Source organism: Roseovarius sp. CAU 1744, assembly GCF_039839345.1.
Taxonomy (GTDB): Bacteria; Pseudomonadota; Alphaproteobacteria; order Rhodobacterales; family Rhodobacteraceae; genus Roseovarius.
Genome location: NZ_JBDOQV010000001.1, coordinates 54998 through 280051, shown reverse-complemented (window position 1 = coordinate 280051; position 225054 = coordinate 54998). Strand labels below are relative to the sequence as shown.

The 225054-nt window shown below is 62.0% G+C and carries 221 protein-coding genes (1 of these 221 running past the window's edge); 110 read left to right on the top strand and 111 right to left on the bottom strand.

All coding sequences use genetic code 11. The features are described 5' to 3' along the window. Positions 1-809 carry the 3' portion of a DUF3419 family protein gene (locus AAFO92_RS01410; RefSeq protein WP_347532702.1) on the top strand. It extends 409 nt beyond the left edge of the window, so 809 of the gene's 1218 nt are visible here — the last part of the coding sequence; its start codon lies beyond the left edge, outside the window; the stop codon is at positions 807-809. A 5-nt stretch (positions 810-814) separates the two neighbouring features. After that, positions 815-1462 (top strand): methyltransferase domain-containing protein, encoded by a 648-nt coding sequence (locus AAFO92_RS01405; RefSeq protein WP_347532701.1) that lies wholly within the window; start codon positions 815-817, stop codon positions 1460-1462. A 48-nt stretch (positions 1463-1510) separates the two neighbouring features. Here the strand turns inward: AAFO92_RS01405 and AAFO92_RS01400 are convergent, their stop codons facing one another. The 5 genes from AAFO92_RS01400 to AAFO92_RS01380 form a co-directional block, all read right to left on the bottom strand. Then, entirely contained in the window at positions 1511-2371 is an 861-nt protein-coding gene (locus AAFO92_RS01400) for a D-amino-acid transaminase (RefSeq protein WP_347532699.1), read from the bottom strand. A 45-nt stretch (positions 2372-2416) separates the two neighbouring features. Then, positions 2417-3139 (bottom strand): hypothetical protein, encoded by a 723-nt coding sequence (locus tag AAFO92_RS01395; RefSeq protein WP_347532697.1) that lies wholly within the window; start codon positions 3137-3139, stop codon positions 2417-2419. 45 nt (positions 3140-3184) lie between these two features. Further along, positions 3185-4150 carry an N-acetyl-D-Glu racemase DgcA gene (dgcA, locus tag AAFO92_RS01390; RefSeq protein WP_347532695.1) on the bottom strand — a complete coding sequence of 322 codons (966 nt, stop codon included), beginning with the start codon at positions 4148-4150 and terminating at the stop codon, positions 3185-3187. A gap of 77 nt (positions 4151-4227) precedes the next feature. Next, positions 4228-5229 (bottom strand): N-acetyltransferase DgcN, encoded by a 1002-nt coding sequence (gene dgcN / locus AAFO92_RS01385; RefSeq protein WP_347532694.1) that lies wholly within the window; start codon positions 5227-5229, stop codon positions 4228-4230. Between the two features lie 130 nt (positions 5230-5359). Further along, positions 5360-6601: an MFS transporter gene (locus AAFO92_RS01380; RefSeq protein WP_347532692.1), complete on the bottom strand. Its 1242-nt coding sequence runs from the start codon at positions 6599-6601 to the stop codon at positions 5360-5362. A 181-nt stretch (positions 6602-6782) separates the two neighbouring features. Between AAFO92_RS01380 and AAFO92_RS01375 the strand changes: the two genes are divergently transcribed. Further along, a complete protein-coding gene (locus AAFO92_RS01375) occupies positions 6783-7739 on the top strand; it encodes an L-malyl-CoA/beta-methylmalyl-CoA lyase (protein ID WP_347532690.1) in 957 nt (318 codons plus the stop codon). 12 nt (positions 7740-7751) lie between these two features. On the opposite strand, the gene AAFO92_RS01370 is transcribed toward AAFO92_RS01375, so the two are convergent. From AAFO92_RS01370 to AAFO92_RS01355, 4 genes are read right to left on the bottom strand one after another with little or no spacing between them, the layout of a single operon-like run. Continuing rightward, positions 7752-8372, bottom strand: a complete 621-nt coding sequence (locus tag AAFO92_RS01370; protein ID WP_347532688.1) for a CDP-alcohol phosphatidyltransferase family protein — start codon at positions 8370-8372, stop codon at positions 7752-7754. Continuing rightward, entirely contained in the window at positions 8369-8758 is a 390-nt protein-coding gene (locus AAFO92_RS01365) for a hypothetical protein (protein WP_347532687.1), read from the bottom strand. Before AAFO92_RS01365 ends, AAFO92_RS01370 begins: the two co-directional genes overlap by 4 nt. Beyond that, complete coding sequence (locus AAFO92_RS01360; protein ID WP_347532685.1) at positions 8746-9687, bottom strand: phosphatidate cytidylyltransferase; 942 nt, start codon at positions 9685-9687, stop codon at positions 8746-8748. Before AAFO92_RS01360 ends, AAFO92_RS01365 begins: the two co-directional genes overlap by 13 nt. Continuing rightward, positions 9677-10327: a lysophospholipid acyltransferase family protein gene (locus tag AAFO92_RS01355; protein ID WP_347532684.1), complete on the bottom strand. Its 651-nt coding sequence runs from the start codon at positions 10325-10327 to the stop codon at positions 9677-9679. The genes AAFO92_RS01360 and AAFO92_RS01355 overlap by 11 nt, the downstream gene beginning before the upstream one ends. A gap of 149 nt (positions 10328-10476) precedes the next feature. Between AAFO92_RS01355 and AAFO92_RS01350 the strand changes: the two genes are divergently transcribed. Next, positions 10477-10773: an antibiotic biosynthesis monooxygenase gene (locus AAFO92_RS01350; RefSeq protein ID WP_347532683.1), complete on the top strand. Its 297-nt coding sequence runs from the start codon at positions 10477-10479 to the stop codon at positions 10771-10773. A 9-nt stretch (positions 10774-10782) separates the two neighbouring features. On the opposite strand, the gene AAFO92_RS01345 is transcribed toward AAFO92_RS01350, so the two are convergent. The 4 genes from AAFO92_RS01345 to AAFO92_RS01330 all read right to left on the bottom strand — a co-directional run bounded on the left by AAFO92_RS01345 (position 10783) and on the right by AAFO92_RS01330 (position 14023). Continuing rightward, the gene (locus AAFO92_RS01345; RefSeq protein WP_347533346.1) at positions 10783-11580 is read right to left on the bottom strand and encodes a phytanoyl-CoA dioxygenase family protein; all 798 of its coding nucleotides are present in this window, start codon (positions 11578-11580) and stop codon (positions 10783-10785) included. Between the two features lie 220 nt (positions 11581-11800). Then, the gene (locus AAFO92_RS01340) at positions 11801-12469 is read right to left on the bottom strand and encodes an OmpA family protein (protein ID WP_347532682.1); all 669 of its coding nucleotides are present in this window, start codon (positions 12467-12469) and stop codon (positions 11801-11803) included. Between the two features lie 210 nt (positions 12470-12679). Next, positions 12680-13009 (bottom strand): hypothetical protein, encoded by a 330-nt coding sequence (locus tag AAFO92_RS01335; RefSeq protein ID WP_347532681.1) that lies wholly within the window; start codon positions 13007-13009, stop codon positions 12680-12682. Between the two features lie 165 nt (positions 13010-13174). Then, positions 13175-14023, bottom strand: a complete 849-nt coding sequence (locus AAFO92_RS01330) for a bifunctional helix-turn-helix domain-containing protein/methylated-DNA--[protein]-cysteine S-methyltransferase (protein ID WP_347532680.1) — start codon at positions 14021-14023, stop codon at positions 13175-13177. Positions 14024-14123: 100 nt separating this feature from the next. Here AAFO92_RS01330 and nth point away from each other — a divergent pair, with 100 nt between their 5' ends. Together nth and AAFO92_RS01320 are read left to right on the top strand one after the other, a co-directional pair. Further along, positions 14124-14768, top strand: a complete 645-nt coding sequence (gene nth / locus AAFO92_RS01325; protein WP_347532679.1) for an endonuclease III — start codon at positions 14124-14126, stop codon at positions 14766-14768. After that, positions 14765-15751, top strand: coding sequence for an adenosine kinase (locus AAFO92_RS01320; RefSeq protein ID WP_347532677.1), 987 nt, complete (start codon positions 14765-14767; stop codon positions 15749-15751). Before nth ends, AAFO92_RS01320 begins: the two co-directional genes overlap by 4 nt. A gap of 49 nt (positions 15752-15800) precedes the next feature. Here AAFO92_RS01320 and AAFO92_RS01315 read toward each other — a convergent pair whose 3' ends face one another. Continuing rightward, a complete protein-coding gene (locus tag AAFO92_RS01315) occupies positions 15801-16676 on the bottom strand; it encodes a LysR family transcriptional regulator (protein ID WP_347532675.1) in 876 nt (291 codons plus the stop codon). A gap of 94 nt (positions 16677-16770) precedes the next feature. Between AAFO92_RS01315 and AAFO92_RS01310 the strand changes: the two genes are divergently transcribed. Continuing rightward, complete coding sequence (locus AAFO92_RS01310; protein ID WP_347532673.1) at positions 16771-17619, top strand: alpha/beta hydrolase; 849 nt, start codon at positions 16771-16773, stop codon at positions 17617-17619. Positions 17620-17693: 74 nt separating this feature from the next. Here AAFO92_RS01310 and AAFO92_RS01305 read toward each other — a convergent pair whose 3' ends face one another. Together AAFO92_RS01305 and AAFO92_RS01300 are read right to left on the bottom strand one after the other, a co-directional pair. Next, positions 17694-18191 carry a L,D-transpeptidase family protein gene (locus AAFO92_RS01305; protein WP_347532672.1) on the bottom strand — a complete coding sequence of 166 codons (498 nt, stop codon included), beginning with the start codon at positions 18189-18191 and terminating at the stop codon, positions 17694-17696. Between the two features lie 181 nt (positions 18192-18372). After that, positions 18373-18933 carry a cysteine dioxygenase family protein gene (locus AAFO92_RS01300; RefSeq protein WP_347532670.1) on the bottom strand — a complete coding sequence of 187 codons (561 nt, stop codon included), beginning with the start codon at positions 18931-18933 and terminating at the stop codon, positions 18373-18375. A 362-nt stretch (positions 18934-19295) separates the two neighbouring features. Between AAFO92_RS01300 and rpsT the strand changes: the two genes are divergently transcribed. The 3 genes from rpsT to dnaN all read left to right on the top strand — a co-directional run bounded on the left by rpsT (position 19296) and on the right by dnaN (position 22690). After that, positions 19296-19559, top strand: a complete 264-nt coding sequence (gene rpsT / locus AAFO92_RS01295) for a 30S ribosomal protein S20 (protein WP_347532668.1) — start codon at positions 19296-19298, stop codon at positions 19557-19559. Between the two features lie 492 nt (positions 19560-20051). Then, the gene (dnaA, locus tag AAFO92_RS01290; RefSeq protein ID WP_347532667.1) at positions 20052-21407 is read left to right on the top strand and encodes a chromosomal replication initiator protein DnaA; all 1356 of its coding nucleotides are present in this window, start codon (positions 20052-20054) and stop codon (positions 21405-21407) included. Between the two features lie 164 nt (positions 21408-21571). Next, positions 21572-22690: a DNA polymerase III subunit beta gene (dnaN, locus tag AAFO92_RS01285; protein ID WP_347532665.1), complete on the top strand. Its 1119-nt coding sequence runs from the start codon at positions 21572-21574 to the stop codon at positions 22688-22690. A 142-nt stretch (positions 22691-22832) separates the two neighbouring features. On the opposite strand, the gene mltG is transcribed toward dnaN, so the two are convergent. The 7 genes from mltG to fabD all read right to left on the bottom strand — a co-directional run bounded on the left by mltG (position 22833) and on the right by fabD (position 29562). Next, positions 22833-23999 (bottom strand): endolytic transglycosylase MltG, encoded by a 1167-nt coding sequence (mltG, locus tag AAFO92_RS01280; RefSeq protein WP_347532663.1) that lies wholly within the window; start codon positions 23997-23999, stop codon positions 22833-22835. Then, a complete protein-coding gene (fabF, locus tag AAFO92_RS01275) occupies positions 23999-25258 on the bottom strand; it encodes a beta-ketoacyl-ACP synthase II (protein WP_347532662.1) in 1260 nt (419 codons plus the stop codon). The genes mltG and fabF overlap by 1 nt, the downstream gene beginning before the upstream one ends. A gap of 124 nt (positions 25259-25382) precedes the next feature. Continuing rightward, entirely contained in the window at positions 25383-26126 is a 744-nt protein-coding gene (locus AAFO92_RS01270) for a 1-(5-phosphoribosyl)-5-[(5-phosphoribosylamino)methylideneamino] imidazole-4-carboxamide isomerase (RefSeq protein WP_347532660.1), read from the bottom strand. Positions 26127-26545: 419 nt separating this feature from the next. Then, positions 26546-26950 carry a hypothetical protein gene (locus tag AAFO92_RS01265; RefSeq protein WP_347532658.1) on the bottom strand — a complete coding sequence of 135 codons (405 nt, stop codon included), beginning with the start codon at positions 26948-26950 and terminating at the stop codon, positions 26546-26548. 227 nt (positions 26951-27177) lie between these two features. Then, the gene (locus AAFO92_RS01260; RefSeq protein ID WP_347532656.1) at positions 27178-27411 is read right to left on the bottom strand and encodes an acyl carrier protein; all 234 of its coding nucleotides are present in this window, start codon (positions 27409-27411) and stop codon (positions 27178-27180) included. A 409-nt stretch (positions 27412-27820) separates the two neighbouring features. Continuing rightward, positions 27821-28558 carry a 3-oxoacyl-[acyl-carrier-protein] reductase gene (gene fabG / locus AAFO92_RS01255; RefSeq protein ID WP_347532655.1) on the bottom strand — a complete coding sequence of 246 codons (738 nt, stop codon included), beginning with the start codon at positions 28556-28558 and terminating at the stop codon, positions 27821-27823. Between the two features lie 59 nt (positions 28559-28617). Next, positions 28618-29562 (bottom strand): ACP S-malonyltransferase, encoded by a 945-nt coding sequence (gene fabD / locus AAFO92_RS01250; protein ID WP_347532654.1) that lies wholly within the window; start codon positions 29560-29562, stop codon positions 28618-28620. A 165-nt stretch (positions 29563-29727) separates the two neighbouring features. Between fabD and AAFO92_RS01245 the strand changes: the two genes are divergently transcribed. Continuing rightward, a complete protein-coding gene (locus AAFO92_RS01245) occupies positions 29728-30954 on the top strand; it encodes a cytochrome b/b6 domain-containing protein (RefSeq protein WP_347532653.1) in 1227 nt (408 codons plus the stop codon). 163 nt (positions 30955-31117) lie between these two features. Here the strand turns inward: AAFO92_RS01245 and AAFO92_RS01240 are convergent, their stop codons facing one another. Beyond that, complete coding sequence (locus AAFO92_RS01240) at positions 31118-32311, bottom strand: class I SAM-dependent methyltransferase (RefSeq protein ID WP_347532652.1); 1194 nt, start codon at positions 32309-32311, stop codon at positions 31118-31120. Positions 32312-32420: 109 nt separating this feature from the next. Between AAFO92_RS01240 and AAFO92_RS01235 the strand changes: the two genes are divergently transcribed. After that, positions 32421-32975 (top strand): flavodoxin family protein, encoded by a 555-nt coding sequence (locus tag AAFO92_RS01235; RefSeq protein WP_347532651.1) that lies wholly within the window; start codon positions 32421-32423, stop codon positions 32973-32975. A gap of 96 nt (positions 32976-33071) precedes the next feature. On the opposite strand, the gene AAFO92_RS01230 is transcribed toward AAFO92_RS01235, so the two are convergent. The 3 genes from AAFO92_RS01230 to AAFO92_RS01220 are packed head-to-tail and all read right to left on the bottom strand — an operon-like array spanning position 33072 to position 35315. Next, entirely contained in the window at positions 33072-34391 is a 1320-nt protein-coding gene (locus AAFO92_RS01230; protein WP_347532649.1) for an MATE family efflux transporter, read from the bottom strand. Beyond that, a complete protein-coding gene (locus AAFO92_RS01225; RefSeq protein ID WP_347532648.1) occupies positions 34384-34893 on the bottom strand; it encodes a PaaI family thioesterase in 510 nt (169 codons plus the stop codon). Before AAFO92_RS01225 ends, AAFO92_RS01230 begins: the two co-directional genes overlap by 8 nt. Next, positions 34893-35315 (bottom strand): PaaI family thioesterase, encoded by a 423-nt coding sequence (locus AAFO92_RS01220; protein WP_347532647.1) that lies wholly within the window; start codon positions 35313-35315, stop codon positions 34893-34895. Before AAFO92_RS01220 ends, AAFO92_RS01225 begins: the two co-directional genes overlap by 1 nt. A 117-nt stretch (positions 35316-35432) precedes the next feature. Between AAFO92_RS01220 and AAFO92_RS01215 the strand changes: the two genes are divergently transcribed. The 7 genes from AAFO92_RS01215 to gyrB all read left to right on the top strand — a co-directional run bounded on the left by AAFO92_RS01215 (position 35433) and on the right by gyrB (position 43485). After that, the gene (locus AAFO92_RS01215) at positions 35433-35807 is read left to right on the top strand and encodes a MerR family DNA-binding transcriptional regulator (RefSeq protein WP_347532645.1); all 375 of its coding nucleotides are present in this window, start codon (positions 35433-35435) and stop codon (positions 35805-35807) included. Positions 35808-36166: 359 nt separating this feature from the next. Further along, entirely contained in the window at positions 36167-36550 is a 384-nt protein-coding gene (sdhC, locus tag AAFO92_RS01210) for a succinate dehydrogenase, cytochrome b556 subunit (RefSeq protein WP_347532643.1), read from the top strand. A gap of 12 nt (positions 36551-36562) precedes the next feature. Further along, positions 36563-36934 carry a succinate dehydrogenase, hydrophobic membrane anchor protein gene (gene sdhD, locus AAFO92_RS01205; RefSeq protein WP_347532641.1) on the top strand — a complete coding sequence of 124 codons (372 nt, stop codon included), beginning with the start codon at positions 36563-36565 and terminating at the stop codon, positions 36932-36934. Between the two features lie 15 nt (positions 36935-36949). Beyond that, positions 36950-38752: a succinate dehydrogenase flavoprotein subunit gene (gene sdhA / locus AAFO92_RS01200; RefSeq protein ID WP_347532640.1), complete on the top strand. Its 1803-nt coding sequence runs from the start codon at positions 36950-36952 to the stop codon at positions 38750-38752. Between the two features lie 53 nt (positions 38753-38805). Then, entirely contained in the window at positions 38806-39585 is a 780-nt protein-coding gene (locus AAFO92_RS01195) for a succinate dehydrogenase iron-sulfur subunit (RefSeq protein ID WP_347532637.1), read from the top strand. A gap of 193 nt (positions 39586-39778) precedes the next feature. Then, the gene (recF, locus tag AAFO92_RS01190; protein WP_347533345.1) at positions 39779-40882 is read left to right on the top strand and encodes a DNA replication/repair protein RecF; all 1104 of its coding nucleotides are present in this window, start codon (positions 39779-39781) and stop codon (positions 40880-40882) included. Positions 40883-41067: 185 nt separating this feature from the next. After that, positions 41068-43485, top strand: a complete 2418-nt coding sequence (gyrB, locus tag AAFO92_RS01185) for a DNA topoisomerase (ATP-hydrolyzing) subunit B (protein WP_347532636.1) — start codon at positions 41068-41070, stop codon at positions 43483-43485. Positions 43486-43500: 15 nt separating this feature from the next. Here the strand turns inward: gyrB and AAFO92_RS01180 are convergent, their stop codons facing one another. Then, on the bottom strand, positions 43501-45273 hold the full coding sequence (locus tag AAFO92_RS01180) for an SLC13 family permease (protein ID WP_347532634.1): 1773 nt from the start codon (positions 45271-45273) through the stop codon (positions 43501-43503). A gap of 121 nt (positions 45274-45394) precedes the next feature. Between AAFO92_RS01180 and AAFO92_RS01175 the strand changes: the two genes are divergently transcribed. Next, positions 45395-46135, top strand: coding sequence for a YebC/PmpR family DNA-binding transcriptional regulator (locus AAFO92_RS01175; protein ID WP_347532633.1), 741 nt, complete (start codon positions 45395-45397; stop codon positions 46133-46135). 49 nt (positions 46136-46184) lie between these two features. Here the strand turns inward: AAFO92_RS01175 and AAFO92_RS01170 are convergent, their stop codons facing one another. Together AAFO92_RS01170 and mutM are read right to left on the bottom strand one after the other, a co-directional pair. Then, entirely contained in the window at positions 46185-46961 is a 777-nt protein-coding gene (locus AAFO92_RS01170; protein WP_347532631.1) for an enoyl-CoA hydratase, read from the bottom strand. A 64-nt stretch (positions 46962-47025) separates the two neighbouring features. Beyond that, the gene (gene mutM, locus AAFO92_RS01165; RefSeq protein ID WP_347532630.1) at positions 47026-47877 is read right to left on the bottom strand and encodes a bifunctional DNA-formamidopyrimidine glycosylase/DNA-(apurinic or apyrimidinic site) lyase; all 852 of its coding nucleotides are present in this window, start codon (positions 47875-47877) and stop codon (positions 47026-47028) included. Between the two features lie 87 nt (positions 47878-47964). On the opposite strand from mutM, the gene ubiE reads away from it, so the two are divergent. After that, positions 47965-48708 carry a bifunctional demethylmenaquinone methyltransferase/2-methoxy-6-polyprenyl-1,4-benzoquinol methylase UbiE gene (gene ubiE / locus AAFO92_RS01160; protein ID WP_347532629.1) on the top strand — a complete coding sequence of 248 codons (744 nt, stop codon included), beginning with the start codon at positions 47965-47967 and terminating at the stop codon, positions 48706-48708. Further along, entirely contained in the window at positions 48709-50238 is a 1530-nt protein-coding gene (gene ubiB / locus AAFO92_RS01155) for a 2-polyprenylphenol 6-hydroxylase (RefSeq protein ID WP_347532627.1), read from the top strand. Here the strand turns inward: ubiB and AAFO92_RS01150 are convergent. The 3 genes from AAFO92_RS01150 to AAFO92_RS01140 all read right to left on the bottom strand — a co-directional run bounded on the left by AAFO92_RS01150 (position 50224) and on the right by AAFO92_RS01140 (position 53378). Next, the gene (locus AAFO92_RS01150) at positions 50224-51090 is read right to left on the bottom strand and encodes a phosphotransferase (protein WP_347532626.1); all 867 of its coding nucleotides are present in this window, start codon (positions 51088-51090) and stop codon (positions 50224-50226) included. The two genes, ubiB and AAFO92_RS01150, sit on opposite strands and share 15 nt — an antisense overlap. Before the next feature lie 104 nt (positions 51091-51194). After that, a complete protein-coding gene (locus tag AAFO92_RS01145) occupies positions 51195-51866 on the bottom strand; it encodes a flagellar hook capping FlgD N-terminal domain-containing protein (protein ID WP_347532625.1) in 672 nt (223 codons plus the stop codon). A 15-nt stretch (positions 51867-51881) separates the two neighbouring features. Next, positions 51882-53378 (bottom strand): flagellar hook-length control protein FliK, encoded by a 1497-nt coding sequence (locus AAFO92_RS01140; protein ID WP_347532624.1) that lies wholly within the window; start codon positions 53376-53378, stop codon positions 51882-51884. A 116-nt stretch (positions 53379-53494) separates the two neighbouring features. Here AAFO92_RS01140 and AAFO92_RS01135 point away from each other — a divergent pair, with 116 nt between their 5' ends. The 6 genes from AAFO92_RS01135 (at position 53495) to AAFO92_RS01110 (ending at position 56850) form a co-directional block, all read left to right on the top strand. Beyond that, positions 53495-53782, top strand: coding sequence for a rod-binding protein (locus AAFO92_RS01135; protein WP_347532622.1), 288 nt, complete (start codon positions 53495-53497; stop codon positions 53780-53782). Then, on the top strand, positions 53772-54131 hold the full coding sequence (locus AAFO92_RS01130; RefSeq protein ID WP_347532620.1) for a flagellar protein FlgN: 360 nt from the start codon (positions 53772-53774) through the stop codon (positions 54129-54131). The genes AAFO92_RS01135 and AAFO92_RS01130 overlap by 11 nt, the downstream gene beginning before the upstream one ends. A gap of 208 nt (positions 54132-54339) precedes the next feature. Beyond that, positions 54340-55188, top strand: coding sequence for a flagellin (locus tag AAFO92_RS01125; RefSeq protein ID WP_347532619.1), 849 nt, complete (start codon positions 54340-54342; stop codon positions 55186-55188). Between the two features lie 74 nt (positions 55189-55262). Next, positions 55263-55637, top strand: coding sequence for a flagellar biosynthesis regulator FlaF (flaF, locus tag AAFO92_RS01120; protein WP_347532617.1), 375 nt, complete (start codon positions 55263-55265; stop codon positions 55635-55637). Continuing rightward, entirely contained in the window at positions 55637-56041 is a 405-nt protein-coding gene (flbT, locus tag AAFO92_RS01115; protein ID WP_347532615.1) for a flagellar biosynthesis repressor FlbT, read from the top strand. Before flaF ends, flbT begins: the two co-directional genes overlap by 1 nt. Then, a complete protein-coding gene (locus AAFO92_RS01110) occupies positions 56038-56850 on the top strand; it encodes a DUF1217 domain-containing protein (RefSeq protein WP_347532613.1) in 813 nt (270 codons plus the stop codon). The genes flbT and AAFO92_RS01110 overlap by 4 nt, the downstream gene beginning before the upstream one ends. A gap of 205 nt (positions 56851-57055) precedes the next feature. On the opposite strand, the gene AAFO92_RS01105 is transcribed toward AAFO92_RS01110, so the two are convergent. Continuing rightward, positions 57056-58489, bottom strand: coding sequence for a FliI/YscN family ATPase (locus AAFO92_RS01105; protein ID WP_347532611.1), 1434 nt, complete (start codon positions 58487-58489; stop codon positions 57056-57058). Between the two features lie 85 nt (positions 58490-58574). On the opposite strand from AAFO92_RS01105, the gene AAFO92_RS01100 reads away from it, so the two are divergent. Genes AAFO92_RS01100 through AAFO92_RS01060 form a run of 9 tightly spaced genes read left to right on the top strand, consistent with a single transcriptional unit; the run spans position 58575 to position 63147 of the window. After that, positions 58575-58964: a FlgB family protein gene (locus AAFO92_RS01100; RefSeq protein WP_347532610.1), complete on the top strand. Its 390-nt coding sequence runs from the start codon at positions 58575-58577 to the stop codon at positions 58962-58964. A gap of 12 nt (positions 58965-58976) precedes the next feature. Further along, positions 58977-59369 carry a flagellar basal body rod protein FlgC gene (flgC, locus tag AAFO92_RS01095; protein ID WP_347532609.1) on the top strand — a complete coding sequence of 131 codons (393 nt, stop codon included), beginning with the start codon at positions 58977-58979 and terminating at the stop codon, positions 59367-59369. Positions 59370-59381: 12 nt separating this feature from the next. Further along, on the top strand, positions 59382-59672 hold the full coding sequence (gene fliE, locus AAFO92_RS01090; RefSeq protein ID WP_347532608.1) for a flagellar hook-basal body complex protein FliE: 291 nt from the start codon (positions 59382-59384) through the stop codon (positions 59670-59672). Between the two features lie 4 nt (positions 59673-59676). After that, complete coding sequence (locus AAFO92_RS01085) at positions 59677-59946, top strand: flagellar biosynthetic protein FliQ (protein ID WP_347532606.1); 270 nt, start codon at positions 59677-59679, stop codon at positions 59944-59946. Positions 59947-59951: 5 nt separating this feature from the next. After that, complete coding sequence (locus AAFO92_RS01080) at positions 59952-60665, top strand: flagellar hook-basal body complex protein (RefSeq protein WP_347532605.1); 714 nt, start codon at positions 59952-59954, stop codon at positions 60663-60665. Between the two features lie 15 nt (positions 60666-60680). Beyond that, the gene (flgG, locus tag AAFO92_RS01075; RefSeq protein ID WP_347532603.1) at positions 60681-61466 is read left to right on the top strand and encodes a flagellar basal-body rod protein FlgG; all 786 of its coding nucleotides are present in this window, start codon (positions 60681-60683) and stop codon (positions 61464-61466) included. After that, the gene (gene flgA, locus AAFO92_RS01070) at positions 61466-61885 is read left to right on the top strand and encodes a flagellar basal body P-ring formation chaperone FlgA (protein WP_347532601.1); all 420 of its coding nucleotides are present in this window, start codon (positions 61466-61468) and stop codon (positions 61883-61885) included. Before flgG ends, flgA begins: the two co-directional genes overlap by 1 nt. 8 nt (positions 61886-61893) lie before the next feature. Beyond that, positions 61894-62628 carry a flagellar basal body L-ring protein FlgH gene (gene flgH / locus AAFO92_RS01065; RefSeq protein WP_347532600.1) on the top strand — a complete coding sequence of 245 codons (735 nt, stop codon included), beginning with the start codon at positions 61894-61896 and terminating at the stop codon, positions 62626-62628. A 9-nt stretch (positions 62629-62637) separates the two neighbouring features. Beyond that, entirely contained in the window at positions 62638-63147 is a 510-nt protein-coding gene (locus AAFO92_RS01060; RefSeq protein WP_347532599.1) for a flagellar basal body-associated FliL family protein, read from the top strand. 21 nt (positions 63148-63168) lie between these two features. Here AAFO92_RS01060 and AAFO92_RS01055 read toward each other — a convergent pair whose 3' ends face one another. The 10 genes from AAFO92_RS01055 to AAFO92_RS01010 all read right to left on the bottom strand — a co-directional run bounded on the left by AAFO92_RS01055 (position 63169) and on the right by AAFO92_RS01010 (position 73247). Further along, positions 63169-63561 (bottom strand): hypothetical protein, encoded by a 393-nt coding sequence (locus AAFO92_RS01055; protein WP_347532598.1) that lies wholly within the window; start codon positions 63559-63561, stop codon positions 63169-63171. Positions 63562-63590: 29 nt separating this feature from the next. Next, on the bottom strand, positions 63591-64676 hold the full coding sequence (locus tag AAFO92_RS01050; RefSeq protein ID WP_347532597.1) for a flagellar type III secretion system protein FlhB: 1086 nt from the start codon (positions 64674-64676) through the stop codon (positions 63591-63593). Next, positions 64676-65449, bottom strand: a complete 774-nt coding sequence (locus tag AAFO92_RS01045) for a flagellar biosynthetic protein FliR (RefSeq protein ID WP_347532595.1) — start codon at positions 65447-65449, stop codon at positions 64676-64678. The genes AAFO92_RS01050 and AAFO92_RS01045 overlap by 1 nt, the downstream gene beginning before the upstream one ends. After that, positions 65446-67533, bottom strand: a complete 2088-nt coding sequence (gene flhA / locus AAFO92_RS01040; RefSeq protein ID WP_347532594.1) for a flagellar biosynthesis protein FlhA — start codon at positions 67531-67533, stop codon at positions 65446-65448. Before flhA ends, AAFO92_RS01045 begins: the two co-directional genes overlap by 4 nt. 3 nt (positions 67534-67536) lie before the next feature. Further along, positions 67537-68352 carry a transglycosylase SLT domain-containing protein gene (locus AAFO92_RS01035; protein WP_347532593.1) on the bottom strand — a complete coding sequence of 272 codons (816 nt, stop codon included), beginning with the start codon at positions 68350-68352 and terminating at the stop codon, positions 67537-67539. A 105-nt stretch (positions 68353-68457) separates the two neighbouring features. Next, entirely contained in the window at positions 68458-70788 is a 2331-nt protein-coding gene (locus tag AAFO92_RS01030; RefSeq protein ID WP_347532591.1) for a hypothetical protein, read from the bottom strand. Continuing rightward, the gene (motA, locus tag AAFO92_RS01025; protein ID WP_347532589.1) at positions 70788-71657 is read right to left on the bottom strand and encodes a flagellar motor stator protein MotA; all 870 of its coding nucleotides are present in this window, start codon (positions 71655-71657) and stop codon (positions 70788-70790) included. Before motA ends, AAFO92_RS01030 begins: the two co-directional genes overlap by 1 nt. A 70-nt stretch (positions 71658-71727) precedes the next feature. Beyond that, on the bottom strand, positions 71728-72243 hold the full coding sequence (locus tag AAFO92_RS01020) for a hypothetical protein (RefSeq protein ID WP_347532587.1): 516 nt from the start codon (positions 72241-72243) through the stop codon (positions 71728-71730). Positions 72244-72347: 104 nt separating this feature from the next. Continuing rightward, positions 72348-72743, bottom strand: a complete 396-nt coding sequence (locus AAFO92_RS01015; RefSeq protein ID WP_347532586.1) for a hypothetical protein — start codon at positions 72741-72743, stop codon at positions 72348-72350. Positions 72744-72752: 9 nt separating this feature from the next. Continuing rightward, positions 72753-73247, bottom strand: a complete 495-nt coding sequence (locus AAFO92_RS01010; RefSeq protein ID WP_347532584.1) for a flagellar basal body-associated FliL family protein — start codon at positions 73245-73247, stop codon at positions 72753-72755. 125 nt (positions 73248-73372) lie between these two features. Here AAFO92_RS01010 and fliF point away from each other — a divergent pair, with 125 nt between their 5' ends. The 4 genes from fliF to fliP are packed head-to-tail and all read left to right on the top strand — an operon-like array spanning position 73373 to position 76633. Beyond that, entirely contained in the window at positions 73373-75013 is a 1641-nt protein-coding gene (gene fliF / locus AAFO92_RS01005; protein WP_347532583.1) for a flagellar basal-body MS-ring/collar protein FliF, read from the top strand. Further along, positions 75013-75600, top strand: a complete 588-nt coding sequence (locus AAFO92_RS01000; protein WP_347532582.1) for a flagellar biosynthesis protein — start codon at positions 75013-75015, stop codon at positions 75598-75600. Before fliF ends, AAFO92_RS01000 begins: the two co-directional genes overlap by 1 nt. Continuing rightward, entirely contained in the window at positions 75600-75896 is a 297-nt protein-coding gene (locus tag AAFO92_RS00995; protein WP_347532581.1) for a FliM/FliN family flagellar motor C-terminal domain-containing protein, read from the top strand. The genes AAFO92_RS01000 and AAFO92_RS00995 overlap by 1 nt, the downstream gene beginning before the upstream one ends. Beyond that, positions 75893-76633, top strand: a complete 741-nt coding sequence (gene fliP, locus AAFO92_RS00990; protein WP_347532580.1) for a flagellar type III secretion system pore protein FliP — start codon at positions 75893-75895, stop codon at positions 76631-76633. The genes AAFO92_RS00995 and fliP overlap by 4 nt, the downstream gene beginning before the upstream one ends. 446 nt (positions 76634-77079) lie before the next feature. Here fliP and AAFO92_RS00985 read toward each other — a convergent pair whose 3' ends face one another. From AAFO92_RS00985 to AAFO92_RS00945, 9 genes are all read right to left on the bottom strand, one after another. Continuing rightward, the gene (locus tag AAFO92_RS00985; protein ID WP_347532578.1) at positions 77080-78192 is read right to left on the bottom strand and encodes a flagellar basal body P-ring protein FlgI; all 1113 of its coding nucleotides are present in this window, start codon (positions 78190-78192) and stop codon (positions 77080-77082) included. After that, the gene (locus AAFO92_RS00980; protein ID WP_347532576.1) at positions 78189-79199 is read right to left on the bottom strand and encodes a flagellin; all 1011 of its coding nucleotides are present in this window, start codon (positions 79197-79199) and stop codon (positions 78189-78191) included. Before AAFO92_RS00980 ends, AAFO92_RS00985 begins: the two co-directional genes overlap by 4 nt. A gap of 3 nt (positions 79200-79202) precedes the next feature. Beyond that, complete coding sequence (gene flgK / locus AAFO92_RS00975; RefSeq protein ID WP_347532575.1) at positions 79203-80657, bottom strand: flagellar hook-associated protein FlgK; 1455 nt, start codon at positions 80655-80657, stop codon at positions 79203-79205. Positions 80658-80708: 51 nt separating this feature from the next. Then, positions 80709-82004, bottom strand: coding sequence for a flagellar hook-basal body complex protein (locus tag AAFO92_RS00970; protein ID WP_347532573.1), 1296 nt, complete (start codon positions 82002-82004; stop codon positions 80709-80711). Positions 82005-82101: 97 nt separating this feature from the next. Further along, on the bottom strand, positions 82102-82950 hold the full coding sequence (locus AAFO92_RS00965; RefSeq protein WP_347532572.1) for a flagellar motor protein MotB: 849 nt from the start codon (positions 82948-82950) through the stop codon (positions 82102-82104). Between the two features lie 83 nt (positions 82951-83033). Beyond that, positions 83034-84356, bottom strand: a complete 1323-nt coding sequence (locus tag AAFO92_RS00960; RefSeq protein WP_347532570.1) for an aspartate aminotransferase family protein — start codon at positions 84354-84356, stop codon at positions 83034-83036. Positions 84357-84376: 20 nt separating this feature from the next. Continuing rightward, on the bottom strand, positions 84377-86779 hold the full coding sequence (locus AAFO92_RS00955) for an FAD-dependent oxidoreductase (protein WP_347532569.1): 2403 nt from the start codon (positions 86777-86779) through the stop codon (positions 84377-84379). After that, positions 86776-89166, bottom strand: coding sequence for an FAD-dependent oxidoreductase (locus tag AAFO92_RS00950; protein WP_347532568.1), 2391 nt, complete (start codon positions 89164-89166; stop codon positions 86776-86778). The genes AAFO92_RS00955 and AAFO92_RS00950 overlap by 4 nt, the downstream gene beginning before the upstream one ends. Next, a complete protein-coding gene (locus AAFO92_RS00945) occupies positions 89166-90686 on the bottom strand; it encodes a trimethylamine methyltransferase family protein (protein ID WP_347532566.1) in 1521 nt (506 codons plus the stop codon). The genes AAFO92_RS00950 and AAFO92_RS00945 overlap by 1 nt, the downstream gene beginning before the upstream one ends. Before the next feature lie 106 nt (positions 90687-90792). On the opposite strand from AAFO92_RS00945, the gene AAFO92_RS00940 reads away from it, so the two are divergent. Beyond that, a complete protein-coding gene (locus AAFO92_RS00940) occupies positions 90793-91758 on the top strand; it encodes a LysR family transcriptional regulator (RefSeq protein WP_347532565.1) in 966 nt (321 codons plus the stop codon). A 10-nt stretch (positions 91759-91768) separates the two neighbouring features. Here the strand turns inward: AAFO92_RS00940 and AAFO92_RS00935 are convergent, their stop codons facing one another. After that, a complete protein-coding gene (locus AAFO92_RS00935; protein WP_347532564.1) occupies positions 91769-91951 on the bottom strand; it encodes a hypothetical protein in 183 nt (60 codons plus the stop codon). A gap of 33 nt (positions 91952-91984) precedes the next feature. Here AAFO92_RS00935 and AAFO92_RS00930 point away from each other — a divergent pair, with 33 nt between their 5' ends. The 8 genes from AAFO92_RS00930 (at position 91985) to AAFO92_RS00895 (ending at position 101687) form a co-directional block, all read left to right on the top strand. Continuing rightward, the gene (locus tag AAFO92_RS00930) at positions 91985-94081 is read left to right on the top strand and encodes a hydantoinase/oxoprolinase family protein (RefSeq protein WP_347532562.1); all 2097 of its coding nucleotides are present in this window, start codon (positions 91985-91987) and stop codon (positions 94079-94081) included. Further along, a complete protein-coding gene (locus AAFO92_RS00925; RefSeq protein ID WP_347532561.1) occupies positions 94078-95727 on the top strand; it encodes a hydantoinase B/oxoprolinase family protein in 1650 nt (549 codons plus the stop codon). Before AAFO92_RS00930 ends, AAFO92_RS00925 begins: the two co-directional genes overlap by 4 nt. After that, entirely contained in the window at positions 95724-96809 is a 1086-nt protein-coding gene (locus AAFO92_RS00920) for a histidinol-phosphate transaminase (protein ID WP_347532560.1), read from the top strand. The genes AAFO92_RS00925 and AAFO92_RS00920 overlap by 4 nt, the downstream gene beginning before the upstream one ends. Next, entirely contained in the window at positions 96806-97546 is a 741-nt protein-coding gene (locus AAFO92_RS00915; protein WP_347532559.1) for an Asp/Glu racemase, read from the top strand. The genes AAFO92_RS00920 and AAFO92_RS00915 overlap by 4 nt, the downstream gene beginning before the upstream one ends. Then, positions 97543-98898, top strand: coding sequence for an MmgE/PrpD family protein (locus AAFO92_RS00910; protein WP_347532558.1), 1356 nt, complete (start codon positions 97543-97545; stop codon positions 98896-98898). The genes AAFO92_RS00915 and AAFO92_RS00910 overlap by 4 nt, the downstream gene beginning before the upstream one ends. A 6-nt stretch (positions 98899-98904) precedes the next feature. Continuing rightward, positions 98905-99867: a D-2-hydroxyacid dehydrogenase gene (locus AAFO92_RS00905; protein WP_347532557.1), complete on the top strand. Its 963-nt coding sequence runs from the start codon at positions 98905-98907 to the stop codon at positions 99865-99867. 17 nt (positions 99868-99884) lie between these two features. Further along, positions 99885-100778 (top strand): dihydrodipicolinate synthase family protein, encoded by an 894-nt coding sequence (locus AAFO92_RS00900; protein ID WP_347532556.1) that lies wholly within the window; start codon positions 99885-99887, stop codon positions 100776-100778. Positions 100779-101129: 351 nt separating this feature from the next. Next, positions 101130-101687 (top strand): hypothetical protein, encoded by a 558-nt coding sequence (locus AAFO92_RS00895; RefSeq protein ID WP_347532555.1) that lies wholly within the window; start codon positions 101130-101132, stop codon positions 101685-101687. Between the two features lie 123 nt (positions 101688-101810). On the opposite strand, the gene zapE is transcribed toward AAFO92_RS00895, so the two are convergent. Next, positions 101811-102869, bottom strand: coding sequence for a cell division protein ZapE (zapE, locus tag AAFO92_RS00890; RefSeq protein WP_347532554.1), 1059 nt, complete (start codon positions 102867-102869; stop codon positions 101811-101813). 129 nt (positions 102870-102998) lie between these two features. On the opposite strand from zapE, the gene AAFO92_RS00885 reads away from it, so the two are divergent. Continuing rightward, positions 102999-104231, top strand: a complete 1233-nt coding sequence (locus AAFO92_RS00885; protein ID WP_347532553.1) for an MFS transporter — start codon at positions 102999-103001, stop codon at positions 104229-104231. 23 nt (positions 104232-104254) lie between these two features. On the opposite strand, the gene AAFO92_RS00880 is transcribed toward AAFO92_RS00885, so the two are convergent. The 8 genes from AAFO92_RS00880 to fghA form a co-directional block, all read right to left on the bottom strand. Continuing rightward, entirely contained in the window at positions 104255-104884 is a 630-nt protein-coding gene (locus AAFO92_RS00880; RefSeq protein ID WP_347532552.1) for a LysE family translocator, read from the bottom strand. A gap of 24 nt (positions 104885-104908) precedes the next feature. Next, positions 104909-105841, bottom strand: coding sequence for an alpha/beta hydrolase (locus AAFO92_RS00875; RefSeq protein ID WP_347532551.1), 933 nt, complete (start codon positions 105839-105841; stop codon positions 104909-104911). After that, positions 105838-106755, bottom strand: coding sequence for an ornithine cyclodeaminase (locus AAFO92_RS00870; RefSeq protein ID WP_347532550.1), 918 nt, complete (start codon positions 106753-106755; stop codon positions 105838-105840). The genes AAFO92_RS00875 and AAFO92_RS00870 overlap by 4 nt, the downstream gene beginning before the upstream one ends. Then, on the bottom strand, positions 106752-107375 hold the full coding sequence (locus AAFO92_RS00865; RefSeq protein ID WP_347532549.1) for an HAD family phosphatase: 624 nt from the start codon (positions 107373-107375) through the stop codon (positions 106752-106754). The genes AAFO92_RS00870 and AAFO92_RS00865 overlap by 4 nt, the downstream gene beginning before the upstream one ends. Further along, entirely contained in the window at positions 107372-108331 is a 960-nt protein-coding gene (locus AAFO92_RS00860; protein WP_347532548.1) for a DMT family transporter, read from the bottom strand. The genes AAFO92_RS00865 and AAFO92_RS00860 overlap by 4 nt, the downstream gene beginning before the upstream one ends. A gap of 120 nt (positions 108332-108451) precedes the next feature. Then, a complete protein-coding gene (locus AAFO92_RS00855) occupies positions 108452-108907 on the bottom strand; it encodes a YaiI/YqxD family protein (RefSeq protein ID WP_347532546.1) in 456 nt (151 codons plus the stop codon). Then, positions 108904-110340 carry a Si-specific NAD(P)(+) transhydrogenase gene (gene sthA / locus AAFO92_RS00850; protein WP_347532545.1) on the bottom strand — a complete coding sequence of 479 codons (1437 nt, stop codon included), beginning with the start codon at positions 110338-110340 and terminating at the stop codon, positions 108904-108906. The genes AAFO92_RS00855 and sthA overlap by 4 nt, the downstream gene beginning before the upstream one ends. 3 nt (positions 110341-110343) lie before the next feature. After that, positions 110344-111177 (bottom strand): S-formylglutathione hydrolase, encoded by an 834-nt coding sequence (gene fghA / locus AAFO92_RS00845; protein WP_347532543.1) that lies wholly within the window; start codon positions 111175-111177, stop codon positions 110344-110346. A gap of 138 nt (positions 111178-111315) precedes the next feature. On the opposite strand from fghA, the gene AAFO92_RS00840 reads away from it, so the two are divergent. Next, a complete protein-coding gene (locus tag AAFO92_RS00840; RefSeq protein WP_347532541.1) occupies positions 111316-113016 on the top strand; it encodes a hypothetical protein in 1701 nt (566 codons plus the stop codon). Here the strand turns inward: AAFO92_RS00840 and AAFO92_RS00835 are convergent, their stop codons facing one another. After that, positions 113017-113949 carry an AEC family transporter gene (locus AAFO92_RS00835; protein WP_347532539.1) on the bottom strand — a complete coding sequence of 311 codons (933 nt, stop codon included), beginning with the start codon at positions 113947-113949 and terminating at the stop codon, positions 113017-113019. Positions 113950-114234: 285 nt separating this feature from the next. Beyond that, complete coding sequence (gene mbfA / locus AAFO92_RS00830; RefSeq protein WP_347532537.1) at positions 114235-115212, bottom strand: iron exporter MbfA; 978 nt, start codon at positions 115210-115212, stop codon at positions 114235-114237. A gap of 140 nt (positions 115213-115352) precedes the next feature. Here mbfA and AAFO92_RS00825 point away from each other — a divergent pair, with 140 nt between their 5' ends. From AAFO92_RS00825 to AAFO92_RS00805, 5 genes are all read left to right on the top strand, one after another. Next, complete coding sequence (locus tag AAFO92_RS00825; protein WP_347532536.1) at positions 115353-116369, top strand: C4-dicarboxylate TRAP transporter substrate-binding protein; 1017 nt, start codon at positions 115353-115355, stop codon at positions 116367-116369. Positions 116370-116424: 55 nt separating this feature from the next. Continuing rightward, the gene (locus AAFO92_RS00820; RefSeq protein ID WP_347532535.1) at positions 116425-117054 is read left to right on the top strand and encodes a TRAP transporter small permease; all 630 of its coding nucleotides are present in this window, start codon (positions 116425-116427) and stop codon (positions 117052-117054) included. After that, positions 117054-118454, top strand: coding sequence for a TRAP transporter large permease (locus AAFO92_RS00815; protein WP_347532534.1), 1401 nt, complete (start codon positions 117054-117056; stop codon positions 118452-118454). Before AAFO92_RS00820 ends, AAFO92_RS00815 begins: the two co-directional genes overlap by 1 nt. A gap of 288 nt (positions 118455-118742) precedes the next feature. After that, positions 118743-118901 carry a hypothetical protein gene (locus AAFO92_RS00810; protein WP_347532532.1) on the top strand — a complete coding sequence of 53 codons (159 nt, stop codon included), beginning with the start codon at positions 118743-118745 and terminating at the stop codon, positions 118899-118901. Between the two features lie 114 nt (positions 118902-119015). Then, positions 119016-119633: a TetR/AcrR family transcriptional regulator gene (locus AAFO92_RS00805; RefSeq protein WP_347532530.1), complete on the top strand. Its 618-nt coding sequence runs from the start codon at positions 119016-119018 to the stop codon at positions 119631-119633. A 130-nt stretch (positions 119634-119763) separates the two neighbouring features. Here AAFO92_RS00805 and rplT read toward each other — a convergent pair whose 3' ends face one another. From rplT to pyk, 4 genes are all read right to left on the bottom strand, one after another. Continuing rightward, positions 119764-120129: a 50S ribosomal protein L20 gene (gene rplT / locus AAFO92_RS00800; protein ID WP_347532529.1), complete on the bottom strand. Its 366-nt coding sequence runs from the start codon at positions 120127-120129 to the stop codon at positions 119764-119766. A gap of 14 nt (positions 120130-120143) precedes the next feature. Then, complete coding sequence (rpmI, locus tag AAFO92_RS00795) at positions 120144-120344, bottom strand: 50S ribosomal protein L35 (RefSeq protein WP_085799545.1); 201 nt, start codon at positions 120342-120344, stop codon at positions 120144-120146. A gap of 133 nt (positions 120345-120477) precedes the next feature. Beyond that, complete coding sequence (locus AAFO92_RS00790) at positions 120478-120702, bottom strand: hypothetical protein (RefSeq protein WP_347532528.1); 225 nt, start codon at positions 120700-120702, stop codon at positions 120478-120480. Positions 120703-120738: 36 nt separating this feature from the next. Next, positions 120739-122190, bottom strand: a complete 1452-nt coding sequence (pyk, locus tag AAFO92_RS00785) for a pyruvate kinase (protein WP_347532527.1) — start codon at positions 122188-122190, stop codon at positions 120739-120741. A 192-nt stretch (positions 122191-122382) separates the two neighbouring features. Between pyk and AAFO92_RS00780 the strand changes: the two genes are divergently transcribed. Next, on the top strand, positions 122383-123123 hold the full coding sequence (locus AAFO92_RS00780; protein WP_347532526.1) for an N-formylglutamate amidohydrolase: 741 nt from the start codon (positions 122383-122385) through the stop codon (positions 123121-123123). 139 nt (positions 123124-123262) lie between these two features. Here AAFO92_RS00780 and AAFO92_RS00775 read toward each other — a convergent pair whose 3' ends face one another. Then, positions 123263-124564, bottom strand: coding sequence for an ABC transporter substrate-binding protein (locus AAFO92_RS00775; protein ID WP_347532525.1), 1302 nt, complete (start codon positions 124562-124564; stop codon positions 123263-123265). Positions 124565-124730: 166 nt separating this feature from the next. On the opposite strand from AAFO92_RS00775, the gene AAFO92_RS00770 reads away from it, so the two are divergent. After that, positions 124731-126095: an NAD(P)/FAD-dependent oxidoreductase gene (locus tag AAFO92_RS00770; RefSeq protein ID WP_347532524.1), complete on the top strand. Its 1365-nt coding sequence runs from the start codon at positions 124731-124733 to the stop codon at positions 126093-126095. A 399-nt stretch (positions 126096-126494) separates the two neighbouring features. On the opposite strand, the gene AAFO92_RS00765 is transcribed toward AAFO92_RS00770, so the two are convergent. The 8 genes from AAFO92_RS00765 to AAFO92_RS00730 form a co-directional block, all read right to left on the bottom strand. After that, positions 126495-128480 carry a TRAP transporter fused permease subunit gene (locus tag AAFO92_RS00765; protein ID WP_347532523.1) on the bottom strand — a complete coding sequence of 662 codons (1986 nt, stop codon included), beginning with the start codon at positions 128478-128480 and terminating at the stop codon, positions 126495-126497. After that, the gene (locus AAFO92_RS00760) at positions 128477-129592 is read right to left on the bottom strand and encodes a TAXI family TRAP transporter solute-binding subunit (RefSeq protein ID WP_347532522.1); all 1116 of its coding nucleotides are present in this window, start codon (positions 129590-129592) and stop codon (positions 128477-128479) included. The genes AAFO92_RS00765 and AAFO92_RS00760 overlap by 4 nt, the downstream gene beginning before the upstream one ends. Positions 129593-129656: 64 nt before the next feature. Beyond that, positions 129657-130847, bottom strand: coding sequence for a CoA transferase (locus AAFO92_RS00755; RefSeq protein ID WP_347532521.1), 1191 nt, complete (start codon positions 130845-130847; stop codon positions 129657-129659). Next, a complete protein-coding gene (locus AAFO92_RS00750) occupies positions 130844-131485 on the bottom strand; it encodes a glutathione S-transferase family protein (protein ID WP_347532520.1) in 642 nt (213 codons plus the stop codon). The genes AAFO92_RS00755 and AAFO92_RS00750 overlap by 4 nt, the downstream gene beginning before the upstream one ends. A gap of 8 nt (positions 131486-131493) precedes the next feature. Further along, positions 131494-132243: an SDR family NAD(P)-dependent oxidoreductase gene (locus AAFO92_RS00745; protein WP_347532519.1), complete on the bottom strand. Its 750-nt coding sequence runs from the start codon at positions 132241-132243 to the stop codon at positions 131494-131496. A gap of 118 nt (positions 132244-132361) precedes the next feature. Continuing rightward, the gene (locus AAFO92_RS00740) at positions 132362-133366 is read right to left on the bottom strand and encodes a nitronate monooxygenase (protein ID WP_347532518.1); all 1005 of its coding nucleotides are present in this window, start codon (positions 133364-133366) and stop codon (positions 132362-132364) included. 215 nt (positions 133367-133581) lie between these two features. After that, positions 133582-134760, bottom strand: a complete 1179-nt coding sequence (locus AAFO92_RS00735) for an acetyl-CoA C-acyltransferase (RefSeq protein WP_347532517.1) — start codon at positions 134758-134760, stop codon at positions 133582-133584. Positions 134761-134772: 12 nt separating this feature from the next. Continuing rightward, the gene (locus AAFO92_RS00730; protein ID WP_347532516.1) at positions 134773-134955 is read right to left on the bottom strand and encodes a hypothetical protein; all 183 of its coding nucleotides are present in this window, start codon (positions 134953-134955) and stop codon (positions 134773-134775) included. Between the two features lie 283 nt (positions 134956-135238). On the opposite strand from AAFO92_RS00730, the gene AAFO92_RS00725 reads away from it, so the two are divergent. Continuing rightward, the gene (locus tag AAFO92_RS00725) at positions 135239-136126 is read left to right on the top strand and encodes a LysR family transcriptional regulator (RefSeq protein WP_347532515.1); all 888 of its coding nucleotides are present in this window, start codon (positions 135239-135241) and stop codon (positions 136124-136126) included. A gap of 180 nt (positions 136127-136306) precedes the next feature. On the opposite strand, the gene AAFO92_RS00720 is transcribed toward AAFO92_RS00725, so the two are convergent. The 13 genes from AAFO92_RS00720 to dctP all read right to left on the bottom strand — a co-directional run bounded on the left by AAFO92_RS00720 (position 136307) and on the right by dctP (position 149549). Then, entirely contained in the window at positions 136307-137110 is an 804-nt protein-coding gene (locus AAFO92_RS00720; protein ID WP_347532514.1) for a hypothetical protein, read from the bottom strand. A 212-nt stretch (positions 137111-137322) separates the two neighbouring features. Beyond that, positions 137323-137712, bottom strand: coding sequence for a VOC family protein (locus AAFO92_RS00715; RefSeq protein WP_347532513.1), 390 nt, complete (start codon positions 137710-137712; stop codon positions 137323-137325). Positions 137713-137727: 15 nt separating this feature from the next. Beyond that, positions 137728-138630: a LysR family transcriptional regulator gene (locus AAFO92_RS00710; protein ID WP_347532512.1), complete on the bottom strand. Its 903-nt coding sequence runs from the start codon at positions 138628-138630 to the stop codon at positions 137728-137730. A 19-nt stretch (positions 138631-138649) separates the two neighbouring features. Continuing rightward, on the bottom strand, positions 138650-139648 hold the full coding sequence (locus tag AAFO92_RS00705; RefSeq protein ID WP_347532511.1) for an SMP-30/gluconolactonase/LRE family protein: 999 nt from the start codon (positions 139646-139648) through the stop codon (positions 138650-138652). 1 nt (position 139649) lies between these two features. Continuing rightward, complete coding sequence (locus AAFO92_RS00700) at positions 139650-140996, bottom strand: Gfo/Idh/MocA family oxidoreductase (protein ID WP_347532510.1); 1347 nt, start codon at positions 140994-140996, stop codon at positions 139650-139652. Between the two features lie 18 nt (positions 140997-141014). After that, positions 141015-142727: a dihydroxy-acid dehydratase gene (locus tag AAFO92_RS00695; protein ID WP_347532509.1), complete on the bottom strand. Its 1713-nt coding sequence runs from the start codon at positions 142725-142727 to the stop codon at positions 141015-141017. Then, positions 142724-143620 (bottom strand): NAD(P)-dependent oxidoreductase, encoded by an 897-nt coding sequence (locus tag AAFO92_RS00690; protein ID WP_347532508.1) that lies wholly within the window; start codon positions 143618-143620, stop codon positions 142724-142726. The genes AAFO92_RS00695 and AAFO92_RS00690 overlap by 4 nt, the downstream gene beginning before the upstream one ends. After that, positions 143617-145137 (bottom strand): tripartite tricarboxylate transporter permease, encoded by a 1521-nt coding sequence (locus tag AAFO92_RS00685; protein ID WP_347532507.1) that lies wholly within the window; start codon positions 145135-145137, stop codon positions 143617-143619. Before AAFO92_RS00685 ends, AAFO92_RS00690 begins: the two co-directional genes overlap by 4 nt. Before the next feature lie 4 nt (positions 145138-145141). Then, the gene (locus AAFO92_RS00680; RefSeq protein ID WP_347532506.1) at positions 145142-145573 is read right to left on the bottom strand and encodes a tripartite tricarboxylate transporter TctB family protein; all 432 of its coding nucleotides are present in this window, start codon (positions 145571-145573) and stop codon (positions 145142-145144) included. Beyond that, positions 145570-146532 (bottom strand): tripartite tricarboxylate transporter substrate-binding protein, encoded by a 963-nt coding sequence (locus tag AAFO92_RS00675; protein WP_347532505.1) that lies wholly within the window; start codon positions 146530-146532, stop codon positions 145570-145572. The genes AAFO92_RS00680 and AAFO92_RS00675 overlap by 4 nt, the downstream gene beginning before the upstream one ends. Positions 146533-146702: 170 nt before the next feature. Then, positions 146703-147977, bottom strand: coding sequence for a TRAP transporter large permease (locus tag AAFO92_RS00670; protein WP_347532504.1), 1275 nt, complete (start codon positions 147975-147977; stop codon positions 146703-146705). 1 nt (position 147978) lies between these two features. After that, positions 147979-148476, bottom strand: a complete 498-nt coding sequence (locus tag AAFO92_RS00665; RefSeq protein ID WP_347532503.1) for a TRAP transporter small permease — start codon at positions 148474-148476, stop codon at positions 147979-147981. Positions 148477-148538: 62 nt separating this feature from the next. Continuing rightward, entirely contained in the window at positions 148539-149549 is a 1011-nt protein-coding gene (gene dctP / locus AAFO92_RS00660; protein WP_347532502.1) for a TRAP transporter substrate-binding protein DctP, read from the bottom strand. Between the two features lie 148 nt (positions 149550-149697). On the opposite strand from dctP, the gene AAFO92_RS00655 reads away from it, so the two are divergent. From AAFO92_RS00655 to AAFO92_RS00630, 6 genes are all read left to right on the top strand, one after another. Then, a complete protein-coding gene (locus tag AAFO92_RS00655) occupies positions 149698-150573 on the top strand; it encodes a hypothetical protein (RefSeq protein WP_347532501.1) in 876 nt (291 codons plus the stop codon). A 199-nt stretch (positions 150574-150772) separates the two neighbouring features. Continuing rightward, the gene (locus AAFO92_RS00650; RefSeq protein WP_347532500.1) at positions 150773-151555 is read left to right on the top strand and encodes an ABC transporter ATP-binding protein; all 783 of its coding nucleotides are present in this window, start codon (positions 150773-150775) and stop codon (positions 151553-151555) included. Beyond that, complete coding sequence (locus AAFO92_RS00645) at positions 151552-152289, top strand: ABC transporter ATP-binding protein (protein ID WP_347532499.1); 738 nt, start codon at positions 151552-151554, stop codon at positions 152287-152289. Before AAFO92_RS00650 ends, AAFO92_RS00645 begins: the two co-directional genes overlap by 4 nt. Then, positions 152286-153167 carry a branched-chain amino acid ABC transporter permease gene (locus AAFO92_RS00640; RefSeq protein ID WP_347532498.1) on the top strand — a complete coding sequence of 294 codons (882 nt, stop codon included), beginning with the start codon at positions 152286-152288 and terminating at the stop codon, positions 153165-153167. Before AAFO92_RS00645 ends, AAFO92_RS00640 begins: the two co-directional genes overlap by 4 nt. A 1-nt stretch (position 153168) precedes the next feature. After that, complete coding sequence (locus AAFO92_RS00635; protein WP_347532497.1) at positions 153169-154188, top strand: branched-chain amino acid ABC transporter permease; 1020 nt, start codon at positions 153169-153171, stop codon at positions 154186-154188. Between the two features lie 23 nt (positions 154189-154211). Continuing rightward, complete coding sequence (locus tag AAFO92_RS00630) at positions 154212-155405, top strand: ABC transporter substrate-binding protein (protein WP_347532496.1); 1194 nt, start codon at positions 154212-154214, stop codon at positions 155403-155405. Positions 155406-155657: 252 nt separating this feature from the next. Here the strand turns inward: AAFO92_RS00630 and AAFO92_RS00625 are convergent, their stop codons facing one another. Further along, the gene (locus AAFO92_RS00625; RefSeq protein ID WP_347532495.1) at positions 155658-156404 is read right to left on the bottom strand and encodes an FCD domain-containing protein; all 747 of its coding nucleotides are present in this window, start codon (positions 156402-156404) and stop codon (positions 155658-155660) included. Between the two features lie 102 nt (positions 156405-156506). After that, entirely contained in the window at positions 156507-157490 is a 984-nt protein-coding gene (locus tag AAFO92_RS00620) for an AraC family transcriptional regulator (RefSeq protein WP_347532494.1), read from the bottom strand. 102 nt (positions 157491-157592) lie between these two features. Here AAFO92_RS00620 and AAFO92_RS00615 point away from each other — a divergent pair, with 102 nt between their 5' ends. From AAFO92_RS00615 to AAFO92_RS00605, 3 genes are all read left to right on the top strand, one after another. After that, positions 157593-158360 (top strand): SDR family NAD(P)-dependent oxidoreductase, encoded by a 768-nt coding sequence (locus AAFO92_RS00615; protein WP_347532493.1) that lies wholly within the window; start codon positions 157593-157595, stop codon positions 158358-158360. 177 nt (positions 158361-158537) lie between these two features. Next, the gene (locus tag AAFO92_RS00610; RefSeq protein WP_347532492.1) at positions 158538-159287 is read left to right on the top strand and encodes an SDR family oxidoreductase; all 750 of its coding nucleotides are present in this window, start codon (positions 158538-158540) and stop codon (positions 159285-159287) included. Next, positions 159287-160381 carry a CaiB/BaiF CoA-transferase family protein gene (locus tag AAFO92_RS00605; RefSeq protein WP_347532491.1) on the top strand — a complete coding sequence of 365 codons (1095 nt, stop codon included), beginning with the start codon at positions 159287-159289 and terminating at the stop codon, positions 160379-160381. The genes AAFO92_RS00610 and AAFO92_RS00605 overlap by 1 nt, the downstream gene beginning before the upstream one ends. Positions 160382-160402: 21 nt before the next feature. On the opposite strand, the gene AAFO92_RS00600 is transcribed toward AAFO92_RS00605, so the two are convergent. The 4 genes from AAFO92_RS00600 to AAFO92_RS00585 are packed head-to-tail and all read right to left on the bottom strand — an operon-like array spanning position 160403 to position 164999. Continuing rightward, positions 160403-161101 (bottom strand): nitroreductase, encoded by a 699-nt coding sequence (locus AAFO92_RS00600; RefSeq protein ID WP_347532490.1) that lies wholly within the window; start codon positions 161099-161101, stop codon positions 160403-160405. Next, positions 161098-162708: an AMP-binding protein gene (locus tag AAFO92_RS00595; protein WP_347532489.1), complete on the bottom strand. Its 1611-nt coding sequence runs from the start codon at positions 162706-162708 to the stop codon at positions 161098-161100. The genes AAFO92_RS00600 and AAFO92_RS00595 overlap by 4 nt, the downstream gene beginning before the upstream one ends. 23 nt (positions 162709-162731) lie before the next feature. Further along, positions 162732-163904 (bottom strand): acyl-CoA dehydrogenase family protein, encoded by a 1173-nt coding sequence (locus AAFO92_RS00590; RefSeq protein WP_347532488.1) that lies wholly within the window; start codon positions 163902-163904, stop codon positions 162732-162734. Positions 163905-163916: 12 nt separating this feature from the next. Further along, entirely contained in the window at positions 163917-164999 is a 1083-nt protein-coding gene (locus AAFO92_RS00585) for a phosphotransferase family protein (protein ID WP_347532487.1), read from the bottom strand. Between the two features lie 332 nt (positions 165000-165331). Here AAFO92_RS00585 and AAFO92_RS00580 point away from each other — a divergent pair, with 332 nt between their 5' ends. The 11 genes from AAFO92_RS00580 (at position 165332) to AAFO92_RS00530 (ending at position 177769) form a co-directional block, all read left to right on the top strand. After that, positions 165332-165808: a helix-turn-helix domain-containing protein gene (locus AAFO92_RS00580; RefSeq protein WP_347532486.1), complete on the top strand. Its 477-nt coding sequence runs from the start codon at positions 165332-165334 to the stop codon at positions 165806-165808. A gap of 82 nt (positions 165809-165890) precedes the next feature. Then, complete coding sequence (locus tag AAFO92_RS00575; protein WP_347532485.1) at positions 165891-168050, top strand: molybdopterin-dependent oxidoreductase; 2160 nt, start codon at positions 165891-165893, stop codon at positions 168048-168050. A 19-nt stretch (positions 168051-168069) separates the two neighbouring features. Further along, positions 168070-168807 carry an SDR family oxidoreductase gene (locus tag AAFO92_RS00570; RefSeq protein WP_347532484.1) on the top strand — a complete coding sequence of 246 codons (738 nt, stop codon included), beginning with the start codon at positions 168070-168072 and terminating at the stop codon, positions 168805-168807. Positions 168808-168818: 11 nt separating this feature from the next. Further along, positions 168819-169436, top strand: a complete 618-nt coding sequence (locus AAFO92_RS00565; RefSeq protein ID WP_347532483.1) for a 2-hydroxychromene-2-carboxylate isomerase — start codon at positions 168819-168821, stop codon at positions 169434-169436. A 34-nt stretch (positions 169437-169470) separates the two neighbouring features. After that, positions 169471-170448 carry a nitronate monooxygenase family protein gene (locus tag AAFO92_RS00560; RefSeq protein ID WP_347532482.1) on the top strand — a complete coding sequence of 326 codons (978 nt, stop codon included), beginning with the start codon at positions 169471-169473 and terminating at the stop codon, positions 170446-170448. A gap of 272 nt (positions 170449-170720) precedes the next feature. Then, a complete protein-coding gene (locus AAFO92_RS00555) occupies positions 170721-171911 on the top strand; it encodes an acetyl-CoA C-acyltransferase (RefSeq protein WP_347532481.1) in 1191 nt (396 codons plus the stop codon). Positions 171912-171931: 20 nt separating this feature from the next. Beyond that, positions 171932-172654 (top strand): helix-turn-helix domain-containing protein, encoded by a 723-nt coding sequence (locus AAFO92_RS00550; RefSeq protein WP_347532480.1) that lies wholly within the window; start codon positions 171932-171934, stop codon positions 172652-172654. Positions 172655-172673: 19 nt separating this feature from the next. Beyond that, positions 172674-174734, top strand: a complete 2061-nt coding sequence (locus tag AAFO92_RS00545; RefSeq protein ID WP_347532479.1) for a 3-hydroxyacyl-CoA dehydrogenase NAD-binding domain-containing protein — start codon at positions 172674-172676, stop codon at positions 174732-174734. Positions 174735-174736: 2 nt separating this feature from the next. Continuing rightward, on the top strand, positions 174737-175924 hold the full coding sequence (locus AAFO92_RS00540) for an acyl-CoA dehydrogenase family protein (RefSeq protein ID WP_347532478.1): 1188 nt from the start codon (positions 174737-174739) through the stop codon (positions 175922-175924). Positions 175925-175927: 3 nt separating this feature from the next. After that, positions 175928-176986, top strand: a complete 1059-nt coding sequence (locus AAFO92_RS00535; RefSeq protein ID WP_347532477.1) for an acyl-CoA dehydrogenase — start codon at positions 175928-175930, stop codon at positions 176984-176986. Between the two features lie 3 nt (positions 176987-176989). Next, positions 176990-177769 (top strand): enoyl-CoA hydratase family protein, encoded by a 780-nt coding sequence (locus AAFO92_RS00530; RefSeq protein ID WP_347532476.1) that lies wholly within the window; start codon positions 176990-176992, stop codon positions 177767-177769. A 42-nt stretch (positions 177770-177811) separates the two neighbouring features. On the opposite strand, the gene AAFO92_RS00525 is transcribed toward AAFO92_RS00530, so the two are convergent. Then, positions 177812-178831, bottom strand: a complete 1020-nt coding sequence (locus AAFO92_RS00525) for an AraC family transcriptional regulator (protein ID WP_347532475.1) — start codon at positions 178829-178831, stop codon at positions 177812-177814. 102 nt (positions 178832-178933) lie between these two features. Here AAFO92_RS00525 and AAFO92_RS00520 point away from each other — a divergent pair, with 102 nt between their 5' ends. The 8 genes from AAFO92_RS00520 to AAFO92_RS00485 all read left to right on the top strand — a co-directional run bounded on the left by AAFO92_RS00520 (position 178934) and on the right by AAFO92_RS00485 (position 187863). Beyond that, complete coding sequence (locus AAFO92_RS00520) at positions 178934-179383, top strand: hypothetical protein (RefSeq protein WP_347532474.1); 450 nt, start codon at positions 178934-178936, stop codon at positions 179381-179383. Positions 179384-179399: 16 nt separating this feature from the next. Continuing rightward, positions 179400-179819, top strand: coding sequence for a hypothetical protein (locus AAFO92_RS00515; RefSeq protein WP_347532473.1), 420 nt, complete (start codon positions 179400-179402; stop codon positions 179817-179819). Positions 179820-179847: 28 nt separating this feature from the next. Continuing rightward, positions 179848-181308 carry a coniferyl aldehyde dehydrogenase gene (locus AAFO92_RS00510; protein WP_347532472.1) on the top strand — a complete coding sequence of 487 codons (1461 nt, stop codon included), beginning with the start codon at positions 179848-179850 and terminating at the stop codon, positions 181306-181308. Between the two features lie 102 nt (positions 181309-181410). Next, positions 181411-183024 carry a GMC family oxidoreductase N-terminal domain-containing protein gene (locus AAFO92_RS00505; protein WP_347532471.1) on the top strand — a complete coding sequence of 538 codons (1614 nt, stop codon included), beginning with the start codon at positions 181411-181413 and terminating at the stop codon, positions 183022-183024. Between the two features lie 27 nt (positions 183025-183051). After that, on the top strand, positions 183052-185004 hold the full coding sequence (locus tag AAFO92_RS00500) for an acyl-CoA synthetase (protein WP_347532470.1): 1953 nt from the start codon (positions 183052-183054) through the stop codon (positions 185002-185004). A gap of 58 nt (positions 185005-185062) precedes the next feature. Then, on the top strand, positions 185063-185965 hold the full coding sequence (locus tag AAFO92_RS00495; protein ID WP_347532469.1) for a bile acid:sodium symporter family protein: 903 nt from the start codon (positions 185063-185065) through the stop codon (positions 185963-185965). A gap of 81 nt (positions 185966-186046) precedes the next feature. Beyond that, complete coding sequence (locus AAFO92_RS00490; protein ID WP_347532468.1) at positions 186047-187276, top strand: NADH:flavin oxidoreductase/NADH oxidase family protein; 1230 nt, start codon at positions 186047-186049, stop codon at positions 187274-187276. 125 nt (positions 187277-187401) lie between these two features. Further along, positions 187402-187863: a thioesterase family protein gene (locus AAFO92_RS00485; RefSeq protein WP_347532467.1), complete on the top strand. Its 462-nt coding sequence runs from the start codon at positions 187402-187404 to the stop codon at positions 187861-187863. Between the two features lie 20 nt (positions 187864-187883). Here the strand turns inward: AAFO92_RS00485 and AAFO92_RS00480 are convergent, their stop codons facing one another. Continuing rightward, the gene (locus AAFO92_RS00480; RefSeq protein WP_347532466.1) at positions 187884-188807 is read right to left on the bottom strand and encodes a LysR family transcriptional regulator; all 924 of its coding nucleotides are present in this window, start codon (positions 188805-188807) and stop codon (positions 187884-187886) included. A gap of 110 nt (positions 188808-188917) precedes the next feature. On the opposite strand from AAFO92_RS00480, the gene AAFO92_RS00475 reads away from it, so the two are divergent. Together AAFO92_RS00475 and AAFO92_RS00470 are read left to right on the top strand one after the other, a co-directional pair. Next, positions 188918-189640, top strand: coding sequence for a sterol desaturase family protein (locus AAFO92_RS00475; RefSeq protein WP_347532465.1), 723 nt, complete (start codon positions 188918-188920; stop codon positions 189638-189640). Positions 189641-189738: 98 nt separating this feature from the next. Beyond that, a complete protein-coding gene (locus tag AAFO92_RS00470) occupies positions 189739-190755 on the top strand; it encodes an alpha/beta hydrolase (RefSeq protein WP_347532464.1) in 1017 nt (338 codons plus the stop codon). Positions 190756-190988: 233 nt separating this feature from the next. Here AAFO92_RS00470 and AAFO92_RS00465 read toward each other — a convergent pair whose 3' ends face one another. The 5 genes from AAFO92_RS00465 to araD form a co-directional block, all read right to left on the bottom strand. Beyond that, on the bottom strand, positions 190989-192392 hold the full coding sequence (locus tag AAFO92_RS00465) for a hypothetical protein (protein ID WP_347532463.1): 1404 nt from the start codon (positions 192390-192392) through the stop codon (positions 190989-190991). 185 nt (positions 192393-192577) lie between these two features. After that, complete coding sequence (locus AAFO92_RS00460) at positions 192578-193288, bottom strand: ribonuclease activity regulator RraA (RefSeq protein ID WP_347532462.1); 711 nt, start codon at positions 193286-193288, stop codon at positions 192578-192580. 15 nt (positions 193289-193303) lie between these two features. Next, complete coding sequence (locus AAFO92_RS00455) at positions 193304-194827, bottom strand: aldehyde dehydrogenase (NADP(+)) (protein ID WP_347532461.1); 1524 nt, start codon at positions 194825-194827, stop codon at positions 193304-193306. Between the two features lie 19 nt (positions 194828-194846). After that, the gene (locus tag AAFO92_RS00450) at positions 194847-195746 is read right to left on the bottom strand and encodes a dihydrodipicolinate synthase family protein (protein WP_347532460.1); all 900 of its coding nucleotides are present in this window, start codon (positions 195744-195746) and stop codon (positions 194847-194849) included. Further along, complete coding sequence (gene araD, locus AAFO92_RS00445) at positions 195746-197488, bottom strand: L-arabinonate dehydratase (RefSeq protein ID WP_347532459.1); 1743 nt, start codon at positions 197486-197488, stop codon at positions 195746-195748. The genes AAFO92_RS00450 and araD overlap by 1 nt, the downstream gene beginning before the upstream one ends. Positions 197489-197726: 238 nt before the next feature. On the opposite strand from araD, the gene AAFO92_RS00440 reads away from it, so the two are divergent. The 4 genes from AAFO92_RS00440 (at position 197727) to AAFO92_RS00425 (ending at position 201919) form a co-directional block, all read left to right on the top strand. After that, positions 197727-198776, top strand: a complete 1050-nt coding sequence (locus tag AAFO92_RS00440; protein WP_347532458.1) for a hypothetical protein — start codon at positions 197727-197729, stop codon at positions 198774-198776. Between the two features lie 136 nt (positions 198777-198912). Beyond that, a complete protein-coding gene (locus AAFO92_RS00435) occupies positions 198913-199332 on the top strand; it encodes a tripartite tricarboxylate transporter TctB family protein (RefSeq protein ID WP_347532457.1) in 420 nt (139 codons plus the stop codon). A 12-nt stretch (positions 199333-199344) separates the two neighbouring features. Next, positions 199345-200844, top strand: a complete 1500-nt coding sequence (locus AAFO92_RS00430) for a tripartite tricarboxylate transporter permease (protein ID WP_347532456.1) — start codon at positions 199345-199347, stop codon at positions 200842-200844. Between the two features lie 67 nt (positions 200845-200911). Then, positions 200912-201919 (top strand): LacI family DNA-binding transcriptional regulator, encoded by a 1008-nt coding sequence (locus tag AAFO92_RS00425; RefSeq protein WP_347532455.1) that lies wholly within the window; start codon positions 200912-200914, stop codon positions 201917-201919. A gap of 17 nt (positions 201920-201936) precedes the next feature. Here AAFO92_RS00425 and AAFO92_RS00420 read toward each other — a convergent pair whose 3' ends face one another. Next, positions 201937-203277 (bottom strand): Gfo/Idh/MocA family oxidoreductase, encoded by a 1341-nt coding sequence (locus AAFO92_RS00420; RefSeq protein WP_347532454.1) that lies wholly within the window; start codon positions 203275-203277, stop codon positions 201937-201939. A 266-nt stretch (positions 203278-203543) separates the two neighbouring features. On the opposite strand from AAFO92_RS00420, the gene AAFO92_RS00415 reads away from it, so the two are divergent. Genes AAFO92_RS00415 through AAFO92_RS00395 form a run of 5 tightly spaced genes read left to right on the top strand, consistent with a single transcriptional unit; the run spans position 203544 to position 208172 of the window. After that, complete coding sequence (locus AAFO92_RS00415; RefSeq protein WP_347533344.1) at positions 203544-204314, top strand: transketolase; 771 nt, start codon at positions 203544-203546, stop codon at positions 204312-204314. Beyond that, positions 204311-205363, top strand: coding sequence for a transketolase family protein (locus AAFO92_RS00410; RefSeq protein WP_347532453.1), 1053 nt, complete (start codon positions 204311-204313; stop codon positions 205361-205363). Before AAFO92_RS00415 ends, AAFO92_RS00410 begins: the two co-directional genes overlap by 4 nt. A 2-nt stretch (positions 205364-205365) precedes the next feature. Then, complete coding sequence (gene ltnD / locus AAFO92_RS00405; RefSeq protein WP_347532452.1) at positions 205366-206259, top strand: L-threonate dehydrogenase; 894 nt, start codon at positions 205366-205368, stop codon at positions 206257-206259. Between the two features lie 33 nt (positions 206260-206292). Next, positions 206293-207045 carry a glucose 1-dehydrogenase gene (locus tag AAFO92_RS00400; protein ID WP_347532451.1) on the top strand — a complete coding sequence of 251 codons (753 nt, stop codon included), beginning with the start codon at positions 206293-206295 and terminating at the stop codon, positions 207043-207045. 26 nt (positions 207046-207071) lie between these two features. After that, positions 207072-208172 (top strand): mandelate racemase/muconate lactonizing enzyme family protein, encoded by a 1101-nt coding sequence (locus AAFO92_RS00395; RefSeq protein WP_347532450.1) that lies wholly within the window; start codon positions 207072-207074, stop codon positions 208170-208172. Positions 208173-208184: 12 nt separating this feature from the next. Here AAFO92_RS00395 and AAFO92_RS00390 read toward each other — a convergent pair whose 3' ends face one another. Genes AAFO92_RS00390 through AAFO92_RS00380 form a run of 3 tightly spaced genes read right to left on the bottom strand, consistent with a single transcriptional unit; the run spans position 208185 to position 210748 of the window. Further along, positions 208185-209168 (bottom strand): LysR substrate-binding domain-containing protein, encoded by a 984-nt coding sequence (locus AAFO92_RS00390; protein ID WP_347532449.1) that lies wholly within the window; start codon positions 209166-209168, stop codon positions 208185-208187. A gap of 14 nt (positions 209169-209182) precedes the next feature. Next, the gene (locus AAFO92_RS00385; RefSeq protein ID WP_347532448.1) at positions 209183-210028 is read right to left on the bottom strand and encodes a fumarylacetoacetate hydrolase family protein; all 846 of its coding nucleotides are present in this window, start codon (positions 210026-210028) and stop codon (positions 209183-209185) included. A gap of 33 nt (positions 210029-210061) precedes the next feature. Further along, a complete protein-coding gene (locus tag AAFO92_RS00380; protein ID WP_347532447.1) occupies positions 210062-210748 on the bottom strand; it encodes a GntR family transcriptional regulator in 687 nt (228 codons plus the stop codon). 224 nt (positions 210749-210972) lie between these two features. Between AAFO92_RS00380 and AAFO92_RS00375 the strand changes: the two genes are divergently transcribed. From AAFO92_RS00375 to AAFO92_RS00330, 10 genes are all read left to right on the top strand, one after another. Then, positions 210973-211986, top strand: coding sequence for a TRAP transporter substrate-binding protein (locus AAFO92_RS00375; protein ID WP_347532446.1), 1014 nt, complete (start codon positions 210973-210975; stop codon positions 211984-211986). 106 nt (positions 211987-212092) lie between these two features. Next, on the top strand, positions 212093-212902 hold the full coding sequence (locus AAFO92_RS00370; protein ID WP_347532445.1) for a TRAP transporter small permease: 810 nt from the start codon (positions 212093-212095) through the stop codon (positions 212900-212902). After that, positions 212903-214531 carry a TRAP transporter large permease subunit gene (locus tag AAFO92_RS00365; protein WP_347532444.1) on the top strand — a complete coding sequence of 543 codons (1629 nt, stop codon included), beginning with the start codon at positions 212903-212905 and terminating at the stop codon, positions 214529-214531. Positions 214532-214608: 77 nt separating this feature from the next. Then, a complete protein-coding gene (locus tag AAFO92_RS00360) occupies positions 214609-215550 on the top strand; it encodes a phytanoyl-CoA dioxygenase family protein (RefSeq protein ID WP_347532443.1) in 942 nt (313 codons plus the stop codon). A gap of 8 nt (positions 215551-215558) precedes the next feature. Next, complete coding sequence (locus AAFO92_RS00355) at positions 215559-217049, top strand: altronate dehydratase family protein (RefSeq protein WP_347532442.1); 1491 nt, start codon at positions 215559-215561, stop codon at positions 217047-217049. Continuing rightward, entirely contained in the window at positions 217049-217348 is a 300-nt protein-coding gene (locus AAFO92_RS00350) for a hypothetical protein (RefSeq protein ID WP_347532441.1), read from the top strand. The genes AAFO92_RS00355 and AAFO92_RS00350 overlap by 1 nt, the downstream gene beginning before the upstream one ends. Beyond that, the gene (locus AAFO92_RS00345) at positions 217245-218111 is read left to right on the top strand and encodes a Gfo/Idh/MocA family oxidoreductase (protein ID WP_347532440.1); all 867 of its coding nucleotides are present in this window, start codon (positions 217245-217247) and stop codon (positions 218109-218111) included. Before AAFO92_RS00350 ends, AAFO92_RS00345 begins: the two co-directional genes overlap by 104 nt. Before the next feature lie 10 nt (positions 218112-218121). Next, positions 218122-219015: an NAD(P)-dependent oxidoreductase gene (locus AAFO92_RS00340; protein WP_347532439.1), complete on the top strand. Its 894-nt coding sequence runs from the start codon at positions 218122-218124 to the stop codon at positions 219013-219015. Beyond that, positions 219012-219734, top strand: coding sequence for an SDR family oxidoreductase (locus AAFO92_RS00335; RefSeq protein ID WP_347532438.1), 723 nt, complete (start codon positions 219012-219014; stop codon positions 219732-219734). The genes AAFO92_RS00340 and AAFO92_RS00335 overlap by 4 nt, the downstream gene beginning before the upstream one ends. A gap of 27 nt (positions 219735-219761) precedes the next feature. Beyond that, positions 219762-220673 (top strand): DMT family transporter, encoded by a 912-nt coding sequence (locus AAFO92_RS00330; RefSeq protein WP_347532437.1) that lies wholly within the window; start codon positions 219762-219764, stop codon positions 220671-220673. On the opposite strand, the gene AAFO92_RS00325 is transcribed toward AAFO92_RS00330, so the two are convergent. Genes AAFO92_RS00325 through AAFO92_RS00315 form a run of 3 tightly spaced genes read right to left on the bottom strand, consistent with a single transcriptional unit; the run spans position 220661 to position 223992 of the window. Continuing rightward, positions 220661-221461, bottom strand: a complete 801-nt coding sequence (locus tag AAFO92_RS00325; RefSeq protein ID WP_347532436.1) for an NAD(P)-dependent oxidoreductase — start codon at positions 221459-221461, stop codon at positions 220661-220663. The two genes, AAFO92_RS00330 and AAFO92_RS00325, sit on opposite strands and share 13 nt — an antisense overlap. Positions 221462-221464: 3 nt before the next feature. Continuing rightward, positions 221465-222199 (bottom strand): SDR family oxidoreductase, encoded by a 735-nt coding sequence (locus AAFO92_RS00320; RefSeq protein WP_347532435.1) that lies wholly within the window; start codon positions 222197-222199, stop codon positions 221465-221467. An 11-nt stretch (positions 222200-222210) separates the two neighbouring features. After that, positions 222211-223992 (bottom strand): IlvD/Edd family dehydratase, encoded by a 1782-nt coding sequence (locus AAFO92_RS00315; protein ID WP_347532434.1) that lies wholly within the window; start codon positions 223990-223992, stop codon positions 222211-222213. 215 nt (positions 223993-224207) lie between these two features. Between AAFO92_RS00315 and AAFO92_RS00310 the strand changes: the two genes are divergently transcribed. After that, the gene (locus AAFO92_RS00310) at positions 224208-224909 is read left to right on the top strand and encodes an RraA family protein (RefSeq protein WP_347532433.1); all 702 of its coding nucleotides are present in this window, start codon (positions 224208-224210) and stop codon (positions 224907-224909) included. The last annotated feature ends 145 nt before the right edge of the window (positions 224910-225054 follow it).

The following is a 225054-nucleotide window of genomic DNA, read 5'->3' as shown; positions in this document are numbered from 1 at the left end:
CCCGCACCTACTGGGACGCTCGGGCGCCTTTCCGGCGCAGGATCTCTGTGTTCCAGAACGGTCTCTACCGTCACGGCCTGCTGGGCCGCTTCCTGGGGGCGGTGCATCTGGTCGGCCGGCTGGGACGTGTGGATTTCACACCGCTGCTGACGGCACGCAGTCTGGAGGAACAGCAGGCCTTCTTCGACACGCAGATTGCGCCGCTGTTCGATATGTGGCTGGTGAAGAAACTGGCTGGTTTTCGGGCCGCCTTGTTCGGCCTGGGCATTCCTCCGGCACAATATGACAAACTTGCTGCCGATGGGGATGGCAGCGTGCTGCCCGTTCTGCGCGAGCGGGTGCGCAAGCTGGCCTGCGATTTTCCAGTTCGCGAAAACTACTTTGCATGGCAAGCCTTTGCGCGGTGCTATGATCCAAGCCCCGACGCGTCGCTGCCGCCCTATCTCAGGGCAGGGAACTTCGCGGCCCTGCAAGACTATGCCTGCCGCGGTCGGATCGTAAACCAGTCGCTGACCGATCTACTGGCAGCCTCGCCAAGCGGATCGAAGCAGTGCTACGCGTTGCTTGACGCCCAGGACTGGATGAACGACGGGCAACTGAATGCGCTCTGGCGCGAAATCACCCGGACGGCCAGCCCGGGCGCGCGCGTCATCTTCCGTACCGGCGGTACCGAAGATATACTGCCGGGTCGGGTCGACGCATCGCTTCTCAATCGCTGGTCATATGATCCTGACGCATCGGCTCTGGGCAGCGCGCAGGACCGGTCGGCGATTTACGGCGCTTTCCACCTCTATCGTTTCACAGGCTGACCCCGATGCTCGATACGGCTTCTGAAAACCATGCTGATCTGATGGACAAGACCTATCGGAACCAGCGACAGATTTACGATCTGACCAGAAAATACTTCCTGTTGGGACGCGATCACCTGATCACCGAACTCCATCCGGCGCCAGGGTCGCATGTGTTGGAAATAGCCTGCGGCACGGGCCGAAACCTGCAGGTCGCGCAGCGCAGGTATCCTCATTGCGCGTTTTACGGTCTCGATATCTCTTCCGAGATGCTTCGCTCCGCGCGCCGCAAACTGGCCGATCATATTCAACTGGCCGAAGCCGATGCGTGCGGTTTCGACGGACACCAGCTGTTCCGCCGCCGCAGCTTTGACCGGATCTTCGTATCCTACGGGATATCGATGATCCCGGATTGGGAGGCGGCGCTGCGAATGGCCTGCGCGCATCTCGGGCCGGGCGGAGAACTGCATGTTGTCGATTTCTCAGATCAGCAGGGCCTGCCGGACTGGTTCGGAACTGCGCTGAACGAATGGTTGCGCAGGTTCCACGTAAGCCCACGCCTGGCGTTGGAGCGTGTACTTGCTCAGATCGCACGAGACCTTGGCGCGAATGTCCGGTTCAGCCACCTGTATCGCGGCTATGCGCAATACGGCGTCGTAGTGAAACGACGCTGATCCAGTTGCCGAAGGTATCCGCCGAAAATAGGCCCGGCGCCAACACGATCAGATCGCAGTTTTCAGACTTTCCTCCAGGTAAATCTCGCGCAGCCGTTTCGATACCGGTCCGGGGGTGCCGTCACCCATCTGAACGCCGTCGATTTCCACCACCGGCATGATGAAGGCGCTGGCCGAAGTGGTGAAGGCCTCGTCCGCCTCTTTCGCCTCGTCAATGGTAAAACTGCGCTCTTCCACCACCATCTGCGCCTCGCGGGCAAAGCGCAATACGGCGGCGCGGGTGATGCCGTGCAGAATATCATTGGACAGTTCGCGGGTGATGATCTTGCCGCTCTTGACGATATAGGCGTTGTTGCTGGTGCCCTCGGTCACCTTGCCATCCTCGACCATCCAGGCGTCGTCACACCCGGCCGCCTTGGCCATCATCTTGCCCATCGACGGGTAAAGCAGCTGCACGGTCTTGATGTCACGGCGGCCCCAGCGGATATCTTCGATCGAGATGACCCGGTTGCCTTTCTTGGAGGCCTCGGAATTCGCCAGGCCGGGCTTGTTCTGCGTGAACATCACGACGGTGGGCTTCGTGTCGGCCGCGGGAAAGACAAAATCACGGTCGCCATCGCTGCCACGGGTGACCTGCAGGTAGATCAGCCCCTCGTCGATCTCGTTCACGCGAACCAGCTCGCGATGAATGTCCAGCAGATCGCCGAATTCGCCGGGTTTCTGCATGTCGAGCTCGTTCAGAGAGCGTTCCAGCCGTTTCAGGTGGCTATCGAAATCGATCAGCTTGCCGCCCAGAACGCTTGTCACCTCATAGACGCCATCCGCCATCAGGAAACCCCGGTCAAAGATTGAAACGGTGGCCTCGGTCTCGGGTAGGTATTGTCCGTTTACGTAAACTGTGCGGGTCATGTCGTTCTCCTGATTGCATCGTCTCGATGCGCGTTATTGTTCCGTTTATCCAAAGTGGATCGCGGCACCCGTAGCGAAAGAACGGGTGCAGGCTTCCCTCAGTATCAAAAGCGAATGCGACGCGATGAGTTGTCGCTGCCACGGCGCTTCCGCGTCCGGTTTACCCCCGTCTTCCAAAAGCGTTTCGACAAGTGGGTCATCGCTTTGCAGGTCATGAGGTATTTCCAGGACCTCGGCCAGGCACCGAAGTTCTTCATGCAGTCCCTGAACCGACCCCAAGGGCCAGATGGATGCGGTCTCATCCGCGATCGTTTCGGGTGAAACGGGTATCGGAAACTCTATCGGAATATAGAAACCTTCCGCATCAGAATGGGCAACCAGATGGATGAATGGCGGTGGCGCCGTTTCCGATGTTACGCCAAAAAGCCGCTTCCACAGGGATGGTTTCGTTTCGCCAAGCAGGTAGGGCAGGCTCTCCTCGAATAACTCTTCTTCCGCGCTGCCGGTCTTTCCGTCCGACCGCGGGTTTCCCGACGGTCGATCTTCCTTCCAGGTCAACCCGGCCACTTCGCGCAAGGCATGCAGACCGGAATAGCCATAGCCCTCCGCAGACCAGATCGGGCAATCCTCTGGTTCCTGGTGTTGCGGAAGCCCTGCTTCGGCAAGCGCCGCGTTTACCGCGCTGAATTGATCTCGGATCCAGCCGGCACCCTCGGGATCCCGAGCGGATAGATCGGCCAGTACGCCAACCGTGATTGCTAGTCCCATATCTCGTTTCGCGGTCCCAAGTGTGTTTCGGCCAAACCCTGCGCGTCATCCCCAAAGCGCGGCATCGGGCGGGTGCACGCCGGCTTCGTCGAACCTAAGGGGTGTCTGACGGTCTTCGGCCAGAAGAAGCGGCCCGTCAAGGTCTGTTACCATCGCACCCTGCGCCAGCAGCGTGGCAGGGGCCATGGCAAGCGATGAGCCCACCATGCAGCCCACCATCACCTTATAGCCCTCTTCCAGCGCGGCGCGGCGCAATTCCAGGGCCTCGGTCAGCCCGCCGGTCTTGTCGAGCTTGATGTTGACCACGTCATATTTTCCCCAGAGTCCGGGCAGGCTGGTACGGTCATGGCAGCTCTCGTCGGCGCAAACGGGCACCGGGCGCTCCATGCCGGTCAGCGCCTCATCTGCCCCCGCGGGCAGCGGCTGCTCGACCAGGGCGACACCCAGCCGAACCAGATGCGGCGCGAGCTCGGCATAGACCTCGGCACTCCAGCCCTCGTTGGCGTCGACGATTATGGTCGATCCGGGCGCCCCGGCCCGGACCGCTTCCAGCCGGGGCATGTCATCCGGCGTGCCAAGCTTGATCTTCAGCAACGGGCGAAAAGCGTTCTGCGCCGCCTGCTGCCGCATTTTCTCCGGCTCATCCAGCGACAAGGTATAGGCGGTGATCTCAGGCTTCGGGGCGGGCAGGCCAGCCAGCTCCCAGACCCGCTTCCCGGCGCGTTTGGCCTCAAAATCCCACAGCGCGCAATCCACGGCATTGCGGGCCGCGCCCGCGGGCAGCAAATCACGAAGCGCGGCGCGCGAGACTTCTGCGGGCAGCCCCTCGATCTGTGCAGTCACGCTTTCCAGGGTCTCGTCATATCGCGCGTAGGGCACGCATTCGCCCCGGCCCTCATGCCCGCCATCGCTGATCCGCACTGTCAGCACCTTCGCCTCGGTTCGCGACCCGCGCGAGATGGTAAAGACCTGCGCCAGCCTGAACACGTCGCGGGTTACGGAAATCTGCACGGTGTCCGCTCCTTCATCTTGCCGGAAATACTCCCGCCGGAGGCATCCGACAGATGCCACAGGCGCTGTCTTTCAGATCACAAAGCCGCCAGCGCGTCCACCAGCTTGTCCGAGCCGAAACGATAGGGGTCGGTCGCGGGCAGGCCCATCCGGTCTTCGACCTCCGCCAGATAGGCGCGGGCGTCCGCCTCCTCCAGGTGCTGGGTGTTGACCGAGATGCCGACCACCTGACAATCGGGATTGGCGACCCGAGCGATCGGCAGCGCGGTGTCGCGCAGCCGTTCCAGGCTGGGCAGCTTGTAACCCGGCAGGCCGCGCATGTGCTCACGCGTGGGTTCGTGGCAAAGGATCAGCGCATCGGGCTGACCGCCATGGATAAGCGCCATGGTCACGCCCGAATAGGAAACGTGGAACAGGCTGCCCTGCCCTTCGATCATGTCCCAGTGATCGGCTTCATTGTCAGGTGTCAGATATTCGACCGACCCGGCCATGAAATCGGCAACCACCGCATCCAGCGGGACGCCGTGACCGGTGATCAGGATCCCCGTCTGGCCGGTGGCGCGAAAGGTGGCTTTCATCCCGCGCGCGTGCATGTCCCGCTCCATCGCCATCGCCGTGTACATCTTGCCGACGGAACAGTCGGTGCCCACGGCCAGGCAACGCTTGCCGGTTCGCTTGACGCCATTGGCAATCGGATAACCCACGGTGGGCACGCGCACATCATGCAGCGTGCCGCCATAGGTCTGCGCGGCGGCGACCAGATCGCCCTCGTCGCGCAGAAGGTTGTGCAGGCCCGAGGCCAAGTCATAGCCCATTTCCAGGGCCTGAATCAGCACCTCTTTCCACGCGGCCGAGATCACCCCGCCCCGGTTCGCGACACCGATCACCAGGGTGCGCGCGCCCGCCTCCTTGGCCTCGGCCAGCGTCATCTCGGTCAGGCCCAGATCGGCGCCGCAGCCCGGCAAGCGGATCTGACCCACCGCATTTTCCGGGCGCCAGTCGCGGATGCCGATGGCCACCTTGGCGGCCAGCATATCGGGCGCGTCGCCCAGAAACAGAAGATACGGTGTCTCGATCATGGCATTATCCCCCAGCCGGAATCAGTGTCGCGGTAGTTTCCGATAAACCCAAAGCGAATTCATGTCGAAATCGCCTCGGAATTCAGAAATGGCAGGAGTTTGTTCGAAGAATCTAGTAAATCATGCACAATTATTCTTTCATATCCATCTCGGACGCCGCCATCACCTCGGCCTGCAGGCGGCCGGGCTGCGCCATCCCCAGCACGCCGGTTGCCAGCACTTCGCCGGTTTCCTCGGGTGCTTCGCGGCTGACCCGGCGGGCAATGGCGATGAGCGCAACAAGGATGCCAAGCACCGCAACCAGCAATTGCAGGCCGCGTCCATCGGCCAGGCCGATCACATTCGGCCCCAGCAACATACCGAAGACCTGTCCGAACTGCATCAGGAACGCCATTGCCCCGCTGGCCGCCACCACCTGCCCGGGGCTGAGCTGGTCATTGGCATGGGCGGCAAGGATCGAATAAACCGGCAGCGTCATCGCCGCGATTACCGCAAACCCGATGACGATCCGCGATGGCGAGGTATCCAGCGCCATCCACAGCGCGGCTATCGCGGAAATCACGCTCAGCCCGATCACGACATAGCGCCGGTCGGTATTGTCCGAAATCCAGCCCACGGGATATTGCACGATACCGGCAGCAATCATCGCCACCACCAGCGCCCCCGAGGCCTGCGCCTCGGTGAAGCCCTGCTGCAACGCATAGAGCGGCAGCGCAATGAACCAGGCCGATACGCCGATGCTCATGCAGGTGATGCCCAGGACGGCCATTGGCGACACCCGGTAGAGGCGTGCCACCGTCATCCTGTCGGGTGCGGAATATTCCGGCGCACGGTTGCCCGAGAGCAGCAGCGGCACGATCGACAGCGACATCAGGATCGAAACGATGCCGAACATCAGGTTGCCGGTCGGGTCGGGGAAACCCACAAGGGCTGTTCCCAGTGCCGGGCCAAGTGTCTGGATGATGAAATAGACCGACAGGACCTGTGCCCGAATCCGGTTTTCGGATTTCGCATTCAGCCAGCTTTCGGTGACCACGTAGAGCGCCGGGAAACAGACCCCGGCCAGAAAACGCATGGCGCTCCAGCTGACGGGATCGCTGGTCAGCAGGTGGATGATTGCCGCCACCGACACGATCGACGCCAGCGCCGAGAAGACGCGGATGTGGCCGACCTTCTCGATCAGGCGCGGTACCGTGATCGTCCCGATGAGCGCGCCCAGCGGATAACAGGCCTGCATCAGCGAGATCGTCATCGGCGTAAACCCCAGCCCCGCGCCGCGGATCGACAACAGCGTGACCAGCAGACCGTTGGCGACCATCAGCATCAGCATACCCAGGAAAAGGGCCCAGTTTTCGAATAGTGCGCGCTGCATGTTGCCTCCTGCCTTTTCCGTCAGCGTTGCAGGGGCGGTCTGCCACGTCAGTCTTGTTTGCGACGAATGGCGTCGCGCCCGGCCGATGCTGCGCGTGCAAAATGACCTTGCGGCTTGCCGCGCAATTTAATACCGATTGCGCAACATCAAGCGCAATTTCGTTACCGAGAGGATTCCCATCATGAGCTTCCGCCTGCAACCGCCCGCCCCGGCCCGCCCGAACCGTTGCCAGCTGTTCGGACCCGGCTCGAACGCCAAGCTATTCGAGAAGATGGCGGCCAGCGCGGCGGATGTGATCAATATCGACCTCGAGGATTCGGTGGCGCCGACGGACAAGGATCTGGCGCGCAGCCAGACGATCGAGGCGATCAACACGGTCGATTGGGGCAACAAGTATCTGAGCGTGCGGATCAACGGGCTTGATACCGGCTGGTGGTATCGCGACGTGGTCGACCTGCTGGAACAGGCGGGGGACCGGCTGGATCAGATCATGATTCCAAAGGTGGGCTGCGCCGGTGACATCTATGCGGTTGACGCGCTTGTCACCTCGATCGAACGGGCCAAGGGCCGCGAGAAACCGATCAGTTTCGAGGTCATCATCGAAAGCGCCGCCGGCATCGCCCATGTCGAGGAGATCGCCGCCGCCTCACCCCGGCTGCAGGCGATGAGCCTGGGCGCGGCCGATTTCGCGGCGTCGATGGGCATGGCGACCACGGGTATCGGTGGAACGCAGGAGAACTATTACATGCTGCGGGAGGGTCAGAAATACTGGTCGGACCCGTGGCATTGGGCCACCACCGCCATCGTCGCCGCCTGTCGCACCCACGGGTTGCTGCCGGTCGACGGCCCGTTCGGTGATTTCAGTGACGATGACGGTTTCCGTGCGCAGGCGCGCCGGGCGGCAACCTCGGGCATGGTCGGCAAATGGGCGATCCATCCGAAGCAGATCGCCCTCGCGAACGAGGTCTTCACACCCTCGGACGCGGCGGTGCAGGAAGCGCGCGAAATCCTGGCGGCAATGGAAGCGGCCAAGGCCAAGGGCGAGGGTGCCACTGTCTACAAGGGCCGGTTGGTGGACATCGCGTCGATCAAGCAGGCCGAGGTGATCGTGAAACAGGCCGAGATGATTGCCGGCTGATCCGGCTGGGCTTCAGCCCTGCTCTAGCCGTGAGATGATCCGGTGACTGCGCCGTATCACCGTCACGGCCCCGCCGATGGCGATGATCCAGAGAGCGGCTTGCAGGATCGGTGCCGCACTCCAGAACGCCGCAATCACGGCGGCGAGCGTGACCGCGGCCATGCGGTGCGGTTTCGCCATCGGACCGCAGAAATCGTTCTCCCCGCTCGTGGCGCGGCCAAGTTCGCGGATATAGGCGGTCAAGATCGCAATCGCGGCGGCTGCCCAACCGAGCGAAGGCATCCCGGTGCCATAGCCCAGGCCGGCCAGGATCACCATGTCCGAAACCCTGTCCGGCGCCTCGTTCCAGAAGGCGCCGTCGGGCGTGCCCTTGCCGGCCTCGACGGCGACCAGCCCGTCCATCAGGTTGCAAATCAGCCGAAGCTGACAGCAAAGCGCGGCACCAAGCAGCAACAGGATCCGCAGCCAGCCCTCGGCCCCGGCCCCAAGCCAGAGGCACAGACCCGCCGCCGTGGCGAACCCCATGCTGGCGATGGAAATCTGGTTAGGTGTCACGGAACGCCGCGCCAGTGCCCTCGTTAGCCAGCGCGCCCAGCCGGTGTCGCGGCTGGCGATGGGACGTCGGTCTGTCATCGGGCTTCGCTCCTCCACATCAGGAAATTGTAGATGATCGCGTAGAGGCTGGCGACCGAGAAGGGAACGCTGATCGTGCGCAGGATTTCGGGTGTGCGGGCAAGCCAATGCGCGCCCAGCAGGAGGCTGATCGAGCAAGCCAGCGCGATCACCGGCGGAAACCACCATCCCCGCCCGCGCGCCATCCTTGCCCGCAATCGGTCAAGGCTACGTTTCAGCACATAGGTGATTGCCCCGGACAGCGCCCCCTGGATCAGGCCCGCCAGGACGGGTTTTGGCATTGGGTGAGCGGCGTTGGCATAAAACGCCCAACCGCCCATCGCCAGAAAACCCACCGCAACATGCACGGCCGGGCTCTGCGCCAGGCGAGAGATCACACGTGCCACCAGAAGCGCGTCAGGTGGAAGAAGATCGGCGCCGCGAAGATGACCGAATCCAGCCGGTCGATGAACCCGCCATGGCCGGTGATGACATCGCCCCAGTCCTTGACGCCCCTGTCGCGCTTGATCGCCGACATGACCAGCCCGCCGAAGAACCCCATCAGCGCGATGATCAGCGCCATGATCCCCGCCTGCCAGAACGCAAAGGGCGTGATCCACCACAGGCAGGCCCCCAGCAGGGTGGCGCTGGCAACCCCTCCGACAAAACCCTCGACCGTTTTCGACGGCGACAGGGACGGCGCGATCCGGGTCTTGCCGATCAGCTTGCCCCAGACATATTGCAGCACGTCGCTGGCCTGCACGACGATGATGAGGAAGGCCACCAACTGGATGTTCTGCCCCTCGAAACCGGGGATATTGAGGCTCAGCAGCGCGGGAACGTGGCTGACGAAGTAGATCGTGACCATGGCCGCCCACTGCACTTCGGCCACGCGGATCAGGAAATCTTCGACCTCGCCCCTGAGCGCGGAAATCACCGGTTTCAGCAGGAAGACATAGACCGGGATCAGCACGGTATAGAAGCCGTACCAGTCGGTATAGACCAGCACGTATTGCAGCGGCAGCACAACGAAGAACACCGCCGCCAGCATCCAGTGGTCGGCACGCCGGGCATTGGTCAGGGTGATGAACTCGCGCAGGGCGTTGAACGAGCAGATGGCAAAGAGGATCGTCACCCCGGGGCGCCCCCACAGGAACGCCAGGCCCAGCAGGGCCACCATCACCCACCAGGCCCAGATCCGCGCATTCAGGTTCTCGACCACCGATCGGTTCGGCCCGTCGCCCACGCGCATCGCCAGAACCCCGCCGATCAGCGAGGCCACTGCCAGCACGATCAGCACGCCGATCATCAGGATCATCAGGGTCTCATGATCCATGCGCCATCTCCGGGGTTGCATCCGGCGAGAGCGCCAATACGGCCTCACGGGCGCGCGTCAGGAAGGCCTCTTTGTTCTCGCCGTCCTGCAGATGGATCGCCGCGCCGAAAGTACAGGTGCATATATAGGGGATGGGAATGACCTCGCCGCGCGGCAGGGCACGGTTGAGATTCTCGATCCAGACCGGGACAAACCGGATGTCCGGCCGTTTGCGGGCGACGTGATAGATACCGGTCTTGAACGGCAGCAGTGCCTCTTGGGTGTCGTTGCGCCGGCCCTCGGGAAAGATGATCAGGCTGGCGCCGCCATCCAGCGCCTCGACCATCTGGTCGACCGGGTCACGATCCCGCGCCTCGGGGCGGCGGTCGATCAGCACGGCGTTGATCACCTGACGCCCGATGTAACTGCGGATGGGCGAGGTCAGCCAGTAATCGGCGGCGGCCACGGGCCGGGTTTTCCATCGCAGGCGCGGCGGCAGCACCGCCCAGACCAGGATGAAATCGCCATTGCTGGTATGGTTGGCGAAATAGATGGTCTGCACGTCGCGCGGGGCCTCGTCCCGCCAGTTGCCGCGCACCGCCGTGATGAACCGCGCAAAGCCGATGATCAGATAGGCAACCATATACCCCAAGAGGCGCATGCACTTTCCCCCGTTCGGCCCTTCGGGGCCTGTTTTCCTCCAGTCTGGCCCGTTGGGCAGGGTGAGATCAAGTCAGGTAATCGCTACCTTGGCAAATCGGCCCCGCGGCGTGATGTGCTATACTCGCGGTCACAGAAGAGGGGGACGCCATGATCATTCGCGTATTCCAGGTGACGACCCATCCGGGCAAGGAAGAGGAATTCAGCCGGTTTTTCCACGATACCGCCATCCCGCTGATGCAGCGCACCGAGGGGCTGCACAGCGTGACGTTCGGTGCGGCGCGATCCGAAAGCCCGACCGAGTTCTGCATGGTGATGGTCTGGGAAAGCCTCGAGGCGCTTGTCGCCTTTGTGGGCGAGGATTACGCCAATCCGCATATCCTGCCGGAAGAGGCGGTGATGGTGCAGGCGCGCAGTATCAAGCACTACGATCTGGTAGAGGTCTGACCGGCACGATCAGCCGCACGGCCACACCCGGGGAAACCAGTCCTGGCGCAGGTGTTGGCCCTGGGTCATGCCATGTCCGGGAAAGGGGGGTGAGGTCGGACCCGGACGCTCGGTATAGCGGGCGTCGTCCCCCACCAGCCGCAAAGAAAACGCCCGGCGGCGCTGTGATGTTTCATTCCCGCGGGCGCCGTGCAGAATACCGAAATTGAACGCCACCGCATCGCCGGGCGCCATCTCCCATTCGGTCACGCGCATGCCCTCGGCATCCGGGTCCGGCACGGGCATGTAGTCATCGGCTCCGGCATAGAAATCCTCCTGGCTCAGCCACCGGGTCGGCAGCACCGGCTTTTCCCACAGATGCGAACCCGCCACGCATCTGAGCGAGGCCTCGCGTACCGGGTCCAGCGGGCACCACAGGCTGATCGTCTGCCGCCCCTCGACAAAGTAATAAGGGCCGTCCTGATGCCAGGGCGTCGGTTTCGAGGTGCCGGGCTCCTTGACCAGAACATGATCGTGAAACATCTGCGCGGTTTCCGATTGCATCAGTTCGGCCGAGACCTGGGCCGCGGCGGAGGTCTCGATCACCTCGCGGAATTCGGGAATGCGTTGCCAGTTGCAGTAATCGTCAAAGAACCGCCCGGCTTCGTGGCGATGCAGGTTCTCCGCCGCGTAGGGGCCGGGCGCGGCCATGTTGCGCTCGACGCCTGCGCGCAAGGTCTCGACGTGATCGGCAAACAGCCCGCGTATCAGCACGACCCCGTCACGCTGATAGATGTCGATCTGGTCCTGGCTGAGTAACGGGTGCATGTGGGGCAGGTTATCAGGGTGCCCTGGATCATCCAACTCCTGCCGCCAGCCCGCCCGGTGGTTTCTTGCGTCGCCTCCGCCCCTGTCCCCGAGGCGGAGGCCGGAGGCCGACAACGAGAGATCGAGCGTGCGCATCTGCGCACTCGATAAATCAACGGTGGGCAAAAGCATCCCCGGCCGGGCCTCGCCCGCCGGGGGTGCGAATAGGTCCGGTGCCGGATCAGGCGGTCGGCAGGATCACGATCTCGACCCGGCGGTTCTGGGCCTTGCCCGCTTCGGTCAGGTTCGACGCGATCGGTTGATCCTCGCCGCGGCCGAAGGCGTTGATGCGGTTGAACGCCACGCCGCCATCCATCAGCACATCGGCCACCGCGTTGGCGCGGCGCACGGACAGATCCTGGTTATAGGCCGCCGAGCCGGTATTGTCGGTATGGCCCACGACCTGAACGGTCGATTGCGGATACTGGTTCAGGCTTGCCGCCACCTTCAGCAGGTCGCTGCGCAGCCCGCCGCTGACGCGGAAGCTGTCGGTCGCGAACAGGATGTCCTGCGGCATGCTCAGGATCAGCCGATCACCGGTATTGGTGATGGTGATACCGTCATTATCCAGTTGCTGGCGCAGTTCGGCCTCCTGCCGGTCCAGCGAATAGCCGATCCCGGCGCCGACGGTTGCCCCGGCCACGCCGCCGATCAGCGCGCCCTTGCCCTTGTCGTCGCTGACGATTGCCCCAAGCCCTGCGCCGACCAGGCCGCCGATCAACGCGCCTTGCCCGGTTTTCTGGTTGGGGTTCTGCTGTCCGCCGCCGACATAGCCGGGATCGGTACAGGCGGTCGCCATCAGCAGGGATGCGCCCGCAAACAGCAGGATGGGTTTCTTGGTATTTTTCATGGTCTTTGCCTCGTAATTCACGCCCGTTACCTCGGGCTTGCCGCGATGTTATTCAATAACATGCCGTCTCCCAAGGAAATAAACAGGGGAATTCGGCACCATTTCGCGCATAACGGACGCGGGGTGCCAAGCCGGCGGCGGCCTGCTGATCTCCGGAACCACGTTCGCCACGCAGCTTCAGGTGTTGCGTACCGGTTGCCAGCACGCGCTCTATGACGGGCGCAGGGGGCTGGACTGATCGCCCCGGGCGGTCCTGTCGTAATCGGCTGAGAATGACTGCACGCAGTCCATCAACGCATGGGTCAGATCGGGCACATAAGCCTCGTTGAGCGGGCGGGTGGTCGATATTCTGGTCAGTTGCCGGCCCTGGCTCTTGAGGAACGCGGCCGTCAGCCGCCCGTATTCATAGGCCAGCGCCTTGTTGCGGTGCCCGGCGAAATGCAGCGGCGCGCCAAGACGGAAATCCTCGTAGCCATAGCGCCAGGCGCGTGACCGCACCATGTCCTGCGCCGTGATCCAGTTGCTGCGATGTTGTGGCATGGCCTTCCCCGGTTGCCCGGAAAATACCACGCCCTGCGGATTGCGCCAAGATGCGCGCGCCCTGCTGAAGCGGATCAGGCGCCGATGGCGACAATACCGGGCTCAATCGGTTTCGCCGGTGTCCACCCGTCTATGGCGGCGCTTTCGCGCCGGCACCAAAGGGCACTATGCCTCGGCGCGGGCGCTTTCCCAGGCCAGGATTGCGCGTTTGACGGGCAGGCCCCAGTGATAGCCGCCCAGCCCGCCGGATTTGCGCAGTGCACGGTGACAGGGGATCAGGAAGCTCACGGGGTTGCGCCCCACGGCGGTGCCCACGGCGCGCACCGCGCGGGGGCGGCCTATGGCCTGGGCGATCTCGGAATAGGTGGTGACGTGACCGGAGGGGATCGCCAGCAGCGCCTCCCACACCTTGATCTGGAACGGCGCACCAATCATGTAGAGCGGCAGTTTTTCGGTTGCCTGGCCACCCGCGCCAAATGCCGCCAGCACCCAGGGCCGCAGCATCATCGGATCCTCGACATAGTCGGCATCCGGCCAGCGGCTGACCAGATCCTCCATCGTGGCATCTTCGCCGGCCTCGCTGGCGAACCCGATACCGCAGATGCCTTTCTCGGTTCCCATCACCAGGCTCAACCCGAACGGGCTGTCGAACCAGCCCCAGTATATTTTCAGCCCCTCGCCCTTGCGGGCAAACTCGCCGGGGCTCATCGCCTCCCACCGCAGAAAGAGGTCGTGCAGGCGCCCCGAGCCCGACAGGCCCAGCTCATGCGATGTTTCCAGCATGGTGAACCGCTGCGCCAGCAGCGATTTCGCGTGCCCCAGTGCCAGGTATTGCTGGTAACGCTTGGGCGACACACCCACCCACGAGGTGAAGACCCGCTGAAAATGCGCCGGGCTCATATCCATCTCGGCCGCCAGCGCGTTCAGCGACAACGCCTCGTCCGACTGGTCGATCAGGTCGATCGCCCGGCGCATCACGTGATAGTGGTAGCTTTGCTGTGGTTCGGCATTCATCGCGGTCATCCCCGGTAATCTGAATCTGAATTTAACGCTCTGTCACCTGCCCCGCGACCCGAATATTGCGCATTGCCGGGAATCCCTGCATAGGAAGCGGATGGCCAAGCAGCTCGATTATCATACGATCCGCGAGATTTTCACCCGGTTCCACGCGGCCGACCCCGAACCCAAGGGCGAGTTGGAGCATGTGAACGCCTATACGCTGGTCGTCGCCGTGGCGCTGAGCGCGCAGGCAACCGATGCAGGTGTGAACAAGGCCACGCGCGCGCTGTTCAGGATCGCGGATACGCCGGAAAAGATGCTGGAACTTGGCGAAGAAGGGTTGACAGAGCATATCAAGACCATCGGGCTTTTCCGGCAGAAGGCAAAGAATGTCATCAGGCTGAGCCGCATCCTGGTCGAGGAATACGGCGGCGAAGTGCCCAATTCCCGCGCCGCGCTGCAATCACTGCCCGGGGTCGGGCGCAAGACCGCCAACGTGGTGCTGAACATGTGGTGGGGGATGCCGACCCAGGCGGTCGATACGCATATCTTCCGCGTCGGCAATCGCACCGGTATCTGCCCAGGGAAAGATGTGGTCGCCGTCGAACGCGCCATCGAAGACCAGATCCCCGCCGATTTCCAGCATCATGCCCATCACTGGCTGATCCTGCATGGCCGCTACCACTGCAAGGCCCGCAAGCCGATGTGCGGTACCTGTATCATCCGCGATCTCTGTGAATACGAGGACAAGAACCTATGAAAAAATACCAGGCTGTCGGCATCGGCAATGCCGTTGTCGACGTAATCAGCACCTGCGACGACGGCTTCCTGTCGACCCATGGTATCGAAAAGGGCATCATGCAGCTGATCGAGACGGATCGCGCTGAATATCTCTATGGCAGGATGGAAAACCGCCGGCAGCAGCCCGGCGGCGCCGTCGCCAACACCATTGCCGGTCTGGGCGCGATGGGGCTGAGCACCGCCTTCATCGGCCGGGTCAGCGACGATGAGCTGGGCCGCTACTACGCGACCAGCATGACCGGCGCGGGTACGGATTTTGTCAACGCGCCGGTGGCGGGCGGCGAGCTGCCCACCTCACGCTCGATGATCTTCGTGTCACCCGATGGCGAGCGGTCGATGAACACCTATCTGGGCATCTCGACCGAGCTGGATGCCGATGACGTGGATGACGAGGTGGCCGGCGGAGCGGCGCTGCTGTTCCTCGAGGGCTACCTGTACGACAAGCCCAAGGGCAAGGCGGCCTTCACCGAGGCCGCGCGGGCCTGCCGGGCGACAAGGGGGATGGCCGGCATATCCCTGAGCGATCCGTTCTGCGTTGACCGGCACCGGCAGGACTTCCGGACCCTGGTGCAAGAGCTGGATTACGTGCTGGGCAACGAGCATGAATGGAAATCGCTTTATCAGACTGACGATCTGGGCGCCGCGCTGGAGCAGGCGGCACAGGACAGCGGGCTGGTCGTTTGTACCCGGTCCGGTCAGGATGTGGTGCTGGTGCGCGGCGAGGAAACCGTGACCGCGCCGGTGCAGGAGGTCGTGCCCGTGGATGCGACCGGCGCGGGCGACCAGTTTGCCGCCGGTTTCCTGTACGGTGTGGCTACCGACCAGCCGTTGGCGGTGGCGGGCCGCATGGGGTGCATCGCCGCGGCAGAAGTCATCAGCCACTACGGTGCCCGGCCGGAACGCGACGTGAAGGAAATGTTCCGCGCCGAAGGTCTGATCTGAGGTCGAAACCGGCGGATTCCGCGAATGGCACGAATGCCATCATTCCCGATCAGGCAACACGCAGGGGAATTGCACTTCTGACCTCGGAAGCGATCTCGTGAAGAAGGGCTCGTACGGCATCATTACGGCTCTTGGGACGAGAGCGGGCAACATATGCGATAGACGGAGGTTCCGGGAACACACCTTCGACAAGCTCCAGGTCCGAGGACAAGTGCAAACCGTTCATCAGCGCAACGCCCAGACCCGAGCGCACAGCGGCCAGAATGCCGGATGCGCTTGGACATTCGAGAACCGTTTCAAACCGATGGCCGGTACGCACACCCTCGCTTTGCGCCCAGTGTTTGTAGAAACAGTTGTCGTCGAACGCGAGGAATGGCACAGATGCGTTCGGTTTCAGCGGAAGCTCGTGAGACTTGATCCAGTGCAGGCGATCCTCAAAGAGTACCAGGTCGTCGCGCCGAACATCGTGGCAAAAGAGCTGCATGACCGCGATGTCAATCTCACCTGCCTCAAGCTTGTCCGAGAGGGTCAGGCTTTGGCTGATCCGTGTGCGCACTTGAATTTCAGGATGTAGTCGCGTGAAGCGGCCAAGTATACGAGCGACATCTCCGCCCGTCGTATCCTCCGTCATCCCCAATTGAATGGTACCCGCCAGGGGCTTCTTTCCGAGGGCGGCCAACGCTTCGTCATGCAAGTCCATAATGCGCCGCGCATACTCCAGCAATCGTTCTCCGGCTTCGGTGAACAATGAACCACCGGCACGACGCGCCAGCAGATCACAGTCCAGAATGTTCTCCAGCCGCCTGATTTTGTGACTCACGGCCGGTTGCGACAGCGTCAAGTGCTCGGCAGCGCGTGTGACACCGCCATGCGAAGAGATGGCAACCAGGGCTCGCAGCCCTTCGATATCCAATCTTTCGGCCATTCTGTTTCCTTATCACCTTATGACAATCATTCATTTGCGTCATATACTATACGGGAAGTACGGTCCGGAAAAGTCAGTATTTGGAGTTTTCCGCATGGCCCATATCGTCGAACAACATGTCCTCATCAACGACACACGCATTGCCCACGGCATTCACGGAGACGGCGAACCGGTGGTGCTGATCCACGGCACGCCGTCCTCATCCTACATCTGGCGCAACATCCTGCCGCCGTTAGTTGAGGCCGGGTACAAGGTTCATGTCTATGATCTGCTGGGCTATGGTCTTTCCGAGCGCCCGCATGACCCTGCGATTGATACGTCGGTGACGAGTCAGGTGCCGATTTTTGAAGGTCTGCTGGATGTCTGGGGTCTGGAGGATGTGCACGTCATCTCTCATGACATCGGTGGCGGCGTGGCGCAGCGATTTGGCATCCAGTCACCGGAACGGATGCGCAGCCTGACCATGATCGACGTGGTGAGCTTCGACAGCTGGCCCTCAAGGCGCACCCACGAACAGATGCAGGCCGGGCTGGAGGTGTTGATCAAGGCACCGGACGTGGAACACCGCGAACACTTCCGGCAATGGCTTTTCTCGACGGTGCAGAACAAGGACCGATTGGCTGAAACATCAATGGAAACTTTCCTTGATTTCATCTGTGGCCCGGTCGGCCAGGGCAGCTTGTTCCAGCATCAGGTGAAGCATTACAACCCCAAACACACCAGTGAGGTAGCCCCGCGCTATCCCGAGCTTGGCCAGAAGCCTGTTCAATTGATTTGGGGGGCGGATGATGCCTGGCAAGTGGTCGACTGGGCGCACAGGCTGCATGACGCCATACCGGGTTCGGAGCTTCACGTGCTGGAGGATTGCGGCCACTTTTCGATGGAGGATCAGCCCGAGAAGATCTCGGCCTTGTTGGTCGATTTTCTGAAGAGGCACGCGTAACACTGCAAGGCAAAGCCGCCGTCCAGTTTACTGTCCTGGACGGCGGTGTGATCCCGCGAAACCGCCCGCACCCCTTACGCGCAGACGATCAGCCTGCAACCGGGGCTGATAGCCTGTGCGATCCGGCGCAGATGGTCGCGGCGCAGGGCCACGCAGCCCTCGGTCGGGAAACCCGGGCGGCGCCATTGGTGGATGAAGATGCACGATCCAGCGCCTTTGCTGGGGGCGGGCCAGTTCCAATCCGTGACCAGGAATAGGTCATAAAGCGGGTCGGACCGGCGCAAGGTTTCGTGGCTGTGCGGATAAGGTGCCCGCACCATCAGGTTATAGGCATCATCGGTGACATCATCCGACCACAGATCACCGGGCCGGATCGGCCTCGCCCAGGGGTTGGGCTGCGTCATCCGGTCGGGACGGTAGAACATGCCGACGATCCGGTGCGTGCCCGCCGGGGTGGCGCCATCGCCCTCGCGCTTGTCCGCGCGTATGCCGCCCCGCCCGATTGTGCAGGGAAACCGCTGACCGCGAAACCGCAAACCGGTCGGCGTAAGCAAGAGGTCGTGTGGCGTCATCCGCGCAGCTTGCCCCGGATTTCGACCCATTGAAAGTGCTTTAGCCCCTTACTGATTTCGCTTATCGCACCGAAAGCGCGACGGTATGCGGCACCCCGCCCGCGGATGTGCGCTCTGCGGGACGTTGCGGACTTGGCCCGCCGCTGTACCATCGGGCACCAGGTACAGGGTTCGTAAAGGGCTACTCCTCGATCTTCAGGATCAGGGGGGTCTCGGTCTTTGCCTCCACGTTGAATGTCGACCGTCCCGTATAATTCAGATGGCGCCCGTAGGTGTGGAGCGAAACAGCCACTTGGTCGCCGTTATTGACGACACTGTGTATGTCTTCAGGCAGGCAGCAGACGGCGGACCCGGGATAGAGCGTTTCTTGTTTTGTCGCCACAAGATCGGCGAAGCCCGGTCTGGAACCGTCATCGAGGCGCTTGTAATTCGTTTCGTGTTCCTGCCCTTCGATCCCGGATACCACTGCCCAGGTCTTGTGATTATGCGCATCGACCCCTCTTCCGGGTGCCCAGGCGATCGCGAAGACCGCGAGATCGTGGTTCTCTTCCTCGTGCAGAAGATGCAGGCCAACACCCTGTTCCGGATCGGTATGGCGGAACTTGTTCTCGAACCAGCTCGGGTCGGAGGCGAGCCTGAGAGCAAGCGGCTTGATCCGATCGGTAATAGCCGTGATGTCAGTTTCTTCCGCAACAACTGCACGAATATCCCTTACATATTCTTCAACTGAATAAGCGTTCATTTTGAAATACCCCCTCGTAACGCATAGGCAGAAGCTAACAGGTACAAGCGGAATACGCTACTTGGCCGAAGGCGGCCGGCAGTTTCGACCAGTGCCAGAACTGAAACTCCTGTGTCATCCGTCGGTCGGTGATCGTGGCCGGAGAAGGCGGCGCAAGCAAGCCCTATCGGGGCATGTGAAGGGCCGCCGGCAGCCACCGCACCTTTTGGGTTGGCAAGGCAGTCAAACTTCCCTATAGAGCGCCGTCATACATGCGCGTGATGCCCGCTCAGGCAAGAATCAATCCCGAGAGATCGGGGCCCGGTTCGGGACATGCACGTGCAACGCAACAGTCACTGAACCAGATCAAGGGTTAGATTCACATGGCCAATACGCCCCAGTCCAAGAAACGCGCACGTCAGAACGAAAAGCGTTTCGCCGTCAACAAAGCGCGCCGTTCGCGCATCCGCACCTACCTGCGCAAAGTCGAAGAGGCGATCGCCTCTGGTGACAAAGATGCCGCAGTTGCCGCCCTTCGTGCCGCCCAACCCGAGCTGATGCGCGGCGTGACCAAGGGCGTCTTTCACAAGAACACCGCGTCACGCAAAATTTCGCGCCTGTCGGCCCGCGTGAAGGCCATCGGCTGAGGATATCCAGCTAACGTATTGATCCAAAAAGGCGCCGGTTTGATCGGCGCCTTATTTTGTCTGGGCTGCCGATTGGAACCCGACAGATTCTTTTTGCGCAAAGCGCTTGTCAAGATCGAAGAGTAGTTGCCCGAACGCCTTGGAGCTTGCTAGTTTCGACAGGCGATTCACGCTTGGGGGGACAGGCTGCCAGCGAATCCAAACCGGCTTATGGGGATAGGTTTGGCGGGTTCGAACGGGGGAAACCCCGGCCATGTCTTACAGGTTTGTACCGCGCCACATGATAAGTTGGCAACCAAGCACCCCGCCCGGTGCAGGTGTCTGCTATTCATGAATGCGCGGTGCGTCTTGGCCGATTTACGGGCTCATCGCCGGTTGCCACGTGCAATCGGGTGGGTTCTTGCGGCCAGTCCCGGCGTGAGTGGCTGAGCAGCGGAGGTCGGGGAGTACCTGCGCAAAACGGATCGGTGCAAGCGTTTGAGACGGGGAAATATGACACAGGAACAATGGGGCGAACTCAAGAAGGAACTTCTGAAATCGGTGGGCTCAAGCAGCTACAAGAACTGGATAGAGCCGCTGGAACTGAACGGGGTCGCGGATGGCGTCGCGGTTTTCAATGTGCCGACCAGCTTTCTGGGCAATTACGTGCTGCGGAATTTCGGTGACCTGATCCTGTATCAGATGACCGCGCGTGCACCCGAGGTCAAACGCCTCCAGTTCGAAGTTGCCGCCAACAAAGATACCAAACCCGCCGCAGCCGCCTCGCATTCCGTTACCAAGCCCGCCCCCTCTGCAGCCGATGGTCTGTTGCCCGCCGCCCCGCTGGATGATCGATTTACCTTCGATACATTCGTTGTCGGCAAACCCAACGAACTGGCTCATGCCGCCGCCAAGCGCGTGGCCGAAGGTGGCCCCGTCACCTTCAATCCGCTCTTTCTCTACGGCGGCGTCGGCCTCGGCAAGACCCACCTGATGCACGCCATTGCATGGGAACTTCAATCCCGCCGCCCCGACCTGAATGTTGTCTACCTCTCGGCAGAACAGTTCATGTACCGTTTCGTGCAGGCGCTGCGCGACCGCAAGATGATGGACTTCAAACAGATGTTCCGCTCGGTCGATGTGCTGATGGTCGATGACGTGCAGTTCATCGCCGGCAAGGATTCGACCCAGGAGGAGTTCTTTCACACGTTCAACGCCCTGGTGGACCAGAACAAGCAGATCATCATCTCGGGCGACCGCGCCCCGGGCGAGATCGAGAATCTGGAAAACCGGATCAAGTCCCGCCTGCAATGCGGCCTCGTGGTCGACCTGCACCCGACCGATTACGAACTGCGCCTCGGCATCCTGCAATCCAAGGTCGAATGTTTCACCAACCAGTATCCGGACCTCGACATGGACGAGGGCGTGCTGGAGTTCCTGGCCCACCGGATCAGCACCAATGTGCGCGTCCTCGAAGGCGCGCTGACGCGGCTCTATGCGTTCGCATCGCTGGTCGGGCATCAGATCACGCTGGAACTGACGCAGGATTGCCTGGCCGACGTGCTGCGCATGTCCGAGCGCAAGATCTCGATCGAGGAGATCCAGCGCAAGGTTTCGGATCACTACAACATCCGCCTCAGCGACATGATCGGGCCCAAGCGGGTCCGCAACTTTGCCCGCCCGCGCCAGGTGGCGATGTATCTGTGCAAGCAGATGACCAGCCGCTCGCTGCCCGAAATCGGCCGCTGTTTCGGCGGGCGTGATCACACCACCGTCATGCATGGCGTGCGGCGCATCGAAGAGCTGCGCGCGCAGGACGGGCAGATCGCCGAGGACCTCGAATTGCTGCGGCGCACGCTGGAAAGCTGAGTCCTTTTCACAACGGTTTCCCCACCCCGGCATCGCTTTGGGTGGGGTGCCCTTGACCCTCCGACGAATACAGCCGAAAACCCAACAAAAGGCTTGAGCCGCAGGGGGAAGTTGCTACCTTGCCCTTCCGGCTCCGCGCCGGCACCTGACACGGGAGCAAGGGTATGAAATTCAGCATCGAACGGGGCACATTGCTCAAGGCGGTCTCGCAGGCGCAGTCCGTGGTCGAACGGCGCAACACCATACCGATCCTTGCCAATGTCCTGATCGAGGCCGACGGCAGCGACGTGAATTTCCGCGCCACCGACCTGGATATCGAGGTGGTGGACAAGGCCCCGGCCCAGGTGGAGCGCGCCGGCGCAACGACGGTATCCGCCGTGACCCTGCATGAAATTGTCCGCAAGCTGCCCGACGGGGCGCTGGTGACACTGACCGATGACGGCACATCGGGCCGGCTGACGGTCGAGGCGGGGCGGTCGAACTTCAACCTCGCGACGCTGCCCAAGGAAGATTTCCCGGTCATGGCGTCGTCGGAATATGCCTGCAATTTCTCGGCCAAGGCGCCCGATCTTCGGCGGCTGTTCGACAAGTCGAAATTCGCGATCTCCACCGAAGAAACACGGTATTACCTGAACGGCGTCTACATGCATGTGGCCGATGCCGAGGACGGCAAGCAACTTCGCTGCGTCGCCACCGATGGCCACCGCCTGGCCCGGATCGACGCCGACCTGCCCGAAGGTGCCGCGGACATGCCCGGCGTGATCGTGCCCCGCAAGACCGTGGGCGAGCTGCGCAAGCTTCTGGAAGACGATGACATGAAAATCGCCGTGTCGGTTTCCGAGACCAAGGTGCGCTTCGCCACGCCCGACATCACCCTGACCTCCAAGGTGATCGACGGGACCTTCCCCGATTACACCCGCGTCATCCCGCAGGGCAACACCCGCAAGATGGAGGTCGACGCCGCCGAATTCGCCAATGCCGTCGACCGCGTGGCCACCGTCAGTTCGGAACGCTCGCGCGCGGTCAAACTGGCACTGGACGAAGATCGCCTGGTCCTGTCGGTGAACGCCCCCGACAGCGGCGCCGCCGAAGAGGAGCTGGCCGTGGCCTATGGGGACGAACGTCTGGAAATCGGATTCAACGCCAAGTACCTCCTGGAAATCGCCAGCCAGGTTGACCGTGAAAACGCCGTCTTCCTGTTCAATTCAGCCGGCGATCCGACCCTGATGCGCGAAGGCAACGACACGAGTGCCGTCTATGTCGTCATGCCGATGCGGGTGTGAACGACCTGACTGCAGCACCCATTCTTTGACCAAGGCCACGGCTGAAAAGTCCACATCGCGGTCTCTTGTCACCTTTGGCTGAACGTCCCGCGCGGAATCAGGGCCGCAGGCCGCCAGCTTGATCTGCAAAACGCCTGACGACCTACTCGGTTGCCTGCTCGGCCGCCCGTTCGGCCTCGATCTTGCGCCACTCGGCGACGTTCTTGTTGTGCTCTTCCAGCGTGGTGGCAAAGGCATGCCCGCCGGTCCCGTCCGCCACGAAGAAGATGTAATCCGTCGCGTCGGGATTCACTGCGGCCTCAAGGCTGGCCCGGCCCGGATTTGCGATCGGCGTGGGCGGCAGACCGTCGATCACATAGGTGTTCCAGTCGGTCCGGTTGCGCAGCTCGCTCTGGCGTAGGCCCCGCCCCAGAACGCCCTGCCCCTTGGTGATGCCATAGATCACCGTCGGGTCGGTCTGCAGTTTCATGCCCTGCCGCAACCGGTTGGTAAAGACGCTGGCCACCTGGCCGCGCTCTTCCGGCTGGCCGGTTTCCTTTTCGATGATCGACGCCAGGATCAGCGCCTCATACGGATCGTTCAGCGGGATGCCCTCGGCCCGGTTCTCCCAGGCGGCGGCCAACAGAACGTCCTGCGCGGCGTCCATCCGTTCGACCAGGCTTTCACGGGTGTCGCCGACGCGCACCTCATAGCTGTCCGGGGCCAGGCTGCCTTCGGGCGGCTGCTCTGCGATCTCACCTTCCAGCACGTCGATCTGGTTCAGCGAATTCACGATCTGCCAACTGGTCACGCCCTCGGCGATGGCGATACGGTAGCGCGTGTCGCTTTCGCTGCGCACATCCCGGTAGATCTCGGGCGGGTCGCCCTCTCCCAGTGTGAATTCCGCCCGCATCACGAACTCGTCGGTGGCGGGATCCAGCTCTCTTACCTGCGCTTCGGACTGGGTGACACCGATGCGGAACACCACCTCGGTCCCGCAGGTGCTGGCCCCGCCGCGGGTCACGATATCGACGATTTCCTGCATGCTGGCGCGTTCCGGCACCAGCCAGCTACCGGCTTTCAACTGGCTGTTCTTGCCCGAATATTCCGCGCCGATGCGATAGATCGAGGCATTGGAGACCGCCCCAAGCTCCTGTAGCTGCCGCGACACGCCCCGCATCGTCGCCCCGGATTCGACCCGCAGACAGACCCGGTCCTGCAACGGACCTTGTGTGGTGTATTCATTCTGCCCCCACAGGATCACCCCCCCCAGCAGGAAGGCCAGAACAACAAGGAAGGTCAGCGCGTTCGAGGCGATATGCCGCCACATCAGCGGACTTTCCCGATGCAGAGCGAGGCATTCGTGCCGCCAAAGCCGAAGCTGTTGGACAGCGCCACGTCGATCTCACGCTCGCGCTTGGCTTTCGGCGCCAGGTCAAGCGGGGTATCCACCGCCGGGTTGTCGAGGTTGATGGTCGGCGGGGCCACCTGATCGCGGATCGCCAGGATCGAGAAGATCGCCTCGATCGCGCCCGCCGCGCCCAGAAGATGCCCGGTGGCGGATTTGGTCGAGCTCATCGTCGCCTTGCCCGCAGAATTGCCCAGCAGGCGTTCCACCGCCTTCAATTCGATGGTGTCGGCCATGGTGCTGGTGCCGTGGGCGTTGATGTAGTCGACCGTGGATGGGTCGATATCTGCATGTTTCAGCGCCGCAACCATGGCACGGTAACCGCCATCACCATCCTCCGATGGTGCGGTGATGTGATAGGCGTCGCCACTGAGGCCATAGCCCAGGATCTCGGCATAGATCTTGGCGCCGCGCGCCTTGGCATGTTTGTATTCTTCCAGCACGACAATGCCTGCCCCTTCGCCCATGACGAAGCCGTCGCGGTCCTCGTCATACGGCCGGCTGGCCGATTTCGGGTCATCCGCACGCTTGGTGCTGAGCGCCTTGCAGGCGTTGAACCCGGCGATGCCGATCTCGCAGATTGCCGCCTCGGCCCCGCCGGCTATCATCACGTCCGCATCGCCGAACATGATCAATCGCGCCGCGTCACCAATGGCGTGCGCACCGGTCGAACAGGCCGTCACCACCGAGTGGTTCGGCCCCTTGAAGCCATAGCGGATGCCCACCTGCCCGCTGATCAGGTTGATGAGCGCGCCGGGAATGAAGAAGGGCGACACTCGCCGCACACCCTTGTCGCGGATGATCAGGGTGGTTTCCTCGATCGAGCGCAGCCCGCCGATGCCTGACCCGATCAGCACGCCGGTGCGCTGGCGGCTCTCCTCGTCTTCGGGCATCCAGCCCGCGTCCTCGACCGCCTGCTGGGCGGCGGCGACACCGTAGAGAATGAAATCATCGACCTTGCGGCGCTCTTTCGGCTCCATGTAGCTGTCGGTGTTGAAGGTGCCGTCACTGCCATCGCCAAGAGGGACTTCGCAGGCATAAGTAGTTGCGACGTTCGAGGCATCGAACCGGGTGATCGGCCCCGCGCCGGATTGACCGTCCAGAAGACGTTTCCAGCTTTCCTCGACTCCATCCGCCAGAGGCGTAACCAGCCCGAGGCCGGTGACAACGACACGCCGCATGATGCTGCCCTTTCTCGTAATTCAATGGCTGCTCATACCCTGCCTTGATACATGGGGGCAAGTCCATCAAACAGCAACGACCGGAAAGGTTTTGCCGATCCGGTCGTGCTCAACTGTGTTGATATTACTGAAATTCGGCCACGCGTTCCGGTTCGGGCCGGGCCACGGCAATCGCCTCGGCCAGGTTGACATCCTTGGACAACAGCGCCCGGCCGATCATGGTCCCCGAGATGTTGTAGACATATTTCAGCCGCGCCACGTCATCCACGGTGCGGATCGTGCCGCGGGCGATCACCGCGTGGCGGGTTTTCGCCGCCAGACCGCTGATCACACCGACGCTGCCGTCCTGATCTTCGATATCCGCATCGATATCGGTGACGATGACCCCGGCAAGCGGTGCCTGATCGAAGGCCGCGATGAAAGTATCGGGCTCCAGCGCGCTGTATTTCTGCCAGCCCTCGGTCATTACATGGCCCTGGTAGATGTCGACGGCCAGCACGATCTGATCGGGATGGCGTTTCGCCAGCTGGTGCAGCCAATCGGGCTCTTGCGCCGCCATGGTGCCGATCACGACGCGCCCCGCGCCACGATCGATCCAGTGTTCAACCCGCTCGCGCGAACGGAAACCGCCGCCCAGTTGCACCGGGATACGGGCGGCACGAATGATCTCTTCGATCAGGGCGTCGTTTTCACCGTCACCGCGCAAACCGTTCATGTCGGTGACATGCATCCATTCGGCACCGGCGGCGGCAAATTGCTGGGCGGTTTCCACCGGATCGACATGCCAGATGACAGGCTCTGCCAGACGTCCCCGTGTCAGGGACACGCATTTACCGTTCAAGATTTCCAAAGTGGGATAGATGATCATTTGCAGACCCTCGGAATCAATCGCCCTGACGTTATGACAGGATGAAACAGCTATGCAGTTTAAACCCGAATCCCGATATCACCAAATCGGCATGATAGCGTCCGTTCGCGGCCAAATTGCAGGGGGAGAGGATGGCAGAAGACAGCTCGATCGGCGGCCAAGCGGACATTTGCTGCAATTCGAGTCTTTGAGCAAGAGCCGCGCGATTGCCAGACCGCAGGGTGGCGACGCAACGGTAGTTCGTGGCGCTTTATCCTCGCCAAACCTGAAGAACCTCGGAATGACACGCCAGATATCAAAATCGCCAGCCCCTGCGGGCGGTCTGGCGATCGCGCGGCGCCCTTCGGGCTTGATTCCGCGCGGGCGAATTGATTGAACAGCAGCTCAAAGCGGGCATTTGTCGGGATCTTTTGGTCAGTTCAGGTATCATCTTCCAATTGCGTTACAACAAAACCACCGTCCACACTTTCTCCCCAACCCAAAGACACTTGGCCGTTGGGATGGAAAATTGTTAAACGCCCAGAGTCTTCTTGTTTGGTGATTTGCGGGTCACCAATTGCCACCTTACAATCTAGTCGTCGCGCCAGAGAGAAACCTAGTCGCCGATAGTTTTCGTCAAATTCGGCATTTCGTTCGACTACAGCGAAAGTTTGATAGTCTCCTTCTTCATGCAAAATCGCGAGCCCTAAAAAACCTGCAAAATCTTTAAGGCCCCAGTAGTCCATTTCATCAAGAATGTTTTGCTCCGGCATTTGCAACGCCCTTGCCAGGATCGGTTTGATATCCTTAACTTCAATACGTTTCTCGATGTTTATCTCAAGCACGCTAGACACAACTCTCAAGTTCTTGAGAATATTGTATCGTGTCTTCAACGGTTTGACGACAACTCTTCCATCTATGGGATTGAGTTCCGTTCAAGAGATGAAATTTCCTGTTCTCTGGTTCTGCGTGGCTCGCAAAAAATGACCGCATCCGGCTCGATGCGGACGCCGCAAAACAAGAAGGCCCCGCCGAATGGCAGGGCCCGTAACGCCAGAAGGCGTGATCTGTCTTACGACGCTTCCGAGATGAACTTGACCGCGTCGCCGAAGGTCTGGATGTTTTCGGCGGCGTCATCGGGGATCTCGATGCCGAATTCTTCTTCAAAGGCCATGACCAGTTCGACCGTGTCCAGGCTGTCTGCGCCCAGATCGTCGATGAAGGAGGCGTTCTCGCTCACTTTGTCTTCTTCCACACCCAGGTGCTCAACAACGATCTTCTTTACGCGGTCTGCTGTATCGCTCATGTCCTTAATCCTCATAGTCTGCTGGGCATGTTGGCCCGTTTTTGCCTCCACCCTGCAGGGCTGCGGCCTTGATACTTGCCCCCTCGGGCGGCTCCTCTCGCCCAAGAACGGGCTGCCCTGCGGGGATCTCCACAACCCCTCAGGCCAATCTGCGCCGCCTATAGCACATGGCGCGCCGTTGGCAAACGTTTTCCCAAATTGGGCAATCAGTCGGAAATTGCAAGGGGGCTACCGCGCGTCAGGCAAGGACACCTTTTTTACAAGGCTTTGTAATCCCACGCGATTTGACATGCCAACCCGATAACGATCCGTTCTTCAGAAAGTGCGTTGCGCGCGAAAGTGTGAAGATTCCACCGCTCAAATCCGCGCTGCGTCCGAAACGTGAACCTGACGATTCCCTCTGCCCGGGTCAGAGCATCGCCATACCGCCATTCACGTGCAGCGTCGCGCCGGTCACATAGCCGGCTTCGGGGCTGGCCAGGTACAGGACGGCAGCAGCGATCTCTTCGGCGGATCCCATGCGCGCGGCCGGAATCTGGGCGTTGATCTTGCCCTTCTGCTCCTCGGTCAGCTTGTCGGTCATTGCCGTGGCGATAAAACCCGGCGCCACGGCGTTGGCGGTGATGCCGCGGCTGGCGATCTCGGCAGCGATGGATTTGGTCATGCCGATCATGCCGGCCTTTGACGCCGCGTAGTTCACCTGGCCCGGATTGCCCGTCGCCCCCACGATCGAGCTGATATTGATGATCCTCCCCCACCGCGCCTTCATCATCGGGCGCATCACGCCGCGGCAGAGCCGCATGGTCGCGGTCAGGTTCACATCGATCACGTTCTGCCACTCCTCATCCGACATGCGCATGAAGATCTGATCGCGGGTGATACCGGCATTGTTGACCAGGATATCCACCGAACCCATCACCTCTGCGGCCTGTTTCGGCAGGGCATCGACCGCCTCCGGGTCACCCAGCTTGCAGGGCAGAACATGCGCACGCTCTCCCAGTTCGGCCGCCAGCGCCTCCAGCGGCTCAACCCGCGTTCCGCTCAGGGCGACGGTAGCGCCGGCCCCGTGCAGGGCCTTGGCTATTGCCCCCCCAATGCCCCCCGAAGCGCCGGTGACCAACGCGCTCTTACCTGTCAGATCGAACATCGCACTATTCCTTTCTAAAATTCCTGTCCCGTTTCAAAATGATGCTGCAAACGGACCGCTCAGCCGTTTTGCAATGACTCGGCAGCGGCCTTGACCTCATCGGGTGTGCCGACGGTCCGGCAGGCGATTTCCCGGTCAATGCGGCGCACCATGCCGGACAGCGCCTTGCCCGCCCCGATTTCCCAAATCTCCTTGACGCCCTGCGCGCCCATCCTGGCCACCGACTCGCGCCAGCGCACCGACCCGGTCACCTGCTGCACCAGCAGGGATCGGATGACCGTCGGGTCATCTACCTTGTCGGCCACGACATTGGCAATCAGCGGCACACGCGGGCGCTCGATCTCGACCCCGTCCAGCGCCTGCGCCATCACCTCGGCAGCCGGTTCCATCAGCGCGCAATGGAACGGTGCGCTGACCGGCAGCAGCATCGCCCGTTTCGCCCCCCGCTCCTTGGCCAGCTCGACAGCACGCTCGACCGCGCCCTTGTGCCCCGATACGACAACCTGCCCCGGGTCGTTGTCATTGGCCGCCTGGCAGACCTCGCCCTGCGCTGCGGCGGCGGCCACCTCGCGGGCGGCCTCGAAATCCAGCCCCAGCAGGGCGGCCATCGCACCCACGCCAACCGGCACCGCCTGCTGCATCGCCTCGCCGCGAATCCGCAAGAGCCGCGCCGTGTCGGCCACGCTTAACGCGCCCGCAGCCGCCAATGCCGAATATTCGCCCAGTGAATGGCCCGCCACGCAGGATGCCGTTTCGATCCCGGCGCCTTCGGCCTCCAGCGCGCGCATTGCGGCCAGCGAAGTCGCCATCAGCGCCGGCTGGGCATTCTGCGTCAGGGTCAGCGTATCCTGGTCACCTTCCCAGATCAGCTCCGAGAGTTTTTCGCCAAGCGCCTCGTCAACCTCGTCAAAAACCGCCTTGGCAGCAGGGTAGGCATCGGCCAGCGCCTTGCCCATGCCAATGGTCTGCGCGCCTTGTCCCGGGAATACGAATGCTCGGCTCATATGTGTCTTGCCTCCAGTTAACCTTTTCCCGGATACCTCGCCTGTACGGCTTAGGCAACGCCCAAGCCTGTGGGCGCATCGTTGCACGGCAATTGTGCGCAGGTTGCGATTGCCGATCCCGCGAAGCCGGCTACATTGGCCGGAACTTGGAAAGGACGCGCAAAGATGCCGCTGAGCAACTCGGAAAAAACCTATGGATCGGTGACAAAGACGTTCCACTGGCTGACCGCCCTGTTGATCCTGTCGGCGATCCCGCTGGGTATCATTGCCAGCGATCTGGCGCATGACCTGCAGGATACAACGACGGCGCCGGACGAAGCGACGCTGGCGCTGACTGCAACGCTGTTTTCACTGCACAAGACGATCGGTGTCTCGGTTTTCTTCGTGGCGCTGGCAAGGATCGTGTGGGCGGTGTCGCAGCCGAAACCGGGCCTGCTGAACGGCGACAACCCGCCCGAGGCATGGCTTGCCGAAACCGTGCACTGGCTGCTCTACGGCTCGCTGGTCGCGGTCCCGCTGACAGGCTGGGCGCACCACGCCGCGACCACGGGTTATGCGCCGATCTGGTGGCCGTTTGGCCAGGCCCTTCCGTTTGTTCCCAGGGATCCCGCCGTGGCCGAATTCGCGGCAACGCTCCACTATATCCTGCAATGGGTTCTGGTGGGGGCCGTTGGCCTGCATATCGTCGGCGCATTCAAACATCACGTGATCGACGGGGATGCCACCCTGCGCCGGATGCTGCCCGGACGGAGCGCGGCCGAACCGACCGCACAACAGCCCGGCCACGCATTGCCTTTGGTGACGGCCCTGGCAATCTGGGCCACGGCGCTGGGTGGGGCGACTGCCCTGGGGTGGTTTTCGCGCGTGCACGAAAATCCGGCGACCGCCGAGGCGCTGGCCCAGGTCGAGAGCGACTGGCAGGTGCAGGACGGGACATTGTCGGTTACCGTCCGGCAGCTTGGGTCGGACGTGACCGGTCAATTCGCCGACTGGACCGCCAAAATCAGCTATGACGAAACCCCTGACGACAGCGGCAAGCACGGCCAGGTCGAAGTCACTATCGCCACCCCGTCACTGAACCTGGGATCGGTGAGCGCGCAGGCCAAGGGCACAGGATATCTCGACACGACAGCGCATCCGACGGCAACATTCGCGGCCGATCTGCTGGCGCGCGAGGGCGGCAACGTGGCCGTCGGCTCGCTCACCATCCGGGAGCAATCCGTGCCCGTCGAAATGCCATTCGAACTGTCGATAGAGGGTGATACCGCGACTGCTGCTGGCAGTGTCGACATAGACCGCCGCGATTTTGGCATCGGGGCGGATGTCAACAATGAGGGGTCGCTTGGTTTCACGGTCGGGATCAGTTTCGAATTGACGGCGGTTCGGCAATAGGTCCGGATCCGGTTTTGTCATGAATCGGCGCCGGAAACGGAAACCTCGCGGGGGTGGTATGGCGCCCGGCGATTCTTCCGGTACAGGTAATCACCCTGCCAGGATCCGCACTGCAGACCAGTCAGGCCCCTGCGGCACATCCCCCCACGCAACGCCAAAGGGCCTATTTCAGAATACCGGAATAGAGCAGGATGCCCCACCCCATCAGCTCTGACTCGACCTTGGTCCAGACGGTCCCCATGCCGATCGGGTCGGTCCCCGTGGCAGCGGCGATTTCGGCCAGGCTGCGGCGGCCATCTATCGCGGCGATCAGAGGGGCCGCTTGCCTGGGAAGGCTCAGCCGTGCCTCGACACCGGCAAAGCTCAATTTCGGCGCCTGACCCTGCGCCGCGGCCTGCGCCAGGGCGCGCGGCTGGACGCCCTTCAGATGCGGGATAAGCGCGCGGTTCTTGCCCGTGGCCGCAGCCCGACCCTGACCGGACGGCACCGCATAGCCCACATGGGTCTTGATCGTACCGCGCAATTTCTCTGCAATCGCCATCGCCTGCACCTGGTCCAGCTGTTCGGGCACGGGCGTGATCCGCGACAGATCGTAAAGCGCGGGCATGGTAAAGCCGCTCAGTTCCCACCCGGCCTCGGCCATCACGCCGATCAGTTCCGGCACATCAAAGGCGCGATCCTGCGAATGCAGCAGCAGATCGTAGAAACCCGCGTCGCTGTCGTGGTGATCACCCAGGTTCGGATTGCCCTTGAATGGATGCCCCTCGGGCAAGGCGCGGACGATCTTGCGGGCGGCCTTCAGCCTGTCACGCGGGGACAGGCCACCATAAAGCGCGCCGAACGCCTCCTGCAACGGATAGACGCCGGACCGGCCATAGGGGGCATAGACCATGAAGCCCATCCCGCCCGCCGGGGCCAACGCCGCCCGCAGGGCGCGGAATCCTTCGACCGGTTCGGGCAGATGATGCAGCACGCCACAGCAGTCGATATAATCGAATTCACCCAGGTCGGGCGCGTCCAGCAGGCTGCCGGTGACAAAGCGGATAGCGGTCAGTTTCCGCGCCTTCGCCCGCGCCTCGGCCAACTTGCGCGATGCACGCGACAGGTCGACATAGGTGATCTCATACGGTTTGCCCGCCTGGGTCAGCATCTGCGCCAGCTGGATCAGCCCGTCGCCCGTCCCGCCGCCGGCCACAAGGACGCGCAGGGGTTTCGACCAGTCACGGCACCCGGCAAAGAGAAAATGATCGATCTCCAGCGGGTGCGATGGTGAACCGCTGATCAGCCGCTTTGCCTCGTCCTTCGGGTCGCGTTCCGGATAGGGATACGCCTCGTACTGGTCCTTGACCTTGTCCATCGCCGCCTCGCGCCTCGTTCTTGGCCGCAAGATAGGCCGCATCACGCGGGAATTGCAAAACCCAAAAGCGGGCTTGCCAATCTGTGCCTGCTGCGGCAGCGTCGCCATCATGAAACGCGCCGACCCCGCCATCGTCATCACCTGTTTTTCCGGCCACGGCCACACGCGCCGGCTGGCACAAGCGGTGGCCGACGGCGCCGCGCCCGCCCGGCTGGTCAATGTCGAGGAGATCACCGGCGAGGACTGGACGGCGCTCGACGCGGCCGATGCGATCCTGTTTGGCACACCCACCTATATGGGCTCTTCGGCGGCGGGGTTCGAGGCGTTCCTGGAAGCGGCCGCCTCCCGCTGGGAAGATCAGCTTTGGGCCGACAAGATCGCGGGGGGCTTCACCGTCGGCACCTATCCTGCGGGTGACAAGCTGAGCACGCTCATCCGGCTTGCCGTTTATGCGGCACAGATGGGCATGATCTGGGTGGGCCCGACCGGGATCGGCCCGCCGGTCAAACCAGAAAATCCCGGCATCAACAGCGATGGCAGCAACCTGGGGCTGACCGCCACCTCGTCACGCGACAAGGGACAGCTGATCGACCCCGGCGATCTGGAAACCGCCCGCCAATTCGGTGCCCGCATCGCCACCGTCACCCGGCGCTGGCGCGGCTGACACGCTGCTTCCAAAAGGAGTTCGCTACGCTCACCCAGATACGATTTGCGCTCAGGCCGCGCAGGCCTTGGGGCGCTGCCCCAAACCCCGGAGGTTTCAGCGTATCACGGCGGCCTCGAGCGCCGGGTACCGCAGGCCCAAGGTGACGCCGCGCGCCAGGAAGCTGACCAGCAGTGCCAGCCATAGCCCGTGATTGCCAATAAACGGCACCAGCAGCGCCGCTGCCGCGGCATAGGCGATCAGGCTGATCACCATCATGTTGCGCATGTCACGCGTGCGTGTCGCCCCGATGAAAATACCGTCCAGCATCCAGGCAGCCAGGCCAACCAGCGGTGTCAGCACCATGTAGATCAGAAAGACACGTGCTTCGGCCTGCACTTCGGGCACCTTGGCCATCAGGTCGATAATCGCCCCGCCGCATGTTGCGAATGCAGCGGATAGCAGCAGAATGATCACCAACCCCCACTGGCTGGTGACAATCGCGCCCCGCCTCAGGCCGGCGCGGTCCCGCGCGCCCATCGCCTGCCCCACCAGCGCTTCGGCGGCAAAGGCAAACCCATCCAGCGCATAGGCGGTTATGTGCAGGAACTGCAATAGCACCTGATTGGCCGCCAGCGTGACATCCCCGAAATCAGCCCCCAGGAACAGAAACGAGACAAAGATCGCCTCGAGCATCAGCGAGCGCAGCAGGATATCGGAATTGACCGAGAAGATCAGGCGCAACCGGTCCGCATCGAAGATCCGTGCCCAATCCCGCCAGGCCGGGTTGTGCAATACATCGCGACACAGCCACAGCCCAAGCACCAGGCCGGACCATTCGGCGATGAACGTCGCCCAGGCCACGCCCTCGACTCCCCAGTCGAGGCCGAGCACAAACCACAGGTCCAGCGCGATGTTGAGGCCGTTCATCAGCAACTGGATCGCCAGAACCGCGCGCGTGCGCTCCAGCGCAATCAGCCAGCCGGTAACGCCGTAAAGCGCGATGATGGCGGGTGCACTGAACACGCGGATCTGCATGTAATCGCGCGCCAGCGCCTCGACCTCGGCGCTGGCGGGAGAGACCTGGAATGCGGCCCAGAAGAGCGGCACCTGCAACGCGATGATCGCAATACCGCCGGCAAGGCCGATCATCAGGGCGCGGGTCAGCATGGCCGACACCTCGCCCGGCTGGGCCGCGCCCTTGGCCTGGCTGGTCAGCCCGGTCGTGCCCATCCGCAGAAAGCCGAACATCCAATAGATCGCTGTCAGGATGATTGCGCCGATGCCCACGGCGCCGATCGGCGCCGCCTGCCCCAGCTGTCCGACAACGCCGGTATCCACCGCCCCCAGTATGGGCACTGTCGCGTTGGCCAGCACGATGGGCAGCGCGATGTTCAGAACCCTGCGATGCGTGACGGTGCCGGCCGTGTCAGCCATGACGGCGCGGCATCACGAAATGTCCGGTCGCCTGCACGAAGGCCCGGTCGCGATTGTCCTGCCACCCCTCGACATGCACGCTGGCATAGCGGCGGCCCGAGCGGACGACCTTGGCCCGCGCATAGGCATCGCGCGGCAGGCCTGAACGCAGGTAGTCCACGGTGAATCCGATGGTCTTCGGCAGGCGCGGCATCCGTCCGCTTACCAGGTCTTCTGCGTCAAGCGCGCCGCTTTCGATCTCTTCCCACAGCATTGACCAGCTGAGGCCGATGATCGCGGTCACCTCAAGGAAGGCTGCCGTCGCCCCGCCATGCAGCGCGGGCAGCAGCGGGTTGCCGATCAGCTTGTCGTCAAACGGCATCACCGCGGTCAGTTCGTCCCCGCGCCGATCGAATTCGATCCCCAGGAAGCGGATATAGGGAACGCCATCGACCAGCGCCTTCAGCGCCGCATCGCGCCGCTGTTTGACCACCTGTACGGGTTCCGGCTTGGGCCGCGCCATCACTTACCCTCCACGGTGAAGGTTCCCGTCGCGGTGGCAACGGGCAGCGTGTCATCGTCATCCATCGCGCGGGCGCGGACAAAGGCCACCGACCGGGTAATGTGATAGCATTCCGCCTGCGCCCTGATCCGCTGTCCGGGCGTGGCGGGGCGCATGTAGTCGATCCTCAGGTCGATGGTCGCGGTGCCGCCGGAATTCGCCGGATGGCTGATCGCCGCCGCGCCGCAGCAGGTGTCCATCAACGCCGAGACCGCCCCACCGTGAATGACCCGCGTTTCAGGATCGCCGATGAACCGCTCATCGTAATCCATGGCGAACTCCGCCCGCCCGTCTCCGATTTCGGTCAGCTCCATGCCCAGCGCCTGCGCATGGGGCACTGACTGCATGAACTGCTTGGCCAATTTCACCTTGTCGACGCTCATCCGGCGCTCCTATTGCAACCCGGCCCTTTATGAGCCGTAAATCGCGGCCGCCGCAAGGGCACCTGTTGCACCTAAACGCAGTTGAATTTACCCTTGAGTCAGGGAGAGCGAGAAAAGATGTCCGACACAAAACTTTCCTTCAAGGAAATGTGCGCCAAATTCGACGTGACGCCGCGAACCTTGCGGTATTACGAATATATCGAACTGCTTCAGCCCGAACGCCAGGGACGGTCCCGCTTCTACAGCCCGCGTGAATGCGCCCGGATGACGCTGATCCTGCGCGGGCGGAAGTTCGGTTTCGCGCTCGAGGAAATCCGACAATGGCTGCTGATCTACGAGCATGAAGGCACCGAGGCGCAGATGCAGAGCTGGATCGAACTGGCCGACCGGCAGCTCAAGGAACTGGCCGAGCAACGTACGCAGCTCGATGAGGCAATCGACGAGCTGACAACGCTGCGCGACGAGACCAAGGTTTCGCTGGAAAAGGGCTGAAGCCGCGCCTTATCCGAGCGCCGGGTGATACAACGGACGATCAGGAAAGGCTCCGGCGGGGCGCGCTGGTGTGCTCGACCCGTTTTCGTTTTCTCCCTCAGGGGTCGCCACTTCGGGATTGGCCGCGGCTGGATTTGCCGGCGAGCTGGTTGCGTCAGTCAGGATGGCGCGTTGTGATCACAGCAATTATTTCGTGATCACAAATCTGGAAATTCGCGGCAATTTGCCAGATACACTTGGGATTTTCCGCTGGGAAACCGCGTCAGGCACGTTAGAATGGCGATTTATGGGATGCTGCTGCGGCAGCGTCTGGATGCCAGCGGCAATTCGCAGCTAGCGACTGAAATAGGAGCGATACATTGGCTGATGTGAACCGGGGCAACCGCCCGCTTTCGCCACACCTGACAATTTACCGGCCACAGCTGACCTCGATCACCTCGATCCTGACACGGATCACCGGCAATGCCTTGTTGCTGGCGGCGCTGCTTATCGTCTGGTGGTTCCTGGCTGCCGCCTCGTCACCGGAATATTATGCCGTTGCGGATGCGGTCATCACCAGCTGGTTTGGCGACCTGGTCATGTGCCTGTCGGTCTGGGCGCTCTGGTATCACACGCTGGCCGGGGTCCGGCATCTGATCTGGGACAATGCCATGATGCTTGAGATCGACAAGGCAGAGGTGCTGGGCTGGCTGGTCATCATCGTCTCGACCTGCCTGACGATCTTTACGATCATCGTCGTCTGAGGGGGCCGCATCATGAGTTTTCTGACTGACCGCAAACGCGCCGTGGGCATGGGATCCGCCAAATCCGGTGTACATCACTTCTGGGCGATGAAGATGTCCAGCGTGGCGCTTCTGATCCTTGTACCGCTCTTTGTCTTTACCGTTGGCCCGGCGATCGGCAAGACCCATGCCGAAGTGCTCGAATATTTCGCCCGCCCCTTCCCGGCCATCGTCGCGGCGCTGACGATCATCGTCGGCTTCAAGCATTTCCGCGATGGCGCGCAGGTGCTGATCGAAGATTACGTGCACGGCACCGCACAGAAGATCACCATCATCCTGCTGACCTGCCTTTCCTATGGCGCCATGGCGACGGGCCTTTTCGCCATCGCCAAGATCGCCCTCTAAGCGGAGTTCCCCTACATGGCTGCTTATGACTACGAGACACATGATTATGACGTGGTGGTTGTCGGGGCCGGCGGTGCCGGCCTGCGCGCCACCCTGGGCATGGCCGAACAGGGGCTGCGCACCGCCTGCGTGACCAAGGTCTTCCCGACCCGTTCGCACACCGTGGCGGCGCAGGGCGGGATTGCCGCATCGCTTTCCAACATGGGCCCCGATCACTGGCAATGGCACATGTACGATACCGTCAAGGGTTCGGACTGGCTGGGCGATACCGACGCGATGGAATACCTCGCGCGCGAGGCACCAAAGGCGGTTTACGAGCTGGAGCATTACGGCGTGCCGTTCAGCCGCACCGAAGAGGGCAAGATCTATCAGCGCCCGTTTGGCGGGCACACGACCGAATTCGGCGAAGGCCCCGCCGTGCAGCGCACCTGCGCCGCCGCCGACCGCACCGGTCACGCCATCCTGCACACGCTCTATGGCCAGTCGCTCAAGAACAATGCCGAGTTCTACATCGAGTATTTCGCCATCGACCTGATCATGACCGACGGCGCCTGCACCGGCGTGGTGTGCTGGAAGCTCGACGACGGCACCATGCACGTCTTTAACGCCAAGATGGTCGTGCTGGCCACCGGCGGTTACGGCCGGGCCTATTTCAGCGCCACCTCGGCCCATACCTGCACCGGCGATGGCGGCGGCATGGTGGCCCGCGCGGGCCTGCCCCTGCAGGACATGGAATTCGTGCAGTTCCACCCCACCGGCATCTACGGCTCGGGTTGCCTGATCACCGAGGGCGCGCGCGGCGAGGGCGGGTACCTGACCAATTCCGAGGGCGAACGCTTCATGGAGCGCTACGCGCCGCAATACAAGGATCTTGCCCCGCGCGACTATGTCAGCCGTTCGATGACGATGGAAATCCGCGAAGGCCGCGGTGTGGGCGATCAGGGCGATCACATCCACCTGAACCTGTCGCACCTGCCTGCCGAAGCGCTGAACCTGCGCCTGCCCGGCATCTCGGAATCGGCCCGCATCTTCGCCGGTGTGGACGTGACCAAGGAACCGATCCCGGTTCTGCCCACGGTGCATTACAACATGGGTGGCATCCCGACGAACTATTGGGGCGAGGTGGTGAACCCGACCAAGAAAGACCCCCACGCGATTGTCCCCGGCCTGATGGCCGTGGGCGAGGCCGGGTGTGCTTCGGTGCACGGCGCCAACCGGCTGGGCTCGAATTCACTCATCGACCTCGTGGTCTTTGGCCGCGCCGCCGCGATCCGCGCAGGCAAGGTCGTGGACCGCGACGGCGCAATTCCCGCGACGAATGCGGATCAGGTCGACAAGGTCTTCGACCGTTTCGACGGGCTGCGCAACGCGGGTGGCGCCACGCCCACAGCCGATCTGCGTCTGGAAATGCAGCGCACCATGCAGGAAGACGCGGCGGTGTTCCGAACCTCCAAGACGCTGGCAGAGGGCGTGAAGAAGATGGATGCCATCGCTGCCAAGCTGGATGACATCAAGGTCACCGACCGCAGCCTTGTGTGGAACTCCGACCTGATGGAGACGCTGGAGCTCACGAACCTGATGCCCAACGCGCTGGCGACCATCGTGGGGGCGGAGGCCCGCCACGAAAGCCGCGGCGCCCATGCGCACGAGGACCACACCAAGCGCGACGATGAAAACTGGCGTGTCCACACCATCGCCCGGGTCGATGGCAGGAAGGTAAAGCTGGAATACCGCCCGATCATCGAGGATCCGCTCACCACCGAGAAAGAAGGCGGCATCAGCCTCAAGAAAATCGCGCCCAAGGAAAGGACGTTTTGAGATGACGATGCAGCTGGTAACATTGATAGTGTTGAAGGTGACAGGAGTCTGAAATGGTCCAACTGACACTCCCCAAGAACTCGCGCATCACGACGGGCAAAACCTGGCCCAAGCCTGAAGGCGCCAGCAATGTCCGCAAGTTCCAGATCTACCGCTGGAATCCCGATGACGGAAAGAACCCCAGCGTGGACACGTATTTTGTCGACATGGACAGCTGCGGCCCGATGGTTCTGGACGCGCTGATCAAGATCAAGAACGAGATCGACCCCACGCTGACCTTCCGCCGCTCCTGCCGCGAGGGGATCTGCGGATCCTGTGCGATGAATATCGACGGCATCAACACGCTGGCCTGTATCTATGGCATGGACGAGATCGAGGGCGACGTGAAGATCTATCCGCTGCCGCACATGCCCGTGGTCAAGGACCTGATCCCGGATCTGACGCATTTCTACGCCCAGCACGCCAGCATCATGCCGTGGCTGGAAACCAAGACAAACCGCCCCGCGAAAGAGTGGAAACAGTCGATCGAGGACCGCGAGAAGCTCGATGGGCTTTACGAATGCGTGATGTGCGCCTCCTGCTCGACCTCCTGCCCCAGCTACTGGTGGAACGGCGACAAGTATCTCGGGCCCGCCGCGCTCTTGCATGCCTATCGCTGGATCATCGACAGTCGCGACGAGGCGACCGGAGAGCGTCTGGACGATCTGGAAGACCCGTTCAAGCTCTACCGCTGCCACACGATCATGAACTGCACCAAGACCTGCCCCAAGGGCCTGAACCCCGCCAAGGCGATTGCGGAAATCAAGAAGATGATGGTGGAACGCGCCGTCTAAGGCGCCGCGTTTGGCGCGGCGCAACAAGGGCGGGCATATGCGACAAGGCGGCCCGCAGCCCTGATTGCGCGCCGGGACAGGGTGCGAAAATCCGCACCCGTGCGCGAAGCGGCTATTGGCGCCAGCCTTGCATTTCTCTTTCTCCACCCCATTGCCTCTGGTCAGCCTCGCGCTCTCGGGCTACTCCGGTTTCATGGGGCTGCATCTGTCTTCTTTGACGCTTTCGCATTTTCGCTCGCACAAGGCGGCGAAGCTGGATCTGGATCCGCGGCCTGTCGCGATCTATGGCCCCAACGGGGCGGGCAAAACCAATATCCTCGAAGCGGTTTCGCTGATGTCCCCGGGCCGGGGCCTGCGCCGCGCCTCGGCGCTGGACATGACCCGCCGCCCCGAGACGCTGGGCTGGAAGCTGACCGGTATCCTGCATTCGCTGCATCAGGTCCACGAGGTCGAGATCTGGTCCGAGGACGGCGCCGCACGGCAGACCCGCATTGATGGCAAGACCGCCGCGCAAACCGCGCTTGGCCGGATCGCACGGGTGCTCTGGCTCATTCCGGCGATGGACCGGCTCTGGATCGAAGGGGCCGAGGGGCGCAGGCGGTTTCTGGATCGCATGACGCTCAGTTTCTTTCCCGACCATGCCGAGGTATCGCTGACCTATGAAAAGGCCATGCGCGAGCGCAATCGACTGCTCAAGGACCAGGTGCGCGACGGGCATTGGTATGTCGCGGTCGAACGGCAGATGGCCGAGGCCGGGGTGGAGATTCATCAGCACCGCCTGGCCGCGCTGGCGCAGATCGCCGAGGCGCAGGCACAGGCCAGGACGGCCTTTCCCACGGCCGAGCTGGAGCTGACCCAGACCGAGGGCGAAATGCCGGTGACGGAATCCGACCTGCGCGATGCGCTCAGCGAAAGCCGGTTTCGCGATCTGGCGGCGGGGCGCACGCTGGTCGGGCCGCACCGCGCCGATCTCTACGGGGTCTATGCCGCCAAGGGCGTGCCCGCGCGCGACTGTTCCACCGGCGAGCAGAAGGCGTTGCTGGTGTCGCTGATTCTTGCCAATGCCCGCGCGCTGACGGACGATTTCGGTTCGCCGCCGCTCTTGCTGCTCGATGAGGTTGCCGCCCATCTCGACGCCACCCGCCGCGCCGCGCTCTATGACGAGATATGCGGGCTTGGCGCCCAGGCTTGGATGACGGGAACAGGTGCGGAACTTTTTGAAGAACTTGGCGAACGCGCGCAGCATGTCGAGGTGACAGAGACAGGCGGCGTGTCTTCGGTCCGGCGAACCTGCTGATCTCATTGGCCGCAGAACGTGTTTAGGCTGCGCGGACCCCGTAGATTCGCTACAGGAACAAGGTCGATAGGCAGCGATTTAGGCATTGTTCTCTTCGATACCAAAACCACAAAATATTGTGGCGGGCGCGTGACAATCCCTGCGGAAAATCGTATAAAATCGCAAAACGACCAAGGAAAACTTACATGGCTGAACCCGCCGCGGCGCCCGAGGAATATGGCGCTGATTCCATCAAGGTTCTCAAAGGCTTAGAGGCTGTCCGCAAGCGACCCGGCATGTATATCGGCGACACCGATGACGGCTCGGGCCTGCACCACATGGTCTATGAGGTTGTCGATAACGGGATCGACGAGGCCCTGGCCGGTCATGCCGACCGTGTGACTGTAACAATTCACGCCGATTCCAGCGTATCCGTTAGCGATAACGGCCGCGGCATTCCGGTGGAAACCCACGAGGAAGAGGGCGTTTCGGCGGCCGAGGTCATCATGACCCAACTGCACGCGGGCGGGAAATTCGACAGCAACTCCTACAAGGTCTCTGGCGGCCTGCACGGGGTTGGCGTGTCGGTGGTGAACGCGCTGTCGGATTGGCTTGAACTGCGCATCTGGCGCAACGACAAGGAGCATGTCGCGCGCTTCGAGGGCGGCGATACGGTCGAGCATCTGAAGATCGTCGGCGACGCAGAGGGCCGAAAGGGCACCGAGGTGCGTTTCCTGGCCTCGACCAACACGTTTTCCAATCTCGATTACAGCTACGAGACGCTGGAAAAACGCCTGCGCGAGCTGGCTTTCCTGAATTCCGGCGTGCGCATCATCCTGCGCGATGAACGCCCCGCCGAGGCGTTGGAGACCGAGCTGCATTACGAAGGTGGCGTCAAGGAATTCGTCAAGTATCTCGACCGCCACAAATCGCCGATGATGCCCGAGCCGATCTTCATCACCGGCGAGCGTGACGATATTGGTGTCGAAGTGGCGATGTGGTGGAATGACAGCTATCACGAAACCGTTCTGCCCTTTACCAACAACATTCCGCAGCGCGATGGCGGCACCCATATGGCCGGTTTCCGCGGTGCCCTGACCCGAACCATCAACAGCTATGCCCAGACCAGTGGCATCGCCAAGAAGGAAAAGGTCAGCTTTACCGGTGATGATGCCCGTGAGGGGCTGACCTGTGTGCTGTCGGTCAAGGTGCCGGACCCGAAATTCAGCTCGCAGACCAAAGACAAGCTGGTCAGTTCCGAGGTGCGCCCGGCGGTCGAAGGGCTGATGAACGAAAAACTGGCCGAGTGGTTCGAGGAAAACCCGAACGAGGCCAAGCTGATCGTCGGCAAGATCATCGAGGCCGCCCTGGCCCGCGAGGCCGCGCGAAAGGCCCGCGAACTGACCCGCCGCAAGACGGCAATGGATGTGAACTACCTGGCCGGCAAGCTCAAGGATTGCTCGGAAAAAGACCCGTCCAAGACCGAATTGTTCCTGGTCGAGGGGGACAGCGCCGGCGGCTCTGCCCAGACCGGGCGTGACCGGGGCACCCAGGCGGTGCTGCCGCTGCGTGGGAAAATCCTGAACGTGGAACGCGCGCGGTTCGACCGGATGCTGTCAAGCCAGGAGATCGGCAACCTTGTGATGGCGCTAGGTACCGGGATCGGCCGCGATGAATTCGATATCTCGAAACTGCGTTACCACAAGATCGTGATCATGACCGATGCTGACGTGGACGGCGCGCATATCCGGACGCTACTGCTGACGTTTTTCTACCGGCAGATGCCCGAGCTGATCGACGGCGGGTATCTCTATATTGCGCAGCCGCCACTGTTCAAGGTCATGCGCGGCAAGTCCGAGGTCTACCTCAAGGACCAGCCCGCGCTGGAGGACTACCTTATCGCGCAAGGCACCGAGGACGCGGTGCTGCGCCTGGGGTCGGGTGAGGAAATCGTCGGCCAGGATCTGGTGCGCGTCGTCGAAGAGGCGCGGCAGGTCAAGCGGATCCTCGAAGCCTTCCCCACCCATTACCCGCGCCACATCCTGGAACAGGCCGCGATTGCCGAGGCGTTTGTTTCCGGCAAGGTGGATGCCAACTTGCAGGGCGTGGCCGATGACATCGCCCGCCGGCTGGACCAGATCGCGCTGGAATATGAACGCGGCTGGCAGGGCCGCCCGACGCAGGACAAGGGTGTCCGGCTGAGCCGCAGCCTGCGCGGCGTCGAAGAGGTACGGACACTGGACGGCGCGGTGCTGCGGTCCGGCGAGGCGCGCAAGCTGGGGCAGATCTCCGCCTCGGTCCGAGAGGTGTACGGCCTGCCCGCGTCACTGGTGCGCAAAGACCGCTCGCAGTTGATCCACGGGCCGCTGGACCTGTTGGACGCAATCCTGAAAGAAGGCGAAAAGGGCCTGACCTTGCAACGCTACAAGGGTCTGGGCGAGATGAACCCCGACCAGCTTTGGGAAACCACGCTGGACCCCGAGGCACGCACGCTGTTGCAGGTGCGGATCGATGACATGGCCGAAGCGGACGACCTGTTCACCAAGCTGATGGGTGACGTGGTGGAGCCGAGGCGCGAGTTTATCCAGCAAAACGCGCTGAGTGTCGAAAACCTTGATTTCTGATCTCGTGGGCGTCGATCAAAGCGGCCAGAATAGCAGGATGGCGGGGATCGAAACGGCCACGACCAGCACCTCGAGCGGCAGACCCATACGCCAGTAATCGCCAAAGCTGTACCCGCCGGGGCCAAGGATCAGCGTGTTGTTCTTATGGCCGATGGGGGTCAGGAACGCCGAGGAGGCCGCCACCGCGACCGCCATCAGGAACGGATCGGGCGAGACGCCCAGCGCTTGCGCCATCTGGATGCCGACAGGGGCAGCAACGATGGTGGTGGCAGTGTTGTTGAGCACGTCAGACAGGCTCATCGTGACGATCATCAGCACGGTCAGAATGGCCCAGGGTGGCAGGTTGCCGGTCAGGCTGATCAGGCTGTTGGCAATCAGTTCCGTCCCGCCCGAGTTTTCCAGCGCGGCACCCAGCGGGATCATTGACCCCAACAGCACCACGACCGGCCAGTTGATATGCGTGTAAAGCTCGCCCAGCGGGACGATCCGCGTCAGCACATACGCCACAACCACCAGGCCAAGCGCAATGGGCAGGTACAATAACCCCACGCTGGCGGCCAGAACCGCGGCGCCAAAGAGGCCGATCGCCAGCCAGGTCTTGCTGTCCTGCGTCACGGCCAGCCCCCTGTCCGCCAGCGGCAGGCATCCCAGCCAGTCCGTCACGACGCTGCCGGTATCCTTGGGCACCAGCAGCAACAGGATGTCACCGGGTCGAATGATCGTCTTGCGCACCTGATCGGTAATCTTCCGGCCCTGGCGTGATATGCCCATCAGCACCGCGCGATGCCGCCAGTTCAGGCCGATGGACAGCACGGTCTTGCCGGCGACGCGGGCCTCATTCGGAACAACGATTTCGATGATATCAAGCCCCTCGCCCTCGGCCTTGAGCTTTTCCTCGCGATCCTTGTCGGAAAAGGCTAGCGACAGGGCGGCACGAAACTCGTCCAGCGCGTCCGGCGCGGCCTCGAGCACAAGCGTATCGCCGGCCCGCAGCGGCGTGTTTCGAGAGGTGCCATAGCGCCGATTGCCGTCACGGATCAGCCCGAGAATTGCAACATCCGTATTCTGCGCTGTCTCGTCCAGCTCACCCAATCTCTTGCCGATATGATCCGATCCGTCGGGCACGGTCAGCTCGGCAATGTACTGGGCCAGCTCGGCGGCGTCGATGGCCACGTCCTCGCGTTTCGGGATCAGGCGCCAGCCGATGAGCGCCACAAAAATCAACCCGGCCACCGCCGTCAGACCACCCACCGGGGCGAAATCGAACATCCTGAACGGAGCCCCCAGGGCATCTTCGCGAAACGACGCGATGATGATGTTCGGCGGTGTCCCGATCAGCGTCGCCATGCCACCCAGGATCGTGGCGAAGGAAAGCGGCATCAGGCTGAGCCCCGGCGGGCGCTTGGCCTTGCGCGCGGTCTGCACATCGACCGGCATCAGCAGCGCCAGTGCCGCCACGTTGTTCATGAAGGCCGACAGGACACCGCCGATCGCGCCCATCAGCGCGATATGGCTGCCCAGGGCGCGGCTGCTGTCCACCAGGGTGCGGGTGATCAGGAATACGGCCCCCGATCGCACCAGCCCGGCCGACACGACCAGCACCAGCGCCACCACGATCGTGGCAGGGTGGCCAAAGCCGGAAAACGCGTCCTTGGTCGGCACCACTTCCAGAACGACACCGGCCATCAACGCCGCAAAGGCCACGAGATCATAGCGGTAGCGCCCCCATAGCAGAAGCCCGAATACCAGCCCGAACAGGCTGAAAAGGATGATCTGATCGGTCGTCATGTTTCCCCCGTGCCGCTGTGTCAACCAACCGCATCCCGCGCGTGAAAGCAACCGGCTTGCGAGCGGACCTGCCCCTGCCGTATAGAGACGAAAACCAAGGTTTCTGATCGGAGGCACCTCAATGGCCGGCCACTCAAAATGGGCAAATATCCAACACCGCAAGGGGCGCCAGGACGCCGCGCGCTCCAAGCTGTTCTCGAAACTCTCCAAAGAGATCACCGTCGCCGCCAAGATGGGCGACCCGGACCCGGACAAGAACCCGCGCCTGCGACTGGCAGTCAAGAGCGCCAAGGCGCAATCCATGCCCAATGACAACATCGACCGTGCGATCAAGAAATCGCAGGCCGGTGACAGCGAGGATTACAAGGAAATCCGCTACGAAGGCTACGGCCCGGGCGGCGTGGCGGTGATCGTTGAGGCGATGACCGACAACCTGAACCGGACCGCCAGCAACGTGCGCTCGACCTTTACCAAGAACGGCGGAAACCTGGGTGAGACCGGCAGCGTGGGCTTCATGTTCGAACGCAAGGGCGAGGTGACCTATACCGCCGAGGCGGGCGATGCCGACACGGTAATGATGGCCGCGATCGAGGCCGGTGCCGAGGATGTGGAATCCTCGGAGGACGGCCACATCATCTGGTGCGCCGACACGGACCTGAACGAGGTCAGCACCGCGCTTGAGGCTGAACTGGGCGAAAGCGAAGAGACAAACCTGGTCTGGAAACCCACCACCACGACCGAACTGGACCTTGACGGGATGCAGAAGCTGATGAAGCTGATCGACGCGCTGGAAGATGACGATGATGTGCAGCGCGTCACCGCCAATTTCGAGGCCAGCGACGAGGTGATGGAACAGCTGTAGGACCCGGGCCGGGGGCCGTAGCCCCCGTCACCCCGTTGGCGCGACCGCGCTACTTGTCGCGGAACTGCGCCTCGCGCTTCTCGGTGAAGGCGGCCATGCCTTCCTTCTGGTCCTCGGTCGCAAAGAGCGAATGGAAGACGCGGCGCTCGAAAAGCAGGCCCTCGCGCAGGGTCATCTCGTAGGACCGGTTCACCGCTTCCTTGACGGCCATCGCCGTGATCATCGATTTCTCGGCGATCTTCTGGGCGGCTGACATGGCTTCTTCGCGGAGCTTCTTGGCAGGCACGACGCGGCTGACCAGCCCTGAACGCTCGGCCTCTTCCGCGTCCATGAAGCGACCGGTCAGGTTCATGTCCATCGCCTTGGATTTACCGATGAACCGCGTCAGTCGCTGGCTGCCGCCCAGTCCCGCCATGACGCCCAGGTTGATCTCGGGCTGGCCGAATTTCGCGGTGTCCGAGCAGATGATGAAATCACACATCATCGCAAGCTCGCAGCCACCACCCAGGGCATAACCCGAAACCGCGGCTATCACCGGCTTGCGGATGCGCATGAAGTCATCCGCGAAAGAACCGAACAGGTCGTCTCCGAATACTTCGACAAAGGTTTTCTCGCTCATCATCTTGATATCCGCCCCGGCGGCAAACGCCTTTTCCGAGCCGGTGATGACAATGCAGCGCACTTTTTCGTTTTCCTGCGCCTCGTTCAGCGCCACTACCAGCTCTTTGAGAAGCTGGTCATTCAATGCATTCATCGCATCGGGGCGGTTGAGTTTGATGAGGGCGACGTGGTCTTCCAGTTCGACGATGATCGTCTCAAAGGCCATGAAATCTGCTTTCGCTTGTTTCAGTCAGGATTGATTTCTTATCACCGTGGCGGGCGGGTTCAACCTATCTTTGGCATGAGCAGCAATAGAAAGTGGACCGGCCCGATTGTACGATGCGGCGCACGACGGCGGGGCAGTCGGGGCGCCGGCACGGTTGGCCCTCACGGTCGTAGACATCGAAACGGTGTTGAAAATAACCGAGTTCTCCGTCGGTCTGACGGAAATCGCGCAATGACGATCCGCCCGCTTCGATCGCTTCCGCGATGACGTCGCGGATGACGGGAACAAGCGCCCCGATACGGGCCGGGGAAATCCTTCCGGCGTGACGCTTGGGCGAAATTCGCGCGCGATAGAGCGCCTCACAGACGTAGATATTGCCCAATCCCGCGACGATTCGCTGATCCAGAAGTGCCGCCTTGATCGGGGCTCTCCTGCCGCTGAGCGCACCCTTCAGATAGGCCTCGTGAAAAGCATTTCCAAGCGGCTCGGGGCCGAGTTTTGCCAGCAGCGGATGCTGTTCGGCAACGGCTGTCTGTATCAGGTCCATCGCACCGAAACGGCGCGGATCATTGAAGGTAATGCGCGCGCCATTGGCCATGTGCAGTACCACATGGTCATGCTTTTCCGGCGCGGGATGGTCATGCAGGAACTGCCCCAGCGGATCACCGGAAATCAGCATCCGCCCCGACATGCCCAGGTGAATGAGCAGGGTTTCGTCACTCTCCAGATCGGCCAGGATGTATTTCGAGCGCCGTCGCAGGCGCAGGACACGCTGACCGGCCAGCCGGTCAGCCATGCGCGGCGGAAACGGCCAGCGCAGATCGGGCCGATTCACGTCGGCACGGGCAATCCGGGCGCCCTCCATCGCGGGGGCCAGGCCGCGGCGAACCGTCTCAACCTCTGGCAATTCAGGCATTTAGGCCTTTCCTTTGTTTCAAAACCGCGCATTGTCCCGCGCGTCGGCGCCTTATAAGAAGGGCGCATAGAAGGAACGGCAAGACCCATGACCGAGAAAACCACGCATTTCGGCTTTGAGACCGTGCCCGAGGCTGAAAAGGCCGGCCGGGTGCAGGGGGTGTTCGGCTCGGTCGCGTCGAAATATGACGTCATGAACGACGCGATGAGCCTTGGAATTCACCGGCTCTGGAAAGATGCGATGATGGACTGGCTGGCGCCGCGGCCCGGCCAGCGGCTGCTGGATGTGGCAGGGGGCACCGGCGATATCTCGTTCCGGTTCCTCAAACGCGCGGGCAGCGGCAATGCCACGGTGCTGGACCTGACCGAGCCGATGCTGATTGAAGGGCGCAAGCGCGCCGAGGCCGAACAGCTGGGCACAAGCCTCGACTGGGTTGTGGGCGACGCGATGGCGCTTCCTTTCGAGGACAACACTTTCGATGTCTACACGATCAGTTTCGGCATCCGGAACGTGACCCGCCCTGCCGAAGCACTGGCCGAGGCCTACCGCGTGCTGCGCCCCGGCGGGCGGCTGATGGTGTTGGAATTCAGCCAGATTCCCAATGACCTGATGCAGAAGGTATATGACCTTTATTCGTTCAAGATCATCCCGCGCATGGGGCAGGCGATTGCCGGTGACCGCGACAGCTATCAATACCTTGTCGAATCGATCCGGCAGTTTCCCGATCAGGAAACATTCCTGCAAATGGTGCGCGATGCCGGGTTTGAGAACGCCAAATACCGCAACCTGACGATGGGCATCGCCTGTCTGCATTCGGGCTGGAAAATCTGAATGCGCGGCCCGCACAACCTTCTGCGGCTGGTGCGTACCGGCGCCACGCTGGAACGGACCGGCGCGATGGGGCTGATCATGGCGGCAATGGACGCGCCGCCGCAGGTGCGCGGCACGATGCGGTTCCTGGCATGGCCGTTCCAGTGGCTGGGCTACAAGGGTGACAAATCCATGCCGCCGGCCACCCGTGCCCTGACCGCGCTTGGCCCGGCCTATATCAAGTTCGGACAAATCCTCAGCACCCGGCCCGACCTGGTGGGCGAGGAGCTGGCCACGCAGCTGCGCGTCCTGCAGGACAAGCTGCCGCCTTTTCCAACGAAACTGGCCAAGCAAAGCGTCGCGTCCGAATTGGGCCGGTCCGTGGACGACCTGTTCGACGAATTCAGCGAACCGGTCGCCGCGGCGTCGATTGCCCAGGTCCATCGTGCCCGGATGCGGGCCACGGGGGACGAAGTGGCGGTCAAGGTTCTGCGGCCCGGTATCGAAAAGGCATTTCGCAAGGATATTGACGCGTTCTATTTTGCCGCGCGGATAGTCGAATTGCTGTCGCCCTCCTCACGCCGGTTGCGCCCGACAGATGTGATCGCGCATTTCGAAGGCGTGGTCATGGGAGAGTTGGACCTGAGGCTGGAATCCGCCTCGGCCTCGGAATTCGCGGCCAATACCGGCGATGACGAGGGCTTTGCCCTTCCGAATGTGCAATGGCACCTGTCGGGCCGCCGCGTCATGACGATGGATTGGGCCGATGGCGTGCCGCTGGGCGATAACGCGGCACTGGATGCGGCGGGTCACAATCGCGTTCAGCTGGGCGAGCGCGTGTTACAGCTCTTTCTCTCCCACGCCCTTCGGGACGGCTTTTTCCACGCCGACATGCACCAGGGCAACCTTAAGGTCGCCACCAACGGCAACATCGTCGCCTATGATTTCGGCATCATGGGCCATATCGACGAATATACCCGGCGGGTCTATGCCGAGATCCTCTATGGCTTCATCAAGCGCGACTATCGCCGCGTGGCCGAAGTGCATTTCGAGGCGGGCTATGTGCCGGCCGACCGCGACGTGGATGAATTCGCCCGGGCGCTGCGCGCGGTCGGAGAGCCGATCTTCGGGATGGATGCCAGCAAGATCTCGATGGGCAGCCTGCTGAGCTATCTTTTTGAGGTGACAGAGCGTTTCGGCATGGAAACCCGAACCGAGCTGATCCTGCTGCAGCGCACCATGGTCGTGGTCGAAGGCGTGGCCCGTAGCCTGAACCCCGATATCAACATCTGGACCGTCGCCAAGCCGGTCGTGGAAAACTACATCAAGGAAAATATCGGGCCCGCCGCCGCGCTGCGCGACCTGGGCCGAACGCTGAACGTCCTCTCCCGCTACGGGCCGCGGCTGCCGGTGATCGTTGAAAACGCGCTGATCCGCCACTCCATGCCAAAGGGTACGCCCGCGGCTTCGAAATGGCCCGGGCGGTTGCTGTGGGGTCTACTTGGCGTTGCGGTCGGCGGCGGCGCCGTGCTGGGGCTAAATCTGCTCTGACTGGGCCGCACGCAGGGCCTCGGTCTCGGCCGCGTAAGCACGTCGGGCCAGCTTGTCGCCCCGGGCCTCGTTCCACAGGCAATAGGCGGCCATGCGCCAATGATACCAGGGCTCGAGTTGCCGGTAGCGCCGGATCGTCCTGTGGTCATGATAACCGTCGAGAAAGTCCGCGCGCTCGGCCGCCGTCAGCGCCCTGGCCCCGTAAGTGATCTGCATCGCTGGCGACAGGAATATCGCGATATCCTCGCACGGATCGCCAATCGCGGGGCATTGCCAGTCGATAAGTTTCAACTCGCCACCTTGGTCGATCATGTTGGCGGGCACCGGATCGGCATGCAGCAGGCACGAAACACCGCAGGGGGCGACGTTATCTGCCGGTTCCAGAATGCGCAGCGATGCTGCGTGTTCATCGGCGCAGGCCGCAAGAATGGCCAAGGTCTGCTGCCGAAGGGCGGCACTGCCATCCGGCACCTTTCGCAGACCGGGCGGTGGCGCGATCCGGTGCAGCCTGTGCAGCAGCGATGCGACCTTGGCGCAATCCGCGGTCCCTGCCGTGCCGGACAGATGCGCATAGATCAGACATGCGCCCGCATCGGTCTGAAAACTCTCCAGCAGCTGCGGCGCGATGCCGTGACCTTCGAGATGCGTCAGAACCTTTACCTCGCTCCGCGGGTCGTTTGGAAACAGCGGGTTGCTGGTTTCGCCACTGTAGAGCTTGACGACGATGTCGCCCCCGGGCCGCGAGACACGCCAGAGCCAATTGGTGCGCCCGCCCTCGAGAAAGCTCCAACTGGCGTCGGCGCCTTGCAGGCCGCGTGCGCGGAGCGACGGCACCAGCATCTGGCGGAGCATTTCTGTTGAGGTTTGCGGCACGGTATGGCTCAGCCCGGTTGGTGGAGCAGGGTCGCGGGACGCTACGCTACCCTGCCTTCCGGGGCAAGAGACGTCGCGCGCCGTCAGCTATCGGTTTCGCGCAGCCCCAGAACCTCGGACGCGGCAATCTCCTGACCGCCCGCCATGACCAGAATGGTCTGGCCACCGTCGTTGCGCGCCTCGACGATCCGGTCATGCACGATCACGTCCTTCGACCCCAGCAATTCGTCACCGCGGTAGGATTCCAGTGAAATCGCGTAGGTTCCGGCGGGCAGCGGGGCGCCTGTGTCATCCAGGCCTGCCCATTCCATCGTGCCGCTTTCGCCGGGGACAACCTGGCGCGAAACAACCTCGCCCGCCTGGTTGCGCACGACCAGTTCGGCGTTATCGGCTTCGGCGGATGCCTCGACCGTCAGGCTGACAGGCGCGCCGTCAAAGGAAACCGGCATCTGTGCCCGTGCCGTCATGCCGACCCAGCCTGACAGCTGTGCCACGCCCAGCCCGCCAATCCGATCTGCCAGCGAGGTCAGAAGATCATTGGTCTTCACCTGCTGCTCGACGGTTGAAAACGTCGCCAGCTGCACGGCGAAATCTGCTGATTCGATCGGGTTCAGCGGATCCTGATTCTCCATCTGCGTCGTCAGCATCTTGATGAATGTCTCGAAATCCGAACTGATCGCATTGCGGGGCGGTTGCGTTGCGGCGGTTGCCTGACCCGACTGGGCCGCGGCTTGAGTGGTCGAGGAAACTTCCATGGGAATACCTTCTTTCTAGAGTCGAATATCGACACGGTCTGATTGAATTGTCAGCGTTGAGAGCGCCGCGGACGTTTCGGTGTCATCGGCGGCGCCGATCAAATCCTCGGCCATCAGGCCCGTGGTGCCGGTCTGGCCCTCGGAATGGCCATCACCTTCGGCCTGGTTTTGGCCAAAGGCAAACTCGGCCGTTCCAAATCCGATATCGTGAAACTCTTGCGCCAGCAGGTCGATGTGGCGGCGCATCAGATCGAGCGTTTCAGGGCGTTCCGCCACCACATGTACCGTCATTGCGCCATCAAGGGCCTGCATCGAAATCCGCACCCGGCCCAGTTCGGCCGGGCTCAGCACCAGTTCCATGGGCTTTTCAGTGCCGCCATGGCGCATCGCCTGGGCAATCTGAACGGCAATGTTGCGCGGCAATTCAGGTTGCTGCAGCAAGGCGGTTTGATGCGCGCGTGACGTGGCCGGCATGTCCTGCGCGGCCAGCTCCGAGGTAAATCCGACCTCGGTCAGCCAGCGGATACCGCTTTTCTCTCCGGGGGTTTCCTGCATGTTCGGGCCTGTTACGGACCGCAGTTGCATGACCGTGGCTTGGCCCGGGTTTGAAACGACCGGATTGCGCCGTGTTGCAAAGGCCGGCGTAGGGTTTTCGGCATCAACACGCCGTTCGGGCGCATGTCTTGAGTCGTCGGTCGGATCGGTCGCTTGCTGATCTCCCGAGGTGGCTGCAGTCCCACCATCCGCGCCAACGGCGTTCTGACTGGCGCGGTGGACAGCGGAGCTGACGATCATACCCGGGGTGCTTTCGCGCCTTTGCGCGCGCTCGTCGGCCGCAACGTCCAAAGCCTGCGCAACCGCTGTCGACTTACCCGCTTGCGCCATGTCGTGCGGCAGCACCCGACCAGCGATCTTGGCGGCCTGCTCTTCACCTGCCACGCGGTCAGCCGCCGCATGAGTCGCGGCTGCAGACCCAGCCGGGGCGCCGGCGACTTGCCCTGCACCTCGCGCCGTGGCGAACCAGGCGGGTACGTCCTTGGCCTGACGGGTGCCGGGCGTATCCTCGGCATCGGGCGACGTACTGGCCTTTTCGGCTGCCTCTGCGGCGTCGATGGCTTTGGCCGCGCGCGCGGCCAGCTGAGCGATCTCATCCGGCGTTGGGGCCGGGTTGGGACGTCCTTTCTTGAAAACGATTTCGTCTGCATCCGGGGAAAGGAACGCGAGCGCCGCGTCTTCGTCGCTGTCCGTCACCTCGTCGCCGGGCGGAACCGCCGATTCGGCCTCGGCCTCCGCGGCGCTGTCTGCACGCCGTGCCTCGGAATCGGCTTCCTGCGCCTTCCGGGGATGTGGACGATCCGGTCTTGCGGATCGATCGCCGCCGGCAAGTACGGATTGGAATGTCTCCTGGTCGCGCGCGTTGCTGGAATCACGGCTGCCAGTGTCTTTGCCGGCGGTGGCAAGTATCTGGTTTGATGTCTGGCCGGGCGTTACCTGACCGATCTGGGAATACATGAATCTGCTCTCCGGGATTTCTTCCACGTGAGCAGAACCATTGCAGAACACGGTTACTGCTTCTTTACCGAATTCGGTTTGAATGGATCAGAGTTCATCCAATTCGAGGTAATACCGTGACGGAATTTTTACCAGTTCAACCGAGGCAACAGAACCAGGCCGCCATCACGCGGGAACTATCCGCCCGCCAGGCCGCAGAAAAGCTCGAAGCAACGTTTCTGGCGGAAATGCTGAAATCGGCCGGGTTCGGCGAGCAGGATAATTCCTTCAGCGGCAGCGCGGGCGAAGATCAGTTCGCATCGTTCCAGCGGATGGCGATGGCCGAGCAAATGGTCAAGAAGGGCGGCATCGGGCTGGCCGAAGCATTCTACGAATCAATGGTGGAGAAAAGAGATGACAACTGACAAGTCGCAAGAAATCATCAACCGTCTCGACAGCCTTCTCGAGCTTGAGCGGCAGGCGCTGTTGCAGGGTGATCTCGACAAGATTCCCGCCCTGCTGGAAGAGAAAGAGGCGCTGATCGACGATCTCAATGAAAATATCCCGGAGGAAAAAACCGGGTTGCAGGAATTGCAGGTAAAAGTTGAACGAAATCAGGCGTTGTTGGACGGTGCATTGCACGGCATTCGCAAGGTGGCGGCGCGCATGGCCGCGTTTCGACGAATCCGCCGTTCTCTTGAGACATATGATGAAAGTGGCCGGAAACGCACGATCCAGGGCGATGTCGAACGCCGTGTCGAAAAACGGGCCTGAACGGATTTGTCTCAAATGCCAGCTAGTTAGCCGGCGCGATTTAGCACTACATTAGCACTTCGGGCTTCATTCTGCACGGGCATCCGAAAACGGGTGGCGCGGCAGGCAAACGCCTCAGCTGCAGATGTCAGAAAGACAGCGAGGCCGCTTCCCAGTGGGGGCGGAGTGTGAAACTGGCGCAAAAGCGCCGAAGCTAAAGGAAAATGCTATGTCCAGCATTCTGACAAACAACAGCGCGATGGTTGCGCTGCAAACCCTGAAATCGGTCAACTCGAACCTGGCGAAAACCCAGGACATGATCTCGACCGGCAAGGCGATCGCAAGCGCCAAGGACGGATCGGCCATCTTCGCCATCTCGAAAGTGATGGAATCGGATTCGCGCGGCTTCAAAGCCATCTCCGAAAGCCTGGCACTGGGCCAATCGACCGTTGCCGTTGCATCGGCCGCGGCCGAGCAGACGGTTGATGTTCTCCAGGACATCAAGGCTCTTATCGTTTCGGCGAACAGCGAAAACGTTGATCACGGCAAGATCCAGAACGAGATTGCCGAGAAAGCCGCCCAGGTCGCATCGATCGTTGGCGCAGCGCAGTTCAACGGCGCAAACCTGCTGGCATCGGATGTCGATGGCAACGGTGCCACCAGCCTGTCGGTTCTGTCTTCGCTTGACCGTGTGGGTACCGCCGCACCGACGGCAACGTCGATTTCGGTCGCCACCGTCGACTTCGAAGCCAATGTCGACCTGGTCAACAACCTCACCGCGATTACCGACGCGTCGGATGCCGCAACGGCCCTGGGTGAGATCGAGACCTTCCTGCAGACTGCGATTGATGGCGCTGCCGCGCTTGGTGCTTCTGCCGCCCGGATCGAAGATCAGAGCAACTTCGTGTCCAAGCTGACCGACGCCATGAAATCCGGTATCGGTGCATTGGTCGACGCCGACATGGAAGAGGCCTCGGCACGTCTGCAATCGCTTCAGGTGCAGCAGCAGCTGGCGACGCAGTCGCTGTCCATCGCCAACCAGGCGCCGCAGGCGATCCTGCAGCTGTTCCGCGGATAAAACTGATTTCAGGGGCGCCTTCGCGGCGCCCCTGACACCCGCGACAGTGAAAAAATTTCCTGGAAGGACATGAAATGAACGCGATCACCAAGGCGCAGAATGCGTACCGCAATGACGCACAACCAATTCGTACAGGTCGGGACACGGAATACAACGCCTTTGCCCAGATCACGCATCGCCTGAAAACGGCATCGAAACTGGGAACCGAAGGTTTCAAGGAACTGGTCGGGGCACTGCAAGATAACAAACGGCTTTGGACGCTGCTGGCGATAGATGCCGCCGACAATGCCAATACTCTCCCAAAAGAACTGCGCGCGCGCATCGTGTATCTGTCCGAGTTCACACGACAGCACAGCAGCAAAGTTCTTTCCCGCGATGCCACCGCTGATGCACTGGTGGAAATCAACACCGCCGTGATGCGCGGGTTACGCAATGAAAGGGTGAAATAATGACGGGTCTTGTCCTGAAACTGAGCCCCAAGGAACGCGTATTGATCAACGGGGCCGTGATCGAAAACGGCGATCGTCGGTCGCGTCTGTCGATCATGACACCAAACGCGAACATCCTGCGTCTACGGGACGCGATCCACCCCGAGGAGGCGACGACGCCGGTGCGCCGCGTCTGTTACGCGGCGCAGTTGGTTCTGTCCGGTGATGCGGATCCGGAAGAATCGCGCCTGAAGCTGTTGCGAAGCATCGAGGAGCTCAGCCAGGTTCTGACCGATCCCGACAGCCGTACACGGCTGGCCGAGGCAACCAGAGCGCTGCTGGAGCAACAGCACTATCAATGCCTGAAGGCATTGCGGGCGCTGCTGCCGCGCGAGGAACGCCTGATGGCGAAGTGGCCGTCGTGAACTTTCAACCGCTCGTCCCGGTTGGCGGTCTGCCCGGTTGGGTCTTGCTCAACAAGACCATGGACCGTCAGACGGAGCTGTTCAATCAGTCGCCGGCAATCGTTCGGGACACCGATTACTTTGAACAGAATATCGGCAATGTGCGCAGCGCCGAGGATCTGGTTTCGGACCGGCGGCTGTTGCAGGTTGCGCTTGGTGCCTTTGGGCTTGGCGACGACCTGAACAGCCGGGCGCTCATCAAACGTGTTCTCGAAGACGGGACCAGCGAACCGGGTGCCCTTGCAAACCGATTGGCGGATGAAAGATACACGAAGCTGTCAGACGCGTTTGGCTTTGCCGAGCCGGGCCTGCCAAGAACAGCACTTGCGGGATTTGGGCGCGAAATCGCGGACCGGTATCGCAGCCTGGAGTTCGAAGTGGCCGTTGGCGAGCAGGATGAAAGTCTGCGCCTGGCCATGAATGCGCGGCGCGAACTGTCCGAAATCCTGCAAACCGACGTATCCGAAGACGCAAAGTGGTTTACGATCATGGGAATCCCGCCGCTGCGGAAAGTCTTTGAAACCGCGTTGGGGTTGCCATCCAGTTTTGCCCAGCTGGACATCGACCGTCAGTTGGAGGAATTCAAGGAACTGGCCAGCGACAAGCTGGGCATCGACACGTTGAGCGTGCTGAACGATGATGAGGTGAAAGAAGATTTTATCCGGCAATTCCTGCTGCGCGATCAGATCGCCTCGTTCCAGGTACAGTCCAGCAATGCAATCGCGCTGACACTTCTACAATCGGCGCCAAGTAACTTCGGAACAGTCTAAATTCCGGTGTTGACCGCGCCGATTGGTCCCCTTCCCGTAGGCGCGACAGCCGGCAATTCTGTATCCATCCCCTCGTATTTCTCTGCCAGGATTTTCTGTATATGTGTATGTCGGTTCTGCTTTTGGCAGCATGATGTTCCATTGGCAGATACCAACGCTGCTGCGCCACCAGAACGCGGTAACCATAACTTTTCCGCGCTTCACGTCATTTGCGCGAAATCGGATGCGGTTTGCCGGTGGTTGCGGAATTTCCCGTCGGCGGATTCTGTGACGTCATCGGTCGAGCAGGTCGCGACGCTGCACCGGTGGGAACCGTTTGACCCGCACGGCGCAAGATGATCGATAGCCGGTCAAAACTGTTCTGGGCCGTGGCGTTTTCCTTTTCTGCCAAGAATGCATCCAGATCGGCCCAGACGCGCAATGCCTGGTCCAGTTCGGGATCCGTCCCATCCGAGTAAAGGCCCGCCTTGATCATCGTCTCAGACCGGGAGTAGATGCCCAGCAAGCGCCGGACACGCAGGATCAGCTCGTTTTCGGCATCGCTGGCCGCGGCGGGCAAGCTGCGCGACACCGATCGCAGCAGGTCGATCGCGGGATAGCGGCCGCGTTCCGCGATCTGCCGGTCCAGCACCACATGCCCGTCCAGCACACCGCGCAGGATATCGGCAATGGGTTCTTCCATATCCGAACCCGCGACCAGAACGCTCAGCAATGCGGTGATATCGCCGGTGCCATCCGCACCGGGGCCGGCGCGTTCGCAAAGCGACATGATGGTATGCGCGGTCGAGGCCGGAAACCCGCGAAGCGCCGGCATCTCGCCGGCGGCGGTCGCCACCTCGCGATGCGCCTCGGCGAACCGGGTGATCGAATCGGCCAGGAAGAGGACATGTCGGCCCTGGTCGCGGAAATGTTCGGCAACGCTCATCGCTGCCCAGGCGCAGCGGCGGCGGACCAGCGGAGATCTGTCCGAGGTCGCCGCAACGACGATCGACCGCTTCATCCCCTCGGGCCCCAGAACGTTTTCGACGAAATCCCGCAGCTCGCGCCCCCGTTCGCCGATCAGGGCGAAGACCACGATGTCGGCTTCCATATGGCGCCCCAGATGCGCGAGCAGGCTGGATTTACCGACCCCCGACCCGGCGAACAGACCCACCCGTTGACCCCGCACGATCGGCAGCAGCGTGTTGAACGCGGCCATCCCGGTTTCCAGCCGTTCGCCAAGTGTCTTGCGTTGGGTTGCTGCCGGCGGCTCGGCCAGCAACGGCCGCGCAACCGGGCCTCTCAACAGCGGGCGGTCATCAAGCGGCTGGCCGAACGGATCAACGATTCGCCCGATCCAACTGTCTGCCGGGGCGATGTTGCTGGCCTGAAGCAGCGTCGCGCGATCCCCCATTGACACCCCCGCCGGAGACTCGTCCGCCAACATCAGCACGCTGTCTTCATCGATTTGCAGAACCTCGCCCGAAAGCCATCCGCCGCCGCGCCGCGTTACCCTGATTCGGTCTCCCAATCGCGCTGCCGACCCGAAACCGGTTATGCGCAGCGTGTTGCCCTGCACCGCGCGCACACGCCCCAACACACGTACCGCTTGCAAGGTTGCGATCTCTGCCTGCAGGCAGGAAAGGTCTGAATTGCGCATCGAACTCTCCAAAAACATTCTGAAAACAATTTTTAAAGGAATCATCGTTAAGCCTTGGTTGAAGCCAATCGAGGGAGAAGCCCCGATGTTTGAAAAACTGGAAATCTTTCGCATGGCCCATGCCATGGCCACCCATGCCGGGGCGCGCCAATCGGTGGTGGCCCAGAACATGGCCAATGCCGACACGCCCGGCTATGCGGCGCGTGATGTGCGCCCCTTCAAGGACATTGTCGAATCGGGTGATGCGGGATTTGCCCCGCGTGCAACGCGCCCCGGACATCTGAACCGGACCACTGCACCGTTTGATATCGAAATCAGCGAACGGCGCGATGCCGAAGCTGACCCCAACGGAAATTCGGTGTCGCTCGAATCCGAGATGATGACCGCCGTAGAGGTCAAGCGTCAGCATGACCGCGCGCTGGCGATCTACAAATCATCCCTGACCGTACTCCGGTCGGCAATTGGACGCCGGTAGGAGGACCGCAACATGAGCGATTTCGCAAAATCCCTTTCAGTATCCGCCAGCGGGCTCAAAGCCCAGGCGCAGCGCCTGCGCCATGTGTCGGAAAACATCGCCAATACCGATACCCCGGGGTACCGGCGCAAGAGCGTCACGTTTGAAACCGAATTCGGGAATCGCGATTCAGTTGGCCGGGTGGAGACCAGCCGCGTCCATCTGGACCGCACGGAATTGGCAAAGGTCTATGACCCGAGCCATCCAATGGCCGACGAGAGCGGTCATTATGACGGGTCGAATGTAAACCTTGTCATCGAAATCGCTGACGCGCGCGAAGCGCAGCGCAGCTATGAGGCGAACCTCAAGATGTTCGATCAGGCACGGCAGATGTCGTCCAGCCTGATGGAACTGTTACGTCGATAAAGGAGATCCAGAATGGATATCAAAGCTCTGAACGCTGTACAGAAATATGCAGCCTCCCGCCCAGCGACCGAGCCGAATGCCGGTCAGGGCGGGGCCGGTGAGGCCTTCAAGGGCCTTGCCAAGGATTTTGCCACCACGCTCCAGGAAAGCGAGCAGATTGCCAAGGCGGCGATGACCGGCGAGGCCGATCCGCACGCGCTTGTTCAGGCGCTGGCGCAGACCGAGCTGGCAGTGGAAACGGCAGTGACAGTACGCGACAAGGTCGTCGAGGCCTATCAGGAAATCCTGCGGATGCCGGTCTGATCCAATGCTTGATGAAGTCGTCTTTTTCGACACCCTGCGCCAAGGGCTGTGGGTTGCGGTGATGATTTCGCTTCCAATCCTGACGGTCGCGTTGCTGGCGGGGGTGACGGTGGGCCTATTCCAGGCGCTGACCTCTATCCAGGAACTGACGCTGACTTTCGTGCCCAAGCTGGCGGCGATCGTGGTCGTTTTCTGGCTGTCGATGGCATTCATGACACAAACCCTGGTGGCCTTCTTCCAGGACAGGCTGATCCCGCTGATCATCGGAGGTTAAGAGATATGGAAACGACGGGCTACACCACACTGACCCGGCAGTCCGGCCTGATGCGCGAGATGCAGGTGATTGCCAACAACATCGCCAACAGCGCCACCACCGGCTATCGTCAGGAAGGCCTGATTTTTGCCGAGTATGTGCAGAATGCCGGGGAAGGCCCCTCGATTTCGATGGCGGCAGCCCAGGCGCGCAACACGTCGATGATGCAGGGTGCCTTGACCAAGACCGGCGGTGCGCTGGACATGGCGATCGAAGGAGACGGATTTTTCCTGATCGAAACCCCGGCGGGTCAACGGCTGACCCGCGCCGGAAACTTTGCCCTCTCGGCCGAGGGCGATCTGGTCACCAATGACGGTTTCCGGGTGCTGGATGCCGGCGGGGCACCGGTGTTTGTGCCGCCCGATGCCATCGCCCTGGGGATTTCGCCGGATGGCACGATCAGCGATGGCGGCAGACCATTGGCGCAGATCGGGCTGGTGCAACCTGCCGATCGGATCGATCTGATCCGCGAGGATGGCGTGATGTTCCGCACCGAAGGAGAAATCCTGCCCGTCGAGGATGGCCGCATCTTGCAAGGTTTTCTGGAAGGCGCGAATGTGGATCCGGTCGGCCAGATCGCCCGCATGATCGAAGTCCAGCGTGCCTACGAAATGGGCCAGAGTTTCCTGGATGCGGAAAACAAGCGCATCCTTTCCGCCCTTGATACCTTCAACCGCTAAACCAAGGAGGTGCCCATGCGCGCCCTGAAGATTGCCGCAACAGGTATGGCCGCACAGCAGATGCGGGTCGAAACCATCTCGAACAACCTCGCCAACATGTCGACGACCGGCTACAACGCCCGGCGTGCCGAGTTCTCGGATCTGCACTACCAACAGGTGGCCCGCGCCGGGACGGTCAATTCAGCCGATGGCACCGTCCTGCCGACCGGCGTTCAGCTGGGGCTTGGCGTCCGCCCGGCGGCGGTATCGGTCAATCTGGAGCAAGGGTCGCTTGCGGCCACCAATGGTGATCTTGACGTGGCCATTGACGGCACCGGCTACCTCGAGGTCACGTTGCCGTCGGGCCTGTCGGCCTATACCCGCGACGGCGCGTTGAAGCGGTCGGCCGAGGGTCAGATCGTGACCTCCGACGGGTTTCCGCTGACGCCGGAAATTGTCATTCCGGACGACGCGCGCAGCATCTCGATCAGCCCGGCCGGCGAGGTCTTCGCCTATTTCAATGACTCTCCGGACGCCCAATCGATCGGCGAAATCACCCTGGCGACCTTTACCAACCCCAAGGGGCTGGAGGCGATCGGCGGCAACCTCTTTACCCAGACCGAAGCGTCGGGGCCGGCGAATGTCTCGACCCCGGGCCAGGACGGCCTTGGCACGTTGCGGCAGGGATATCTGGAAGACAGCTCTGTTGATCCGGTGCGTGAAATCACCGAACTGATCGAGGCACAGCGGGGTTATGAGCTGAACGCCAAGGTGATTTCGGCATCCGATCAGATGCTGGGCGCGACGACGCAGGTGCGCTGATGAGGTGCGGCCTGATCCTTGCGAGTCTTCTGCTGGCCAATCAGGCCGCCGCCGATACGGTATTGGCCGCGCGGACGATCCGACCGGGAACGGTCATTACCGCGGGCGACCTAGTCACCAAGGATGGCGACATTGCCGGAGTGGCAAGCCATCCAACGCAGTTGATCGGCAGCGAGGCGCGCGTCTCGCTTTACGCCGGGCGGCCGATTGCCCTTGCGGATACCGGCCCGCCTGCCCTGGTCGAACGGAACCAGATCGTGCCGATCATCTTTCAGCGCAACGGTCTCAGGATATCGACCGAGGGGCGTTCTTTGTCGCGGGCGGGTGCCGGCGATGTGGTCCGGGTGATGAACCTGTCATCGCGCACAACGGTATCCGGCAAAGTCATGCCTGACGGCCGGATCATGGTTTCAGAATAGGAAATGTCATGTTTGATCGTAAAATCAGTCTTTGTCTCTGTTTGGCACTCGGCGTAGCCGGCTGCAGCCGTCTGGATCATGTCGGCAAACCGCCCAGTTTCACCCCGACCAGAAACTCCACCGAGCACACCGCCATGCTCAACCCGGGCCTGCCGCTCACTGCCGAACCCAAACGCCGGATCGACCAGGCCTCGCTGTGGAGCGGTGGACGGCAATCGCTGCTTGGCGATCGCCGGGCGCTGAAACGCGGTGATATTCTGACCGTCGTGATCGAGATCGACGAAGAAGCCGCGATTTCAAATTCCACCGAACGCTCGCGCAGCGGGGCAGAATCGCTGAGCATTCCGCATCTTTACGGTCTGCCGCAACGGCTCAACAGGAAGCTGCCTGATGGGGCGTCACTGGATGACGCTGTCTCGCTCAACTCGTCAGCCCGTTCGGGCGGCGACGGGTCGGTCAGCCGAAAGGAAGAACTGACCCTGCGCGTTGCCGCGACCGTGATGGAAGTACTGCCCAACGGCGTGCTTGCCATCCAGGGGACTCAGGAAGTTCGCGTGAATTTCGAACTTCGGGAACTGCTGGTCAGCGGCTATGTCCGGCCCGAAGATATATCGCGTCAGAACCAGATCACCTACGACAAGATCGCTGCGGCACGCATTTCCTATGGCGGGCGCGGGCAGATCACCGATGTGCAGCAGCCGCGCATCGGGCAACAGGTTCTGGATATGATTCTGCCATTCTAGGAGGGTGAAATGATCGGGAAACTACTGCCGGTAATTCTGGCGCTGATCGGCGTCGGCGGGGGGATCGGTGCCGGGCTGGCGCTGAAACCCGAAGGGTCGGAAATGACGATGGAGAACCCTTGTGGTGATGTCCATCATCAGGTCGCCGCCGCCGAAGAAAGCCACGCCGAGAAGGAGGAGAAAAAGGACACCAAGACCCTGGAATACGTGAAACTCAACAATCAGTTCATGGTCCCGATCGTCACCGATGAGATTATCCGGGCGATGGTCGTGATGAACCTGAGCGTTGAAGTCATGGCGGGTCAGGGCGAGGTCGTCTATTCGCGCGAGCCCAAGCTGCGGGATGCCTTTCTGCAGGTTCTTTTCGATCACGCCAATATCGGCGGTTTCAAAGGCGAGTTCACCAATGCGAAGAACCTGAACACCTTGCGCAATGCCCTGACAGAGGTGGCGCAGTCGATTGCGGGGAAGAACGTCACCGGGATATTGATTACCGACATCGCGCGCCAGGACGTCTAGTCCGGCGCCGGCCAAAGGGCGTCAATCGCGGCTGGATTTCAAAACCTGAAGATCATCCTGGGCCTGCCAGAACCGTTTCGCGCGGTCCTGGCTGGCCTTGTTTCGCGCCTTGTCCCGCATCGCTGCCGCGGCCATCTGTTTGCCGTAGGCACGCTGCAGCTCCGATTTCATGTATTCCTTTTGCGCGAGAATCTGCGCCAACTCCAAGTTCAACGTTTCGCGCGTACGGCTGACCCAGCCCTGCCACAACACATCGGCCCCAATCTGACGCACCACGGTCAATTGACCTGGCGGCAGAGATCGGTTCGTGCTTCGGAGGGCATCGAGCTCGGCCAGTTTGTGCCTGAGATCAGCCTCTTTCGCCGACAGCGCGGCCATTTTCTGAAGCTCCGCCCGATAGAGCGCATCGGTCAACTCCGCCAGGTCATTCAACGCGTCATCCATTACCCGAAGCTCCTAGCCTTGCGCCGCATCGTCTCGGCAAATCTGATCGCCGCAGCAACGCTGCGGTACTGGGCGGGATCGATTTCTTGCCCGATCTGCGTGCCGGCGTGAATTGCGCGGGCGGTCGGCGGATCGCGGCGGATGGGCACCCCGTGTTCCATGGCGCATTCCCGGATGGCCTGCGCGACATGATCGACCCCCTTGGCGACACAGACAGGTGCAGAACCCGGTGCCCTGCTCCATCTGAGAGCCACGGCGTAATGCGTGGGGTTTACGATGATGACATCGGCCTCAGGCACATCCGCCATCATCTGTTCCGAGGCGATCTGGGCACCGCGCTGCCTGCGCTCCTGCTTCAGGTGAGGATCGCCTTCCTGTTGCTTGTGTTCATCCCTAATTTCCTTGTGCGACATGCGGTTCTTGCGCAGGTGGTCGTGATGCTGCCAAAGGTAATCGATTGCTCCGATGCCAAGCGCGATCATCAGCACGACGAACATGAAATCGACGATCACCCGGGTCATCAGAGCACCCACGATCTTGGGGTCGCCGTGGATCGCCCCCGCCATTTCCGACATGCGATAAGTCAGGAAGACGCCCAGCAGAACGGAATAGAACAGGAGTTTTGCAAAACTCTTGGCAAATTCAAAAAGGCCGGACGGGCCGTATTTGTTCTTGGCATTCTGGATCGGATTGATACGCGATGCCTTGGGTGAGATCTTACTGGGCGCAAAAACGAAACCGCGCTGCGCGACCACCGAAAGAATCGAGGCGCCCGCGGGAATCAGAAACCAGCCAAGCATGGCCAGGGCAATCGTCCCGAGCAGGCCGCCGATGGCGGTTGCAGCATGTCCGTTGAAAATCAGGTCCGCCAGGTCCGGCGACTGATTGATCAACACCATCAGCGAATTGCTGATCTGCTTGACGGACGATCCACCGATCGCGACAGCGGCAAGGACGAAGCCACCATATGCCGCGGCCGTGGTCAGATCGGCGGATCGCGCTATTTCACCCTTTTTGCGCGCCTCGTTTAACTTGTGCGGCGTCGGATCGTGGGTTTTTTCGGTGTCGTCGTCCTGCCCGGCCATCAATTGCCCCCGAACGGATTGATTACGAAGGCTTCGATCGCCTCCACCCAGATCGTCAGCATGGTTGGCGCCATCAGCAGCAACAGCCCAAGACCTCCAGCGGTGATCACGGGGGCGCCTACGAAGACCACCATCAATTGCGGCATGGCCCTGTTGATTATGCCCAGGGTGAGGTTGTAGAGCACCGACACGATCACGAAGGGCGCGGCCAGGGTGAAGGCCAGTGCAAAGGATGCGGCAACCTGCCGGACCCCCCAGCTTGTCACCGCGCTGGCATCGGGCAGCTGCGCCACCGGGAAAAGATCATAGGTCAGCACCACCATTTCCGCGACCCGGACATGCAGCCCCAGCATCATTGCCAACGCCAGACCGCCGACAACCAGCAGGTGACCGATTGCGGGCAAGGGTGTCACGCCGGCACTGCCCAGGATCTGCGCGAGCGAGGTGGCCTGGGCCGCGATGGAACCCGCCGTCTGCAAGGCCAGCAGAAACAGCCTGATTCCGATCCCGATCATCAGGCCAATCGCCGTTTCGCTGAGTATGAGCCAGGCCAGCGGGGGTGGGTTCCGAACGGCGTCGGTCAGTTGCGGCGAAACGGCGGGCGAGACCACAAGCGTGAACATCAGCGCGGCGATCAACTTGATCCGCGCCGGGACCGATTGCTCACCGAAACCCGGAAACAGTGACATCACCGGTCCGACCCGCAGGAACACGATGAAATTCAGCCACAATATGTCCTGCGACAGTTGCAGGATATCGGCGATTGCATTCATGCCGCGGCGACGCCGACCAGGGACGGCTTGGTATCAAGCCCGATTTCTTCGAATGACAGTACCGGGTTCGAGATATCGCGTGCCGACAACACCGTCCGCAGGAAACGCCGGCGCAGCGTTGAGGTGACGATGGCCGGGAAAATTCCCTGCTCGCCGGCCAGGCTGACCTGCTCAGAAACAGAGGCTGTCAGCGTATTGAATATCTCCGGCGGCAGCGCCACGTCCATCCGGCCGCGATCATTGTCAATCTGGTAGGTGGTGAACGTGTCTTCCCATTCCGGGGCCAGTTGGATGAGGGGCAGGCTTCCGTCCGGGCGCTGCAACGCAGCCACCAGCTGAAAACCCAGCCGCTGACGGACATGTTCGCAGATCGCTTCGATCTGCGTATGCAGTTGGCGCCCTTCGGCGGTGGCCTCGAGAATAAGGGGAAGGTTCCTGATCGAGACCTGTTCGGCCAACAGCAGCCGCAGGACAGAATGCAGCAGATCCGACGGTACGCGGTCCGGGATCATCTCGTCCAGCAGCTTGCGATTGGCCTCGGACCTGGCCCGATCCGAGAGGTTGACCATCTCATCCAGCAACCGGCGCATCGCCTTCATCGTCAGCAGTCTGCTGAGGTTCTTCTTGATCACCTCGAGCAGATGCGTCGCCAGGACCTCGGCCGGCGCCACGAGGGTCGTGCCGTTCAGGGCCGCATCTTCCCTGGCATCCTCGGTAATCCAGCGCGCCGGCGCACCATAGACGGGTTCCGTCACGTTTTCGCCGGCAGGCAGGGTATCGTTACTATCCGGGTCCAGCGCCAGTATCTGGTCGGTGCGCAGGATGGCTCTTGCCTGCTCCACACCTTGGACGCGGATCAGGTAGGTGCCTGAGGGCAGGCCCGGGTCATCCGTCAGGCGAATTTCAGGCAGGATCAACCCGTAGAAGGTCGCGACATGTGTGCGCATGTTCGAAATTCGCGCATCCAGCCCGATTCCGGGATCCAGCACCATGTTGACCAGATCCGGGGCGAATTCCACGTGGATGTCGTCAAGCTCAAGTATGTCCCCAAGCGATTTGTCGGCAGCAAGGTCCAGAGGCTGCTCGGAGGTATCTTCGCTGGCGGCAAGCTGCTTCTGGGCCCTGAACATCATGAGCGACGTGACACCAAGGGCGATGCCCCCGATCATGAAGGGGATAAAGGGCAGGCCCGGCACCAGCGCAAAAAGCACCATCAGAACCGCAACGGTGGCCAGGGCGGAAGGATGGCGCGTCAGCTGGCTCATCAACGCCTTGTCGGTCGCTCCCTGCGCGCCGCCACGGGCCAGCAACAGGGCTGAAGCGATCGAGATGACAACCGCCGGTATCTGGGTTACCAGGCCGTCACCCACGGTCAAAATCGTATAGGTTTCAAAGGCCTGCCCGATCGGCATGTCATGCACGACCAGCCCCATGATTAGCCCCATGACAAGGTTCAGCAACGTGATCAGCAGCCCTGCAATCGCGTCTCCCTTGACGAATTTCGACGCGCCGTCCAGGGATCCGAAGAACGTCGTTTCCTGCTGCTCTCTCTCGCGCCGTTCCTTGGCTTCCCGATGGTTGATCGCCCCGGCGGACATATCGCTGTCGATGGCCAGCTGTTTGCCAGGCATTCCGTCAAGTGCGAACCGCGCGCCCACTTCGGCCATGCGTGCCGCGCCCTTGGTAATGACCATGAAATTCACGATCATCAGCACGCCGAATACCACCAGGCCCAGAAAGACGCTCCCGCCCATGACGAAATTGGCGAAGCCCTGAATGACGTCGCCGGCCGCATCCGTCCCCGTATGACCCTGCCCGATTATGAGTTTGGTCGATGAGACGTTAAGCGACAGGCGCAGCATCAGCGATGCCAGCAAAATCGTCGGGAAGGCCGAGAAATCAAGCGGCTTCTCGATGAACAGCGTCACGGTGAAAATCAGTATCGCCAAGGCAAAGGACGTAGCCAGGCCGACATCAAGAACCCAGGCCGGCACCGGAAGGATCATCATCACGATGATTGCCATCAGGGCCAGCGCCAGCAGCACCGTGGGCTGGAACACATCGCTTATGGTGAATTTCTTCATATTTCAGGACTCCTCCGCCAGTCCGGGTATGACGATCAGGGCTTGCGATCCGCCGGTCTGTAACGGCACGAGCGATCCGTTGCGCCCGGGCGCGTCGACATAGGTCAACAGAGGGTAGGAATTCACCCGCTTGCGGGATGTTTCCGGAACGTGCTGTCGCCCGGTTGCGGCCGGCACCGGCATGTTTCGATCGGCTGGGTCGAATTTCGCATAGATCCGGTCGAAACGCGCACGGTAAATTCGGGAATATTCCGGCGTGCGAGAGTGATAGGCACCGGCCGCGATCGACCAGTCACCACTTTCCCGGTAGAGACGCGCCAGGAACGCCGCCGCATAACGGGCGTTTTCAATTGGATCAAACATCTGGTCGATGGATCGAAAAGACGCACCGTGCCATTTGTAATTTAGCTGAAAGCACCCCACGTCAAAGCTACGCGCCCCGCGCCCGAACTCTTGTTCAACGTAAGCGCGGGCCGCGTGTCTGGTCTCAAACCATTTTCCCTTGCCTTCCATGTTGACAGTCCAGGGCCAGGGAGACAGCTTGCCGTTTCGCGACCGCCCTGTCTCGGTGCGCGTGATCGACCACAGAACGGGGAAGGGGACGCCGTGTTCCGCAGCCGCGCGGCGGGCGGCGTTATCGCAGACCTCACCCGTCGACGCATGAGCGAATGCGGTGGCGAGAATTAATCCCGCGATGCCTGCGCCAGCGCGCGATGCAATACGGCGCGCTGATCGCGCCAGGGACATTGACGAACAAATTGATGGCATCTCAATGGATGCCACCTGATAGAGCAAGGATAAGGTCGCGCGCAGGTTCATTCGCTCTCCGATCGGCACGTTCTGTTGCCAATGAAGTGACCCTATTTGCGCATTCTTTAGATTCGGTAACTCTCTGCGGGATGCGCGAAAAAACCGACACCGGCACTATTCCGAACCGGGCAGCGGATGCGCTTCCAATACCTGCTGAATGGTTTCCCGGGCTGCCGAACTTTGCTGTATAAGCCCGCGATTTCGGGACAGTATGCGATCTGACAGCTGGGTGGTTTCAGAATCCGAATCACGAGGGTCACCATCGCCCAAGAGAGCGAGTGCTGCGCTGCTTGAAAGCGCCGGATCTTCAGCCTCAAGCAGCCGGTTCCAATCCTCCGCCAACCATGCCTGGCGCCGGGACTGCTCGGTGTCGCCGGTCGCCACAAAGAAATCCGCGGCGGCAAGGTGGTCACCGACCATGCTGCGGGCCTTGGCGCGCAGCAGATCGGCATCCGCACCTTCAACGCTCAGCAGCTCTGCTTCGACCTGGTGAGGTCGGCCCTCCATTATCGCGATTCTTGCACGCAGCATCATCCGTTCACGACCAGGTTTCCCGGCCAGATGCCGCGCGACGAATGGACGGGCCACTTCGGCAAACCCGATCTCCAACAACCTTGCGGCTGTGGTGTTTGCGATCTTGGGGTCAATTCTTGCGTGATCCGTCGCGTGATCCTCAAATACGTGCTCTAGAAACGTGATATCATCGGCCAACTTCGTGAGCTGATTGAGCATTTCGGAATCCACGATGCCTTTCAATTTCAACGACAGTGCCGGATCCAGTCTCTCACGTTCTTCATAGGATTGCTCGAATGCGCCGGATGCCGCCAAGCCGGTCAGGTAGACACGCGCCAGTTCGCCTTCCAGTTCGCTGCCACGGTTTTGCTGCAGATAGGCTCCGGCAAGAACGGCATGGTCAAACGAGACGGCTTCCTGTGATCTTATCTTGGTATCTATAAGGCCAATCAATGCCTGTGCGGACGGTTCCGAATTGGTTTCGACAACTGCCGCCATGGTTTCTGTTGCCTGTGCGTTTTCACCTTCGACGAGGTCAATCTCCGCCTCGACCAGTTGTGCGCCGGCCGTCCGTGTCTCTTCGGTACGATTGAGAATTTGCAGAACCTTGTCCGCCGAGGCCTGGTCGCCATAGTCCAGCAGGCGCCGCGAAAAATGCGGGCCCAGGTGACTACGAAGATGCTTTGGCAAGGCATCAAAAACGCGCAAGGCAGCATCCTTGTTGATCTGCGCGTCGGGCGGAAGCGTTTCAAGCGCGAGGATGGACCAAAGTGCCGCCGGACCCTCGCAGTGCAGTTGCGAGGACAATTTCGAACCAGGTTGCGCATGGCCATTTTCCATCACCTCGGCCAGCTCAGACAAGGCAACGATCGCGTCCGATTCTTCGTCTACCAGTGCCAGTGTTTGACGCGCTTCGACATCGAACCCGAAGAACAGATAGAGCCGCGCCAAGCGGATGACTGCCTCCACATTCAATCGGTCAAATTCGCCGGTCAGCTCCTTTCGCAATTCTCCAACCTGGTGCGCAAATGGCTTGTCGGAACCCCACGAAACGAGGTCAAGCGCATCTTCGCTGATGCAAGACTGTGCGGAGATTCCCTTTGCGCCCGCCTCGATGATCGCCAGGAAATCTCTATCTATGCTGCTTTGCGCATGCAAATGAAGATGCTCCGCCGGTTGTGGCGCACCTGACGAATCTGAAGGTTTTTCTTCAGGTGGTTCCGTCGCGGGCGCCGCCTCTGATCGTGCCGTGATTGAGGGGCGTGGCGAAATCAGGCCTTGATTGACCGCCCTGCCCAGCTGTCTGGCCAGGTGGTCCCGCGTTTCTGGGTCAAGGCTAATCTCAGCCTCTTCCGGTGATCCGGCTGCTGATTGTGTTGCTTCTGCGGCATCGCTCTCGGAGTCAGGTCCCATCCGCAAACGAGACTTGGCAAGAGAGGCGGCATGCGAGCTTCCGCCCTGTGGAAAAGTCACACGCTGCGTCGCAGTTGCGTCAGACTTCTTTTGCGCAGCGATTGCGTCGGCAACTTCGTTCAAGCGCGGTCCCTGGGCAGCGACGACCGATGGAAAGACTGTCGCGGTTTCTCTGACATCAAGTACAAGAAGAGACTTGCCGTGCCAGAACGAAGTCACCTCGCATTGGCAATCCAGCTTGATACGCAAATCCGTCAGCTCCTTTCCCGACGTTACATCGGCTACCTGGTCGCGCGAGATGCGTCGAAAAATCCGGGATGTGTCGAATGTCAGCTCTTGGCCGGGAAACGTGACATGGGCTTCTTCGTGCCAATTCTCGATATTGACGGCGACGCGCTCCGGCAGATCCACGATCAGCCGGATGAAGCCGTCATGTTGTCCGGAGCGTACCTCGACCGGTTGAGCATTTGCCGAAAGCGCCCAGACAAGACCGCAGAATGCCAGCACCAAAGAGCGCATCAGGCGGCACCCTGTTTCACAGTCTTCAACGCTTCTTCCAGATCGTTGAACGAGGGACGGCAATGCGAGGGCGTATTTTGCCGGCCGACTTCAATACAGATATTGGTGGCATGGTTGTGCAAATTGGCCACCAGGACCTCGCGAATCAACTGATAGAAATGCGCATCCTCTTCCACAACGGCCTTTACCTTGCCGGCAAACGGGCCGACGAGACCATAGGAAAGGAATACTCCCAGGAAGGTTCCCACCAATGCGCCACCAATCATCTTGCCCAGAATTTCAGGGGGTTGGTCGATGGACGCCATCGTCTTGATAACACCCAGAACAGCGGCCACAATGCCAAGCGCGGGAAGGCCATCTGCCATGGTTTGCAGCGCGTGGCTGGAATGCAGAGCATGGTGCATGTTGGCATCCATCCGCTTTTCCAGGACTTCTTCTACCTGGTGCGGATCGTCGTAATTCATCGAGGCCGATCGCAGCGTGTCGCTGATAAGCGATACCGCCTCACCATCCGACAGGATTTTCGGGTATTTCGAGAAGATCGAAGAGCTATCCGGGTCTTCCACATGTTCTTCGATGGCGACCGGGTTCTGCCGCGCCAGACGGATCAGTTCGAACAGGAGGCAAAGCAGATCGCGGTAATCCTCATGCTTCCATTTGGGGCCCTTGAAGACCTTGCCGATATCCTTGATCGTGTGTTTGACGGCTGGCATGTCATTGCTGATCAGGAAAGCCCCCACGGCGGCGCCGCCGATCATCATCAGCTCGAACGGCAGGGCTTTCAGAATGATCCCCAGCTTGCCGCCGGCCGCAAGATAGCCGCCGAAAACCATTGCGAAAATAACCAGGATACCAACAATACCGATCATCTGAGTCTCCAGCCCAAAGTGTCATCCACACCCTGCCATCGCGGGGTTAAGAAACCTTGAGTCTTCGGGATTATTCCGTAGGAACGTTAGCGTTTCGGCCTGCCAGAACGACACTGAAACTATGCGCCGCCTCCGGGCTTAGCCCTGCCATGACGGCGGCAGCGGCCTCGGGCCGCATCCGCCCCAGAAATCCCGCGGCAAACTCGGGATCCATCTCCTCGAACAGCGCCGCGGCCTGCTTGGGTTTCATGCTTTCATATACACGTGTCAGCCGGTCCAGATCACTTTCAGCCGCGGTGTCCGCCAGCGCGATTGTCTCTCGCAGAGCTTCTTCGGCGGCAGTAAGTTCGGCAAGTTTGCGATCAATCTCGCGGCTGGCAAATTTCAGTGCCTGCATCCTGTCTTGAAGCGCGACCTCCTGTTGGGCGATCCGGGCTTCGCGCTCGCGAAAGGCCTCCAGCATGGCTTGCAGTTCCTCGGGCGATTTACCCTTTTCACGGCTTGCCATGGCATCGGTTTGCGAGAGCTCAGATTCATTTGAAACCTTGGCAAAGGCCTGACCCGCATCATCGCCCACCCGAATCATCGCCGAACCGATCAGGAGAGCTGAAATTGTGACCAGGGAACCCCGGCCAGGTGCCTTGCGTCTGCGCGGTTTCCGATTCCTGCGTTTAGTCACCTCATCCCCTCCTATGCCGCATCATTATGGCGCTTGAATACAGGGCCCGCCGGGTTCTCTTCCTCGGCCGGGGGTTGCGGCTGCGGCGTCGCTGCCGGTGACTGGGCAGGTGCGGCTTGCGTATCGGGGAGGTCGTGCATGGAGGCGACAAGCAGCTCAAGACGTTTGGCAACCCCTTCGGCACGGTCGGTCAGTTCACCCAGTGAATCGGTTGACGAACTGGCTGTGTTTTGCGCCGCAACCAACGTTTTTGTCAGGTCGTCCACCTGTGCGGACAGCACGGCCACCGCCCCGCCGACACCGTTTTCCAAGTCATTGAAACGGCTCAGGCGGCGCGCCAGGATGTAGCAGTAAAACCCGGCACCAAGCGCGCCGGCAACAAGAAGAATATCCGCAATCATTTCCATGATGGTCCCTCAGTTCAGTACAAATTCCATGATCAGCAAGTCATTGACACGACTCGCGCCGGTCACGATCTGGATACGGCGCAGCATCTGAGCACGCAGCCGTACCAAAATGGAGTTGCCTTCAAGATCGGCCGGCTCCAGCGCGCGCAGGTAGCTGTTCAGGACATCGACAACACGTGGCATCAGCTTCTCGACCTCGCTCCGATGGGCGCTGCCCACTTCAAGCTGGGCGCGAAACCGGAGGTGGCTGCTATTGCTGCCCTGGCCCAGCGAAATGACTAGCGGATCAATCGGAACAAAGGCGACATCCGGCATGTCGGGCACCTCGGGCTCCTCTTCATGAACCTCTGCCTCGTCGTGTGATTCGCCCGCAAACAACATCCCGGACTGGACGGCATAGAATCCGCCCCCGCCCCCCGCGATCGCCAACACAAGCCCCAGAATCAATGGCAGCTTGGACTTCTTCTTCGGCAATTCTTCCGCGCTTTCTTCTGCTTCGGCCATGATGCGTCCCTGCAAGTTTCGATGTCGGCAATATAGACCGGCAGGAACTAACCGATTGTTAAGCCTGATCAGCGAAACATGACGACACCGTTCGGCAGAAAGCCGTGGATCAGGAGGCAAAGAAATTGCAGCAGATCGTGAATATCTGGTCAGCTATGGACATACAGCGTCGCGTGATTGTTGTTGTCGCGACACTCGCCATGTTTGGTGCCGTACTCTCTCTGACGCGCATGGCGTCCGCTCCCAGCCTGACATTGCTGTATTCCGGCCTGGAAAACGGTGCGGCGGGCGATGTGGTGACTGCGCTTGAACAGCGCGGTGTTGCTTATGATGTCAGAGGCGGGTCAATTTTCGTGGAAGCGGCCCGTCGGGACGAATTGCGCATGACGCTGGCAAGCGAAGGGTTACCCGCGAACTCCAGCAAAGGCTATGAGTTGCTGGACAATCTCTCGGGTTTCGGCACCACCTCCCAGATGTTCGACGCAGCGTATTGGCGCGCCAAGGAAGGCGAGCTTGCCCGCACGATCGTGTCGCATCCCGCTGTTACTTCCGCGCGGGTGCATATCGCCAATATCGGCACGAACCCGTTTCAAAGGAATACCCGGCCATCGGCGTCGGTCTCGGTCACGACGACCGGCGGCGGCATCTCGGCCAAACATGCGCGGGCGCTGAAATTCCTGGTGGCAGCTGCGGTTACCGGCCTGACACCCGAAGAAGTGTCCGTGATCGACGGTTCCGGTAACCTGGTCGGTGCTGCGGAAGAAGCCCCCGAAAACACGTCAGAAGACCGCGCCGACGCCATGCGGCAGCGCGTTCAGAGGCTGCTTGAGGCGCGCGTCGGTCCCGGCAATGCGGTCGTTGAAATCAGCGTCGACACGGTCACTCAAACCGAATCCATTCGCCAACGCGAGATTGATCCGCAGAGCCGTGTTGCCATCAGCACGGATACCGAGGAACGGTCCAATTCCGCCTCGGATCAGGGTGGCGGCGATGTGACCGTCGCGTCCAATCTGCCGGACGGTGACGCCGCGGGTGGTGATTCGTCTTCCAGCCAGACAAGCGAAACGCGCGAACGCGTAAATTACGAAGTGTCCGCGACCGAGCGGGAAATCACCAACGTTCCCGGCGCCATCAAGCGAGTCACGGTTGCCGTGCTGGTTAATGGCACCACCGGCGTCGACGATACCGGTGCCCAGGTGTACCAGCCGCGATCAGATGAAGAACTGAGCGCGCTGCGCGAGCTGGTCTCTTCGGCGGTCGGATTCGATGAGGCCCGCGGGGACGTCATCACCCTCAAGACCATGCAGTTCGAAACGATCGCGCCCGCCGGAACAGTATCCGAGCCGTCCATGTTTGCCAGCCTCGGGCTGGATGTCATGTCGATCATCCAGGCCGTGGTGCTGGGCATCGTCGCCATCGTGCTCGGTCTCTTCGTCGTCCGGCCCCTGCTGAGCAAGCCGCCGGCCGCTGCCGGGCAATTGTCCGCGCCGGAACCCGCCATTCCCGCGCCGTCATCGGCTGAGTCGGCGGATGCTGTCCAGGCCCTCACCGGTGAGATTGCCGAGGACAATTTCGACGGTGCAGACATTCCCGTCATTTCCGGCGGCGGCGCTGATTCCGCAAATGCAGGAGAGGTGTTGCCCGCACTGGGCACCGGGGATCCAGTGGACCCGGTCGAACGTCTGCGCGGCCTGATCGGCGAACGGCAGGAAGAAACGGTCGAGATCCTGCGCAGCTGGCTTGAAGGCGAAGAGGAGAATGCTTGATGTCTATCTCGCACCTTCTGGAGGATTACAGCGATTTCAAACCCGGATCACCGGTCGCGTTGACGGATGTCAGCCTCGAAGAACAGCGGCTCGAAGCATTCGAAAGCGGGTACCAGGCCGGGTGGGACGATTGCGTCAAGGCGCAGTCCAAGAATTCGACGCATGTTTCAGCAGATCTTTCTCAGAGCCTGCGTGAACTCTCGTTCACCTACCAGGAAGCCTATGCAGGCATACTTGAATCGCTTGAACCCTTGTTGCGCGGGATGGTCGATGCCGTCTTGCCGCACGCGGCCCAGGCAACTCTCGGATCCCGGATTTCGGAGATGCTGTTTGAGCTGGCCAAAGAACATGGCCAGCAGCCTGTCCAGATCGTGACGGCGCCATCGAACAGTGCGGCGGTCGAGGAACTGCTGAGCTCTGATTTGCCCCTACCGGTGACGGTCGAAAACGAGCCTTCGCTCGGAGACGGTCAGGTCACTCTCCGGATTGGCAACGCTGAACGCGAAATCAACCTGTCAGAGGTTCTGGCCGAAATTGATCGGGCGGTAACCGGCTTTTTTGAAGAGAATGAAAAGGATGTTGCATAATGGATGATGCGTCTACACCGGCCCGGCCCACAGCGGAACTGACAAACCCGTTTTCCGCGGTCCCGATTGAAATCACCATCTCGGTCGGCAAGGCGCGACCCTTGATCCGCGACCTGCTGAAGCTGGGCAAGGACGCGGTATTGCCTTTGGACAAACGGGTCGATGACGCGGTGGAACTCTATGTCGGAGAGCGCCTCATCGCGCGTGGCGAACTGGAAGAACTTGAAGGAGATCAGCAAGGACAACTGGCCGTCCGCCTGACCGAAGTCGCCGACTTGCAAGACGGGCTGGGATGAGCCGGCGTTTATTCTTCATTCTGGGTCTCGGCACTCTCGCCCTGTTTCTTTTCTCGGATCGGGCGGCGGCGCAGGAACTGTCGATCTCCCTGGGAGACGACGGGTCGCTGTCAGCCCGGACGTTGCAGCTGATCGCGCTGATCACGGTTCTGAGCCTGGCTCCCGGATTGGCGATCATGATCACCTGCTTTCCGTTTATCGTGACCGTTCTGTCGATCCTGCGTCAGGGCATCGGGTTGCAACAGTCACCGCCCAACATGCTGATCGTCAGCCTGGCACTGTTCCTGACCTATTTCGTAATGGAGCCGGTATTCAATGCGGCCTGGGTCGAAGGGATCGCGCCGCTCCTGAACGAGACGATCCCGGTGGAAACGGCGATTGACAGGGCATTGGGCCCATTTCGGACCTTCATGGCGGCACGGGTTGACGCCGAAACGTTTTCATCCATGGCGGCGCTGAGGCCGGACGCCGCCAGCATTCAGGCGGGGCCGGACGCACCGTTGTCGGTACTTGTACCTAGTTTTCTGCTCTCCGAGATCTCACGTGCTTTCCAGATCGGATTTTTGGTATTCCTTCCGTTTCTCATCATCGATCTGGTCGTGGCGGCCGTCTTGATGTCCATGGGGATGATGATGGTTCCGCCAGCAATCGTCTCTTTGCCTTTCAAACTGGCGTTCTTCGTGATCGCGGATGGCTGGCGGCTGATCGCCGATAGCCTGGTTCGCGGGTATTTCTGACTTTGGCCTTCACCTGACAGGCCGCGCCGAAGCGGCAATCTACGATCTGCGATCTGCGATCTTTTTGGGCGGGTAAGTGCGGGATATCAACATGATACCCCAAGGAACCGCCTCTCGGTTGCTCGCACGGCAGCGATCCGCTCGAACCGCGGGTAGCGGGTAGCGGTCCAGCTTGAACTCATCTGCTAAACCGGAACATCGCGGCCGCAAAGCGCCTGGCGGAGGATGTGCATCGTCGCAATTGCGGGCCCGTAGGGGAAGGCTGGTTTATCTGTCGCTATCTGCCATCCGCCACGAACGACAGTGAAAACAGATATGTGGGCAAGTTGACCTGCTGAACATAGGTCAAGTTTCGTGCCGTCGGCCTATTGGATGTGCGCCACGTAGGCGAGCCGATGTCCACCGCCGACTGACCAAATGACGATGCTGGCCTACCTGATGCTACCTCATCTCACGACAAATTCAGCATGCAGAGCACCAGCCGCCTTGATGCTTTTCAGGATGTCGATCATGTCCCTGGGGGAAACGCCAAGCGCATTGAGGCCGGCGATGACCTCCGACAGTGAGGTGCCTTCGGTAACCTCCGCGAGGCCCGTGCCGGGCTCTTCCTCGATTACGGCATTCGTGCGCGGAACGACAATGGTTTCCCCGTCGGCAAACGGGTTGGGTTGCACGACGATCGGTGTTTCCTCTACCCGAAGAGTCAGGTTCCCCTGGGACACGGCCACGCGCGAAATGCGAACATCCTCACCCATGACAATCGTACCCGAACGTTGATCGACAACGACCCGGGCCTTTCTTTCGGGCTCGACCAGAATGTTCTCGATCCTCCCCAGGGCATGGGCGGGGGAACGGGCCTGTGTACGGTCAATGTCCAGGCGCACGGTACCGGAATCGAGCATGATTGCGACAGGGCGGCCGAACGAGGCGTTGATCGCGGCCTCGATCCGCGCCGCGGTCGTGAAATCGGGTTCCCGAAGGGCCAGCCGCATCGTGTCCAGCGACGCAAAGTCGAAGTCGATCTCTCGTTCCACGCGGGCGCCCGCAGGGATAACACCCGAGGTGGGTACGCCCTGAACCACGCCGCCGGCCTCGCCTTCGGCCGCAACGCCACCGGCGACAATCGTGCCCTGTGCAACGGCGTAGATCTGACCATCGGCGGCGTTGAGGGGCGTCATGACCAACGTGCCGCCCAACAGGCTCTTTGCGTCACCGATCGCCGACACGGTTACGTCTATCTGACCGCCCGCGCGCGCAAAGGGTGGCAGGCTCGCGGTCACGAACACCGCGGCCACGTTCTTTGGGCGAAACTGCTCTCCAGTGATGTTGACACCAAGGCGCTCAAGGATGTTCGACATGATCTCTTCGGTGAAGGGCGCATTCCGGATGCCGTCGCCTGTACCGTTCAGGCCGACAACAAGACCGTAACCGACCAGGTCGTTGCCACGAACACCATCGAATTCAACCAGGTCCTTGAGGCGAATCGGGCCTGCTGATGCGGGTGCGGCCAGTGCAAGGACGGCAATGAAGCGGATCAGGATACCGAGGATTTGTTTCATGACAGGAAATTCACCAGGCTAAAGCGCGATGCCCGCGCGGTCAGGGTATAAAGCGTTTCAAGCTGAATCTGGACGCTCTCCAACTCGGTCGCTGTTTGAAACTTGTCGACCGACACCAGGCCGTTTCGGGCAAATTGCAGGCTGCTGACTTCTGAGGCAATTCGCGTTGAGGCTTGCTCGATCCTTTGTTGCGCGAAACCGAGCTTGGACCTGATGCCGATCACTTCATCTTGCGATGTGATCAACCTTTCGCCCGATTGCTGAGCCAGCTGGATTCGCTCCGCATCGTTGAGCGCAATCGCCGTGTCATCCACCAGCGCCGCCATCACGGTGTTTTTCAGAGCGTTGCGGATGGCGGGGTCATCGGCCCGTAGATCCAGCCTGACAGATTCGCCTTCGCCCAACTGGAATGGCGAAAGAAACGTTGTTCCGCCCTGATAAATCAGGGTCTCGAACCCGCCGCCCGGCGTATCGAAAAAGTTGTCCAGCACGGTGATCACATCCGATGCGGTTGTCGCCCCGGCCGCGGCTATGCGCACCTCGGCCAGCAGGGTTTCGGCGGAGGCCAGGGGCGTCGCTTCGATATCGGTACCACTGAACAGCGAACGCCCGCCAATCTCGGTGTTCATCGCAGAGACGATGGTTTCAAGTACACCGCGGCCTTCAAATGCGATCGTGTCGAGCGTAACGCCCCCGGTGGTCGTATTGGCGATGACAGCGGTTTCGCCCAGATCCGCGGTGCGGGACTGAACCGTCTCAAGCGCGGCCTGCATGACCGTGGTCGCCGTACCGGCGTCATTTGCAGCATAGCGGTAGCTTTGCAGCACAACCAGATCATGCTCGATATCGCTGAGATGACCGAAATTGCCAGACAGCTGGCGGGTCAGATCCGCTGCCCGTCCGCTGGCCAGTTCTTCTGTCAGGCGCGCCATCTGCTGTTTCAGCTGGACGTTTTGTTGACGCAGTTTGAAGGTTTGCGCCAGGTCACCGATGGATTGCAGTTTCATGAGTTATATCCTCAGCAGGGCTTGCATCATTTCGTCGATTGTCTGGATCATCCGCGCATTCGCGGCGTAACTCTGTTCGACCAGAAGCAGGCGCTGCATTTCGGCATCCGTATCGACGCCATTCTGCAGTTCAAGGCTGACCAACTCGCTTTGGCGTGCTGCGGCAAAACTGATGTCCTGTTCCAGCGTCAGCCGGTCCTGCCCGATGCGCGACGTGAAACTGGCCGAATGGCCGGCAAGCGAGCGTGATGTCACCCCGAGATTGCCCGACGCGAGCGAGCCGCTCTGAGCGAGCGCCTGCTGCCAATCCTGCAGCAGAGCCCCGTTGCCTGCCGGGCCCGGCGTGGCCGCCCCCAATCCGTCCCGCAACTTCCAAAGATCACCGCCATTTTCGGGATCCACCGCGGAGTTCACCGCGATGCGACCCGCGATGCCAACTTCATTCACCGGATCGAACAACGCACCGCCATCGGTGAACAGGCCCGGATCGCCGGGTGCCCGGGTCGCGTCCAGGCCGGTGGCCTGAAACCGTTCGATCAGGTCGCGTGCGAGGGCGTCGACCTGGGTATTGGCATCCACGCCCAGCTCATCGCGAATTTCGAAAAGCGCAGAGAGCCTGCCCCCGGCGATCGGGCTGTTTGGCCCCGAAGGCGGCACACTGATGCCGTTGATGGTGAGACCAGAGACGAGGCCCGCCCCCAATGTCATATGCGGTGCGACGATGTTTGTCGCCGCGAAATCGAGCGTGGCGGCCGAGCCGTCCAACAGGATCGCCCCGCCAGGTGTGAAAAGCGCGACCGCTCCGTTGTCACGGGGGACCTGTCGAACGGGGACGTATTGTGCCAGTTGATCGATTGCCAGCTGCCGCTGGTCCTGCAGCGCCGCGATGGAGTTGCCCCCCTTGGCGGCTGTCGTGATCTGCGCGTTGAGAGATTGAATCTGGCTGAGTGTCGTGTTGACCGCATTCACGGTCAATTCGATGTCGCTATCCGCGTTGGTACGGCGGGTCTGGATTTCAGCCGAGATCGCGTTCAGCGTATCCGCCAGCTCGCCCGCCCGCAGAACGGCGGCCTGCAGCCATTCCGTGGCTTCGGGCTTGCTGGCGGCGGCGACCAGGCTTGCGTCAAAGGCCGCGATCCGCGCCGAAAGAGACGACCCCTCATCCGGGTGGCCGACAATTCGTTCCAGCTGAGCCACGAATTCCGCGCGGGTTTCGCCATTGGCGACCTGAGCATCCGACAGCCGCCGATCACCCAGAATGGCCTGATCGACGTTGCGTGTGATGCCGACAACCGACACACCCCCGCGGTTACCGCTTGATTGTGACACCTGTTCCAGGGCGCGAAGGCCATAGCCCGGGGTCAGGGCGTTGGCCAGGTTGGACGAAACCACGCCGGCCGCGCGTGCACTTGCGTTCAATCCGCTGACGGCGTTCGACAGGGCGCTTGAGATACTCATACTCGAACCTCTTGTTTAACTGGTGTGCGACCGGCGCGAACGCCGCAAAGATCAGCGTTTGATATTCGTGGTTTCCTGCAGCATTTCATCGACTGTCTGGATGACCTTGGCATTCGACGAATAGGCACGCTGGGTCTGAATCATGTCGGTCAGTTCGCCAGCCACGTCCGTGGCGGATTCCTCACGGGCGAAGGCGACGATATCACCTGTTGGACCGTCGCCGGCATTCCACAGGAAGAACGTGCCGCTTTCGGGTGATGGAATATAAGTCTGCTGATCCAGCGCGAACATGCCGTTGGGGTTGGGCACATCGACCAGGGGCACCTGATAGATGACACGGGTGACGCCGGTATCGAACGAGGCCCGGACAAAGCCGTTTTCGTCAACCTGCGCCGAGGTCATGTTCCCCACGGGCGATCCGTCCTTTGAAATCGACAGCGGTGCAAAGCTGTCCGAGAGCTGGGTCAGGCCGTCCGTCGCGCCAAGTTCACCGATATTTATTTCCATCGGCCCGCCATCCACATTGACGACAAAGCTGCCCGTTACCGGGTCATATGCACCACCCGATACGGTCGCCACGCTCAGAAGCGTCCCGCCCGAGGTGCGCGAATCGTCAAATGTCAGGGTGTATTCCCCGATTGTTGCGCCGCCCTGCGCGGAATCGGTCAAGGTCATTGTCCATTCATTGGACGTCCCCGTGGCGGGTACCGTCGGCGTGAAACTCACCGAAATGTTTTCGGATTTACCCAGATTGTCGAAATACTCGACGGACAGCAGTTGCGACGCACCCGCGGCGCCAGCCTCGGTTTCGGTGGCCGGCAGGTTCACGCCCATGTTGATTTGCGTCGTCGGTTCGCCGGTCAGCTGGTTCACGTTGATCTGAACCGGCTCCAGCCCGTCGGCGGTATCGCGGGGAAAGGAGGGAATCGTACCGTCCGGATTGGCCGGCCATCCCAGCAGAACCAGGCCGGATTTCGTCACCAGGCGCCCCTCGGCATCGGTGCGAAAGGAACCTGTTGTGGTCAGCTGCATCTGCGTATTGCCTGCGTCAACCTGGCTGGCGCGCGCAACGGGCAACATCCCGCGCCCGCGAACTGCCAGGTCGGTGGGGTTCGAGGTGGACACGATCGAACCGCGTTCATCCACCAGGCGTTGCGTGGTCGATCGAACCCCGCCAGCGGAATAGTTGCCACCGTTCGACGAGATGACAAGCGACTGAAAATCCGCTTCAACCCGCTTGTAGCCGTATGTGGCGGAATTCGAGATATTGTCCGAAATGGCTGCAAGCCGGGTTGCATTCGCGCCAAGACCCGCGACACCGGCATTCAACGAAGAAGAAATTGTCATGGATACGCCTTTCTGCTGCACCAACTGATTTCGGGGTACAGATGTAAGGCCGTCCGTTTAACAGCGTGCTAACAAATAAAATGCGCTGTATTTCCACTTATTTGTCGGACCTGAGAAAGATCACCTCCAGCCGGTTGTTCCGAATCGCCATCGGGTTGCTGAGCGCCGGTTCGCGGTCGGCATGGCCGGTCACGCGCTGCATCTGTGCTGCCGGCACCTGCGCACCCTGCAACATCAGGCGAACGCGGTTGGCGCGCGCCGTGGACAGATCCCAGACGGGGTTGGTCGCCAATGTGATCGGTTCGGACCGTGTATGGCCTTCGACCGCGATACCGTTTTCGACGATCCTGCCGGCAGAGCCCAGCAAGTCGGCCAGATCCCGCATGACCTGACTCGGTTCATCCGTGCCTTTTGCAAACAAGGGCGCGTTCTCCAGGTCGAAAATCTCCACCACCAGCCCCTCGTCGGTCACGCGGGTCACGATGTGGCGTTTCAAAGCTTCGGACACGGTGCTTTCGCCGGCACGGCCCAGCAACGTGTCTTCGAGCTTCTTGAACGCCGCCGCATCCTTTTCGTTGCCATCCGCGCCCTTGTCGGACACACCCATCTGCCCGCGGGATTCCCTGGATTCAGTGGTGCGGTAGCTGGTCGCGCCAGTCCCGTTTTGCGGCAACGTATCTTCGGCAAACACGCTTTCACCGCCGAAATCACCTTCACCGCCGCCGGAAACCCGGCTGATCGGAATCGACGGGCTGAAATAGTCAGCCAGACCCTTGCGTTGTTTCTCAGTTGTCGCGTTCAGCAGCCACATCAACAGGAAAAAGGCCATCATCGCCGTCACGAAGTCGGCATAGGCAACCTTCCAGGCACCGCCATGATGCCCATCGCCGCCGACGACCTTTTTCTTCTTGATGATGACTGGCGCCACATTTGCCTGCGCGCTCATTCTCACCACCTATATTACTCACCCGGGAAAAGCTCTAGCAGATCATGTGTTACGGCACGCTTAACAGCTCAATTTGTCGGGATTTATCGCACCGCTTCGGCAAAAGCGCGGTCCAGTCCTTCGGCAACCCGGTCGACGTCCTCCAGGCTCAGGCACATCGGCGGTACCATCCTGAGGCAGGACTGAAAAGCGCCGGATTTCGACAGGATCAGCCCGCTTTTCCGCGTGGCCTCGAAGACCGCCGCGGTGATGCCGGGATCGGGTTCCTTGGTGGCGCGGTCCCTGACCATTTCGATGGCCAGCATCAGCCCGCGGCCACGGACATCTCCGATCGGCAAGTGACGTGATTGCAGATCTTTCAGCCGTTCCAGCAGCGCCGCACCGACCGCGCGGGCATTTCCCATCACATCATCCTCGCGGATCACCTGCAGCACGGCCCTTCCCGCCGCGCAGCTGGTCGGGTTGGCGCCGTAGGTATGGAACATGAACTTCTCGGCCATGGGCGCGGCGATTTCGGCGCGGGTCACCACGGCGCCAAGGGGAAAGCCATTGCCGATCCCCTTGGCCATCACAACGATGTCGGGGACAACCCCGTCGGCCTCGAAACCCCACATGTGATCGCCAGTGCGGCCAAAACCTGATTGCACCTCATCCGCGATATAGAGCCCGCCTGACGCACGCACCCGCTCGGCCGCGCCGGAAAGGTAGCCCGCGGGCATCTCGATGATGCCGCCATAGCCCTGCACGCTTTCGACGATGATCCCGGCCACGCGGCCAGAGGTTTCGAATGTCAGGGCGCGGTCAATCTCGTCCAGGTAGGGCGCCGCGCCCGCGTTCTCGCCGAAAATGCCGCGATACTGGTTGGGTTCGGGCACGAAGGCCACGTTGCCGGGCATGCCCGGATGCCGCCATCCGCTGATCCCGGTCACCGATTGGGCCGCCGCGGTCGGCCCATGATAGGCGGATCTGAGCGCCAGCATGTCCAGGTTGCCGGTATAGGTCCGTGCCATGGTCAGGGCCAGGTCAACCGCCTCGGCGCCCGAGTTGGTGAAATGCACCACCCAGTCATGCCCCGCGGGCATCGTCGCGGCCAGTTCCTGCGCCAGATGCGCGGGCGTAGGGTGGTAGAACATGGTTGTGCAATGGGTCAGTTCCTGCGCCTGGGCGGTGGCCGCCGCCACGACAGTAGGATGCGCATGGCCGACCGAGATGCAGACATTCATCCCCAGAAGGTCGATATATTTGCGCCCCTCGGCATCCCAGAGATATTGCATCGCCCCTTTCCTGAAGATCATCGGTTCGGTGAAGGGCACGAATTTGCGCTGGCTGGCGGCGTAGTGGGTGTCGCGCAGCTGCGCGATTTCGTCGATCTGCCAGGAGGTATGCAGGGGCGGGTGAGTGGTCATGCGATTGGTTCCTTGTCGGGTCACGCCCTGAGGCGCAGGTTTTCGGGATCAAAGGGTGGCGTGGGCAGAATATCCGCACGATACCGCTGCCCAAGGATTTCAACGCTGAGATCGCCTGTCAAAGGCGGCGCGCGCAACAGCGCCAGCGCCAGTTGCTTGCCGGTTCTGTGGCCGAAACCGCCAGAGGTGACGATGCCGATGACGCGCAGACCTTGATACACGGGATGCGCGTAGAAGGGATCGACCGCGCCGCCCCGGATCTCCAGCAGGACCGAGCGCCACTGACTTGCCCGGTCTCGGGCGGTCATCACCGCGCGCCCGGTAAAGTCGCGCCCGTCGGCCTGCACCAGATGCCCGACACCGCATTCGCGCGGCGTGCGTTCGGTCGTCAGGTCGGCGCCCCAGGCGCGGTAGCCCTTTTCCAGCCGCATGGCGTTGGCGGCGAACGCCCCGTAATACCCGACACCCCATGCCTCACCGGCTTTTTCCAGCGCCAGGAAAACCGCGCGCGCGGCAGCGTTGGGCAGGTGCAGCTCCCACCCCAATTCCCCGAGGTAAGAGACCCGAAGCGCGCGAACCTGGTGGCCGGCGATGTCGATGTCACGGGCGCAGAGCCAGCGAAAGCTCTCACCCAGATCGGTCAGACCCGCCAGAAGGTCGCGCGCGTGAGGCCCCATTACGCCGATCACCGCCAAAGCGTCCGTCTGGTTGGTGATCGTCACGTCATGACCGCCCGCACGAGCCTGCAAGAGGTCCAGATCCATCTCTTCCGCCGCGGCGGCGGAGGTCAGGTAGACATGGCTGTCCGACAAGATCGTTACGGTGAATTCCGACAGGACTCCGCCTGCCGGCGTCAGCGCATGGATCAGCCCGATCCGCCCGGTCGCCGGCGCCCGGTTCGCGCCTAGCGTATCGGCGAACGCGCGCGCGTCCGGCCCGGTGACGTCGAACTTGGAGAAGACCGACAGATCGGCAAGGGCCACGGCATTGGTCACGGTTTCGACCTCGTGCGCAACCGCGTCGAACCAGTTTGCCCGGCGAAAACTGTGTATCGCGGTATCGCCCTGACGGTCCGAGAACCAGTTCGGTCGCTCCCACCCATGCGCCGCCCCCATCACCGCGCCGCGCTCCAGCATCAGGTCATGCAAGGGCGACAGCCGCTTGCGCCGGGCGGCCGGCCGCTCTTCGAAAGGATAGTGAACGCCGAATTGCAGGCCGAAACATTCAACCGCCTTGTCAATGCGATAGCTACGGTCGGCCCATGCACCGAACCGGCGGCTATCCACCGCAAGCGCGTCCATTGGCGGGGCGCCGTGAGTCATCCAGTGGGCCAGGAACCAGCCCGCGCCGCCGCCCTCCATTACGCCCATGCTGGAGCCGGTCAGCAGCCAGGCATTTTCCAGCCCGTGGGCGGGACCGATCAGGGGATTGGCATCGGGGGTGAAGGTGATCGGCCCGTTCACGACCGTCTTGACGCCACCATGGCCGAGCGCCGGGATACGCGCCATCGCAGCCTCGATGATATGTTCGACGCGGTCGAGATCGGCTGGCATCAGGTCGGCGCCAAACCCGGGCGGCACACCATCAACGGACCAGACCTGCGCCTGTTTCTCGTATGGGCCCAGGATCAGCCCGTCACGTTCCTGCCGGACGTACCAGCTTTCTTCAGGGTCGCGGATGATCGGCAGCTCTGGCAGGTGGGCCGATTGCCGGCCGGCGATTTCGGGAATCCTGTCCGTGACCAGGTATTGATGCAGCACCGGCACCGACGGGATGTTCAGCGCCATCATCCGCCCGATTTCCCAACCCCAGGTGCCGGCGGCGTTGACGATATGCTGCGCGCTGATCACCCCCTTTGCAGTCTCGACCACCCAATGCCCGGCCTCGCGCCGGATCGCCTGCACCGGATTGAACCGCTGGATGGCGGCGCCGCCCTTCTGGGCCATTTGCGCCATCGCGTTGGTGGCAAGGGTCGGGTCGACATGGCCGTCATCGGGCTCGAAGATGCCCCCCAACAACCCGTCAAGCTGTGCCAGCGGGTGCAGTTCGGCAATACGCTCGGGCGTGAGGATTTCAAGCGGATAGCCGGTGAAATCCGACAATCCCTTCACATGACGAAACTCGTCCATCCGGTCGGGGTTTCGGGTGATCCGCATCGCGCCCGTCAGATGAAAGCCGCAGCTCTGCCCGGTCTCTTGCGGCAGGACATCCCGGTAAAGACGCACCGAGGTCGCGCGCAGCTCCTGGATCGTGGCGTTATGGGCGAAATGGGTGCAAAGCCCCGCCGCGTGCCAGGTGGAACCATGTGTCAGGTCGTTCTTCTCGACCAGCACCACGTCGGTCCATCCCGCCTTGGTCAGGTGATAGAGCAGCGAAACGCCCATCGCCCCGCCGCCGATGATCAGGGCCTGAACCCGGTTCATGCGCGCATCCTTTCTCCCTTGGGATCGAACGGCGCTTCGGTCAGCACCCATGCTGGATGGCGCTGCCCCGCCACCTCGATCTCGAACCGGCGTTGTGCGGTCTCGGTCCGGGTCGCGTCAGGGGCGGTCCGGATCAGCCCGAAGCACAGGTTCTTGCCCGTCCGTGCCCCCCGCGCCCCCGAGGTGGTCAGACCGACCACGCGCTTGCCTTCCCATATCGGTTCATCATGCAGCAGCAGGGCCGCGCCGCCCACCTCGAACAGGTAAAGGCGCCGGGTCAGGGCCTCGCGTTGCGCCAGCAGCGCCGCCTTGCCGTGAAAATCCTTGCGCCAGTCGATGGTGAAATCCAGCCCGGCCTCCAGCGGCGTGACCTCGGGCCCGATATCGTGGCCCCAATGCATGAAACCTTTCTCGATCCGGCAGGCATCGACCGCGTAATGGCCCATCGGCTGCGCCCCGGCCGCAGACAGCGCGTCAAAGACCCGTCCTGCCTCCGGCGCGGCGATTCCCAGCTCCCATCCACGTTCGCCCACGAAACTCAGGCGCGTTGCGGTGCAGGCAACCCCGGCAATCCGGATGTCGCGGCAGGTCGCGAAGGGAAATTCCGCGAAATCATCAGGGGACAGCCTGGTCAGCAGATCGCGCGCGCCGGCTCCCATGACGCCGATCACCGCCTCGCTTTCCGTCACATCCGTGATTGCCACGTCATGACCAACGCCGGAACGCCGCAGCAAGGCTGCGTCCCGCCAACGTGTCGCCGCACCAGATGTCAGGCGAAAGTGATCCCGCCCCCGCCGCGTGACAGTCACGTCGGCCTCGATACCGCCGCGGGCATTCAGCAGTTGCGCATAGACGGCCCTGCCGACCGGCACATCCATCTGCGCGCAGGCGATGTGGTTCAGAAAACCCGTGGCCCCCGGGCCGCGGATGTCGAACTTGGCAAAGGGCGACAGATCAACCAGGACCGCGCCGGATTGCATATGTGCGGCCTCGCGTTCGACGATGGGTTGCCAGGGCTGCGCGGCGACCGAATAGGGCAAAGCCCGTTCCACCGCGCCCTTGTCGTACCAGAGCCCGCGCTCCCATCCGGCGGTCAGCCCGAACACCGCGCCCTGCGCCGCCCAGCGACCGTGCAGCGCGGAACATCGCAGCCCGCGCCCGGCCTGCGGCTGCTTGTAGGGCCAGTGCATCGCCATCAGATCCGCAACCGCCTCCTGCATCCGTGCGCGCATGTGCTCGGGCGTCGCCGCTGCCGGATCGGCCCGGGCGATATCGACCTCCCACAGGTCCATCGGCGCGACACCGTCCACCATCCAGTCGGCCAGCGCGCGCCCGATCCCGGCCGAGGACATCACGCCAACGGAATTCATCCCCGTCGCGACAAAGACGTTATCCGCCGCCGGCGCCGCGCCGATCAGTGGCCGCGTATCATGGGTGAAGCTTTCGGGGCCGTTCATGAAATGCTGGATGCCCGTGGTCTGCAGGACCGGGCAAAGATCCAGCGCTGCCTGCATGAACGGCGTGAACTGCTCCCAATCCTCGGGCAGTTCCAGAAACGGGCGGCTGCCTTCGGGTCCGAAAGCATCCCAGCATTTGGCATCCGGCTCGAAGCCGCCGATGACCAGCCTGCCCGCATCGCCCTTGAGATAGATGCCGGTATCCATGTCGCGGATCACCGGCATCGGGGTGGGTAGGTCGGGGATGGGATCGGTGACGATGTACATGTGCTCGACCGCCTGCAGGGGCAGCGCGATCCCCAGCTTCTCGGCCAGCGGTTTCGACCAGGCCCCGGCGCAAATCGCCACCTGATCCGCTTCGATCACGGTGCCGTCGATCAGCCTGACACCGGTGGCTTTCTGTCCCGCACTCGTGATCTCTGCAACGTCCACGCCTTCGCGGATCTCGACGCCACGTGCCTTGGCCGCACGGGCATAGGCCATGCACAGGTCGACCGGATTCACATTTGCATCCTCGGCCACATGCATCGCCCCGGCATGGGCGCTGAGGTCCAGCAGCGGCAGATCAACCTGATCTGCGCGCATGACCTTGGGGGTCAGCCCCAGATGCCGCCCCAGGGCCGCGATGCGGTGCAGCTCATCCATCCGCTCGGGCCGCCGCGCAAGCCAATACCCGCCGGTGCGGCGATAGCCCGTGGACAGGCCGGTTTCATCCTCGAGGTGCGGGAACAACTCGGTCGCATACATCGCCAGCCGGGTCATGTTCGGCGTCGCCCGCAGCGGCCCGACGATGCCCGCCGCGTGCCAACTGGTGCCGCTGGTCAGCTGATTACGCTCCAGGACCAGCAGGTCGGCGGCTCCGCGTTTCGCCAGATGATAGGCAAGGCTCAGCCCGATGACGCCGCCGCCGATGATGATCGTGCGGCCCATCAGAAATAATCCCTGTCCGGTGTTTCCGCCTTTCGGCGCGCGATGTAGTCCTGCAATTCTTCGTCCGTCGCCGGATCAAGCCCCGGATCAACGTAGCTCTCCAGCCGTTCCTTCCAGAGTCTGTTGGCCCGCTGCGCCGTGTCCAGACCGCCGCCCGCCGCCCATTGTTCAAAGGAATCGTTGTCGGGGGTTTCAGGCCGAAAGAGTGCGGTCAGAAAATTCGCCTGCGTATGGTCGGACCCCAGAAAATGTGCACCGGGCCCTGTACTGGCAATCGCCGACATGGCCTGGGCGTTTTCGCTCAGGTCGATGCCATCGAAAAACCGGCAGAGCTTGCCGCAGAGATCGGCGTCGATCACGGTCTTCTCGAACCCGGTGACAAGTCCGCCTTCCAGCCAGCCGGTTGCGTGGTTGATGACATTGGCACCGGCGAACAGTGCCATCATCAGCCCCCAGGTGCCTTCTTGCTGGCTCTGCGCATCCGGCAGCTTCGACGCCGACAGTGCCCCCACCGTATGCAGCGGCACGTCCAGCCGGCGCGCAAGCTGCCCCGCCGCCAGTACCATCTGCCCGGCCTCGGGTGTACCAAAGGTCGGGGCGCCCGATTGCATCGACATGGTCGAGGCGAACGACCCCATCAGGCAGGGTGTGCCGGGATTTATCAGTTGCGTCAGCGTCATCGCCGCCATGGTTTCGGCCAGGACCTGCGCCAGGGTTCCCGCCACGGTGCAGGGGCTCATCGCGCCGGTCAGCACCCAGGGCGTGCAGGCCACCGGCTGCCCGGCGCGCGCATTGACCTTGAGCGAGCCCGACATGTGCGCATCCATCACCAGCGGCGCATTGGTGTTCGACACGCAGTAAAGCACCGGGTTCTCGGCCACATATTCCGCACCAAAGACGATCCGCGCGATCTCCAGGGCGTGGGTCGCGCGCTCTTCGCCGATGAACGCCCCCATGAAGCAACGGTCCGACCACCGGATATGGGCATAGAGCATGTCGAGATGACGCTTGTTGGCGGGCAGGTCGACCGGCTCGCACACGACACCGCCAGAATGGTGCAGCCAGGGAATGGTGTGATGCAGACGGACAAGCTGGATAAAATCCTGGTAGGTGGCGTAGCGCCTGCCGCGGTCCAGATCATGCACGAAGGGCGGCCCCCAGGACGGGCAGAGGACCGACGCGCTGCCGCCGATCTGCACCGTGTTTGCGGGGTTGCGCGCGTGTTGACGAAACGTCGACGGTGCGGTGTCGGTTATCATGCGGCGGCAGAAACCGGGGGCGAAGCGCACCCGTTCACCGTCAACTTCGCAGCCCGCATCGCGAAAGATCTGCAGAATTTCAGGGTCGTCGCGGAATTCCATGCCAGTCTGGTGCAGGATCTGATCGGCATTGCGTTCGATCAGGCAAAGCCCCTCTTCGCTGAGGATATTGAGCGTACCCAGGCGGCGATCAATATAGGGCACGCGGGGCGCGCCGCCCCGTGGTCCTTTGCGCTGTCTTTTTGATCCGGGTCTGGGCACGCGGTTTCCTTTCGCTGACCGCAGGCTAGTCACAAGGCTCTTGCGCAATCAATTCGCCCGATACAGCATTAGGAAAATTAATAGTAGCCAGCCCCGGACCGCTAATATGCCTCCACGCACCCTCTCTGACAGCAACCTGTTCAAGGCGATCGAGGTTTTCGTCGCGGTGGCGGAGACCGGCCAGATGACCGCGGCGGCGCAACTTCTGGGCATCACGCAATCGGCGGCCTCTCAGCAGATCGCGACGCTGGAACGAATGTTCGGGGCGCAATTGCTGGATCGTTCGGTGCGCCCCGTTCGCCTGACTCAGGTGGGCGGTCTGCTGCATCGCCACGCCACCGAGATTCTGAACGCGGTCGAGGATCTTACCACCCGAATGCGCCATAGTGGGCCGAACCCGATCAGCGTGTTGCGTATCGGCATCCTGGCCTCGATCGCCACCACGTTGACGCCATTGCTCGTCGCCTCGGCGCAGAACGAGTTCCGGGTTCAGGATGTGTCGATCCATGCCGGGCTGAGCCGTGACCATGAGACGCTGCTGCGAACCCGCCGGGCGGATATCGCCATCACGTCCGATCCGTTCTACGATATGGACGGGCTGGAACGGCATCCGGTTCTGCAGGAACGCTACCTGCTGGTGCTGCCCAGGGGCTACGCCGGGCCACGTGACGATCTGCACACCATACTCGAGCGTATGCCGCTGGTGCGCTTTGCCGACACAACCAGCGTGGGCCGCCAGATCGAGCAGCACCTGCGCCGCCTCAAGCTGCGCGCGCCGAAGGTCGTTCAGACGGATCGTTCAAGCATGGTGACGGCCTGCGTGGCCAACGGTGTCGGTGTGACCTTTCTGACCCCGACCTTGCTGATCGACGGGTTTGCCGAGCAGATGGCGCTGGATGTTTCGCCGATGCCCGTGGCGGGCATGACACGTTCGATCACGGTGCTGGCGCGCGAAGACGAACTGGGGGCCCTGCCTGCGCGGTTTGCCGATATGGCCAGAACGGAACTGGTCCGCCGGATTGCGGACTGTATCGGACCGGTCGGCCAGCAAGCGGTAACAGAGGTTCCGTAGTGGCGGAAAGCTAGTGCTTGACAGAATCGCGATTGCGGCGCAGCGTCGCGGCAGGACAAAGCGAGAGTTCCGCGATATGGCCCCCAAGGTCAACGATCACCGCGACGGTCGTCGCGCCGTAGGGTTCGCACTGGTCGTCTAGGCCGGTGATCCGATCATCGCGCGCCGGCGCAGCGCGCACCCTGCGTTTCATCGCGACACACGACGCTTTTCACCGGGAAAACCCATGGCAGCAAAGCCCTTGCTACGCGTGGCCGTCGATATCGGCGGCACCTTCACCGATACGGTCCTGATGGACGGTGCCGGCACCGTGCTGGCAACCTGCAAGACACCGACAACACCCGCCGATCCCACGCTGGGCGCCCTGGATGGCGTTGACCGTGCCCTGCGGACTGCCGGCGCTGGTTTCGACCAGATTGCGGGTTTCATCCACGGCACGACGCTGGCCACCAACGCGCTGATCGAACGCCGGGGCGCGCGGGTCGCCACGATTACCAACGAAGGGTTCCGGGACATCCTCGAGATCGCCTATGAGCGGCGCTACAGCCAGTATGACATCAATATCGAGAAACCCGACCTGATCGTGCCGCGCTCCCGCGCCTTCACCATCCGGGGGCGTATGGATGCGCATGGGCGGGAACTGACTCCCCTGGCCGAACAGAGCATTCCCGACCTGGTGGCGGAACTACGTGCCTGCAAGGCCGAAGCGGTCGCGATCTGCCTGCTGCACGCCTATGCCAACCCCGCACATGAGCAGCGGTTGCGTGACCTGCTGGCGGCCGAATTGCCGGATGCCACCATTTCGATCTCGTCGCAGGTGAGCCCCGAGGCACGCGAGTTTGACCGGCTCTGCACCACGATTGCCAACGCCTATATCCAACCGCTGATGGCGCGTTACCTGTCTGATTTCGCGCGCCAATTCAGCGCCCGGGGCCTGCGTTGCCCGATCCTGATGATGACCGCCGGCGGCGGGATGACAACACTGGAAACGGCGGCGCAATTGCCGATAAGGCTGGTGGAATCCGGCCCCGCCGGGGGGGCGATCCTGGCGGCGCGGATTGCGGAGACAGCGGGGTTGGATCAGGTTCTGTCCTTTGACATGGGCGGCACCACCGCCAAGCTCTGCCTGATCGACCAATTCCGCCCGCAAAGCGCCCGCAGGTTCGAGATTGCCCGGGCGGAAAGGTTCATCAAGGGCTCGGGGATGCCGGTGCGCATCCCGGTTCTGGAAATGATCGAGATCGGCGCCGGGGGCGGATCCATCGCCAGCGTGGACCGCCTGGGGCGGCTTCAGGTCGGTCCGCAGAGCGCAGGCAGCGAACCCGGGCCGGCGGCCTTTGCCAAGGGCGGTGCGCAGGCGACCGTGACCGATGCCGATATCCTCTTGGGCCTGATCGAACCCGCCAGTTTCGCCGAAGGGCGGTTGGCGATTGATATGAATGCGGCCGAAACGGCGATCACCACGACGGTGGCCGCGCCGCTCGGAACAGATGAAGATGCCGCGGCTGCGGGCATCGCCGAGATTGTCGACGAAAGCATAGCGGGCGCGGGGCGGATGCACGCGGTGGAATCCGGCAAGGATCTGGGCGCACGCACCATGATCGCCTTTGGCGGCAATGGCCCGCTGCACGCCACCCGCGTCGCAAGGCGGGCCGGCGTTGGGCGCATCCTGATCCCCCGTGATCCGGGTGTCGGGTCGGCTGTCGGCTTTCTATACGCTTCCGTATCCTTTGAGATCGTGCGCAGCATGTATGCCACGCTGGACGCGCTGGACATGCCCCGGCTGAACGGTTTTCTGGATGCCATGATTGCCGAGGCTGCCGAGGTCGTGCGCGCCGGCAGCCCGGACGGAGAGCTGACCTGCACCCGCATCGCCTATATGCGCTATCACGGGCAGGGGCACGAGATCGAAATACCGTTGCCCGACCGCCCCCTGACAACCGCCGACAAGGACAACCTGCGCGCCGCCTTCGAGGCTGAATACAGCCGCCAGTTTGCCCGGTCCGTGCCGGGCATGGTGATTGAAATCCTCAACTGGTCGATCCGCCTGGCGACCGGCGTGACCGCCCCCGCATCCACACCTGCGCCCCGCAAGAAAACCCGCGCCAATCCGCAGCGGCAACACGAGATCTGGTGCGAGGTGACGCAATCGCGCCGAGCCGCGGATGTCTACGACCGTGCGGCATTGGTGCCGGGTAAGGTGCTGACCGGCCCAGCCCTTGTCGTCGAGCCGCAGACAACCACCTATGTCAGCGCCGATTTCGGCGCCGAGGTCGATGGCGATGGCAATCTCATCCTGACCCGACCGGAGGCAAACCAATGACAAAGATCCCAAAGACCCGCCTGCAAGTCATGTGGAACCGCCTTCTGGCCGTGGTCGAGGAACAGGGTCAGGCGCTGATCCGCGCCGCCTTCAGCCCGATCGTGCGCGAAAGCGGCGATATCTCGGCCGGGATCTTTGACATACGCGGCCGTATGCTGGCGCAGGCGGTGACCGGCACGCCCGGGCATATCAACACGATGGCAGAGGCGGTCAGGCACCTGCGGGACAGGTTTCCGGTGCAGGACATGAAGCCCGGCGACATCTACATGACCAATGACCCGTGGCTGGCATCCGGCCACCTGAACGATTTCCTGCTGATGCAGCCGGTTTTCTTCGGCGGGCGGGTGGTTGGTTTCACCTCCTGCACCTCGCATCTGGCCGATCTTGGGGGCAAGGGGATGGGGCCGGAAGGCTCGGATATCTATGACGAGGGTCTGATGATCCCGCCCTGCAAGCTGGTGGATGCGGGGAACCTGAATGATTTCCTGATGGAGATTATCCGGGTGAATTCCCGCGAACCCATTGCCAACGAGGGCGACATCTATGCGCTGATCGCCTGCTGCGAGACCGGCGCGCGACGCCTGGCCGAGATGATGCGGGAATTCGGCATCGACGATCTGGACGATCTGGCGGAATATATCATCGGCACCTCCTGTCGCGGTACGCTGGACGCGATCGCCGATGTGCCCAACGGCACCTATCGCCACGAGCTGATAGTCGACGGTTATGACAGGCCGATCAAGCTGGCCGCGACGCTTACCGTGACCGATGACCATGTCCTGCTGGACTATGACGGCACTTCCGGCTGCTCGGATAAGGGTATCAACGTACCGCTGAACTATGCCACCGCCTATTCCGTCTTTGCGCTGCGCTGCATCATCGGGCCGGACATTCCCAACAACGCCGGCTCGCTGGAGCCGTTTCGCGTCGCCGGCCCGCCCGGCTGTATCCTGAACGCGCAGCACCCGGCGCCTGTGGCGATGCGCCATTCGCTGGGGCAGATGACGCCCGATCTGGTCTATGGCTGTCTGGTGCAGGCCCTGCCCGACAAGGTTCCCGCCGAAGGCGCATCCTGCCTTTACGACGTGCCGCTCAGGCACACGCCCGAGGCGGCGCGTGACGGCGGGACGCAATTTGCGCTGGAGCTGGTCTATAACGGCGGGACCGGGGCGCGGCCCACGAAAGACGGGCTGTCGGCCACCGCCTTTCCCAGCGGGGTCTGGGGCAGTCAGGTAGAACCGACTGAGGCCACGGCGCCGGTCCTCATCACCCGCCGAGAGCTGTTGCCGGGCAGCGGCGGCGCGGGGACATATCGTGGCGGGCTGGGCCAGCATATCGAGATCTGTTCGGCCACGCATGAGGATTTTCTGGCCTTTCTCTCGGTTGAACGCATCCGGTTTCCCGCCGCGGGCCGTCATGGTGGCAGGCCGGGGCGCGCCGGACGGCTGCGCATTGGCGCGGATGGGCCCGACCTGCCCGCCAAGGGCGAGTTCCGCATACCGGCGGGGGCAAGCCTGATTCTCGAGACGCCGGGCGGGGGCGGATATGGCCCGCCGGAGCAACGCGATGCCGGTGCGGTCCGGCGCGACATCGAGGATGGGCTGGTTGACCCTGCGGCCAATGACGCGAAAGGGGCAACGCCATGATCCGGCCCAACGCCCATGTCGCCATGATGGACGCCTATGCGCTGGCAGACCTGTCTGCCCCGCCGGGCAAGCGTCTGGTTTCGCTTTGCCAGAACGAAAGCCTGCGCCCGCCAAGTCCCCTGGCAGCCGAAGCTGCGGCACGGGCGGCGCGCGATCAGCATCTTTACCCCGACCCGGACTGGACCACCCTGCGTGCCGCGATTGGGGCGCTTCATCGGATTGATCCGGCGGCAATCATCTGCGGCAATGGTTCGCTTGACCTGATCGGTTGCCTGGCGCGCGCCTATCTGGCGCCGGGGGATGCGGCGCTGATCCCGGCACATGCCTATCCGTTTTTCCGTACTGCCACGCTGGCGACCGGGGCGCGGCTGGATACCGCGCCGGAAAAGGATCTGACCGTGGATGCCGCGGCATTGCTTGCTGCGGTAACGCCCGCCACGCGCATTGTCTTTGTCGCCAATCCCGGCAACCCGACCGGCACCCGCATTTCCACGGCCGACCTGACACAGCTTCGCCAGACCTTGCCGGAGGATGTCCTGCTTGTGATCGACGAAGCCTATGGCGAGTTTGCAGATACGCCGCAAGACCACTGCTTCGATCTGGTCGACCGGGGCAACGCCGTGATTCTGCGCACGTTTTCAAAGGCCTATGGGCTGGCCGGTGCGCGGGTGGGCTGGGGCGTGTTCCCGGCCTCGATCGCTGCAGAGGTTCGGAAGGTTCTCAACCCCAATAATGTCAGCGCCGCGTCACAGGCGGCGGCCGCCGCGGCGCTGAGCGATCAGGGCTATATGCGGGAAACCTGCGCCCTGACCACCGGGATACGAGACCGGTTTCGCGCGGATCTGCAGGGCACGAGCCTCTGCCTGCCGCAAAGCTTCACCAATTTCGCGTTGATCCGGTTCCCTTCCGCGAGCGCGGCACAGGCGGCTGACAGTGCTCTGCGCGCCGAAGGGATTTTTCTGCGCGCCCAGGGCGGTGCTGACCTGCCGGAATGTCTGCGGGCGACCATTGGTGTCGCGGATGACATGGCGTTGGCCGCCGAGGTGCTGAAGGATTGGTGCAAACGAGAGGGTCTGTCATGACAAACCGCGGCAAAGCGCGGATCGGGGTTTTGGTGCCTTTCACCAACACCAATCTCGAACCGGACCTGATGCTGCTTGCCCCGCCCGGCATGTCGCTGCATTTCACCCGGATCGGCGGCTATGATGCCGAGGAAATCCCCGACGAGGATCAGATGGCCGGGCTGGGGGCAACCGATTTGGACGCGCCGCTGCAGCTTCTTCTGGGCGTGAGGCCGGACGTGATCCTCTATGGCTGCACCTCGGCAACGCTGTCTCATGGCCCTGAATTCGACCACGCCCTTGCCGCCCGGATCAAATCCCGCAGCGGGGCGCAGACGGTCACGGCGGCGGGTGCCCTCGTGGCGGCATTGCGGGCGCTGGATGTCCGTAAGATCGGCTTCGCCTCGCCCTATGTGACCGGCCTGAATGACCGCGCCATCGGGTTTCTGGCAGATCAGGGCATTGCCACCGTTTCGCGCGCCGACGTCGCCGGGCGGCTGGACAATACCGGGCAGGGAGCGATGACGCCGGAGGCGGTATTTGATCTGGGCCGGCGCGCCGACAGCCCGGAGGCCGAAGCGATCGTTCTGTCCTGTACCGACATGCGCAGCGTCGAGGTGATCGCACGGCTGGAGCAGGCGGCAGGCAAACCTGTTGTTACCTCGAACCAGGCGATGATGTTCCAGGTGCTTGAAACCGTGGGCAGCGCCGCGGCGCCCGCTGGTTTTGGCACCCTTCTCGATCGGCGCACGTCATGATCAGAGGTTCCGACACCCAGTTTGCAGGGCTTGCGGATTTCATCCTGGACCCGGCCCTGACCGTGCCGGAAGAGGCGCTGAAATTCGCCTCGACGCTGCTGATCGACACGCTGGGGGTCGCCGCCGGGGCAGTATCGCTGGACGTGGCCGGCATCGCCCGTGACTTCGCCGGCGATTTTCACGCAGCGGGCGGCCCGGAGAACGCGGCGCCGATGCTGTTTGACGGCAGGCACGTCAGCCTGCCGGGCGCGGCCTGGGCGCTGGCCACGCAGATCGACAATCTGGACGGTCATGACGGCTACAATCCCACCAAGGGCCATATCGGCGTGGCGGTTGTGCCGGCGCTGTTTGCCTTTGCCGCCCGCCATCCCGATCTGACCGGGCGCGAGGCACTGACCGCGCTGGCCATATCATACGAGGTGGCGGCGCGTGCCGGAATCGCGCTTCATGCAACGGTCAGCGATTACCATACATCGGGGGCGTGGAACGCCCTGGGCGTCGCGGCGCTTGGGTGCCGGCTGGAGCGTACGGACCCCGAGATCCTGAGGCAAGCGCTTGGCATTGCCGAATATCAGGGTCCGCGCAGCCAGATGATGCGCGAGATCGACAACCCGACGATGCTGCATGACGGATCGGGCATCGGCGCATTTGTCGGGTGTTCGGCCACGCTTCTGGCGCAGCGCGGATTTCAGGGCGCGCCGGCGATCACCGCCGAGGCGCCCGAGGTGGCACGGTACTGGCAGGATCTGGGGCGGACATGGACGGTGACGCGGAACTATATCAAGCCCTATCCCGTCTGCCGCTGGGCCCATGCGGCGCTGGATGCGTTGCACCAGCTGATGCAACAGCAGGGCATGAACGCCGAAAGCGTGGCGCAGATCCAGGTGCGCACCTTTGCCGAGGCCGCACGGCTTTTTGCCGACATGCCGGACACCACCAGCCAGGCGCAGTATTCCCTGCATTTTGCCCTGGCCACCATGCTCTTGCACGGCCGGATCGGGCCGGAACACCTGACCGGGGCCGCGTTGCGCGATCCGGGCGTTGCCGCATTGATCCCGCGGATCACGGCCAGCGAGGACACCCGCCACTCGGAACGTTTCCCCGCGGGGCGTTGGTCGGATGTCGAGGTGACGCTGACCGATGGGCAAGTGTTGTGCTCGGGCGATGTCCATGCCCGCGGTGGCCCAGAGGCCCCGATGAGCGACCAGGAAGTCAGGCAGAAACTGCACCACATGGCTGGCGCGACTCTCCCGGTGGATCGCGTGGATGCCCTCTGGGCGATGCGCGACGGACTGCTTGAACCCGGGCGCAAATTCACCCAGCTTGCTAGGCTCGTAATCCCCGCACCCTGAGGCCCCATGACCCGTATCCTGATCCACAACAGCAAGACAGACCAGATGGCCGCGCGCCTGACCGAGGCGGTGCCGGACGCGCAGATTGCCACCTGCGATACCTATGATGACCTGCCGTCGCTGATCCGGGATTTCAGGCCTGACGTGGCTTATTCGATCTGTTTTCGCGGGCGTGCGGGATTCCCTCGTGATGCGCTGCTGGGTCCGGACGGCCCAAAGTGGATTTCGGTTGGGGGGTCCGGGGTGGATCACCTGGCGGGCTGGGATCCCGAGGCCGTGACCGTGACCAATTCGGCCGGCGTGGCCGCCCCGATGATGGCCGAATATGTTTTTGGCTCGATCCTGCATTTCACCCTGGATATTCCCGGGCTTCAGGCCGACCGGGCAGAGCGTGAATGGCGCGACCCGCGGCTGATGACACCGCTTGAGGGCAAGACCATGCTGATCGTCGGACTGGGCCATACCGGCCAGGCGGTGGCCGCGCGGGCCAAGGCGTTTGGCCTGCATGTGATCGGCACCCGCGCGCGCGTCCAGCCGATGGAGAATGTGGACGAGGTCCATCCCGGCGATGATCTGCAATCGCTCTGGCACCGGGCGGATTTCATCGTCCTGTCCGTGCCGCTGCTGCCGACGACACGGCACATGGTGAACGCGCGCAGCTTTGCGGCGATGAAACCCTCGGCCATTCTGGTCAATGTCTCGCGCGGCGGGGTGCTGGACGATGCGGCACTGGTCAACGCGATGCGCGCGGGCACGATCGCGGGCGCGGCGCTGGACGTGTTCGAGACCGAGCCCCTGCCCTTCGACAGCCATGTCTGGGGGCTGGAAAACGTGATTGTCTCGCCGCATTGCTCGGCCGTCTATGCGGAGTGGGCGATGCAGTCCTTCGAGCTTTTCATCGACAATCTGAGACGCTGGCAGAACGGCGAAACCCTGAAAAACATCGTGAATCCCGTGCGCGGGTATTAGAGCGGAGAGGTGCCGGAATGGCGGACCGAATACGCGGGGTGATCACCCCGATCCTGACCCCCTATAACGACGACCAGACCATCGCCACCGATCTCTATCTGGATCATGCCTCGGCATGTCTGGCGGCGGGGGCGCATTACCTTTCGCCCTTCGGCACCACGTCCGAGGCGCTCAGCAACGCGCCGCGCGAACGGATGGAAATGCTTGAGCTGCTGATTTCATCCGGCGCCGCGCGCGCGGATCAGCTGATGCCGGGCACGGGGCTGAATTCGCTTGAGGAAACCCTGACGCTGTCGCGCCATGCGGTTGAGCTGGGATGCGCCGGGGTGATGACCCTGCCGCCCTTCTTCTACGTGACGGCCAGCGATGAAGGTCTTTATCGCTATTTCAGCCAGTTGATCGAAAGGCTCGCCTCGGACGCGCTGAGGATCTGTCTTTATCACATCCCGCAAAACACCGGCATCGGCATCTCACCGGCGCTGGCGGCCCGGCTCAACCAGGCCTTCCCCGAGGTGGTCGTGGCCTACAAGGACAGCTCGGGCGATTGGGAGAATACGAAGGCGGTGATCGAGGCCGCGCCGGGGATTTCGGTTTTCCCCGGTTCGGAAAGCTTCCTGATCGACGCCATGAAGATCGGGGGCGGCGGCTGTATCTCGGCCAGCTGCAATTCCAACGTGGCGGCGATCCGGGCGATGTTCGATCACGCCGCCGCGAGCGCATGGGAGGCCGCCGCCGACATGCTGCCGGCGATCAACCGACACCGGCAGGCGATCCAGCGGGGCGGGCTGATCCCGGCGCTGAAATCGCTCAAGGCCCATCAGTCGGGCGATGCCCGCTGGCTGAACCTGCGCGCGCCGCTGGAAAACGCGGATGCCGGTCTGGGGCCGGAACTGGCGCGGACACTGATCTGAGGATGATTTACGGTAGAATCAAGTTAATTCACTGATGCCAAAGGAAATTTCATGGCTGACCCATGTATGGCTATGATATGGCTTTGCGCCATACGCCATGCCGGAAGATGCTCCCTAACCGAGCGGCCGGACGAAGCTTCTGAACGCGTCGGACTAAGGCTGACACATAGCAAGGACACAGAATGCCGGATGGCAGAAATGCGGACAAAGCTGCCGTTCAATCGTGCCACCAACCTCCACAATTTTGACCGATTTTCGTTCTAGTAGAAAACACCACGAAAAAAGGCAGCATAGATTGATGACCCAACAACAAACTACTGCTCTTCAATATATGATTAGTCGGGTGCCAGTGTGAACTTCACTTATTCAAATCGTGTGTGGGTTTTGGTTCTCCTCGCCATAAACTCTTTTGGAATGCAAGAGGCTGCGTGGGCAAATTCGAAATCACCGTGGATCGAGCTTACCCAAGCTTGCGAAAGCGTCATAGTGGATCAAAGCTTCCAACCATTGGAGAAATACAAACCAGCACCATTCACCATAGGGCTGCCCGGCATAAAAGAGTACTCAGTTTACAGCGCGACACAGAACCTTGTAGCAATAGCTAGGATCGAAAGGGGTACGTGGGTTCAATGTCTGGTTCGAGAGCACGAAGAATCCCGCGTACGTTGGAAAGATTTGGCGAAGGAATGGAGCAATGGTTTCGAAGCAGGATTTCCAAAGCCTGCCTACCTCTGGGTTGAATGGAAATATCATCCAGAACGTCCTTTTGTGGGAGCCGTAAAGTGCCGTGGGGAAGACCCTGCTATTCTGATATCTCCCAATCTAGAAACAGACCTGTTTTTTCGGGTTGCGGTTATCAGCGCGCAGCACTCTAACACGCCGCTTTGTGAGAAACACGAAGACTCATAGCGCGCCTTAGAGTGTCCGCTTTGGACTCGAAGCCGTCATTGATGTCTTTGTTTAACCACTCTGAACCGGATTGCCATGCGCGAGCTTCGTGATTGACGTGAGGACCGTTGCATCAGACGGATGCTATTCGCGGCCCCAGTCCTCGGACTGCATTTCGCGCAGGCGGCTGGCGGTGCGTTCGAATTCGAACGTGCCTTCGCCTTCGATGTAAAGGTATTCCGGCGCCGCGGCGGCGGTGCAGATCAGCCGCACGCGGGCCTCGTAGAGCGCGTCGATCAGGGTGACGAAACGCTTGGCCTCGTTGAAATTCGATCGGCTGAGCTGCGGGATGTTTTCCAGCACCAGAACCCGCGCGGCCTCGGCCAGGGCCAGATAATCCGCAGGCCCCAGAGGTTTGCCGCAAAGATCGTAGAAGCTGGCGCGGGCGACACCGTTGTGAAAACCCGGCAATTCGACCTCGCGCTTGTTGACATGCAGCGTCAGCGGCTCGCTCTCGCCGTCTGAAATCTCCTCCCAGACGGCGCGAATCTGGGCGCGGGTCTCTTCGTTGATGGGGGTGAAATAACTCGGGCTGCCGGCCAGCTTGTCCTGGCGGTAATCGGTCGGGCTGACCATCTCATGCACGACCATCCTTTCCTTCACCAGGTCGATGAATGGCAGGAAGAGCTGCCGGTTCAGCCCGTCCTTGTAGAGGTCGTCCGGCACCCGGTTCGAGGTGGTCACGACCACGACACCGGCGGCAAAGAGCGCCTCGAACAGCCGGCCCACGATCATCGCGTCGGTAATGTCGGTGATCTGCATCTCGTCAAAGGCCAGCAGCCGCACCGACTGAACCACCTCTCTGGCGACCGGGGCGAGCGCATCCTTTTCGCCGCGCTGGCGGGCGGCGTGCATGCCGCGGTGGATTTCCTGCATGAAGGCGTGGAAATGAACCCGGCGGTTCGGGACATCGAGCGTTTCGACGAACATGTCCATCAGCATGGATTTGCCGCGCCCAACCCCGCCCCAGATATAGAGGCCCTTTGGCGGCTCGGCCGCTTTTCGGAACCAGCCCTTCCTGGGCGCCTCGGCCAGGCCCGCACGGATACGCTCGAACTCGGGCATCACCGCCTCTTGCGCGTCATCGCGTGTCAGATCACCCGCCGCGACAAGGCGTGCATATTTCTTGGGCAGCGTCTCCATGAAACCGGAATATCGCGCCTGCGCCGGCTTGGAAAGTGCGAACAGATATTGATCTTTGTCATCACAACAGGTGATTTGACCCTCGTGACCGAGCGCTTAGTGTGGCGCTTCGTTCCCCGGAGTGAGCAGATGACAAAGACAACACCCTTATTCACGCCAGTATTGATCGCAGGCTGCATTATCCTGTTGATTTCATTTGCAATCAGGGCGTCCTTCGGGGTGTTCCAGATTCCGATCGCCGAGGAGTTCGGCTGGCTGAGATCGGAGTTCAGCCTGGCCATCGCCATCCAGAACCTGGCGTGGGGAATCGGCCAGCCGATCTTTGGCGCGATTGCCGAGAAGATCGGCGACAGGAAAGCCATCGTGATCGGTGCGATCATGTATTCCGTGGGCCTGGTGCTGTCGTCGTTCGCGGTCACGCCGATGGCCCATCATGTCTACGAGATCATCGTGGGCTTCGGCATCGCCGGCACCGGCTTTGGCGTGATCCTGGCCGTCGTCGGGCGGGCCAGCAGCGATGACAACCGGTCGATGAGCCTGGCAATCGCGGCGGCGGCCGGTTCCAGCGGGCAAGTCTTTGGGCCGCCGCTGGCCGAGTACTTGCTGAGCTTCATGGGGTGGCAATCGGTCTTTCTGATCTTTGCCGGGATCATCCTGGCGGTGCTTGCCACGCTGCCGCTGATGCGCGCACCCGAACCGGCAAACCGCCAAGTGCTGGAGGAAAGCCTGGGCAAGGTTCTGGGCAAGGCGTTTCGCGATCCGTCCTATACGCTGATTTTCCTGGGCTTCTTCAGCTGCGGCTATCAGCTGGCCTTCGTGACCGCGCATTTTCCCGCCTTCGTGACCGAGGTCTGCGGGCCGATCGCACCGGGCGGGATTCTGCACGGGCTGGGCATCACCACGACATCGGCGCTTGGCGCCGCGTCGATTGCGCTGATCGGCCTGGCCAATATCGCCGGCACGCTGCTGGCCGGCTGGCTGGGCAAACGCTATTCCAAGAAATACCTGCTGGCCGGGCTTTATACCCTGCGCACGATATTCGCCGCCGCGTTCATCCTGGTGCCGATGACACCGGCCACCGTGCTCTTGTTCTCGCTCTGCATGGGGGCGACGTGGCTGGCGACGGTACCGCTGACCAGCGGGTTGATCGCGCATATCTACGGTCTGCGCTTCATGGGCACGCTTTACGGCATCATCTTCTTCAGCCATCAGCTGGGCAGTTTCCTGGGCGTGTGGCTGGGGGGGCAGATGTACGACCTCTACGGCAACTACTACGTGGTCTGGTGGATCGGCGTCGGTGTCGGCGCGTTCAGTGCCATCGTGCACCTGCCGGTGCGCGAGCGCGCGCTTAACCTTGCGTGACGCGCCCGCAGGCGCGGCGCCGGTCAGTGCCGGTTGAGCGCCAGGTTCACCCCGAGTGCGACCAGAATGCCGCCACCGGCCCGCTGTAACAGGCGCCCGCCTGCCTGCGAAGACCGCACCAGCCCCGCAACCCTGTCCGCCAGCAGAACGCACAGGATATCCGCCGACGAGAACAGCACGTTGACGATCACGCCCAGCACAAACAGCTGCGCCCAGATCGGCAGGCTGGCGGCCGGATCGGTGAATTGCGGCAGAAACGCAAGGTAGAAGATCGCCGTTTTGGGGTTGAGCGCCTCGACGGTGACGCTTTGCCAGAAGGCCGGATTGCGGCCGGGTTTGACGGTATCGGATACAGGCGCCGTCTGCCTTGCAGCGATGGCCATCCGCACCCCCAGCCAGATCAGATAGGCCGCCCCGACAAGCTTCAGCGTGAGGTAGAGAACCGGCACCGCCGTGAACAGCAGCGCCAGCCCAAGGGCCGCGGCAACGACATGAACATAGCCGCCCACATGAATGCCCAGCGCCGCAAACCAGCCCGCGCGGCGCCCCCGGGCAATGGTCTGCGCCGCGGTATAGAGCAGTGCCGGGCCGGGCATGTAGGCAAAGACCATCGTGGCGGCGAAAAAGGCGATCATCAAGTCGGGTGCGGGCAAGGGGTGGTTCCTTCTGTCTGGGTGTCAGGCGTTTCCGGGCAGTATCAACGTCTTGCGCAGGAGCGCAATCACCTCGCCGGGATGGGTATAGGCCAGGGCATGTCCGGCATCTTCGACCACGCCATTGACCGCGTCCGGGTTCCAGCCGGTCAGCTTCTGCTTGCCGGCGATCGGGATCACCTCATCGTCGCGGCCCCAGATGGCCAGTACCGGTGTGCCGGCGGCGGCGATCTGGCGGTGGTCGGCTTCCTGCTCGGTGTCCAGTATGCCGCGCATCGAGGCCAGGACCGCCCCGCGGAACCCGCGATAGCCAAGTTCGGATTTCTGCCGGTCCACGATGCCGGGGATGGCAGAGCGTAGGTCACGTTCGGCCTCCAGCGCCTGGGCGTAGGAACGGCCATACCAGGCCATCATCAGCCACCCGCCCAGCCATTTGCGATTGGCAACCAGCCGGGCGATCGGGCCCAGATCATGCCCCAGCCCCGCAGGGGCCAGCAGGACCAGCTGGTGCAGCCGCCCCGGGTGCTTTGCGGCATATGCGGCCGAGATTGCGCCGCCCATGGAATAGCCCATCAGAGTGAACTCGCCGTCAACCTGCTGATTTTCCAGCAGCTCTTCGAGTTGCGCGACGAAGAACGCTGCATCCTGATCGCCGCGCGGCCGGTCGGAATACCCCCGGCCATAGAGGTCATACGTGAGCACCCGAAACCCCATCGCCACAAGGCCTTCCGCGATCGGCCCCCAGACAAAGGACGGCGTGGTCAGCCCGTGAACGCAAACCGCGACCGGCGCATCATCAGGGCCCCGCCACTGATAATGGGTCACGCCGCGCGACAGCGTCACGAATTGGCCCGGCGCCTGTTGCCGAAGGTGATCGCCCATCCGCGGGCGGCCCCTCTCGGCCAGGTAGGGTGCAGCGATTGCCGCTGCCACCAGGGCCAGCAGCAGCCAGCTCATCCGGCGGCCGTCCAGGCATCGAGGATATAGCGGCTGGTCATCAGGTCCAGATGCGCGCCGCCGCCATTCTTGAATAGCGTGATGTCATCGTCCGAGCGGCGTTTGAACGCCTCGGGCGCATAATAATCCGCCTGGATATCATCCGGGCTGATGGTGCCTGCCGCGATCGGAATCTTGAATTCTCCGATGTGATCGACCGTCGTATCAAGGCTGTCGCAGAATATCCGCGTGCGCGACAGCGCGGTATCGTCTGCCTCGCGCATGTCGGGGCGGTAGGCGCCGATCAGGTCGATATGCTGGCCGGGGCGAAACCAGTCCCCCTTGATCAGCGGCTCGGTCGACATGGTGGCGCTGGTGACGATATCGGCGGCCCCGATCGCAGTTTCCAGATCATCGGCGACCGCCATGCCCGGACAGTCCGCCGCCATCTTCTCGGCATTCGCGCGGGTCCGGTTCCAGAGCGTGAACCGCGCCTTCGGGAAGCCTGCGGAATAGGCCTGCCAAAGGCTGTAACCCACGGTGCCCGCGCCCACGATCAGAATGTTTTCGCTGTCGGGCCGGGCAAGGCGCAGCGCGGCATAAAGACTGTCGCCCGCGGTTTTCCACTTGGTGACAAGCTGACCGTCCAAAACCGCGGCGACCGTACCATCGGCGTCCGAGAAGAGCGTGACCGCGCCGTGGATCAGCGGTTTGCCGGCATCCGGGTTGCCCGGATAGACCGTTACGGTCTTGACCGCCGCCCCCAGCCCGTCCACCCATGCCGCCCGGCTGAGCAACGTGTCCGGGTCGCGATAGAGGAAGGTATCGCCGATTTCGGCCTTGGGCAGCTTGTGGCCGGCCTCAATGCTCTTGCAGAGCGCCAGCCAGTCCAGGTTAGCTTCGCCCTCGTCATAGGAAATGAACGGTATTGTCATGCGGCCTCCTCTCTGCGCAGCAGGCCGGCGGCGACAAGCCGGTCGGCCCAGCCAGCAGGCGTCGTGAATAGATGGGTCTGCCAGCCGCGGGCAGCGGCGGCAGCGATGTTTTCGTCCCGGTCATCGGCAAACAGCAGGGTTTCGGGCGGCAGCCGGCAATCGGCCTCGACCGCGGCATAGATCGCCGGATCGGGTTTGCGCATCTTCATCCGGCCCGAGATGTAATAGCGGTCGAAGCCATGAAGGAACGGGAATTGCGCCTGGCTGGTGGGGAAATTCCCGGCACCGAAATTGCTGAGGATGAACACTGGCACGCCACGTTCCCGCAATGCCCCGGCCAGGCGCACCGAATGGGGGATCGCCGGCTGGGCCAGGTCACACCAGCGGTCGCGGACCAGGCGGATGGCCTGCGCCCATTCGGGATGTGACCGGGCGGTGTCCTCGATCTGGTCGGCGAAATCGGCGCCTTCGTCGATCCTGTTCATCATCGCGAAGAACGGCACCTCGGCCATGAACGCCCGGCGTTTTTCGGGGCCGATCACCCGGTCAAAATACCGCTCGGGCTGCCATTCGATCAGCACGTTGCCGATATCGAAGATCACCGCCTGTACCTGTGTCATGTCTGTCGCCTGATGCCTCTTGTGCGCCCTTTGACCGCTTCCCGCCAGACCAGATACAAACCCGATCCCAGGATCAGCGCAATCCCGATCCACGCAATTCTGTCCGGGAAGGTGCCGAACACGGTTATCCCCCAGATGATCGCCATCGGCATCGCGACATATTCGAACGGCGCGGCAAAGGCGGCCTCGGACAGGCGGTAGGCCTGGCTGATGAGGTAACCGCCCATGACACCGCTGACGCCCAGCATCACCAGGATCGGCAAATCCGCGATATCCACCGGCGCCCAGGCGCGCAGCAGGAAATCGAGCGACGGGTGGGCCTGCCCGGCAAAGCGGCCATCGCCGATGGCAAGCCCGACGCCGGCGCTGACGACGATAAAGGTCATGACGATATAGAAGGTCATCGTTGCCGCGCTTTCGGTTCCGCCGATCCGCCGGGCGACGATGTGCATCACGCCATAGAGACAGGCCGCGGCAATCGGAAAGACCGAGGCGACCTGGAAGGCCGATGTGCCGGGTTTGACGATGATCATCACGCCGGCGAAACCGACGGCAATCGCCACCCAGCGGCGCAGGCCCACCACCTCGCCCAGAAACAGGATCGACATCAGCGCGATCAGCAATGGCGAGACAAAGAAGATCGCCACCGCATCGGCAATCGGCATCGCCGCCAGCCCCAGGAACAGAAAGGAATTGGCCAGCACCACGCAGAGCCCGCGCAGCAGATGCCAGCCGATCCGGCGCGTACGGACGATCCGCCAGCCACCCGACAGCGGCATGATCACCGCCAGCAGGGTGATCAGGCCCACCGATGACCGGATGAGCACGACCTGATGCAGCGCGTAGCTGTCGCTGAGAAACTTGATGCCCACGTCATTGAGCGAAAAGCACAACGCCGCCGCGAAGGCGCAGAGCGCACCCGTCAGGTTGGATCGCTGAACTGAGACGGTTGTCATGGCACCTGGTCCGGATTTCTCAGGCCGCCACCAAAGGGTACTGTCCGGAATTTGTAAAGCCCGCAAAATTTTCCCCGCCGGTTGCCGGCGGGGCTTCGGGTGCGCCCGTCGTCCGGGGTTCTAGCGCTTGGCAGCCGATGCGCGGACGGCGCGTTCCAGCGCATCCAGAAACCGGGAACGATCCGCCTTGCCAAAACCCTTGCCACCGCCCTGCCGGAACGGATCGGCGGCGCGCAGATCGGCCATCAGGTCGCGGGTGGCGAGCACATTGCCGATATTGGCCGCGGTCAGCGCCTCACCGTTGTGTTTCAGCACCCGCGCGCCTGCCTCGACACATTTCGCGGCAAGCGGGATGTCACCGGTCACCACCACGTCGCCGGGCCCCGCGCGCTCGGCGATCCACATGTCCGCCACGTCTGGTCCATCGGGCACGATCACCGTTTCAACCAGCGGGTTTTGTGACGGCCGCAGCCCGCCGTTGGAGACAATGAACATGCGCAACCCGTGGCGGGTACCGACCCGCTCGACCTCGGCCTTGACCGGGCAGGCATCGGCATCGACGTAGATCGCGGTCACTTGGGTTTTGCCGTTTTCTTCGCCCGCTTCACCTTGAATTCCTCGGGAATCGGCATGCGGTTGAACGCGTCCAGCCCGGCGATCTTGTAGGCTTCGGCCAGGGTCGGATAGTTGAACGTGTTCTGCACGAAATAGTCCACCGTGCCCTTCAGGTTCAGCACCGCCTGGGCGATGTGAATGAGCTCGGTCGCGCCCTCGCCCACGATTTGCACACCCAGAACCCGGCGGGTCTTGAGCGAAAACAGCATCTTCAGCATGCCGTGTTCCAGCCCCATGATATGGCCCCGGCTGGTTTCACGGAAACGCGCGATGCCGACTTCGTAGGGGATTTCACGCTCCTGCATCTCTTCCTCGGACATGCCGCAGGTGCTGATTTCAGGGACCGAGTAGATGCCGTAGGGAAACCACGGGCTTTCCTGCAGGGTCGGTACTTCGAGCGCGTGGCAGGCGGCGACCCGGCCTTGCTGGATCGAAGTCGAGGCCAGGCTGGGGTGGCCGATCACGTCGCCGGTGGCATAGATATGCGGCACGGCGGTCTGATAGGATTTGCGATCGACGGACAGGCGCCCGCGGTGATCGGTTTCCAGCCCGACCTTGTCGAGGTTCAGCTTGGCCGTGGCCCCCATGCGCCCGGCGGCAAAGAGCAGCATTTCCGAGCGCACGTGCCGGCCATTGGCCATCGTGACCTCGACATGTTCGCCCATATCCTCGATCTTCCTGATTTCCGAACCCAACCGCAGGTCAACCCCGTTTTCGCGGATCTGGTGGGTGAATTCGCGGATCGTCTGCTGGTCGATGAAATCCAGGAAACTCTCGCGCGGCTCGATCAGTGTCACCCGGACATCCAGCGCCGAGAACATCGTGGCGTATTCCACCCCGATCACGCCTGCGCCCACAACCGTCAGGCTGCGCGGGATCTGCCCCAGTTCCAGAAACTCGTCGCTGTCGACCACGGTGGTTCCGTTGAACGGTACGTAATCCGGGCGATAGGTCTTGGTGCCGGTGGCGATCAGGAACCGGTCGGCGGTAACCGTGCTGACATCGCCGGCCTCGGTTGCAACCTCGATCGTGTGCGGGTCGACGAAACGGGCCATGCCCATCATCGTATCCACATGGTTGCGGTTGAACTGGTGTTCCAGGACGTCGACCTCGTAATCCAGCGTCATGTGCAGCCGGGCCTTCAGGTCTTGCGCCTCGATATCGTCCTTGACCCGATAGGCGCGCCCGTAAAAGCTGCGCTCGCGCCAGCCCGACAGGTTCAGCACGGTTTCGCGCAGGGTCTTGGACGGGATCGTGCCGGTATGCACCGACACTCCGCCCAGCCGGTCCTTGCGGTCGACCACCAGCACCCGGCGTTTCAGCTTGCCCGCCTGGATGGCGGCGGACCGGCCCGACGGGCCCGATCCGATGACGACCAGATCGAAATGGCTCATGAATTACCCCGCGTACAAAGCCTCGGCATGGAAGGCGACATGATCCTCCATGAAGGTGGAGATGAAGAAATAGCTGTGATCGTATCCGGGCTGCATCCGCAAGATTGCCTGCTGGCGGCGCGCGGTGGTGGCTTCGGCGAATGCCTCGGGGCGCAGCAGGTCGATGAACTGGTCCTTGGTGCCGGTATCCACCAGGACCGGGCCGTCGAACCCCTTTTCCCGCATCAGCAGGCTGGCGTCATGAGCGGCCCATGCCTTTTCGTCGCTGCCAAGGTAGGCCGTCAGCTGCTTGCGGCCCCAGTCGCTGGCCACCGGGTTCGAGATCGGTGCGAAGGCCGAAACCGACTTGAAATGGCCGGGCAGGTTCATCGCCAGGGTCAGCGCGCCATGCCCGCCCATCGAATGCCCGGTGATTGCTTGCCGGTCGGCGTCAATGGCGAAATGCTCGGCAATGAGGGCGGGCAGCTCCTGCGCCACGTAATCCCACATCCGGTAATGCGGTTTCCACGGATCCTGCGTGGCGTTGACATAGAATCCGGCGCCCTTGCCCAGGTCATAGGCGTCGTCATCGGCCACGCCGTCACCGCGCGGTGACGTATCGGGAAAGACCAGCGCGATGCCCTGCTCGGCGGCCCAGCCCTGCGCGCCGGCCTTGGTCATGGCGTTTTCATGGGTGCAGGTCAGGCCCGACAGATACCACAGCACCGGCACCGGACCGTCCCGCGCCTCTTCCGGTAGGAAGAGCCCGAATGTCATGTCACAGGCGCAGGCCTCGGATTTATGGGTATAGACCCCCTGCACGCCGCCGAAACAGGCATTTTCCGATTGGGTTTCCATGTGATCCTCCGTCAGTGGGCTGTGGTTGCCCCGTCTGTATCAGCCCGCGCGCCCACGCGAAACGCTAAACCGGCGCGGCGCTGCATAGCTGCGACATGAACATGTATATCGCGGTGTTTCCAACAAGACGCCTTATCGGTGCCGCATTTCGTGACGCAACTTATGCGAGAACAAATCCAAGGGCCTTCCATGCTGCGCTGTATCCGAATCCTGACCATTTCATTTCTGCTGACTGGCGCCGTTGCCGCACAGGAAATCGCCGACTTGCCGCTGCCGGACAAGGAAGAGGTATGGGCGGCCATTGATGCCCATGACTATGCCGCGGTCGAGGCACTTTTTGCCAATACGCATCTGCGCCAGCAGAAAGGCGAGGCCGATCCGGACGGCACCCGCTGGCTGTTCGAGATTTTCGGCACCAACAGTCCCGCGGTCACTGATTTCACTGCTGACTGGCTGGAGATCTATCCCGCCTCCCCCTATGCCAATATTGCCCAAGCATGGGTGAACCATCAGACAGGCTGGGACATCCGCGGTGACAAATTTGCCCGCGATATTTTTCCCGGGGCGCTGTTGGAGTTTGCAGAACTGCACGAAGTGGCCTGGCAGCATGCTCAAAAAGCCTATGATGCCGATAACAACATGCGTCCGGCTTCGGACGCATTGATCCGCCTGGCAAATTCGACCGGCCGGAAAAGGCAGGCGTTAAAAGTTCTGCACGAAGTCATGGAAAGCGACCCGAACATGGGAACCCTGTTGCGGGCAGTCGATATGACCATCCCGGGATGGGGCGGATCCTGGAAGATGGCGGAAAACCTATGCGGCCGCTACGCCAGAAAAATCGACTGGTCGCAAGGCGACTCCGTCACCTATTGCAAACTCTACGCATTTGGTCATTTTCATCACCATGACGAGGGCCTGGCGTGGTTCAAGGGCAAGCTGATGTCCGGGGACTATCCCGATCTGGAATATCTTCTGATGCCCTGGGCCACACGCCATACGGCCACCCGCGCCGATGTGGAGTTCGCCCGGCGGTTCCTGAACCGCGATGACGTGACCCGTGTTGACGATGCCTACGATTTCGACATGAACATCGCCCCTGTTTACGATTTCGAATTTGTGTCTCCGGCTCATTCGAGACGCGCGTGGGATCATGCCCGCGAGGCTATCAAGCGCGATCCTTACAATTTGTACCTCATAAAGGCGCTGCAACGTGGTGTCAGAGAAGTGACGCGCACCGAAACAGGCATCAGATGGTCCAACGCTGAGAAACTCACCCGCGAAGAAGAAGTGGAGTTCGCCCGACGCAAGCTGGTGGCGTCGCCTTACGATTCTCAGCACTGGCGTGACTATGGGCGCTGGCTCTTTCCGCAATCGCCGGACAACCTGCTGAAAGACGAACCTTACAGGATCAATGCGATCTATTTCGACAATCATCGACCGGGCACCTTGCTGACATATGCGTTCGAAAAGTGGCAGCTGTTGTCCAACTTGGAACGACTGGAAAGTGACCTCAAAAGCGAGGCGTTCCTGTCATTGAGCGCGGAGGTTCAGGCAAAGGCCAGGGCGGATTACGCGAAATGGCTGGCCGCGCGGGAGCGTCTGGATATGGACCGCGATCTGAACTGCCCGATGATGCGCGCCTATCGCTTGTACAAGTTCCTCTGCGCCGCATCGGCGGGAAAACAATGTTCTGACGACAGCCCACAAATGATCGAGATGCTTGAAATCGTACATGCGGATGTCAGCCGGCGACGCGCTTGCCAGGGTGTGATGGTGTTGGATGAGATGGAGTTGTTCTATGAACCCGTCGAGGTTGACCTGGGCGCGCCGGAAGGCTGATCAGAAGAGCTGCGCCACCCAGCCGATCACGAGCGACACGGTGACCACAGCGGCGACCGTGGACATAAGGATCGATGCCGACACCCGTTGCGGGGCGACGCGGTAATGCTGGGCCAGGATATAGACATTGCCCGCCACCGGCAGCGCCGCGGCGGCGATCATCACCGCGGCTGCATAGGGAGCAACCGGGAAGAGCAGCAGCGCCGAGATGGCGACCGCCGCCGGGTGCAGCACCAGTTTGCAGATGCTCAGCCAGCCCGCGACGAAGGGGCGCTCAGCCGATTTGCCGGCCAATGATGCGCCAATGGCAAAGAGCGCACCGGGCGTCGCCGCCCCGCCCAGCAGTGACAGGAAATCGTTCATCACACCCGGGATCGGCATGTTCAACGCCGACCAGCTCAGCCCCAGCACGATGGACACGATCATCGGGTTCTTCAGCAGGCCCATGCCGACTGTTGCCAGGATGCGCACGTTCATGCGTCCGTCGCGCGCACCGGTGATCAGGATCACGATGAGCGAGCCGAACACGATCAGATCCACCGCCAGCACCAGCATCACCGGGCCGATCGCGGCCTCGCCCATCAGCAGGGTCAGCATCGGCACCCCGAGGAACCCGACATTGCCGATGACGGCGCATTGGGCTTCGACGGCGGCTTCCTCGATACTGACGCGCCGCAGGAAGGCCACCAGTGTCGCCAGCAGGTAGATGGCGGCGGTTCCCACCAGGTAGGCCTTGATGAACTGCCAGTCCAGCACCTCGGACAGTGTCAGGTTGGCGGCGAATTTGAACAGCATCGCCGACAGGGCAAAATAGAAAACGAACTTGGTCAGCCAGGCAGTGGCCTCTTCGTTGAAGAACCCCGTGCGCCCGGCAGCGAATCCCAGCCCGATGACCAGGAAAAACGGCAGTGTTTGCACGAAGATGGCCAGCATGTGGTGGTGGTATCATGCTGAGGGCGCGCGTCAATCTGTTTGAAACTGGTCCGTGTTGGCCGAGGTGACTATTCGCGCCGGGCTCTTGGCAGCGGGCGGGCTCTCCGATCTTGCGCGCAACCAGGTCCGTAACCTGCCGCGCGCTCGCCTGTCGGCGGGCTTGTAGTTGCACGGCGCGCTGGCGGCATGGATGATGGCTGCTTCTTCGTGCGGCTACGTCATCGGCGACTATCTGAGGCGTATCGGATCGGTCAACGTGACCAACCGGACGAAGGGCGTGCAGGGTCAGCCCGATCCGATCAATACGCCCGCGCCGAACACCAGCGCGCCGCCAAGCACCACCTGGAATGCCGCCCGGAAGAACGGAGTTTCCATGTAACGGTTCTGGATCCAGGCAATGGCCCAGAGCTCGATGAAGACGACGATGATCGCAATAATCGTAGCGGTCCAGAAATCGGGGATCAGGTAAGGCAACGCATGGCCCAGCCCGCCGATCGTGGTCATGACACCGCTGGCCACCCCCCGCTTGATCGGGCTGCCGCGGCCCGACAACTCGCCATCGTCACTCGCGGCCTCGGTAAAGCCCATGGAAATGCCGGCACCGACCGAAGCGGCCAACCCCACGAGGAAGGTGGTCGAGGTATCCTGGGTGGCAAAGGCGGTGGCAAAGATCGGGGCCAGGGTGGACACCGAGCCGTCCATCAGACCGGCCAGCCCGGGCTGCACCCATGTCAGGACGAACTGGCGCTTGGCGGTGTTGTCTTCGGCCTTGCGCGCGTCGGGGTCCAGATGTTCCTCTTCCAATTCTTCGGCGCGGACCTCGTGACCGGCCTCGGCTGCTGCAAGGTCGCCCAGCAATTTCCGGGTATCGGCATCCGATGTCCGCGCGGCGGCCTTGAGGTAGAAGCGTTCCGCGTCCCGTTCCATGGCGGCTGCCTCTTCCCGGATCCGCTCCAGCCCGAGATTCTCGACCAGCCAGACGGGGCGGCGGGCGTAGAAACCGGCGACATGTTCGCGGCGAATAAGCGGAATAACCTCGCCAAATCGCCGCTGATGCAGCTCGATCAACCTGCCGCGATGGCCGTCTTCCTCCTCGGCCATGCCATCAAAGACCTGTGCTGAATCGGGATAGTCGGCACGCAGCATTTCAGCATAGCTGCGGTAGATGCGTGCGTCATCCTCCTCGGATGAAATGGCAAGCGCCAGAATTTCCTGCTCGTTCAGGTCGGAAAACCGACGACGCGATATTACACCGGGAATCATGGCGGCCCCTCATTAGAATGGTTCTAAATTAACAACCGCACTGCCGGGATCAAGGGGCTTTCGGCACCCGGTGGTCAATCGGGAATGAATCGCTAAACTCGTCACGGGAAATAACCATGTGATTCTAGGGAGGAATGAAAATGCACAAGTTTCTCGGCGGCGCAGCGGCCGCGGCCATAACCCTTGCCTTTGCGAGCGAGGCGTTGGCGACGGAATGGAATGTCTCGCTCTGGGGCAAGCGCCGGGCCTTTACCGAGCATGTTGAGAAATTGGCCGAACTCGTCAGCGAGAAGACGGGCGGCGAATTTACCCTGAACATCAGCTATGGCGGGCTTTCCAAGAACAAGGAGAACCTGGACGGGATTTCCATCGGTGCGTTCGAGATGGCGCAGTTCTGCGCGGGCTATCACCGCGACAAGAACCGCACGATCACGGTACTGGAACTGCCGTTCCTGGGCGTAAGCAACCTGGACGAAGAGGTTGCCGTCAGCCACGCGGTCTATGCCCACCCGGCGGTACAGGACGAGTTGGCGCAATGGAACGCCAAGCTGCTGATGACCTCACCAATGCCGCAATACAACATTGTCGGCACCGGCGAGCCGCGCGACAAGCTGGCTGATTTCGAAGGCATGCGCGTGCGCGCGACCGGCGGTCTTGGCAAGGCGTTCGAGGCGATCGGCGCCGTCCCCACGTCGGTAACCGCGACCGAGGCCTATCAGGCGATGGAATCGGGTACCGTCGACACGGTGGCCTTTGCCCAGCACGCACATCTGAGCTTTGGCACGATCAACCAGGCCGCCTGGTGGACCGCCAACCTGAACCCGGGCACCGTCAACTGCCCCGTGGTCGTCAATATCGACGCCTATGAATCGCTTTCGGATGCCGAACGCGAGGCGCTCGACAGCTCGATCCCCGAGGCAATCGACCATTACCTGACCAACTATGGCGAGTTGCTGGCCAAGTGGGACGGTATCCTGGAGGAAAAAGGCGTGAAGAAGGTCGAGATCAGCGAGGACGAGCTGGCGGCATTCCGTGCAAAGGCCGCCGACCCGATCCGCGCCGCCTGGATCGCCGACATGGAGAGCCAGGGCCTGCCCGGTCAGGAACTCTATGACCTGGTCGTGAAGACGCTTGAAGAAACCCGTGGCGGAAGCTGACGGATCATCGGGGCCGTCCGTTACCGGGCGGCCCTGCTGACGACCGGCATAACATATGGCAGGTACTTCAACTGTATTGCAGGACGATGGCTGGCTCAGCCGTCTGGATCGCGGGCTGCTGAAGCTTGAGCGCTTCTTCGCGCTGCTAAGCGGCGTTGCGGCCTTTTCGCTGATGTTTCTTGCGGCCTATTCGGTCAGTGGCCGCGAGTTTTTCGAATCTCCGCTGCCCGGTTACGTCGACTGGATCGAGGCGCTGATGCCGCTGATCGCGATCATGGGCGTGGCCTATGTGCAGCGCGAGGGCGGGCATATCCGCATGGACATTCTGATCGGCGTGCTGCGGGGCCGTGCGCTGTGGGCGGTCGAACTGCTGACCGTCACGCTGATGCTGGTGCTGATGATTGCGCTGGTCTGGGGCAGCTGGTCGCATTTCGACCGCAGCTTCGACATGACCAAGCCGCTCTGGAGCCGTGACAGCTCGATTGATATCGGCCTGCCGATCTGGCCGACGAAACTGCTGGTGCCGATCGCGTTCTCGGTCCTGTCGCTGCGGCTGGCGTTACAGGTCTGGGCCTATGCCCGGGCACTGGTGCTGGGGCTTGAGCGGCCCGTGGCGGTGCCGCTACACCGTTCGGTCGCGGAACAGGCCGAGGCCGAGGCACACCAGCTGGAAGGGGCGGATTGATGGGATCCATCGAAATTGGCCTCTGGGTCACGGCGGGCATGTTGGCGCTGGTCGTGCTGGGGATGCGGGTGGCCTTTGCCGCCGGTCTTGCAGGCTTTGTCGGGCTGGTCTGGCTGCGCTGGAACGGGTTCGACTATGACCCGGCACGGTTCGGCAAGGCGCTGGAGATCAGCGTCAAGGTCGCGGGACAGGTGCCGCATTCCAAGGTATCGGCCCACGCGCTGAGCCTGATTCCGACCTTCATCCTTATCGGCTACCTGGCCTATTACGCGCGGCTGACCACGGCGCTGTTTGAAGCCGCCAAACGCTGGATCGCCTGGGTGCCGGGGGGGCTGGCGGTGTCGACCGTGTTTGCCACGGCCGGATTTGCGGCAGTGTCGGGGGCCTCGGTGGCGACGGCGGCGGTCTTTGCCCGCATCGCCATCCCCGAGATGCTGAAGATCGGGTATAACAAGCAATTCGCCGCCGGAGTCGTGGCGGCAGGCGGCACGCTCGCGTCGCTGATCCCGCCTTCGGCGATCCTGGTGATCTACGCGATCATCGTTGAACAGGATGTGGGTGCGCTGCTGCTGGCCGGGTTCATTCCGGGCGCGTTTTCGGCGGTGATCTATGCGCTCTTGATCATCACCATCGCGGTATTGTTCAAAAGCGTCGGCCCGCCGGTGGGTGGGTTCACCTGGGGACAACGGATGACCGCGCTGCTGCCCGCCCTGCCCATTGTCGCGGTGGTCGTGATCATCATCTTCTTCGTCTACAACCCGTTCGGCGATGCCTGGGGAACACCAACCGAGGGCGGCGCCGTGGGGGCGTTCATCGTCTTTCTGATGGCGCTGGCGCGGGGGCTCAGATGGGCGCAGCTGAAGGAAGCGCTGATCGAGACCGCCAAGCTGACGGTGATGATCTTTACCATCATCTGGGGCGTGCTGATCTATGTGCGTTTCCTGGGCTTCGCCGATCTGCCCGGGGCCTTTGCCGACTGGATCACCTCGCTGGAGATGGCGCCGCTGCTGATCCTGGTCTGTATCCTGCTGGCCTATGCGGTGCTGGGCATGTTCATGGATGCCATCGGGATGCTGCTGTTGACCCTGCCGGTGGTATACCCGGCAGTGATGGCATTGAATGGCGGCGAAGCGGTCAGTGCCGCCGACAGCGCCTTTGGCATGAACGGCACGATGTGCGCCATCTGGTTCGGGATATTGGTGGTGAAAATGGCCGAGTTCTGTCTGATCACGCCGCCTATCGGCCTGAACTGTTTCGTGGTTGCCGGGGTCCGCGATGACCTGTCGGTGCAGGATGTGTTCAAGGGCGTGACACCGTTCTTCATCGCCGATGCGATCACCATCGCGCTGCTGGTTGCCTTCCCGGCGATTGTCCTGTGGCTGCCCAGTCAGGCGATGTGACCTGAGGTGATTCAGCCGCCACCAAGTGACACCCAGCGCATCGCGTGACTCGCGCTGACAATGCCCTGGGTGTCGGCCTCCCGGGCTGACATTCCGCTCATCTGACTTTACGTCATCGGATCATCTGAAATTTTTCAGATGCCGCAGGTCATTGTAAAATATCACGAAAATGAATTTCTGTAACGTTGCGTCAAAAAAGTGAACTATTTAGTTTATTTCCTGCTTGAAAACTGAACCGAACAGTTTATTTCTGCAAATATGAACTGAACGGTTCAGAAAGGAATCGACATGAAAAACGCACTTATCGCATTCGCACTCGCCCTGACTTTGAACGCCGCACCGGTAACGGCACAAGGCCTAAACATGGGGTCGCTGACCCCGACCATGGACTTTCCCGAACCTACGTCCGAGCCGGTAAGCAAAGATCACTCGACCCTCAACAATTGATGGTCTTTCCAAACGGGCGGCAGGGCGATCAGATCGCCCTGCCCGTCCTTGCGGATTTGCTTGCGGCAGGTACCCGGACCTGACAGACTGGGGCGGCCCAGTGGGAGAACGTGCATGACGGCAATGGCCGCTGAGATCAAGAAAGGCAGGAAATTCGAGCAGGTACTGGAAGGTGCGCGCAGCATCTTCATGCGCGACGGTTTCGAAGGGGCCAGCGTCGATGACATCGCCCGCGCCGCCGGCGTTTCGAAAGCCACGCTTTATAGCTATTTCCCCGACAAGAGGTTGCTGTTCTCCGAAGTCGCACGCATCGAATGCAACCGGCAGGCCGAAGAGGCGTTGGAGGTGATCGGTGTCGGCGCGCCGATAGATACCGTCCTGCACGAAGCCGCCAGCCGGATCGTGCGGTTTTACCTGTCCGGGTTCGGACAGCAGGTTTACCGCATCTGTGTTGCGGAAGCGCACCGTTTTCCCGAACTGGGGCAAAGATTCTACAAGTCGGGCCCGGCGCTTGTGCGTGACAGGATGAGCCAGGTGCTGACATCTTACGTGGAAAGCGGCGTCCTGAAGATCGACGACATGGACCTGGCCGCGAACCAGTTTGGTGAACTGTGCAAGAGCGACATGTTCGTGCGCTGCCTTTGTGGCCTCGATTGCGACGTGACCGAGGAAAATATCGAGCGTGTCGTGAACGGCGCGGTCGAAATGTTTCTGGCCCGATATCGCGCCTGAGGTTTCGCAGGATCCGAACCAGTTGCCGAACGCTGACGATCCCATCCGGACACGCCGGCACCGCGCCCACAACAAGAAACGCCGCCGGTTGATAACCAGCGGCGTTCTTTTTGTCCCTCGGGCGACTGACTTATTGCGCCAGTGCGGCCTTTGCCTGATCGACGATCGCGCCGAACGCGGCCGGTTCATGCACGGCCAGGTCGGCCAGCACCTTGCGATCCACCTCGACCCCGGCCAAGTTCAGCCCGTTGATGAAGCGCGAATATGTCAGCGCCTCGTCATGGCTGCGCACGGCCGCGTTGATACGCTGAATCCACAGGGCGCGGAAGTTGCGCTTGCGGTTCTTGCGGTCGCGGGTAGCGTATTGATTGGCCTTGTCGACGGCCTGTGCGGCCACCTTGAAGGTGTTCTTGCGACGTCCGTAATAGCCTTTGGCGGCCTTGACGACTTTCTTGTGACGGGCGTGGGTAACGGTCCCACCTTTAACGCGTGACATCTGTCAGATCCTCCTTAGCGACTATAGGGCATCATCGGCTTGATGATACCTTCATCAGCCTTGCTGAGCGTGGTGGTGCCACGCGCATTGCGGAGAAACTTGTTGGTGCGCTTGATCATGCCGTGGCGTTTGCCCGCCTGGGCGGCCACGACGCGGCCACTGGCCGTCACTTTGAACCGCTTCTTGCAGCTCGATTTCGTCTTCATCTTGGGCATTTCCGGCTCCTCTTTGGTCAGTCGGTCGAAACGCACGACTCGGCATGCCACTTGGCCGGACGCGCGCGTGAGAGGCGCCGTATACGCGCCATCGCCTGTTAACGCAAGGGGGATTCGGAATGGTCTGCGGCGATCACGGGGTGAATCGCGCGACGACGCGCACGAAGGCCTCGGGGATATCCATGATATCGAACTGGCCGGGCTTCTGGCTGAGTGCCCATATGGTCAGCGATCCGCCCAGGAGGATGGTCAATGCAGCCACCCGCGGCGCGCGACCTTCGGAAAAGGCCGACACGATTGCCGGCACTGAAAAGACCAGCAGAACGATACCCAGAACAAGTGCCAGATCGGCGTCCATGATGCGCGTCCCCAACGGATACTCTTGCGAAACAGTTTACCCGCGTTCGTGGGAATAAATCAAACTTTCCTGACAGGGTGCAACCCTGAGGATATTCGTGGTGCCCGGCACGTTGAAAGGCACACCAGCAGTCACCACGATCTGATCCAGCGCGCTGGCATAGCCCTGGGTTCGCGCCGCGCGGGCTGCGTTGATCACCGCCATCTTGAACCGCTCCAGCTTTTCGGTGAGCACGCAATTCACCCCCCAGCTGAGGCCCAGCCGGCGGGCGGTGTCCATCTCGGAACTCAGCGCCAGGATCGGTACGCGCGGGCGTTCCCGCGCCGTCAGCAGGGCCGTGGTGCCCGATTGGGTGAAACAGCAGATCGCCTTGATGTCCGTGGTTTCGGCAATTTCCCGGGCGGCGGCAACGATACCATCCGCCACCGATGTGCGGGTGGCCTTGCGCGAGGCTTCGATGATCTGGGTGTAGGTCGGGTCATCCTCGACCTCGCGGGCGACATTGTCCATGGTCGTGACCGCCTCGATCGGATAACTGCCGGCTGCCGATTCCGCCGACAGCATGATGGCGTCGGCGCCCTCGTAGATCGCGGTGGCCACGTCTGACACCTCGGCGCGGGTTGGCATCGGGCTTTCGATCATCGATTCCAGCATCTGCGTGGCCACGATCACCGGCTTTGCCGCCGCGCGGCAGGTGCGGACCAGGCGTTTCTGGATCGGCGGCACATTCTGGACGGGCAGTTCCACACCCAGATCGCCGCGCGCCACCATGATCCCGTCCGAGGCGGCCAGAATGGCGTTGAACCGTTCCACCGCCGAGGGCTTTTCGATTTTCGACAGGATGGCGGCGCGGCCGTTGCACAGCTCGCGCGCCTCCTGCACATCCTCGGGCCGCTGCACAAAGCTGAGGGCCAGCCAGTCGATGCCCAACTGGCAGACGAATTCGAGATCGGCGCGGTCCTTCTCGGACAGCGCGGCCAGGGGCAGCATCACGTCAGGGACGTTCACACCCTTGCGGTTCGAGATCGTGCCGCCCGCCACAACCACGCACTCGGCGAAATCCTTGCCGCATTCGGTCACTTTCAGGCGAATCTTGCCATCATTGACCAGCAGCTTCGCGCCGGGTTCCAGGGCGGCGAAAATCTCGGGATGCGGCAGGCAGACACGGGTCACGTCGCCTTCCTTTTGGTCCAGGTCAAGCCGGAAGCTCGCACCGTTTTCCAGGTCTTCCTCGCCCTTGGCAAAGGTGCCGACGCGCAGCTTCGGCCCCTGCAGATCGGCCAGGATCGCGATCGGGCTGTTCAGATCCTTTTCCACCTGCCGGATGATCCGGTGCTTTTCCACGATGCCCTCATGGGCGCCGTCGCTATGGCTCATGTTCAGGCGAAAGACATCGGCGCCGGCCTCATGCAGGGCGCGGATGGTGTCATAATCCTCGGAGGCGGGGCCAAGGGTGGCCACGATCTTGACATTGCGGTGGCGTCTCATGCGTCTGGTCCTGCTCTCTTCCTGCGCCCAAGCGTCGGGCGAAACCTAGGTGTGTGTCAACGGGTCTGTCGGGAATGCCGTTACGGAATACGGTTTTGACGTTATCGCTAACAAATTATGCGCCCCTTATTACCCAATTCACATTCCCCGGCAACTGTCCTAGAGGAGGGTGCACAGTAACAAGACAACCCGATGACATATCAACCTTACCTGATCGAGGGGGGCGATCGCCCTGCCCGGTGGCTGGTCACCTGCGACCATGCGACGAACCTTGTGCCGGATTCCGTGAACAATGGCACGCTGGGATTAGCCGCAGAGGATATGGCCCGCCACATCGCCTATGATGTGGGCGCGGCAGGCGTGGCGCGGGCCCTGGGGCGGCTGCTGGATGCGCCGGTAATCTGCTCGAATTTCTCGCGGCTGGTGATCGACCCCAACCGCGGCGAAGACGACCCGACCCTGTTGATGAAACTCTATGACGGAACGATTATCGAGGGTAATCGGCACGCCGACCGGGATGAGCTAGAGCGCCGTCTCAACCGGCTCTACCGGCCTTACCACACGGCGTTGTCGGAAATGGCCGCGCGGCAACCGGATACGATCATCTGTTCGGTTCACAGTTTCACGCGGCAGTTTGTCGGCCGACCGCCGCGCCCGTGGCATGTGGGCTTGCTCTATTCGGTGGATGAGCGTTTGGCGCGGCCCTTGCTGGCGCGGTTGAATGCCGAGGCCGACCTGTGCGTCGGCGACAACGAACCCTATAGCGGTCATCTGGCGGGTGACACGATCGCGCGCCACGCCATTGCCTACGAACGCCCCAATATCCTGTTGGAGCTGCGCAACGACTTGATCGACACCCCCAAGACGCAGGACCAGTGGGCCACCCGGCTGGCGCCGATGCTGACCGAGGCGGCGGAAAAGGCCGGGGTCTGATTACATCGTTGTCGACCGGGCCGGAGACCGGTCAAAAGCCGCTCCGCGGAGATGGGCCGTTGTTCAGGAGATGTCAGCGCGCCGCGCGTGGTCGTAATTTTCGCGGCCTCCGGGGGTTCCAGAAGGCCAACCAAGCCATCTAGCTGCCCAGCGTCCTTGCGCCCAGTTCCAGCGCGACCCCCGACCGTTTCAGGCGCTGCTGCCACATCTGGCCCAGGTCCAGCATCTCGGCCTTCAAGAGCTCGCTATGTGCCGCCAGCCACGCGGGCACCGACCCGAATTCGACGATCCGCGCCTTGCCTTGCTGCACCGTCACCACCGGCCAGTCACCAACCAGGGCATTGTTGATACCGAAAATATCCCGCCCCCACCATTCGGCGGGGCCAAAGGCGTGGGTGACATGGCCCAGTTGTTTCATCGCCGCCAGAACAGAGACCGGGTTGACCGTACCGGCCTTTTCCACCGCCGCGTGCCAGATATCCAGGATGGCCGCGTATTCCCAGCTTACTGCGCTCCAGCTTCCGGGGTATCGGCTGTTGTATTCCTCGTAGAACAAGTTGGGCTGGTTGAAGAAAAACGCCTTCTCGCGCAACGCAGGATCGTCGAAATCGGGGAACTGGAACACCATCCCCTCCATGAAGTCCCGGCTGGTTTTCTCGACCAGCGCCGCATAGTGATCCAGGGTGCAGGACAGGATCTGCCCCGTGTAACCCTGGGCATAGGCGTATTCCGTCATCGCGTGGACCATCGGCGTGTAGCTGGTGCACCAGCACAGGATGTCCGTGTTCGCGTCCAGCATCGGCTGCACGATCGCCGCCACATCCCCGCCCTCGGCCGGATACTGCACCTCTTTCGCAACGCCGATCCCCGCGGCCTTGAACGCAGCGCGGTAGGTGGCCAGCGACGGTAGCCCCATGCCGTCGGTCTGTGCGCACATCGCCACGCTCTTCAATCCGGGCCGCGTGCGCGCAAGCCAGTCCACGCCGGTGACGACATAGATCGGGTGCACCTCGCTCGGGGCGATCAGGTAGGGCGTGTCGGGGCTGAGGTCGCTGGGCAGCAGGGTCGAGGTCAGAATACGCCGATCCCCCAGGAAATCCGCCACGGCGGCAAAACTGTCCCCGCCCAGCATCATCATCAGCTTGATGTCATTTTCCTGCACCAGCCGCTTGGCCCCGTCGCGTGCCGCGTCCGGGCCATCGCCGCAATCATGGGCATGAATACGGATCGGATACCGCCGCCCGTCGATCAGCAGGCCACCGGCCTGGTTCAACCAGCGTTCCCAGATCCGGCACCCGTGCAGCCCAGGCAGACCCCAGGATTCGACCTGGCCACTGAGCGGCGCCAGAAACCCGATATCGACAGTCTTGGCCATTCCGACGGACAGCCGCGGCATCGCGCCGGAAATCGCCAGACGTTGGGCAAAGCTAGATGAGTCCATGATTTTCTCTACACCTTTCAACCCGGACGCCCAACAAGACAGCGACGTGTTTGGCGCCTTCAGGCATTTTATGTTGACATATTGGTCCCATTTTGGATTATTAAAAGGAACCAAAAGAACCAAAGCAAGCATTTTGGTTCATGCCAATCCAGGGAGAACGTCAAAAATGTCAAAGAAGCGCGTTGCAATCATCGGGGCGGGGCCATCAGGGCTGGCACAGCTCAGAGCCTTCCAATCCGCCGCGAAGAAAGGCGAGGATATCCCCGAAATCGTCTGCTATGAAAAACAGTCCGACTGGGGCGGATTGTGGAATTACACCTGGCGCACCGGCGTGGACGAAGACGGTGAGCCCTGCCACTGCTCGATGTACCGCTATCTTTGGTCGAACGGACCAAAGGAGGGCCTGGAGTTTGCCGATTACACCTTTGATGAGCATTTCGGCAAGGAAATCGCCAGCTACCCGCCCCGTGCGGTCCTGTTCGACTATATCAAGGGCCGGGTCGAGAAGGCCGGGGTACGCGACTGGATCCGGTTCAACAACGTCGTGCGCGATGTCCGCTATGATGACAAGACCGGCAAGTTCACCGTGCGTGCCCGCGACAGCAAGGCCGACAGCGAATCCGAGGAAGATTATGACCACTTGATCGTTGCGTCGGGCCATTTCTCAAGCCCCAACGTGCCGTATTACCCCGGGTTCGAATCCTTCAACGGGCGTATCCTGCACGCGCATGATTTCCGCGATGCCCGCGAATTCGCCGGCAAGGACATCCTGATCCTGGGTACGTCCTATTCGGCCGAGGATATCGGCTCGCAATGCTGGAAATACGGCTGCAAATCCGTCACCGTCTCGCACCGGACCGCGCCGATGGGCTTTGACTGGCCGGAAAACTGGCAGGAGGTACCGGGCCTGATCAAGGTCGAAGGCCGCACCGCTCATTTCAAGGACGGGACCAGCAAGGAGATCGATGCGATCATCCTCTGCACCGGCTACAAGCACCACTTCAATTTCCTGCCCGACGATCTGCGCCTGAAGACCGCAAACCGGCTGGCCGCCGCAGACCTCTACAAGGGCGTCGTGTGGAACAAGAACCCCCGGATGTTCTATCTGGGGATGCAGGACCAGTGGTACACGTTCAACATGTTCGACGCGCAGGCCTGGTGGGTGCGTGATCACATCATGGGCAAGATCGCCCTGCCCGATCAGGCCGCGATGGAGGCCGACCCCAAGGCGCGCGAGGCCGCCGAGGATGCGCTGGAGGACGACTATGCCTGCATCGCCTACCAGGGGGCCTATGTGCAGGAGCTGATCGACGAAACCGACTATCCCAGCTTCGATGTCGAGGCCGCGAACCAGGCCTTCTACGAGTGGAAGAAGCACAAGAAGAAAGGCATCATGACTTTCCGCGACCACGGCTATACCTCGCCGATGACCGGCAAGAAGGCCCCGGCGCACCATACCCCGTGGAAAGACGCGCTGGACGACAGCCTTGAATCCTATCTGCAAACCGAAAAGCAGACTGAAAGCGCCTAACCTCCCGCCGCACCGGCCATCAACGGGTTCTGTTCCGGGCCGGTGTAGCTTCCCCTAGCGGACCTGCGCCCCGCGGCAACCGTCGTCGGGGCGCCTTTTTGTCCGCTGTCAGGTCATTTGCGACGGATGAGCGGTATCGTGGTTGGCGGTGCCGGTCCATCCGTGATTGAGTCGCTGCGCCTTCGGTCTTGTCGCGCAAGGTCCGCGGCATGGTGCCGGGACCAGGCGTGAAACGGCTGGGCGCGCTGATATACGTTCCTTTACCCAACCGCGCGCAGACCGAACCAAGGGCCTTCTGTCGACCCTTGGTCGAAAGGGCTGTACCGACACAGATCCGGCACAGCCCTTCCCTGATCCGGGACGATCAGGCATCTCGCCCCCCCATCCCGTAGGCCTCAATCACAGCTCTCTGGTTTCCGGACGGGACTGGTCCACGTAAATCTCCGGCCGCCCCCGTGTTGCCCATGCCAACCCGAAACCGATCAGCAACAACACCGCGCCCACCTGATCGGCCCGGGCGACGGGCAAGACCAGTCCGCCTGCTGCCGTCAGCAACAGAATCCGGACCGGCCAGATCATGGCACCAACTCCGTAAAGGTGGTTTTCTGCCACACAGGCCACGATCACAAGAGCAAGGACCGCGGTGCAGGCGGAAAACAGGATATCCGGTGTCTCGCCCTGCAGGATCAGGGTTGGCTCCAACACGAAGAGAAACGGCAGGACAAATAGCACCGCGCCGATCCGCAGAGAGGTCAGCCCCGTCTGAATGGAGCTCGCTCCGGCGAGGTTCGCCGCCGTAATGGCGGCAAGCGCCACCGGCGGCGTGATATAGGACAACATACCCCAATAGAGGATGAACAAGTGACTGGCCAAGGGGTTCAGCCCGGCCTGCACCAGGGCCGGCGCAAGCAGGATCGACAGAAAGATGTAGCACGCGCTCACCGTCATCCCCATGCCAAGCACAAAGCTGGTGATGGCCCCCGCGATCAGCATCAGCGGTATGCTGCCTCCTGCCAGCAGGAGCAATTCACGCGAAAACGCCCCGGCCACGCCGGTATAGGACAGGCCGCCCACCACCAGGCCGATACCCGCCAGAATGGCCACCAGATGGCTCACCGAACGGCCGATCTCAAGCACCAGATCACGCAGCTGCTTCAATCCGAAATCGCGTTTGGGGTCCAGTAGGCAGACCGCAATCACGATCAGGGCCGCGTAATACGGGGCCTGTCTTTCAATCCGCAAGCCAAGCAGAAACCAGATCAATATCCCGAGGCTCAGCAGATAGGGCCAACCTTCGCGCAGGGTCTCGGACAGGCGCGGCAGTTTCTCGTCGGGAAGACCGCTCAGCCCGGTTCGCGCGGCAAAGCAATCGACCTGCAACAGCAGCGTAAGATAGAACAGGATTGCGGGTAACAGAGCGGCAATCAGGATCGTGCCGTAAGAGACGCCAAGAAAGGACGCCATGATAAAGGCGACCGCCCCCATCACCGGCGGCATCAAAGTGCCACCTGTCGAGGCACAGGATTCAACCGCCGCGGCGTAGTGCGCGGGATACCCGTTGCGCTTCATCGTTGGGATCGTGATCGCGCCGGTGGTCAGGATATTCGAGATCACGCTGCCGGATAAAGAGCCCATGATCGCGCTGGACAGGACCGCAACCTTGGCCGGCCCGCCCCGCCGCTTGCCCATCAGAGCCATCGAAAACCGCATGAAGAACGATCCGCCGCCTGTCACGGTCAGGACCGCCCCGAAGGCAACAAAGCCGATCACCAGGTTGGTGACGACATCCATGGGGATACCGGTGATACTCTCGGTGCCCAGAGCATGGAGGCGCACGGTTTCGATCAGGGAATAGCTCGATCCCCAAAGAAAGCCCGGCATCCCGTCTGCGTAGATCGGATATAGGCCAAAGAGCGCGGCCGTGGAAAACAGGATCCACCCGCCTGTGCGGCGGACGCCCTCCAGCACCATGACCAGCAGGATGCAGGCCGCCGTACTGGGCAGCGCGGGCGCATAGAATTCCCATCCCTGCTCGATCATCGTCAGGCTGTTCATCCCCAGATAACCGGCCGAGCTCAACGTCAACCCGACCAGGACCCAGTCATAGAACGGCACCTTCCCAGCATCGGTCTGCCTGGCGGGACAGGTCAGAAAAGCGGCCGATAGAAACACCCCGATAATATAGTAGATCGTCGCGTTGCCGATTGGCTGGAACCGACCCAGGGGAAAGACGAATACGGCGTTCAGGGCAACAAGCATCCCGAAAGCAGTCAGCGACAACAGGGCAAAAGCCGCGAAACCGTGAATGCGGCTTTCGCTCGTGGCGGCGCCGGGAAAGGCGTTGGCCTCTCCCGGCTGCCCCGCGGACATGTCCTGACCGGTCATTTCAAGAGATCGGCGCGATGGTCATGCCAGGCGGATTTGAACGCCTCTTCGGACAGATCCTTGTTTGCCTCGGCAAAAGCTTCCCATTCGGCAAGGATCTTCGTTTCGCGTTCGATCCGGGCCTTGTTCCACGCCTCGGCCTCTTCCGACCACATGCCCTTCTCTGTCAGGTATTTCACCGCGCCCTCGTGAAACGGCGCGTCGATCGGCGGCGTCGCGGCCTGGTCCAGGCTCCAGCGGCGGCTGGCAAAGGTGGCGTCCTTGTAGATCTCGAAGGTTTCGTCCATCGCCTTGGTCAGCGCATAGACTTCGTCCACGGACATATCTGTACGCACCGTCAGCACCGGATAGCGGTAGCCCGCAGCCTCGATGCTATCGCCGTCCTTCAGACCGGCGCCCACGCTTTCCTTGTAGGGCGACAGGATCGGCAGAACCGCACTCATGCGTTCCCAGCCCTCGGCATTATCGGCCGGCAGCGGCACATAGCTGATACCGCGCGGGCTTTCTGCCAATTCATAGAGCCCACCGGTGGTCGTCACCACACAGGCGGCGTCAGCACGGCCTTCGGTCATCGCCGAGATGGTGTCCTTGTAGGCCGGCAATTCCAGCAGCTCCAGATCATCATAGCTCAGCCCGCCGAAAGCCAGCATCGCAGCGCATTTGGAATTGACCGAGGAATTCCCGATCGGCATGGCAAACCGCTTGCCCCGCAGATCCTCGACCTGGCTGATGCCGGCATCCTTGGCGGTGGCGATCACGAAGGACGAGAGCCGCCCGGCAATGGCCCGCACAGGTTGAGGGCCCCTATCGGGTGTGGCGTAGTCATAGATGCCCTCGGAGGCGAAATAGACTTCGTTTCCCAGAAAACCGACATGGGCGCGGCCTTGCAAAACGGGGTCAATGCGCCCGATCGCGCTGCTGGATGGTTGGATCCGCACGCGCGTGCCATATTGCTTGCCCAGTGCGTCAGCGATGGCCGACGCTTCGCTGTGCCCGGCCGATCCCACGTGATACGTGGTCCAGATCATCGTGGCCGGCAGGCCGTCTTCGGCCATGGCGGCACCGCCACACAATGCGGCCAGAACCGCTCCTACGACAAGTGACTTCCTCATGTTCTCCTCCTCCTTGAACATAGTGAATGTGCTTGTTTGCCCGTGCCCCGGTCGACTTTCCGGGTCAGGCGATGGATTTCTTCCCGCTCGGATTGGCGATCGTGTCTGGGTTCACTCCAAGTTCGTTCAGGATGTTTTTGGTGTGTTCTCCGAGAGCGGGAGCTTGTGTTATGGGTTTTGGTTTGTGGTTGCTGAACCTTGCGGCGCTGCGGGCCTGGCGTACGGGGCCGAGGCCTTGCTGGTTGATGACCTGGACCACGTCGTTATGCAGCACCTGCGGGTCGTCGAAGAGCTGGCGCCGGCGCAGGACGGGTGCGCAGGGCACGTCATGGGCTTCGAGCGAGGCCAGAAGCGGCGCGGTCTGCTGGGTCGAGACGACCTCTTCGATCAGTTCGAGCCGCTCCTGGCGGTTGATCTCGCGCTGGCTGGGGGTTGCAAAACGCGGGTCGTCTATCAGGTCGGCCCGGCCCATCGCCCGGCACAGGCCGACCCATTCCTTGTCGGAGATCGCGCCCACGGTCACGAAGCCGTCCGCGGTGGGGAAGATCATGTCATGGGGCGTGTTCGAGGCGTCCTCTTCCTGCCCCACGACCGCCACCGGCGCCATGCCGTCGACCCAGTTGAAGTTCAGCATCGCATCCAGCATCGAGATTTCCACATGCTGGCCCTTGCCCGTCACCGACCGGTTGTAGAGCGCGGCCGAGACCGCCTGGGCAGCGTAGACGGCGGTGATCTTGTCCACGACCACCGAGCGGATCATCTTGGGGCGTCCCGTCAGCGGGTCGGACTGCATGTCGGCCAGCCCCGACAGCGCCTGGACCACGGGGTCGTAGACCCGCTTCTTCGCATAGGGGCCGCTGGGCCCCACGCCGCTGATCGACAGGTAGATCAGCCCGGGATTGCGGCGCAGCGCCTCCTCGGCGCTGAACCCCAGCCGCTCGGCCACGCCGGGGCGGAAATTCTGCGCAAAGACATCCGCCTCTTCGATCAGCCGCCACAGGATTTCGCGCGCGCTGCCGTCCTTGAGGTCCAGCGCGACGGACCGCTTGCCCCGGTTGCAGGACACGAATGCCGGGGTGAAGCCCGCCACCTTGCCGCGCGCGCGCATGATGTCGCCGGTGGGCGGCTCGACCTTGATGACATCCGCCCCCTGGTCCCCCAGAATGCCGGTAGAGCAAGGCCCCGAGATCACCGATGTCACATCAACGATCCTGATCCCGCCAAACGGTCCGTTCTGCTGCATGTCATTTGTCATGTGTGGTTCGCTTTCATGGCTGCCTGAAAGGCGGGTCTGCCCGTCAGTCTTTGGAAATAGTCGTCAAACCCCGCCGGACGCTCGACCCCCATGCGGTCGGCGAACCGCAGGCAGGTCACAAGCAGGATGTCGGCAAGGGTGAAGGTTTCGCCCAGCAGGTAGGGCGCCCCGCTCTGGATCTGGCGCGCGGGCTTGCAGAGCATACGCAGGAAGTACTCGCGCGCCACCTTGACCGCGACCGGCGCCAGGCCGTAGATCTCGTGCAGGTCGTGGTGCCGCCGGATCGTGTAGAGCGAGGCCGCGTCAAGCTCGGTCGAGATGAAGGACATCCACTCAAAGAACCGCGCCCGATCAGCGGCGCCCTGCGGGATCAGCCCGGGGGCGCGGGCGGCGTAGGTCTCGCCCAGAAACAGCATGATCGCCGTACTCTCCACCAGCGTAAGGTCGCCATACTGAAGCGCCGGCACCTTGCAATCGGGGTTGATCGCCCGGAAATCCGCCCGGTCCATGGCCGGGGTGCGCGGCCTGATCGGCCGGCACTCGTAGTCGATCCCGAGCTCGTGCATCACCCAATGGGCCCGCAGCGTGCGGACAGTCCCCACGCCCCACAGGATCGGTGTCACGCTCTGCCCCGACATGCCCGCCCCTACCAGTTCTCGCCATAGGGCCGCAGATCCAGCTCGTGGGTCCAGGCATCAGGGCTCTGACCGTGCACCGCAAGGAATGTCGCGGCAATGCTGTCGGGCTTGACCAAGATATTCTCCTCATCCACGTGGTCGTCGCCGAACTTCTTGCGGCGGCGCTCGTGAATGGCGGGCATGTCGACGCCGGCATCGATGACGACATGGGCCACATGCACACCCCGGGGGCCGACCTCGCGCGCCAGGCTCTGCGCCAGGGCACGCAGCCCGTGCTTGGCGCTGGCAAAGGCACCAAAGCCCGCCTTGCCGCGCATGCTGGCCGACGCCCCGGTGACCAGAATCGTGCCCCGGCCGCGCGGCACCATGCGGGCCGCCGCCTCGCGCATCGCCAGGAAACCGCCGAAACAGGCCAGTTCCCAGATCTTGCGGAACATCGTCGCCTTCGTTTCCAGGAACGGAAACGGAGAATTCGATCCGGCATTGTAAAGCGCCACCTCGATCTCGCCCATCTCCGCCTCGATCCGGTCGAAAAAGCCAACCACCTGCGCCTCGTCGCGCGCATCCAGCGAAACCGCGTGCATCTCGTGCCCCTCGGCCGCCAGCTCCGCGACCAGCGCCGAAGACTTCTCCGCATCGCGCCGCGCGATCACCACCCGGTACCCGGCCCGCGCAAAACACCGCGCAAATGCCGCCCCGATCCCATCGCCCGCACCAATCGCAACAGCCACCTGTGCCCGCCCATTCGCAGAAGCCATCACCGTCCTCCCCTCGTCATTCCCGTCTCTCAAACAAACTATACATAAATGCAAATTCGCATTGTTACGCCCAATTTCCGATTTTTAATATTCACATGTGAAGGCTTGAGGTGGATGGTCAGGCAACCGCGCCCAGCCGAGAAAATGCACCCAAGGCTTCTGCTTCCAACCGCTTCACGATCGTCGCGAAGGGCTCGACCTTGTCAACGAAGCCAAGCGCATGGCCCGCAGACAGGATCCCGCGCGACACGTCGCCCGTCTCGTAGGCCTTGCGCCCGATCTTGCCCGAGACATGTTCCATCAATCCGCCAATGCCGATCGCCGGATTTTCCCGCTCTAGCCGGGACACGATCATCGTGGTTTCGTTCCTGAGACTGCGCACCGTGTTACGCACCGATTGCATCGTCAGTTCGGTATCCAGTTCGGAGGCATTGATCAGCGCCTGTTTGTAGCCGGGATGTGCCTGCAGCTCCTCGGACACCAGGAAACGCGTGCCCATCACCACGCCCGAGGCGCCCATGGCCAGCGCGGCGATCACCTGTTTGCCATGGCCAAAACCACCGCCGACAAGCCAGGGAATGGTCAGCCGTTCACCGGCAAGACCGGCATTGACCATGCTGCCGACCATGTCCATGCCCGGATGTCCGCCGCATTCCGCACCCACGATTGACACCATGTCGACGCCCACCTGCTCGGCCTTCACCGCATAGCGCAGCGAAGGCACCTTGTGCAGTGTGATAATGCCGGCATCCTTGAGGATCGGCATGAACGCTTCGGGGCTGCGGCCCGAAGTTTCCACAAAGCGCACGCCCTCATCGGCAATGAGACGAAATGTCTCTTCGGTCTTCTCGCCCGGCACCAGCTTGGGGATCATCGAGACATTGACCCCGAAGGGCGCGCCTTCGCACATCTCGCGGCAGCGCCGGATTTCGGCGCGCAAGCCCTCCAGTTCGGGAAAGCTGGCGGCGGTGATAAAGGAAATGATCCCCGCGCGCCCGGCGGCTGAGACATAACCGGCATTGGCCAACCACTGCAGGCCGCCGGCAACCACAGGCAGCCTGGTGCCATAGGTCCGGGTGACAGGGGTGTCGAATATTGGCGGCCGCGCTACTGTCTGGTTCACACTCACTCTCCTTTGCGGAAGACGGGGGTTTCTTTGTTCAAGATGGCGCTCATGCCCGTCTGGGCGTCATTTCTGCCGAGAACCTGGGGCATGGCACGGCGCAGCATTTGCAGCCGCCATGTTCGCGGGGCCAGGTTGGTGCCTGCCCGCCGCGGATCGCGGCGCGAATGGCATCGTTGTGCTGACTGAAGGACAGATCCATCCTGGTGCCGTACCTAGAAAATTTCGAACAGGCCTGCGGCCCCCATGCCGCCGCCGATACACATGGTCACAACCCCCAGCTTGGCGCCCCGGCGCTTGCCCTCGATCAACAGGTGGCCGGTCATCCGGGCACCGGTCATGCCAAAGGGATGGCCGATCGAGATCGAGCCGCCATTGACGTTGCAGATCGCGGGATCGATTTCCAGCCGGTCGCGGCAATAGAGCGCCTGGCTGGCGAAGGCTTCGTTCAGTTCCCACAGGTCGATGTCCGAGACCTTGAGCCCATGACGCTCCAGCAGGCGCGGCACCGCAAAGACCGGGCCGATGCCCATCTCGTCCGGCTCACAGCCCGCCACCACAAAACCCTTGAACGCTCCCAGCGGCTCGATGCCTTCGCGTGCGGCAATGTCGCTGTCCATCAGCACCAGGGCCGCCGCCCCGTCGGACAGTTGCGAGGCGTTGCCGGCGGTCACGAAATGCGCATCGCCACGCACCGGGGCCAGGCCTGCAAGACCCTCCCGTGTCGTGTTGGGGCGGTTACAGTCGTCCATGGCAAAGGTGACTTCCTTGCGTGTCACCTCGCCGGTTTCCTTGTCCTTGAATGCCTGGGTCACGGTGATCGGGACGATCTCGTCATCCAGTTTACCCGCCGCTTGGGCGGCTGCGGTGCGTTGCTGGCTTTCCAGTGCCAGTTCGTCCTGCGCCTCTCGGCTGATGCCATACCGTTTGGCGACTACGTCCGCCGTCTCGATCATCGCCATGTAAATTTCGGGCTTATGCTGTTCGAGCCACGTCTCGCGCGATTGCGGCGGACGGGTCGGCGGCATCTGGCTGATGCTTTCGACACCTGCACCAATCGCCGCCGGGGCACCTTCCATCACGATGGCGTGGGCGGCCATGGCCACGGTTTGCAGCCCTGAGGAACAGAACCGGTTCACGGTGCTGGCCGATGTCGTCACCGGCAAACCCGCGCGCAACACGCATTGCCGGCCGATATTGGCGCCGGTCCAGCCTTCGGGATAGCCGCAGCCCATGAACACCTCCTCGATCATGTCCCCGTCGATGCCCGCACGTTTGACGGCATGTTCAATGGCGTGGCCGCCCATGGTCGCCCCGTGGGTTTCGTTGAAGGCGCCGCGGTAGGATTTGGCCAGGCCCGTGCGGGCCGTCGATACGATGACAGCTTGTTTCATCTGTTGATCTCCTCAGGTGTTCCGGCTGGCGAAGGGCCGACCCTCTTGGGCCAGGTTTTCAAGTAGCGGCGCCGCCTTCATTGGTCCTTCGAATTCCTTGATGTCGGCCCCGGCGGAAAATCTCCGGCCGGCGCAGATCACGACTATGGCCTTGGCCTTGCCATCGGCCAGCGCCGCACGGAATTGCGTCAACATGTCGGACCGGACCCGCGTCCGACAAGGTTTTGGATTGCCAGGCCTGCGTGGATTTCGTTTTGCGCATTCACAGATGGCCTCCCAATTCATCTGACTCCCGTTGACGCTCGATTGGCGCCTTTGGCGGCATGATGCACATTCTTTTTTGACAGGGAACTCTGTAGTTGGTATATTATTCATTCAAATATGAATGATCTCGCCCACTATGTTTTGATCGAGTTGCTGCAATATTCGGGGGGAAATAACGTCATGGTTCCGACTTGCTGTGGTGTTTGGAACATCAATGAATGAGCCGCTGGACTGGAACGGGGTCCGGGATTTCCTTGCCGCTGTCGAAGTTGGCAGCCTGACCCAGGCCGCTGTGGGGCTGCGGATCAGTCAACCCACGCTCAGCCGACGCATCGCCGCACTGGAAGAACAGCTGGGCGCCCAGCTTCTGGTGCGTGGGCCGCGGCATTTCAAGGTGACAGAGGCCGGCAAACGCCTTCAGGCGATCGCGCAGCAAATGCAACTGAGCTCCAGGAAAATCGAGAGCGATGCGTGGGATGGCGGTAACCTGCTCGGTGGAACCGTGCGGATTTCGGCGACGGAAGCCGTCACCAATGCCTGGCTCATTGACCAATTGCCGGGATTCGCCGCGACCTATCCGGAGATTTGCATCGAGATGGTCACCGACAACAGGCTGACCGACCTGCTCAATCGCAATTCGGATGTCGCCATCCGCCTTATCCGCCCAACACAGAAGGAATTGATTGCCAAGAAGGTGGGAATGATGAAGGTGGGGTATTTTGCCTCTGTCAGCTATGTGGAACAGTTCGGCGCCCCCCGGACCATCGCGGACCTCGCAGAGCACCGCACCATTGCAATCGAGGGCGCGCGCAGATTCGCCTCTGAGGTGGAAGCCGTCACAAGAAACGGAAACACGGCGCTGCGTCTGCGCAATGTTCTGGGAGTGATGCGGGCGATCAAGGCCAGCCTTGGGATCGGCCCGGTCTATTGTTTCCACGCTGAGCAGCAGAATGACCTGGTCCGCGTCCTGGAAGATGTACCCATGATCGAAATGGAGGTCTGGCTGACGGCGCATCCAGAACTACAGGAAAACCCGAGCATACGCGCTGTTTATGATTACCTGGCCCAGTGTTTTGCAAACCAGAAGCCGCTGTTTAGCTGAGCTGCATCATAACGGGCGATACTGGAACGGGCGAATGTCGCTCCCCCTGAACGACCGAATGGTCTGTTCAAGACGTGGGGCAAGGCGGCCTGTATGTGTCATGTCATCAGATTTAAGGATCGGTAGCACCACGCGGTGACCCCGTTGGCCACTTGCTGTGCCGTGGATGCCAAGCCCCTGTTAGATGGGTGTGGTTCCATCTTTATTCCGCGGCTTGCGGGGTGCCAAGTTCATGGCACCGGCAATCAGAGCCGTGCACAGGATGGCGAAGCCCAGCCGCCCGAAAAGCACCGTGGTGAAATCAGCACCCAGCGCCACCAACAGCAACGTATCTTCGATCAGCGCATGGGCAAAGCCAAGAAAGATGCAGGACAGCCATAGTTGACGAGGGGATATCTGGCCGCGCTCTGCACTGCGCTTCAGCAATCCCCCTCCGAAGGCGATACCGGCGATCAGCCCGACCGATGTCATTTCCACGGCTTCGTTCCTTAGCCCTGCCAACCGAAGAAGCGGCGCAGCGACATGTTGGAACAGTCTCGCTGCTCCGGTCTTTTCCATCACATGCAAACACGCAATCAGCAGCGCGAGAATGACGTAGATTTTCAAGAGCATCTTGACCAGGCCAAGCCAGAAGCCGTCCTTTCCAGCTGAGAAAACGTTCTGACTCAGTGTTGGCTGGATCGGTTCTGCCAGCCAACCGGTCGCATCGAAGACCAGCCTGAGAATCCCGGCAAACAGCATGGCCCCCGCAAGGCGGATCAGCACGGTCACGATGAAACCGGCACCGACAGAGCGAATGACGGATTGTTCCAGCGGCAAAGCATGCGCAATCAGCAACAGCCCCGAGAACACCGTGAGGTCAGCGACAGTCAGCATCTGCACCGGGACAACGGTAAAGAGGATCGCGGCTGCGCCCCATATCGAGGTCAGAAGACCCGTGAGCCAGACAAGCCCCATCTCGGGCGGCAAGCCGAAGACGCCCATGAGCGGCCGCAAGAGCGGCGCAACATGCTCGATCACACCTAACCTCGACAGCAACTCGACGGCGATAGAGACCGGGACGATGACCCGCGCAAGGCTGAGGAAAGTCGAGTTGACGTCCCCGATCCAAGTCCGCATCCCCCGCAGGTGGCCGGACGTTCTGGGGCCGTTTCCGCCTTGCCAGATGGACGCCAGATACTTGCGAGCGCTGGCCCTCATCCGTTGCTGTAGTTCGACAGTTCCAGCAGGTTCCCGTCCGGATCCCGGATGTAGACGGACTCTATCGCCCCGGTCGCGCCGGTGCGTGCAACGGGCCCTTCTTCGATCTCGATACCGGCACGGCGCAGTTCGGTCTCAACGCGGTCGATCGGATCTTCGGTAATAAGGCAAAGGTCGGCCGATCCCGGCCGGGGCGTCTGTGCCTTGGGCTCGAACTCATGTCCCGCTTGATGGAGGTTGAATTTCTGCTCGCCGAACCTGAGCGCCTTGCGGCCCGCGCCGAAGGTCACGACCTCGCACCCGAGGACTTCGTGGTAAAAGGCGCAGGTCCGATCAATATCGGCGACGGTCAATACAAGATGGTCGAGGCTTTTCAGTGTGATCATTTCCTGGTCTGTCCTTCAGGGTTTTTGGGGGCGGCTGTGCCCGGTGAGATATTCGAACATCACCTGGCTGGCGCGCCCGAGTTGAACGCCAGGCTTACGCACGAGCAACAGCTCGCGTTCGGCCCAGGGCTCGGCGATTGGAACCATGGTCAGCTTGCTGTCCCGGGAGGCATCCAGCACCGCCCCATGCGGCAGGATCGCGACGCCCAGATGTGCTTCGACCATCCGGCGAACGCCGTCAAAGCTCATCACCTGCACGCGGGTTTTCGGCATGCGGCCCTCGATCTCGGCTTTTGCATCCACGTAGGCCTGTATCGAGCTTCCATCCTGCAGAGAAACGATATCCTGGTCGAGAATATCGCCCAGCGAAACGGATGACCGGCTTGCCAGCGGGTGGCCTTCCGGAACGGCCAGCACCAGCGTGTCGCGGCGATACAGCGTGGCGTCCAGGTCGCCCGGATTCGTCAGACCGGAACAAATCCCCAGATCCGCGTGCCCCATGCGGACTTGGGCCATGACATCGGTGCTGAACATTTCAACGAGCTTGATCCTTACACCTGGGAAATCGTTGACGAACTCCGCAAGGTCTTCCGGCAGGAACTGAGTAATGCTCGATGTGTTTGCGGCGATTCTGACAACCCCCTTGAGACCGTCGGCGAAGTCCTCCATGGCCTGGTCCATCCGCGCAACACGGTTGAGCAGCCCGGACACGTGGACCAGAAATTCCTCTCCTGCCGGGGTAAGTTCCACCCCCCGCCGCTGGCGGTAGAACAACGCGGTGCCAATCTGGATTTCCACGTCGGAAATTCGACGGCTTACAGCCGAAGCGGCGATGTTGTGAAGCTCTGCCGCACCAGCGATGCTCCCGCTTGAAACCACGGATTTGAAGAGCAGGAGTGACTGCAGGTCGTAGTTCAATGGATCCTCCGGGTTGAGCTCAGAAGGGGTCGCCCCACAAAGGAACCTCGACAGTCCAATGCAGGGGCTTTCGGCCGGACAGGCCGATCGAAAGGACGGGTAGGGATTCCCCAAGCAAGTTTCCGCACACTATCTTGTCGAAAAGCTCGCCGGCAAATGCAATGCTCGAGATGTTGCGAAACACCGAAGTCGGGGCCGTGTCAAAGTGCTTGCGCCCCATCTCGCCCTGATCAAGGGCAGCTTCGACCTCGTTCACCCAGTCTTCGTCCCTTTCGCGCGCAACAACCGACCATGAACCATCGGGTGTGACCCTGATCAGTTCGTTCGAGACGATGCACGCGCATAGCAGCGCCCCGTCGCTGTCCAGCTCGATGCCGTCCACGAATGCACCGCGCGGCAGCGTTGCGAAGGTTTCGGTGTCGCCATGCACCCCCGCCTCGTCAAGCCGGATGCGGCTGACTTTCTGCCCGAATGTCTCGCTGATATAGAGCCACCCGCCTTCCAGGTCCGGACGGATTTCGTTGGTATAGTGCAGCCCTTCGACCACTATTCGCATACCGTGGCTGTCGATCACTCCGACATAGCCGTTCGTCACATCGCGCCGATAGGCGCGGTCGCGCGGGCTGCATGTAGAGCTGACCGTGAACCAGATGCGCCCGGCTTCATCCAACGTTACGAAATTGACGGGCGGCGCAGCTCCGGATGCCGCGCAGCGATGGAACAGGCGCATGCCATCCGGGTCGACCTCGAGAAGCCCGCCGGCATCGGAAATGTTGGCCACCAGAAAACTGCCATCGGGGCGCAGGGCGATGCCGTTGGGCACAACAGGCAGGCCGCCGATCTGTTGGGCCCCGGCCAGCAGAAACTGCCGCCCATCCGGCAGAATACGCGCGACACCGTGGCCTTTGTGCGAGACGAAGATGTCGCCGCTTGAGGTTGTCAGGACGGATTCGGGGCGGGAAAGGCCGCGCCCGACCGTGGTCACGCGATCCAATAGGCGAGTGTTGACCTTGCCCATATCACGCCATCTCTTTCACGACGCCCTCAACTTCGCGCCTGAGCTTGTAGGCTGCGGTCGTCCTGTCTATTTCCACATCGTTCCAGGTAACCGCCTGCCCTTCCCGCACAGGTTTCACGAGTTTGACATCGTGCGCCAGCCCCAGGGGCACATATCCGCGCTCCAGTGACTGGCGCGCAGGTCTCAGCCCGCCCGACACGGTGAACCCCCCCTCGCCATCAAGAATTTCGCCTTGGGCCAGGTTTCTTTTTGCCACGGCGGCAACATCGGCCCGGAAATCCGTGGCGACGCCGGTCGGTTCCCCGCGAAGGCCGATGGAGGCAACCGAAACACCAAGTTCGAGCCCGATCAGATGCCAGCGCTTGTAATTGCACATGTAGCGGCCCGACGGGTCGGTCACGACCTTGTATTCTTCGAAGCAATTCCTGAGGTACTCGGTGTCACCCTCGAAACAGACCCAGACGCCCTTGCGAATGTCATGCGGTATCTGCTGGCCGTCAACGGTGAGGCACGACACGACGTCGACCATTCCCTTTCGCGCCAGAACGCCGCCCTCAGAGACCGGGCGCATGAGTGTCGGCACGTCATCGATTTCGCCCGGGGGGAAGACCAGCCCGTTCTCGGGCGCATCAAGCCCACAGCAATTCGCGATTGCAGCGCTTTCGATTGCCGGCTTGGAACCGTCGAGGAACGCGTTGAACATCTTCGGGTTGAGCCGGCCACGTTCCGCCTGTTCGCGTGTCAGCCCCCAGTGATCCCATACCGTTTCCGGTGTCGACTGGCGATAATGCGGCAACCATTTGTGGCCCCTGCCCGCTGCAACCACGGGGAAACCGCAGGTGCGGGCCCAGTCTACCAGATCACAGGCGAGCGCCGGTTGATCGCCGTAAGCCATGGAGTAGATCACGCCGGCCTTCTCGGCGCGGCGGCCAAATGCGGGGCCGACGAACGCATCCGCCTCAACGGTGACATTGATGACGTGCTTGCCGGCCTCGAATGACGCGAGAATATGTTCGACCGCAGCCATCGGGTTGCCGGTGCATTCGATCACGATATCGACCGCGGGATGCGTCACAAGCGCCCGCCAGTCATCCCCGACAAAGGTCGCCCCGGTTTTCGCCGCGTCGTCCAGGGACGAGGCCGCGTAGCGGGACCGGTCCCATCCCGCAAGCTGCATGTTCGACTTGGCGGCATCGACTCTCAAGTCGACGACCCCCACGAGATGGATGCCCGGAATACGAAGGGCTTGCGCCAGGAACATCGTCCCGAACTTGCCAGCCCCGATCATCCCGATGCGCACCGGCTTGCCGCTCGCTTCCGCCGCCTGGAGTTTTTTGAAGAGGTTCATTTTTTAGCCTTTGGATACTTACTTGGGTTTCGAAGCCTGCAGATCCTCGTGAAGGAGGAAATCGAAGTCACAGCCTTCAGGAGCCTGAAGAACCCGCTCCGCGTAGAGCGCGCGGTACCCCCGCTTTGGCGTCTCGGGCGGCTTGTGATCTTTGATGCGGCGCGCGATTTCCGCGTCGTCGACCAGCAGTTCGATTCTCTTTTCCTTCACCGACAGCCGCACACGGTCCCCGTTTTGCACTGCAGCCAGAGGCCCCCCAACCGCCGCCTCGGGAGAGATATGCAGCACGATGGTGCCGAACGCGGTTCCGGACATGCGCGCGTCGGAAATGCGAACGATATCCTTTACACCCTGCCGCGCCAGTTTCTTGGGGATGGGCAGATAGCCTGCTTCCGGCATCCCGGCCGCGATCGGCCCGGCCTTTCGCAGAACCATGACGTCATCGGCCCTGATGTCGAGGTCCGGGTCATCGACCCGGCTGGCGAGGTCCTCGAGATCCTCGAACACCACTGCGCGACCTTCGATTTCGAACAGTTCCGGGGTCGCCGCGGCCCGCTTGAAAATAGCACCATCGGGCGCAATGTTGCCGGTTAGGGCAATGAGGCCACCTTGGGGCGAAACCGGGTCGGCGGCGTCGCGGATGACGCGGCGATCCACCCAGTCGAGCGGTTCTGCCAGACGCTCTTCGAGCGTGACACCACACACGTCGATCGTGTCGAGGTGCAGAAGAGGTTTGATTTCCCGAAGCACCGCACCGACACCGCCGGCGGCGTGGAAATCTTCCATGTACCCCTGGCCGACGGGTTTGAGATCAACCAGAACCGGCGTTTCGTCCGAAATCCTGTTCAGCAGCGCGTCCGAGATACGGATGCCACGCCGTCCCGCAATTGCTGCCAGATGGACCACGGCATTGGTCGATCCCGACACGGCCATCAGAACGCGCAGGGCGTTTTCGACGGATTTCCGGGTAATGACCTGGCTTGGCAGGATCGGTTTCGCGATCAGACCTACGGCAGCCGTGCCCGTGGCTTCGGCGGCGACAAGACGGTCGGCATTCACCGCCGGGATGGCGGCGGACCCCGGCAAGGACATGCCCAGCACCTCTGCTATGATGGCCATGGTGGACGCGGTACCCATCACAGCGCATGTTCCGGCGGTTGCAGCAAGTCGCCCTTCGATCTGGTTGATCTCCTCCGACTCCACTTCGCCCGCGCGGAACTTGCCCCAGAAGCGGCGGCAGTCGGTGCACGCGCCAAGCCGTTCACCCTTGTGACGGCCGGTCGACATCGGCCCGGTCACAAGCTGGATCGCGGGAACGTCAGCGGAGGCCGCCCCCATAAGCTGGGCGGGCACGGTCTTGTCACAGCCCCCGATCAGGACGACCGCATCCATCGGCTGTGCCCGCACCATTTCCTCGGTGTCCATGGACATCAGGTTGCGATAGACCATCGACGTCGGGTTCAGGAACACCTCGCCCGTTGAAATGGTTGGGAACGCCCTCGGGAGGGCACCGGCGGCAAGAACGCCGCGGCTGACGGCTTCGACCAGTTCCGGCATGGTCCGGTGGCAATTGTTGAATCCCGATGGCGTCATGGCGATCCCGACGATCGGCTTTTCCAGCATTTCGCGCGACAACCCCATGGACCGCGCAAACGACCGGCGCAGATAGATGGCAAAATCCTTATCGCCGTAGTTGGTCAGGCCCTTGCCCAGTCCCGTTCCATCGCTCATGTCTTTTCTCCTTCGGCGGATTTCCGGAATGTAACGCTCAGCAGGGTCTCGAAGACCTTGACCATGGCGCCCTTGTCCTGATCGCCCAGGCCTTCGAGCAGCGCACGCTGATAGGTTGCGGTTGCCGCCCCCAGGACCGGCATCGGGATGGAATGCCGCGCGCCCAGTTCTGCACCCGAGATCAGGTCCTTGTAGGCCTGCCCCATCGGGTAGCCCTGGTCGAAGATGCCTTCGAGTATGTTGGGCAGGAAGAACTCGGACGCGTAGCTGCGCCCGGTTCCGGAATTGATGACATCAGTCACCTGCTCTGGGTTCAGGCCAAGCTTGACAGACACTGGCAGGATTTCGGCCAAAGCAGCCATGTTGATATCGAACAGGAGTTGATTGATGAGCTTGGTCAACTGCCCGGCGCCGCGCGGCCCCATGTAGAGGATCTTGTTCGCCATTGTCCGCATGGCGGGTTCAAGCGTGCGGGCAAGCGCCGCGTCTCCGCCAACCATCATGGTCAAGGTACCATCCTCTGCCCGCTTCTGCATGCCAGAAACCGGCGCGTCGAGAAACCGAAGACCCATGTCATCCAGGCGGCTGCCGATATCGACGGTGGCATTGTATTCGACGGTCGAGGTGTCGATGATGACGGTGCCTGGCTTGAGAACGCTCGCCAACCCGTTCTCATCACCGAACAGGACGTTCTCCAGCACCTTGCTTGAGGGCAGGCTGAGGAAGATATGGGTGCATTCCGGCAAGTCGCTCAGGCTGCCGACTTGCCTTGGATTTGCGTCGTCCGGCAGCACGCCGGGCCGCCGGTCATAGGCGATCACGTCAAACGACTTGCCGAGATTGATGGCCATCGGCTTGCCCATTTGGCCCAGGCCCACGAACCCGTATTTCATTGTTCAATTCCTTCCGGTTGATACGAACTGCGCCGGTTCCTCCTGATGCTCATCCAGATCGAGAAGGCGAGGAAGAGCGCGGTGAGACAGTAGAGCCCGATCGAAATGGGAGAGTGCAAGAGTACGCTCCAGTCACCTGCCGAAATCGACAATGCGCGGCGCAGGTTGTTTTCCATGTCCGTGCCAAGAAGCAAACCCAGCACCAGCGGAACCAGCGAGATATCGAGCTTGCGCATCAGATACCCGAGCAGGCCGAAACCGAGCAGCGCGTAGAGATCGAAAACGGATCGGCTGAGCGAGTAGATTCCGACGATACTGATCGCGACGACGACGGGCATCAGCGCCCAGCCCGGGGTGCGCAAAATGGTCGTGAATATCCCGATCATCGGCACATTCAGGATCAACAGTGCGACATTTGCAAGGTAGAGTGCCGCGACCAACCCCCAGACCAGGTCGGGGCTTCTTTCGAACAGCAGCGGCCCCGGCTGCACGTTGAGCGACACAAGCATGGCCAGCATCACCGCGGTCGTCCCCGATCCCGGCACCCCAAGAGCCAGCATCGGGATCAGCGCGCCGCCCGATGCCGCGTTGTTTCCAGCCTCCGGCGCCGCGACACCCCGCGGATCACCCTTGCCAAAGGTGCCCGTGCGGTCAGAATACTGCTTCTCCATCGAATAGCTCATCACCGCGCCCAGTGACGCGCCGGCGCCGGGCAAAATACCCGCGACAAACCCTATGCCGGATCCGCGCAGGGACGCCGCGAATGTTCCCCGCATCGCAGACCAGTCCGGCAACAGCTTGGTGACGCGCAGACCGGAAGTGTTTGCAGGCAGCTGATGTTCGAGAAGAACGAGAACTTCGGAGATTGCGAACAGTCCGACCATCGCGACGATCAGGTCGAAACCGTCGAAAAGTTCATATGAACCGAGGGTGAAGCGGGCAACGCCCGTGGACGGATCCAGGCCGATTGTAGCGATCATCAATCCGACGACGGCGCTCAGGAGTGCCTTGCGAAGGTCCACGCCCATCAGGCCACCAATCGTGGCGAACGCCATGATGTAGAGCGCGAAATAGTCAGCGGGGCCAAAGTAGATCGCGGCCTGCGCCAGAAGCGGCGCAAAGAGCGTCAGCCCGGTCGTCGCGATGGTTGCGCCGATGAACGAGGCGACAGCAGAGATTGCAAGCGCCTCGGATGCCTTGCCGGCCCGGGCCATCGGGTAGCCGTCCAGCGTCGTCATCATCGCGGGTTCATCACCCGGAATATTGAGCAGGATGGCCGAAATCCGGCCACCATACATGCAGCCGTAATAAACAGACGACAAGAGGATGAGCGAAGACGTCGCGTCGAGCCCGAATGCAAAAGTCAAGGGAATGAGAATGACCACGCCGTTGACTGGCCCGAGGCCCGGGAGCGCCCCGATGAGGGTGCCGGCAAAACAGCCGAGAAGCAGCAGCGCGATGTTGAGGGGGATCAGGGCCACGCCCAGACCGCTCGCGAGATGAGAAAGAATGTCCATGATTCTACCCGATCCAATCGCCGACCATCGGCAATGGCAGGTCCAGCACTTTGTCGAACAGCAGCCAGAGCGCCGGGGATGCGACCACACCAGTTGCACATGCCGCAAACGGCCGGGCCTGCATAAGCAGCGCCAACAGAATGACCATCCCGGCCGTCGAGATCAGAAAGCCCAGCCGCTCCAGCAAGAAGACGAAGGCAAAGAGGCAGATGACGGCGCCCGACTGAACCCACATGCGGTCTTTGGCGGCGAAGGCCTCGGACGTACCCGGATAGACAACCAGAGATGCCGAACCAAGCAGAGCGGGTATCGCCAGCATAAGCGGGAAGGCCCGCGGCCCCAGGGGATCGCCAAAAGAGGCCTCGTAGGCAAGGGCCGATTTGAGGTATAGGGCCGCAATCACAAAGACCGCGACCCCGAAGATACGGCCGATCATTTTATGATGCCGATTGCGCGGGATATCTCCGCGATCTCCGCTTCCTGGTCGGCCAGATAGGCCTGGAAATCCGCGCCAGCGATCCAGTTCGGGATCAGACCGGCATTGGTCGCTGCCTGTTTCCATTGGTCGGAGTTGTATACGGTTTCAAGTCGTGCCACCCAGGCATCGTGGTCGGCGTCGGACACATTCTTACCGGTATAGAATCCGCGCCAGTTGTAGCCTGTGACATCGACGCCCTGCGATACGGCTGTCGGAATGTCAGGAAAGGCCGGAACCGGTTCATCCGACAGCACGGCAAGCAACCGGATGTCTCCGGATTCCGCAAAACCGGATGCCTCACCGAGGTCGGTCGAAACAACGGTGATCTGCCCGCCCATCATCTGGGTGATCGCTTCGGTTCCGCCATCGAACTGAACCCAGCGCAGACCGGTGATGTTTTCGACCCCGCTTTCCTTTGCAACCAGGAGATAGCGGATGTGGTCCCAGCTGCCTGCACCATCGCCGGCGCCGATGACCTGATCCGGTGTCTGTTGCATCGCAGCGGTCAGATCGCCAAGCGTCCGGTAGGGGCTGTCGGCGTCGACTGCAATGACGCCGACATCTGCGCCGAGCATGGCAAGAAAGCGCGCGTCTTCAAGCCCGCCGGGGTATTTACTTTGCGCGATTTGGGTCACGGCGACCGTGGACGTGGCGATGATGAGGTCGGCGTCATCCGAGCGGTCCGCGGCAACATGCGCAAACCCGACAGCACCGACGCCGCCGGGCATGTTGGTGACTTGTACGTTGCCGTCAACTTCTCCGAGCTCGGTAAGGATCTTGCCGACCGAACGGCAGGTGAAATCCCAACCGCCGCCCGGATTTGATGGCGCGATACATTCCGTGGCGTATGCCGGTGCGGCCAGCGCAGATCCGATCAGGACCGCCGCCGCGGTATAAACGGTGTTAAGTTTGGTCATGTTTCTCCTCCGATGTTGCCCTTGAGGGCCGTAATTGGCCCAAGGGAACGGGACAGAAGAAACACAGAGCCGGCGTGAATGCGCAGCGTTGATTCAAGATGCCAGCCATCTCCGCCCGCGATGGCAGGCGCATTCCTCATTCAGGTTTTGACGAACCAGCGTTCCGTTGTTCACAACAGGGTCAACGGATAAAGGACGATCTGGTCGAACAAAGTGATCAGCAAGACCGAAAAGAGCATTATCAACAGAAAGGGCAGCACGCCCATGGCGACGTCACGCATGGATGCCTTTCCGACGGATTGAATCACAAACAGGTTGAGTCCCACCGGCGGTGTGATGAGCGCACATTCGATCATGATGACGAAGAAGATGCCAAACCAGATGACGTCGATACCCAGAACCGCAAGAGACCCGGCAAGAACCGGCACCATGATCAACATCATAGAAAGCGCCTCGAGGAACAATCCGATCACCAGCAAGACCAGGGCAACGATCAGAATGAAGGCAAGTGGTTCGTGCACATTTGCAGAGATCAGTTCGCTGATGTTCTGTGGCACCCGCCACAGCGCGATCGCTTTGCCGAAAACCTTGGCCCCCGCCACGATCAGCAAGATGGAAACCGAACTGACCATCGCCCGGTAGACGGCCGCCCTGAACCCGCTCCACGATATGCTGCGCAGGACGACAGTGGTGACGAATATCGCGCCGGCAAAGCCAATTGCCGCCGCTTCGGTGGGGGTGAACCAGCCGCAATAGATCCCGGCCAGCACAAACAGGGCAAGGGCGGCGGTCGGGCCGGCACGCAGGGCCGTCGATTGTCGCACCTGCCAACTGGCGGGCGCGGAAGGCGCATATTCCCTGGATCGCAGGGCGTAGATCACGGAGTACAGGATGAAGAGCCCCACAAGCAACAATCCCGGCCCCAACCCGGCCGTGAACAGTTTGAGAACCGAACTCTCGGTGATGACTCCGTAGATGATCAGAACGATCGACGGCGGTATGAGTATTCCCAGGGTGCCACCCGCGGCCAACAGCCCCAGAACGAACCTTCGTGGATAACCCCGTGCGGTCATCTCCGGGATGGCAACGGTGCCGACAGTCGCGGCGGTGGCCACCGACGATCCCGAGATCGCGGCGAAGATTGCGCAGCTGATTACCGTCGCAACGGCAAGCCCGCCGGGCCAGTGCCCCACCCACGCCTGCACGGCTGCAAACAGATCCTGGCCAACGCGTCCCTCCAGCAGGATGTTCGACATCAGCAGGAACAAAGGTACCGCCAGAAGAACGAAGGAATCCATTGAGGAAAAGAGCCCGAGAGGGGCGAGGGTTATCGAGAAACCTCCTAGGACAAGCAGCACCAGGCCAAATCCCAGGAGGGCAAAGGCAACTGGAATTCCGCACATCAGCAAGACCAACAGGCCTGCAACGATCGAGAAAGTGGCCATATCAGTGTTCCTGAGGTTCCGAGTGTTGCGGCAAGCCGCCGCCACCAAGGCATTTCACGAATTCGGCCACCGTCCGGACGACGACAAGCAACATCGCGACCGGCAACGCCAAGTCAAAGGGCCAGGCGGGCAGGTCCAACATGCTGCCGGTGGTCTTGCCGCTTGACAGCGACGACACCAGAATCGGCGCCGATGCGTATAGCGTCACGCCGGCACAGACCGCCACGAACAGCAGCGAAATCAGGTAGAAAAACCTTTGCGCCGGGCGGCCCAGATTGTCGGTTACGATCGTAACCGAGATGTGGGCACCATCCTGGAACAGGAACGCCGCGCCCCCGAAGACCGACCACACGAACAGAAGCCGCGCCACTTCCTCAACCCAAATTGTCGGCGCGTTGAAGAAGTAGCGGGCCACGACTTCGAATACCAGGATGACCCCCAGTGCAAAGAACGCCCACATCGCGATGCCTGCGACCCAACTGTCCAGCTTGGTGACCATTGCGGCGCCCCTCCATCGAATGTCGGTCCGGGCGATGGCTTGGCCGCCACCCGGGCCAGGTTTCAATCAAGCGCCTGCGCTGCTTTGAGTACCTGTTCGCCCAAACGGCCCACACGTGATGCCCAATCCGAGATGACGGGGCTCGACGCATCGCTCCAGGCCGCAAGATCCTCTTCGGTGGGGCGATAGACGGTCATGCCATGGGTTTCCGCCTCGGCAAGTATTTCGCCGTGTAGCTTGGCAGCTGAAGTGCGCATTTCCTTCTCCGCCACGCGCGCGGCGCTGGAAATCTGCGCGCGCTCCTCATCCGTCAGGCTTTGCCAGAAGTCTTCGTTGATAACGACGACGAATTCGACATTCGCATGGTTCGTCAGGGTAACGTGGTCCATCACCTCCCAAAGCGATCGCGACCGAAGAGACCCGATACCCGTCATGCCCACATCAACTGTGCCGCGCTGATATGCCAGGAACTGCTCGGACCCGGAAATGACCGTCGGCACACCGCCAACCTGCGCGATCCATTTCCCGAGGGTATTGCTGAACACCCGCACCTTGCTGTCTTCGATGTCGCTGGGACGCGCCATCGGCGCACCGTTCGACAACAGCGCCACCGGCCCGTTCGTCTGCCACCAGAGCACGCGTGATCCGGTTTCCAGAATGGCCGCGTCCAGAAGGCGCCGAACTTCTCCTTCCGGGCTGACCGCGGCTGCCTGTTTTTCTTCGGTCGCCAGCAGGAAAGGCATGTAAAAGACATCAACGGCGGGAATCTCGCCCGCGTAGGTGGCCAGCGAGGCCAGACCCATCTCCAACGCGCCTCCTCCGATGGCTTCCGGCACCTCCTTGTCGCGGAAGAGCTGCGCGGAATCGTAGATCTCCACCGTAATGTCGGACGTCTTTTCAAGCTCTTCCTGAAAGACCAGCAGGTTCTGACCGAAGTTGCTTTTCAGCGGTGTCTGCATCGTGATGCGGAGCGTGGTCTCCGCGTTCGCGACACCGGCCCAGCCCAAGAGCATCGCGCCAACGCAAAGAGCCCGAGCCGATTTGGCAATGTCCAACAAGCTTTCCAGATTCATCCAGTTTCTCCTCCCAAGAAAACTATGCCCGGCATTGGTGCGCCGAAACAGTCAAAGATGTCTTATATTGTCCGACACTATGGACAGGCCAAAGAATATGTGTCAAGAGCATTCCCGGGAAAGCAACCAGCGAAGCGGAGGTAAATCCGTGGCGTCATCGAAAACGGCAGTAAAGGTCGGTTACGACTTTCCTTCCAATCATCCCCGGGCAAAATTCTTGCATTCCGCTGTGGCCCTAAGCCGCAAATCAGCCCCGGTCGTGATGAATCCAGACAACCGGATATATCCGGGGGCCGACACGATCGGCGCGGTACGATCCGGAACGCTGGACTTCGGCTGGATCAACTTCTGCCATCTCGAAGGGATCGCGCCGAACCTTGCGGCGTTCCACGCCCCCTTCACCCTTTCGGACGAAACGATGCGCACCACAGAGCAACGCAGCCGGTACCTGTCCGAAGTCAATGCGCTGCTGGAAGATACCGACTTTCGGATCTGCTCCGTGATGCGCGGAGCGGATCAGATCATCTGCACGGATCGCGCGATCGATCCGGCTGGTGCGCGGTTTGCCGGATTGGCTCTCAGGGTGCCGGGGCCGGGCGTGTACCAGCGCGTCATCTCAGCACTTGGGGCAAAACCCATCCTGGCGCCCATTTCTACCGCTTTGACACTTGTCGAATCTGGTGAAATCGGCGGGGCATTCACGTCACCGGGTGCGTGGCAAACATTGTTCAAGGATCAATTCCCACACGTCTATCACATGAAGGGTTTGATGATGATCACCTATGTCCTGCTGTCGCGGCGTTCGGACGCCGACACCGAATGGGCACGGTTGGTCAGGTCCGCGAAGATGCAGTGCGTGACGGAAAAATGGGAGGAGATGCGCCTCCAGGACGATGAAATCCTGAGCACCATCGCCACGACCACAACAGACAGCTACGAAGTTCTTGAGCCCACCGATCGCGAATTCCGCCACCTGAGTTTGATGCCGGACCGTGAGAGGTCAGTGACGCCTTTCACGCCTTGAAAATGTTCACCTTTGGTACGAGCGGCAGTATTTCTTCAGTGACGGACAGACACCGGTATTTTCCCCCTCCACATGATCTAAGTCGACATTTAACGACGGACACCAAAATCAGATTTGTTGACATTTGTTCACATCATCAATAGTGTCCGACATAATTAAGGGTCGGGCAGGAATCCTGTACCGATAGGGAGGACAATCTGTGAGCAAGCAACGCATTCCGCTGCTAGAGGTGCGCGACCTCTGCATTTCGTTCGGCGGCGTAATCGCGCTCAATGAAATCTCATTGGAAATTCATGAGCGGGAAATTGTCGGCCTGATCGGCCCCAATGGCGCGGGCAAAACGACGCTGTTCAACTGCCTCAGCCGCCTCTATCGGCAAAGTTCCGGCGATATTCTGGTGAAGGGCACAAGCGTGACGCCGCTCGGTGCCGAAGACATGGCAAGCCGGGGCATCGGCCGCACCTTTCAGAACATTGCGCTGTTCGAATCGATGACCGTCTTCGACAATGTTCTCACCGGCGCGCAGTTCGCGATGAACGGCGCCCTGTCGGCGGATATCCTTGGCGGCCCCAGGGTGCGGCGTGAACGAGCCGTGACCCGCGACAGGATCATGCACCTGCTTTCACTGCTCGAACTGGCCGACATCGCAGACCACACGATCGCCGATCAGAATTTCGCCGTGCGCAAGCGCATCGAGTTTGCCCGCGCTTTGGCGGCTGACCCAAGCCTGCTGATGCTTGATGAACCGGCAGGCGGGCTGAACCGCGAGGAGGTGGCGCATCTGGAAGATCTGATCCGGCAGGTGCGCGACACGTTCAACGTCGCCGTGCTGCTGGTCGAGCATCACCTGAACCTGGTGATGAAGGTCTCGGACCGTGTCGTCGCGATGGATTTCGGCCAGAAGATCGCCGACGGGCTGCCGCATGAGGTGCGGGCGCACCCCCAGGTGCTTCGCGCCTATCTCGGGGAGGAGGCGGCATGACCCATGCACTTGAGCTGCAGAATGTCACCGCCTCCTACGGCCACGGCGCCATCCTGCACGGCATCGACCTGACGGTTCCGGCGGGGGGCGTCACGGCCCTTCTGGGTGCCAATGGCGCGGGCAAGACCACCACGCTGCGCGCCATTTGCGGCATGATCGAGACCCGCGGCGACGTGCGCCTTTTCGGGGAAAGCATCACCGGCAAGACCCCCGAGGCAATCGCCCGCATGGGTGTCGCGCATGTCCCGGACGGGCGCGGGACATTCACCGGCCTCACGGTAATCGACAACCTGCGTCTGGGTGCCTTTACCGCGAAAAAGCGGCGCAATTTCCAGCGCACGCTCGACCAGGTGTTTGGCTACTTCCCCAGATTGAAGGAACGGACCGGGCAACATGCCGGTACGCTTTCGGGCGGGGAACAGCAAATGCTGGCAATCGGCCGGGCGCTGATGTCCGAACCGCGGCTGATCCTGCTTGATGAGCCTTCGATCGGGCTGGCGCCGGTGATCGTGAAACAGCTTTTCGAAATCCTTGGTCAGATCGCCAGGGACGCGGGCGTCTCGATGTTGCTGGTCGAGCAGAATTCCAACCTTGCGCTGAAGCTGGCCTCGAACGCGGCGCTGCTTGAAGTGGGCAACCTCGTGGCCCGCGGCAGCGCTGAGGAACTGTCCCGAAACCAGGAGATCGCGCGGGCGTATCTGGGCGATGTAACCGCAGAGGGGACAGCGGCATGACCTTCTTTCTTGAACAATTGATCATCGGCCTGTCATCGGGCGGCATCTATGCGATCATGGCGATGGCGCTGGTGATGATCTACAAATCCACCGGTCACGTGAACCTCGCTCAGGGCGAAATGGCGGTGTTCTCGACCTTCATTGCCTGGACGCTGGTGCAGATGGGCGTGCCGATCTGGCCCGCGATCCTGCTGACAGTGGCGGTCTCTTTTGCCGGTGGCATCGTGATCGAACGCATCGTGGTGCGCCCCTTTGCCGACGCAGACGACCTGGTGATCGTGGCAGTCTTCGTGGGGCTGTTTCTCGGCGTTCACAGCCTTGCGGGCGCAATCTGGAATTACGAGGTCAAACCCTTTCCCAGCGCCTTTTCCGATGGCTCGATCAGCCTGATGGCCGATCTCTCGATCCGGGCACACACGCTGGGTTCGCTCATCGCCACCGGCGCGGTGCTGACGGCTGTCTGGTTTTTCTTTCGCTACACCCGGCTCGGCCTTGCGCTCAGGGCGACGGCGGACAATCGCGAAAGCAGCCGCCTGACGGGTATCAACGTGTCGTTCATGCTGGCGCTTGGCTGGGGGCTGGCCGCCGGCATCGGGGCGGTGGCCGGCGTGTTGATCGCGCCGGTGACCTTCCTCGATCCCGGCATGGGTCTGGCGCCGCTGATCTTTGCGCTGGCGGGCGCGCTTCTGGGCGGTATCACCAGCCCTTTTGGCGCGGCGCTGGGCGGCGTGATGGTCGGGGTGCTGGAGGCGATGATTTCCGCCTATGTGCCCTACGGCATCGAATTTCGGGAAATGATCGCGCTCCTGCTGATCTTGTCGGTGCTCTTGGTAAAACCTGCCGGGCTTTTCGGCGAACTCGTAACCCGGAGGGTATGAGATGACGCTGCAGAGCACCGATATGACACAAATCACGGCCCCCACGCGCCGCAGGCCGCCCTTCTCTTGGACCCGGCTGAGCTATGTCGCTGCGACGCTGGCATTGATTGCCGGGACCGGCGTGCTGGAGGGCTATGAGCTTTACCTCGCGTCCTCCATCCTGGCCTACGCCATTGCCGCGATGGGCCTCAATGTGCTGATGGGCTATAACGGTCAGATATCGCTCGGTCATGGCGCCTTCTTCGCCATCGGAGCCTATACCGCCGCGATCTGCATCGACCGTTTCACCGTTCCCTTCGCGCTGACCCCGATCATCGCCGGTGTCGCCGGCATGGGCGCGGGCTGGTTGATCGGCAAGCCGGCGCTGCGGCTTGAGGGTGTCTACCTGGCTTTGGCCACTTTCGGGCTGGCAATTGCCACGCCTACTGTGCTGCGCTCGGACCTGTTTTCCGAATGGACCGGCGGCGTTCAGGGGCTTTTCCTGCTGATCAATCCCGCGCCCGATTGGGCCGGCCTGGATCTGGACCAGTCGATCTATGTTGCCGTGGTGGCATATTTCCTGCTCTTTGCCTTTCTCACCCTGCGCCTCGTGCGGGGGCTGAACGGCAAGGCCTGGATTGCCACACGTGACAACCCGATCGCCGCACGTGCCATGGGGTTCGACGTGACCCGTGCCAAGACCCGCGCTTTTGTCTTCTCGGTGCTGGCCTGCTCCGTCGGCGGCGCGCTGCAGGCGGTAGCGGTGCAGTTCGTCGCGCCCGACAGCTTCCCCTTCTTCCTGTCGATCTCGCTCTTTACCGCGGTCGTTGTCGGCGGACTGTGCTCGCCCCTTGTCGGCCCGCTTCTGGGTGCGGTCTTCATCGTCATGGTCCCGAACGTAACCGAGGAGATCTGGCAGGGGGGCAACTGGGCAATCTACGGCGGTGTCATCATCGCGATCGTGGGCATCCAGCCGCGCGGACTGGCCGGGATGCTGGCTTGGATCAGGGACAAAATCACCACTCACGCGACCGAAAGATAACAGCACTCAGGGAGGAACCGACAATGCTGAAAACCACGACTGCCCTTACACTGAGCCTTGCGCTCGCAACCGGGGCGCTGGCGTCGAACTACGATACGGGCGCCACGGACGACGAGATCAAATTCGGCGTCATCGTGCCGCTGAGCGGCCCGGCATCTGCTTATGGTTCGACCGGTCCTTGCATCGCGTCCTATTTCCAGATGGTCAACGACAAGGGCGGCATCAACGGCCGCAAGATCAGCGTGTCGGTGCAGGATGATGGTTACAATCCCGCCAAGACGCTGGAACAGGCGCGCCGTCTGGTGGAACGCGAAGGCGTGCTCTTTATTGCCGGCAATATTGGCACGCCGACCAACTCTGCGATCCAGCGCTACATGAACCAGCGCAAGGTGCCGCACCTTTTCCTGACCACAGGTGCGTCCAAATGGGACGACCCCGAAAGCTTTCCCTGGACCATGCCCTATATCCCCAGCTACGCCGCGGAAGGCCGGATTTACGCCAAGTATATCAAGGAGAACATGCCCGGCGCGAAGATCGGCATCCTTTACCAGAACGACGACTTCGGTCGTGACTACATGGAGCCGTTCATAGAACAACTGGGGGACGACAGTATGGTCGTCTCGGCAGTGAGCTACGACACCACTGCGGCGACGGTCGACAGCCAGATGTCGACACTGAAAGAAAGCGGTGCGGATGTGTTCCTGAATGTGGCATCGCCGAAATTTGCCGCACAGGCGGTTCGGCGCGCCGGTGAGATCGGCTGGAACCCGACGCAATTCCTGGTGTCCATATCGAATGCCAAGGCGGCGGTGCTGGAGCCGGCAGGCCTTGATTACGCCACTGGCATCATTTCGACGCAATATCTGAAGGAGCCATCGAACCCGGCCTATGCCGAAGATGCGGACGTGAAGGCGTGGAAGGAATTCAAAACGGAATATTTCCCCAAGGCCTCCGAGGGCAACTGGTGGGACTGGTCGTGCTATTCCGCCGCCTATACGATCGAGCACGTGCTGACGCAGGCCGGCGATGAGCTGACGCGGGAAAACCTGATGCAGATCGCCTCCAACCTCGAAGCCTTCGAGGCGCCGATGCTTCTGCCCGGGATCACGGTCAATACGGCCGATGATGATTTCGCACCGATCGAGGCAATGTCGCTGATGGAATTCGATGGCAAGAACTGGGTTTTGTTCGGCGACGTGATCACCGTCGACCGCTAAACCCATCACGCAGCGCGCCCATGCATCAGGGCGCGTTGCAGAACCCGGCGCACCCAAAACACACTTGAGTGTAAGCCGTGGTAGAGCATGGCACGGCCTGTTTTGTGCGTGGCGCTTCAAGGGGGCATTGCCCATTGGCACGCCGTTGGACGCAAGCCACGGAACAGGTAGCAGACCGGGCGCCACCAATAGCATTCCGCATCGTCGCACACGATGCTTGACGCTATCCTCTGGCGCGCGGCCAGATCACCCTCAATTGTCCTGCGTGACGGGAAACTCGGCAGGGCCGGTGATGTCGAGGCGCGCCAGTTCATAGCCTTTGCGGAAATCGTTGAGATGTTTGATCATCCATTCCTTGGCTTCGGCGGCATCACCCCACTTGATCGCCTGCAGAATTTTCTCATGAGCGGTCAGCAGGCGTTCGCTGGCATTCAGGCTGTTCATCACCGTCTGGAAGGGCGGGTAGAACAGATCGCTGATCGGCAGGCGTAGCGACTGGATCACCCGGTTGTTTGCGGCCAGCGCGATCAGCTCGTGAAATTCAATGTCGAGCTTCACCAGTTCGTCGGGGTCTTCCATCGCCGCCTTCGTGCGCGAGATGTTTTCTTCGAGCGCGCGAATATTCTCCAGCGTGCGCCTCTGTGCCGCCCCCTCGGCCGCGACCGGATCAAGCGCGCGGATCGCTTCCCAGATTTCTTCGAAGGTCACGCCGTTCATTACCATCGGCGTGACCAACCGGCGTGAAAGCTCCTCGGTATTGGGCCGCGAGACGAAAAGCTTGCGCTTGCCTTCCTCGCGATAAAGCAACCCTTGCTGTTCGAGTGACCGGATCGCTTCGCGGACGGTCGACCGGTGGATGCCATTTTCGCTGGCAAGCGCGGTTTCCGCCGGCATCCGCGCGCCCGGCTGCAACTCTCCCGACAGTATCTTCTGCTGCAAGGCCCGTGCGAGCTGGCGAAATACCGGAAGATCATCAGCGGGGTCGAGGTTTAGTCTCATGGTGGAACTTTCATGACGGTCGATTGGGGCACATCCTATATCCTGACCGACATTAATGCGAGGTCATTTGTGCCATTCTCAATGTTTTGTCCGACGTAATACTTAGGCGCGTTGTTGGGCGCGATACTGCGCGGGCGAAGTACCTGTCCAGTCGCGGAACGCGCGGAAAAAGGCGCTGGGCTCGGCATAGCCCATGACGCTGGATACATCCGCGACCGACATGTCACTATCCGCCAGCAACCGTTTCGCGCGGGATGCCCGCAGCTCGGCCTTGAGGCTTCGATAACTGGCACCTTGATCCTTGAGTTGCCGCCGCAAGGTACTGGGAGACATTCTGAAACGTTTCGCGAGGTTGTCGAAATCGGGCCAGTCCTGCGGCGCCTGCCGGTCAAGCAAAGCCCGGACCTGCCCAACCGCATCGTCGGTGCTGCGGTATCCGACAAGCAGGTTGCCGGGGGCCTGCTTCAAATACCGCTTCAGCGCTGCGTGACCGCGATTGACCGGCAAGCCCAGATGCTCCGCATCGATCACCACCCGCGTGGCCTGTGCACCGAACCGGACCTCGGTTCCAAACAGCTGAGTGTAGGCGCCGGCGCCTTCGGGCGCGCTGCAGCGGAAGCTAACCTGCAATAGTGGAAGGCGCCGCCGCGCCAGCCAACAGATCGGCCCCAGCAGGACGATCAGCAAGGTACGGTACGCAAAGGCGGATGCGCAGGGTCCGTCCTCTGTGAAGGTGATGTGCGCCTGTCCGTTTCGCACCGACACCGCTCCGCAAGGAGAGCCGACCATCAACCCAAGTGCCCAAACGGCCCGGTCCAGTGCGTGTCCCAGCGTCGGTGCGCTGAGAAGCGCGTGACACAGCAGGGCAAAGCTGCCTGGTCGCATCGGGTGGGCCGTCATGCCCAGCATCTCATCCTGCATCTCCTGCGCAAGCGCGAACCAGAAGCGGCCATATTGCTCAAGCGTCATCTCTCCCTCGGGCGCGATCCGGGCGGCGATGGGCGCAGCATCAAGACCTGCGCGGCGCGCGCAATCATAGGCTTCGTCGATGAAGACGGACGAGACGGGCGAACCGAGATCTGACATGGGTCTGATATGGCATTTTCGGTCATAGTTTGAAAGGCAAATGTCATTGTTTGCACTGCCTGCCGGCCCTACGACATGAGAGGAGAAAGGCAGGAGCAAGAGATGGATATCAACGGCAAGACGATCCTCGTTACAGGTGCGAATTCAGGGCTTGGCGCGGCAGTGGCTGCGCGGCTGGCTGAAGGTGGGACAAATGTCGTGGGTTTGGATATCGGCACAGGAAGCGCCGCAGAATTCTCCGAACGCTTCGGTGAAAAAGTTGTCTTGCTGGAGGCCGATGTCACTTCTTCTGCCGATTGTTCCCGGGCAGTTGCCGCAGCGCAGTCGCGCTTTGGCGGGCTGCACGGGGCCGTGAATTGCGCCGGTGTGGCCCCGGCGCAAGCCGTCCTGGGCAAGGACGGGCCGCATGACCTGGAGCTGTTCAACCGCGTCGTTTCGATCAATCTGACCGGGACGTTCAACATCATGAGGCTTGTAGCCGAGGCGATCGTCGAGGCCGAACCGGGGCCGGACGGGGAACGCGGCGTAATCGTGAACACCGCTTCGATTGCAGCCTATGAGGGTCAGATCGGACAGGCGGCATACGCGGCGTCCAAGGGCGGCGTTGCCAGCCTGACCTTGCCGGCTGCGCGCGAACTTGCCCGCAGCGGAATCCGCGTGGTTGCCATCGCACCGGGGGCTTTCGAAACGCCCATGATCGCCGCGATGCCGCAGAAGGTTAAGGACAGCATGGGCGCCAAGGTCCCGTTTCCGCCCCGGCTGGGCCAGCCGGAGGAATTCGCCGATCTCGTTGCAGCGATCTTTACCAACAGGATGCTCAACGGTGAGGTCATTCGCCTCGATGGCGCGCTGCGCATGACGGCGAAATAGACGGCACTGCGAACTTACTGCGCCCTGCACTCACCGCGCGGGTGTCCTTGTTGAACGCGACGGTGCAGATGCGTTTATTCGGCGGGGACGCCCGAGCGGCGCATTACATATTGTCGGACATTATTTAGCGTGATAGCATCGTTTCGATCAATAATGTCGGCAAAAACGGGATGAGATATGCTTGAAGGCAAGATTGCAGTCGTGACAGGGGCGTCCTCGGGACTGGGCCACCAGTTTGCCCTGACCCTGGCCGGGGAAGGGGCCGCCGTCGCGGTGGCCGCGCGCAGCACCGGCAAGCTGAATGACCTGGTGGCCCGGATCGAAGCGGCGGGTGGCAAGGCACAGGCCTTTGCCTTCGATGCCACCGACCCGGTGGCGCCGGACGCGCTGATTGCCGCCATCGCAGAGCAGATGGGCACGCCCGACATCCTCGTCAACAACGCGGGCATCAGCAGGCCCGCCCGCGCGCACAAGGCCACGCTTGATGACTTCGAGCAGACCATGGCCGTCAACGTCCGCGCGCCCTGGCGGCTGTCACAGCTCTGCGCCGAACGCTGGATCGACAAGGGCCGCGAGGGCTGCATCGTCAACATCTCCTCGATGCTTTCGACGCGGGTAGCCAAGGGCGTGTCGCTCTACACCATGTCAAAGGCCGCGATCAGCCACCTTACCGCCGGTCATGCGCTGGAATGGGGGCAGCACGGTATCCGCGTGAACGCGCTTTGCCCGGGCTACATCCGCACCTCGATCAACGACGCCTTCTGGAAGACCGATCAGGGCAAGGCCGAGCTCGCCAAGCTGCCCCGCCAGCGCGTGGGAGAGCCGAAAGACCTCGACAGCGCCCTGCTCTTCCTGGTTGATCCACGTAGCCAGTTCGTGAACGGCGCGGCGCTGACGGTGGACGATGCGCAAAGCTGGGCGATCTGATGACAGAGCGGAAACCCGGCGCCCTGGACGGGCTGAAAGTCGTCTCGATGGCCGAGCAATATCCCGGCCCGTTCTGCACCATGCACCTGTCGGACATGGGGGCCGACGTGATTCAGGTGGAGCGGCCGAACGGCGATCCGTCGCGGTTCCTTCCATCGTTCTACGAAGGGCTGAACCGCAACAAGCGCTCAGTGGCGCTCGATCTCCTTGACCCCGATCAGAAGGCACAATTGCGAGGATTGATTGCCAAGGCGGATGTGTTCCTCGAAGGGTTCCGACCGGGAAAGCTTGCGAAGCTTGGTTTCAGCTATGAAGACCTGAAATCGCTTCACCCGACATTGATCTATGTCTCGATTTCGGGCTTCGGCCAGACCGGCCCCTATCGGATGCGCCCGGCCCATGACCTGTCGTTTCAGGGATTGGGCGGCGCGCTGGACGAGCGGATCAGCGGCGCAGTCAGTGGCGCGCCGCCAGCCGTGCTGCTGGGGGATTCCGTGTCGGGGCTCTATGCGGTCAACGGTATCCTGTCGGCCCTGTTTGCGCGGGAACGGACCGGGAAGGGAACCTATGTCGACATCGCCATGAGCGATGCGGTGCTGGCGCTGCAGACCCCTTTCATCGCGGCGGACGCGGAGGAAGACGCCGCACTGCCGCAGCGCGATCCGGGCTATGGTCTTTACGAGACCTCGGATGGCCGTTGGCTGACCACGTCCATCGCCCACGAGGATGATTTCTGGGACCGTCTCTGCCAGGATATCGGCCTGGATGACGGTGTCGGCCTGAGCCGTCCTGAGCGGGTGGCGCGCCGTGATGAACTGACGGGCAGGATCGCCGAGCGCATCCAAAGGAAGCCCTTTGCCCATTGGGAAGAATTGTTCGGGGCCGCCGGTCAGATGTGGGGGCCCGCGCTGACGCGCGCGGAACTTGCCGAGGATCCGCAAATCCAGGCAAGGGAACTCTTTGACAGGATCACCCGCGGTGATGGCACGGTGCAGCGGATCCTGCGCCAGCCGGTCAAGTTCTCGGCCTATGAGAATGCGCCGCTGCGCCGTGCGCCGGCGATCGGAGAGAACCAGGGCGAAGGGTTCGACTGACGCGGCGCCATGCCGACCGGCTCAGGCGTGAAACCGGGCGATCTGATCCAACGGCAATCGATCGGTCCGAAACCCGTTCGCCGGATCGGCCGGATTGGCCTTGCCCAAGGCCATCCCGCAGACAACCATGCGCTCCTCCGGCAGGTCCAGCACGTCGCGGATCGTGTCGTGATAGGCTGCGAAGGCCTGTTGCGGACAGGTATCCAGCCCGAAACCGCGCGCCGCGATCATCAGGCATTGCAGGAACATGCCGTAATCGAGCCAACTGCCCACGGGCAGCGCGCGATCAATGGTGAAGATCAGCCCGACCGGCGCGTCGAAAAACAGGAAATTGCGCCGGTGCTGGTCGCGCATTCTGTCTTTCTCATGGCGTTCGATACCAAGCGCGTTGTAAAGCCCCCAACCGGTTGCGCGCCGTCTGGCGAGGTAGGGTTCGCGCCATGGTGAGGGATAGTACTGATAGGCCTCATGGCCGGTTTCCCCCGCGTCGAAACGGGCCGTGATCGCGGCGATCAAGCGGGTTTTCGTGTCGCCCGTCACCACGTCCAGATGCCAGGGCTGAATGTTCGAGCCGCTGGGGGCGCGGGCGGCGATTTCGAGGATGCGTGTGATCGTGTCACGCGGCACGGGATCGGGCAGGAAGGCGCGAATGGCCCGGCGCGAGACGATCGCCTCGGAGACCCCGTGGCATTCGCCGTTCATGCGGCCCGGATCGCTCATGCCTTCCGCCCCGCGAATTCCTGCTGCTTGAGCAGCCGCCGCTGGATCTTGCCGGTCGGCGTCTTGGGCAGGTCTTCGACGAAAGCCACGCGGCGGGGATATTTGTACGGTGCGGTCAGCGCCTTGGTGAAATCCTGCAACTCCTTGGCCAGGTCTTCGCCAGGGTCGTGCCCGGGCTTGAGAATGATGAAGGCCTTCACGATTTCGCCGCGCGTGTCATCGGGGCTGGCGACCGCCGCGCACTCAAGCACCGCCTTGTGCTCCATCAACGCGTTTTCCACCTCCATCGGCCCGATGCGATAGCCCGAGGAGTTGATTACGTCGTCATCGCGACCGCCGAAGAAAAGATAACCGTCTTCGTCCATGCTGGCGGTGTCGCCGGTCAGGAACCAGGTGCTGCCATCTGCTGTCAGATAGCTTTCGGCGGTCTTCTCCGGATTGTTCCAATAGCCCAGCATCAGCTGCGGATTCGGGCAGCGGATCGCCAGCTGCCCGGTGGTGTTCGTTGCGGCCTTCTGACCGTCCTCGGTCAGCACGGCAACCTCGGTGCCCGGAAGCGGCCTGCCCATCGCACCGGGTTTCACCCTCATTTGCGGATAGTTCAGCACGGTCATCAGGGTTTCAGTCTGGCCGTAGCCGTCCAACAGCAGCGCCCCGGTCTTGCCTGACCAGGAGCGGACGATTTCCGGATTTACGGTTTCACCGGCCGAAACCGTGAGCCGCAGGGTCGAAAGGTCATACCCGGCCATATCCCTGTTCACAAGCTGCCTGATTTCGGTCGCGGCGGCGCAGAATACGTTGACCCTGTAACGCTCGAGCAACGCCAGCCTTTTTTCCACGTCGAAAGGGCCGTCATAGAACAGCACCGTCGCGCCGCAGCTCCAGGGACCGTAAAGAATCGAGGTGCCGGCCTTGGACCAGCCCGTGTCAGCCGTGCACCACATCACCTCACCCTCGGCCAGCGACAGCCAGTACCAGGCCGACACACGCCACGAAAACAGCGCCCGGCTGGCGTGCAATACGCCTTTGGGCAGCCCGGTGGAGCCTGAAGTGTAGAACATGATCGCCGGATCCTCGGCGGCGACCTGTGCGGGGGTGAATTCCGCACTTTGCTGCGCCAGCGCTGCCTCGAACCTGTCCCAGCCCGGGGCGTCACCGACGCAAAGCCGAACCTTGGCCCCACCTGTGATCTTGCCGACCTCCGCCGCGGTGGTCACCACCGCTGCCGCGCCGGAATTCTCCATCCGGTAGGTCACGTCCTTTTCGGTCAGCATCGCGACGCAGGGGATCGGGACAGCGCCGATCTTGTTGCATCCGACCATCGCGATCTGCCACTCGGGGATACGCGGCAGCATGATGAGCACGCGGTCGCCCTTCCCGATCCCTTTTTCGGTCAGGTAGTTGGCGAAACGATTGGTCAGATCGCGAATATCGGCATAGGTGAAACGGCGCTCTTCACCGGCATCATTCACCCAGATCAGGGCCAGGCGATCCGGGTCCTCTGCCCAGGCATCCACGACATCACCGCCGAAGTTGAAATTCTCCGGAACCTGCCATTCGAAGCGCTCGCGGGCGGCCTCGTAGCTTGTCATCTCCAAACGATTCATGGTTTCTCCTCCCCTCAAACCAGTCAGCCTTTCATGATGCGCCGCGAGATCGCCCACCTGTGCACTTCCGAGGGTCCATCATAGATGCGGAATGCGCGTGTTTCGCGGAAGATCTGTTCGACCACCGTATCGCCCGTCACGCCCATGCCGCCCAGAATCTGCACACAGCGGTCGGCGATGCGGAACAGCGCCTCGGAGACCGCTGTCTTGACGATCGAGCTTTCGTGCCGCCCTTGTTCACCCTTGTCGAGCAAGGCACACGCCCACCAGATCATCAGCCGGCTCTGCTGCAGTTCCACCTCGTTCTCGGCCAACATGGCGCCGATCTCGCCATGGCGTCCGACCGGTTTTCCAAATGCCTCGCGCCGGCGCGCATAGTCCAGCGCAATTCGATGGGCGCGCACCGCCCCTCCAAGCCAGCGCATGCAATGGGTAAGCCGCGCGGGGGCAAGCCGCACCTGCACATAGCGGAAACCTTCGCCAACCGCGCCAAGCACGTTTTCTGCCGGGACGCGCAGATTGTCGAAAGTCACTTCCCAATGGCCGTTGGTGAAGGAACTGTCGAGCGTATCGAGTTCGCGCGAAAGGGCGATGCCCGGTGCGTCCATCTCGGCGATCAGCATGGTTGGCCCGCCGGGCTTGTCACCCGTGGCCTCGACATCGCAGAAGATAATGGTGAAGCCGGCGCCCCTGGCGCCCGTGATCAACCATTTGACCCCATTGACGACGAAATCGTCGCCATCATAGCGGGCCGTCGTCTTCAGCTCGGAGGGGTCGGCGCCCGCCCCCCCGGGTTCTGTCATCGAGAAACAGGACCGAAACGCGCCGGCGGCCAGGGGCTTCAGCCAGCGGTCCTTCTGGGCCTCGGTCGCCACCTTGTCGAGCAGGTTCATGTTGCCCTCATCGGGTGCCGCGCAATGCATCGCGACGGGGCCAAGCGGGGACAGCCCGCAAGCCTCGAATGCGATTGCCATGCTGACGTGATCAAGCCCCATGCCGCCCCATCTCTCGGGCACGTGCGGGGCAAAGAGGCCGGCCTCGCGCGCCAGCCCGTTCAGCTCGATACGCAACTCCTCGGTGGGGCCATGTGGCGTGTTGCGCGAATCCTTTTCATAGGGCGCGATGCGCTCCATCACAAAGGTCTCGATGCGGCGGCGAAGTGCATCCTGTTCGGGGGTTGGATCAAAGGCAATCATTTGCAGTCCTTGTCAGAAATGGTGTCCGCTGGCGACCTGCAGGCCGAAGCGCAGCAGACCGCAGGCGAGGTCGTCAAATGCGGCGAATTTCGGGTCGTCAGTGGCGCCGCTCTCGTAGCGACGGTAAAGCTGCTGAAAGACCACGGCCAGACGCAACGTCGCAAGCACCCGGAAGAAGGTGAAATCACGCAGCTCGCGCCCGCTGACTTTCGAATAAAGCGCGGCGGCATCCTCCCGCGTCGGAAAACCATGCCGTGCGGTGGGCATCTGGCGCAGCTGGTGCATGACCTCTGGATCGGCCGCCTCGGTCCAGTAGCTGAGCAGCACGGCCAGATCGTAAAGCGGATCGCCAAGCGTGCCCATATCCCAATCAATCAGGGTCCGGGGTTCAAGCGTCTCTGGGTCCAGGATGATGTTGTCGAGTTTGAAATCATTGTGAATCAGCGTGGGCGAAATGGCCTCGGTGGGCTGATAGGTTTCCAGCCATCCGATCAAGTCGCGCAGGTCGCCTGGCGTCTTGTCCCAGCTCAACTGCGCGCGCTTGCTCCAGCCGCGCAAGGTCCGCCCAAGGAAACCGGCCGGACGGCCGAGGTCGCCCAGCCCGCAGGCATTCACATCGACCGCGTGCAGATCCGACAGTACCGTGATAATTCTTCGGCCCAGATGTCCGCCGATCTGGTCACCTCCCTGCCACAAGCCATTAGTGTCCGGCGCTATTTCAGCCTCGATCACCAGGCCGGGCCGGTATTCCATCACGAAGAACGGCGCGCCAAGCACCTTGGTGTCACCACAGAACAGATGGGCCCGAGGAGCGAGCGGAAATACCGGATGCAGGTGTTTCAGTATTCGATACTCCCGCGCCATGTCATTTGCACCGGGCGGCACCGGACCCAGAGGAGGCCGCCGCAACACATGGGGTTGCCCGCCCATGTAAATCAGAAAGTTCATATTTCCAAAGCCGGACGAAAACCTTTTTGGCTTGAACTCAAGATCAAGAGACTGCCCCTTTGACGCAAGATACGCCGTCAGGTTGGCCAAATTGAGTCCAGGTGTGCTTTGACCCCAGGCGTTGTTCTTGGTCTCAAGCAAATGCACTGCCTTTCAAGTGATTTATTGTCGGTCAGTAATTAGTATATCCGCTGCGTAAGGTCAACTTTTACATTTTTATGCCGGACGTTTTTTGTATAGAACTCATGCGTTCATTGAAAAGTTTCGGCCATGCGCTTCGGGGCTCGCCGCCGGCCATCAAGCGCGGGACGCGTCACGGCTGCAGCAGGACCATCCGGGAGGAGGTGGGCCAAACCTGGCACCGGCGCCACCCAGAAAATGCTGGCACCTTGCGACAACACGCCCTCGAAGCTACCTTGGATGCACCAGAACGGCTCATTTTACTGAGCGACCACCACACCTTTGTCCAGAGTCCACAAATGAAACGCAGCGATCTTGCCGACAAACATTGCTCGATTGCGCGCGCAAGCGCGCAGATTGTCGATAGCTGGACCTTCATCATTCTGCGCGAACTGTTCCTGGGGAACCGGCGCTTTGCCGGGATGCAAAAACAGACCGGGATGTCGCCACGGTCTTTGACCCTGCGCCTGCGCAAGCTGGAGGAGGAAGGGATCCTGTCACGTCCGGCTGCAACCGGTGACAAGGACTATGCCCTGACCGAAAAGGGACACGCCCTTTGGCCCGCACTCATCATGCTGAAACAGTGGGGTGATGACTGGTGCCATCCCGATTCGGACGAGGATCTGCCCCTGATCAACATGCACAGGGGGACGGGCCACGAGATGCGCGCCAAGCTGGTATGTGAGGTTTGCGGCGAGCCGGTATCCACCCACACGACCAAATCCATCCTGTCCGACAGGTTTCAGTCCGAACGCGGAGGTGTCGACGCAACGTAGCGAGCAAGCTGTCGCATTTGCATTTGACACTCTTCAGCTTTCGTAACTATATTTTTTATAGTGAATGGGTGGAGGAGTTCCCATGCAGGGCAAGCGTGCTCTATGTGCGTCATGCGACATCTATTGCCATGTCGAGGTCGAGGTCGAAGATCAGAAAATCAAGCGGGTCAAAGCGCTGGACACCCGAAAGTGGCGGGCGAATATCTGCATGAAGGGCGTTCATGCGCCCGAAGGCTTCGCCCATCCCAGGCGCATACTGCACCCCCTGAAACGCGTGGGACAGCGCGGCTCCGGCCAGTGGAAACAGGTGTCGTGGGAGGATGCGATGTCGGATATCGCCCGCCGCCTGAAATCCGTGATCGACACGCACGGCCCCGAGGCGTTTGCCGTATCGACCAGCAGCTGGAACACCCAGTCCGACAATGGCATGTCACGGCGCTTCATGAACCTTGTCGGCTCGCCCAACTGGATTTCGGGGGTTGCGCTGTGTGCCGGGAACACGGCGGCGGTAAACCGGATGGTCTATGGCTGGTACCCATACGCGGACCTGACCAAGACCGAATGTATCGTCCTTTTCGGCCACAGCCCCGGCCCGCATTCCTGGACGCCGGTCTATAACCAGATCATGCGCGCGCGGGAACGCGGTGCCAAGCTGATTGTCTGCGACCCGCGCCAGACACCCAACGCGGAAATGGCAGATATCTGGCTGCCGCTGAAGGCCGGAACCGACGCGGCGATGATGTTCGGCTGGCTCAAGGTCATTCTGGACGAAGGGCTCTATGACAGGGAGTTCGTCGCCAACTGGACCATAGGGTTTGAAGAACTGCGCGAACGGGTGGACGAATTCCCACTGGAGCGGGTCGAGCAGATCACCGGCGTGGACCGGGGCCTGATCGCCGCTGCCGCACGGATGTATGCCACCAACGGCCCGTCGGCCATTCCCTGGTCGCCGATTACCGATCAGCAGCGCAACTCGACCTCGGCGATCAGGCTGCAGGCGGTGTTGCGCGCGCTTTGCGGGTACCTGGACGTGCCGGGCGGCGAAGTGCTTCACGGATTTCATCCGAAGATCATCCACGACTCGGTGCTGGAAATGCACGAGGCACTGCCGCAGGCGCAAAAGGACAAGCAGCTGGGCGCGGATCAGCATCCTGTCTTCACCTATCGCGGCATGGCCCCCTATAACGGACCGGCAAAGCGGGTCTGGGGGCATGAATACGCCAACCAGCTGACGGGCTGCTACATGGCCAATCCATCGGCCCTGTTCCGGGCGATGGCGCATGGCGATCCCTATCCGGTCAAGGCGTTCTTTGTTCTGGGAAACAACCCGCTGATGTCCTACGCCAACATGCAGCTGATCCATAAGGCGATGATCAATCAGGATCTGATCGTCTCGATGGAGCATGTCATGACACCATCCGCCGAACTGGCCGACTACATCCTTCCGGGCGATGCCTGGACCGAGCGCGACGCGCTTGCTGACGGGCTGGGCTGGAGCAGCATCTTCCGCACCTCGCAAAAGGCGGTCGAGCCGCGCGGCGAGGCGCGCAATGTCTACGAGTTCTGGCGCGATCTGGCGCTGCGTTTCGATCTGGGTGAACATTTCCCGTGGGAGACGCTCAAGGATCTGCTGGATTACCGCGTAGCGCCGATGGGAATGAGCTTTGACGAGATGGCCGAGGCACATCCCGTGCATCTGGAGAAGCTGCAATTCCGCAAATACGAACAGACCGGCTTTGCCACCCCTTCTGGCAAGGTCGAGCTTTATTCGCAGACGCTGAAGGATTTCGGGTTCGACCCCCTGCCCTATTGGCGCGAAGAGCCCGACGAGGGCAAGGACTGGCCGCTGCGCCTGTTCACCGGCGTGCGCGAAAGCCCGTTTTTCCAGACCGGTCAGCGCCATATCGAGGGGCTGCGGAAATTTTCGCCCGAGCCGCTGATCTTCATCCACCCGCAGGATGCCGCGGATCACGGCGTGCACGAGGGCGACATGGTCAAGGCCGCCACGACCCACGGCGCGGTCACGATGAAAGTGACGCTGAAACAGACGGTGCCGCAGGGCCTTGTGCGCGTACCGCATGGCTGGTGGCTACCCGAAGAGGTGGGCAAATCCGGCGGTCTGAATAGCGCGTGGGGGCTTGCCGATGCACAGCTCTGTTCCGACGCGCCCGAATTCCTGGACCGCGAACAGGGCATCCCGCATTTCCGGGGCCTGCCCTGCCGTATCACCAAGGTCGCCTGATCCAACGGAGAGAGAGCAAATGAAGAATCCCAACGGTGCCTGCCTTGTCATCGGAGCCGGAGACGATACCGGCGCTGCGATCGCCCGCGCCTTTGCGCGCGAGGGGCTGACCGCCTGTGTCGTGCGCCGCGCCCGCCATGCCGACGCGCTCGAGGCGCTGGCCGGCTCGATCCGGGGCGACGGCCATCAGGCGCAGGCCTTTCCGGCGGATGCGCGGGACGAGGATGAGATGCAGGCGCTGGTCGAACGCATCGAGGCCGGGATCGGTCCGATCGAAGTGGCCGTTTTCAACATCGGTGCCAATGTGCATTTCGGAATCACCGAAACCACCCCGCGCGTCTATCGCAAGGTTTGGGAAATGGCTGCCTTTGCCGGGTTCCTGATGGGGCAAGAGGTTGCCGTCCGGATGCTGCCGCGCAAGCGGGGCACAATCATTTTCACCGGGGCCACGGCAAGTATACGCGGCGGTGCCGGATTCGCCGCATTCGCGGGGGCCAAACACGCGCTGCGCGCACTGGCGCAATCAATGGCACGCGAATTGGGGCCCAAGAACATCCATGTCGCCCATACGATCATCGACGGCAGGATCGACAGTTCTTTCATCCGTGAGAATGTCCCGAACGTCGATCAGCTGCGGGAGGACGAACAGATTCTCAACCCCGATCACATCGCGCAGAACTACGTGATGCTGCACAACCAGCCGCGCACCGCCTGGACGCACGAACTGGACCTGCGCCCGTGGAAAGAGAAATGGTGAAAGGAGCCGCCATGCCACCCGGAATTGATTTCATCTATGATCTGGCCAGCCCCAACGCCTATCTGGCCGATCGGGCCATTCGCGGGATCGAAGAGCGCACAGATGTGAAATTCAACTACATCCCCTGCCTGCTGGGCGGGATTTTCAAGACCACCGGCAACCAGGCGCCGTTCATGACCTTCGCCAATGTCAAAGGCAAGATGCAGTATGAACGGGTCGAGATGGATCGGTTTGTCCGCAAGCACGGCCTGACCCGGTTCCAGCTCAATCCGCATTTCCCCGTGAACTCGCTGCTGCTGATGCGCGGCGCGGCGGCGGCAGAGATTGACGGCACGCACCAGGAATACATCCGGGCCGGGATGGTGGCGATGTGGGAACAAGGCCTCAAGATGGACGACCCAGAGGTATTCACCAAGGCAATGAGCGCCGCCGGTCTGGATGGTGCGCATCTGTTGGCCCGCGCCCATGAACCGGACGCGAAACAGCGGTTGATTGACAATACGTCAGCCGCCGTGAAACGTGGCGTCTTTGGCATCCCCACGTTTTTCGTGGGGGACGAGATGTTCTTTGGCAAGGAACGTCTGGAGCAGGTCGAAGAGGCAATCCGTCACAGCGCCGAACGGGCATGACGGTCAATCGTAAACGTCAGAATCAGGACAGGTCATGAAAACCAGGATCACCGAGATGCTCGGCATCCAACACCCCATCATCCAGGGCGGGATGCACTATGTCGGATTTGCGGAAATGGCAGCGGCGGTCTCGAACGCGGGCGGGTTGGGCACGATCACCGCGCTGACCCAGAAAACGCCCCGGGATCTGGCCAATGAGATCGCGCGCTGCTGGGACATGACCGACAAGCCGATCGCGGTGAATGTGACCTTCTTGCCCACCGTGAACGCGCCGGATTACCCCGCGATCACCAAGGCCATCATCGACGGTGGTGTGCGGATCGTAGAAACCGCCGGGCGCAACCCGGAACAGGTAATGCCGCATCTCAAGGAGGCCGGCATCAAGGTGATCCACAAATGCACGTCGGTCCGCCATTCGCTCAAGGCGCAGGAGATCGGCTGTGACGCGGTTTCGGTCGACGGGTTCGAATGTGGCGGCCACCCCGGCGAGGATGACGTGCCGAACATGATCCTGCTGCCCCGCGCTGCTGATGAACTCGAGATACCCTTTGTCGCATCCGGCGGTCAGGCCGACGGCCGCTCGCTGGTCGCCTCGCTGGCGATGGGGGCTGAAGGCATCAACCTGGGCACCCGGTTCATCGCCACGAAAGAGGCGCCGGTGCATCAGAACGTCAAGGACGCCATCGTTGCCGCAACCGAGCTGGATACCCGCCTGGTCATGCGCCCCCTGCGCAATACCGAGCGCGTCCTGACCAACGCTGCCGTGGAACATGTGCTGGAAAAGGAGCGCGCGTTGGGCGGCAATATCCAGTTCGAGGATATCATAGACCAGGTCGCCGGAGTCTATCCGCGCGTCATGCAGGAGGGAAAGATGGATGCAGGCGCATGGTCCTGCGGCATGGTTGCAGGCCTGATCAACGACATCCCCAGCTGTCAGGAACTGATCGACGGTATCATGGCGCAAGCAGACCAGATCATCACCGACCGTCTGGCCGCGTTCAACCGCAGCTGACCCTGCCGAACTCCCCCGGTGCGCCCGATCCCCCGGAGACGATCGGAACGCGGGCAGGTAACGGCTTGGTCGGACGCGATTGCTGTTTCGCCTTCGCCTGACAGCTTTTTGTCAGCATATCGGCCACTATGTGCTACTATGCGGAATTCTATCCCGCTTATTGACACACTAATATATAATTTATATCAGCGTTCACGGTACGCCTGTCACCAAAGGCGCGCTCGACGACATGACTTTAGAGCCGCTGCACAGAACAGATCGGGAGAACGTATATGCTTGACGCTTACATTTACGATGGATTGCGGAGCCCCTTTGGCCGCCATGCCGGGGCCCTGGCCCCTGTGCGCCCGGACGATCTGGCCGCGAAGGTCATTGCCGATCTTGTCGCACGATCCGAATTTCAGGCCTCTGAAATCGAGGACGTGGTGCTGGGCAATGTCTGTCAATCGGGCGAAGACAGCCGCAACGTGGCACGCTTCGCGGCGCTGTTGGCAGGATTGCCGATCGAGGTCGGTGGCCAGACCGTGAACCGGCTTTGTGGTTCGGGCATGTCGGCGGCGTTGGACGCCGCGCGTTCCGTAACCGTGGGCGAGGCGCAATTGTACATCGCCGGCGGCGTTGAAAGCATGACCCGCGCGCCCTTCGTCGTGGCCAAATCGGGCGCTGCATGGGCACGACAGCCTGAGATGTACGATAGTACGATCGGAACACGTTTTCCCAACCCGCGCATTGCCGAGATGTATGGCGATTTTTCGATGCCGCAGACATCGGACAACCTGGCCGGAGATTACGAAATCACCCGCGAGGCGGCAGATGTCTTTGCGCTAGGCTCGCAGGCCAAGTACGACGCCGCCCGGACACGCGGGTTCTTCCAAGGTGAAATCACCCCCGTCACCATCACCAACCGCAAGGGCGCCCAGCACGAGGTGACGCAGGACGAACCCCCTCGCCCGGGCGTTCCGCTTGAGAAGCTGCAGTCGCTGCCGACGCTGTTTCAGGACGGTGTCACCACCGCGGCCAATGCGTCAGGCGTGAATGACGGGGCCGCGATGCTGATGATCGGGGCAAGAACTGATCGCGCCGCGCCGCGCGCGCGAATCGTGGCCGGAGCCATCGCCGGGGTGCCGCCGCGGATCATGGGGATCGGCCCGGCCCATGCCATACCCAAGGCGCTGGAACGCGCGGGGCTGAGCATGGCGGACATGGACCTGATCGAGATCAACGAAGCCTTTGCCGCGCAGGTTCTGGCCTGCTGCAAACATCTGCAAATCGATCCCGCCGACAGCCGTCTGAACCCCAACGGTGGCGCAATTGCGGTCGGCCACCCTCTGGGCGCGTCGGGCGCGCGGATCATCCTGACCACCATGCGCCACCTTGAGGAAACCGGCGGGCGTTACGCCTGCCTGTCGATGTGCATCGGCGTCGGACAAGGTATCGCCCTGATCCTGGAACGTGTGAGCTAGAGCGCCAGGAAGGACGCCGTATGTCTGACGCCGAAAGAGGTCGCCGTTTTGCGGCCACCCTGGCCAAGGGGCTGCGCCTGATGCAGGCGTTCAAGCCCGACGACCAGGCGCTGGGCAACCGCGAATTGGCGCGGCGTACCGGCATGCCTCCGTCCACGGTGGCGCGGATGACCTTCACGCTGACCTCGTTGGGATTTCTCGAGCAGCTGCCGTCCGAGACCTATCGCCTTGGCCCGTCGGTCATGGCGCTGGGATATACTGCGCGCGCGGGGCTGTCCTTTCTGCCGATGGCCGAGAATGTGATGCAGCAACTGGCCGACGATACCGGTGTTCTGGTTGCGCTGACTATGCGAAACGGCGATGCGGTGATGCTGACGCGCTGCTGGCGGCCGCGTGACGTGTCCTCGCTTTGGCTGAGCGAGGGGCACCGCATCCCGATGGAAAGCAGCGCGGCGGGTCGGGCGATTCTGGCGGCGGACCCGGCGATGGCGGCAGTGACCGATCAGGTGCGCGGGGACCGCGAGCAGTTGGAAAGCGTGGGATATGTGACCTCGTTCGGGGGCTGGAACAGCACGGTCAACGCCTGCGCGGTGCCGTTCCGAACCGGGCCGGGCACGCAGCCCTTTGCGTTTCTGTGCGGGGCCAACGAATCCGATCTGGATGCAGACAAGCTGGAAAAAACCGTCGGGCCCCGGCTGCGCGACACGGTGCAAACGCTCAGGCTCAGCCTGGGAATCATGTGATTGAGAACAGGAGAATTCCATGGCTGCGGTCGAAATTCGAAAAGAAGGTGAAATCGCCCTTGTCAAGATCGACAACCCGCCGGTCAACGCGGCTGGTTATGATGTACGAATTGGGCTGGTGAATGCGGTGCAGGAACTGGCCGGGGACGCGGCGGTCAAGGTCATTGCGCTCTATGCGGCGGGGCGGACCTTTGTGGCGGGCGCGGATATTCGCGAATTCGGCCAAACGCCGAAACCGCCGGTACTGCCCGAGGTGTGCGAAATCCTCGAGGCCAGCGCCAAGCCAATCGTCTGCGTCCTGCACGGCACCACCTTGGGGGGTGGCTTGGAAATCGCGCTGAGCTGTCAGGCGCGCGTCGGGGTCGCAGGGCTGAAACTGGGCCTGCCCGAAGTCAATCTGGGCCTGCTTCCCGGCGCGGGCGGCACCCAGCGCCTGCCGCGTCTGGTCGATGGGCAGACCGCGCTGACCATGATTACCTCGGGCAAACCGATCTCGGCCGAGGTCGCGCTGCAGGCTGGTCTGCTGGATGACCTGCAGGAGGGCGATCCCGAAACAGTCGCGCTGAACGCGGGGCAGCGCGTGCTAGACGGAACGCTGCAGACCCGCGTGACCGCAGAGCTGGACAATCGCATCACCGCCGACGACCTGGACGCCTTTCGCGCCAAGGCCAAGGGGGAGGTCGCGGAACGCGCGCTGAAGGCGGCGGCGGCAAGCAGCCTGCCTTTGACCGAGGGGCTGAAGGCGGAGCGCAACCTGTTCATCGAGGCCATGGGCAGCAACGCGCACAAAGGGCTGAAACACGCCTTTTTCGCTGAGCGCGCCGTCGCGCATATCCCCGAGGCCAAGGCCGAGGCACGCGATCTGAACACCGGCGGCGTGATCGGCGGCGGCACCATGGGCTCGGGCATTGCCACGGCGATGTTGCTGGCCGGGATGCCCGTCACCCTGATCGAGATGGAAGCGGACCGCGTGGCCTTCGCCCGCGACATGATCACCAAAAACCTCGACGGCGCGGTCAAACGCGGCAAGCTGACCGAGGCGCAGCGCGACGCCACGCTGGAGATGCTGACCTGCACCACCGACATGGCGGCACTGGCCGAAGCGGATGTGGTGATCGAGGCCGTGTTCGAATCGATGGACGTGAAACGCGAGGTGTTCGGCACGCTCGATCAAACCTGCAAGCCGGGAGCCATTCTGGCGACGAACACGTCCTATCTGGACGTGAATGAAATTGCGGCGACGACGTCGCGCCCGAAGGACGTGATCGGGCTGCATTTCTTCTCACCCGCCCATGTGATGCGGCTGCTCGAGGTCGTGGTGGGCACGGACACCGCGCCATGGGTCGTCGCCTCCAGCTTCAAACTGGCCAAGAAACTTCGCAAGATCGCCGTGCGATCCGAGGTTTGCGATGGCTTCATCGGCAACCGCATCCTGGCGCATTACCGCAAATCCTCGGCCTATATGCAGCTGGACGGCGCGCCATTCGAACAGATCGACAAGGCGCTCGAGGATTTCGGCTTTGCCATGGGGCCTTTCGCGGTGTCCGACCTGGCCGGACAGGATATCGGCTGGGCCACCCGCAAGCGTCAGGCTGCGTTTCGCCCGGCCGAGGAACGCTATGTCGAAATTGCCGACCGGATCTGTGAACAGGGCTGGTTCGGGCGCAAGACCGGCAAGGGTTTCTACATCTATGACGGCGCGTCCCGCAGCGTGAACCCGGCAGTAGCCGATTACGCGCAGGCGGAACGCCAGGCCAAAGGCATCACCGCCCGCAGCTTCACCGATCAGGAGATTGTCGATCGCTACATGGCCGCGATGGTGTCCGAGGCCGCGCGGGTGGTTGAAGACAAGATCGCCCTGCGCCCAATCGATGTCGACGCGGTATTCCTGTTCGGTTACGGGTTCCCGCGCCACTGGGGCGGCCCGCTGCAATATGCCGATATCACCGGGCTGGACGTTCTGGTCGCGCGCATCGAGCAATACGCGGAAGAAGACCCTCATTACTGGAAGGTGCCCGCCCTGCTGCGCGAGTTGGCCGAGACCGGCAAATCCTTCAACGATCTGAACAAGGCGGCCTGAGCATGGACCTGAGCTTCACGCCAGAGGAAGAGGCGTTCCGCGCCGAGGTCCGCGCGTTTCTGGACGAGAACCTGCCGGACGAACTGGCCCGCAAGGGGCGCAATACCGAAGGTCTGACCAAGGAAGACATGGCGGGCTGGCACGCAAGGCTGAACGCGCGCGGCTGGCTGGCCGCTACATGGCCAACTGAGCATGGCGGGCCGGGCTGGGGCGCGGTCGAACGGCATATCTTCGAGGAAGAATGCGCCCGGGCCAACGCCCCGCGCATCGTGCCCTTTGGCCTGAACATGCTGGGCCCGGTGCTGATCAAATTCGGGACCGCGGAACAGAAGGCCGAGATCCTGCCGCGCATTCTGGACGGGTCGGACTGGTGGTGTCAGGGCTATTCGGAACCGGGCGCGGGCTCGGACCTGGCCAGCCTGAAATCCCGCGCGGTGCGCGAAGGGGATGAATATGTCATCAACGGCCAGAAAACCTGGACCACGCTGGGCCAGCACGCCAACAGGATATTCTGCCTTGTGCGCACTTCGACCGAGGGCAAGCCGCAGGAAGGCATCAGCTTTGTCCTGGTCGATATGGACACACCCGGCGTGGAGCTGCGCCCGATCAAATTGCTGGATGGTGGGCACGAGGTGAACGAGGTGTTCTTTACCGACGTGCGCGTGCCGGTGTCCAACCTGGTCGGCGAGGAAAACAAGGGATGGACGATCGCCAAGTACCTGCTGACGCATGAGCGCACCAATATCGCGGGGGTCGGCCTTTCAGGCAAGGATCTGGAAAAACTCAAGGCTTTGTCGCAGCAGTTGGTCCGGGGCGGCAGGCCGCTGGCGCAGGATCCGCTGTTCGCGGCCCAGATGGCCGAGGTCGAGATCGACCTCGAAGCGATGCGGGTACTGAACCTGCGGATGCTGTCGGCGGCCAAGGAAGGTGCCGCACCGGGAATGCAGAGCTCGATGCTGAAGATCAAGGGCACGGTGATCCGGCAGCGGATTCAGAGCCTGATCAAGACCGCCCTCGGTGCGTCCGCCGCACCGTTTCCGGCGCGCGACCTGCCGGAAAACGCCTTGTCGGTGCCGCAAGAGGCCGCCGGGGCCGCGGCCTATTACTTCAACCACCGCAAGCTGTCGATCTTTGGCGGGTCGAACGAAATTCAGCGCAACATCATCGCCAAAGACCTGTTTGGAGGCTGATCCATGGACTTCAACCTGACCGAAGACCGTCAGATGCTGTCAGACACCGTGCGGCGTTACCTTGCGGATCAGTATGATTTCGAAACCCGCAACGGCGTGATAGAGACCGCGCCCTATCATTCGCCCGCCAAATGGGCGGAGTTGTCCGAGCTCGGCCTGATCGGGGCGTTTGTCTCCGAGGCGCAGGGCGGTTTCGGCGGTGCGGGCTTCGACATCACCACGGTGTTCGAAGAACTGGGCCGTGGCCTCTGCCCTGAACCGATGCTGGCCGCGCTGATGAGCGTGCGCGCCGCCGCCGATTGCGGCGCGGATGCGCTGGTGGAAGAAGCGATTTCGGGCGCGAAACGTCTGGCAATGGCAGTGTTTGAACCCGACGCGGACAGCCTGTCGCTGATCCGTACCAGCGCAGATCAGTCCAGCGGCAGCTGGGTGCTGAACGGCCGCAAATCGGTGGTCTACGGCCTGCCGGATGCCGATGGCGCGCTGGTTGCGGCGCGCACCAACACGGGCATCGGCCTGTTCCTGGTCGAGGCGCCCGAGACCATTGACTACGCCATGATCAACGGTGGTGGCGCGGGGGAACTGATCCTTGATAACTCCCCGGGCACCTGCCTGCGCGAGAATGCCGACGACATCATCGAGGCAGCGCTGGACGCGGGCCGCCTGGCGCTCTGCGCCGAGGCGGTGGGCGTGATGGACGTGCTGGTCGACATGACGGTGGACTATCTGAAACAGCGCAAGCAGTTTGGCCGTCCGATCGCCAGTTTTCAGGCGTTGCAACACCGCGCCGTGGATATGGCGATCGAGATCGAACAGTGCCGGTCGATCACCATTCTGGCCGCCAGCAAGCTGGGAACCGACGAGGCCGGGAAATACATCGCCATGGCCAAGAACCTGATTGGCCGCACCGGGGCCATGATTTCGGAAGAGAGCATTCAGTTGCATGGCGGAATCGGCATGACATGGGAATATCCTGGTTCGCACTTCGCCAAGAGGCTGGCCATGATCGACCATCAACTGGGCGACCGCTATGCCCAACTTCAACGCGTAATGGGGGCCTGAGACATGAGCGACAGCGTTCTTTTCGAGACCCGTGGGTCGACATTGATCGTGACGATCAACAACCCCGCACGCCGCAACGTCCTGTCGCGCGCGGTTTATGAATCCGTAGAACAGGCGCTGCATGAGGCGGCCGCGCCGCACTCGGTGCTCAGGGCGGTGATACTCACCGGCGCAGGGCGGTTTTTCTCGGCGGGGGGTGATCTGCGGATGCTCAAGACCCGCCGCGAACTTCCCCTGCCGCAGCGCGAGGAGCAGATTGAATACCTGCACAGCATGATCCGCGCCGTCCGCGCCTGCCCGTTGCCGGTGATCGCCGCGGTGGAAGGTGGCGCTGCGGGTGCCGGGGCCTCACTGGCCTTTGCCTGTGACATGATCGTGGCAGCGCAGAGCGCGAGGTTCACACTGGCTTATGTGAATGCCGGCCTGGTCCCCGATGGGGGCGGATCGGGCTTTCTTGCGATGAACCTGCCCCGCCAGCTGGCGACCGAGATCTGCCTGACCGGCGCCCCGGTTCCGGCGCAGCGCATGTATGACCTTGGCGTGGTGAACCGGATTGTGGCGACGGGCCAGGCGCTGCAGGGTGCGCTTGATCTGGCACTGCGCCTGTCGATGGGGCCGGCGCAGGCCCAAGCGGCGATCAAGGCCTTGTTGAGCGCCCCGGATGCCGAGCGTAACGAAGCGCATCTTGCCTACGAACGCCAGCAAATGGCCATCGCCCTGGGCGGTGACGAGGCGTATGAGGGCATCACTGCCTTCGAGGACAAGCGCAAGCCGGAATTCTGACCCGTTGCGATCCCCGGAAACCACGTGGGTGCCAGGCATTGATTAGACGTTCTTGCCTGTCAGCGCTCCGGGCGGATGGCCATAGATCTTTGAGAAAGCACGCACGAAACTCGACGGTTCGGAATAGCCCGTTCGCCACGCCACCGACGAGACGTTCAGTTTCGTCGTTTTCAGAAGTTCGTGGGCAATGGCCAGACGTGCCTGCACCAGAATTTCGCGAAAACTCGTTCCCTCCTCGGACAGGCGGCGGCGCAAGGTCCGCTCACTGACACCGAGCTTCGAGGCGATCTGCCCGATATGTGGATTGTTGTTGATCTCGGGCAGGGTCACGTCACGCACCCGCGACGTCCAGTCGGCGTGGGTCTCATCCTTTTGGTTCAACAGGTTTCGGCATTGTTGCAAACAATCAGCCATGACCGCCGGGTCATGCTGCGGCAGGGGCCGGTCAAGAACCCGCGCAGGCAACACAAAGGCATCCACAGCCTCGTTCAATGACACCCGCAAGCCAAGTTCGCGGCGCAGGGCCTGGGCAAATTCGGGATCCGTGACCGTGGTACGAAACTCGAATTGCCGAAACGGCAGATCGGGCATCAATATCTTGGCGAAATTGTCCAGAACGGTCAGGTGCCGCTCAAGAACAAAGCTTTTTGCCTGGGTGGACAGCCCCGCGGTGTCAAAGGTCACCTTTGGCCGCCTGCCACTTTCATCCAGGCGCATCGTCGCGATGATGAAGGACAGGTTGGAGTAATCAGAAGCGGTCTTCAGGCTCACGCGCAGTGTCGGACTGCTGAGAATCGCATAGCCCCAGACGCCAAACACCTCGGGGCGGTAGCGGCGACCGACCTCGATGCCCAGACCCGGACGATACGGCGCATGCCGCAGAAAATTCGCGATCGCCTCAAGTTCCTGCGCGATCGTGACCCGCGTGTCAGAGTTATACAGATCAAAGGATTTTAACCCTGTGTTTTCAAGGCATTGCTCCGGCGATATGCCGAATTCGCGCGCCGCTTCGCACAGAATTCTGATACTTCCCGGCAAACGTGTCTGACTGGCGCGCTGCATGTCAGAAACTTACCGGTTTTGGCCGAAAATGTCAAAACACTGGCCGAAGCGGATATCGGCTTTGCGGCTGCAATCCTTCATCTTTTTCGCAGGGAGGAAATCATGCGTTCACTAATTGCCATTCAGGAAGGTCAGATATCTCTGAGCCAGATTCAGAAACTTGAGGCGACACTGCGCCAGCTTTACGTTCGGCATGTCGGCCCGCAGAAGCTGACCATCATCTGGAATGTTGCCGACGCGCAGCATACCATCACCGATCGCAAATGGTCGCGTTCCTCCGCCTGTTCAGTCGCGGTGCCCGACGGGTTCGACGAAGACCGGCGCAAGGCGTTTCTCAGCGATCTGGACGAAGCCTGGCGCAAGATCACCGGGCAACACCCGGACCAAACCTCGTTCGTGGCCTTCGATGAAGAGCGGTTCAATGAGGTGCTGAAAGGCAATCTGGAACGGTTTTCGCCGCTGGGAAAGATGCTGTACCTGGGCAAGTTGATCCTGCGGATCATGCGTTCGAAACGGCGGCATGGCGTGTTGATCACGCGGTTCAATCAGTAATTCCGGAGGGAACGAGATGCCACTTTATACCATTGCCACGCGCAAACCGCTTTCCGAGAAGACCCGTTTTGACATCGCGCAGGCCATCACCGACGTGCATTGCGAACTGACCGGTGCGCCGCCGGAATTCGTGAACGTGATCTTCATGACCGGATACCGGATGAAACGCGGCACCGTGCTTGGGCTGAACGGCAATGTCCGGGTTGGCGGGAATCGCAATGACGACCTGTACAAACGGCTCAATGATGCGATGCATGCAAAGATTGCCGCAACGGCACAGTTGAAACGATCACAGGTGCTCGTCACTCTTATTGGTGTTGAATATCACTGGATCGTCGAGGGCGGCATGCCGATGCCCGCGCCAGGTGAAGAGGCCGGATGGCTGGAACGCAAGAACGCCTACCACGCTTCGCTTGGCATTCCGCAAGTCGCCTGACCCTGACCCCTATTCCGGAGGCTGACCTATGTCCGCACCTCATCTGACACCCGTCGAAACCCAGATGCCCGACCTGGAAGGGCTGCTGATGGCGCAGAAGAAAGCCTGCGCCGCCGATCCGATGCCGGATCGCGCCACGCGGATTCGGCGCCTGGACAAGCTGCATAATGCGATCCTGGACAATCGCGCGCGGATCGTTGCGGCCTGCAACAAGGATTTCTCGAACCGGGCCGGGGCCGAGACCGAACTGGCCGAGATCATGCCGGTGCTGGATGGAATCGCCTATTACCGCAAGCGCCTTCGCAAGCTGATGAAGCCGCAACGCCGCCACGCGCCGCTGACGGTGATGCCCGCCCGGGTCGAGGTGCGGTATCAGCCCGTGGGTGTCGTGGGCATCGTGGTGCCGTGGAACTTTCCGTTTTTCCTGGGCCTGTCTCCGCTGGTGGGTGCGCTGGCCGCGGGTAACCGGGTGATGATCAAGACTTCGGAATTTGCCCCGGCCTCGGGTGCGCTGATGAAGGAAATCATGGCGGGCATCTATGCCGAGAACGAGGTCACCGTGGTCACCGGCGGTGTCGAAGTGGCGACCGAGTTTACCAAGCTGCCCTTCGACCATCTGGTCTTTACCGGCTCGACCCAGGTGGGCAAGATCGTGATGAAGGCCGCCTCGGATAACCTGACCCCGGTGACCCTGGAGCTGGGCGGCAAGTCCCCCGCGATCATCCACGACAATTTCCCGCTGGACGAGGCGGCCAGCCGGATCGGGTTTGGCAAGGGCTTCAATGCCGGTCAGATCTGCGTCTCGCCCGATTACGTCCTGTGTCCGCGCGACAAGGTTAACGCGTTCGCCACTGAATTCTCGGACGCGATGAAAAAGGCCTATCCAAGCCTGCGCGAGAACCCCGATTACACGGCGATCATCACCGAGCGTCAGAAGACCCGGCTAGAGGGTTACCTGGAGGATGCCGCGGAAAAAGGCGCCGAGATCATCACGATCAACCCCAAAGGCGAGAGTTTTGACGGCACCCGCAAAATGCCCCTGACCGTGGTCCTGGGCGCCGATGACTCGATGCTGTTGATGCAGGAGGAAATCTTTGGCCCGATCCTGCCCGTGGTCCCCTATGACACGATGGAAGACGCGATTGCCTATGTGAACGAACGCCCGCGTCCGCTGGCGCTTTATTACTTCGACTGGGACAAGGGGCGCGCCGATGACGTTCTGGCCCGCACCCATTCCGGCGGGGCCTGCGTGAACGACACGGTGACTCATGTCGGCGTCGATGACATTCCCTTCGGCGGGATCGGCCCGTCAGGCATGGGGCATTACCACGGCGAAGAGGGCTTTCGTACTTTCTCGAAGGCCAAGGGGGTCGTGCGCAAGGGCAAGTTCAACGCCACCGCGCTGGTTGCACCGCCCTGGGGGAATTTCATGTACAAGCAGCTGATGATGCTGCAGAAATTCCGTTTCCGCCGTCGAAAGATCAAGTGACACCACAGGCAAGCAGAGCAGGTGCGGCCCCGGAGGAGGGCCGATGGCCTGACGGAAGAAAACGAGGGGGCCGGTGCGGATCGGCCTGAGGGAGAAAGCCAAGTGATTTTCGACTACGTGATCGCGGGTGGAGGCTCGGCCGGCTGTGTGCTGGCGCGTCGCCTGACCGAAGACCCAAATGTCAGCGTCTGCCTGCTGGAAGCAGGCGGTGGCGGCAAGGATCTTATCATCCGGATGATGCTGGGCGGGTTTTTCATGATCCAGAACAAGCCGGTTCAGATCAACAACTGGTGCATGGATACTGTGCCGCAGCCGGGTCTGAACGGGCGCAAGGGCTACCAGCCGCGCGGCAGGGCGCTTGGCGGGTCCAGCGCAATCAATGCGGCGCTCTACATCCGCGGTCAGAGGCAGGATTACGACGATTGGGCCAATCTGGGCAACGAGGGCTGGGATTGGGACAGCATGTTGCCCTATTTCAAGAAATCCGAGAACAACCAGCGCGGGGGCGACGCCGAACATGGCGCGGACGGCCCGCTTCAGGTTTCGAACCAGCAGGTGCCTCGTGAGATTTCCCATGCCTTTGTCGACGCCGCGACCCATCTGCAACACCGCCGGACCGATGACTTCAACCGCGGAGATCAGGAGGGGGTTGGCCTCTATCAGGTCACGCAGTTTCACGACAAGAACAAGAATGGCGAACGCTGCTCGGCCGCCGCAGGCTATCTGTTTCCGGTAATGGACCGCCCAAATCTGAAGGTGGTCACGCGCGCCGCGGTCAAACGTCTGCTGATGGAGGGCAAGCGCGCGACCGGTGTCTTGTACCGGCACAAGGGCAAGGATATCGAAGTCAAGGCCAGGCGCGAGGTGCTGGTCTGCGCCGGCGCACTGAAATCGCCGCAGATCCTGCAGCTGTCGGGCATCGGCAACGGTGAGGATTTGGCGCGTCTGGGCATCGACGTGGTGCATGACCTGCCGGGCGTGGGTCAGAACCTGCAGGACCATCTGGATTTCTCGCTGTCCTTTCGCACCAAGCACAAGGACAACCTGGGCATCAGCGCCAAGGGCGGGTTAGACATCATGCGCCACATCTGGCGCTGGAAGAAGAACGGCAAGTCCATGGCCGCATCGCCCGTGGCCGAGGGTGGGGCATTCCTGAAGAGCGCGCCCGATCTGGATCGTCCGGACATCCAGTTGCATTTCATGATGACCATCGTGGACGATCACCTGCGCAAGCTCTACTGGGGCCACGGCTATAGCTGCCACATGTGCAAGCTGCGCCCCGCGAGCCGAGGCAGCGTGTTCCTGCAAAGCGCCGATCCCCTTGCGATGCCCGGGATCGACCCCGCCTTCCTGAGCGATCCGCGTGACCTTGAGACAATGATCAAGGGCGTGAAAATCACCCGCGAGATCATGAAGGCGCCCCCGCTTGCCAACTACGAACTGTCCGAGATGCACGGCACCGACCAAGCAAAGACCGACGCTGACTGGGAAAGGCACATCCGCGACCGGGCGGACACGATCTATCACCCGGTGGGCAGTTGCAAGATGGGTGTGGACGAGATGGCCGTGGTCGACCCGCAGCTGCGCGTGCGCGGGGTCAAGGGGCTGCGCGTCGTCGATGCCTCGATCATGCCGAACCTGGTTTCGGGCAACACCAACGCACCGACAATGGCCATCGCCGAAAAGGCCGCGGACATCATCCGTGCAACGGCGTGACCGCATCAATGCGATCGAGGATCTGAGATGAACATGATGAGCAGCGCCGAGACCGGGTTTACCTGCCTAGCGGATATCGAAGCGTTCGAGAAAACGCCCTTCGCGGACCGCACGATACCGGCCACGACCTATGAGGCGCTGCAACAGGGGGCGGCGATCAACCCCGCGTCGCCGGCGCTCAGCTTCTTTGTCTCGGCCAAGACCTATGACAGGGCAAAGACGCTGAGCCACGAGGAGTTTCTTGGCAAGGTCACCCAGACGGCCAACGCGCTGCGCAACCTCGGCATCGGGCGCGATGACGTGGTGGCCTATGTGCTGCCCAACCTGCCCGAGACGCATTTCACCATCTGGGGTGGCTCTGCCGCCGGCCGGGTGCTGGCGATCAACCCGCTGCTTGAGGCCGACCAGATTGGCGATCTGCTGCGCGCCGCGAATGCCAAGGTGCTGGTGACGCTGGAAAAGACGCCGAAAACCGATCTGTGGCGCAAATCAGTGGCCGCCGTGGTCAACACGCCCTGTATCGAACAGATCGTGACCTGCAGCGTCTTTGACTGGATGGATGGCGGCGCGGCGGTGGTGTTCGGCACCATCGGCAAGCTGGCCTCTTCGAAGCTGAAGATCGGGGGGCGGCGCATCCCGGTCACGCGGTTTTCGAAACTGATTGCAAATGCGCGGTCAGATGCGCTGGAATTCGAGCCGCCCCGATCAGACGATATCTCGACCATGCTGTGCACCGGCGGCACCACCGGCCTGCCCAAGATCGCGCGCCGCAGCCACCGGTCGGAGGTGTATGACTGCTGGGCATTGTCGCATTTCAACCCGCAGGTCGCCGCCTCGGGCGAGGCGGTGTTCTGCGGTTTGCCGCTGTTTCACTCCAACGCCATTCTCGTCACCGGCCTGCTGCCTCTGATGAAAGGTGGCCACATCGTTCTGGCGACGCCGCAGGGCTATCGCGGCGAAAAGGTGATCGAGAATTTCTGGAAGATGGCCGAACACTTCAGGTTCCGCACATTCTCGGGCGTGCCGACAGTCTACTCGGCATTGCTGGACGTGCCGCGCGACGGCCTGGACATCAGTTCGATCAGCTTCGGGGCCTGTGGGGCCGCGCCGATGCCGGTGGAGCTGTTCAACTCTTTCGTCAAGAAGACCGGTATCCCGATAGTCGAAGGCTACGGCATGACCGAAGGCGCCGTGGCCTCGTCGCTGAATCCCACCCATCCGGACCGCCGCCGCATCGGGTCGATCGGGCTGCGGCTGCCCTACCAGCAGATGCGCTGCGCAATCCTGAACGACGACGACACTTTTGATCGTTGGGCGGAAGCCGATGAAACCGGCGTGATCCTGATCTCGGGCGCGAACGTGTTTCAGGGCTATGTCATCGACAGCCAGAACAAGGGCATCTTCTACGAGGTGGACGGGGCCAGGTGGTTCAACTCGGGCGATCTGGCGCGGCAGGACGCGGATGGTTATTTCTGGATGACCGGCCGCAAGAAAGAGCTGATCATCCGGGGCGGCCACAATATCGACCCCAAGATCATCGAAGAGGCGATGCACGCCCATCCCGACATCGCCATGGCGGCGGCGGTGGGCCGGCCCGATGTCAAGGCCGGGGAGCTGCCGGTTCTGTATTACCAGTCGACCACCGGCGCGGATATTCCCGCCGCCGAACTGGCGCGATTTGCCGAGAAGAACGTGCCCGAACGCGCGGCCATTCCCAAGGATTTCATCCGGCAGGAGGCGCTGCCGGTGACGGCCATCGGCAAGATCCACAAGGTCACGCTGAACATGATGGAGGTCGAGCGGACCATCCGCACCGAGGCCACCGCCAAAGGTGCGACCATCACCTCGCTAGAGGTGGTGCAGGACAGCCAGCGCGGCATCGTCGCCAAGCTGGTGCTGGGCGCGGGGCAGGAGGACATGCGCCACGCACTCGGAAACTACACCTTCGCGGTGGATTTCATCGAACCGGGGCGGGCCTAGCGCCCGAGAGAGACAGCACAGCGCCGGGCATCGGCGCTGTCGCACTGGGAGGAAAGAAATGGATTTTGCAATTCAAGTGATCTTGCCTGCGGCGCAGGCGTTCATCATGTTCTCGCTGGGTTTGGGGCTGACCCTGGCGGATTTCGGACGGGTTTTCCGAGGCGGCAAGGCGCTTTTGATCGGAATCGTATGCCAGATTGTGCTGCTTCCCATCGTGGCCTTCGGGATCGTGTCAGGCTTTGACCTGCCGCCGGTTCTGGCCGCGGGCGCGATGCTAGTGGCGTTCTGCCCCGGCGGTGTCAGCAGCAACGTGATAACCAAGCTGGCGCGCGGCGATCTGGCGCTGGCGGTGTCGCTGACCGCAGTGACCAGCCTGATCGCCTTCATGACCGTGCCGCCATTGGCCGCGCTGGCGATTGTCCATTTCATGGGTGAAGCTGCGCCGGAATTCTCGATCTCGAACCTGGCTGTCTTTACCTTCGTTCTGACCACGGTGCCGGTGATGACCGGGGTTCTTGTGCGCCACGTCTTCGCGGCGTTTTCCATCCGTGTCGAGAAGTTCCTGAGCAACCTGGCCGTTATCCTGTGGCTGATCCTGCTGGTCTTCCTGTTCGTCGGAAACTGGGATCTGGTCGCGCGCACCTTCGAGATGATGGGGCCCGCGCTTCTGCTCTTGCCTTTCGTGCTGATGGTGATGGGCTGGGGCGCCGGGCGCCTGCTGGGCGTCAGCCGCACCCAATCCAAGACGCTGTCGATCGAAACCAGCATCCAGAATTCACCGCTGGGCGTGGCGCTGGCCGGCGCCATCATGGGCACGACCGCGGGCATCAGCGAACTGGCGCTGCCATCGGGGCTCTATTCGATCACCATGTACGTCGTTGCGTTGCCCGCGATCCTGCTGTTCCGCCGGATCGACGGGGCCGAGAACTCACAAGCAGGGATGGCGCCCGCGTCATCCTGACCAACCCCGCCAGGCGCGACCTGGCCCTGCAACACGGAACCCTCCGCAGGTCGGAGGATTCGCCAGAAACGGAGAAAACGAATGGCAACGCTTGGGGATTCCCTGACACTCAGATCGGGCACGGTTCTGCGCAACCGGATTTGCAAGGCGTCGATGAACGAGGCCCTGGCCACGGCGGATGGCAAGGTCACAACAGAACACGTGTCGCTGTACGAGGCCTGGGCCAATAGTGGCGCGAGCCTGATGATTACCGGCAACATGATGGTTGACGGCAAGCACATGAACGAACCGCTGGTCGTGGACGCCCTGTTGGAAAGCAACACGGGCCTGCTGCGTAAATGGGCGGCGACAGGCAAGGCGACCAACACCCATATCTGGCCGCAGCTGAACCACCCGGGCAAACAATCGCCCAAGATGGTCAATGACGCGCCCGTTGCGCCCTCGGTCGTGCCGATCGAGAATGACCTGTTCGTGCCGCCGCGCGCGTTGACCGAGGCCGAGATCGAGGACATCATCGACCGCTTCGCCGAAGCCGCGGCCCGTCTGGAAGAGGCCGGGTTCACCGGCGTTCAGTTGCACGGCGCGCATGGGTACCTGATCGGCCAGTTCCTGTCACCGCATCACAACCGCCGTACGGACAAATGGGGTGGCAGCTTTGATAACCGCTTCCGCTTTGTCGAGGAGATCTACAACAGCATCAGGGCGCGCACGGGCGACGGGTTCAATATCGGCATCAAGATCAACTCGTCCGATTTCCAGAAGGGTGGGTTCACCGAAGAGGATTCCATCGAGGTCGCCAAGCGCCTGGACAAGCTGGGCGTGGACCTGATCGAAATCTCGGGCGGAAGCTGGGAGAACCCGGTGAACCGCAAGGGCAAGGCCGAGGCCAAGAAGGAAAGCACCCGGAAACGCGAGGCGTATTTCCTGGAATATGCCGAGAAGGTAAAAAAGCAGATCGAAACGCCACTGGTCGTGACCGGCGGTTTCCGGTCATCGGAAGGTATGAGCCAAGCGCTGGCCTCGGGTGCCATTGACATGGCAGGCGTGGCGCGGCCGTTCGCGGTGGACGCCAAGTTCGGCACCCATGTGATACGAAACCCCAAGCACGTGTCCCCGGTGGCACCGATCCGTTCGGGCATCAAGAAGATCGACGCAATGGCGATCATGGAGATCAGCTGGTACACGATGCAGATCGAACGGATCTCGCGCGGGAAGAAGGTGCAAACGAAGGCCGATGGCGTCTGGCCCGCGCTGAAAGTGATGTACAGGTTCTGGAAAAACGGCAAGGCCGTCAAGCGCGTTCGCGCCTGATCCGACGGCTTGCGCACCCGGTCGGGCTGAGGGGCAGCGTGTCACGCGCCCCGCTGCGGCGGCTGTTCATGTGGCTGTAAGGGCTGTCGGTATCGTTGGTGTATAGACGAAACAGGAACAGGATCATGGACGTTTCGCTGACCCAAAGCCTACCGGACCTCGCAGATCATCCGGATCCGTTCTGGAAGAGCTTCACTGTGACCGAAGATGATCTTGACGGATTCAGTCACGTGAACAATGCCGTGTATCTGAAATGGCTGGATGCGACGGTGTGGGCACACACCCGGTCCGTGGGCCTGAGCGAGCCGGCCTGTCTTGAACTGGACAGGGGAATGGCCGTCGTGAGGCATGAGATCGACTATATCTCATCCGCTTTTCTTGGCGATGAAGTCGTTGTCTGTAACTGGATCTCGGCGAATGACGGAAGGCTGCGCGCCAGTCGCGTCTTCCAGGTGATCCGGCTGCAAGACCAGAAGACGATCCTGCGCGCGAAATCCGATTATGTTTGCACGAAGCTGAGCACCGGTCGGCCCGCGCGTATGCCGGAAATCTTCAGGACGGCCTACGGCGTGATGATCGACGGCTAGACGCTCCGGAATCACGCATCTCAGAGCTCTGCCGACAGTTTCGAGATCATCTCCACAAACCACCGATGCCCGGGATCGCTGTTGCGCGATTTATGCCAATACAAGCTGAGTTTCAGCGTGGGGCTTTCGAAAGGTAGCTCCAGGGTGGCCAGCTTTCCCGCCCGGATGAACGGCGCCGCCTGCCTGTTCGAGATGATCGCGATCATACCCGAGGCCGCCACGATGCCGGGCACCGCCACAAAGCTCGAAGCCTGCATGACCACATTGCGTTTGGGCAGTCGCGAGCCCAGCAGGAATTCGATGGGGGTCAGTTGACGGCTGTTTTGCGAAGGCATCAAGCTTGCGCGCGGCATGACCGAAACATGGGGCAACGCCTGAAATTCGTCGATCGACAGCCTCTGTCCTGCCTTCGGGTGATCTGGCGCGCAGATCGTGACCAGCGTTTCCTCGACCATGAAACGGCTGTCGAACTGGTCATCGGGCAGGTCCACGAATTCGACGGCGCAATCCAGCCGCCCGTCTTTCAGGCGCGTGGGGATGTCGGGCAGGTAGTCGGGATGCACCTGGACAACCGCCCTGGGCGCCACACGGTGAAGATGCGCCGCAATAATGGGCATCGCGACCAGTTCGACCGTGCTGTTCATCGTGACATCGAACGCCCGGTCCACCTGTTCCGGCGAAAACGGATAGGCGTCATAGCTCTGCCGGATCACGTTCAGCGCCGGCGCCAGCGTATTGTGCAACCTTAGCGCGCGGGGCGTCGGTTTGAGGCCGCGCCTGGTTCGTACAAACAGCTCATCCTTGAAACTGAGCCGCAACCGCTTCAACGCCTTGCTGACGGCGGGCTGGCTCATCGACAACCGCTCGGCGGCACGGGAAAGCTGCTGCTCCTGCACAAGCGCGTCAAAGATTGGCAGCAGGTTAAGATCCTGATTTCTCAACATGAATCAAGATATTCCTTACAGGCATATTTACCTTATCTTTTTTAAATTAGACTTTATTTTATTCCGTCGCAATAGTTCTTGGCAGCTAAGAATTTGGGAGGATTTCTGGCATGAGCGACGAATCTCGCGAAAAGTTTCGCGCCAAATACCGCGCGGCCATCAGCCCCTATTACAGCGGCTGGATTCACATGATCACACTATGCGTGACAGCAGGTTGCCTGATGTGGTGGGCCTTGGCCCAGTTGAATGGCTTTGTCTGGACGGACCTCTGGATTGTCCCCGCTGCCTTCCTGGCGAGCAATATCGGCGAATATGCCGGGCATCGCTGGTTTGGCCATCAGAAAACCAAGCTGATGAAGCTGTTCTACCAGCGTCACACCGGCGATCATCACACGTTCTTCGAAGAACACGCAATGGCCTTTCAGATGGTTCTGGACTGGCGCGTGGTGATCTTTCCGATTTATCTAATCGTGCTGTTCACCGTTCTGGTGGCGATTCCGGGCGGGCTGATACTGACATGGCTGTTCAACGTGAATGTGGGCCTGCTGTTCGGCACGGTGACGATCTCGCAATACTTCCTCTATGAATTGCTGCATTTCAGCTATCACGTCCCGCGCGGCACCCGGACCGAGCGTGTATTTCTTGCAATCCCCGGCTGGAAATACCTGCGCCTGTTTCACACGGTGCACCACAACCGTGACCTGATGCACGATGCGAATTTCAATGTGACCTTCCCGATCACGGATTGGTTGGTGGGAACCCTGAAATTCTCGTCAGGTGATGAGCGCGCCCCGGATCAGGGCTGGGTCAAGCCGGCCACCCTGGCAGAGTAGCCGACCCATTACCAAACGGGCGCATCCGCAAGAGGCAGATGCGCCCTGTTTTCACCGGCTTGGCAAACAGCCACGGATTTGAGTGCATCGGAGGCAACATGGCACAGCCAGACATTCGACCCGCAAGTCAGAAATTCGCGATGGCTCTGGTACGCAGCCAGACAGGGCTGAGGCTGTCGCGCATGGGGGCCAAGAAAGGCGCCAAGCAGGTGCTGGATGGGTGCGTGAACGAGACGGTCGAGGTTCCGCGCAGCAACGGTCAGGGCACCATTCGCACGCGGGTCTACAAACCCAAAGGTGATGCGCGCGACCTGCCCATCGTCGTCAGCTTTCACGGCGGAGGGTTCGCCACCGGCTGGCCCGAACGGCACCACGCATTCTACAGGCGATTGATGGAATCGCGCCCCTGTATCGTGGTGGCCCCGGCCTATACCGTGTCCATCGACGCGCCGTTCCCGGCGGCACATGACGACTGCTATGACACGGTGCTCTGGGTGCGCGAACACGCGGCCAAGCTGGGCGGGTCGGGGGACATCATCCTGGCCGGCAACAGCTCGGGCGGGGGGCTGGCCCTGTCCTGTGCCCTGCGGGCGCGCGACTGTGGTGACGCAAAGATTGCCTTTGTCATGCCGCTCTACCCGATGATCGACGACCGATCATCGAACTGGCCGCAGCTCGACAAGAAGCTGCTGACCTGGAACGTGACCAATTCTGTGCTGTCCTGGCACCTGTATCTGAAGGACATCCGCGCCCGCAAACGGTACGAGATCCCCGCCTACGCCGTGCCCGCGCGCGCGGCCGACCTGTCAGGCCTGCCGCCGCTGCTGGGATTTGTCGGCAATCACGACATCATCTTTGCCGAGTATCAGCATTTCGTCGACCGGCTGATCGCCGCGGGCGGAACGGCCGTGTTCAAGGTCTTCGCCGAGACTTTCCACGCGATGGAAGATTCCGCCCCGAACCTGCCCCGATCTCGTGAGATCAACCAGTGGGTGTCCGACAGCTTTTCCGCGATGGTGGATACCTTCTGCACCGGCGGGCCCAAACCCTCGCCTGCTTCTAACCCCGCGAGTGCCAACGCCGCGCCAGTCCGGGGGTCGGTGTCCGCCGTCTGATAACCGGGACGAAAGGGCTGTCTTCCGGTTGGGACGCCGGCGCACCCCTGACCGAATTCGGGCGTTCCCACTGCTGGACCCGCGCCAAAGCCAATGTGCCTACGCGGCCGATTGGGTCTGCCATGCTACGCCGGGCGGGCACATGTCGGCCGGAAAACGGGGCAATCGCAAATCAACATTGCAGCCGAACCGATAACAAAAGCCGCTCAGAGGTTGCCTGCCACTCGACTGGCTCAAAACACAAACGCGTAGGTTACGACCCAAAGTGACAATGCAACCCCACAAATCAACGTATAGGCCCCATTCCATACCAGCCCGACACGGAGTGCGCTGATACCGGCAAAAGACCCAATCAAAAGGGTCGTCGCGGTGAAAGGTGAGCTTGCGCCGCTCAACGCCCAACCGGCGGTCAAGGCCGCGGCAATGGCGGTGGGCTGAACCCCAAGTTCCGCCGCACCGGGAATAAGCGGTGCAATAAGCGTGACCGCCAGAATCGGATTCATTCCGATCTGCCCCGCCAGCGGTATGATCCAGACAAATGAGACGAGTATCACCCAAGCCGGCAGAAGCGACGGGTCGAACCCGATCCCAAGCATCAGCGGTTCGAAAAGCTGTGAGCCGGTCGTGCCGATATAGCCTGCCATCATCAACAGGATAAGCTCTCCCCGATAGCCGGGTAGTTCGTGGAGTACATATGTCTTGAAGCGGGAAACCGTGATGGCGAGCGGTCTGTCAGCCTTGTGCTGAATGAGCATCCAGACAAAGGCGATGCAGGGTACCAGGACCGCGACGATCCCGACGATCCGGACATCTGTCAGCGCGCTGAGCACGACAACGCCGACAACAAGGACCGCCAGCAGAGCCACGAGCGGCAACATCGTGGACCATGTGCCTTCGGGCTGGGTTCGCATAGGCGTTACTGTCAGGCGTGGCTTGAAGAGGCTATCAAGCGCCCATCCGATACCCGCCAGCAGGCAAGAAGACACCAATCCCGGCACAAGCGCCTGCGACCAACTTGTGCCCGGTATGACACTGATCGAGATTGCCATCGCGAAAGAAAGAGGCGACCACGGCAAGGTTGAGACGAAAGAGCGTTGAATGGCCAGGAGCATCCGCCTGATCCGGTGCCCCCGGATCTCGTCATTGGGTTCTGTTCTGGCGTTGGCCGTCGCCAGCGCACCGAGAAGCTGCAGCGATCCGTAATTCAAAAGCAATGCAAATGCCTGCCCGCCCACGGTCAGCGCAGCATAGCGCCTGCCCGGTGGCTGCCCGGCAAGGAATGTACCCGCGCGCTGGATCGCGGGTGACGCCTCTGCCACGCTACGCAGTGTCGACAGAGCCGCAAAAAATGCGCCGATGAATGCTGCCGTTTCCAACCCACGGAGGACAATTGCCAGCCAATCCGGATTCGTTACCATCAATGCGATGCTGATCGCCACGGCGACCGCAACAAAAGCTTTCCGGGACAACCGGACCTGAACAAACAAGATCAGGATGAGGGCCAACAGGAGTATCGGCTTTGCCGGTTGCGTCCATGACGCCAATCCCCATTCCTTGCAAATAACGAGCACCGTGATCATGCAAAGCAAGAGCCCTGCCGCCTTGTCCGCTCTGGCGCTCATTCCAAGGATATTCATAGCTCTCTAATAAGACCATTTTTTGCAAACTGCCATCCGGTGGATTGGGTGATCTCAGATCAATTGACCGGCAACCGTTTGACCCTTGGTCAAGACCTATGCGCAATGGCTGGCGCGCGGGCGTCGATCATCGGCAAGGAACCCTGACCTCTTGTCTGCATCCAATACGGCCCCCGCGCGGAAGGCTAACGATCGTTTTGCCTGCGCCAGGTTTCAAAAGCGCGTTTATGTTCGTCTTTGGTGCAGGGATAGAGGCCGATGATCGCCTCGCCCTCCTTCACGCGCTCCAGCACGAAATCCTCGTAGGCGGTCATCTCAACGGCCTCGTCGGCGACCTCTTCCGCCAAGTGAGCCGGAATCACGATCACGCAATCTGCATCGCCGACGATGATGTCGCCGGGAAAGATCGGCGCATCGCCGCAACCGATCGGCTCGTTGATGGCGATGGCCTCGTTATTGGTCAGGTTGGTGGGGCTGGATGGACGCGTGTGATAGGCCGGGATGTCCAGCCCGGCGATGGTGGCGGCATCACGAAAGCCGCCATCGGTCACGACGCCCGCACCGCCGCGTTTCATCAGCCGGGTGATCAGGATGTCACCGGCCGAGGCGGCGTTTGCCTGTTTGCGGCTGTCCATGACCAGTACATGACCTTCTGGGCAGGTCTCGATCGCGACGCGCTGCGGGTGGTCCGGGTTGCGGAACTCGGTCAGTTGATTGCGATCCTCTCGCGCGGGCATGTAGCGCAGCGTAAAGGCAGGACCGACCATGTTCCGGCCTTTCCAGCCCACCGGGTGCACGCCCTGGATCACCTGGTTGCGCAGACCGCGTTTGTAAAGAGCGGTGGCCAGCGTGGCCACGGATACGCCCATCAGTTTCTCACGGATTTCCTGGTTCATTGCAGTGTTCCTTCGTCAGGTCAGGTCGCCCGGCAGCAGGGCGTCGGGCATGTTCTGATAGCAAACGGGGCGCAGGAACCGGCGGATGGCAAGGGTGCCAACGCTGGTCGCACCGAAATTCGTCGAGGCCGGGTAAGGGCCACCATGAACCATCGCATCGCAGACCTCGACCCCGGTTGGAAATCCGTTGACCAGAAGCCGCCCCGCCTTGCGTTCCAGGATCGGTATCAGGCGCTGCGCCAGGGTGGTATCACCCTCATCCATGTGCAGCGTCGCGGTCAGCTGTCCTTCGAAGCCGCGCGCCAGGGTTGCCATCTCATCCGGGCCGGAAACCCGCACAACAAGCCCCAACGGGCCAAAGACTTCTTCGCCAAGGGCATGATCCTGAAGGTAGTCCCGTGCGTTTGTCTCGTAGAGGTTGGGTGACGCGCTGCGTCCTTCGCTGTCGGTGGACAGCACCGGGCGTACCGCGTTGCGGGTGTCGAACCGGGTCTTGCCCTTCCTGTAGGCCTCGGCGATCCCGTCGGTCAGCATGGATTGCGCCGGCACCTCGCTCAGCGCATCGGCGGCGGCTTGCACGAAGGCGTCGCCCTCGGGGCCGGTCTGAACCACGGCGATGCCTGGATTGGTGCAGAACTGGCCCGCCCCCATGGTGAGCGATCCGGCCCAGCCTTCTCCGATCTGTGACCCCCGGGCCTTGACCGCCTCGGGCAGCAGGAACATCGGGTTGACCGAGCCCAGCTCGCCGAAGAACGGGATCGGTTCGGGACGCGCGGCGCAAAGATCAAACAGCGCCCGACCCCCGCCAAGGGAACCGGTGAACCCCACCGCCTTGATCAGCGGATGCTGCACCAGCGCCTGACCCACGTCGCGCTTGCCGCCCTGGATCAGGCTGAACGTGCCGGGATGCACGCCGCATCTTGCGATGGCCGCGGCGATGGCTTCGGCCACGATCTCGCCGGTGCCCGGGTGGGCGCTATGCCCCTTGACCACCACGGGGCAGCCAGCGGCCAGGGCCGAGGCGGTATCGCCCCCCGCCGTCGAAAAGGCCAGCGGGAAGTTCGACGCGCCGAAGACGGCCACTGGCCCGATGGGCCGTTGCACCATCTTCAGGTCGGGCCGAGGCAAGGGCGCGCGATCCGGCAGTGCCGCGTCGTGGCGGTGGTCCAGATAGTCGCCCTTGCGGATATGCTCAGCGAACAGGCGCAGCTGGCCCACGGTTCGGCCACGCTCGCCCTGCAACCGGGCTTCGGGCAGGCCGGTTTCCTGACAGCCGATCAGGGTAATCGCGTCGTCCCGTGCGTCGATTTCATCGGCGATGGCTTCGAGGAAATCCGCGCGCGCCTCGCGCCCGGAATAACCGTAGGACCAGAACGCCTCTTCAGCCGCCTCAGCCGCTTTGTCGACCAGTGCCGGAGTGCCGACACTGAACCGGTATGCCTTGCCATGGGCGGGTTCCGAAGTGAACGTGGCATCGCCCGCCACCCAATCGCCCGCGATCAGGTGTTTGCCATGTGGGCTGAATGTTTCGTCGGGCATCTGTTTTCCTCTCTTCGTGTCAGATCAGGCCGTTGGCAGCCAGAAAACGATCCAGTTTGGCCTGCTGCGCCTCGGTCAGGGGCCAGGCAGAAGGCGGGCGGGTCGGGCCGCAATCGTGGCCCTGCGCCAGCAGCGCCGCCTTGACGCCGGTCACGTTGGTGCCGTTCAGCTCTTCCGCCCGGATGTCCTCGAAGGCGCGCATCCCGGCGATGAGTTGATTGGCTTGCTCATAGTCTTCTCCGGCCAAGGCGGCATGGATCGCGACCGATCGTTCCGGCCAGACATTGATCAGCCCGCTGGTGAATCCACGCGCACCGACAGCGTAAAGCGGCGGCGCCCAAACCTCGGCCAGACCACCGACCCAGGTAATGCCGGGATCGCAAGCATTGATTGCTTCGGCCAGTTTCAGCGGGTTCGGCGTGGCCCATTTCACGCCCTTTACCCCGGGCAGTGCGCACAGGTCTGCGATCGCCCCGGTGCCGATGGCGTCGTTGCGCAGATACAGCATGACGGGCAACCCGCCGCCCGCATCAATCACCGCCTTGAGATAATCGACCGTGCCACGCGGACTGACGAAAGGATCGGGCGGCTGGTGAATCATCAGCGCGGCCGCCCCGGCATCGGCCGAAACCCTCGCCAGACGGCAGGCATCGCGGATACCGCGCCCGACACCGGCCAGCAGCGGCGCGCGATCACCGAGCAGCCCGGCCACCTCACGCACCATGGTGCAGGCCTCATCGGTGGTGAGGGCATAGAATTCCCCGGTATTGCCGTTGACGACCGGCATGTGCACACCCGCCGAAAGCGCGCGGTCAATGATCGGGCTCAGCCTGGTGGGCGCAACTTCACCAGCATCGTCATAGGGGGTGACGAGAATGCCGGAGATGCCGGCCAGCGCCTGATTGAGGTCATGGGTCATCAGTATATATCCGGTTCGCCCGCGGCCTCGCCGAAGCCCGCCTGCAGGTAGTCAAAATCACAGCCGGTATCGGCCTGGCCGACATGGCGCGAGAACATCCAGCCCCAGCCGCGCTGAAACCGTGCCTCCGGCGGTGTCCAGGCCTGGCGCCGCGCCTCGATCTCCTCATCGGGCACCAGCATGTCGAGGCGTCGGTTCGGCAGGTCCAGCCGCACGGTATCGCCGGTCTTGAGCAGGGCGAGCGGCCCGCCGACGAAGCTTTCGGGTGCGACATGCAGTATGCAGGCGCCATAAGACGTGCCCGACATGCGCGCATCGGATATCCGCAGCATGTCGCGGTGGCCCTGCTTGATCAGCGCCTTGGGGATCGGCAACATGCCCCATTCGGGAAAGCCCGGCCCGCCTTGCGGCCCGGCATTGCGCAAAACCATCACGTGATCGGGCGTGACCTCCAGATCTTCGTCATCGACCGCCGCCTTCATCTCGGGATAACTGTCGAAAACCAGCGCCGGACCCTCGTGCTGATAAAATTTCGCGTCGCAGGCGGCAGGCTTGATGACCGCGCCAGACGGGCAAAGATTGCCCTTGAGCACCGCAAGCGATCCTTCGTGATAGACCGGATTGGAAAGCGGGCGGATCACGTCATCGTTGTAAACCTCGGCACCGTGCAGGTTATCGGCCAGGGTTTTGCCGGTGACGGTAAGGCAGGTTGTGTCCAGCTGTTCCTGCATTTGCTTCATCAGCGCGCGCAGGCCACCGGCATAAAAGAAATCCTCCATCAGGTAATCCTTGCCCGCAGGGCGGACATTGGCGATGAGAGGCGTGCTGCGGCCCAGGGCATCCATGTCGTCCAGCGTCAGGTTCACACCCGCGCGGCGGGCCATGGCAATCAGATGCACGACGGCGTTCGTGGAACAGCCTGTCGCCATGGCGACAATGGCAGCGTTGCGCACCGATGCGTCGGTCACGATCCGGTCGGGCGTCAGATCCTCCCACACCATCCCAACGATCCGGCGGCCGCAATTCGCGCCCATCCTCTGATGGCCGGAATCGACCGCGGGAATCGACGAGGCGCCCGGCAGCGTCAGCCCCAACGCATCGGTGATCGCGGTCATGGTCGAGGCAGTGCCCATGGTCATGCAGGTCCCGGCCGAGCGGGCGATCCCCCCCTGGATGCCCAGCCATTCCGCGTCACTGATGTTGCCCGCGCGGCGTTCGTCCCAGTATTTCCACGCATCCGATCCAGAGCCCAGGATCTTGCCCGCGTAGTGGCCGCGCAGCATCGGTCCGGCAGGCAGGTAGATCATCGGCACGCCGGCGGTGATCGCCCCCATCACCAGCCCCGGCGTGGTCTTGTCACAACCGCCCATGAGCACCACGCCATCAAGCGGATGCGCGCGGATCATCTCTTCGGTCTCCATCGCCAGCATGTTGCGATAGAGCATCGAGGTCGGCTTTGTGAAGCTTTCATCGACCGACAGGGCGGGCATTTCCACCGGCAGGCCACCGGCCAGCTGAACGCCGCGTTTAACGTCCTTGACGCGTTCGGGGAAATGGCTGTGACAGCTGTTGAATTCAGACCAGGTGTTGAGAATGCCGATGATCGGACGATCGCGGAACTCCTCTTCGGAGTAGCCCAGCTGCATCATCCGCGACCGGTGGCCGAAGCTGCGCAGGTCATCCGGGCCGAACCAGTGCGCGCTGCGCAGATCACCGGGCGTCTTGCGGGCCGTGTCCTTCATGCTGTTCTCCTTCTGGCGTACTCATTGTGTATGCGCATACATTCTTGATTGTCAACGCCTCATCTCAACAATTTCTGCTCTTTTCTTTTCTAAATTAACACTGTTGACAAGGGACCATGTGATGTGTTCAAGAGTATGTATGCGCATACATCGCCAAGTGGCGAGTCGCGCCGGGCGCCTGGGGAGGGCGCCCTGATCGTCAAACTCAGGTCGCCCCGCGGCCGCAAGGGAGGAAATCATGACCTTTACTCGCAGAACCCTTCTGGCGGCGGTAAGCGCCGCCGCACTGATCGCCCAGCCGCTTGCCAGCGCCGCACAGGAACTGCCGCGCAACGTGCGCATGGTGATCGGCTCCAAATCTACCGGCGGAGACACCTATCAGAACTCGGCGATCATCGCCGAGGCGCTGGCCGAGCATCTGGGCATCAACATCAAGGTCGACGCCGTTGGCGCCTCTGCCGCCTTCAAGGCGCTGGACCGCGACAGCCGGGGCACCACGATCATGATCTTCCACGACCAGTCCTACCTGGGTCAGCTCTATGGCCGCGAAGGCTATAGCGATCCGTTCGCGAATTACACCGTGGGCGCCACCGTGGCGATCAATCCGGGCAACGCCTATCTGGTACCCGCCGACAGCCCGTATCAGACGATGGACGACATCTTTGCCGCGGCCGCGGCCGGAGAGAAAGTGCGCGTGGCCATTCAGCCGGGCGGCGTTTCCGAGATCGGTTTTTCCGCCATGAAGAATGCCGCGCGGGTCATGAACCCGGGGTCGGAAGAAAACATCGTGGCGGTCAATACCGGCTCGCAATCCGACAAGAATCAGGCGATGTGGGACGATCTGGCCGACGTGATCAACGGGTCGATCCAGGCCAACGAGCAATTCACCCAGCTTGAAGCCGGTGACGAGAAGGGCATGCGCTTTGTCTGGATCACGGCGCGCGGCGAAACCCTTGCCCAGGCGCCGGCAGAAGGCATGGGCAACACCACCCGCGACGATCTTCTTAAATTCGCCTCGCCCGAAACCTCTGTGACGCTTGACGGAAGCCAGGATTTTACCTTCGACAAGGAATTCTTCTTCCTGTTCAACAAGGATATGGACCAAGGCGTTATCGAGCAGATCGACACCGCCCTGACCGAAATCTTCGCAAAGGGTGACATCCAGGAGCGCCAGAAGGCCGCGTTCTTCATTCCGAACTTCAAGCCCTCAGCCGAAGCGCGCGAATACCTGATGGGTAAACGCGACACCAATGCCGGCGTGATCGCCGAGATTTCGGGCGGGTCCTGACCGCTCTGGCGGCCCGGGCGGCAACGCCCGGGTCACGTTCCCGACCCCTGCCAATGCGCGAGAGAGGGAACCATTAAGCCCGTAGCGGCGGGCTGGCAGGGCACTGCCGCCAACACCACATGCGAGGGAGGAGAACATGGCGCGACTGACCCAGGTTTCCATCGATTTCGAGACATCGCACCTTATCTTTCCAATGCTGATCGCGGTCATCCTCGGGCTTCTGGGCCTGACAATTCTGATCACCCGGCGGAGGCAGGTCACGCAGGCCGGCGCCCATTGGGCGGGCTTCTGGCGCGATATGGACAAGCCCCGGACATTGGGCACGCTGGCGCTGACTGTGATCTATTTCATCCTGATGGTGCCGGTCGGGGATATCTGGCCCAATCGCGGCTTTGGTTTCCTGTTCTGTTCGATTCCGTTCGTCTTTGCCATCGGCCTGCTGTTCATGCACGCGTGGCCCGGACGGGCGGTTGCCATCATGGCGGCGGTGGCGCTGATCGCGCCAGCTCTGGTCTGGTGGCTGTTTGCCGAAGTTTTCTTTTTGACGCTGCCCTGACACGAGGCTTTCATGGAACTCCTTTCGATCATCTCTCCCCTGTTCCTTGCCCTGATCGTTGGGGGGACGTTCATCGGCATCATCTTCGGATCGATCCCCGGCATGACGGCCACGATGGCCGTGGCAGTCTGCCTGCCGATGACCTATTCGCTGGGTCTTGAAAACGGGCTTGCACTGCTTCTGGGGCTTTACGTGGGCGGGATATCCGGCGGGCTCGTTCCCGCGATCCTGCTGGGGATTCCCGGAACGCCCTCGTCGATCACCACCACCTTCGACGGCTACCCGATGGCACAACGGGGCGAGGGCGAAAAGGCCCTGCGGATCGGCATCTGCGCGTCGGTGATCGGCGGCCTGGTCAGCCTGTTCGTACTGTTCATGTTCGCACCGACACTGGCGGATTTCGCCATCGAATTCTCTTACGTCGAGAAATTCCTGATCATCCTCTTCGCGCTTACCGTCATGGCGGCCCTGAGTTCGGACATGCTGATGGGCATCTTCTCGGGCTTTCTTGGCATCTTCATCGCGCTCATCGGCACCTATGACATCTCGTCGGGCGGCAATGGCAAGATGCGGCTTGTGCCGCCGGGCACGGACTATTGGCTGGAAACCGGGTTTTCCCTGCTGCCGGTGCTGATCGGCCTGTTCGGCCTGGCGGCCATCCTCGAAGAAGCGGAGAAGGGCGTGCCCAAGGGGCAGAGCCGCGAGGACATCAAGCTTGGCGCACATTCGCGATTTTCCTTTTCGGTGTTCAAGGGCCAGATCGTGAACCTGGTGCGCTCCTCGGGCATTGGTACCTTCGTCGGGATCCTACCCGGTGTGGGCGGCTCGGCGGCCTCGATCCTAGCTTATTCCAACGCCAAGACGTTTTCGAAAAACCCCGAAAAGTTTGGCACTGGCGAACCCTCGGGGCTGATTGCGTCCGAGTCGGGCAACAATGGTCTGACCGGTGGCGCGCTTATTCCGCTATTGTCGCTTGGCATCCCCGGCGACAGCACCACGGCGCTGCTGATCGGGGCATTCACGTTGCAGGGTATCCAGGTGGGTCCGCTTTTCATCGGCAACAACCCCGATACCTGGAACGCGATGATCATCGCCATGCTGATTGCCAATGTCGCCATGTTCGTCATGATGTATGCCGCCATCCGCTATTTCGCGCTGGTTGTCACCGTGCCCAAGCATATCCTGTTTCCGGTCATCCTGATGATGTGCGTGATCGGCTCCTACACGATCAACTACGGCATCATGTTCGATGTCTGGACGCTGCTGATCTTTGGCCTGTTCGGCTGGCTGGGGGTGAAAATGGGGCTTGAGGTCGCGCCGTTCATCATCGGCTTCATCCTGGGACCATCGGCAGAGGTGTATTTCGTCAAGAGCCTGGAAAGTTTCGGCGACCTCACGATCTTTGTCACCAAGAGCTGGATTGCCGTGGTGCTTTGGCTGTTGATCATCGGCTCTCTGATCGGTTCGGTCTACCTGTCGCGGCGCAAGAAGGAGACCGGGATCAGCATCTGAATCACAGCGGCACTTGCCAACACGTGGCGGCCATAGGACAAGTGCAGACAACGTACGGGAAAGCGTCATGGACGGACAAACTGCAAAGCGGGTCACGATGACCGATGTCGGCCGCATGGCCGGGGTCAGCCAGGTCACCGTGTCGCGCGCATTGTCGGACCCGTCCAAGGTGTCGCCCGATACCCTGCGCAAGATCCGCGAGGCGATCGAGGCGACAGGATTCGTGCCGAACGCCATTGCCGGCGCGCTGGCTTCGAACCGGTCGCGGCTGGTGACGGCGCTGGTCCCGTCGATCACCAATATTGTCTATTCCTCGTTCATCCGCTCCTTCAGCGAACGTCTTCGCGACGCTGGCTACCAGCTGCTGCTGTCTGAAACCGGATTTGACCCGGAAGAAGAACAGGCGCTGATCACCGCGCATCTTTCACGGCGACCGGATGCCATGCTGCTGACCGGCATCCACCACAGCGCGCAGTCACGGCGGCAATTGCTGGGCGCCGGTATCCCGGTGGTCGAGGTCTGGGACATGACCGACACGCCGATTGATCTGTGCGTCGGGTTCAGCCATGCCGGGGCTGCACAGCGTGTGGCCGATTTCGTGCTCGAAGCCGGGTACCCTCAGGCGGCGACCGTGACCGCGGCGGATGAACGCGCGGGCCGCCGCCGTCAGGCCTTTGCCAAGCGGTTCGAGGCCGAAACCGGTGTGCCGGTTCCCGAAGCGGGTGTGGATGGCGCGGCCAGCATCGCGGCGGGGCGGGCGGCGCTGACCGCCCTGATTGAGCGCGAGGGGTTTGCCCGCGGTCCGATTTTCTGCAGCTCCGACCAGCTGGCGCATGGCGTGTTGATCGAGGCACGGTCGCGCGGCTTGCGTGTCCCCGGGGATGTGGCCGTGATCGGTTTCGGAGATCAGGATTTCGCGCGCGATCTCGACCCGGCGCTGACCACGGTGCGGGTTGATCGCGACCGGCTTGGCCAGGTCGCCGCCGATGCCGTGCTGGCGCGGCTGGATGGCGGGCCGCCGCCTGACCCGGTGACCGATCTTGGATTCGAGATCATCCGCCGCGCGAGTTTCTGAGCCCCTCGGAACCGACCTTAGCCGTCAAGAATGCGTTTCTGGTCTTCGCGCATCGCGAAAATATCGGCGTCATCGGTGATCTCGACATCGTCGAGGGTGATGACCTGGTCGCGCTTCACAGCACGTTTGAGCCGGATGTGATGCGCAAGGCCGATGGGCAGCGCATCCTGCGCGGCGGCAAGGCGGGCGGGTATGGCCTTGGCCCAGACCTTGAAGCCGCCTTCGCCATCGAGCATGTCGCCTGCCGCGAAATCGCCCTTGGCCGTGGCCACCGCATCGGCGCGATAGCGGGTTGAACTTCCGGTCGCTTCGCCGCGCAGAACCGCCGAAAGGACCGAGACGCTGGTTTCCAGCCCGATCAGGTGAAATGGCCGCCACATTGATCCGTACCAGCCGGATGTATCGGTCAGCAGCCCGTATTGCCGGATGCAGTCGCGGCTGTAGGCATTAGGCGCGCGAAAGGTGACGAACATGCCCCACTGGATGTTGTTTAGCACCACGCGACCGTCTTTCTCGCGGCTGGCGGCAATATCGACAAGGCCCGGCTTTTCCAGTTGTCCGCCGTCGCTGCTTGGCCTGAACACATTGGCAAGATCCTGCAGCCCGGCCGGGTGAAAGGCCAGTCCGTCTTCGGGACAGTCGAGCCCGGTCGCGTTTGCCACCGCCGCCATCTCGATTGCGGCCTTGGTGCCATCGGTGAAAGAGTTGTACATTTTCGGATTGAAATCGCCGGCCGCCACCTCCTCCTCGGACCAACCAAAGAAATCCCACACGGTATCGGGCGTGGAATAGCGGTAGGGCGGCGCGAAATTCATGCCCTTGCCCGCCGCGATCAGCTCGAATCCGCAGGCATGGACCCAGTCCACCAACTCGCAAATCGCCGCAGGCTGATCGCCGTAGGCCATGGAATAGACCACCCCCGCCGCGCGGGCCTTTTCCGCAAGCAGCGGGCCGCACAGCACGTCAGCCTCGACATTGACCATCACCACATGCTTGCCCGCGTCGATAGCCGCAAGCGCGTGGCGGATACCGGCGATGGGATGGCCGGTGGCCTCGATTATCACCTCGATGTCGTCAAAGGCAAAGAGGTCCGCGGCTGTGTCGGTGACATGAGTCGTGCCGGTCTTGCAGGCATCGGCCAGGGACTTTGCGCCAAAGCGCTCTGCCTCCCAATGCACGCGGGTCAGCGCATCCCGCGCCTTGCCTACATCCAGATCGGCGATCCCGACAACGTGGTAGCCTTCGATATGTCGGGCCTGGGCCAGGATCATCGAGCCGAATTTACCCGCGCCGATCAGGCCGATGCGGACGGGTCTGCCTTGGGCCGCGCGGGCGGCCAGTAACGCGGAAAGGTTCATCTTGGGGCATCCTTGGCGTGACGATTTACAGGGAGAATAGCCAATCTCCGCCCGGGCGAACCATAACTAATTCGAACACAATCGTTAAGCCTGACTTAAATAACGTTAATGAATCGTCGCTTGCCATTTACCCCGCTGCCGGGTGTGTTGCCACGAGGCCAGAGCGGCCGTGTGGGAGAGAAGGCGTGCAGACCCGACGCGAAAAATCCGGATCAAATGTAAGCCTGGCACGGCGCGCCTGGACGATCCGGCGCAATGCGCTGTTGATGGGTGAGGTGCAAGGCCAGGGCTATATCGGCCAGGCCCTGGGCGTTGCCGATGTGCTGGCCACATCCTATTTCCATGCCATGACCTACCGGGCGGACGATCCGGAATGGGAAGGGCGCGACCGGTTCTACCTGTCCATCGGGCATTATGCGATCGCGCTTTATGGCGCGCTGATCGAGGCCGGGATCCTGCCCGAGGATGAGATTCCGACCTATGGCATGGATGACAGCCGGATGCCGATGTCGGGCATGGCGGCCTATACGCCAGGAATGGAGATCACCGGCGGTTCGCTGGGGCATGGGCTGGGCATCGCCGTGGGGGCGGCCCTGGGGCTCAAGCGCAAGAAGAACCCGGCCTTTGTCTACAACATGCTCTCGGATGGGGAACTGGGCGAAGGCTCCACCTGGGAGGCGGTGATGTCAGCCGTGCAGTGGCAGCTCGACAACCTCATCGCCATCGTCGATTTCAACAACCAGCAGGCGGACGGGCCGACGCGGGCGGCGCTTGCCGTCGGCGCGGAAGCGCCTAAATGGGCCGCTTTTGGCTGGTACGTGCAGGAGGTGGACGGCAACGATCTTGAAGCGCTTGTGGCGGCCTTCGACAACGCCCGTAACCATCCCGCCCCCTGCCCCCGCGCGATCATCTGCAACACCAGAATGTGCAAAGGCGTGCCGTTTCTGGAAGAGCGCGAGTCGAACCATTTCATACGGGTCGAACAGGATGAATGGGCCAAGGCGCTGGCGATACTGGATGAGGATAAACCGCTATGACCATCCCCTCGATGTCGCGCCGCAAATCCAAATACACGCCGCGCAGCATGCCGGTGTCAGAAGGCGGCGAAAAGCTCACCACATCGGCCATGATCGCCTCGCTCGATGCCGAGGGGCGCAAGACCGTCGCGGCGCCGTTCGGCCATGCGCTGAGTGATCTGGCCAGAACGCGCGACGATATCGTCGGCCTTTCGGCGGACCTGTCGAAATACACCGATCTGCATGTTTTTGCCAAGGCGCATCCCGACAGGTTCTATCAGATGGGCATGGCCGAGGCGCTGCTGATGTCGGCTGCCGCCGGGATGGCACGCGAAGGTTTTACCCCCTTTGCCACCACCTATGCCGTCTTCGCCGCGCGCCGGGCCTATGATTTCATCGCCATGGCTATCGCCGAGGAGAACCTGCCGGTCAAGATCGTCTGTGCGCTGCCGGGGCTGACCACCGGATATGGCCCGTCGCACCAGGCGACCGAGGATCTGGCGATCATGCGGGGGATGCCGAACCTGACGGTGATCGACCCCTGTGACGCGACCGAGATCGACCAGGCGACGCGGGTCATCGCCGATACGCCGGGGCCAGTCTATATGCGGCTTCTGCGTGGGCAGGTGCCGGATGTACTGGGCGACTACGGCTATCAGTTCGAACTGGGCAAGGCCAAGGTGATCCGCGACGGGTCGGACGTGTTGTTCATATCGTCGGGTTTCATGACCATGCGCGTGCTGGACGCCGCCGCGGCGCTGGCCCGAGACGGGGTATCCTGCGCGGTGCTGCATTCACCCACGATCAAGCCGCTCGATGCCGACACGATCAGCGCCGAGGCGTCGAAGGGCGGGCGGTTGGTGGTAACCGCCGAGAACCATTCGGTCACCGGCGGGCTGGGCGAGGCGGTGGCGGCGGCGCTGATGCGAAAGGGTGTGCAGGTGCCCTTCCGGCAAGTCGCGCTGCCGGATGAATATCTGGACGCCGGGGCCCTGCCGACGCTGCATGATCAGTATGGCCTGTCGGTGCGCCGGATCACCCAGCGCGTCAAGCTGTGGTTGGAGGGTTGAACATGGCCGGCACCGCGATCATCGGGTTGGGCAATATGGGGCAAGGAATGGCCCGCAATATCCTGAAATCCGGGATCGCCCTGACGGGCTTTGACCTGTCAGAAACCGCGCGGTCGGGCCTCGCCAAGGCGGGGGGAAAAGCTGCGGCAAGCGCCGCCGAGGCGGCGCAGGGGTGCGATCTGCTGCTGGTGATGGTCCAGACCCCGGCGCAGGCGCACGATGTGCTGTTTGGCGCGGGGGGCGCCGCGGCGGCGCTTGACCCGGGATCGACAGTGATCCTGTGTTCGACGGTGGCACCGTCGGATGCGCGGGCTCTGGGCGCGGCGCTGGAGGAGGCCGGGCACATGATGCTCGATGCGCCGGTTTCGGGCGGGCAGAAAGGGGCGGATGCCGGTCAGCTTACGGTCATGGCCTCGGGGCCGGACGCGGCCTTTGCGCGGGCCGAGGCCGTGTTGGCGGCGGTCGCAAATACGGTGCACCGGCTGGGCGACGCACCGGGGATGGGCGCGACCTACAAGGTGGTGCATCAACTGGCCGCCGGGGTGCATATCGCCGCCGCCGCAGAGCTTCTGGCGCTTGGCGCCAAGGCAGGTTGCGATCCGCAGAAACTGTTCGAAATCGTGACAACCTCCGCCGGTCAAAGCTGGATGCTGGAGGATCGCGGCCCACGCATGATGCAGGCCGATCCCGACTGTACCTCGTCGGTCGACATTTTCGTCAAGGATGTCGGCCTGGTGCTGCAGACCGGCCGGGAAAACGGCGTGCCACTGCCCCTGACCGCGATCGCGCATCAGATGTTTCTGGCAGCCTCCGCGATGGGTCACGGGGCCGGCGATGACAGCCTGGTGATCCGTGCCTACGAGAAATTGACCGGCAAACCGGTACACGAAAGCTAAGCGGCCACGGGCGCCGAACGAGAGGAACAAGACATGGGACTATTGGACGGGCAGACGGCCATCATCACCGGCGCGGCCAGCATGAAAGGGCTGGGCAAGGCAACGGCGCAGCTCTTTGCCGAGCATGGCTGCCGGGTGGCGATCCTCGACCTGGAGGCGGCGCAGGCCGAGGACGCGGCTGCGAATATCGGCGACGGCCATGTCGGGCTGGCCTGCGACGTCACCCGCAAGGCCGATTGCGAGGCCGCGGTGGCGGCGGTACTTGAGGCCTTCGGACAAATCGACATACTGGTCAACAATGCCGGCATCACGCAGCCTCTCAGGATCATGGACATCAAGCACGAGAATTACGATGCGGTGCTGGACGTGAACCTGCTCGGCACGCTTAACATGAGCCAGGCGGTGATCCCGCATATGCGCGATCGTCGCAGCGGCAAGCTTATCAACATGTCCTCGGTTTCGGCCCAGCGGGGGGGCGGTATCTTTGGCGGGCCGCATTACTCGGCTGCCAAGGCGGGTGTCCTCGGATTGACCAAGGCGATGGCGCGCGAGCTTGCGCCGGATGGTATTCGCGCGAACGCGATCTGCCCGGGCTTCATCGCCACCGACATCACCCAGGGCAAGCTGACGCCCGAGATGAAGGAAAAGATCCTGGCGGGCATTCCGATGGGCCGCGCGGGTGAGGCCTCGGACGTGGCCGGCTGCGCGCTGTTTCTGGCATCGGACCTGTCGGCCTATGTGACCGGCTCGGAGGTGGATGTGAACGGCGGGTCGCTCATTCACTGACGGCATCACGCCACAGGAGCCGGGAAATGAGCCGGATCAGGGAAATCGACTGCCGCCTGTTCAACGTGCCGCTGGACGAGATCCTGACGGATGCCAAACATGGCGATCACACGCATTTCCAGCTGATCACCGCGACGATCCGGCTGGAAAACGGGGCCGAGGGTACGGGCTATACCTATACCGGCGGCAAAGGCGGCCAAGCGATTGCCGCGATGATCACGCATGATCTGACCCCGTTTCTGATCGGGCAGGAGGCGGAGGATGTCGAGGGCCTTTACGAGGCGATGCAATGGCACGTGCATTATGTCGGCCGCGGCGGCATCGCGTCCTTCGCCCTTTCGGCAGTTGATATCGCGCTGTGGGATCTGCGCTGCAAACGGTTGCAGCAACCGCTCTGGCAGGTGGCGGGCGGTGCCGGCAAGACCTGCCGCGCCTATGCCGGTGGCATTGATCTGAACTTTCCGCTGCCCAAGCTGCTCGCCGGTATCGGCGAATACCTGGGCCGCGGTTTTGACGCGGTCAAGATCAAGATCGGCCAGCCGGACCCGGCCGAGGATATCGAGCGGGTGCGTGCCGTACGCGAACTGATCGGCCCGGATGTGACCTTCATGGTGGATGCCAATTACGCGCTGAGCGTTCAGCAGGCAATCGACATGGCCAAAGCGCTGGAGCCATTCGATATCTGCTGGTTCGAAGAACCGACCATCCCGGATGACTACGAAGGCTACGCCAAGATCGCCGCGGCGACCTCGATTCCGCTGGCCATGGGTGAGAACCTGCACACCATCCACGAGTTCGACCATGCGTTCGAACAGGCGGGGCTTGGCTTTATTCAGCCCGATGCCTCCAATTGCGGCGGGATTACCGGTTGGCTGCAAGTGGCAGAGCGTGCGCGCGCACATGGCCTGCCGGTCTGCAGCCACGGGATGCAGGAGTTGCATGTCAGCCTGGTGGCGTCGCAGCCCCATGGTGGATGGCTCGAGGTCCATTCCTTTCCCATCGACCGCTATACGGAACGGCCGCTGGTACTTCGGGATCACCGGGCGGTCGCGCCGGAAGTGCCCGGTATCGGCGTGACCTTCCTCTGGCAGGCGCTGGACAAGGCGCATCGGCCCGTGCCGGGCTGAGCGCAGCCGGGCTCACCCTGGCTGCGCCGATGGCGAGCGCGCCTCGATATCGATATCCTCGATTGTCAGCCCGTGGCGATTAAGAATGGCGCCGGTCTCTTTCTCGTGCACCGCAACCTGTTCGTCCAGCCAGCCCAGAAACCGCCGGACGGCACGGCGGTTGAGGTTGCGCGCCGGACAGATCGCCCAATAGGCCGGAAAGCGCAGAACTGGCAGGGCGGGTGTAACCGGCACCAGCCGGCCTTCGGCCACCTCGTTCTGCGCCAGCGCCAGCGATTCCAGCACGATCCCTGCCCCGTCCAGCGCCAGCTGCAACGCCATGGAAGAGCGGTCCATCAAAATGGTCTTGCGGTTGCCTTCGGTTTGGATTCCGTTGTGCAGCAGCCAGAAATCCCACTGACACAGGGCGCGCGCGCTGTCGATCAGCAGGGCCTTGTCGAGAAGCGCGCCGGGGGTTCCCGGCTCACCAAGGCTGGCCAGATATTGCGGACTGCAGAGCGGCAGCACCAGATCCTGCACCACCGCCCGCACATGATAGCCGGCCCATTGACCGGTGCCGTAGCGGATATCGAGATCCATCACCTCTCGGTCGAAATCGGTCGGGTCCGGGGCAGCGTCGGCGCGCAGGTCCCAATCGGGATAGCGGGCCACGAAATCTGCCAGGCGCGGCCCCAGCCACCGCACACCGAAACTGGGTGAGACGCGCAGGTTGAGGCGGTAGGTCTCGCGCGTCTTGCCCAGATGCCTGCGGGCGTCCCGAAGCATCCGCAGCGCCGTCGTGGCGGTCTGGAACAGCTGTTCGCCCTCCAGCGTCAGGCTCAGCAGACGCCCGTCACGGCGGAAGAGCTTGACGCCAAGCTGCTGCTCGAGAAGCTTGATCTGCTGGCTGACCGCCGATGGCGAAACCGACAGCTCCTCAGCCGCGCGGCTGATCGTGCCGCGCCGCGCCACGGTTTCGAAATAGAGAAAACCGTTGAGATTGGGTGGGCGGGGCATGGGAGGACCGGACGCTATCGGGCGGCAACCGCCTCCTGCCGCTGGTTGCCCAGCCCCTCGACGCTGACCTCCATCACGTCGCCGGGTTGCAGGAAGCGTTGAGGCGACATGCCCATACCCACGCCCGAAGGTGTGCCAGTGGCGATGATATCACCCGGCTGCAGCATCATGAATTGGCTCATGTACGAGATGATCTCGGCCACACCGAAGATCATGTCGTCGGTGTTGGAATTCTGAACCAACTCGCCGTTCAGCGACAGGCTGAGGTCCAGCTTTTGCGGGTCATCCACCTCGTCGGCGGTAACAAGCCAGGGACCGGCGGGGCCGAATGTCGGCGCGGATTTGCCCTTGATCCACTGGCCGCCCCGTTCGATCTGGAAGGCACGTTCCGACACATCGTTGATGGTGCAATACCCGGCAACATGGCTCAGTGCGTCGGCTTCGCTGACATATAGCGTTTCGCGCCCGATGACGACGCCCAGCTCGACCTCCCAATCCGCCTTGGTGGACGTGCGCGGGATGACAACCGGATCAAACGGACCGGAAAGCGCAGAGCTGGCCTTGGAAAAGATGATCGGTTCCCTGGGCGGTTCCGCCCCGGTTTCCGCGGCGTGCTTGGCGTAGTTCAATCCAATGCACAAGAAATTCGGCACCGAGGCCAGGCAAGACCCGATCCGGCCCGGTTCGGCCACCACCGGCAGGCTGTTCACGTCTAGCCCGCGGATAGCGTCGAGCGCCGCAGGCGAGACCCCGGAACCGGCGAAATCCGCCGCCTTGCCCGATAGATCCCTCACCTGTCCCTCACTATCCAGAAGGCCGGGTTTTTCCTGGCCCTGCGGGCCAAAACGCAGAAGTTTCATGGAGTGTACATTCCCTAGTGATAGTGGCCGGGATCAGGCAGCCGGTTGATTTGTGGGTTCCGGAGGCAGATCCTCCTGACCGTGTTCGAAAAAGTCGCGCACGTTGATGACAAGATGCTCCAGGTGGCTGTGGAGATGTTGCTGGACCGCTTCCGTGTCGCGCGCACGCAGCCCGGCCACGATGGCATTGTGCTGGGCCAGAACCCGGTCGCGGGACCGTTTGCGGCTGGCCGACAGATAGCGCGCCCGCCATAGGCGCGCCAGGATGGCGCCGTGGGTTTCAACCAGCACCTGATTACCCGCGGCGCGCACGATGGCCTTGTGGAATTCCATGTCCAGTTCGAAGACATCGACCATGTCGAGATCGTCATATAGCTGTTCCATGCGGTTCTGAATATCGGCGATCTCCTGAAGCTGGGTATCGCAGGCGCGCTTCACGGCCAGCTCTCCGGAAAGCATTTCGAGTGCGGTCAGAACTTCGATGTTGTTTTCCACCTCCTGCAGGGTCAGTTCGGCCACGATCGGGCTGCGGGCGGGTCGCAGAATCACCAGGCCTTCTTTGGCGAGGATTCGGATTGCCTCGCGCATCGGTGTGCGGCTAACCCCCATTTCAGCAGCGTTGTCGCGCTCCTTGACCGAGGTGCCGGGCACCAGTTTGCCTCGCAGGATATCCCTGCGCAGCTGCGTGGCGATCTGTTCTGCCAGCGTATTTTCGGTCATCCGGTGTCTTCGCCCTGTCTGTTCGATCTTCACCGCCCCTTAAACAACGTGGTTGCGGGCATGTAAAACCGACTTTTCTGAAATTTGGTATACCAAAAATTGTTGATTGTCGAGGCGGCATTCGTTACCGTCCTGTCAGATGGTATACCATCAGTAACGCGCAACGGAGGATGCGCGACTATGAAAACCGGCGCTGCGCAGGCACCGCCAAGGGAGGAGAAAATATGAAGTTCAGCACCTTTTTCATGGCTGCGGGCGCCAGCGCGCTGATGGCCGCGACGGCAATGGCCGAACCGGTCACCCTGCGGGTTCAGACCCACTATGCAACCGAGCACCCGACCGGCAAGCAGCTGGCGGAATGGGCCGACGACGTGCAGGTCATGTCCGGCGGCGAGATCACCGTCGAGATGTTCTATTCGTCATCGGTCGTCGCCACGACCGAAACTTTCGACGCGGCGATCAACGGCATCGTCGATTGCGACGCCACCGGCGGCGCCTACCAGACCGGCAAGAACCCGGCCTTCCAGTTCGTCGGGGACATCATGGGCGGATATGAAACCCCGTGGCAGCAATACTCATGGCTCTATTACGGTGACGGCTATGCCGCGGCACAAGAACTCTATAACGCGCAGAACATGCAGTTGATCGGCTGGTCGATCTATGGCCAGGAATCGCTGTCGTCGTCGAAGCCGATTGCCGGTTTCGAAGACCTCAAGGGCTGGAAGTTCCGCTCGCCTCCGGGGATGGAAACCGAAATCTTCGAAAAGCTCGGCGCGTCGCCCATCGTGATGGACTTCACCGAGATCTTCACCGCGCTGGAAACCGGTATCATCGACGGTGCCGACGCCTCGGGCCTCTACAACAACGTTGGCCTTGGCCTCTATGACATCGTGAAACACGCCACCTATCCAGGGTTCCACTCGATGCCGTCGGACCACCTGTCGTGTAACCTTGACGTCTGGAACGGCCTGACCGAGCAGCAGCGCCGGATCATCGACACGGCCTGGCAGAAGGTCTCGTTCCAGATCGCCTTGTCGAACGAGTTGAACAACAACGCCGCCGCATCCGAACTGCAGACGCAGGGCGTGACCCTGCACGACTGGTCGCCGGAAGACCGGGCAGAGTTCCGCAAGGCCGCTCAGGCTGCGTGGGAAGACTGGGGCACGCGCTCGCCGGAAGCTGGCGCGATCCTGGCAAGCCACAAGGAATACATGAAGAAGCTGGGTTTGATCGACTAGCGCAAACCACGCTCTGATCTACGCAAAGCGATGGGCGGGCCCCGCATTGGGGCCTGCCCGCAGACCAAAAGACGGCGCAAATCCGTGAACGGTGGGGAGAACCAGCTTGGAAAAGGAAAGCGTGTGGCTTGGCAGGTTTCGACAGCCCGTTCGTATTGCGATGCTGGTATTTTCGGGGATCGTGGCGCTGCTTTATATATGGCTGGTCGTCAACCGACTCCTCTCCGACGAGGCCTTCGGGATGCACGAGATGATCCGCCCTTCGGGCCGGCCGATCGTCTGGGCGATGCTGATCTCTCTTGCGGGCGCGGTATTCTTCGCGTCGCTCTACCTGTCCGATTTCCACGGTGAGATCGAGAACGAACCCGAGGGATTTTTCGATTTCCTGTCGCTGATCACGTCGCGCATGGCGATGATCCTGACCGCGCTGATCGTGATCGTGATGTTCTACGAGGTGGTCTCGCGTTACGTGTTTTCGCGCCCGACCCTGTGGGCAAACGAATTGTCGCTCTGGATTGCCGCCTTCGTTTTCCTCTTCGCCGGTCAATACGCGATGCAGCAGCGCAGCCACATTCGCATCTACGTATTCTACGACATCATGCCCCGCTGGGCGCAGAAAGCCGCAGATGTCCTTTCAGTACTGCTGATCGTCGGGTTCACCTTCGCGCTGGTATGGGGAAACTATGCCGATGCCAAACGCCGGTTCCTGCGGCTTGAAACCTTCGGCACGGCCTGGGATCCGCCAATTCCTGGCATCGTCAAACCGGCAGTTCTGATCATCATCGTTCTGGTCGCCTTGCAGGCGGTGTCGAACCTGATCGCCGACTGGAACAAGCAACCGGAGCATCACTCACCGCTGGACGATATCGACGAGTCCGAGATCGAGCACATCCGCGAAACGCTGGAGAAGAAGTAGATGGAGTTCCTCGAGCTGTTCGCCTGGATGAAGGTCGGCGACGTTGCCACCCTGTCGATCCTGCTGCTCATCGGCATGTTCATTCTGCTGGCGATCGGGATGCCGCTTGGTTTCGCCTCGGCGTTTCTGGCCGTGGCGGTGATCGTGATGAAATTCGGGCCCGAGGCATCTTTCGGGCGCTTCGGCAGCGGGCCGATGTCGGTACTGGCGCAGGCCGTCTATCGGCAGATGACCAATTACGTGCTGATCTCGGTGCCACTCTTCATCTTCATGGCCTCGCTGCTGGAGCGTTCCGGCATCGCCAAGGAAATGTACGATTCGCTTAACCAGTGGCTGTCACGCACGCGGGGCGGAATCGCGATCGTTACCTCGATCATGGCCGTCATCATGGCGGCGATGTCGGGAATCATCGGCGGCGAAGTTGTTTTGCTGGGGCTGATCGCATTGCCGCAGATGCTGCGCCTTGGGTATAATCAGAACCTCGCCATCGGGACGATCTGCGCCTCGGGCTCGCTGGGTACGATGATCCCGCCCTCGATCGTCCTGATCTTCTACGGGCTGGTGACGGAAACCTCGATCAAGGCGCTGTTCACCGCCTCGTTCCTGCCGGGGTTCATGCTGGCGTCCTTCTTCATTCTCTACATCGTCATCCGCACCAATCTGAACCCCGAACTGGCGCCCCTGCCCGAGGAAGATCCGGACGCCCCCAAGGGGAGGCAGAAATTCCTGCTATTCGTCGGTTTTCTGTCGCGCTTCGCGTTGTGGATCACCGGGTTTCTGTTCCTCCGCGCCATGTTCTTCACCGCGACCGGGGAAAACGCGGTGCAGGAAGGGGTCGACCCGATCGCGCTCGGCATGGTGTCAGACATACCCTACATCGTTGGGGCCTTCGTGCTGGCGCTGATCCTGATCCTGTTCGTCGTGGGCCGGGAACGCGCGCGCGAGGGATGGGGCATGGGCAAGGGGCTGGTGCCGCCGATCATCGTGATCGGCGTGGTGTTGGGTTCGATCTACATGGGGATCACCGGGATTACCGAGGCCGCCGGCATGGGGGTCGTGGCGGTATTCCTCATCGGTCTGTTCCGTCGCGAAATGACGTTCGAAATCGTCTGGGACAGCCTGATGCGCACGCTTAAATCCACCGGCACGATCATCTGGGTCACGATCGGCGCGGCCTCGCTTGCCGCCGCCTACACGCTGGCGGGCGGACCCACCTACGTGGCCAACATGATCGTCGCTGCCGAGCTTCCCACAATGGGAATCATCCTGGTGATGATGGTGATCTTCCTGATCATGGGCATGTTCATGGACTGGATCGGCATCGTGCTGCTGATCATGCCGGTCTTCCTGCCCATCGTCCTCAAACTGCCGGTACAGGAGATCGGGGTCCTGGGCGAGCTGAACCCGCGCCACGTCGCGATCTGGTTCGGCGTGGTATTCTGTATGAACATGCAGGTCAGTTTCCTGTCGCCACCCTTCGGCCCAGCCGCGTTCTACCTGAAATCGGTGGCGCCGCCGCATATTTCACTGACGGCGATCTTCCGGGGTTTCCTGCCCTTCATCGTGCTGCAGCTTCTGGCGCTTTCCGTGCTGCTGATCTGGCCGCCCATCGTGACGCTATTCCTGTGATGCGCGGCCACTGACCACATCGCGAAGGGGGCGGGCGTCCGCCCCTTCTCAATTCAACCGCCGGTGAGAGGGACACCATGCTCGACCAGGCCCAGATCGACGCCTTCGCCCGCGACGGAGTGCTGGTTGTGCCGGACGTGTTGCCACCCGGCGTACTTGCATCGCTGCGCGCCGAATACGCCACGCTGCTCGATACGCTCTATGACGGCTGGCACCGGGCGGGCCGCGTACCAGCGCCCCAGAGCCGGGATTTCTGGGACAAGCTGCTGACCAGCTACAAGGCGGGCTGCGACTGGTTCCAACCGATGGATATCTCGCTGCCGGGGGACGCGATCACGGCCGACACGCCGTTTCACTTCGGCCCGGCCGTCTTTGACATGATCACCTGTGAACGACTGCTTGATCTGGTGGAATGCCTGATCGGCCCCGAGATCACCTCGAACCCGATCCAGCATGTGCGCCTGAAACCGCCGGCGCGCAAACTCCGCCCCGACGAGATCCGCGCCCATGTGGCGGGCACAGACTGGCATCAGGACCGGGCTGTCGCCCATGCCGAGGGGGACCGGACCGAAATGATTACCGTCTGGCTGGCGATCTCGGATGCAACCCGCGAAAACGGCTGTCTGCAGGCGATCCCCGGCACGCCGCGGATGTACCCGCATTGTCCAAGGCGGCAGACCGCCATCGCCGATGGCTGTCTGGACCTGTCCCGCGCCCGGCCCATGCCGGTCAGGGCCGGGGGTGCGGTGATATTCCATCCGCTGACGCCACATGCCTCGCTCGACAATCTCTCGGACCGGTTCCGCTGGTCCTTCGACATTCGTTACAATGTGACCGGACAGCCCACCGGCAGGGCGCATTTCCCCGAGTTTGTCGCCCGGTCGCGCGCCAAGCCCGAAACCGAGATGAAAGCCTGGCGCATCTGGCGCGACATGTGGGTCGCCGCTCGGGCGCGTCTTTCGGGCCAGCCGCATATTCCCATTCACCGTTGGCGGGCAGACAGCCCGGCCTGTGCCTGAGGCCGCCCATGAAAACCATCCGCTTGTCAGAGGCCGACAACGTGGTCACCGCGATCACCCAGCTTGCCCCGGGCGAGGCGGGCGCCGCCGAACTTATTCCGCGCGGTCACAAGCTGGCGACGCAGCCGATCAGCAAGGGAGACAAGGTGCGCAAATACGCTCAGGTGATCGGCTATGCCGCCAGCGACATCGCCGAGGGCGCCCATGTGCATACCCACAATCTGGAGTTCCGCTCGGTCGAAGCCGCATATGAATTCTCGACCAATGTGACCCCGGTGGCGACTGCGGCACAGGCCGATACGTTCATGGGCTACCGGCGCGCCTCGGGCCGGGTGGGCACGCGCAACTACATCGCGGTTCTGACCTCGGTGAATTGCTCGGCAACGGCAGCGCGGATGATCGCTGCCCATTTCTCGCCCGACCGGCTGGCGGCCTTTCCGAACGTGGACGGCGTGGTAGCCTTCGTTCACGGCACCGGCTGCGGCATGGCCGGGTCCGGCGACGGGTTCGAGGCCCTGCAGCGGGTGATGTGGGGCTATGCAAGGCACCCGAATGTGGGCGGCGTGCTGATGGCCGGGCTGGGCTGCGAGATGAACCAGATCGACTGGCTGGTCGAGGCTTTCGGGCTGGTGCCGGGCCCCCTGTTCCAGACCATGAACATCCAGGACGTGGGTGGCCTGCGCAAGACCGTCGAACTGGGGATTCGCAAGATCGAAGCGATGCTGCCGCTGGTCAATGACGTAGAGCGCCAGACATGCCCTGCCTTGGAACTGATGGTGGCCCTGCAATGCGGCGGATCGGATGCGTGGTCCGGCATTACCGCGAATCCTGCGGTGGGCTATGCCTGCGACCTTCTGGTGGCACAGGGCGGTACCGGTGTGCTGGCCGAGACGCCGGAAATCTACGGTGCCGAACATCTGCTGACCGCCCGCGCGGCCAATCGCGAGGTGGGCGACAGGTTGCTGGAGCTCATCCGCTGGTGGGAGGATTACACCGCCCGCAACCTGGGCAGCATGGATAACAACCCCAGCCCGGGCAACAAGAAGGGCGGACTGACCACGATCCTAGAAAAATCTCTGGGGGCGGCGGCCAAGGGGGGCACGACACCGCTGATGGGGGTCTACAAATATGCCGAGCCGGTGACTGCCCGGGGCTTCACCTTCATGGACAGCCCCGGATATGACCCGGCCAGCGTGACCGGCCAGATCGCCAGCGGCTGCAACCTGGTCGTGTTCACCACCGGGCGCGGTTCGGCCTTCGGTTCCAAGCCCGCGCCGACGCTGAAGATTGCCACCAATAGCGAAATGTTCCAGCGCATGGGTGACGACATGGATGTGAATGCCGGGCGCATCCTGACCGACGGCGCCAGCGTCGAGGAGGTCGGGCGCGAGATCTACCAGGCGTGGCTAAAGCTGGCCTCGGGCACAACATCGAAATCCGAGGCGCAGGGGTTGGGGGATTACGAATTCGTGCCCTGGCAGATCGGCGCGGTGATGTGATGGCCGCACCGCTGCCGCTGTGCATTGTCGGAGCTGGGTCGATCGGGATGCGCCATGTCGAGGTGGCGCAGGTTTCGGACCGCGTTCACCTGACCGCGGTGGTCGAGGCCGACGCCACGCGGGGTGCGGGGCTTGCGCGCGCGGGTCTGCCAGTGGTGGCCTCGCTGACCGATGTGCCCGCCGAGAGGCGCGGCGGTGATCGCCACACCGACCCCCGATCACCGGACAAGCGGAGAGGCCGCCTTGCGACGGGGCCTTGCGGTGTTGGTGGAAAAGCCGGTCGCCGCCACGCTGGATGACGCCCGCGCCCTGATCGCCGCGGCAGAGGCAGCCGCGCTGCCCCTGATCGTGGGTCATCACCGCCGCTGCCACCCGTTTGTCACGGCAGCCCGGCAGGCGGTGCAGGAACTGGGCGAACTGGTCGGGCTTCAGGGCATGTGGTGCCTGAGCAAACACACGGCCTACTATGAGCCCGAATGGCGCAGACAAGCAGGCGCGGGACCGCTGATGACCAATCTGAGCCATGAAATCGACCTGCTGCACTTTCTGATCGGAGGCATCAGTGAGGTCACTACGCTGACTTCCTCGGCCCGGCGCGGACTGGCAATCGAAGACACCGCCGCCATCGCGTTCCGGTTTGAAAATGGCACTCTGGGCTCGTTTCTGATTTCAGATGCCGGTGCGTCCCCCTGGAGTTTCGAAGCGGCGACGGGCGAGAATCCTGCAATCGCCATCTCTGGCAAGGATTACATCCGCATCGCCGGCACAGAGGGGGCAATGGAGTTTCCGTCGCTGACCCGCTGGGGCACGTCGGCAGCGGGCGAGGCCGACTGGTCAAAGCCGTTGCACTGCACATCAGGGCCCGGTTTACAGAAGGTCGACCCTCTGCTGGAGCAGGTGAACCGCTTTGCCGCCCTTGTGACCGGCAAGGATGACGACGTGTTATGTCGGGGCGCCGAAGGGATTGCGGCGCTGGAAATGACGCTGGCCGCCGCGCTGTCGGGCAAAACCGGCGGCCCGGTGCGGGCCGGTGCGGTACCGGGCGATTACAGAGGAACATGAGGAGGTTCGAATGACCAAACCAAAGATCGGATTTATCGGGCTCGGGCTGATGGGCCGCGCCATGGTCGAATGCCTGCAGGGTGCAGGCTATGACGTGACGGTACTGGGTAATCGCGATCGCACCGGGATCGAAGAGGCGCTATCCCGTGGCGGGCACGAGGCCGGGTCGGCGCGTGAGCTGGCGGAAAGCTGCGATATCGTCATGCTCTGCGTCGGCACGTCGGCCCAAGTCGAAGGACGGATCTATGGCGATGACGGCGTTCTGGCCGGAACGAAACCGGGCCAGGTGGTGATTGATTTCGGCACCTCGCTGCCCGCTTCGACACTGAAGATCGGCGATGATCTCGCAGCCAGGGGCGCGACCTATCTCGACGCGCCGCTGGGGCGCACGCCGGCCCATGCCAAGGACGGGCTGCTGAACATCATGTGTGCGGGGGATGAAGCCGCCTATGCGCAGGTCAAGCCGGTTCTGGACGTGGTCGGTGAAAACGTCTTTCACCTTGGCAAGCTGGGCAATGGCCACACGATCAAGCTTATCAACAATTTCTACGGCATGACGATCGCGGTCGCGATGTCCGAAGCTTTTGCCGCCGCCGATGCGGCTAAGATCAACCGGCAGACGCTCTATGATGTCATGTCGGCCGGGCCGCTGCGGTCTGGCATGATGGATTTTATCCGCAACTATGCGGTGGAGGGAAAGAACGATCTGGGTTTCGCCGTCGCGAATGCTGCAAAGGACGTGGGATATTACCGGCAGATGCTTGCGGATATGGGCCTGCAGAGCCGCATGTCGGGCGCCGCCGATGCTACCCTGCGGGAGGCCTGCGATGGCGGCGCTGGTGAAATCATGGTCCCGGAAATGGTGGACTGGATGGCACAGCATCTGGGGCGTGAACAACCATGAGGCTGGCAGGCAAACGCGCGTTCGTCACCGCGGCGGGGCAAGGGATCGGGAGGGCCAGCGCCGAGACGATGGCACGGGAAGGCGCGCATGTGATCGCCACCGACCTGAACGGCGATCTGCTGGCGGGGCTCGATGTAGTCGACAGTTTCGCGCTCGATGTGCTGGACAAGTCCGCGCTGGTAGAGGCGGTGACCGGGGCCCGGCCCGATATTCTGGTCAATTGTTCGGGCGTGGTGCATGCGGGCACGATCCTTGACGCCACCGATGAAGAGTTCGACTTTGCCATGAACCTGAACGTGCGGGCGCATTTCCATGCGTCCCAGGCGGTCATTCCGGGGATGGTCGAACGGGGGGGAGGGGCAATTGTGAATATCGCATCGGTCTGCTCAAGCCTGTGCGGGCTGCCCAACCGGTTCATCTACGGCACCTCCAAGGCGGCCACGATCGGGCTGACCAAACAGATCGCCGCCGACTACGTTACCCGCGGGATCCGCTGCAATGCGATCGCGCCCGGTACCGTCGACAGCCCGTCGCTGCATGAACGGCTGAAAGCCACGGGGGATTACGACGCGGCGATGACGGCATTCGTGGCCCGGCAGCCGATGGGCCGACTGGGCGAGGCGCAGGAGATTGCCGATCTGGTGGTGTATCTTGCAAGTGATGAAAGCCGGTATATGACCGGGCAGTGCCTGGCCATCGATGGTGGCATGACCCTGTAACCTGTAACCGGCCGCCGGAGAGACCCGTTGAGCGTACCCAGACCCCGCGAAGACCGTATCGCCGCCGGCGTGATGACCATGTTCTGCGCGGTGATCTTTTTCACCTGCATCGACACCTCGGCCAAGTGGCTGACGCTCACGGGCCTGCCGGTTCTGCAAGTGGTTTTTGCACGTTATTTCGGGCATTTCATCTATGCCGCGATCATCTACCTGCCGCAGGAAGGGCTTGATGCCTTTCGCTCGCACGCTCCGGTCAAGCAGTTCATCCGCTCACTCCTTCTGTTCGGCTCGACCATCTGCAATTTCATCGCGCTGCAATCGCTGCCGATCACCGTGACCACGACGATCATGTTCGCTGGTCCCATTGTCGTGACCCTCCTGGCAATTCCCATCCTGGGCGAAAAGGTCGGGCTGCGCCGGATCGCTGCGGTCTGCACCGGGTTCGTGGGCGTCCTGGTGGTGATCCAACCCTGGGGGGCAGAGTTCCATCCGGCGATGCTCTATTCGATTGCCGCGCTGGTGATCGCCTCGCTCTATTTCATTATGACGCGGATGCTTGCGGGGGTTGAAACCAATGCGACGCAACAGGTCTGGTCGGCGGGGCTGGCATCGCTCGTGCTTGCGCCCTTCGGCTGGGCAGTCTGGGTCTGGCCGGATAGCGGGCTGCAATGGCTGATCCTGTGCCTGATCGGCTTCTTCGGCATGACCGGCCACAGTCTTGCAACCATTGCGCATCGCTGGGCCGATGCATCCATCCTGGCCCCGATGATCTATAGCCAGATTTTCATGGCGGCCTTTGCGGGTATCGTGGTGTTTGCGACCTGGCCTACCATCTGGACCCTTGGCGGCGGCCTGATCATCATCGCGTCGGGGCTTTATATTTGGCACCGCGAGCGGCACGGCACGCAGCCAGTCGCGCGCGCCGATCAGTCCTCGTAATGCCCCGCTCTGGCAAATCCACCGCCCTGATAGACTACCGCCGGGTCGTTCGGATCCGGTGCCGGGTCATCCGCGAAAAGATGCGCGAACTGTGCTGAACTATCCTGCGGTTTCCAGCCGAGATAGGCGGTTTCGCCATTGTCCCACCAGCATTCCTCATTGTCCGAGACGCCATAGACGATCGGACATCCCAGCCGGGGGCATTCCAGCATCACGCCGATCAGACGCAGCAGGTCGGCAGCGGACATCCAGGTCGCCATCATTCGGCGGTCTTTGGGCCGGGGAAAACAGGATCCGATGCGCAGGATCAGGGTTTCGATCCCGTATTTGTCCCAGTACATCCGCGCCAGTGCCTCACCATAGGCTTTCGAAACGCCGTAATTGCTGTCGGGCCGGATGGCAGAGGATGCCGTCAGGCGCGTTTCGCGGTGGTGGAAGCCGATGACATGGTTCGAACTTGCAAAGAGAATGCGGCGGGCGCCTTCCTTTCGCGCGGCCTCGTAGAGGTGATAGGTGCCGTCGATATTGACCCGGTGGATCAGGTCGGCGCGGTTCTCGGTCGAGATGCCGCCGAAATGCAGGATTGCGTCGCACTCACGCACCATGTCACGCACGGCCTCGGGATCCGTCAGGTCGCAGGCCACGAATTCCTCGGGCGGTTTTGCCACCCCGATATCGGCGATGTCGGACAGCCGCACATGCGCGGCGAAATCGGTCAGCCCCGCCCGGATCTGCTGACCGATTGTCCCGGCGGCGCCCGTCATCAGAAGGCGGTTGATCTTGGGCATGGCTCAGCCCCGCCCGATATAGGGCATGGCCGTGGCCATGACCGTCATGAACTGTACGTTGGCATCCAGCGGCAGCCCGGCCATATGCAGCACCGAACTTGCGACATGGGTCACGTCGATCACCGGTTCCACCGCGACCGAGCCATCGGCCTGCGGCACACCCTGGGTCATCTTCGCGGCCATCTCGGTCAGCGCGTTGCCGATATCGATCTGACCGCAGGCGATGCCGAAGGGCCGGCCATCCAGGCTGAGGCTGCGGGTCAGGCCGGTGATCGCGTGTTTCGAGGCGGTATAAGGTGCCGAACCCCATCGGGGGACATGGGCCGAAACAGAACCATTGTTGATGATCCTCCCACCCTGCGGATCCTGATTGCGCATCAGGGCAAAAGCGGCACGGGCGCAGATGAAACTGCCGGTCAGGTTGATGTCGATCAGCCTGCGCCAGTCAGCGACGGAAATCTCGTCAACCGGCGCGCCGGGCAGGCTGACGCCCGCATTGTTGAAGATTGCATCGAGATGCCCCCATTCCCCGGCAGCCTTGCCAAACGCGGCCTCGACCTGGGTTTCGTCGGCCACGTCGCAGGGCAGGACCAGGGCGTTCGCGTTTCCGCCTGCCGTTTCCTCCAGCGGCCCGGCCCGGCGCCCGGCCAGCCCGACGCGCCACCCGGCACTCAGAAACGCATGGGCGGTCGCGCGGCCCACGCCGCCGCCGCCGCCGGTGATGATGATGGTCTTCATGGGCGTCTCCCTCAGTGATTGTCGCGCGGCAGATCGCGGCCGACTTTCTGATATGCAGTGGCCAGTTCAAGACAGCCGCCATTGGCAAGTTGCCCCACATGCGTACGGTAGATCTCCTGCCACGGGGTCTGGCTCCGGATTTCCGGTGCCTCCCAGGCGTCGATTCGGGCCTGCCATTCGGCCGCGTCGACCAGCGCGTTCATGGTCGAGGCATTTAGATCAAGCCGCACCCTGTCGCCGGTTTTCAGGTAGGCCAGCCCGCCGCCGACAACGCTTTCGGGCGAGGCGTTGAGGATCGAGGGGCTTTCCGACGTGCCGGACTGGCGGCCATCTCCGACCGTCGGCAGGTGATTGATGCCCTGGCGGATGATGGCGTCCGGCGGCTGCATGTTCACCACCTCGGCCGAGCCCGGATAGCCGACACAGCCGACACCGCGAATGAAGAGGATGGTGTGTTCGTCTATGCCAAGCGCGGAATCATTGATCCGGTCGTGGTAATCCTCGGGCCCCTCGAACACCACGGCGCGGGCCTCGAACACGCCTTCATTGCCGGGCTCCGACAGAAACCGCTGGCGGAAATCGTCCGAGATCACGCTGGTTTTCATCAGCGCCGAATCGAAAAGGTTGCCCGAGAGAACCTTGAAACCCGCGTTGGCCCGCAGCGGCGCGTCATAGGTGGTGATCACCTTCCGGTCCTGGCTTTCCCAGCCGTCCAGATTGGCGGTCATGTCTTTTCCGGTGGCCGTCATTGCATCGCCGTGGAGGCGCCCGGCCTTGGTCAGCTCTCCCATCACCGCCGGTACGCCGCCCGCCCGGTAAAAGCTTTCGCCCAGATATTCGCCCGCGGGCTGCATGTTGACCATCAGCGGTACGTCAAAGCCGATCGCCTCCCAATCCCTGACATCCAGATCGACACCGATATGGCGCGCGATGGCCTGCAGATGTGGCGGCGCGTTGGTCGACCCGCCGATGGCGGCATTGACGACAATGGCATTCTCGAACGCTTTGCGCGTCATGATGTCGGACGGTTTGAGGTCTTCGTGAACCATCCCGACGATCCGCTTGCCGGTCTCATAGGCCATTGCCATGCGTTCGCGGAACGGTGCCGGGATCGCCGAGTTGCCGGTCAGCGACATTCCCAGAGCCTCTGCCATGGCGTTCATCGTGCTGGCGGTGCCCATCGTGTTGCAATGGCCCAGACTGGGCGCGGATGAACAGACCCGGTTGATGAACTCTTCGTAGTCGATTTCACCCGCAGCCAGCAGACGGCGGCTTTCCCACACGATCATGCCCGACCCAGAGCGCTTGCCCTTCCACCAGCCATCCAGCATCGGCCCGCCATTCAGCGCGATTGCCGGCAGATCCACCGTTGCCGCGCCCATCAGCATCGCCGGCGTGGTCTTGTCGCAGCCCGTGGTCAACACCACGCCGTCAATCGGGTACCCGTGCAACACTTCGACAAGGCTCAGATATTGCAGGTTCCGGTCCAGCGCCGCCGTGGGCCGTTTGCCGGTTTCCTGGATCGGGTGGACGGGGAACTCCATCGGGATGCCGCCCGCCTCGCGGATACCGGCCTTGATCCGGTCCATCAGGAACACATGGATCTTGTTGCAAGGCGCGATATCCGACCCGGTTTGCCCGATACCGATGACGGGCCTGCCGCCCTGCAGTTCCTCGCGCGTGTATCCCTGGTTCTGATAGCGTTCGACGTAAAGCGCCGTCATGCCCGGATTGTTGGGATTGTCGAACCATTCCTGCGACCGGAATCGTTTGCCAGCACGGGTTTCTGCCATCGGATTGTCCTCCCTTTTGTCATGCGCCGCAGCCGCTCAGGCAAACGCCCCTTGTGACAGCATTCCCATTTGGTATACCAAATGCAAGGGCAAAGCTTGCCGATACCGGAGGCATCCGGGATATTATCGTGAAACAAAGGATGCCGCCGGCCTATCCGGCGCCTCAGAGCAGCCCGATGCCGCATCTCTGATGCCTTGGATACAGGAACCCTACCATGATCGAAGAACCACCCATTCTGACCCTGCGCCGGGATTTTCCGCGCCCCACCAGGGACCAGATCGATGCCTTCCGCGATGTTCCCACCGGCTTTGTCTGCGATGCGATGGGTGGACAGGGGGCGCTTGATGCCCGCATCGGACCCATCGGCAACGGTCGCGATATCGACTGTCGCGCCGTTGGCCCCGCGCTGGTTGCCGATAACGGGCCGGCCGAGATCCTGGGCACCATGGGCGCGTTGCATATCCTGGAGCCGGGCGATGTAATCGTGGCGGCGGTGCATGGTCACCGCAATTGCTCGGCCGCGGGCGATCAGTTTTGCGGGATGATGAAGAACAAGGGCGCGGCCGGTTTCGTGACCGACGGCGAGATGCGCGATTACGATGGCATCGTCGCGGCGGGCCTGCCCGCCTGGTGCACCGGGCTCAGCCCCAATTCGCCCTATTCCAATGGCCCCGCGCGGGTGGGGTTCGATGCCGTTATCGGTGGCCGCAGGGTGGTCAGCGGTGATCTGGTTGTCGCAGACCGCAACGGCGTGGTGGTGGTGCCACTGGCGGATATCGACAAGGTGATCGCACAACTGGCCCGCGTCCGTAACGCGGAGGAAGAACTGGAGACCAAGGTGCGAGACGGTTTCTGCCGGATGGACGCGATCGAAGAGATGATTGCCGATGGCCGCGCCGTTATCGAACAGAGCTGACGCTGCGGGCGAAACGGCCCATCAGTCAACCTCGAAACGCCCAAGAAAGTCCCGGTCCGGTGATACACCGCTCCCTGGCCTGTCGCGTATGGCCACATAGCCCGCGCTGAGGGTGGCCTGCCCCCGGATGCACGGCGGCGTGGTT

What these genes read in the sequence shown, in the direction of transcription:
- AAFO92_RS00495 (WP_347532469.1), top strand. Translation starts at nt 185,063, where the DNA reads ATGGATTTTGCAATTCAAGTGATCTTGCCTGCGGCGCAGGCGTTCATC.
- flgK (WP_347532575.1), bottom strand. Translation starts at nt 80,657, where the DNA reads ATGAGTATCTCAAGCGCCCTGTCGAACGCCGTCAGCGGATTGAACGCA.
- fliP (WP_347532580.1), top strand. Translation starts at nt 75,893, where the DNA reads ATGAGCCGGCGTTTATTCTTCATTCTGGGTCTCGGCACTCTCGCCCTG.
- AAFO92_RS01345 (WP_347533346.1), bottom strand. Translation starts at nt 11,580, where the DNA reads ATGCACCCGTTACTCAGCCAGGACCAGATCGACATCTATCAGCGTGAC.
- AAFO92_RS00865 (WP_347532549.1), bottom strand. Translation starts at nt 107,375, where the DNA reads ATGACACAGGTACAGGCGGTGATCTTCGATATCGGCAACGTGCTGATC.
- rpsT (WP_347532668.1), top strand. Translation starts at nt 19,296, where the DNA reads ATGGCCAATACGCCCCAGTCCAAGAAACGCGCACGTCAGAACGAAAAG.
- AAFO92_RS00955 (WP_347532569.1), bottom strand. Translation starts at nt 86,779, where the DNA reads ATGAACCGGGTTCAGGCCCTGATCATCGGCGGCGGGGCGATGGGCGTT.
- sdhD (WP_347532641.1), top strand. Translation starts at nt 36,563, where the DNA reads ATGAGTTTTCTGACTGACCGCAAACGCGCCGTGGGCATGGGATCCGCC.
- AAFO92_RS00685 (WP_347532507.1), bottom strand. Translation starts at nt 145,137, where the DNA reads ATGGACATTCTTTCTCATCTCGCGAGCGGTCTGGGCGTGGCCCTGATC.
- AAFO92_RS00670 (WP_347532504.1), bottom strand. Translation starts at nt 147,977, where the DNA reads ATGGCCACTTTCTCGATCGTTGCAGGCCTGTTGGTCTTGCTGATGTGC.
- AAFO92_RS01020 (WP_347532587.1), bottom strand. Translation starts at nt 72,243, where the DNA reads ATGATTCGGGTGGGCGATGATGCGGGTCAGGCCTTTGCCAAGGTTTCA.
- AAFO92_RS00580 (WP_347532486.1), top strand. Translation starts at nt 165,332, where the DNA reads ATGAAACGCAGCGATCTTGCCGACAAACATTGCTCGATTGCGCGCGCA.
- AAFO92_RS00775 (WP_347532525.1), bottom strand. Translation starts at nt 124,564, where the DNA reads ATGGACTCATCTAGCTTTGCCCAACGTCTGGCGATTTCCGGCGCGATG.
- AAFO92_RS00820 (WP_347532535.1), top strand. Translation starts at nt 116,425, where the DNA reads ATGGCAGGTACTTCAACTGTATTGCAGGACGATGGCTGGCTCAGCCGT.
- nth (WP_347532679.1), top strand. Translation starts at nt 14,124, where the DNA reads ATGGCCAAGCAGCTCGATTATCATACGATCCGCGAGATTTTCACCCGG.
- AAFO92_RS00420 (WP_347532454.1), bottom strand. Translation starts at nt 203,277, where the DNA reads ATGAACCTTTCCGCGTTACTGGCCGCCCGCGCGGCCCAAGGCAGACCC.
- AAFO92_RS00385 (WP_347532448.1), bottom strand. Translation starts at nt 210,028, where the DNA reads ATGAAACTTCTGCGTTTTGGCCCGCAGGGCCAGGAAAAACCCGGCCTT.
- AAFO92_RS00460 (WP_347532462.1), bottom strand. Translation starts at nt 193,288, where the DNA reads ATGAACCAGGAAATCCGTGAGAAACTGATGGGCGTATCCGTGGCCACG.
- AAFO92_RS00565 (WP_347532483.1), top strand. Translation starts at nt 168,819, where the DNA reads ATGCCACCCGGAATTGATTTCATCTATGATCTGGCCAGCCCCAACGCC.
- dctP (WP_347532502.1), bottom strand. Translation starts at nt 149,549, where the DNA reads ATGAATCTGGAAAGCTTGTTGGACATTGCCAAATCGGCTCGGGCTCTT.
- AAFO92_RS01060 (WP_347532599.1), top strand. Translation starts at nt 62,638, where the DNA reads ATGATCGGGAAACTACTGCCGGTAATTCTGGCGCTGATCGGCGTCGGC.
- AAFO92_RS00575 (WP_347532485.1), top strand. Translation starts at nt 165,891, where the DNA reads ATGCAGGGCAAGCGTGCTCTATGTGCGTCATGCGACATCTATTGCCAT.
- AAFO92_RS01270 (WP_347532660.1), bottom strand. Translation starts at nt 26,126, where the DNA reads ATGATCATCTATCCCACTTTGGAAATCTTGAACGGTAAATGCGTGTCC.
- AAFO92_RS01235 (WP_347532651.1), top strand. Translation starts at nt 32,421, where the DNA reads ATGAAACGCGCCGACCCCGCCATCGTCATCACCTGTTTTTCCGGCCAC.
- AAFO92_RS01355 (WP_347532684.1), bottom strand. Translation starts at nt 10,327, where the DNA reads ATGCGCCTCTTGGGGTATATGGTTGCCTATCTGATCATCGGCTTTGCG.
- AAFO92_RS00590 (WP_347532488.1), bottom strand. Translation starts at nt 163,904, where the DNA reads ATGATTGCCTTTGATCCAACCCCCGAACAGGATGCACTTCGCCGCCGC.
- AAFO92_RS00485 (WP_347532467.1), top strand. Translation starts at nt 187,402, where the DNA reads ATGGACGTTTCGCTGACCCAAAGCCTACCGGACCTCGCAGATCATCCG.
- AAFO92_RS00375 (WP_347532446.1), top strand. Translation starts at nt 210,973, where the DNA reads ATGAAGTTCAGCACCTTTTTCATGGCTGCGGGCGCCAGCGCGCTGATG.
- AAFO92_RS01305 (WP_347532672.1), bottom strand. Translation starts at nt 18,191, where the DNA reads ATGACGCCACACGACCTCTTGCTTACGCCGACCGGTTTGCGGTTTCGC.
- AAFO92_RS00610 (WP_347532492.1), top strand. Translation starts at nt 158,538, where the DNA reads ATGCTTGAAGGCAAGATTGCAGTCGTGACAGGGGCGTCCTCGGGACTG.
- AAFO92_RS01240 (WP_347532652.1), bottom strand. Translation starts at nt 32,311, where the DNA reads ATGGACAAGGTCAAGGACCAGTACGAGGCGTATCCCTATCCGGAACGC.
- AAFO92_RS00690 (WP_347532508.1), bottom strand. Translation starts at nt 143,620, where the DNA reads ATGAAATACGGGTTCGTGGGCCTGGGCCAAATGGGCAAGCCGATGGCC.
- AAFO92_RS00395 (WP_347532450.1), top strand. Translation starts at nt 207,072, where the DNA reads ATGAGCCGGATCAGGGAAATCGACTGCCGCCTGTTCAACGTGCCGCTG.
- AAFO92_RS01350 (WP_347532683.1), top strand. Translation starts at nt 10,477, where the DNA reads ATGATCATTCGCGTATTCCAGGTGACGACCCATCCGGGCAAGGAAGAG.
- AAFO92_RS00915 (WP_347532559.1), top strand. Translation starts at nt 96,806, where the DNA reads ATGACAAACCGCGGCAAAGCGCGGATCGGGGTTTTGGTGCCTTTCACC.
- AAFO92_RS00535 (WP_347532477.1), top strand. Translation starts at nt 175,928, where the DNA reads ATGGACTTCAACCTGACCGAAGACCGTCAGATGCTGTCAGACACCGTG.
- AAFO92_RS00900 (WP_347532556.1), top strand. Translation starts at nt 99,885, where the DNA reads ATGGCGGACCGAATACGCGGGGTGATCACCCCGATCCTGACCCCCTAT.
- AAFO92_RS00365 (WP_347532444.1), top strand. Translation starts at nt 212,903, where the DNA reads ATGGAGTTCCTCGAGCTGTTCGCCTGGATGAAGGTCGGCGACGTTGCC.
- AAFO92_RS01015 (WP_347532586.1), bottom strand. Translation starts at nt 72,743, where the DNA reads ATGGAAATGATTGCGGATATTCTTCTTGTTGCCGGCGCGCTTGGTGCC.
- AAFO92_RS01175 (WP_347532633.1), top strand. Translation starts at nt 45,395, where the DNA reads ATGGCCGGCCACTCAAAATGGGCAAATATCCAACACCGCAAGGGGCGC.
- AAFO92_RS01360 (WP_347532685.1), bottom strand. Translation starts at nt 9,687, where the DNA reads ATGGATCATGAGACCCTGATGATCCTGATGATCGGCGTGCTGATCGTG.
- AAFO92_RS01370 (WP_347532688.1), bottom strand. Translation starts at nt 8,372, where the DNA reads ATGACAGACCGACGTCCCATCGCCAGCCGCGACACCGGCTGGGCGCGC.
- zapE (WP_347532554.1), bottom strand. Translation starts at nt 102,869, where the DNA reads ATGGAGACGCTGCCCAAGAAATATGCACGCCTTGTCGCGGCGGGTGAT.
- AAFO92_RS00560 (WP_347532482.1), top strand. Translation starts at nt 169,471, where the DNA reads ATGAAAACCAGGATCACCGAGATGCTCGGCATCCAACACCCCATCATC.
- AAFO92_RS01180 (WP_347532634.1), bottom strand. Translation starts at nt 45,273, where the DNA reads ATGACGACCGATCAGATCATCCTTTTCAGCCTGTTCGGGCTGGTATTC.
- AAFO92_RS00715 (WP_347532513.1), bottom strand. Translation starts at nt 137,712, where the DNA reads ATGATCACACTGAAAAGCCTCGACCATCTTGTATTGACCGTCGCCGAT.
- flgC (WP_347532609.1), top strand. Translation starts at nt 58,977, where the DNA reads ATGAGCGATTTCGCAAAATCCCTTTCAGTATCCGCCAGCGGGCTCAAA.
- fabG (WP_347532655.1), bottom strand. Translation starts at nt 28,558, where the DNA reads ATGTTCGATCTGACAGGTAAGAGCGCGTTGGTCACCGGCGCTTCGGGG.
- AAFO92_RS00835 (WP_347532539.1), bottom strand. Translation starts at nt 113,949, where the DNA reads ATGCTGGCCATCTTCGTGCAAACACTGCCGTTTTTCCTGGTCATCGGG.
- AAFO92_RS00645 (WP_347532499.1), top strand. Translation starts at nt 151,552, where the DNA reads ATGACCCATGCACTTGAGCTGCAGAATGTCACCGCCTCCTACGGCCAC.
- AAFO92_RS00970 (WP_347532573.1), bottom strand. Translation starts at nt 82,004, where the DNA reads ATGACAATTTCTTCTTCGTTGAATGCCGGTGTCGCGGGTCTTGGCGCG.
- AAFO92_RS00680 (WP_347532506.1), bottom strand. Translation starts at nt 145,573, where the DNA reads ATGATCGGCCGTATCTTCGGGGTCGCGGTCTTTGTGATTGCGGCCCTA.
- AAFO92_RS01050 (WP_347532597.1), bottom strand. Translation starts at nt 64,676, where the DNA reads ATGGCCGGGCAGGACGACGACACCGAAAAAACCCACGATCCGACGCCG.
- AAFO92_RS01035 (WP_347532593.1), bottom strand. Translation starts at nt 68,352, where the DNA reads ATGAACCTGCGCGCGACCTTATCCTTGCTCTATCAGGTGGCATCCATT.
- AAFO92_RS01335 (WP_347532681.1), bottom strand. Translation starts at nt 13,009, where the DNA reads ATGCCACAACATCGCAGCAACTGGATCACGGCGCAGGACATGGTGCGG.
- mltG (WP_347532663.1), bottom strand. Translation starts at nt 23,999, where the DNA reads ATGTGGCGGCATATCGCCTCGAACGCGCTGACCTTCCTTGTTGTTCTG.
- ubiE (WP_347532629.1), top strand. Translation starts at nt 47,965, where the DNA reads ATGACCGAGAAAACCACGCATTTCGGCTTTGAGACCGTGCCCGAGGCT.
- AAFO92_RS00520 (WP_347532474.1), top strand. Translation starts at nt 178,934, where the DNA reads ATGCGTTCACTAATTGCCATTCAGGAAGGTCAGATATCTCTGAGCCAG.
- AAFO92_RS00885 (WP_347532553.1), top strand. Translation starts at nt 102,999, where the DNA reads ATGACAAAGACAACACCCTTATTCACGCCAGTATTGATCGCAGGCTGC.
- AAFO92_RS00470 (WP_347532464.1), top strand. Translation starts at nt 189,739, where the DNA reads ATGGCACAGCCAGACATTCGACCCGCAAGTCAGAAATTCGCGATGGCT.
- flbT (WP_347532615.1), top strand. Translation starts at nt 55,637, where the DNA reads ATGACGGGTCTTGTCCTGAAACTGAGCCCCAAGGAACGCGTATTGATC.
- AAFO92_RS01195 (WP_347532637.1), top strand. Translation starts at nt 38,806, where the DNA reads ATGGTCCAACTGACACTCCCCAAGAACTCGCGCATCACGACGGGCAAA.
- AAFO92_RS00595 (WP_347532489.1), bottom strand. Translation starts at nt 162,708, where the DNA reads ATGAATCGTTTGGAGATGACAAGCTACGAGGCCGCCCGCGAGCGCTTC.
- AAFO92_RS01395 (WP_347532697.1), bottom strand. Translation starts at nt 3,139, where the DNA reads ATGGGACTAGCAATCACGGTTGGCGTACTGGCCGATCTATCCGCTCGG.
- flgA (WP_347532601.1), top strand. Translation starts at nt 61,466, where the DNA reads ATGAGGTGCGGCCTGATCCTTGCGAGTCTTCTGCTGGCCAATCAGGCC.
- AAFO92_RS00310 (WP_347532433.1), top strand. Translation starts at nt 224,208, where the DNA reads ATGATCGAAGAACCACCCATTCTGACCCTGCGCCGGGATTTTCCGCGC.
- AAFO92_RS00965 (WP_347532572.1), bottom strand. Translation starts at nt 82,950, where the DNA reads ATGAGCGCGCAGGCAAATGTGGCGCCAGTCATCATCAAGAAGAAAAAG.
- AAFO92_RS00665 (WP_347532503.1), bottom strand. Translation starts at nt 148,476, where the DNA reads ATGGTCACCAAGCTGGACAGTTGGGTCGCAGGCATCGCGATGTGGGCG.
- AAFO92_RS00980 (WP_347532576.1), bottom strand. Translation starts at nt 79,199, where the DNA reads ATGAAACTGCAATCCATCGGTGACCTGGCGCAAACCTTCAAACTGCGT.
- AAFO92_RS01150 (WP_347532626.1), bottom strand. Translation starts at nt 51,090, where the DNA reads ATGCTCCGCCAGATGCTGGTGCCGTCGCTCCGCGCACGCGGCCTGCAA.
- fliE (WP_347532608.1), top strand. Translation starts at nt 59,382, where the DNA reads ATGGATATCAAAGCTCTGAACGCTGTACAGAAATATGCAGCCTCCCGC.
- AAFO92_RS01045 (WP_347532595.1), bottom strand. Translation starts at nt 65,449, where the DNA reads ATGAATGCAATCGCCGATATCCTGCAACTGTCGCAGGACATATTGTGG.
- AAFO92_RS00530 (WP_347532476.1), top strand. Translation starts at nt 176,990, where the DNA reads ATGAGCGACAGCGTTCTTTTCGAGACCCGTGGGTCGACATTGATCGTG.
- AAFO92_RS00325 (WP_347532436.1), bottom strand. Translation starts at nt 221,461, where the DNA reads ATGCCCAAGATCAACCGCCTTCTGATGACGGGCGCCGCCGGGACAATC.
- AAFO92_RS00435 (WP_347532457.1), top strand. Translation starts at nt 198,913, where the DNA reads ATGGCGCGACTGACCCAGGTTTCCATCGATTTCGAGACATCGCACCTT.
- AAFO92_RS00700 (WP_347532510.1), bottom strand. Translation starts at nt 140,996, where the DNA reads ATGAACCTCTTCAAAAAACTCCAGGCGGCGGAAGCGAGCGGCAAGCCG.
- araD (WP_347532459.1), bottom strand. Translation starts at nt 197,488, where the DNA reads ATGAAGGACACGGCCCGCAAGACGCCCGGTGATCTGCGCAGCGCGCAC.
- AAFO92_RS00725 (WP_347532515.1), top strand. Translation starts at nt 135,239, where the DNA reads ATGAATGAGCCGCTGGACTGGAACGGGGTCCGGGATTTCCTTGCCGCT.
- mbfA (WP_347532537.1), bottom strand. Translation starts at nt 115,212, where the DNA reads ATGATTCCCGGTGTAATATCGCGTCGTCGGTTTTCCGACCTGAACGAG.
- AAFO92_RS00545 (WP_347532479.1), top strand. Translation starts at nt 172,674, where the DNA reads ATGGCTGCGGTCGAAATTCGAAAAGAAGGTGAAATCGCCCTTGTCAAG.
- flgG (WP_347532603.1), top strand. Translation starts at nt 60,681, where the DNA reads ATGCGCGCCCTGAAGATTGCCGCAACAGGTATGGCCGCACAGCAGATG.
- AAFO92_RS01315 (WP_347532675.1), bottom strand. Translation starts at nt 16,676, where the DNA reads ATGGCCGAAAGATTGGATATCGAAGGGCTGCGAGCCCTGGTTGCCATC.
- rplT (WP_347532529.1), bottom strand. Translation starts at nt 120,129, where the DNA reads ATGTCACGCGTTAAAGGTGGGACCGTTACCCACGCCCGTCACAAGAAA.
- AAFO92_RS00400 (WP_347532451.1), top strand. Translation starts at nt 206,293, where the DNA reads ATGGGACTATTGGACGGGCAGACGGCCATCATCACCGGCGCGGCCAGC.
- AAFO92_RS00825 (WP_347532536.1), top strand. Translation starts at nt 115,353, where the DNA reads ATGCACAAGTTTCTCGGCGGCGCAGCGGCCGCGGCCATAACCCTTGCC.
- AAFO92_RS00960 (WP_347532570.1), bottom strand. Translation starts at nt 84,356, where the DNA reads ATGACCACTCACCCGCCCCTGCATACCTCCTGGCAGATCGACGAAATC.
- AAFO92_RS00810 (WP_347532532.1), top strand. Translation starts at nt 118,743, where the DNA reads ATGAAAAACGCACTTATCGCATTCGCACTCGCCCTGACTTTGAACGCC.
- AAFO92_RS01375 (WP_347532690.1), top strand. Translation starts at nt 6,783, where the DNA reads ATGAGCTTCCGCCTGCAACCGCCCGCCCCGGCCCGCCCGAACCGTTGC.
- mutM (WP_347532630.1), bottom strand. Translation starts at nt 47,877, where the DNA reads ATGCCTGAATTGCCAGAGGTTGAGACGGTTCGCCGCGGCCTGGCCCCC.
- AAFO92_RS00350 (WP_347532441.1), top strand. Translation starts at nt 217,049, where the DNA reads ATGGCCGCACCGCTGCCGCTGTGCATTGTCGGAGCTGGGTCGATCGGG.
- AAFO92_RS00360 (WP_347532443.1), top strand. Translation starts at nt 214,609, where the DNA reads ATGCTCGACCAGGCCCAGATCGACGCCTTCGCCCGCGACGGAGTGCTG.
- AAFO92_RS00320 (WP_347532435.1), bottom strand. Translation starts at nt 222,199, where the DNA reads ATGAAGACCATCATCATCACCGGCGGCGGCGGCGGCGTGGGCCGCGCG.
- AAFO92_RS01400 (WP_347532699.1), bottom strand. Translation starts at nt 2,371, where the DNA reads ATGACCCGCACAGTTTACGTAAACGGACAATACCTACCCGAGACCGAG.
- AAFO92_RS01215 (WP_347532645.1), top strand. Translation starts at nt 35,433, where the DNA reads ATGTCCGACACAAAACTTTCCTTCAAGGAAATGTGCGCCAAATTCGAC.
- AAFO92_RS00950 (WP_347532568.1), bottom strand. Translation starts at nt 89,166, where the DNA reads ATGGGCCGCACGATCATCATCGGCGGCGGCGTCATCGGGCTGAGCCTT.
- AAFO92_RS00985 (WP_347532578.1), bottom strand. Translation starts at nt 78,192, where the DNA reads ATGAAACAAATCCTCGGTATCCTGATCCGCTTCATTGCCGTCCTTGCA.
- AAFO92_RS01380 (WP_347532692.1), bottom strand. Translation starts at nt 6,601, where the DNA reads ATGCAGCGCGCACTATTCGAAAACTGGGCCCTTTTCCTGGGTATGCTG.
- rpmI (WP_085799545.1), bottom strand. Translation starts at nt 120,344, where the DNA reads ATGCCCAAGATGAAGACGAAATCGAGCTGCAAGAAGCGGTTCAAAGTG.
- AAFO92_RS01105 (WP_347532611.1), bottom strand. Translation starts at nt 58,489, where the DNA reads ATGCGCAATTCAGACCTTTCCTGCCTGCAGGCAGAGATCGCAACCTTG.
- dnaN (WP_347532665.1), top strand. Translation starts at nt 21,572, where the DNA reads ATGAAATTCAGCATCGAACGGGGCACATTGCTCAAGGCGGTCTCGCAG.
- AAFO92_RS00525 (WP_347532475.1), bottom strand. Translation starts at nt 178,831, where the DNA reads ATGCAGCGCGCCAGTCAGACACGTTTGCCGGGAAGTATCAGAATTCTG.
- AAFO92_RS01125 (WP_347532619.1), top strand. Translation starts at nt 54,340, where the DNA reads ATGTCCAGCATTCTGACAAACAACAGCGCGATGGTTGCGCTGCAAACC.
- AAFO92_RS00335 (WP_347532438.1), top strand. Translation starts at nt 219,012, where the DNA reads ATGAGGCTGGCAGGCAAACGCGCGTTCGTCACCGCGGCGGGGCAAGGG.
- AAFO92_RS00730 (WP_347532516.1), bottom strand. Translation starts at nt 134,955, where the DNA reads ATGTTGACGCAATTCCGTGCGGCGCTGGCCGATGGCAAGGCCAAGGCC.
- AAFO92_RS00750 (WP_347532520.1), bottom strand. Translation starts at nt 131,485, where the DNA reads ATGTCGGGGCAGAGCGTGACACCGATCCTGTGGGGCGTGGGGACTGTC.
- flhA (WP_347532594.1), bottom strand. Translation starts at nt 67,533, where the DNA reads ATGAAGAAATTCACCATAAGCGATGTGTTCCAGCCCACGGTGCTGCTG.
- AAFO92_RS00450 (WP_347532460.1), bottom strand. Translation starts at nt 195,746, where the DNA reads ATGACCCATGACCTCAATCAGGCGCTGGCCGGCATCTCCGGCATTCTC.
- gyrB (WP_347532636.1), top strand. Translation starts at nt 41,068, where the DNA reads ATGGCTGAACCCGCCGCGGCGCCCGAGGAATATGGCGCTGATTCCATC.
- AAFO92_RS00600 (WP_347532490.1), bottom strand. Translation starts at nt 161,101, where the DNA reads ATGAGCGATCCGGGCCGCATGAACGGCGAATGCCACGGGGTCTCCGAG.
- AAFO92_RS00540 (WP_347532478.1), top strand. Translation starts at nt 174,737, where the DNA reads ATGGACCTGAGCTTCACGCCAGAGGAAGAGGCGTTCCGCGCCGAGGTC.
- AAFO92_RS00570 (WP_347532484.1), top strand. Translation starts at nt 168,070, where the DNA reads ATGAAGAATCCCAACGGTGCCTGCCTTGTCATCGGAGCCGGAGACGAT.
- AAFO92_RS00705 (WP_347532511.1), bottom strand. Translation starts at nt 139,648, where the DNA reads ATGGGCAAGGTCAACACTCGCCTATTGGATCGCGTGACCACGGTCGGG.
- AAFO92_RS01230 (WP_347532649.1), bottom strand. Translation starts at nt 34,391, where the DNA reads ATGGCTGACACGGCCGGCACCGTCACGCATCGCAGGGTTCTGAACATC.
- AAFO92_RS00515 (WP_347532473.1), top strand. Translation starts at nt 179,400, where the DNA reads ATGCCACTTTATACCATTGCCACGCGCAAACCGCTTTCCGAGAAGACC.
- dnaA (WP_347532667.1), top strand. Translation starts at nt 20,052, where the DNA reads ATGACACAGGAACAATGGGGCGAACTCAAGAAGGAACTTCTGAAATCG.
- AAFO92_RS00620 (WP_347532494.1), bottom strand. Translation starts at nt 157,490, where the DNA reads ATGTCAGATCTCGGTTCGCCCGTCTCGTCCGTCTTCATCGACGAAGCC.
- AAFO92_RS00475 (WP_347532465.1), top strand. Translation starts at nt 188,918, where the DNA reads ATGAGCGACGAATCTCGCGAAAAGTTTCGCGCCAAATACCGCGCGGCC.
- AAFO92_RS00930 (WP_347532562.1), top strand. Translation starts at nt 91,985, where the DNA reads ATGGCAGCAAAGCCCTTGCTACGCGTGGCCGTCGATATCGGCGGCACC.
- AAFO92_RS01220 (WP_347532647.1), bottom strand. Translation starts at nt 35,315, where the DNA reads ATGAGCGTCGACAAGGTGAAATTGGCCAAGCAGTTCATGCAGTCAGTG.
- AAFO92_RS00870 (WP_347532550.1), bottom strand. Translation starts at nt 106,755, where the DNA reads ATGACAATACCGTTCATTTCCTATGACGAGGGCGAAGCTAACCTGGAC.
- ltnD (WP_347532452.1), top strand. Translation starts at nt 205,366, where the DNA reads ATGGCCGGCACCGCGATCATCGGGTTGGGCAATATGGGGCAAGGAATG.
- AAFO92_RS00790 (WP_347532528.1), bottom strand. Translation starts at nt 120,702, where the DNA reads ATGGACGCCGATCTGGCACTTGTTCTGGGTATCGTTCTGCTGGTCTTT.
- sdhA (WP_347532640.1), top strand. Translation starts at nt 36,950, where the DNA reads ATGGCTGCTTATGACTACGAGACACATGATTATGACGTGGTGGTTGTC.
- fabD (WP_347532654.1), bottom strand. Translation starts at nt 29,562, where the DNA reads ATGAGCCGAGCATTCGTATTCCCGGGACAAGGCGCGCAGACCATTGGC.
- AAFO92_RS00510 (WP_347532472.1), top strand. Translation starts at nt 179,848, where the DNA reads ATGTCCGCACCTCATCTGACACCCGTCGAAACCCAGATGCCCGACCTG.
- AAFO92_RS01245 (WP_347532653.1), top strand. Translation starts at nt 29,728, where the DNA reads ATGCCGCTGAGCAACTCGGAAAAAACCTATGGATCGGTGACAAAGACG.
- AAFO92_RS00500 (WP_347532470.1), top strand. Translation starts at nt 183,052, where the DNA reads ATGAACATGATGAGCAGCGCCGAGACCGGGTTTACCTGCCTAGCGGAT.
- AAFO92_RS00780 (WP_347532526.1), top strand. Translation starts at nt 122,383, where the DNA reads ATGACATATCAACCTTACCTGATCGAGGGGGGCGATCGCCCTGCCCGG.
- AAFO92_RS00315 (WP_347532434.1), bottom strand. Translation starts at nt 223,992, where the DNA reads ATGGCAGAAACCCGTGCTGGCAAACGATTCCGGTCGCAGGAATGGTTC.
- AAFO92_RS00805 (WP_347532530.1), top strand. Translation starts at nt 119,016, where the DNA reads ATGACGGCAATGGCCGCTGAGATCAAGAAAGGCAGGAAATTCGAGCAG.
- AAFO92_RS01300 (WP_347532670.1), bottom strand. Translation starts at nt 18,933, where the DNA reads ATGAACGCTTATTCAGTTGAAGAATATGTAAGGGATATTCGTGCAGTT.
- sthA (WP_347532545.1), bottom strand. Translation starts at nt 110,340, where the DNA reads ATGAGCCATTTCGATCTGGTCGTCATCGGATCGGGCCCGTCGGGCCGG.
- AAFO92_RS01030 (WP_347532591.1), bottom strand. Translation starts at nt 70,788, where the DNA reads ATGCGCTCTTTGGTGCTGGCATTCTGCGGTCTTGTCTGGGCGCTTTCG.
- motA (WP_347532589.1), bottom strand. Translation starts at nt 71,657, where the DNA reads ATGATCGGTATTGTTGGTATCCTGGTTATTTTCGCAATGGTTTTCGGC.
- AAFO92_RS00455 (WP_347532461.1), bottom strand. Translation starts at nt 194,827, where the DNA reads ATGCCCGACGAAACATTCAGCCCACATGGCAAACACCTGATCGCGGGC.
- AAFO92_RS00875 (WP_347532551.1), bottom strand. Translation starts at nt 105,841, where the DNA reads ATGAGCTGGCTGCTGCTGGCCCTGGTGGCAGCGGCAATCGCTGCACCC.
- AAFO92_RS01080 (WP_347532605.1), top strand. Translation starts at nt 59,952, where the DNA reads ATGGAAACGACGGGCTACACCACACTGACCCGGCAGTCCGGCCTGATG.
- AAFO92_RS00465 (WP_347532463.1), bottom strand. Translation starts at nt 192,392, where the DNA reads ATGAATATCCTTGGAATGAGCGCCAGAGCGGACAAGGCGGCAGGGCTC.
- fabF (WP_347532662.1), bottom strand. Translation starts at nt 25,258, where the DNA reads ATGCGGCGTGTCGTTGTCACCGGCCTCGGGCTGGTTACGCCTCTGGCG.
- AAFO92_RS00760 (WP_347532522.1), bottom strand. Translation starts at nt 129,592, where the DNA reads ATGAGGAAGTCACTTGTCGTAGGAGCGGTTCTGGCCGCATTGTGTGGC.
- AAFO92_RS00630 (WP_347532496.1), top strand. Translation starts at nt 154,212, where the DNA reads ATGCTGAAAACCACGACTGCCCTTACACTGAGCCTTGCGCTCGCAACC.
- AAFO92_RS00625 (WP_347532495.1), bottom strand. Translation starts at nt 156,404, where the DNA reads ATGAGACTAAACCTCGACCCCGCTGATGATCTTCCGGTATTTCGCCAG.
- AAFO92_RS00615 (WP_347532493.1), top strand. Translation starts at nt 157,593, where the DNA reads ATGGATATCAACGGCAAGACGATCCTCGTTACAGGTGCGAATTCAGGG.
- AAFO92_RS01170 (WP_347532631.1), bottom strand. Translation starts at nt 46,961, where the DNA reads ATGGCCTTTGAGACGATCATCGTCGAACTGGAAGACCACGTCGCCCTC.
- flaF (WP_347532617.1), top strand. Translation starts at nt 55,263, where the DNA reads ATGAACGCGATCACCAAGGCGCAGAATGCGTACCGCAATGACGCACAA.
- AAFO92_RS00925 (WP_347532561.1), top strand. Translation starts at nt 94,078, where the DNA reads ATGACAAAGATCCCAAAGACCCGCCTGCAAGTCATGTGGAACCGCCTT.
- AAFO92_RS01405 (WP_347532701.1), top strand. Translation starts at nt 815, where the DNA reads ATGCTCGATACGGCTTCTGAAAACCATGCTGATCTGATGGACAAGACC.
- pyk (WP_347532527.1), bottom strand. Translation starts at nt 122,190, where the DNA reads ATGAGACGCCACCGCAATGTCAAGATCGTGGCCACCCTTGGCCCCGCC.
- AAFO92_RS00550 (WP_347532480.1), top strand. Translation starts at nt 171,932, where the DNA reads ATGTCTGACGCCGAAAGAGGTCGCCGTTTTGCGGCCACCCTGGCCAAG.
- AAFO92_RS01130 (WP_347532620.1), top strand. Translation starts at nt 53,772, where the DNA reads ATGACAACTGACAAGTCGCAAGAAATCATCAACCGTCTCGACAGCCTT.
- recF (WP_347533345.1), top strand. Translation starts at nt 39,779, where the DNA reads ATGGGGCTGCATCTGTCTTCTTTGACGCTTTCGCATTTTCGCTCGCAC.
- AAFO92_RS00735 (WP_347532517.1), bottom strand. Translation starts at nt 134,760, where the DNA reads ATGAAACAAGCTGTCATCGTATCGACGGCCCGCACGGGCCTGGCCAAA.
- AAFO92_RS01010 (WP_347532584.1), bottom strand. Translation starts at nt 73,247, where the DNA reads ATGGCCGAAGCAGAAGAAAGCGCGGAAGAATTGCCGAAGAAGAAGTCC.
- AAFO92_RS01340 (WP_347532682.1), bottom strand. Translation starts at nt 12,469, where the DNA reads ATGAAAAATACCAAGAAACCCATCCTGCTGTTTGCGGGCGCATCCCTG.
- AAFO92_RS00755 (WP_347532521.1), bottom strand. Translation starts at nt 130,847, where the DNA reads ATGACAAATGACATGCAGCAGAACGGACCGTTTGGCGGGATCAGGATC.
- AAFO92_RS01330 (WP_347532680.1), bottom strand. Translation starts at nt 14,023, where the DNA reads ATGAATGCCGAACCACAGCAAAGCTACCACTATCACGTGATGCGCCGG.
- AAFO92_RS00390 (WP_347532449.1), bottom strand. Translation starts at nt 209,168, where the DNA reads ATGCCCCGCCCACCCAATCTCAACGGTTTTCTCTATTTCGAAACCGTG.
- AAFO92_RS00415 (WP_347533344.1), top strand. Translation starts at nt 203,544, where the DNA reads ATGGGTGAGGTGCAAGGCCAGGGCTATATCGGCCAGGCCCTGGGCGTT.
- AAFO92_RS00770 (WP_347532524.1), top strand. Translation starts at nt 124,731, where the DNA reads ATGTCAAAGAAGCGCGTTGCAATCATCGGGGCGGGGCCATCAGGGCTG.
- AAFO92_RS00745 (WP_347532519.1), bottom strand. Translation starts at nt 132,243, where the DNA reads ATGGCTTCTGCGAATGGGCGGGCACAGGTGGCTGTTGCGATTGGTGCG.
- AAFO92_RS00425 (WP_347532455.1), top strand. Translation starts at nt 200,912, where the DNA reads ATGGACGGACAAACTGCAAAGCGGGTCACGATGACCGATGTCGGCCGC.
- AAFO92_RS01140 (WP_347532624.1), bottom strand. Translation starts at nt 53,378, where the DNA reads ATGTATTCCCAGATCGGTCAGGTAACGCCCGGCCAGACATCAAACCAG.
- AAFO92_RS01145 (WP_347532625.1), bottom strand. Translation starts at nt 51,866, where the DNA reads ATGGAAGTTTCCTCGACCACTCAAGCCGCGGCCCAGTCGGGTCAGGCA.
- dgcN (WP_347532694.1), bottom strand. Translation starts at nt 5,229, where the DNA reads ATGATCGAGACACCGTATCTTCTGTTTCTGGGCGACGCGCCCGATATG.
- AAFO92_RS01225 (WP_347532648.1), bottom strand. Translation starts at nt 34,893, where the DNA reads ATGGCGCGGCCCAAGCCGGAACCCGTACAGGTGGTCAAACAGCGGCGC.
- AAFO92_RS00410 (WP_347532453.1), top strand. Translation starts at nt 204,311, where the DNA reads ATGACCATCCCCTCGATGTCGCGCCGCAAATCCAAATACACGCCGCGC.
- AAFO92_RS00480 (WP_347532466.1), bottom strand. Translation starts at nt 188,807, where the DNA reads ATGTTGAGAAATCAGGATCTTAACCTGCTGCCAATCTTTGACGCGCTT.
- AAFO92_RS00935 (WP_347532564.1), bottom strand. Translation starts at nt 91,951, where the DNA reads ATGAAACGCAGGGTGCGCGCTGCGCCGGCGCGCGATGATCGGATCACC.
- AAFO92_RS00920 (WP_347532560.1), top strand. Translation starts at nt 95,724, where the DNA reads ATGATCCGGCCCAACGCCCATGTCGCCATGATGGACGCCTATGCGCTG.
- AAFO92_RS00940 (WP_347532565.1), top strand. Translation starts at nt 90,793, where the DNA reads ATGCCTCCACGCACCCTCTCTGACAGCAACCTGTTCAAGGCGATCGAG.
- AAFO92_RS00380 (WP_347532447.1), bottom strand. Translation starts at nt 210,748, where the DNA reads ATGACCGAAAATACGCTGGCAGAACAGATCGCCACGCAGCTGCGCAGG.
- ubiB (WP_347532627.1), top strand. Translation starts at nt 48,709, where the DNA reads ATGCGCGGCCCGCACAACCTTCTGCGGCTGGTGCGTACCGGCGCCACG.
- fghA (WP_347532543.1), bottom strand. Translation starts at nt 111,177, where the DNA reads ATGGAAACCCAATCGGAAAATGCCTGTTTCGGCGGCGTGCAGGGGGTC.
- AAFO92_RS00995 (WP_347532581.1), top strand. Translation starts at nt 75,600, where the DNA reads ATGGATGATGCGTCTACACCGGCCCGGCCCACAGCGGAACTGACAAAC.
- AAFO92_RS00720 (WP_347532514.1), bottom strand. Translation starts at nt 137,110, where the DNA reads ATGGGCGTCTTCGGCTTGCCGCCCGAGATGGGGCTTGTCTGGCTCACG.
- AAFO92_RS00905 (WP_347532557.1), top strand. Translation starts at nt 98,905, where the DNA reads ATGACCCGTATCCTGATCCACAACAGCAAGACAGACCAGATGGCCGCG.
- AAFO92_RS00340 (WP_347532439.1), top strand. Translation starts at nt 218,122, where the DNA reads ATGACCAAACCAAAGATCGGATTTATCGGGCTCGGGCTGATGGGCCGC.
- AAFO92_RS01310 (WP_347532673.1), top strand. Translation starts at nt 16,771, where the DNA reads ATGGCCCATATCGTCGAACAACATGTCCTCATCAACGACACACGCATT.
- AAFO92_RS00355 (WP_347532442.1), top strand. Translation starts at nt 215,559, where the DNA reads ATGAAAACCATCCGCTTGTCAGAGGCCGACAACGTGGTCACCGCGATC.
- AAFO92_RS00440 (WP_347532458.1), top strand. Translation starts at nt 197,727, where the DNA reads ATGACCTTTACTCGCAGAACCCTTCTGGCGGCGGTAAGCGCCGCCGCA.
- AAFO92_RS00605 (WP_347532491.1), top strand. Translation starts at nt 159,287, where the DNA reads ATGACAGAGCGGAAACCCGGCGCCCTGGACGGGCTGAAAGTCGTCTCG.
- AAFO92_RS01100 (WP_347532610.1), top strand. Translation starts at nt 58,575, where the DNA reads ATGTTTGAAAAACTGGAAATCTTTCGCATGGCCCATGCCATGGCCACC.
- AAFO92_RS01000 (WP_347532582.1), top strand. Translation starts at nt 75,013, where the DNA reads ATGTCTATCTCGCACCTTCTGGAGGATTACAGCGATTTCAAACCCGGA.
- AAFO92_RS00640 (WP_347532498.1), top strand. Translation starts at nt 152,286, where the DNA reads ATGACCTTCTTTCTTGAACAATTGATCATCGGCCTGTCATCGGGCGGC.
- AAFO92_RS00910 (WP_347532558.1), top strand. Translation starts at nt 97,543, where the DNA reads ATGATCAGAGGTTCCGACACCCAGTTTGCAGGGCTTGCGGATTTCATC.
- AAFO92_RS00490 (WP_347532468.1), top strand. Translation starts at nt 186,047, where the DNA reads ATGGCAACGCTTGGGGATTCCCTGACACTCAGATCGGGCACGGTTCTG.
- AAFO92_RS00635 (WP_347532497.1), top strand. Translation starts at nt 153,169, where the DNA reads ATGACGCTGCAGAGCACCGATATGACACAAATCACGGCCCCCACGCGC.
- AAFO92_RS00765 (WP_347532523.1), bottom strand. Translation starts at nt 128,480, where the DNA reads ATGACCGGTCAGGACATGTCCGCGGGGCAGCCGGGAGAGGCCAACGCC.
- AAFO92_RS01320 (WP_347532677.1), top strand. Translation starts at nt 14,765, where the DNA reads ATGAAAAAATACCAGGCTGTCGGCATCGGCAATGCCGTTGTCGACGTA.
- flgH (WP_347532600.1), top strand. Translation starts at nt 61,894, where the DNA reads ATGTTTGATCGTAAAATCAGTCTTTGTCTCTGTTTGGCACTCGGCGTA.
- AAFO92_RS00695 (WP_347532509.1), bottom strand. Translation starts at nt 142,727, where the DNA reads ATGAGCGATGGAACGGGACTGGGCAAGGGCCTGACCAACTACGGCGAT.
- AAFO92_RS00815 (WP_347532534.1), top strand. Translation starts at nt 117,054, where the DNA reads ATGGGATCCATCGAAATTGGCCTCTGGGTCACGGCGGGCATGTTGGCG.
- AAFO92_RS00860 (WP_347532548.1), bottom strand. Translation starts at nt 108,331, where the DNA reads ATGACAACCGTCTCAGTTCAGCGATCCAACCTGACGGGTGCGCTCTGC.
- AAFO92_RS00675 (WP_347532505.1), bottom strand. Translation starts at nt 146,532, where the DNA reads ATGACCAAACTTAACACCGTTTATACCGCGGCGGCGGTCCTGATCGGA.
- AAFO92_RS00430 (WP_347532456.1), top strand. Translation starts at nt 199,345, where the DNA reads ATGGAACTCCTTTCGATCATCTCTCCCCTGTTCCTTGCCCTGATCGTT.
- AAFO92_RS00555 (WP_347532481.1), top strand. Translation starts at nt 170,721, where the DNA reads ATGCTTGACGCTTACATTTACGATGGATTGCGGAGCCCCTTTGGCCGC.
- AAFO92_RS01085 (WP_347532606.1), top strand. Translation starts at nt 59,677, where the DNA reads ATGCTTGATGAAGTCGTCTTTTTCGACACCCTGCGCCAAGGGCTGTGG.
- AAFO92_RS01260 (WP_347532656.1), bottom strand. Translation starts at nt 27,411, where the DNA reads ATGAGCGATACAGCAGACCGCGTAAAGAAGATCGTTGTTGAGCACCTG.